The sequence below is a fragment of the Streptomyces sp. KL109B genome, assembly GCF_030766935.1.
Classification (GTDB): Bacteria; Actinomycetota; Actinomycetes; order Streptomycetales; family Streptomycetaceae; genus Streptomyces.
The window spans coordinates 171,155-332,991 of sequence record NZ_JASERL010000010.1 but is presented as its reverse complement, the minus strand read 5'-3'; the positions used below and the strand labels follow the sequence as shown (position 1 = coordinate 332,991).

At 70.8% G+C, this 161,837-nt stretch carries 144 protein-coding genes, 2 tRNA genes and 1 pseudogene (1 of these 147 cut by a window edge); 92 read left to right on the top strand and 55 right to left on the bottom strand.

Features of this window, described 5'->3' with window-relative positions:
- The first annotated feature begins 63 nt into the window (after window positions 1–63).
- The 8 genes from RBJ65_RS30610 to RBJ65_RS30575 all read left to right on the top strand — a co-directional run bounded on the left by RBJ65_RS30610 (window position 64) and on the right by RBJ65_RS30575 (window position 7,058).
- Window positions 64–714 carry an HAD family phosphatase gene (locus RBJ65_RS30610; protein ID WP_306323043.1) on the top strand — a complete coding sequence of 217 codons (651 nt, stop codon included), beginning with the start codon at window positions 64–66 and terminating at the stop codon, window positions 712–714.
- A gap of 70 nt (window positions 715–784) precedes the next feature.
- On the top strand, window positions 785–2,035 hold the full coding sequence (locus RBJ65_RS30605) for an MFS transporter (RefSeq protein ID WP_306322959.1): 1,251 nt from the start codon (window positions 785–787) through the stop codon (window positions 2,033–2,035).
- Window positions 1,986–3,161: an acetoin utilization protein AcuC gene (locus RBJ65_RS30600; protein WP_306322960.1), complete on the top strand. Its 1,176-nt coding sequence runs from the start codon at window positions 1,986–1,988 to the stop codon at window positions 3,159–3,161. Before RBJ65_RS30605 ends, RBJ65_RS30600 begins: the two co-directional genes overlap by 50 nt.
- 103 nt (window positions 3,162–3,264) lie before the next feature.
- The gene (locus RBJ65_RS30595; protein WP_306322961.1) at window positions 3,265–4,080 is read left to right on the top strand and encodes a phosphatase; all 816 of its coding nucleotides are present in this window, start codon (window positions 3,265–3,267) and stop codon (window positions 4,078–4,080) included.
- A 129-nt stretch (window positions 4,081–4,209) separates the two neighbouring features.
- On the top strand, window positions 4,210–4,419 hold the full coding sequence (locus tag RBJ65_RS30590) for a helix-turn-helix domain-containing protein (protein ID WP_266711274.1): 210 nt from the start codon (window positions 4,210–4,212) through the stop codon (window positions 4,417–4,419).
- 150 nt (window positions 4,420–4,569) lie between these two features.
- Window positions 4,570–4,668 (top strand): 30S ribosomal protein bS22, encoded by a 99-nt coding sequence (locus tag RBJ65_RS30585; protein WP_003948845.1) that lies wholly within the window; start codon window positions 4,570–4,572, stop codon window positions 4,666–4,668.
- Between the two features lie 258 nt (window positions 4,669–4,926).
- Window positions 4,927–6,006, top strand: a complete 1,080-nt coding sequence (locus tag RBJ65_RS30580) for an NAD-dependent epimerase/dehydratase family protein (RefSeq protein ID WP_306322962.1) — start codon at window positions 4,927–4,929, stop codon at window positions 6,004–6,006.
- 14 nt (window positions 6,007–6,020) lie between these two features.
- Window positions 6,021–7,058 carry a lysophospholipid acyltransferase family protein gene (locus RBJ65_RS30575; RefSeq protein WP_306322963.1) on the top strand — a complete coding sequence of 346 codons (1,038 nt, stop codon included), beginning with the start codon at window positions 6,021–6,023 and terminating at the stop codon, window positions 7,056–7,058.
- A gap of 28 nt (window positions 7,059–7,086) precedes the next feature.
- Here RBJ65_RS30575 and RBJ65_RS30570 read toward each other — a convergent pair whose 3' ends face one another.
- The 3 genes from RBJ65_RS30570 to RBJ65_RS30560 all read right to left on the bottom strand — a co-directional run bounded on the left by RBJ65_RS30570 (window position 7,087) and on the right by RBJ65_RS30560 (window position 10,615).
- On the bottom strand, window positions 7,087–8,307 hold the full coding sequence (locus RBJ65_RS30570) for a DUF5667 domain-containing protein (protein ID WP_306322964.1): 1,221 nt from the start codon (window positions 8,305–8,307) through the stop codon (window positions 7,087–7,089).
- A 262-nt stretch (window positions 8,308–8,569) separates the two neighbouring features.
- Complete coding sequence (locus RBJ65_RS30565; protein WP_306322965.1) at window positions 8,570–9,373, bottom strand: ECF subfamily RNA polymerase sigma factor, BldN family; 804 nt, start codon at window positions 9,371–9,373, stop codon at window positions 8,570–8,572.
- Window positions 9,374–9,676: 303 nt separating this feature from the next.
- Window positions 9,677–10,615, bottom strand: coding sequence for an HAD family phosphatase (locus tag RBJ65_RS30560; RefSeq protein ID WP_306322966.1), 939 nt, complete (start codon window positions 10,613–10,615; stop codon window positions 9,677–9,679).
- A 106-nt stretch (window positions 10,616–10,721) separates the two neighbouring features.
- On the opposite strand from RBJ65_RS30560, the gene RBJ65_RS30555 reads away from it, so the two are divergent.
- The 7 genes from RBJ65_RS30555 (at window position 10,722) to RBJ65_RS30525 (ending at window position 18,727) form a co-directional block, all read left to right on the top strand.
- A complete protein-coding gene (locus RBJ65_RS30555) occupies window positions 10,722–11,009 on the top strand; it encodes a glutaredoxin family protein (protein ID WP_372341427.1) in 288 nt (95 codons plus the stop codon).
- 342 nt (window positions 11,010–11,351) lie between these two features.
- Window positions 11,352–12,164 (top strand): redox-sensing transcriptional repressor Rex, encoded by an 813-nt coding sequence (locus tag RBJ65_RS30550; RefSeq protein WP_306322968.1) that lies wholly within the window; start codon window positions 11,352–11,354, stop codon window positions 12,162–12,164.
- The gene (locus RBJ65_RS30545; protein ID WP_306322969.1) at window positions 12,161–13,798 is read left to right on the top strand and encodes a glutamyl-tRNA reductase; all 1,638 of its coding nucleotides are present in this window, start codon (window positions 12,161–12,163) and stop codon (window positions 13,796–13,798) included. Before RBJ65_RS30550 ends, RBJ65_RS30545 begins: the two co-directional genes overlap by 4 nt.
- Window positions 13,795–14,757 carry a hydroxymethylbilane synthase gene (hemC, locus tag RBJ65_RS30540; RefSeq protein ID WP_306322970.1) on the top strand — a complete coding sequence of 321 codons (963 nt, stop codon included), beginning with the start codon at window positions 13,795–13,797 and terminating at the stop codon, window positions 14,755–14,757. The genes RBJ65_RS30545 and hemC overlap by 4 nt, the downstream gene beginning before the upstream one ends.
- Entirely contained in the window at window positions 14,754–16,433 is a 1,680-nt protein-coding gene (locus RBJ65_RS30535) for a bifunctional uroporphyrinogen-III C-methyltransferase/uroporphyrinogen-III synthase (RefSeq protein ID WP_306322971.1), read from the top strand. Before hemC ends, RBJ65_RS30535 begins: the two co-directional genes overlap by 4 nt.
- A gap of 102 nt (window positions 16,434–16,535) precedes the next feature.
- Window positions 16,536–17,528, top strand: a complete 993-nt coding sequence (gene hemB / locus RBJ65_RS30530) for a porphobilinogen synthase (protein ID WP_306322972.1) — start codon at window positions 16,536–16,538, stop codon at window positions 17,526–17,528.
- Between the two features lie 17 nt (window positions 17,529–17,545).
- Window positions 17,546–18,727, top strand: coding sequence for a winged helix DNA-binding domain-containing protein (locus tag RBJ65_RS30525; RefSeq protein WP_306322973.1), 1,182 nt, complete (start codon window positions 17,546–17,548; stop codon window positions 18,725–18,727).
- 216 nt (window positions 18,728–18,943) lie between these two features.
- On the opposite strand, the gene RBJ65_RS30520 is transcribed toward RBJ65_RS30525, so the two are convergent.
- Both RBJ65_RS30520 and RBJ65_RS30515 read right to left on the bottom strand, forming a co-directional pair.
- Entirely contained in the window at window positions 18,944–19,132 is a 189-nt protein-coding gene (locus RBJ65_RS30520; RefSeq protein WP_306322974.1) for a hypothetical protein, read from the bottom strand.
- A gap of 211 nt (window positions 19,133–19,343) precedes the next feature.
- The gene (locus RBJ65_RS30515) at window positions 19,344–22,325 is read right to left on the bottom strand and encodes an AfsR/SARP family transcriptional regulator (RefSeq protein WP_306322975.1); all 2,982 of its coding nucleotides are present in this window, start codon (window positions 22,323–22,325) and stop codon (window positions 19,344–19,346) included.
- Window positions 22,326–22,573: 248 nt separating this feature from the next.
- On the opposite strand from RBJ65_RS30515, the gene RBJ65_RS30510 reads away from it, so the two are divergent.
- Complete coding sequence (locus RBJ65_RS30510) at window positions 22,574–23,851, top strand: amidohydrolase family protein (protein ID WP_306322976.1); 1,278 nt, start codon at window positions 22,574–22,576, stop codon at window positions 23,849–23,851.
- Between the two features lie 72 nt (window positions 23,852–23,923).
- Here RBJ65_RS30510 and RBJ65_RS30505 read toward each other — a convergent pair whose 3' ends face one another.
- Genes RBJ65_RS30505 through RBJ65_RS30495 form a run of 3 tightly spaced genes read right to left on the bottom strand, consistent with a single transcriptional unit; the run spans window position 23,924 to window position 24,736 of the window.
- Complete coding sequence (locus RBJ65_RS30505) at window positions 23,924–24,316, bottom strand: type II toxin-antitoxin system death-on-curing family toxin (protein ID WP_306322977.1); 393 nt, start codon at window positions 24,314–24,316, stop codon at window positions 23,924–23,926.
- Window positions 24,313–24,507 carry a hypothetical protein gene (locus RBJ65_RS30500; RefSeq protein ID WP_306322978.1) on the bottom strand — a complete coding sequence of 65 codons (195 nt, stop codon included), beginning with the start codon at window positions 24,505–24,507 and terminating at the stop codon, window positions 24,313–24,315. The genes RBJ65_RS30505 and RBJ65_RS30500 overlap by 4 nt, the downstream gene beginning before the upstream one ends.
- Window positions 24,508–24,547: 40 nt before the next feature.
- The gene (locus RBJ65_RS30495; protein ID WP_306322979.1) at window positions 24,548–24,736 is read right to left on the bottom strand and encodes a ribbon-helix-helix protein, CopG family; all 189 of its coding nucleotides are present in this window, start codon (window positions 24,734–24,736) and stop codon (window positions 24,548–24,550) included.
- A gap of 198 nt (window positions 24,737–24,934) precedes the next feature.
- Here RBJ65_RS30495 and RBJ65_RS30490 point away from each other — a divergent pair, with 198 nt between their 5' ends.
- The 8 genes from RBJ65_RS30490 to RBJ65_RS30455 all read left to right on the top strand — a co-directional run bounded on the left by RBJ65_RS30490 (window position 24,935) and on the right by RBJ65_RS30455 (window position 36,199).
- The gene (locus RBJ65_RS30490; RefSeq protein WP_306322980.1) at window positions 24,935–25,867 is read left to right on the top strand and encodes an LLM class F420-dependent oxidoreductase; all 933 of its coding nucleotides are present in this window, start codon (window positions 24,935–24,937) and stop codon (window positions 25,865–25,867) included.
- A 34-nt stretch (window positions 25,868–25,901) separates the two neighbouring features.
- Window positions 25,902–26,690, top strand: a complete 789-nt coding sequence (locus RBJ65_RS30485; RefSeq protein ID WP_306322981.1) for an SDR family NAD(P)-dependent oxidoreductase — start codon at window positions 25,902–25,904, stop codon at window positions 26,688–26,690.
- A 108-nt stretch (window positions 26,691–26,798) separates the two neighbouring features.
- Window positions 26,799–27,917: an LLM class flavin-dependent oxidoreductase gene (locus tag RBJ65_RS30480; RefSeq protein ID WP_306322982.1), complete on the top strand. Its 1,119-nt coding sequence runs from the start codon at window positions 26,799–26,801 to the stop codon at window positions 27,915–27,917.
- 284 nt (window positions 27,918–28,201) lie between these two features.
- Window positions 28,202–29,941 carry an amidohydrolase family protein gene (locus tag RBJ65_RS30475; RefSeq protein WP_306322983.1) on the top strand — a complete coding sequence of 580 codons (1,740 nt, stop codon included), beginning with the start codon at window positions 28,202–28,204 and terminating at the stop codon, window positions 29,939–29,941.
- Window positions 29,942–30,160: 219 nt separating this feature from the next.
- Window positions 30,161–31,624: an aldehyde dehydrogenase family protein gene (locus RBJ65_RS30470; RefSeq protein WP_306322984.1), complete on the top strand. Its 1,464-nt coding sequence runs from the start codon at window positions 30,161–30,163 to the stop codon at window positions 31,622–31,624.
- 166 nt (window positions 31,625–31,790) lie between these two features.
- A complete protein-coding gene (locus tag RBJ65_RS30465; protein WP_306322985.1) occupies window positions 31,791–33,386 on the top strand; it encodes a serine/threonine-protein kinase in 1,596 nt (531 codons plus the stop codon).
- A gap of 237 nt (window positions 33,387–33,623) precedes the next feature.
- Complete coding sequence (locus tag RBJ65_RS30460) at window positions 33,624–35,180, top strand: APC family permease (RefSeq protein WP_306322986.1); 1,557 nt, start codon at window positions 33,624–33,626, stop codon at window positions 35,178–35,180.
- An 83-nt stretch (window positions 35,181–35,263) separates the two neighbouring features.
- Window positions 35,264–36,199, top strand: a complete 936-nt coding sequence (locus RBJ65_RS30455; RefSeq protein WP_306322987.1) for a hypothetical protein — start codon at window positions 35,264–35,266, stop codon at window positions 36,197–36,199.
- Between the two features lie 264 nt (window positions 36,200–36,463).
- Here RBJ65_RS30455 and RBJ65_RS30450 read toward each other — a convergent pair whose 3' ends face one another.
- Window positions 36,464–37,972 carry a CehA/McbA family metallohydrolase gene (locus RBJ65_RS30450; RefSeq protein WP_306322988.1) on the bottom strand — a complete coding sequence of 503 codons (1,509 nt, stop codon included), beginning with the start codon at window positions 37,970–37,972 and terminating at the stop codon, window positions 36,464–36,466.
- A gap of 128 nt (window positions 37,973–38,100) precedes the next feature.
- Here RBJ65_RS30450 and RBJ65_RS30445 point away from each other — a divergent pair, with 128 nt between their 5' ends.
- Window positions 38,101–40,716 (top strand): bifunctional FO biosynthesis protein CofGH, encoded by a 2,616-nt coding sequence (locus RBJ65_RS30445; protein WP_306322989.1) that lies wholly within the window; start codon window positions 38,101–38,103, stop codon window positions 40,714–40,716.
- Window positions 40,717–40,735: 19 nt separating this feature from the next.
- On the opposite strand, the gene RBJ65_RS30440 is transcribed toward RBJ65_RS30445, so the two are convergent.
- On the bottom strand, window positions 40,736–42,295 hold the full coding sequence (locus tag RBJ65_RS30440; protein WP_306322990.1) for an FG-GAP and VCBS repeat-containing protein: 1,560 nt from the start codon (window positions 42,293–42,295) through the stop codon (window positions 40,736–40,738).
- Window positions 42,296–42,430: 135 nt separating this feature from the next.
- Between RBJ65_RS30440 and RBJ65_RS30435 the strand changes: the two genes are divergently transcribed.
- Together RBJ65_RS30435 and RBJ65_RS30430 are read left to right on the top strand one after the other, a co-directional pair.
- Window positions 42,431–42,697 carry a hypothetical protein gene (locus RBJ65_RS30435; protein WP_306322991.1) on the top strand — a complete coding sequence of 89 codons (267 nt, stop codon included), beginning with the start codon at window positions 42,431–42,433 and terminating at the stop codon, window positions 42,695–42,697.
- 24 nt (window positions 42,698–42,721) lie between these two features.
- On the top strand, window positions 42,722–43,036 hold the full coding sequence (locus tag RBJ65_RS30430) for a helix-turn-helix transcriptional regulator (RefSeq protein WP_306322992.1): 315 nt from the start codon (window positions 42,722–42,724) through the stop codon (window positions 43,034–43,036).
- A gap of 3 nt (window positions 43,037–43,039) precedes the next feature.
- Here the strand turns inward: RBJ65_RS30430 and RBJ65_RS30425 are convergent, their stop codons facing one another.
- Window positions 43,040–43,240, bottom strand: coding sequence for a DUF397 domain-containing protein (locus RBJ65_RS30425; RefSeq protein ID WP_306322993.1), 201 nt, complete (start codon window positions 43,238–43,240; stop codon window positions 43,040–43,042).
- On the bottom strand, window positions 43,237–44,058 hold the full coding sequence (locus RBJ65_RS30420; RefSeq protein ID WP_306322994.1) for a helix-turn-helix transcriptional regulator: 822 nt from the start codon (window positions 44,056–44,058) through the stop codon (window positions 43,237–43,239). The genes RBJ65_RS30425 and RBJ65_RS30420 overlap by 4 nt, the downstream gene beginning before the upstream one ends.
- A gap of 118 nt (window positions 44,059–44,176) precedes the next feature.
- Here RBJ65_RS30420 and RBJ65_RS30415 point away from each other — a divergent pair, with 118 nt between their 5' ends.
- The 6 genes from RBJ65_RS30415 (at window position 44,177) to RBJ65_RS30390 (ending at window position 48,281) form a co-directional block, all read left to right on the top strand.
- Window positions 44,177–44,578, top strand: coding sequence for an ATP-binding protein (locus RBJ65_RS30415; RefSeq protein ID WP_306322995.1), 402 nt, complete (start codon window positions 44,177–44,179; stop codon window positions 44,576–44,578).
- A 344-nt stretch (window positions 44,579–44,922) separates the two neighbouring features.
- Window positions 44,923–45,735 carry a helix-turn-helix domain-containing protein gene (locus RBJ65_RS30410; protein ID WP_306322996.1) on the top strand — a complete coding sequence of 271 codons (813 nt, stop codon included), beginning with the start codon at window positions 44,923–44,925 and terminating at the stop codon, window positions 45,733–45,735.
- Window positions 45,736–45,785: 50 nt separating this feature from the next.
- A complete protein-coding gene (locus tag RBJ65_RS30405; protein WP_306322997.1) occupies window positions 45,786–46,061 on the top strand; it encodes a CopG family transcriptional regulator in 276 nt (91 codons plus the stop codon).
- Entirely contained in the window at window positions 46,058–46,495 is a 438-nt protein-coding gene (locus tag RBJ65_RS30400) for a PIN domain-containing protein (protein WP_306322998.1), read from the top strand. The genes RBJ65_RS30405 and RBJ65_RS30400 overlap by 4 nt, the downstream gene beginning before the upstream one ends.
- Window positions 46,496–46,663: 168 nt before the next feature.
- Window positions 46,664–47,785: an ADP-ribosylglycohydrolase family protein gene (locus RBJ65_RS30395; RefSeq protein ID WP_306322999.1), complete on the top strand. Its 1,122-nt coding sequence runs from the start codon at window positions 46,664–46,666 to the stop codon at window positions 47,783–47,785.
- A gap of 67 nt (window positions 47,786–47,852) precedes the next feature.
- Window positions 47,853–48,281, top strand: a complete 429-nt coding sequence (locus RBJ65_RS30390) for a signal peptidase I (RefSeq protein ID WP_306323000.1) — start codon at window positions 47,853–47,855, stop codon at window positions 48,279–48,281.
- Here the strand turns inward: RBJ65_RS30390 and RBJ65_RS30385 are convergent.
- From RBJ65_RS30385 to RBJ65_RS30375, 3 genes are all read right to left on the bottom strand, one after another.
- Window positions 48,236–49,110, bottom strand: a protein-coding gene (locus RBJ65_RS30385; RefSeq protein ID WP_306323001.1) for an IS5 family transposase whose coding sequence is annotated in 2 segments (ribosomal slippage) — window positions 48,236–48,763 and window positions 48,766–49,110 — 873 coding nt in all. Because the reading frame shifts where the segments join, the coding sequence is not laid out codon by codon here. The genes RBJ65_RS30390 and RBJ65_RS30385 overlap by 46 nt on opposite strands.
- A 297-nt stretch (window positions 49,111–49,407) precedes the next feature.
- On the bottom strand, window positions 49,408–50,982 hold the full coding sequence (locus tag RBJ65_RS30380) for a sodium:solute symporter family protein (RefSeq protein WP_306323002.1): 1,575 nt from the start codon (window positions 50,980–50,982) through the stop codon (window positions 49,408–49,410).
- Between the two features lie 172 nt (window positions 50,983–51,154).
- Complete coding sequence (locus tag RBJ65_RS30375; RefSeq protein ID WP_306323003.1) at window positions 51,155–51,964, bottom strand: SDR family oxidoreductase; 810 nt, start codon at window positions 51,962–51,964, stop codon at window positions 51,155–51,157.
- Window positions 51,965–52,066: 102 nt separating this feature from the next.
- On the opposite strand from RBJ65_RS30375, the gene RBJ65_RS30370 reads away from it, so the two are divergent.
- Window positions 52,067–52,933: a hypothetical protein gene (locus RBJ65_RS30370; RefSeq protein ID WP_306323004.1), complete on the top strand. Its 867-nt coding sequence runs from the start codon at window positions 52,067–52,069 to the stop codon at window positions 52,931–52,933.
- Window positions 52,934–53,124: 191 nt separating this feature from the next.
- Here RBJ65_RS30370 and RBJ65_RS30365 read toward each other — a convergent pair whose 3' ends face one another.
- The 3 genes from RBJ65_RS30365 to RBJ65_RS30355 all read right to left on the bottom strand — a co-directional run bounded on the left by RBJ65_RS30365 (window position 53,125) and on the right by RBJ65_RS30355 (window position 55,550).
- Window positions 53,125–53,316, bottom strand: a complete 192-nt coding sequence (locus tag RBJ65_RS30365) for a DUF397 domain-containing protein (protein ID WP_306323005.1) — start codon at window positions 53,314–53,316, stop codon at window positions 53,125–53,127.
- Between the two features lie 258 nt (window positions 53,317–53,574).
- A complete protein-coding gene (locus tag RBJ65_RS30360) occupies window positions 53,575–54,429 on the bottom strand; it encodes a helix-turn-helix transcriptional regulator (RefSeq protein ID WP_306323006.1) in 855 nt (284 codons plus the stop codon).
- 377 nt (window positions 54,430–54,806) lie between these two features.
- Window positions 54,807–55,550 carry a GPP34 family phosphoprotein gene (locus RBJ65_RS30355; RefSeq protein ID WP_306323007.1) on the bottom strand — a complete coding sequence of 248 codons (744 nt, stop codon included), beginning with the start codon at window positions 55,548–55,550 and terminating at the stop codon, window positions 54,807–54,809.
- 222 nt (window positions 55,551–55,772) lie between these two features.
- Between RBJ65_RS30355 and RBJ65_RS30350 the strand changes: the two genes are divergently transcribed.
- Window positions 55,773–58,469 (top strand): D-alanyl-D-alanine carboxypeptidase, encoded by a 2,697-nt coding sequence (locus RBJ65_RS30350; RefSeq protein ID WP_306323008.1) that lies wholly within the window; start codon window positions 55,773–55,775, stop codon window positions 58,467–58,469.
- Between the two features lie 144 nt (window positions 58,470–58,613).
- Complete coding sequence (locus RBJ65_RS30345; protein WP_306323009.1) at window positions 58,614–60,479, top strand: MFS transporter; 1,866 nt, start codon at window positions 58,614–58,616, stop codon at window positions 60,477–60,479.
- 201 nt (window positions 60,480–60,680) lie between these two features.
- Here RBJ65_RS30345 and RBJ65_RS30340 read toward each other — a convergent pair whose 3' ends face one another.
- The 3 genes from RBJ65_RS30340 to RBJ65_RS30330 are packed head-to-tail and all read right to left on the bottom strand — an operon-like array spanning window position 60,681 to window position 62,955.
- Window positions 60,681–61,289: a bifunctional 4-hydroxy-2-oxoglutarate aldolase/2-dehydro-3-deoxy-phosphogluconate aldolase gene (locus tag RBJ65_RS30340; protein ID WP_306323010.1), complete on the bottom strand. Its 609-nt coding sequence runs from the start codon at window positions 61,287–61,289 to the stop codon at window positions 60,681–60,683.
- On the bottom strand, window positions 61,277–62,023 hold the full coding sequence (locus RBJ65_RS30335) for an IclR family transcriptional regulator (protein WP_306323011.1): 747 nt from the start codon (window positions 62,021–62,023) through the stop codon (window positions 61,277–61,279). The genes RBJ65_RS30340 and RBJ65_RS30335 overlap by 13 nt, the downstream gene beginning before the upstream one ends.
- Window positions 62,024–62,028: 5 nt before the next feature.
- On the bottom strand, window positions 62,029–62,955 hold the full coding sequence (locus RBJ65_RS30330; protein WP_306323012.1) for a sugar kinase: 927 nt from the start codon (window positions 62,953–62,955) through the stop codon (window positions 62,029–62,031).
- 146 nt (window positions 62,956–63,101) lie between these two features.
- Between RBJ65_RS30330 and RBJ65_RS30325 the strand changes: the two genes are divergently transcribed.
- On the top strand, window positions 63,102–63,680 hold the full coding sequence (locus RBJ65_RS30325; protein WP_306323013.1) for a GNAT family N-acetyltransferase: 579 nt from the start codon (window positions 63,102–63,104) through the stop codon (window positions 63,678–63,680).
- 137 nt (window positions 63,681–63,817) lie between these two features.
- Window positions 63,818–64,900, top strand: coding sequence for a GNAT family N-acetyltransferase (locus tag RBJ65_RS30320; RefSeq protein ID WP_306323014.1), 1,083 nt, complete (start codon window positions 63,818–63,820; stop codon window positions 64,898–64,900).
- 12 nt (window positions 64,901–64,912) lie between these two features.
- On the opposite strand, the gene RBJ65_RS30315 is transcribed toward RBJ65_RS30320, so the two are convergent.
- Both RBJ65_RS30315 and RBJ65_RS30310 read right to left on the bottom strand, forming a co-directional pair.
- Entirely contained in the window at window positions 64,913–66,400 is a 1,488-nt protein-coding gene (locus RBJ65_RS30315; protein ID WP_306323015.1) for a S8 family serine peptidase, read from the bottom strand.
- Between the two features lie 251 nt (window positions 66,401–66,651).
- A tRNA-Arg gene (locus RBJ65_RS30310) sits at window positions 66,652–66,727 on the bottom strand.
- Between the two features lie 156 nt (window positions 66,728–66,883).
- Here RBJ65_RS30310 and RBJ65_RS30305 point away from each other — a divergent pair.
- Window positions 66,884–67,669, top strand: coding sequence for a hypothetical protein (locus RBJ65_RS30305; RefSeq protein ID WP_306323016.1), 786 nt, complete (start codon window positions 66,884–66,886; stop codon window positions 67,667–67,669).
- An 18-nt stretch (window positions 67,670–67,687) separates the two neighbouring features.
- Here the strand turns inward: RBJ65_RS30305 and RBJ65_RS30300 are convergent, their stop codons facing one another.
- Window positions 67,688–67,984, bottom strand: a complete 297-nt coding sequence (locus tag RBJ65_RS30300) for a DUF6401 family natural product biosynthesis protein (protein WP_306323017.1) — start codon at window positions 67,982–67,984, stop codon at window positions 67,688–67,690.
- A gap of 77 nt (window positions 67,985–68,061) precedes the next feature.
- Here RBJ65_RS30300 and RBJ65_RS30295 point away from each other — a divergent pair, with 77 nt between their 5' ends.
- From RBJ65_RS30295 to RBJ65_RS30280, 4 genes are all read left to right on the top strand, one after another.
- Window positions 68,062–69,978, top strand: coding sequence for a CdaR family transcriptional regulator (locus tag RBJ65_RS30295; RefSeq protein ID WP_306323018.1), 1,917 nt, complete (start codon window positions 68,062–68,064; stop codon window positions 69,976–69,978).
- Between the two features lie 271 nt (window positions 69,979–70,249).
- The gene (locus RBJ65_RS30290) at window positions 70,250–71,650 is read left to right on the top strand and encodes a diaminopimelate decarboxylase (RefSeq protein ID WP_306323019.1); all 1,401 of its coding nucleotides are present in this window, start codon (window positions 70,250–70,252) and stop codon (window positions 71,648–71,650) included.
- A gap of 204 nt (window positions 71,651–71,854) precedes the next feature.
- Window positions 71,855–73,330: an amino acid permease gene (locus tag RBJ65_RS30285; protein ID WP_306323020.1), complete on the top strand. Its 1,476-nt coding sequence runs from the start codon at window positions 71,855–71,857 to the stop codon at window positions 73,328–73,330.
- 149 nt (window positions 73,331–73,479) lie between these two features.
- Window positions 73,480–75,174 (top strand): class I adenylate-forming enzyme family protein, encoded by a 1,695-nt coding sequence (locus RBJ65_RS30280; protein WP_306323021.1) that lies wholly within the window; start codon window positions 73,480–73,482, stop codon window positions 75,172–75,174.
- A 589-nt stretch (window positions 75,175–75,763) separates the two neighbouring features.
- On the opposite strand, the gene RBJ65_RS30275 is transcribed toward RBJ65_RS30280, so the two are convergent.
- Entirely contained in the window at window positions 75,764–77,047 is a 1,284-nt protein-coding gene (locus tag RBJ65_RS30275; RefSeq protein WP_306323044.1) for a M6 family metalloprotease domain-containing protein, read from the bottom strand.
- Window positions 77,048–77,279: 232 nt separating this feature from the next.
- Here RBJ65_RS30275 and RBJ65_RS30270 point away from each other — a divergent pair, with 232 nt between their 5' ends.
- A complete protein-coding gene (locus RBJ65_RS30270; RefSeq protein ID WP_306323022.1) occupies window positions 77,280–77,945 on the top strand; it encodes a TetR/AcrR family transcriptional regulator in 666 nt (221 codons plus the stop codon).
- A 118-nt stretch (window positions 77,946–78,063) separates the two neighbouring features.
- Complete coding sequence (locus RBJ65_RS30265) at window positions 78,064–79,602, top strand: MFS transporter (RefSeq protein WP_372341428.1); 1,539 nt, start codon at window positions 78,064–78,066, stop codon at window positions 79,600–79,602.
- Between the two features lie 61 nt (window positions 79,603–79,663).
- Here the strand turns inward: RBJ65_RS30265 and RBJ65_RS30260 are convergent, their stop codons facing one another.
- Window positions 79,664–80,188, bottom strand: a complete 525-nt coding sequence (locus RBJ65_RS30260) for a MarR family winged helix-turn-helix transcriptional regulator (RefSeq protein ID WP_306323023.1) — start codon at window positions 80,186–80,188, stop codon at window positions 79,664–79,666.
- Window positions 80,189–80,331: 143 nt separating this feature from the next.
- Here RBJ65_RS30260 and RBJ65_RS30255 point away from each other — a divergent pair, with 143 nt between their 5' ends.
- Window positions 80,332–81,093 carry a dioxygenase gene (locus RBJ65_RS30255; RefSeq protein WP_306323046.1) on the top strand — a complete coding sequence of 254 codons (762 nt, stop codon included), beginning with the start codon at window positions 80,332–80,334 and terminating at the stop codon, window positions 81,091–81,093.
- A 37-nt stretch (window positions 81,094–81,130) separates the two neighbouring features.
- On the opposite strand, the gene RBJ65_RS30250 is transcribed toward RBJ65_RS30255, so the two are convergent.
- Window positions 81,131–81,694 (bottom strand): GNAT family N-acetyltransferase, encoded by a 564-nt coding sequence (locus tag RBJ65_RS30250; RefSeq protein ID WP_306332187.1) that lies wholly within the window; start codon window positions 81,692–81,694, stop codon window positions 81,131–81,133.
- 127 nt (window positions 81,695–81,821) lie between these two features.
- Between RBJ65_RS30250 and RBJ65_RS30245 the strand changes: the two genes are divergently transcribed.
- On the top strand, window positions 81,822–82,829 hold the full coding sequence (locus RBJ65_RS30245; RefSeq protein WP_306323025.1) for an RNA polymerase sigma factor RpoD/SigA: 1,008 nt from the start codon (window positions 81,822–81,824) through the stop codon (window positions 82,827–82,829).
- Between the two features lie 63 nt (window positions 82,830–82,892).
- Here the strand turns inward: RBJ65_RS30245 and RBJ65_RS30240 are convergent, their stop codons facing one another.
- Window positions 82,893–83,903, bottom strand: coding sequence for a helix-turn-helix transcriptional regulator (locus RBJ65_RS30240; RefSeq protein WP_372341431.1), 1,011 nt, complete (start codon window positions 83,901–83,903; stop codon window positions 82,893–82,895).
- A 71-nt stretch (window positions 83,904–83,974) separates the two neighbouring features.
- On the opposite strand from RBJ65_RS30240, the pseudogene RBJ65_RS30235 reads away from it, so the two are divergent.
- Both RBJ65_RS30235 and RBJ65_RS30230 read left to right on the top strand, forming a co-directional pair.
- Window positions 83,975–85,367: pseudogene (locus tag RBJ65_RS30235) on the top strand (MFS transporter).
- A 132-nt stretch (window positions 85,368–85,499) separates the two neighbouring features.
- The gene (locus RBJ65_RS30230; protein ID WP_306323000.1) at window positions 85,500–85,928 is read left to right on the top strand and encodes a signal peptidase I; all 429 of its coding nucleotides are present in this window, start codon (window positions 85,500–85,502) and stop codon (window positions 85,926–85,928) included.
- On the opposite strand, the gene RBJ65_RS30225 is transcribed toward RBJ65_RS30230, so the two are convergent.
- Window positions 85,883–86,757, bottom strand: a protein-coding gene (locus RBJ65_RS30225) for an IS5 family transposase (protein ID WP_306323001.1) whose coding sequence is annotated in 2 segments (ribosomal slippage) — window positions 85,883–86,410 and window positions 86,413–86,757 — 873 coding nt in all. Because the reading frame shifts where the segments join, the coding sequence is not laid out codon by codon here. The genes RBJ65_RS30230 and RBJ65_RS30225 overlap by 46 nt on opposite strands.
- Window positions 86,758–86,801: 44 nt before the next feature.
- Window positions 86,802–88,091, bottom strand: a complete 1,290-nt coding sequence (locus RBJ65_RS30220) for an ABC transporter substrate-binding protein (protein ID WP_306323027.1) — start codon at window positions 88,089–88,091, stop codon at window positions 86,802–86,804.
- Between the two features lie 102 nt (window positions 88,092–88,193).
- Between RBJ65_RS30220 and RBJ65_RS30215 the strand changes: the two genes are divergently transcribed.
- From RBJ65_RS30215 to RBJ65_RS30190, 6 genes are all read left to right on the top strand, one after another.
- A complete protein-coding gene (locus RBJ65_RS30215) occupies window positions 88,194–88,919 on the top strand; it encodes a TetR family transcriptional regulator (protein ID WP_306323028.1) in 726 nt (241 codons plus the stop codon).
- 70 nt (window positions 88,920–88,989) lie between these two features.
- Window positions 88,990–89,754, top strand: a complete 765-nt coding sequence (locus RBJ65_RS30210) for a glucose 1-dehydrogenase (protein ID WP_306323029.1) — start codon at window positions 88,990–88,992, stop codon at window positions 89,752–89,754.
- 229 nt (window positions 89,755–89,983) lie between these two features.
- Complete coding sequence (locus tag RBJ65_RS30205) at window positions 89,984–90,745, top strand: DeoR/GlpR family DNA-binding transcription regulator (RefSeq protein ID WP_306323030.1); 762 nt, start codon at window positions 89,984–89,986, stop codon at window positions 90,743–90,745.
- A 300-nt stretch (window positions 90,746–91,045) separates the two neighbouring features.
- Window positions 91,046–91,993, top strand: coding sequence for a 1-phosphofructokinase (gene pfkB / locus RBJ65_RS30200; RefSeq protein ID WP_306323047.1), 948 nt, complete (start codon window positions 91,046–91,048; stop codon window positions 91,991–91,993).
- A gap of 139 nt (window positions 91,994–92,132) precedes the next feature.
- Entirely contained in the window at window positions 92,133–94,211 is a 2,079-nt protein-coding gene (locus tag RBJ65_RS30195; RefSeq protein WP_306323031.1) for a fructose-specific PTS transporter subunit EIIC, read from the top strand.
- A gap of 92 nt (window positions 94,212–94,303) precedes the next feature.
- Window positions 94,304–94,564 carry a hypothetical protein gene (locus RBJ65_RS30190; RefSeq protein ID WP_306323032.1) on the top strand — a complete coding sequence of 87 codons (261 nt, stop codon included), beginning with the start codon at window positions 94,304–94,306 and terminating at the stop codon, window positions 94,562–94,564.
- Window positions 94,565–94,591: 27 nt separating this feature from the next.
- Here RBJ65_RS30190 and RBJ65_RS30185 read toward each other — a convergent pair whose 3' ends face one another.
- The 5 genes from RBJ65_RS30185 to RBJ65_RS30165 all read right to left on the bottom strand — a co-directional run bounded on the left by RBJ65_RS30185 (window position 94,592) and on the right by RBJ65_RS30165 (window position 100,190).
- Window positions 94,592–95,383 carry a DUF6227 family protein gene (locus RBJ65_RS30185; RefSeq protein ID WP_306323033.1) on the bottom strand — a complete coding sequence of 264 codons (792 nt, stop codon included), beginning with the start codon at window positions 95,381–95,383 and terminating at the stop codon, window positions 94,592–94,594.
- A gap of 174 nt (window positions 95,384–95,557) precedes the next feature.
- Window positions 95,558–96,733, bottom strand: coding sequence for an Ig-like domain-containing protein (locus RBJ65_RS30180; RefSeq protein ID WP_306323034.1), 1,176 nt, complete (start codon window positions 96,731–96,733; stop codon window positions 95,558–95,560).
- Window positions 96,734–96,877: 144 nt separating this feature from the next.
- Window positions 96,878–97,930, bottom strand: coding sequence for a P1 family peptidase (locus RBJ65_RS30175; protein ID WP_306323035.1), 1,053 nt, complete (start codon window positions 97,928–97,930; stop codon window positions 96,878–96,880).
- A gap of 77 nt (window positions 97,931–98,007) precedes the next feature.
- A complete protein-coding gene (locus RBJ65_RS30170; protein WP_306323036.1) occupies window positions 98,008–99,255 on the bottom strand; it encodes a low temperature requirement protein A in 1,248 nt (415 codons plus the stop codon).
- Window positions 99,256–99,272: 17 nt separating this feature from the next.
- A complete protein-coding gene (locus tag RBJ65_RS30165; RefSeq protein WP_306323037.1) occupies window positions 99,273–100,190 on the bottom strand; it encodes a sirohydrochlorin chelatase in 918 nt (305 codons plus the stop codon).
- A 170-nt stretch (window positions 100,191–100,360) separates the two neighbouring features.
- Between RBJ65_RS30165 and nirB the strand changes: the two genes are divergently transcribed.
- The 5 genes from nirB (at window position 100,361) to RBJ65_RS30140 (ending at window position 108,353) form a co-directional block, all read left to right on the top strand.
- On the top strand, window positions 100,361–103,168 hold the full coding sequence (gene nirB / locus RBJ65_RS30160; RefSeq protein WP_306323038.1) for a nitrite reductase large subunit NirB: 2,808 nt from the start codon (window positions 100,361–100,363) through the stop codon (window positions 103,166–103,168).
- A 135-nt stretch (window positions 103,169–103,303) separates the two neighbouring features.
- Window positions 103,304–104,737: a NarK family nitrate/nitrite MFS transporter gene (locus RBJ65_RS30155; RefSeq protein WP_306323039.1), complete on the top strand. Its 1,434-nt coding sequence runs from the start codon at window positions 103,304–103,306 to the stop codon at window positions 104,735–104,737.
- Between the two features lie 231 nt (window positions 104,738–104,968).
- Window positions 104,969–107,239 carry a formate C-acetyltransferase gene (gene pflB / locus RBJ65_RS30150; protein ID WP_306323040.1) on the top strand — a complete coding sequence of 757 codons (2,271 nt, stop codon included), beginning with the start codon at window positions 104,969–104,971 and terminating at the stop codon, window positions 107,237–107,239.
- A gap of 48 nt (window positions 107,240–107,287) precedes the next feature.
- Window positions 107,288–108,100 (top strand): pyruvate formate-lyase-activating protein, encoded by an 813-nt coding sequence (gene pflA / locus RBJ65_RS30145; RefSeq protein WP_306323041.1) that lies wholly within the window; start codon window positions 107,288–107,290, stop codon window positions 108,098–108,100.
- Window positions 108,101–108,122: 22 nt separating this feature from the next.
- Window positions 108,123–108,353 carry a hypothetical protein gene (locus tag RBJ65_RS30140; RefSeq protein WP_306323042.1) on the top strand — a complete coding sequence of 77 codons (231 nt, stop codon included), beginning with the start codon at window positions 108,123–108,125 and terminating at the stop codon, window positions 108,351–108,353.
- A 49-nt stretch (window positions 108,354–108,402) separates the two neighbouring features.
- Here the strand turns inward: RBJ65_RS30140 and mscL are convergent, their stop codons facing one another.
- The 6 genes from mscL to RBJ65_RS30110 form a co-directional block, all read right to left on the bottom strand.
- Entirely contained in the window at window positions 108,403–108,867 is a 465-nt protein-coding gene (mscL, locus tag RBJ65_RS30135; protein ID WP_372341429.1) for a large conductance mechanosensitive channel protein MscL, read from the bottom strand.
- Between the two features lie 117 nt (window positions 108,868–108,984).
- A complete protein-coding gene (locus RBJ65_RS30130; RefSeq protein ID WP_306332186.1) occupies window positions 108,985–109,539 on the bottom strand; it encodes an RcpC/CpaB family pilus assembly protein in 555 nt (184 codons plus the stop codon).
- Window positions 109,540–109,711: 172 nt separating this feature from the next.
- The gene (locus RBJ65_RS30125) at window positions 109,712–110,575 is read right to left on the bottom strand and encodes an S-methyl-5'-thioadenosine phosphorylase (RefSeq protein WP_306323543.1); all 864 of its coding nucleotides are present in this window, start codon (window positions 110,573–110,575) and stop codon (window positions 109,712–109,714) included.
- Window positions 110,576–110,659: 84 nt separating this feature from the next.
- Window positions 110,660–111,007 (bottom strand): FmdB family zinc ribbon protein, encoded by a 348-nt coding sequence (locus tag RBJ65_RS30120; protein WP_306323544.1) that lies wholly within the window; start codon window positions 111,005–111,007, stop codon window positions 110,660–110,662.
- 69 nt (window positions 111,008–111,076) lie between these two features.
- Window positions 111,077–112,363, bottom strand: coding sequence for an MFS transporter (locus tag RBJ65_RS30115; RefSeq protein ID WP_306323545.1), 1,287 nt, complete (start codon window positions 112,361–112,363; stop codon window positions 111,077–111,079).
- A gap of 235 nt (window positions 112,364–112,598) precedes the next feature.
- Complete coding sequence (locus RBJ65_RS30110; protein WP_306323546.1) at window positions 112,599–114,173, bottom strand: potassium/proton antiporter; 1,575 nt, start codon at window positions 114,171–114,173, stop codon at window positions 112,599–112,601.
- Between the two features lie 181 nt (window positions 114,174–114,354).
- On the opposite strand from RBJ65_RS30110, the gene RBJ65_RS30105 reads away from it, so the two are divergent.
- The gene (locus RBJ65_RS30105; RefSeq protein ID WP_306323547.1) at window positions 114,355–117,108 is read left to right on the top strand and encodes a penicillin acylase family protein; all 2,754 of its coding nucleotides are present in this window, start codon (window positions 114,355–114,357) and stop codon (window positions 117,106–117,108) included.
- Window positions 117,109–117,177: 69 nt separating this feature from the next.
- Here RBJ65_RS30105 and RBJ65_RS30100 read toward each other — a convergent pair whose 3' ends face one another.
- Window positions 117,178–117,813, bottom strand: coding sequence for a 5-formyltetrahydrofolate cyclo-ligase (locus tag RBJ65_RS30100; protein ID WP_306323548.1), 636 nt, complete (start codon window positions 117,811–117,813; stop codon window positions 117,178–117,180).
- Window positions 117,814–117,907: 94 nt separating this feature from the next.
- On the opposite strand from RBJ65_RS30100, the gene galU reads away from it, so the two are divergent.
- From galU to RBJ65_RS30065, 7 genes are all read left to right on the top strand, one after another.
- Window positions 117,908–118,810 carry a UTP--glucose-1-phosphate uridylyltransferase GalU gene (galU, locus tag RBJ65_RS30095; protein WP_306323549.1) on the top strand — a complete coding sequence of 301 codons (903 nt, stop codon included), beginning with the start codon at window positions 117,908–117,910 and terminating at the stop codon, window positions 118,808–118,810.
- A 77-nt stretch (window positions 118,811–118,887) separates the two neighbouring features.
- Entirely contained in the window at window positions 118,888–120,234 is a 1,347-nt protein-coding gene (glp, locus tag RBJ65_RS30090) for a gephyrin-like molybdotransferase Glp (protein WP_306323550.1), read from the top strand.
- Window positions 120,235–120,276: 42 nt separating this feature from the next.
- Window positions 120,277–120,777, top strand: a complete 501-nt coding sequence (gene moaC / locus RBJ65_RS30085) for a cyclic pyranopterin monophosphate synthase MoaC (protein WP_306323551.1) — start codon at window positions 120,277–120,279, stop codon at window positions 120,775–120,777.
- Window positions 120,774–121,337 (top strand): molybdenum cofactor biosynthesis protein B, encoded by a 564-nt coding sequence (locus RBJ65_RS30080; protein ID WP_306323552.1) that lies wholly within the window; start codon window positions 120,774–120,776, stop codon window positions 121,335–121,337. Before moaC ends, RBJ65_RS30080 begins: the two co-directional genes overlap by 4 nt.
- Window positions 121,334–122,002 carry a GNAT family N-acetyltransferase gene (locus RBJ65_RS30075; RefSeq protein ID WP_372342334.1) on the top strand — a complete coding sequence of 223 codons (669 nt, stop codon included), beginning with the start codon at window positions 121,334–121,336 and terminating at the stop codon, window positions 122,000–122,002. Before RBJ65_RS30080 ends, RBJ65_RS30075 begins: the two co-directional genes overlap by 4 nt.
- Window positions 122,003–122,173: 171 nt before the next feature.
- A complete protein-coding gene (gene glpR / locus RBJ65_RS30070; RefSeq protein WP_306323554.1) occupies window positions 122,174–123,403 on the top strand; it encodes a gephyrin-like molybdotransferase receptor GlpR in 1,230 nt (409 codons plus the stop codon).
- Between the two features lie 91 nt (window positions 123,404–123,494).
- Window positions 123,495–123,568 (top strand) — tRNA-Ala (locus RBJ65_RS30065).
- Window positions 123,569–123,641: 73 nt separating this feature from the next.
- Here the strand turns inward: RBJ65_RS30065 and RBJ65_RS30060 are convergent.
- A complete protein-coding gene (locus tag RBJ65_RS30060; RefSeq protein WP_306323555.1) occupies window positions 123,642–124,151 on the bottom strand; it encodes a GNAT family N-acetyltransferase in 510 nt (169 codons plus the stop codon).
- On the opposite strand from RBJ65_RS30060, the gene RBJ65_RS30055 reads away from it, so the two are divergent.
- Together RBJ65_RS30055 and RBJ65_RS30050 are read left to right on the top strand one after the other, a co-directional pair.
- Window positions 124,150–125,019, top strand: coding sequence for an exodeoxyribonuclease III (locus tag RBJ65_RS30055; RefSeq protein WP_306323556.1), 870 nt, complete (start codon window positions 124,150–124,152; stop codon window positions 125,017–125,019). The genes RBJ65_RS30060 and RBJ65_RS30055 overlap by 2 nt on opposite strands.
- Before the next feature lie 154 nt (window positions 125,020–125,173).
- Window positions 125,174–126,187: a DUF6528 family protein gene (locus RBJ65_RS30050; RefSeq protein WP_306323557.1), complete on the top strand. Its 1,014-nt coding sequence runs from the start codon at window positions 125,174–125,176 to the stop codon at window positions 126,185–126,187.
- Here the strand turns inward: RBJ65_RS30050 and RBJ65_RS30045 are convergent.
- Window positions 126,176–126,814: a MerR family transcriptional regulator gene (locus RBJ65_RS30045; protein ID WP_306323612.1), complete on the bottom strand. Its 639-nt coding sequence runs from the start codon at window positions 126,812–126,814 to the stop codon at window positions 126,176–126,178. The genes RBJ65_RS30050 and RBJ65_RS30045 overlap by 12 nt on opposite strands.
- 179 nt (window positions 126,815–126,993) lie before the next feature.
- Between RBJ65_RS30045 and RBJ65_RS30040 the strand changes: the two genes are divergently transcribed.
- The 4 genes from RBJ65_RS30040 (at window position 126,994) to RBJ65_RS30025 (ending at window position 130,658) form a co-directional block, all read left to right on the top strand.
- Entirely contained in the window at window positions 126,994–128,532 is a 1,539-nt protein-coding gene (locus RBJ65_RS30040; protein WP_306323558.1) for an NAD(P)/FAD-dependent oxidoreductase, read from the top strand.
- Complete coding sequence (locus RBJ65_RS30035) at window positions 128,529–129,512, top strand: alpha/beta fold hydrolase (RefSeq protein ID WP_306323559.1); 984 nt, start codon at window positions 128,529–128,531, stop codon at window positions 129,510–129,512. The genes RBJ65_RS30040 and RBJ65_RS30035 overlap by 4 nt, the downstream gene beginning before the upstream one ends.
- Window positions 129,509–130,384, top strand: a complete 876-nt coding sequence (locus RBJ65_RS30030; protein WP_306323560.1) for an SDR family oxidoreductase — start codon at window positions 129,509–129,511, stop codon at window positions 130,382–130,384. Before RBJ65_RS30035 ends, RBJ65_RS30030 begins: the two co-directional genes overlap by 4 nt.
- A 91-nt stretch (window positions 130,385–130,475) precedes the next feature.
- Window positions 130,476–130,658, top strand: coding sequence for a hypothetical protein (locus RBJ65_RS30025; protein ID WP_306323561.1), 183 nt, complete (start codon window positions 130,476–130,478; stop codon window positions 130,656–130,658).
- Between the two features lie 161 nt (window positions 130,659–130,819).
- Here the strand turns inward: RBJ65_RS30025 and RBJ65_RS30020 are convergent, their stop codons facing one another.
- Window positions 130,820–134,143 carry a S41 family peptidase gene (locus RBJ65_RS30020; RefSeq protein WP_306323562.1) on the bottom strand — a complete coding sequence of 1,108 codons (3,324 nt, stop codon included), beginning with the start codon at window positions 134,141–134,143 and terminating at the stop codon, window positions 130,820–130,822.
- Between the two features lie 138 nt (window positions 134,144–134,281).
- Here RBJ65_RS30020 and RBJ65_RS30015 point away from each other — a divergent pair, with 138 nt between their 5' ends.
- Window positions 134,282–134,869, top strand: coding sequence for a TetR/AcrR family transcriptional regulator (locus RBJ65_RS30015; RefSeq protein ID WP_306323563.1), 588 nt, complete (start codon window positions 134,282–134,284; stop codon window positions 134,867–134,869).
- A gap of 101 nt (window positions 134,870–134,970) precedes the next feature.
- Window positions 134,971–137,157, top strand: coding sequence for an MMPL family transporter (locus tag RBJ65_RS30010; RefSeq protein WP_306323564.1), 2,187 nt, complete (start codon window positions 134,971–134,973; stop codon window positions 137,155–137,157).
- Here the strand turns inward: RBJ65_RS30010 and RBJ65_RS30005 are convergent.
- The gene (locus tag RBJ65_RS30005; RefSeq protein ID WP_306323565.1) at window positions 137,147–137,503 is read right to left on the bottom strand and encodes an SsgA family sporulation/cell division regulator; all 357 of its coding nucleotides are present in this window, start codon (window positions 137,501–137,503) and stop codon (window positions 137,147–137,149) included. The two genes, RBJ65_RS30010 and RBJ65_RS30005, sit on opposite strands and share 11 nt — an antisense overlap.
- Window positions 137,504–137,611: 108 nt before the next feature.
- Between RBJ65_RS30005 and RBJ65_RS30000 the strand changes: the two genes are divergently transcribed.
- From RBJ65_RS30000 to RBJ65_RS29990, 3 genes are read left to right on the top strand one after another with little or no spacing between them, the layout of a single operon-like run.
- On the top strand, window positions 137,612–138,673 hold the full coding sequence (locus tag RBJ65_RS30000; RefSeq protein WP_306323566.1) for an energy-coupling factor ABC transporter permease: 1,062 nt from the start codon (window positions 137,612–137,614) through the stop codon (window positions 138,671–138,673).
- A gap of 1 nt (window position 138,674) precedes the next feature.
- On the top strand, window positions 138,675–139,436 hold the full coding sequence (gene cbiQ / locus RBJ65_RS29995) for a cobalt ECF transporter T component CbiQ (RefSeq protein ID WP_306323567.1): 762 nt from the start codon (window positions 138,675–138,677) through the stop codon (window positions 139,434–139,436).
- Entirely contained in the window at window positions 139,424–140,209 is a 786-nt protein-coding gene (locus tag RBJ65_RS29990; RefSeq protein ID WP_306323568.1) for an energy-coupling factor ABC transporter ATP-binding protein, read from the top strand. Before cbiQ ends, RBJ65_RS29990 begins: the two co-directional genes overlap by 13 nt.
- Before the next feature lie 72 nt (window positions 140,210–140,281).
- Here the strand turns inward: RBJ65_RS29990 and RBJ65_RS29985 are convergent, their stop codons facing one another.
- Both RBJ65_RS29985 and RBJ65_RS29980 read right to left on the bottom strand, forming a co-directional pair.
- Window positions 140,282–140,944: a Uma2 family endonuclease gene (locus tag RBJ65_RS29985; RefSeq protein WP_306323569.1), complete on the bottom strand. Its 663-nt coding sequence runs from the start codon at window positions 140,942–140,944 to the stop codon at window positions 140,282–140,284.
- 60 nt (window positions 140,945–141,004) lie between these two features.
- Window positions 141,005–141,271, bottom strand: a complete 267-nt coding sequence (locus RBJ65_RS29980; RefSeq protein ID WP_306323570.1) for a GntR family transcriptional regulator — start codon at window positions 141,269–141,271, stop codon at window positions 141,005–141,007.
- A 75-nt stretch (window positions 141,272–141,346) separates the two neighbouring features.
- Here RBJ65_RS29980 and RBJ65_RS29975 point away from each other — a divergent pair, with 75 nt between their 5' ends.
- From RBJ65_RS29975 to RBJ65_RS29960, 4 genes are read left to right on the top strand one after another with little or no spacing between them, the layout of a single operon-like run.
- The gene (locus RBJ65_RS29975) at window positions 141,347–141,574 is read left to right on the top strand and encodes a hypothetical protein (protein ID WP_306323571.1); all 228 of its coding nucleotides are present in this window, start codon (window positions 141,347–141,349) and stop codon (window positions 141,572–141,574) included.
- On the top strand, window positions 141,571–141,804 hold the full coding sequence (locus RBJ65_RS29970; protein WP_306323572.1) for a hypothetical protein: 234 nt from the start codon (window positions 141,571–141,573) through the stop codon (window positions 141,802–141,804). The genes RBJ65_RS29975 and RBJ65_RS29970 overlap by 4 nt, the downstream gene beginning before the upstream one ends.
- Window positions 141,794–142,966, top strand: coding sequence for a serine hydrolase domain-containing protein (locus tag RBJ65_RS29965; RefSeq protein WP_306323573.1), 1,173 nt, complete (start codon window positions 141,794–141,796; stop codon window positions 142,964–142,966). Before RBJ65_RS29970 ends, RBJ65_RS29965 begins: the two co-directional genes overlap by 11 nt.
- A gap of 9 nt (window positions 142,967–142,975) precedes the next feature.
- The gene (locus RBJ65_RS29960) at window positions 142,976–143,806 is read left to right on the top strand and encodes an SDR family NAD(P)-dependent oxidoreductase (protein ID WP_306323574.1); all 831 of its coding nucleotides are present in this window, start codon (window positions 142,976–142,978) and stop codon (window positions 143,804–143,806) included.
- Here the strand turns inward: RBJ65_RS29960 and RBJ65_RS29955 are convergent.
- The 5 genes from RBJ65_RS29955 to RBJ65_RS29935 all read right to left on the bottom strand — a co-directional run bounded on the left by RBJ65_RS29955 (window position 143,724) and on the right by RBJ65_RS29935 (window position 150,509).
- Entirely contained in the window at window positions 143,724–144,575 is an 852-nt protein-coding gene (locus tag RBJ65_RS29955) for a DMT family transporter (protein ID WP_306323575.1), read from the bottom strand. The two genes, RBJ65_RS29960 and RBJ65_RS29955, sit on opposite strands and share 83 nt — an antisense overlap.
- Entirely contained in the window at window positions 144,572–145,060 is a 489-nt protein-coding gene (locus RBJ65_RS29950; RefSeq protein WP_306323576.1) for a YbaK/EbsC family protein, read from the bottom strand. Before RBJ65_RS29950 ends, RBJ65_RS29955 begins: the two co-directional genes overlap by 4 nt.
- Before the next feature lie 66 nt (window positions 145,061–145,126).
- Window positions 145,127–146,821 (bottom strand): penicillin-binding transpeptidase domain-containing protein, encoded by a 1,695-nt coding sequence (locus tag RBJ65_RS29945; RefSeq protein ID WP_306323577.1) that lies wholly within the window; start codon window positions 146,819–146,821, stop codon window positions 145,127–145,129.
- Between the two features lie 163 nt (window positions 146,822–146,984).
- The gene (locus RBJ65_RS29940; RefSeq protein ID WP_306323578.1) at window positions 146,985–148,616 is read right to left on the bottom strand and encodes a penicillin-binding transpeptidase domain-containing protein; all 1,632 of its coding nucleotides are present in this window, start codon (window positions 148,614–148,616) and stop codon (window positions 146,985–146,987) included.
- A gap of 126 nt (window positions 148,617–148,742) precedes the next feature.
- Window positions 148,743–150,509, bottom strand: a complete 1,767-nt coding sequence (locus RBJ65_RS29935; protein WP_372341453.1) for a dolichyl-phosphate-mannose--protein mannosyltransferase — start codon at window positions 150,507–150,509, stop codon at window positions 148,743–148,745.
- Between the two features lie 63 nt (window positions 150,510–150,572).
- Here RBJ65_RS29935 and rsmI point away from each other — a divergent pair, with 63 nt between their 5' ends.
- The 9 genes from rsmI to RBJ65_RS29890 all read left to right on the top strand — a co-directional run bounded on the left by rsmI (window position 150,573) and on the right by RBJ65_RS29890 (window position 161,066).
- Complete coding sequence (gene rsmI / locus RBJ65_RS29930; RefSeq protein ID WP_306323579.1) at window positions 150,573–151,457, top strand: 16S rRNA (cytidine(1402)-2'-O)-methyltransferase; 885 nt, start codon at window positions 150,573–150,575, stop codon at window positions 151,455–151,457.
- Between the two features lie 198 nt (window positions 151,458–151,655).
- On the top strand, window positions 151,656–152,096 hold the full coding sequence (locus RBJ65_RS29925; RefSeq protein ID WP_306323580.1) for a hypothetical protein: 441 nt from the start codon (window positions 151,656–151,658) through the stop codon (window positions 152,094–152,096).
- Window positions 152,097–152,120: 24 nt separating this feature from the next.
- Window positions 152,121–152,999, top strand: coding sequence for a TatD family hydrolase (locus RBJ65_RS29920; protein WP_306323581.1), 879 nt, complete (start codon window positions 152,121–152,123; stop codon window positions 152,997–152,999).
- Between the two features lie 191 nt (window positions 153,000–153,190).
- Window positions 153,191–154,492, top strand: coding sequence for a resuscitation-promoting factor (locus RBJ65_RS29915; protein ID WP_306323614.1), 1,302 nt, complete (start codon window positions 153,191–153,193; stop codon window positions 154,490–154,492).
- Window positions 154,493–154,599: 107 nt separating this feature from the next.
- Window positions 154,600–155,472 (top strand): 16S rRNA (adenine(1518)-N(6)/adenine(1519)-N(6))-dimethyltransferase RsmA, encoded by an 873-nt coding sequence (gene rsmA, locus RBJ65_RS29910; RefSeq protein ID WP_306323582.1) that lies wholly within the window; start codon window positions 154,600–154,602, stop codon window positions 155,470–155,472.
- Window positions 155,469–156,356 (top strand): 4-(cytidine 5'-diphospho)-2-C-methyl-D-erythritol kinase, encoded by an 888-nt coding sequence (locus tag RBJ65_RS29905; RefSeq protein ID WP_306323583.1) that lies wholly within the window; start codon window positions 155,469–155,471, stop codon window positions 156,354–156,356. The genes rsmA and RBJ65_RS29905 overlap by 4 nt, the downstream gene beginning before the upstream one ends.
- A gap of 237 nt (window positions 156,357–156,593) precedes the next feature.
- Window positions 156,594–158,399: an ABC-F family ATP-binding cassette domain-containing protein gene (locus RBJ65_RS29900; RefSeq protein WP_306323584.1), complete on the top strand. Its 1,806-nt coding sequence runs from the start codon at window positions 156,594–156,596 to the stop codon at window positions 158,397–158,399.
- 84 nt (window positions 158,400–158,483) lie between these two features.
- On the top strand, window positions 158,484–160,136 hold the full coding sequence (locus tag RBJ65_RS29895) for a PQQ-binding-like beta-propeller repeat protein (RefSeq protein WP_306323585.1): 1,653 nt from the start codon (window positions 158,484–158,486) through the stop codon (window positions 160,134–160,136).
- A 234-nt stretch (window positions 160,137–160,370) separates the two neighbouring features.
- The gene (locus tag RBJ65_RS29890; protein ID WP_306323586.1) at window positions 160,371–161,066 is read left to right on the top strand and encodes a LuxR C-terminal-related transcriptional regulator; all 696 of its coding nucleotides are present in this window, start codon (window positions 160,371–160,373) and stop codon (window positions 161,064–161,066) included.
- 12 nt (window positions 161,067–161,078) lie between these two features.
- On the opposite strand, the gene RBJ65_RS29885 is transcribed toward RBJ65_RS29890, so the two are convergent.
- Together RBJ65_RS29885 and RBJ65_RS29880 are read right to left on the bottom strand one after the other, a co-directional pair.
- Window positions 161,079–161,741 (bottom strand): DUF397 domain-containing protein, encoded by a 663-nt coding sequence (locus RBJ65_RS29885; RefSeq protein ID WP_306323587.1) that lies wholly within the window; start codon window positions 161,739–161,741, stop codon window positions 161,079–161,081.
- Between the two features lie 9 nt (window positions 161,742–161,750).
- Window positions 161,751–161,837, bottom strand: the 3' end of a protein-coding gene (locus RBJ65_RS29880) for a helix-turn-helix transcriptional regulator (protein ID WP_306323588.1). It continues 765 nt past the right edge of the window; 87 of the gene's 852 nt are visible here — the last part of the coding sequence; its start codon lies beyond the right edge, outside the window; it ends in the stop codon at window positions 161,751–161,753.

Genomic DNA, 161,837 nt, shown 5'->3' with positions numbered 1-161,837 from the left:
AGAGAAAAGCCCGGACCGGGATACGGTCCGGGCTTTTCTGCGTTTAGGGTCGAAGGTATGGGTATGCGCTACGACCTCGTCATCTTCGACAACGACGGTGTGCTCGTCGACAGTGAGCCGATCTCCAATACGCTCCTGGCCGGCTATCTCACGGAGCTCGGACACCCGACCACGTACGAGGAATCCCTGCGGGACTACATGGGCGCCGCCATGCACCGCGTACACGATCTGGTTCTGGAGCGGACCGGGCAGCGGTTGCCCGAGGACTTCGACGACAGCTTTCATGCGCGGGTGTTCGCGGCGTTTCAGAGGGAGTTGGAGCCGGTCGACGGGGTCGGTGAAGTATTGGAGAGGCTGAGTGCGGACGGGGTTCCGTATTGCGTCGCGTCGTCCGGGAGTCACGAGCGGATTCGGGTCGGGCATCGGAAGACCGGGCTCGACAAGTGGTTCGGGGACGAGCGGATTTTCAGTTCGCAGGATGTGGGGCGGGGGAAGCCGGCGCCGGATCTGTTTCTGTACGCCGCGGAGCGGATGGGGGTGGCGCCGGAACGGTGTGTGGTCGTCGAGGACAGTCCGCTCGGGGTGCAGGCGGCCGTCGCCGCGGGGATGGATGTGTACGGGTTCACGGCGATGACGCCGGCCGAGCGGCTTGCCGGGGCTGGGGCCGATGAACTCTTCGACGACATGCGGGAGTTGCCGCGGCTGCTGGGCTGAGGTCACGGTCGGCCCATGGTTTTGTGATCCATCTACCAACGGGTAAGGACGCGGCCTACGCTGTGCCGCCATGACCGATGGCAAGGGCAATGGCAAGGGCAGTGGCGCGTTGCGGTGGGGGCGCGGGGCCCTGGGGTTCAGTTTCTTCGCGCAGGGGGCCGCGTTCGCGTTGCTCGTGACGCGGATACCCGCGATTCAGGACCAGTACGGGATATCCGACGCGCTGCTGCCCGTGTTCCTGGCGGCGGTTCCGGTGCTGGCCGGGGTCGGCAGCGTAGGCACCGAGCAGTTGGTGAAGAGGGTGCGGCCCAGTCGGGTGCTGCGGTGGTCGCAGCCCGTCGTGCTGCTGGCGTTGCTCGGGGTCGGGGCCGGGGACGACGTGGCCGAAGTCGCCGTCGCGCTCGCCGCGTTCGGGCTTTCGGTGGGGGCGCTCGACGCCTCGATGAACATGCTCGGGGTCAGCCTCCAGCGGGCGTACGGGCGGAGCATCATGCTCGGGTTCCACGCCGCGTACAGCCTCGGGGGGATCGTCGGGGCCTCGCTGGCGTGGGTCGGGGCGCACTGGGATCTGACGCTGTTCGTGCTGTATCTGCCGGTGGCGTGCGTGCTGTTGCCGCTGTGTCTCCTGGGGAGCCGGTGGTACGTGGACGGGCGGGCGAGTGGCCAGGTGGCGGCGGAGGAGGAGGTTGCCGGGGATGGTGGCCAGGTCGTCTTCAAGGTGTTGTTGCCGCTGTGCCTGGTGATGTCGTTCGCGTACATCGGGGATTCGACGGTCTCCAATTGGAGCGCCAAGTATTTGCAGGATGTGCTGGGGAGTTCGGAGCAGCTGTCGACCGTCCCGTACAACGTCTACATGGTGATGACGCTGGTGGGGCGGGCCGTCGGGGATGTGGGGGTGCGGAGGTTCGGGGCCGTGGCGGTGGTGCGGCTGGGGACTGTGGTGGCCGCTGGTGGGTTCGGTGTGGTGGCTGTGGCGCCGGGGGCGTGGGTGGGGATGCTCGGGTTTACGTTGCTGGGGCTCGGGTTGTGCGTGATCGTGCCGCAGACGTTCGCCGCGGCGGGGAGACTGTTTCCGGGGGCGTCGGATGCGGCGGTGGCGCGGCTCAATATCTTCAACTACGTCGGGTTTCTGGTGGGTTCGCCGCTTGTGGGGGCGTTGGGGGATGCCTGGAGTTATCGCGGGGCGATGCTGGTGCCGATGGCGTTGGTGCTGGTGACGCTCGTGTACGCCCCTTCCTTCGGGGAGCGGGGGGACCGATACGGTGGCGGGCATGAGCGGCCGCGCGCAATTGATGTGGGACCCGGCGGTAACGGGGTATGACTTCGGGCCCGGGCATCCGATGGATCCGGTCAGGCTGGAGCTGACGCGAAGCCTTGTGGATGCCTTCGGGCTCGACCGGGACGTGGACGTCGTCGCGGCGAGGGCGGCCGGGGAGTCGACGCTGCGGCTCGTGCACCGCGAGGACTACGTGGAGGCCGTGAAGGCCGCGTCGGTCGATCCGGCGGGGGCCGACCAGGCGTACGGGCTCGGGACCATGGACGACCCCGCCTTCGCCGGGATGCACGAGGTGTCCGCGCTGATCGCCGGGCAGTCGGTGGGGGCGGCGGAGAGCGTGTGGCGGGGGGACGCGCTGCACGCGGTGAACTTCGCGGGTGGGTTGCACCATGCGATGCCGGGGGCGGCGGCCGGGTTCTGTGTGTACAACGACGCGGCGCTGGCGATCGCGCGGTTGCTGGAGCTGGGCGTCGAGCGGGTCGTGTACGTGGATGTGGATGTGCACCACGGGGACGGGGTGCAGGCCGCGTTCTGGGAGGACCCGCGGGTTCTGACGATTTCGTTGCACGAGCATCCGCGGACGTTGTTTCCGCAGACCGGGTGGCCGGAGGAGACCGGGGCCGATGGGGCCGCGGAGGGCACGGCGGTGAATGTGGCGTTGCCGGCGGGGACCGGGGACGCGGGGTGGTTGCGGGCGTTGCACGCGGTGGTGCCGGAGTTGTTGGCGGAGTTCCGGCCGCAGGTGTTGGTGACGCAGCACGGGGCGGATACGCACTTCGAGGATCCGCTCGCGCATCTGGCGGTTTCGCTGGATGCGCAGCGGGCGGTGCAGGTGGCGTGTCATGAGTGGGCGCACGAGTACGCGGACGGGAAGTGGGTCGCGCTCGGTGGGGGTGGGTACGCGGTGGTGGATGTGGTGCCGCGGTCGTGGACGCATCTGGTGGGGATCGCGGCGGGGCGGGAGATCGCGCCGGAGACGGTGATTCCTGACGGGTGGCGGCAGGAAGTGTTCGCGCGGACGCGGGAGTTGGCTCCGCGGCGGATGACGGATGGGCGGTGGCCCGTGGCGTATCGGGAGTGGGAGGCCGGGTACGACCCGGCGGACCGGCTCGACCAGGCGGTTCTGGCTACGCGGAAGGCGGCGTATCCCCTGCGGGGGCTGTTGCCGTGAGGGGTGCGGTGATTGAGCAGTGGGGAGGGGGGCGTTACTCCGACTGTGGGGTGTTTCGGGGAAAGGGGGGTGGGGGGCGGGGCAATGCAGCAACATCGCAAGGGTGTTGAGCGTCGGCGCCCTGCGCGCGCACCTGTTGGCGGCTCGGCTTGCCGGGCCCGTGGCGACCTCCCGTGAGGAGAGTCTGCGGAGTTACCGCCTGTTTGAGGCGCGGGACCCGAGGGTGATGCTCGGGCTCGACCCCGAGTGGGTGTGGGGGCACCGGGACTTGCTGGCGCTGATGGCGGACAAGTGTGGGGTTTCCCGGGACCCGGAGCTCCGGACGGGGCACGATGTCATCGATCCGGAACGGACGTTGGCCGCGCTGGACGCGTTTGCGGAGCGCCTCGGAAGGGCTGCGGAATGCCGTTCCCCGGTGCTGTTCGGGACGGGACATCCGCACCGACTGCTCGGTTTCTACGCCGCGTTGGCCGATGCCCTGTCGGCGGTCGGCTGCCCCGTCCTCACCCCCGCGCAGGGCCGCAGTGTCGACATAACGACCCGGTTCGGCCTACGCACGTACAACCTCGACTACGACCGAGGAGTCGCGCTGGTGCGCGAACCGGGCGCGTACCCGGTGGGTGGTGAGACCGGCGCACACACCCACTCACCGCTCCCGGTTCGGCTGGCGCTCGGGGCTCTTTCGGAGGCCGGCGGGCCGCTTCCCGAGTTGGTCGTCGGGGACCACGGATGGGTCTGCGGTGCAGGTCAGTTGGGGTTCGACGCCATCGGTCTGGCCGATACGGACGATCCCGCCCTGTTCGTCGGTGAGGCCGAGGGGCAGGTGTCCGTCGTCGTTCCACTTGATGACGCTGTGCGGTCTGATTACTACCGACCGCTTACTCGCTATGTACTCAATCGAGCGTGTCTGTCACAGTAGGCGGCCGATCGCTGCTCCTCTTCCCCACTCGCATCACCCGCCTCTACATTGGGGAGTGAGCACGCAACGACGTTGAGTCACCGGAAGGGGAAGCCGGTGGCCGTCGAGTGCGGAAGGTTCAGGTGTGTCATGGCTGCTGACCAGAGGCCTCTATCCGAGGTGGCGTTCCTGACCGTGGCGGAGGTCGCCGCGGTGATGCGTGTATCGAAGATGACCGTGTACCGCTTGGTGCACAGCGGTCATCTGCCCGCGATCCGGGTGGGGAGGTCCTTCCGAGTCCCGGAGAACGCGGTCCACGAGTACCTCCGCGACTCTTATGTGGGGGTGGACGCCGGCTGATCCACAGGATCCTGCGGACCTCGATTTCTGCTCGGCGCTCGGGGCGGGGTAGGCTAGCCCCTCGTAGGTCGTGTGGGCCCCAATGCAGCCCCGCACCGAGTGATTGTCCCCGCGAAGCGGGGGTTGTCCGAGAAGTGAGCGAGGGTAGTCGTGGGCTCTGTAATCAAGAAGCGGCGTAAGCGGATGGCGAAGAAGAAGCACCGCAAGCTGCTGAAGCGCACGCGTGTGCAGCGTCGCAACAAGAAGTAAGCGACCGCTGCTGAAAAGCGCGCCTTGTGGCCCTCTCACCGTCCGGTGGGAGGGCCACATTGCGTTGCGAGCGAGGGAGCGTGGGCGCGTCCCTTGAGCAGGCAAATGTTCACTTCGGAACCTTCCGTTACCTGCTCGTGTGGCCGTCGTCACTTCCTGCATCGAGCAGTCATCACAGCGCAACATCGAACCGCTAACGTGGCCCGCAGTCAGTGATTGCGGAGCGCGGCGGGCTGGGACGGAAGGTAGGCGCTGATCTTGGGCAAGGTCGTGCTCGTGACCGGGGTGGCCCGGCAGCTCGGGGGCCGGTTCGTACGCAGGATTCAGCGTGACCCCGAGGTGGACCGGGTCATCGGGGTGGACGCGGTGCCGCCCGCGCACCATCTTGGCGGCGCGGATTTCCTCCAGGCCGACATTCGGCAACCGACGATCGCGCGGGTGCTCGCCGAGTACGCCGTGGACACCGTCGTGCACATGGACGTGACCGGGACCCCGCTGGCCAGCGGCGGCCGGGGCGCGGTCAAGGAGACCAACGTCATCGGCACGATGCAGCTGCTCGGCGCCTGCCAGAAGGCGCCGCAGGTGAAGCGCCTCGTGGTGAAGTCCAGTACGAACGTCTACGGCTCCGCGCCGCGCGACCCCGCCGTCTTCACCGAGACGACGCCGCCGAAGTCGCTGCCGAGCGGCGGCTTCGCCAAGGACACCGTCGAGGTCGAGGGGTATGTGCGCGGGTTCGCCCGGCGCCGCCCGGATGTCGCGGTGTGTGTGCTGCGCTTCGCCAACATCCTTGGTCCTACGGCCGATTCGCCGCTCGCCGAGTATTTCTCGCTGCCGGTCCTGCCGACCGTGTTCGGCTACGACCCGCGGCTGCAGTTCGTGCACGAGGACGACGTGATCGAGGTGCTGCGGATCGCCTCGCACGAGCCGGCCAGGGGAACGTTGAACAGCGGCACGTTCAATATCGCGGGGGATGGAGTGCTGCTGCTTTCGCAGTGCTCGAGGCGGCTCGGCCGGCCGACCGTCCCGTTCCTGCTTCCCGCCGTGACCTGGGTCGGCGGCGCGCTGCGCACGCTGGGCGCGACGGACTTCTCGCCCGAGCAGATCCGGCTGCTCACGCACGGGCGGGTGGTGTCGACGGCCCAGATGCGCGACACCCTGGGCTTCGCCCCCAGATACACGACCGCGGAGGCCTTCGCGGAGTTCGTACGCGGCCGGGGCCCGGGGCTGCTGCCGCCGCAGGCCCTCGCGGGGGCCGTGGACCGGATCGCCGCGCTGCCGTTCCTGAACAGCGGCCGTGCCCGCACACCCAGCCACCCCCCGACGCAGAGCGCCAACTGAGGAGCGCATCAACGATGGCGGACGCCAAGGTCATTCCGTTCGACGACGACAGGTCGCGAGGGGCGGCGGGGAAGGGCGCGGGACGCCGCGGGCGCGGCGCGCGACGCAAGGGCGAGCCCGGGGCCGTACGGGAGGTGCGGCCGCTGCAGGCGCCGCAGCCCGAACCCGAGGCAGAGCCCGAGCCGGAGGAGCGGTCCGAGGAGCCGCGGCGCGGCGGCTGGGACCGGAAGATCGCGGGTGGGCTCGCGTTTCTGCGGCGGCGGATCACCGGGGACTACGACGTCGACGAGTTCGGCTACGACGAGGAGCTCACCGACCAGGTCCTGATGTCGCTGCTGCGCCCGGTCGCGGAGAACTACTTCCGGGTCGAGGTGAAGGGCATCGAGAACATCCCGGCCGAGGGCGGGGCCCTGATCGTCTCCAACCACTCGGGGACGCTGCCGCTTGACGGCCTGATGATGCAGGTCGCCGTGCACGACAACCATCCGTCGGGCCGCCATCTGCGGCTCCTGGCCGCCGACTTGGTGTTCATGCTGCCGGTGGTCAACGAGCTGGCCCGGAAGGCCGGGCACACGCTGGCCTGCGCGGAGGACGCGCAGCGTCTCCTCGAGGGCGGGGAGCTGGTCGGCGTGATGCCGGAGGGTTTCAAGGGCGTCGGCAAGCCGTTCAGCGAGCGGTACAAGTTGCAGCGCTTCGGCCGCGGCGGCTTTGTGTCGACCGCGCTGCGCGCCGGGACGCCGATCGTGCCGTGCTCGATCGTCGGGGCGGAGGAGATCTACCCGATGGTCGGCAACGCCAAGACGCTGGCGCGCCTCCTGGGCTTCCCGTACTTCCCGATCACGCCTACGTTCCCGTGGCTGGGGCCGCTGGGCGCGGTGCCGCTGCCCACGAAGTGGACGATCCAGTTCGGCGAGCCGATCCCGACGGACGGCTACCCGCCGGAGGCGGCGGAGGACCCGATGCTGATGTTCAACCTGACGGACCAGGTCAGGGAACAGATCCAGCACACGCTCTACAAGTTGCTGGTGCAGCGGCGGTCGGTGTTCTTCTGAGCGCCGCCGCACCGGCTTCCGTGGCTGGCTACTCGGCGTCCTCGCCGTCGATGCCGAGGCCCGGCAACAGGCCCGGCAGTAGCGGCGGCACCGTCACGTCCGGCTTGGGGGAGCCCGTGCCGGTGTTGGAGTCGGGGGCGTCGTCCGAGGGACTCGGGGTCGTCGTGTCCTTCGGGGGGTCGAGGAGGCCGCCGGTGTTCTCGCCGAGCAGGCCCTCCTCGTCCTTGCCGCTGTCGGACGTGGACGGCTTCGGCTTCGTCGACGTGGCGCCGTCGTCGTGGCCCGGGGCGCCGGAGGGCGTGGAGCGGCCGGTGCTCGGGGTCCCCGGCGACGTACCGCCCTGGCTGCTGTCGGGGTTCGCCGCGTCGTCCTTGTCCGGGGTCTTCGGGAGCAGGGAGCGCAGCGGGCCCACTTCGTCGTCTATGGCGTCGAAGACCGAGCTCACCTGGTCCCGTACGTCACCGAGCTGGACCGGGAGGCGGTCGCTCAGAGCCGTCCAGCTCTGCCGGTGCGAGTCGGAGAACGCGGACAGGGCCTGGATCGGGCCGAGCGAGCCGTCGCGCTTGTACGCGTCGCTGAGCAGCTTGTGGCCCTCGGAGGCGTCGTACTGCACTCCGGAGAGCACGCGCCTGACCTCGCCCACGGACTCGTGGTCGAGCTGGCCCGTGCGGCCGCGCTCCATGAGGCGGCGCGCCTCGCTCAGCCGTGTCGACGCCTGGTCCAGGTAGGCCCGGCCCTTGTCGGAGTCGCTGTTGGCCATGCCCAGCTTGAAGTCCTCCATGCCGCGCTTGAGGCCGTAGAGGTGGTCACCGGGCAGCGCGTCGGACGAGGCGGCGGCCACGCCGCTGAACGCGCCCGCGGCCACTCCGACCGTGAGCCCGCCCGCCGCGATGCCCTTGGTGAGCCGGGAGCGGGGCCGCAGCTTGCGCAGCGGGCTCGCCCGGTGGGCGCCCTTGCCCTGACGCTGCTTCGGTACGGAGGCGCCCGCGCCGCCCTCCTGGACCATGGCTTCCATGGCGGCGACGAGCTGCGCCCGCTGCGTCACCTTCACCTCGGGGTCGAGCTCCGGCTTCGGCAGCTCGCCGAGGGCCGCGGCGAGGGCCGTGAGGCCGCTCTCCTCGGTCGCCGGCGCTGCCTGCGCCGCCGGTGCTTCTTCCGCTTGCTGGGCCGCCGGGTCCTGGTCGGACTGGTCCTCCAGAGCCTGGGCGAAGGCGTTCGCCCGCCGGTGTGCCGATACGTTCGCGATCACTGGCGGCACCTCCTCTCACTCATGACGGTCGACTCCCCAGGGGGTCCTGGGGTTGCACCCCCGAACCCAGATGCACTCCAACGAGTGAGTGCGTCCCGGTCGGGAGTGACCACAGGGAGCCTGCATCCCGCACAACGAGCGGCTCGGCACTTCGGTTACGCGTGAAAGATGATCCGAGCGCGATCCCATCTCACCTTCACCGTAGGTGAGTTGGGGACTGCGGGCAGTGACGGCGGTCGGGCCGAAGAAGGGGCGGGTGGGGTCAGCGGGCGTCGTCCGGCAGGAGGCGCGCGAGGGTGCGCACGGCCCGGTACTGGAGGGTCTTGATCGCGCCCTCGTTCTTGTTCATGGCGCGGGCGGTCTCGGCGACGGACAGGCCCTGGAGGAAGCGCAGTGTGACGCACTCCTGCTGCTGCGGGTTCAGTCGGCGCACGGCGTCGAGCAGGGCGGCGTTCGAGAGCGACTCCAGGACCGAGTCCTCGGGCGAGCGCTCCACCTCGTTCGCATCGAGCATTTCGCCCGTGGTCACTTCGAGGCGGAAGCGGCTCGACTTGAAGTGGTCGGCGACCAGATTGCGCGCGATCGTGACCAGCCAGGCGCCGAAGTCGCGGCCCTGCCAGGTGAACGTGCCGATGCGGCGCAGCGCGCGCAGGAAGGTCTCGCTGGTGAGGTCCTCCGCGGTCGCCTTCCCGCCGACGCGGTAATAGATGTAGCGGTACACGGTGTCGCTGTACTGGTCGTAGAGCCGGCCGAACGCGTCGGCCTCGCCGTCCTGGGCGCGCTCGACCAGATCCATCATGCGGGCGCTGTCGCTGTCGGCAGCGGGCCTGCGAGCAGTGGACGTACCCGACGCACCGGCGGAGCCGGAGCGCGCGCGTCTGCCGACTGTGGCGGCCGTCGAATCGGCCATGGCGAAACATGGCGAGGCAGGGGCGGGCGCGGCCGCTGCCGCGGCGGCGAGGGCGGGGACGGCGTGCGCGGTGGGGACGAAACCGCGCAGGCGGTCCACGACCGTAGCGTGCAGCGTAGCCAGGCCCGAGGCGTCAACCCCGACGTGTGGGTACACGGGACTCCCAGAGGCAGAGCTTTCATCACGTGCAGTACGGGACCGTTCACCCGTCGTGCTGACGCGTGGGTACCGGTTTGCGTCTGAGGAGAATAACGCTTCGTGCAGGGAGCACTACACCCAGTTGCTCAAATCGTCGATTACGTCACTTCTGTAGTCGTACGGCGATGGTTCAAGTACCAGAGAGTGACCGTTTGTTGATCGAATACGTTCACATTCCGTGTCTGGGTGTGACGTGTTGTGGCCGAGTGGTACCAACGGGACTGGCGGGAGCCGGGCGCGGGTAAGCCCGTCAGAATGTCGTCAGCGACGGCGCCGGTGCAGCGCGATCGCCGCGGCCGTGCCGCCCGCGACCGCTCCGACACCGGCCGCTGCCGGGAGCCCGACCTTCGCGGCCTTGCGGCCCGTGCGGTAGTCCCGCAGCCGCCAGTCCCGCTCGCGCGCGTACTTGCGAAGCTTCGTATCGGGGTTGATCGCGTACGGGTGCCCGACGAGGGAGAGCATCGGGATGTCGTTGTGCGAGTCGCTGTACGCGGCGCAGCGGCCGAGCTCCAGGCCCTCGGCGGAGGCCAACGCCCGTACGGCTTCCGCCTTCGCGGGGCCGTGCAGCGGTTCGCCGACGAGCCGGCCGGTGTAGACGCCGCCGATGGACTCGGCGACCGTGCCGAGGGCGCCGGTCAGGCCGAGGCGGCGGGCGATCACCGTGGCGATCTCCACGGGGGCCGCGGTGACCAGCCAGACCTTCTGGCCCGCGTCCAGGTGGGCCTGGGCGAGGGCGCGGGTGCCGGGCCAGATCCGCTCGGCCAGGTACTCGTCGTAGATCTCCTCGCCGATGGACATCAGCTCGGCGACGCGGTGGCCCTTCACGATGGACAGGGCGCTGTTCTGGGCGTCCTGCATGTGCTCGGGGTCCTCGACCCCCGCGAGCCTGAACCAGGCCTGCTGCCAGGCGAATCGGGTCAGTTCGCGGCGCTCGAAGAACTTCCGCTTGTAGAGGCCGCGGCCGAAGTGGAAGATCGCCGCGCCCTGCATGACGGTGTTGTCGAGGTCGAAGAAGGCGGCGGCCTTGTCGTCGCCCGCGACCGGGAACTCCGGTTCCTGTACGTCCTCGTCGGCCGGCGGAGCCTGCTCCTCCAGCTCCTGGGAGGACTTGCGGGCGGCCTCGGCCGAAGCCTCGCCTGCCAGCACGCTCCGCGCGGTGGCGGAGCGCCTACGGGGTGTGAGCCATCCGAGAGCGGCCATGTGGCGAGCATAGCCAGTTTGTTCGGGGCACCGGGGTCGCGCGGGTTTCGGGAGTCTGTCGGCGTGTGAAATCTCGGCGTCGGAATGGGGCGGCCGTGGGGCGAGAATGGCCGGTATGAGTCCCATTTTTCGTACGCGCGAGAAGAAGGATCCCAGTGAGCGGATCGTCACGTTGATCGGGAAGCCGGGCTGCCATCTGTGCGACGACGCGCAGGTCGTGATCGAGAAGGTCTGCGCCGAGGTGGGCGCGGACTGGGAGAAGAAGGACATCACCGAGGACAAGGAGTTGTACCGCAAGTACTGGGAGCAGATCCCGGTCGTTCTCGTCGACGGCGCGCAGCACGACTTCTGGCGGGTGCAGGAGGAGCGGCTGCGGCGTGCGCTCACGCGGTGACGGGCGGTGTGCGAAGCGTTCATAGCGGTCGCACAAGTCACTGACCGAGGAGTCCAACTGATCCCAAAAGTCGCTTAGGATCGGGGGCGGTTTTGGTCTCGGGGGCGTGGATCGACGCAACGTTGAGGAGAGTGTGCCGTTTTGGCCCCCACAGGTGAGCAACGACGCTACCTGCGCTCCGGTTCCAGGATTGCGCGTGGGGCGTGCGTGAGCCCGGTCACGTTGGCCGGGCAAATCGGACACCATCTTTGTGCACGCGTTCACAAAGACATAGCCTGCATTCGACGGGGCGGTCGAGTAGCAGGGTGCCGCCCACAGCCCCGCTCTACCCGCAGGAGCACCGTGGCAACTGGCCGAACTCACCGACCGGCGACCCGCAGCCGAGGGATTCCCGAGGCCACCGTCGCCAGGCTTCCGCTGTACCTCCGAGCCCTCACCGCACTGTCGGAGCGCTCGGTGCCCACGGTCTCCTCCGAGGAACTGGCGGCCGCCGCGGGGGTCAACTCCGCGAAGCTGCGCAAGGACTTCTCGTACCTCGGCTCCTACGGGACGCGTGGTGTGGGCTACGACGTCGAGTACCTCGTCTACCAGATCTCACGCGAGCTGGGCCTGACGCAGGACTGGCCGATCGTGATGGTCGGTATCGGTAACCTCGGTGCGGCGCTTGCCAATTACGGTGGTTTCGCCTCCCGCGGCTTCCGCGTCGCGGCGCTGATCGACGCCGATCCGGCGATGACCGGGAAGTCCGTCGCGGGCATGGCCGTGCAGCACGCCGACGACCTCGAGAAGATCATCGACGACAACGGCGTGTCCATCGGCGTCATCGCGACCCCGGCCGGCGCCGCGCAGCAGGTCTGCGACCGGCTCGTCGCCGCCGGTGTCACCTCCATCCTGAACTTCGCGCCGACCGTCCTTTCCGTCCCGGACGGTGTCGACGTGCGCAAGGTCGACCTCTCCATCGAGCTGCAGATCCTCGCGTTCCACGAGCAGCGCAAGGCCGGCGAGGCCCCCATCGACGGGGCCGACGGCGCCGAGGGCGCGGTCGGTGTCGAGGGCCCGGCCGCCAAGGTCACCAAGCCCGCCCCCGGCTCCGAGAAGAACAACGACGACCGCAAGGGACCCGACGGGGACGTGCCCGCCGTGATGCCGGCATGAGCCTCCTCGTCGTAGGTCTGAGCCACCGCAGCGCCCCCGTCAGCGTCCTGGAGCGCGCCGCGCTGAACGCGGACACCCAGGCCAAGCTCCTCCAGGACACCCTCGCCGCCGAACCGGCCGCCGAGGCCGCCGTCCTCGCCACCTGCAACCGCATCGAGCTGTACGCGGACGTGGACAAGTTCCACGCCGGTGTCGCCGAGCTGTCGACGCTGCTCGCCCAGCACAGCGGCGTGGGTCTCGAAGAGCTCACCCCTTATCTGTACGTGCACTACGAGGACCGGGCGGTGCACCACCTGTTCTCGGTGGCGTGCGGGCTCGACTCGATGGTGGTCGGCGAGGGCCAGATCCTCGGCCAGATCAAGGACACGCTCGCGCGGGCGCAGGAGCTGCACTCCGCGGGCAAGCTCCTCAACGACCTCTTCCAGCAGGCGCTTCGGGTCGGCAAGCGCGCCCACTCGGAGACCGGGATCGACCGCGCGGGCCAGTCGCTCGTCACGTTCGGGCTCGAACAGCTCGCCGCCGGGCAGCCGGTGGACGTCTGGGCGCGGGGCAAGCGGGCGCTGGTCATCGGCGCCGGTTCGATGTCCTCGCTGGCCGCGGCCACCCTCGCGCGCGCCGGAGTCGCCGAAGTCGTCGTCGCCAACCGGACGTTGGAGCGCGCGCACCGGCTCGTAGAGATCTTGGGAGAGGCGGGCACGGACGCCCGCGCCGTCCCGATGGACACCGTCGCCGACGAGCTGACACGTGCCGACGTCGCCATCTCCTGCACCGGCGCGACCGGACTCGTACTCACTGGTGAGGCGGTACGTTCCGCCGTCGCCGGACGCACGCCGACCGCGGGCGCCGAGGTGCCCGCCGCGCAGGCCCCCGCCTCCGGCAGGGCGGCCGCCGACAGCCGTCCCGTGGAGACGGCGCGCGGTGGCTTCTCCGTCGAGGGCGAGGCCGCGGTCGCCGGGTTCGACGCCGCCGCCCTCGAACAGCACGGCGCCTGGGTCGACAACGCCCCGCGCGAGCAGGTCCGCCCGGTCCAGGCCTCCGAGGCCGCGACCATCGCCGCGCTCGCCGTCGCCGGACGGGTCCCGGAGATGCGCCGCGAGCGCGCCCCCGAGCCCGTACGACAGGTGGCGCTCGCCCTGCTCGACCTGGCGATGCCGCGCGATGTCGACGCGGCCGCGCACCGCATCGACGGGGTCCGCCTCGTCGACATCGAGTCGCTCGCCGACGCCTCCGCCGACGCGCCGATGGCCGCCGACGTCGACCTGGTGCGGTCCATCGTGGCCGACGAGGTCGCCGCGTTCGGCGCCGCGCAGCGGGCCGCGCACATCACGCCGACCGTCGTCGCGCTGCGCACGATGGCCGCGGACGTGGTGGCCAGCGAGATCGCCCGGCTCGACGGCAGGCTGCCGGGGCTCGACGAGAAGCAGCGCGCGGAGATCACCCAGACCGTGCGGCGCGTGGTGGACAAGCTGCTGCACGCGCCGACCGTACGGGTCAAGCAGTTGGCCGCCGAGCCCGGCGGCGCCGGGTACGCGGACGCCCTGCGGACCCTGTTCGACCTGGACCAGGAGACGGTCGCCGCCGTTTCCCGGGCCACCCCCCACGAAGCAGAAGGCAAGAATCGAGGCCCGGCATGACCGCCGAGAAAGCCCTGAGGCTGGGCACCAGGCGCAGCAAGCTGGCCATGGCCCAGTCCGGGCATGTGGCCGAAGCCGTACGACAGTTGACCGGCCGCGAGGTCGAGCTCGTGGAGATCACCACGTACGGTGACACGTCCCGCGAGCACCTCGCGCAGATCGGCGGCACCGGAGTCTTCGTCACCGCGCTGCGCGACGCGCTCGCCAAGGGCGAGGTCGACTTCGCGGTGCACTCCCTGAAGGACCTGCCGACCGCGCTCCCCGACGACCTGGTGATCGCCGCCATGCCGGTGCGCGAGGACCCCCGGGACGTGCTGATCGCGCGCGACGGACTGAAGTTCACCGATCTGCCCGAGGGTGCCCGCGTCGGCACCGGTTCGCCGCGCCGCATGGCGCAGTTGAACGCGTACGCGCGCAGCCACGGCATCCGGATCGAGACCGTGCCGATCCGTGGGAACATCGACACCCGGATCGGTTTCGTCGAGAAGGGCGAGCTGGACGGCGTGGTCCTCGCGGCCGCCGGGCTCAGCCGCACCGGTCGCAGCGAGGAAGTCACCGAGTTCCTCTCGACCGACATGATTCTGCCCGCCCCCGGCCAGGGGGCACTGGCTGTCGAGTGTGCCGCTGGGAACAGCGAACTCGTCGCCGCGCTCGCCGAGATGGACGACCCGTTCACACGGGCCGCCGTGACCGCCGAGCGGTCCCTGCTCGCCGCCCTGGAGGCCGGCTGCAGCGCACCTGTGGGTGCACTGGCCGACCTGCTGGTCGACGGGCAGATTGTCAAGGAAATGCGCCTGCGCGGCGTCGTCGGCTCGACCGACGGCTCCGAGCTGGTGCAGCTGTCCACCACCGGTCCCGTGCCCTCGTCGGACGACGAGGCGCTGGCGCTCGGGCGGGAACTCGCCGCCGAGATGCTGGCCAAGGGCGCGGCCGGTCTGATGGGGGAGCGAGCACTTTGAGCCCCACCACCGCTGTATCGACCGCCTGTGCACCTGGGCACGTCACCTTCCTGGGTGCGGGTCCCGGCGACCCGGGACTGCTGACCCTCAGGGCCGTGGAGGCCCTGACCCGAGCGGATGTGCTGATCGCCGAGCCCGAAGTGCTCGACGTCGTGCGGACGCACGCCAAGGCCGGCGTGACCGTCCTCGACGCCACGGGTTCCTCCGAGCAGACCTCGACCCCTGACGGTGCGTCAACTGCCGTCGCGGTCCCGGCTCTGAGGGACTGGGCCAATCTTGTCATGCAGGCCGCGCGGGGCGGCAAGCGGGTCGTGCGTGCGGTCTCCGGGGACCCCGGCCTCGACACGTACGCGGCCGAGGAGATGCTCGCCTGCGCGTCCGAGGGCATCACCTTCGAGGTCGTGCCCGGCATCGCGGCGGCCGTGGGCGTGCCCGCGTACGCCGGTGTGCCGCTCCGCGACGAGCAGGGCGCCGACGTCCGCTTCGTCGACGCGGCCACCGCGTCCGAGCGGTGCTGGACCGAGGTCGGCGCGTCCGACGGCACGATCGTCGTGTCGACGACGCTCGACGCGGTGGGCGCCGCGGCCGGCGAACTGGTGGCGGCGGGCCGCAAGCCCGACACCCCGCTGTCGGTGACGATCGCCGGTACGACGACGCGCCAGAAGACGTGGACGGCGACGCTCGGCACGATCGCGCAGACCCTGAAGCAGGCGAAGGTGCTGCCGTCGCCGGAGGGCAACCGCCCGGTCATAGCCGTGGTCGGTGAGCGCAGCGCGGCCGCCCAGCGCGACCAGCTGTCCTGGTTCGAGTCGAAGCCGCTGTTCGGCTGGCGGGTGCTCGTCCCCAGGACGAAGGAGCAGGCGGCGTCGCTCTCCGACCAGTTGAGCTCGTACGGCGCGGTGCCGCACGAGGTTCCGACGATCGCCGTCGAGCCGCCGCGTACGCCGCAGCAGATGGAGCGCGCGGTGAAGGGGCTCGTGACCGGTCGTTACGAGTGGATCGCCTTTACGTCCGTGAACGCGGTCAAGGCCGTGCGCGAGAAGTTCGAGGAGTACGGGCTCGACGCCCGTGCCTTCGCCGGGATCAAGGTCGCGGCGGTGGGCGAGCAGACGGCTCAGGCGCTGATCGCGTTCGGCGTGAAGCCGGATCTCGTGCCGAGCGGTGAGCAGAGCGCCGCCGGGCTGCTTGAGGACTGGCCGCCGTACGACCCCGTGTTTGATCCCATCGACCGGGTGTTCCTGCCGCGCGCCGACATCGCGACGGAGACGCTGGTCGCCGGGCTCATCGAGCTGGGCTGGGAGGTCGACGACGTCACGGCGTACCGGACCGTGCGCGCCTCGCCGCCGCCGGCCGAGACGCGTGAGGCGATCAAGGGTGGCGGTTTCGACGCCGTGCTCTTCACGTCGTCGAGCACGGTGCGGAATCTGGTGGGTATCGCCGGCAAGCCGCACAACGTGACCGTGATCGCGTGCATCGGTCCGGCCACGGCGAAGACCGCCGAGGAGCACGGGCTGCGGGTCGACGTCATGGCGCCCGAGCCCTCGGTGCTGAAGCTGGCCGCCGCGCTCGCCGACTTCGGGGCGAAGCGCAGGGTCGCCGCCATCGAGGCGGGGGACCCGGTGACGCGGCCGAGCGAGCGGCGTCCGGGGTCGCGGCGCAGGCGCGCGGCTCCGTAAGGAAGAGTGGGGGCGGGCATGTTCGGGCTTTCGGGCCCGGGTGCCCGCCCTTCTGGTTTTACGGGTTTCACGGGTTCCACGTAGGTAGAGGTGACAGGTTCAGTGACTCGGTACGGCTCTTTCCCCGGTTCGCGGCCCCGGCGGCTGCGGACGACTCCCACCATGCGGCGCATGGTCGCCGAGACGCGGCTGCATCCGGCCGACCTGATCCTGCCCGCGTTCGTGCGCGAGGGCATCGACGCCCCGGTGGAGATCGGCGCCATGCCCGGCGTCTACCAGCACACCCGTGACTCCCTGAAGAAGGCCGCGGCGGAGGCCGTCGAGGCGGGCGTCTCCGGGATCATGCTGTTCGGTGTGCCGCTGGAGGAGAAGAAGGACGGGCGGGGCACCGTCGGTACGGACTCCGACGGCATCCTCCAGGTCGCGCTGCGGGACGTACGCGCGGAGGTCGGCGACGACCTGATCGTCATGTCCGACCTGTGCCTGGACGAGTTCACGGACCACGGCCACTGCGGCGTACTCGACGAGCAGGGCCGCGTGGACAACGACGCGACCCTTGAGCGGTACGCGGAGATGGCGCAGGTGCAGGCGGACGCGGGCGCGCACGTCGTCGGCCCGAGCGGCATGATGGACGGTCAGATCGGCGTCGTACGCGACGCGTTGGACCAGATCGGGCGGGAGGACGTGGCGGTCCTCGCGTACGCCGTGAAGTATTCGTCGGCGTTCTTCGGGCCGTTCCGTGAGGCCGTCGGGTCTTCGCTGCGGGGGGACCGCAAGACGTACCAGCAGGACCCGGCCAACGCCCGTGAGTCCCTGCGGGAGTTGGCGCTCGACCTCGAAGAGGGCGCCGACATGGTGATGGTGAAGCCGGCGGGGCCGTACCTCGACATCCTGGCGAAGGTGGCCGAGGTGTCCGACGTGCCGGTGTCGGCGTACCAGATCAGTGGCGAGTACGCGATGATCGAGGGTGCGGCGCAGCGCGGTTGGATCGACCGGGATCCGGCGATCATGGAGGCGTTGCTCGGGATCAAGCGGGCGGGCGCGAACCAGATTCTTACGTACTGGGCCACGGAGGTCGCGCGGAAGCTGCGCTGAGCCGGGAGAATTCCGGCATGACCTCGGACTCGATCTCGGTCTCCGCGCGGGGCCTCAACAGGGCGACTCTGGCGCGGCAGTTGCTGCTTGAGCGGGAGGGCGTCGGGGCCGAGGAGGCATTACGGCGGGTTGTCGCGCTTCAGGCGCAGCAGCCCGCTTCGCCGTATGTGGCGCTGTGGAACCGGGTGGCGGGGTTCGAGGCGGCGGACCTGGACGCGGTGTTCGGCGGATTCCGTGCCGTGAAGTCGACGCTGATGCGGATCACGCTGCACGCGGTGCACGTCGACGACTACCGGGACTTCCGGGCGGCGGTGGAGCCGACGGTGCGGGGCGCGCGGCTGGGGGACCCACGGTTTCGGGCGTCGGGCTTGGTGGCGGACGACGCGGACGGTCTGCTGCCGGATTTGCTGCGGGTGGCCGAACTGCCGCGTACGGCGCGGGAGTTGGGGGAGTGGTTCGCCGGGCGGGTCGGCCCGGAAGGGGAGAAGCTGGTGACCGCGGCCCGCATGCTGCGGCAGTACGCGCCGCTGTGGCACGCGCCGGTGGCGGGCTCGCCGTGGGCGTACGCGTCGGACAAGCGGCAGTTGTTCGTGGCGGCGGAGCGGGGGCGGCGGCCGGAGTTGCGGGATCCGGAGGCGGTGGCGGAGGGCCTACGGGGGCTGGTGCGGCGGTACTTGGCGGGGTTCGGTCCGGCGTCGGTCGCGGACGTCGCGCAGTTCGCCCTCGTGCAGAAGGGGCGGGTGCGGGAGGCGCTCGCGGGCTGCGGGGAACTGGTGCGGTTGAGCGGGCCGGGCGGTGAGGTGCTGTACGACGTGCCGGGCGGGGCGCTGCCCGATGCGGGTGTGGCGGCGCCGCCGAGGTTGTTGGGCATGTGGGACAGCGTGCTGCTGGCGTACGCGGACCGGGGGCGGGTGCTGCCCGCGGAGTACCGCAAGCACGTGACGCGGGTGAACGGGGACGTGTTGGCGACGGTGCTTGTGGACGGGTATGTGGCCGGGGTGTGGCGGCTGTTGGCGGACGGGTCCGTCGAGGTGGGGGCGTTTCGGCCGTTGCCGGAGCGGGTGTGGGAGGGAGTGGAGCGGGAGGCGTGGGGTGTGGCCCGGTTGCTGGCGGGGCGGGATCCCGGGGCGTACCGGCGCTATGACCACTGGTGGGTGAAGGGGTTGCCGGTGGTGGAGGCGAGGGTTTTGGGCGGGTAGGCGGGGTTGCGGTCGCGGGGCTCTGCCCCGGGCCCCGCTGCTCAAGCGCCGCAGGGGCTTGAAAGGCTCACCCGCCGCAGGGGCTTGAAAGGGTCACCCGCCGCAGGGGCTTGAAAGGCTCAATCGCCGCAGGGGCTTGGAAGGCTGGGGGAATGGTTCGGCCGCGGCGGTTCCCCCTCCGGTCCGCCGCGGCCGATGTCCCCCGTCAGGGGTGGTTCAGGTGGTTTCGCCTGAGGCGTGGTTGTCGAGGGGCTTGATTTCTTCGCCGGAGGCGTGGTTGTCGAGGGTGGTGATGCCGCCGCCCGACGCGTGGTTGTCCTGCGTCGTCACGGTGGTGTCCTCGACGTCGGACGCGTGGTTGTCCTGGGGGCGGATGTCCCCGTCGTTGTTCGTGGCGTCGCTCATGCCGATCAACTCCCCTGTTTTTGGTGGTGCGTACGGTTGGAGCGGCGCCCGGCCAGCGACTCCCCCGAGGGTCGCAGGACGGGCGCCTCGAGGCCGTCACCCTAATGGGGAGGCCTCGCGCACAATCCGTCTGCCCCCCGACGCGACGGATCGGTATGGGTAAGAGTGCCGAGCGGTGATAAACGAACGATGAACGTGGCGGCGCGGCAGGTCAGGCGGTCAGTGGGGTGAGGAGGCCGCGTACTTCGCCCGCCTCGTCGGAGCCGAGGCGTTCGTAGATCGAGAGGGCTTCCTCCCAGCAGGCCCGCGCGCGGTCCGGCTGGCCCATGCGGTGCAGCGCCCTGCCGAGGACGGTGAGGACGGTGCCGCGCCGCCACTCGCCGCCGATGCCCCGCAGGGCGATCGCCTGTTCTGCGTGGCTCGCCGCGAGGGTCGGACGGGCGGCCGCCAGGTGCACTTCGGCGATCCGGAAGTGGGTGACGCCCTCCCAGAGCGGCTGGCGGTTGTCGTGGAACAGGCCGAGCGCCCCGGTCAGTTGCTCCAGGGCCTCGCCGAACCGCTCGGCCTTGGTGAGCGCGATGCCCAGCGCGTAGCGGCCGTTCGCGAGGCGGAGCGTCAGACCCATGTGGTCGTAGATGTCGATGCCCTGCTGGGCGAGCTCGATGGCGCTGGAGACACGGCCCATCGCCAGGTGGATGCGGGAGAGGTTGCAGCGGGCGCTGGCCTCGCCCACGGCGTTGCCGTCCGCGCGGAAGTTGGCGATGGCCTGTTCCAGGTACTGCTCGCCGTCCGCGTGCCGGTTCTGGTAAATGGCGATGATGCCGCGGTCGTTGGGCGCCCAGCAGCTCGGCAGCGGGTCGCCCGCCTCGGTGGCGAGTTGGGTGGCGAGCCGGGCCTGTTCGTCGGCCTCCGTGAAGCGTCCCGCGACCAGGAGCACGTTCGTGAGCGCGGTACGTGCCCGGGCCTCGGCCCGTACGTCCTTCGTCTCCTGGGCGGCGTCCCGCACGGCCTGCGCGGCGACTTCGTAGGCGCGGGAGTTGGCCCCGGACTCCGCGAGGTCCTTCGCCGCCCAGAGCAGGTCGACGGAGCGCGTCAGACGCGCCTCGTCCACGGACTGCCGTACGCAGGCCATCAGGCAGTTCGCCTCGGCGTAGAGCCAGTCCTGGGCTTCGCGCGAGCGGTGGAAGGTGAGGCCCGGGTACCGGGTCGGCTCCAGGTGGTCCACCAGCCGGTCGCCGGGACGCTCGATCGCGTAGACCTCCGCCGCCGTCGCCAGGTAGAAGTCGAGGAGCCGCGACAGCGCCGCCTCCTGATCCTGGGCCGGCTCGTCCCGCTCCGCGCACGCACGCGCGTAGAGCCGGACCAGATCGTGGTACCGGTACCGGCCCGGAGCGGCTGATTCCAGTAGTGATGTGTCGACCAGGGATTCCAGCAGGTCCTCGGCGTCCTCGGCTCCCAGGTCCAGCAGGGCCGCTGCCGCCGCGAGCGAGATGTCCGGGCCGTCCGCGAGGCCAAGGAGCCGGAACGCCCGCGCCTGCGGCGCGTCCAGCGCCCCGTAGCCCAGCTCGAACGTGGCCTTCACCGCCAGGTCGCCGGCCTGCAGTTCGTCCAGCCTGCGCCGTCCGTCCGCCAGCTTCGCCGCGAGGACCGAGACCGTCCACGTACGGCGGGCGGCGAGCCGGGACGCCGCGATGCGGATGGCCAACGGCAGGAAGCCGCAGGCCGCGACCACGTCGAGGGCCGCCTTCCGCTCCGCCGTCACCCGTTCCTCGCCGACGATCCGCGTGAACAGCAGCAGCGCCTCGTCGGGGGACATCACGTCCAGGTCCACGAGGTGGGCCCCGACGAGGTCCACCATCCGCACCCGCCCCGTGATCAGCGCGGCGCAGCCCTCCGTGCCCGGCAGCAGCGGCCTGACCTGGGCGGCGTCCCGCGCGTTGTCGAGGAGGACGAGGACGCGGCGGCCGTCCAGGGTCGAGCGGAAGAGCGCCGCCCGCTCCTCAAGGGAGTCCGGGATCGCCGAGTCCGTCGTGCCCAGCGCCCTCAGGAACGCGCCGAGCACGGCCTCCGGCTCCGCGGCTCGCGCACCCGCGCCCTGCAGGTCCACGTACAACTGGCCGTCGGGGAACGAGGCCCGGGCCCGGTGCGCCACGTGCACGGCCAGCGTCGTCTTCCCCACGCCGCCGATGCCGGCCACCGCGGACACCGCCATCAGCGCGCCCGCGCCCGACTCCGACGAGGCGGCGGCGAGGGTTTCGCTCAGTTCCGTGACGAAGGTGGCGCGGCCCGTGAAGTCCGGGACGGTCGCCGGGAGTTGGGCGGGCCGGAGCGGCGTCGACACGGGCTCCGCCGACTGCGCCGAGGGCTCGGAGAGGGCCGGGTCGGCCTGGAGGATGCGCTGCTGGAGCTCCGAGAGGCCGGGGCGCGGGTCCACGCCGAGCTCGTCGGCGAGCAGGCGGCGGGTGTCCGCGTAGACGGCGAGGGCCTCCGCCTGGCGGCCCGAGCGGTAGAGGGCCAGCATGAGCAGCTCGCGCAGCCGCTCGCGGAGGGGGTGGTCCGCGGTCAGGGCCGTGAGGTCGGAGATGGCCTCCGCGTGGCAGCCCTGCTCCAGGTCCATGTCGAGGCGGGTTTCGAGGAGTTGCAGGCGCCACTCCTCCAGGCGGACGCGCTCCGTCTCGGCGTGCGGTCCGGGGACGTGGGCGAGCGGTTCGCCGTCCCAGAGGCCGAGCGCCTTGTTCACCAGGGTGCGGGCCTGGCACAGGTCGCCGGACTGCCGGGCCTGCTCGGCGTCCGCGACCAGCTCCTCGGCCGCGCCCAGGTCCAGCGCGTCGGGCCGCGCCATCCGCAGCGCGTAACCGCCCGCCTCGGTCTCCAGGACGCCGGGTCCGAGGATCTTGCGCAGCCGTGAGGCGTACGTGCGGATCGCGGCCAGCGCCTGGGACGGCGACTCCTCGCCCCATACGGCGTCGATGAGTTCGGCCGCCGTCGCCGTGCGCCCCTGGCGCAGCAGGAGGGCGGCGAGGAGGGCGCGCTGCTGCGGGGAGCCGGTGGAGAGGGGCTCTCCGCCGCGCCAGGCGCGGACCGGGCCGAGGACGCTGAAGCGCAGGTCGGAGGCGGGGGCCGGGGCGGTGTCCGGGACGTCTTCGGACGGAGCGGCGCGCCGCTGCTCCGGTACCCGCGGTCCACCGACCATCTTCGCTGCTCCCTGCCGCCGCATCGCACGCATCGCCACACGTCATTCTGTCGCGCTGTCCAACCGGCGCGCCGTGGTGTGCACGCAACTCAAAGACAACTCCCGACAGTTTGCCTTGTTCCTGGCGGAAACGTCAGCCGTGGACGACACCCATCACAGACACCTCACGCGTGGACCATCGGCGGCCAACGGCAACCACTGGGCCACCACTAGCTGACGGTTCGTCAGATCGGCGCTACCGTGAGCCCATGGAGAACACGGAGACCACGGCAACAGAAAGCACCCGCGACGCACAAAGCCTCCTGGAACCGGGAGAGTTCCCGCTCATCATCTCCGTCGACGACCACACCGTGGAGCCGCCGAACGTCTGGTCCGACCGGTTGCCGAAGAAGTACCGCGACACCGGACCGCGCATCGTCCGCGCCCCGCTGAAGGAAATGACCTTCCTGGGCGGGAAGTTCGCGCCGGTCATGGGCGCTCCCGGCGACGACGGGCCGATCGGCGACTGGTGGGTCTACGAGGACCTGCACCGGCCGCTGACCCGCCTGGACACGGCCGTCGGCTACGACCGGGACGAGATCAAGCTGGAAGTCATCACGTACGAGCAGATGCGGCCCGGGTCGTTCAGCGTGCCCGAGCGGCTCGCCGACATGGACGTCAACCACGTCCAGTCCGCGCTCTGCTTCCCCACCTTCCCGCGCTTCTGCGGGCAGACGTTCACCGAGGCCAAGGACCGTGAGCTCGGGCTGCTCGGCGTGCAGGCGTACAACGACTGGATGGTGGAGGAGTGGTGCGGGCCCGAGGCGCAGGGCCGGCTCATACCGCTCACTCTCGTGCCGCTGTGGGACGCGGAGTTGGCGGCGGCGGAGGTGCGGCGCAATGCCGCGCGCGGGGTGCGGGCGGTCGCCTTCTCGGAGATCCCGCCGCACCTGGGCCTGCCGTCGATCCACGGCGACGAGTGGGACCCGTTCCTCGCGGCGTGCGCGGAGACCGGGACGGTCATCGCGATGCACATCGGCTCCAGCAGCAAGATGCCTTCTACGTCGCCGGACGCGCCGCCAGCCGTCGGCTCGACGATCACGTTCGCCAACTGCTGCTTCTCGATGGTGGATTGGCTGATGAGCGGCAAGTTCGAGCGGTTCCCCAACCTGAAGATCATGTACGCGGAGGGGCAGATCGGCTGGATCCCGTACATCCTGGAGCGGGCTGACGTGGTCTGGGAGGAGAACCGCGGCTGGGGCGGCGTCGCCGACAAGGTCCGCAAGCCGCCGTCGGAGTACTTCGCCGACCACGTCTTCGGCTGCTTCTTCGACGACGCGTTCGGCCTGAAGAACCTCGACTCCATCGGGGTGGCCAACGTCCTGTACGAGACGGACTACCCGCACTCGGACTCGACGTGGCCGAAGTCGAAGGAGGTCGGCGAGGCGCAGATGGGGCACCTGGACGCGGAGGTCGTGGACCGGCTGGTGCGCGGCAACGCGATCGACCTGCTGGGGCTCGGCGCGGACGGGTGCTGGAGGCCCTGAGGGAGAGGCGGGGCCCGGAGTCGCGCGGCTCCCGCCCGCTGTCCTGTGGCGGCGGGCGGGGCCGGCAGTGGTTCAGTGGTTCAGCGGGAACCAGAGGGCGAGCCGTTTGGCGATCGTGGCGACGCCGATGTCGCCGACCGCGACGTCTTCGACGAACGGTCCGGCGACGGTGGCAGCCGGGACCGCGGCGTCGGGCGCGAGGCCGTTGAAGCGCAGGAAGACGCGGCAGCACAGCCACGCGGTGCGCTCGTTGCCGTCGACGAGGGCGTGATTGCGGGCGAGGGACTGGAGCAGCGCCGCCGCCTTCTCGTGCACCGAGGGGTAGACCTCGGTGCCGAAGACGTCGGTCCGGGGGCGCTCCACGGCGGACACGAGGAGACCGATGTCACGGACCGCGTGCTCGCTGCCCGTCACGCCCCGTACGACGAGCAGTACCTCGTCGAGCTGCAGATACCGGACGGTCACTTGAGGTGGTCCAGGATCTCCCGGTCGGACTCCATGAGCTCGGCGAGAACGTCTTCCGCCTTCAGCTCGGCGCGTGCGTTGGCCTCGGCGATCGCCTCTATGGCGAGTTCCTGCTTGCTGCGCTTCTCCCGCTCGGCGCGCTCGGTGAGGCGGGCGTCGATGTCGGCGGGGAGGCGGAGGGTCATAGCCATGCATGCATGATACCGGGGTGGTATCACGCATGCATGGGGCCTACTCCCCGGCCCCGGAGGGTCGGGCGGGAGGGGGAAGCGGTTCGGTCCAGGTTCTTCGGGTGAGGGCGGCCCTGTGGACGGCTTGGCGAATGATCTCGGACACCGAGGTGCCTTCACGGGTGGCGGCTTCTTCGATCACCCGAAGATCCTCCGCGTCGACGTGCACGGTGGTGCGCTTGAGCGTCATGCCACGCATGGTGTCGCGTGCGGCGCTCCGCTTCCAGTCGCGCGCCCCCGTCGCCGGTTCCTGTCTCGGCTCCGGGGTTACGCCGAGGTCGGGAACCCGGTCTGTGACCACCCTTGCCTGACGGGGCGTCAGCCGTGAGGATGTTCGTCGTCCGCAAGATGTGACGCACCGTCAGATCCGTGATCGGCAGGGGGCCTCATGGCATCGCTCGCGTACGGCATGCAGCTACCGGTCCAGTCCCAGAGCACCGTCTACGCCGAGCCGTGGGAAGCGGGTGCGGGTGCGGCGGATCTCGCCGAGATCGCTCGCACCGCCGACCGGAGCGGCTTCGACTACATCGCGAGCTGCGACCACGTCGCCATCCCGCACCGCCTCGCCGACGCCATGTCGACGACCTGGTACGACCCCGTGGCCACGCTCGCGTTCCTGGCCGGGGTCACCGAGCGGGTGCGGCTGCTGAGCCACGTCGCGATCGTCGGCCTTCGGCACCCGCTCGTCACCGCCAAGCAGTACGCGACCCTCGACCACCTCAGCGGCGGGCGGCTCGTGCTCGGGGTGGGGGCCGGGCACGTACAGGAGGAGTTCGCGGCGCTCGGGGTGGACTTCGCGCGGCGCGGGGCGGTGCTGGATGAAAGCGTCGACGCGTTGAAGGCGGCGCTGGGGCCGGAGGAATTCCCGGTCCACAAAGGGGAGTTGTTCTCGTTCGAAGGGCTCGGGCAGCGGCCCAGGCCCGCCCAGACGCGCGTGCCCATCTGGGTCGGCGGCTCCTCCGCCCCCGCCGTGCGCCGCGCCGCGCTCAAGGGCGACGGGTGGCTGCCGCAGGGCGACCCGCGCGACCGGCTTCCGGGGCAGATCGAGAAGTTGCGGCGGCTGCGCGCCGAGGCCGGGGTGGAGGCGCCGCTCACCGTGGGCGCCATCACCGAGCCGCTGTACGTGGGCGTGCCGGGCTGGGAGGTCGGGCGGCGCACCCTGACCGGGGCCGGGGAGGCCATCGCCGAGTCGCTGCGGGCGTACGCCGCGATGGGCGTGCAGCAGATCCAGATCCGGTTCCGCAGCCGGACGCGTACCGAACTCACCGATCAGATGGCGGCCTTCGCCGCCGAAGTCGCTCCGCACCTGAGTGATCAGTGATCTCAACTGAAGGCAATCAGAAGGGGTTTGACGCATGGGAAAGCTCGATGGACGTGTCGTCCTCATCACCGGTGCGGCGCGCGGGCAGGGCGAGCAGGAGGCGCGGCTGTTCGCCTCGGAGGGCGCCAAGATCGTCGTCGCCGACGTGCTCGACGACCAGGGCGAGGCCGTCGCCAAGGACCTCGGCAACGGCAACGCCGTCTACGTACACCTCGACGTGAGCAAGGAGGAGGACTGGGTCGCCGCCGTCCGCTCCGCGAAGGGCGCCTTCGGGAAGATCGATGGGCTCGTCAACAACGCGGGGATCCTGCGGTTCAATGAGCTCGTTTCGACGCCGCTCGAAGAGTTTCAGCAGGTCGTGCAGGTGAATCAGGTCGGGGCGTTCCTCGGGATCAAGACCGTCGCGCCCGAGATCGGGGCCGCCGGCGGTGGCTCGATCGTGAACACCTCCTCGTACACGGGGGTCACCGGCATGTCGTACGTCGGTGCCTACGCCGCCACCAAGCACGCCATCGTCGGGCTCACGCGCGTCGCCGCCATGGAGTTGGCCGGGCAGAAGATCCGGGTCAACGCGGTCTGTCCGGGGGCCATCGACACCGCCATGAGCAACCCGTCCCAGCTCGACCCGGAGGCGAACACCGAGGAGGCCGCGCAGGCCCTCGGCGAGCTGTACCAGAAGCTCGTGCCGCTCGGCCGGGTCGGAAAGCCGGAGGAGGTCGCGCGGCTCGCGCTCTTCCTCACCGCCGAGGAGGACTCGGCGTACATCACCGGGCAGCCGTTCGTCGTGGACGGCGGATGGCTCGCCGGCGTCAGTGTGCTCTGAGAACGTAGCTGACGATGCGTCAGGTATTGACGCCTCCGGCGCACGGTGGAACAGTCGACACATCCAATCTGACGCATCGTCAGAAACTGACGAGGACGGTGAACCTCCTTGGAATTCGGGCTCTTTGTACAGGGATACTTGGGCAAGAAGGCGCTGACCGACCCCACGGCCGAGCACCGAGCGCTCATGAACGAGACCGAGTACGTCATCCAGGCGGACAAGTCCGGCTTCAAGTACGCCTGGGCGTCCGAGCACCACTTCCTGGAGGAGTACTCGCACCTTTCCGCGAACGACGTGTTCCTCGGGTACCTGGCGCACGCGACCGACCGGATTCACCTGGGGTCCGGCATCTTCAATCCGCTGGCACCGGTCAACCACCCCGTGAAGGTCGCGGAGAAGGTGGCCATGCTCGACCACCTCAGCGAGGGGCGGTTCGAGTTCGGCAGCGGGCGGGGAGCGGGTAGCCACGAGATTCTTGGGTTCATGCCGGGTGTGACCGACATGAACTACACCAAGGAGATCTGGGAAGAGACCATCCGCGAGTTCCCGAAGATGTGGCTCCAGGACGAGTACGTCGGGTTCAAGGGCAAGCACTGGGAGCTGCCGCCCCGCAAGGTGCTGCCGAAGCCGTACGGGAAGTCGCACCCCGGCATGTGGTACGCGGCCGGGTCCCCGCCCTCGTACGCGATGGCGGCGAAGAAGGGGCTCGGTGTTCTCGGGTTCAGCGTGCAGAAGGTCTCCGACATGGAGTGGGTGCTTGAGCAGTACAAGACGGCTATTCAGGACCCGGATCCGATCGGGGACTTCGTCAACGACAACGTCATGGTGACGTCCACCGCCATCTGTGCGGAGACGCATGACAAGGCCGTGGAGATCGCCGTGAACGGCGGGCTCAACTATCTGCAGTCGCTGCTGTTCCGGTACCACGACACGTTCCCGCGGCCGGAGGGGATTCCGGAGTGGCCGGAGATCCTGCCGGAGTACTCGGCGGAGATCATCGAGCTGCTCATCGCGGAGGAGCTGATGATCTGTGGTGACCCGGACGAGGTGTTGCAGCAGTGCAAGCGGTGGGAGCAGGCAGGGGCGGACCAGTTGTCGTTCGGGCTGCCGATCGGGGTGTCGCATGAGGACACGCTCAACTCGATCAAGCTGATCGGGGAGCACGTGATTCCGAAGATCGATACGGATCCGGTGCATCGGACGACCCGGTTCCGGTCGGCTGCGTAGTCCTCGCGGACCGGCCCCGGCTTCCCCTCCCGGACGGAGGTCGGGGCCCTTCGGGCGGTGCGGGTGGCGGGGTTGCGGTCGCGGGGCGCTGCCCCGGGCCCCGCGCCTCAATCGCCGGCGGGGCTGGAAAAGATCGGGGCTCTGCCCCGGGCCCCGCTGCTCAATCGCCGCAGGGGCTTGATGGTGCGGACTCGGGCTTGATGGTGCGGACTCGGGCTTGATGGTGCGGACTCGGGCTTGATGGTGCGCGGCTGAGAACCAGATGTGAAGGGAGACGGACTCGTATGCTCGACCACCTCATCAAGGGCGCCACCGTCGTTGACGGGACCGGTGCGCCCTCCTATACAGCCGATGTCGGGATTCGGGACGGGCGGATCGCCGTGGTCGCGGAGGCCGGGCAGGTCGCCGAGGAGGCCCGGAGTACCGAGGACGCGACCGGGCTCGTGCTCGCGCCCGGGTTCGTCGATCCGCATACGCACTACGACGCCCAGCTGTTCTGGGACCCGTACGCCACGCCCTCGCTCAATCACGGCGTGACGACGGTCGCGGGCGGCAACTGCGGGTTCACGCTCGCGCCGTTGAATCCCGCGCGGCCGGGGGACGCCGACTACACGCGGCGGATGATGTCCAAGGTGGAGGGGATGTCCCTCGTGGCCCTGGAGGAGGGGGCTCCTTGGACGTGGAATTCGTTCGGGGACTACCTCGGGGCGCTCGACGGGCGGATCGCGGTCAACGCCGGGTTCATGGTGGGGCACTGTGCGCTGCGCCGGTATGTGATGGGGGCCGATGCCGTCGGTGGGCAGCCGACAGCCGAGCAACTCGCCCAGATGGTCGGGCTGTTGAAGGACGCCATGGAGGCGGGGGCGTGGGGGCTCTCCACCACGCAGTCGTCCTCGCACTCGGACGGGGACGGCAAGCCCGTCGCCTCGCGGCACGCGAAGCCAGCCGAACTCATCGCGCTCAGCAAGGCTGTTGGCGAGCACGAGGGGACGCAGATCGAGGCCATCGTCGCCGGGTGTCTCGACCAGTTCGCCGATGACGAGATCGACCTGTTCGTCGACATGACCGCTGCCGCCGGGCGGCCGCTCAACTGGAACGTGCTGACCATCGACGCCGCCGTGCCCGAGCGCGTACCGCGGCAGTTGGAGGCGAGTGAGCGGGCCCGGAAGTCCGGCGGGCGGATCGTCGCGCTGACGATGCCGATTCTGACGCCGATGAACATGTCTCTTGGGACGTTCTGCGCGCTCAATCTCATACCCGGGTGGGGTGAGATTCTGGGGCTTCCCGTCGAGGAGCGGATCGCCAAGTTGCGTGATCCCGACACCCGTACCGAGATGCTGCGGCGTGCCGACAGCAAGGAGGCCGGCGTCTTCCGGCGGCTCGCGAACTTCGGGCGGTACGTCATCGGGGACACGTACTCCGAGGCGAACGAGGGGCTCTCCGGGCGGGTCGTCAAGGACATCGCCGCAGAGCGGGGGCAGGAGCCGTTCGAGTGTCTCGTCGAGATCTGCGCCAACGACGGGCTGCGGACCGTTCTTTGGCCGATGCCGACCGATAACGACCCCGACTCGTGGGCGCTGCGCGCCGAGACCTGGGCGCACGAGGACGTCATGCTCGGCGGGTCCGACGCGGGCGCGCACCTGGACCGGATGTGCGGGGCGCCGTACACGACCCGGTTCATCGGGGACTGCCTGCGGGGGCGGAAGCTGATGGGGCTTGAGGCTGCCGTGAAGATGCTGACCGATGACCCCGCGCAGCTCTTCGGGCTGCGGGAGCGCGGGCGGATCCAGGAGGGGTGGCACGCCGACCTCGTCCTGTTCGACCCCGAGACCATCGACGCGGGCAAGGCCACCCTCGTGCACGACCTGCCGGGCGACAGCCCGCGGCTCGACTCCAAGGCCATCGGCATCAACGCCGTGTGGGTCAACGGAGTTGAAGCCATGCGCGGTGATGTCGTGAGCGGCGCCGTGCCCGGCAAGGTGCTGCGGTCCGGGGCCGATACGCGGACGGTGAGCACCAATTGAACCCTCCCCCGTGTGCCCGGGGGATTCCTGGCTCAGGAAGCCTCGCGGGCCGGCGGCCCGCGAGGTCTCACTCCCTCGACACCAGCCGGGACGGAACCTGCCCGGGGTCTTGAGCAATGCTCGTGCGTGCCGTCTTGGTTCTCGATCGGCACGCTGTGCGCGCTTGGTTCTCACAACGCACGACAGGAATCGTACCGAGGCAGCCTTGAAGGGGGCCAAGTGACCACTGGCAGCGGAAAGTTGTTCATCGGAGGCGAGTGGGTCGAGCCGGGCGGTGGGCACTACGACGTCGTCGACCCGGCGAGCGAGACCGTCGTCGGACACGCGCCGGAGGCCTCGCGGCAGCAGGTGTACGACGCCGCGCGCGCGGCCCGTGACGCCTTCGAGCCGTGGTCGCGTACGAAGCCTCAGGAGCGGGCCGCGATCCTCGACCGGGCCGCCGACCTCATGCAGCGGGACTTCGTCGCCAACGCCGAGCTCGCGCAGGCGGAGAGCGGGGCGACGACCGGGACCGCGCGCGGCATGCAGGTCGCGGTCGGCGTCTCGCGGTTCCGGCGGTACGCGAAGGGGGCCCTTGAGCCCGTCGAGGAGGCGCTGCCGCCGCAGATCAACGAGGCCGGGCCGATGGGGAAGGCGGGCGTGATGGGAGCCGTCGCCGTGCGGCAGCCCGTCGGCGTCGTCACCTGCATCACCTCGTACAACAATCCGTGGGCCAACCCGGCGGGCAAGGTGGCGCCCGCGCTCGCGATGGGCAACACGGTCGTCGTGAAACCCGCGCCGCAGGACCCGCTGTCCGTGTTCCGGATGGCGGCCGCCCTGGAGGAGGCGGGGGCGCCGGCCGGTGTCGTGAATGTCGTGAGCGGGGCGGAGGTGGGTGTGGGTGAGGCCGCCGTCGAGTCGGCGGATGTCGACATGGTCAGCTTCACCGGGTCCACCGCCGTCGGTCAGCGCATCGGCGAGGTGTGCGGCCGGTCCATGAAGCGGCAGTTGATGGAGCTGGGCGGCAAGGGCGCCGCCGTCGTCCTCGACGATGCCGACCTCGATTCGGCCGTCGCCGGGATCGGGACGACGTACGCCTTCTACAGCGGACAGATCTGCACCGCCCCGACGCGCGCCCTCGTGCACCGCTCCGTCTACGACGAGTTCGTCGCCAAGCTCACCGCGTACATCGGCTACATGAAGGTCGGCGACCCGAGGGAGAAGGGGACCGTCGTCGGGCCCGTCATCTCGGGCGCGCACCGGGAACGGGTCGAGTCGTACGTGGAGTTGGGGCGCAAGGAGGGGGCGACGGTCGTCGCGGGCGGCGAGCGGCCTACCTTCGAGAAGGGGTTCTACGTCGCGCCCACGCTGCTCGCCGACTGCACCAACGACATGCGGGTCGTCCGCGAGGAGATCTTCGGGCCTGTCGTCGCCGTGGTGCCGTTCGACGGCGACGAGGACGAGGCGGTCGCCCTCGCCAACGACTCCGACTACGGGCTCATCGACTACGTGTGGTCGGGGGACGTCGCGCGGGCGTTCCGCGTCGCGCGGCGGCTGCGGGCCGGCGGGGTCGGCGTGAACGGGATCGGGCGGAACATGGAGGCGCCGTTCGGTGGCTTCAAGAAGAGCGGGGTGGGCCGGGACGTCGGCTCGTACGCGCTGCACGCGTACAGCGAGTGGCAGTCGATCGTCTGGCCCGGGTAGGGCGGGCCCTGGTGCCATCCGCACCGTGCGCACCAGGCGTACCACGGAACCCTCGGACCGCATTACTGCGTGTCTACAACTGGGCATGTGAAGATACGCAGTTGTAGGTAGTTGTAGCTAGTTGTAGCTAGTTGTAGGCGGTCACTACGGCGGAACCGGGGGTTCCATGGAGGCGCTGGAGGCGCGGGATCCGCGCACGGTCGGCACGTACCGGGTGCTCGGGCGGATCGGTGAGGGCGGCATGGGGCGGGTCTATCTGGCCCGCAACGTCGGAGGCCGCTCCGTCGCGCTGAAGTTCATCCACGCCGACATGTCGGCGCAGCCGGGCTTCCGGGAGCGCTTCCGGCGCGAGGCGGACGTCGTGCGGCGGGTCGGGGCGCCGGGGACGGTGCCGGTCGTCGACACGGGCCTGGACGAGCGGCACCCCTGGTACGCCTCGGAGTACGTGTCGGGGCCCTCCCTCCAGGACGCGGTCGACCGGTTCGGGCCGCTGCCCGCCGAGTCGCTGTGGCGGCTCGCGGCGGACCTCGCGCAGACCCTGGAGCATGTGCACCGCGCGCGGCTCGTGCACCGGGACCTCAAGCCGTCGAACGTGCTGCTGTCCGCAGACGGGCCGCGCCTCATCGACTTCGGCATCGTGCACGCCGCGCTCGACGCGGGGCTGACCTCGGGGGGTCTCACCTCGACCGGGGTACGGATCGGCACCCCGGCCTACATGTCGCCTGAACAGGCCTTCGGCGAGCAGGTCACCGCCGCCACCGACGTCTTCAGCTTCGGCCTCACGCTCGCCTTCGCCGCCACGGGGGTGCAGCCGCACCGTGGCAGCCTCGACACGCAGCTGCCGGGCGTGGACGCCGAGATGCGGGACCTCATACGGGACTGCCTCGACCAGGACGCGGAGCGGCGGCCGGAAGCGGGGCAGCTCGTCGCGCGGGCGCGCACGCACGACAAGACGAGCGACACGTGGCTGCCCGCGCAGGTCGTCTCGGTGATCGCCCGTACGTCGGGGCAGCTGCTGAACCTGGAGGCGCGGGCGGACACGGTGCTTCAGGGGCAGGGGCAGGGGCAGGGGCAGGGGCAGGGGCCGGTACCGGGGCAGGGTTTCGGCCCGGAGCCGGCGGGCTTCGGGCCCGGATACACGGCGTACGACGGTGGTGGCGGGGTGGCGGGTGGCGCCGCAGGCCCCGGGTTCCACTACGCGGCGACGCAGGGACCGGCGGCAGGGCCCTCGTCCCCGCCGCCGCCCGCGACTCCGCCTTCGGCCCCGTACGGGACGCCGCAGTCGCACTCGCCGTCGACGCCGCCGTCGACGCCGCCGTCGACTCCGCCCTCGTACGGGCAGCCCCAGTACCCGGCGGCGTACGGAGCGACCCGACCGACGGCGGGGCCGTCGTCCCGGCCGTCCTCGGGGCCGCCCCCGCGCGGTACCGCCGTGCGGCACGACGGTGGTCCCGGGCTGCCGGGGCGGCCGATGCTCGGGCTGCTGTGGCTGGTGCCGACGGTGATCGCCGCGGTGCTGCAGCTGCCCGGCCTGTGGGGGGTGATCGACACCGCCGCCTCCGTCGTGCTGATCTGCCAGGCGGTCGTGTTGTCCCGGCGGGGCGGCAGCGACCGCGAGTACATGCTGTTCTGGGTCGGGCTCGGGGCCGCGTGCGTGATCGCCCTCTGCATCTCGCAGAACCTGCTGACGCCGTTCCTCACGCTGGGAACGCTCTCCTTGTTCTACGCGGTGCCCACGGCGGTAGGGCGTTTCCGTACGTGAGGCTGTTTCCGTACGTGACGCAATAGGCACGGGAAAATTTTGAATCGGGCGAAACCGGACCCGGCTTCGATTACCGAATATCGGACGCCGGGCGATTCACCTTGCGTTCTGTCAGTAGACTGAACCACCGGCCTGGGATGCACGGGGTGTCCGTCCCAATTGTCCATGGATTGACAGCCGTTGCGGTCGTGACAAAACCCGCCAGATGTGGAAACCGCAGGATTTAACGTCCTGTTCATGACTCAGTTGGACGCAGGGCCCTCGACGGAGCGGGCCGCAGACACCTCCCAGAAGGGCGGCGGTAAGGGACTCGGCGGGAATTCCGTCGGACTGCTCGGCAGCGCCGTCATCGGCGTCTCGACCGTCGCCCCCGTCTACTGCCTGACCTCCACGCTCGGCTCCACGGCCGGCGAGGTCGGCCTCCAGATGCCCGCCGTGTTCCTCGCGGGCTTTCTGCCGATGCTGCTGGTCGCCTTCGCGTACCGGGAGCTCAACAAGGTCATGCCGGACTGCGGCACGTCCTTCACGTGGACCGTGAAGGCGTTCGGGCCGCGCGTCGGGTGGATGTGCGGCTGGGGCCTGGTGATCGCGACGATCATCGTGCTGTCGAACCTCGCCGGGGTCGCGACCTCGTACTTCTGGCTGCTGGCCGGCGAGATCACCAACAGCACGTCGGTGGCGGGCCTGGACGACAACAAGGCCGTCCACATCGTCACGTGCCTCGTCCTCATCGCGGCCGCGACGGCGATCAGCTATCGCGGCATGACCGCGACGAAGGGCGTGCAGTACACACTGGTCGGACTCCAGTTGGTGGTGCTCGCCGTCTTCGTCGTGATGGCGGTGACGAAGGCGGGCTCCGCCGACTTCGCCGCGACCTCGGTGGACTTCTCGTGGTCGTGGCTGAACCCGTTCTCGGTGCAGTCCTTCGGCGCGTTCACGGCGGGCCTGTCCCTCTCGATCTTCATGTACTGGGGCTGGGACACCTGCCTGACGGCCAACGAGGAGACGATCGGCAGCGACAAGACCCCGGGCCGCGCAGCCCTCATCGCGATGGTGGTCCTGGTCGGCTCGTACCTGGCCACGGGCGTGGCGGCGCAGATGGTCGTCGGCTCGGGCGACAAGGGCCTCGGCCTCGCCAACCCGGAGACCTCCGACAACGTCTTCGCCGCGCTGGCCGGTCCCGTGATGGGCCCGACGCTCGGCATCCTGCTCTTCATCGCCGTCCTCGCCTCGGCGGCGGCCAGCCTCCAGACGACGTTCATCCCGGTCGCCCGCACGGTCCTCGCCATGTCGACGTACGAGGCGCTCCCGGCGTCGTACGCGCGCGTGCACCCGAAGTTCCGCACGCCGGGCCGTGCGACGATCACGGCGGGCGTCGCCACGGCCGTCTTCTACACGGTCATGACGCTGGTCTCCGAGCACGTCCTCGTCGACACGATCTACGCGCTCGGCCTCATGATCTGCTTCTACTACGCCCTGACGGCGTTCGCCTGCGCCTGGTACTTCCGCGCCGAACTGTTCTCCTCCGCCCGGGACTTCGCCTTCAAGGGTCTCTTCCCGGTCCTCGGCGGCGTCCTCCTGTCGGCCGTCTTCATCAAGACCCTCGTCGACATGTGGAACCCGGCGTACGGCAGTGGCTCCTCGGTCCTCGGCGTCGGCTCGGTCTTCGTGATCGGCGTCGGCCTGCTGCTCGTCGGCGTCGTGATCATGCTGGTGATGGGGCGGCGCAGCCCGGCGTTCTTCCGGGGCGAGGTGCTGAACCGGGAGACGGAGGTCTTGGTGGTGGCGGAGTAGGCGGCGAGGCGCTGCTCACCCGTAAGGGTGGGCCGGAAGCATATGCCGGAGGCTGACCTGGCGGTGCCGCTAGCTTCGCCGTCATGGTCAGTTCATCCCACGAAGCGATGCACCGGATCTTCCAGAAGGACCCCGGTGTGTTCGGGCGTACCTTCCGGAGGCTGGGGATCGAGTTCCCCGAGCCGGTGGGCACGGCGCTCCTGCCCACCGATCTGACGGAGCTGGAACCCTTGGAGCGGCGCGTCGACACGCTGCTGCGCATGGAGGCCGCCGACGGCGCCGACTATCTGGTGGCGTTCGAGTCGCAGAGCGCCCGCAAGGCGGACAAGCCCGCGAACTGGTGCTACTACGCGGCGCATCTGCACGCCAAGTACCGGTTGCCCGTCCAACTCGTCGTCACCTGCCAGGACGAGGCGACGGCCCGCTGGGCGTCGGGCCCCTTCAAGGTCGGGCTCGATGTCTGGCCGCTGATCACCATGCGTCCACTGGTTCTCGGACCGCACAACGTACCGGTGGTGACATCCGAGGCAGACGCCGTGCGTGACGTTCCCTTCGCCGTGTTCTCCGCCCTCACGCACGCCAAGGACCCGTGCATTGCTGACATACTGGAACGGCTGGCTGCCGGTCTGAAGGCCGTCGACGAGGAGACCGCGACGTTCTTCACGGAGTTCACCGAACTGGGGCTGGGCAAGTTCCCGGCCGCCGACATCTGGAGGCAACTGATGAGCATCCCCCTCTCCTACTTCCGGTCCGAGACGTCGATGAAGCTGCGAGCCGAAGGCCGGGAGGAAGGCCGGGAGGAAGGCCGCGAGGAGGGGCAGGCAAAGGCGCGCAGGGAGGACGTCCTGCGCATCCTCGACCGCCGTGGCATCGAGGTCCCGGACCCGGCGCGTGAGCGGATCGCGGCCACTACGGACCTGGCGGAACTGGACGTCTGGTTCGACCGCGCACTCGTCGTCGGCAACGCCGAGGACATGTTCGTCGCTGAGCGGCGACCGGAGCGCTCAGAAGGGCCCTAGCTCCACGGATCCAGCGCGAGCTTCCCTGTCGTCTCGCCGGCCTCCAGGGCGTGCAGGAGCTCCGGGCCCGCCGACAAGGGGTGGCCCTCGTCCTCGTACTACCGCAAGGACCGCGCACTGGCGCCACTGGGCCGCGCCGCTTCGCCGATCTTCATGAGTCGAGCAACTGTCTTGTGGTGACCGTGTATTCCTCGCCCGGGTGGCCGGGCTCATGCCGCGAGTATACGTCGCGTATACGCGGGCTGCCCGGGTGCGGGCCGCCGCTCATTCCCCCAGGAAGACCGGGTTCGTGAACGCCGCCAGTGCCCCCGGCAGGCCGGTCGTCGTCGGGGTGTGGCGGATCTCCGCGCGGACGTACGCCGCGTAGGACGCCGTCGTGTGCCAGGTCGCCGAGGTGGCTCCGGCGGGTGACGTGAAGAGGGTGCCCTGGTCCGTCACGAGGTGGAGGGTGCAGTCGGTGGGGGCCTTGGCCTTCAGGGTGATCGTGACCGGGGTGTCGGGGGAGACCGGGAGGCGGTCGCCGATGCCCGCCACCTCGCCCTTGCCGCCGGTCGCGGTGAGGGCGACCTCGACGGACGAGGACTCCGCCACGTACGAGTGGCCCGACCTGATGCCGGCCTGGATGGCTTCCCGGGTGAGGTCGTCCGCCAGGACCACCGTCTGCGGCAGGCCCACGCGGTCCGGGTCGCGGTGGGCGTCGCTGTTGCCCATCGCCGGGAGCCACCCCGTACGGCCCTTTGAACGGGCGTACGCGACGAGGGTGTTGTCCCACTCCGCCAGGGACACCTCGTCGTCAGGCGTGTACGGGCCGTTCCACACCTCGACCGCGTCCGCCTCGCCGAATCCGAACTTCCAGCCGCAGCCGATGCACGTCGCGTGCGGATGCGCCGGGACGACCAGGCCGCCCGCGCGGCGGACCTGCTGCGCGTACTTGGCCCAGCGGTTGTCGCGGGCCCGGTAGCGCCAGTCGACGAAGGTGCCGGGGTCCGTGCCGAGGGCGACCACGTGGCCGTTGCGGGTGGTGATCTCCTCGCCGATCAGGACGAGGAGGTCGTCGCCCGCCACGTCCGACCAATGGGCGTGCGCGGCGTGGGTGTTGTGGTCGGAGGTGTTGATGAAGTCGAGACCGGCGGCCCGGGCCAGTGCGCCGATCTCCGCGGGGGTGCGGCGGCCGTCCGAGTACCAGGAGTGCAGGTGGCAGTCGCCCCGGTACCAGGCGCGGCCCCGGCCGCGGGCCCGCTCCGGCGGGTACACCGGCTTCGGTGTCTCGCCGGGCGCCCCGTGCGTCAGCGTCACCGTCACCTCGTACGGCAGGCCCTCCGGCGCCACCGTGTACGGGCCGAGCGCGATGTTCCAGGTGCCGGGGCGGACCGGGCCGGGGATGTAGCCGGGGGTCGCGTCGTCGGCGCGGACGAAGAACTCGGTGCGGGCACCGCCCGACCAGCCGCGGAAGCCGGCGCCGCCGAGCGCCGTGCCGCGTTCGTCGAAGAGGCCGATGTCGAGGGCGTTGTTCTGGGTGCCGGAGGGGAGTCCCGTGGCCTTCGTGTACGTGTAGGAGACGCGGAACTCCCGTACCCCGGACGGGACCTCGACCGGCAGGTACACGTAGTCCGGCGCGCCGGGCGGCAGCGTGCCCTTGAGCGTCTTCGTCGACGTCGAGCCGTCGGCGGCGCTGGCGAAGCTCATGGTGCTGAGCGTAAGCGCGGAGGCGGCGCCCGTCACGAGCAGCGCTCGTCTGCCCATTCCGTTGTGGTGTTCGGCGTCAGTGCACATGCGGCGGCTCCCCAGAGGTGGCTGGTGGTACGCGTGCAACCCTTGTATTGAGCCGTGAACTCCGCCGCAAGGGAAGGGCACCGACAGGCGCCCTCGAAGTGTCCGGATGGCGCTCGTATGCTCGGTTCATGAGTGATCAGGACGCCGTAACGCAGCCGACGCCGCAGCCCCCGAAGGCCGACCGTCCCACCGCCAACGCGATGCGCCGCGCACTGAAACGGGCCAGAGACGGTGTGGCGTTGGACGTGTCGGAGGCCGCCGTGCTGCTCCAGGCGCGCGGCGACGACCTGGCCGATCTCACCGCGTCCGCCGCCCGCGTGCGCGACGCGGGCCTTGAGGCGGCGGGTCGGCCGGGTGTCATCACGTACAGCAAGAGCGTGTTCATTCCGCTGACCCGGCTGTGCCGGGACAAGTGCCACTACTGCACGTTCGTGACCGTCCCCGGCAAGCTGCGCCGCGAGGGCCACGGGATGTTCATGTCCCCGGACGAGGTGCTCGACGTCGCGCGCAAGGGCGCCGAACTCGGTTGCAAGGAAGCCCTCATCACGCTCGGCGACAAGCCGGAGGACCGGTGGCCCGAGGCCCGCGAGTGGCTGGACGCGCACGGCTACGACGACACCATCGCCTACGTACGCGCCATATCCATCCGGATCCTTGAGGAGACGGGACTCCTCCCGCACCTCAACCCGGGTGTCCTTTCCTGGACCGACTTCCAGCGGCTGAAGCCCGTCGCGCCGTCCATGGGCATGATGCTGGAGACCACCGCCGAGCGCCTCTGGTCCGAGCCCGGCATGCCGCACTACGGCTCCCCGGACAAGGAACCGGCCGTACGGCTACGGGTGTTGGAGGACGCGGGCCGCTCGTCCGTCCCCTTCACCAGCGGCCTGCTCATCGGGATCGGCGAGACGTACGAAGAGCGCGCGGAATCGCTCTTCGCGCTGCGCCGCACCGCCCGCTCGTACCACGCGATCCAGGAACTCATCATCCAGAACTTCCGCGCCAAGCCGGACACGGCGATGCGCGGCATGCCCGACGCCGAACTCGACGACCTCGTCGCGACCGTGGCCGTCGCCCGCCACATCATGGGCCCGGCCGGGAACATCCAGGCCCCGCCGAACCTCGTCGACGGCGAGTACGCGCGCCTCATCGCGGCCGGCATCGACGACTGGGGCGGCGTCTCCCCGGTGACCATCGACCACGTGAACCCCGAGAAGCCGTGGCCGAAGCTGGAGGAGCTGGCCGCGCAGTCCGCGGACGTCGGCTTCGAGCTGCGTGAACGGCTGTGCGTCTACCCGGAGTTCGTGACGCGCGGCGAGCCGTGGCTCGACCCGCGCCTGCTGCCGCACGTCCAGGCCCTCGCGGACGCCGACACCGGGCTCGCGATCGCCGACGCCCCGGTCGTGGGCCGCCCCTGGCAGGAGCCCGACGAGGAGTTCACCGCCTCCGGCCGCACCGACCTGCACCGCACCATCGACACCGAGGGCCGTACGAAGGACCGCCGCGACGACTTCGACGTCGTGTACGGCGACTGGGAGGCGCTGCGCGAGCAGGCCGCGCCCGGCATGGAACCGTCACGCATCGACGCCGACGTGCGCGGCGCGCTGTCGGTGGCCGCCGACGACCCGACGAAGCTCACGGACGACGAGGCCCTCGCCCTCCTGCACGCCGAAGGCCCCGCCCTCGACGCGCTGTGCGGCATAGCGGACGACATCCGAAAGTCGGTGGTCGGCGACGACGTCACGTACATCGTCACGCGGAACATCAACTTCACGAACGTCTGCTACACCGGCTGCCGCTTCTGCGCCTTCGCCCAGCGCCGCACGGACGCCGACGCGTACACCCTGTCGCTCGACCAGGTCGCCGACCGGGCCCAACAGGCGTGGGAAGTCGGGGCAGTTGAGGTCTGCATGCAGGGCGGCATCCACCCGGACCTGCCCGGCACGGCCTACTTCGACATCGCGAAGACGGTGAAGGAGCGAGTTCCGGGGATGCACGTCCACGCGTTCTCGCCGATGGAGGTCGTCAACGGAGCGTCCAGGACGGGTCTTTCGATCCGCGAGTGGCTGACGGCGGCGAAGGAGGCCGGCCTCGACTCGATCCCCGGCACGGCGGCGGAGATCCTCGACGACGAGGTCCGCTGGATCCTCACGAAGGGCAAGCTCCCGGCGGCCGACTGGATCGAGGTCATCAAGACGGCGCACGAGCTCGGCATCCGCTCCTCCTCCACGATGATGTACGGGCATGTGGACCAGCCCCGCCACTGGCTGGGGCATCTGAGGACGCTGGCGGGGATCCAGCAGGAGACGGGCGGCTTCACGGAGTTCGTGACGCTCCCGTTCATCCACACCAACGCGCCGGTCTACCTGGCGGGCATCGCGCGCCCAGGACCGACGATGCGCGACAACCGGGCGGTCACGGCCATGGCCCGCGTCCTCCTCCACCCGCACATCCCCAACATCCAGACGAGCTGGGTGAAGCTCGGCACGGAGGGCGCCGCCGAGATGCTGCGCTCCGGGGCCAACGACCTCGGCGGCACGCTCATGGAGGAGACCATCTCCCGTATGGCGGGCTCGTCCTACGGCTCGTACAAGTCGGTGAAGGACCTGATCACGGTCGCCGACACGGCGGGCCGCCCGGCGAAGCCACGGACGACGCTGTACGGGGAGGTGGCCGAGGAGCGGGTGCGTGCGGCGCAGGCGTCGGACGGTCATCTGCCGGAGCTGTTGCCGGTGTTGGAGGACTGAGCGGGCCTGGCTCGGCAGGTCACCGGAAGGCGGCGCCGAATCCGGTCCCCGGGTTCCGCGCCGCCCCCGCCCCCTTCACGGGCGCGAGCAGCGCCTCGGGCCCGAAGGAGAGGCCATCGGGGCGGGCCTCCGGTCCCCGCGCGGTCCCGTCGAGGATCCACACCGCGCCGGAGTCGGGCTCGGCGCCGTCCTCCCCGGGGGCGCCGACGGCGAGGTCCTGGTGCCCGTCCTTGTCGAAGTCGGCGAACCGCACGGCGCCGCCGAACAGGTCCCCGGCCTCGGCGTTCCCGGGCACGCCCGGGCTGTTCTGCGTGAACGTACGCGCGCCCGCCCCGCTCAGCCCCTGCGCCCCGCCCTTCAGCAGCGTCACGGCGCCCCCGCCCGCGGCCCCCGGGACGCCGACGGCGAGGTCCGCGCACCCGTCGTCGTCCACGTCGGCGGCGGCCAGCGCGACGTCGGTGTCCTCTCCCGTGACGCCGGCCGCGCCCGGCACGTCGAGAGTCCGCGCGCCGCTCGGGGCAGCGCTCGTGGACCCCCGCAGGACCTGGATCCGCGGCGGCCCGGTCTCCTCGGCGTCGGCGGCCTTCCCCGACTCCTGCACCGCGAGGTCGCCGACCCCGTCGCAGTCGAAGTCCCCTACGGCGCCAAGGGCGTTGTAGGCGTCCAGGTCCGCGACCTTCGCCGAAAGCCCGTCGGGCCCGCCCTTGAAGAAGTAGTCCTTGTACCGCTCCTCCTCGAAGCCCTGCGCGGTGACGACGTCGTCGTACCGGTCCCCGTTGAGGTCGCCGACGGTGACCGCGCCGGGCCCGGTGGCGTCGCCCCAGTCGCCCCCGCGCACCTCCGTGCTCCCGGCGGGTTTCCCGTCACGCCGGAACGGCCCGCGCAGCACGAACATGCCCTCGCGCCCGTCGTGGCCATGGGCGAGCAGGTCAATGTGGCCGTCCCCGTCGAAGTCGCCTGGGCGCGGGGCGACGGGAGGCAGCAGGATCGGCGAACCGAGGCCGACCCGCGACCCCCACAACACGACGGTCTTCGGGCCGGACCGGGTGTCCCCGTTCCCGTCCAGGGACAGCAGCAGATCGGTGTTCCCGTCGCCGTCCAGATCGGCGGCGGCGCTCTGGCTCCCGAACCCGGTGGCCGCCGCCCCCGTGCCGGTCCGCAGCAGCCGCCCCACCGCGTCGTCCGACGCGGCGCTGAACACCTGTTTCCTGCGCGGCAGTTGAACCCCCTCGGCCCCGCCGTACACCACGGAGACGGAGCCGGTCCCCTTGGCCGCCCCGACATCCGACCCGGCCGCCGGGACGGCGAGGTCGGCGTACCCGTCGCCGTTGAAGTCGGTGACGGGGGGCTTGGCGCGGCCCTTGTCGTCTACGGCGGCTCCGTCGGCGGGGGCGTGGGCTCCTTGGTCGGGGTCGGCGCCGCCGGTGGCCGAGCAGGCGGCCGCCACGGGGAGGAGCAGCAGCGCCGCGACGGCGCACCGATGCCGGGGCCGGGGCCGGGGCCGATACCGGGATCGGGTCCGGGGCAGGCGCATGGGCGGGGCCTCCTGGGCGCGGACGTACGTCGTCGTGGAAGACACGTGAGGGGACGTAACCGTTGTACTCGTGTGCGGGGGCGCTGGACACTGGCGGGGAGACTTGAGGGCTTGGGGTGAGCGCTGGGGATGCGAGGGGATCGGCCTGGCGCGGCAGCGGCCCGACCGCTGTGGAGGGCCGTGCGCCGAGGCGGCGTCAGCGATCTCAACGACCTCGCCCTGGTCGCGGCAGGCCTTGGCGAGTGGTCCCGATTGGACACCCACCTGTCCGAGACCCTGACCGCACCCACCGCCTGGGACGACCTCGCCGACCTCGCGCTCTACTTGCGCTCGATCGCCGCCGCCCCCGGCGCCGACCGCACCCGCCTCGCTCCCCGCATAGCCTGCGTCGAGCAGGCCCGCGACGAACTTCAGGCGCGGTTCGCTGCCGCGTATCCGATGAAGTAGGCCCATGCCAATGGAGGAACTTTCGTGCACCACGTCGAGTGGCAGACCCGCCGCCAGCGCAAGCTCCTGGCCGAGCCGGTGGAGGGGGACGCCGAGTGCGACCGCCTGTACGAGGAAGCGGAACTCGCGCACGATCTCGGCCAGTCGGTCTACGACCGGCGTACCGCCCTCGGGCTCTCGCGGGGCGAGCTCGCTGAACGCTGCGGGATGAGGCAGTCCCAGATCTCCCGGATCGAGGCCGGAGGCACCGTTCCCACTATCCCGCTCCTGAAGCGACTGGCGCGGGCCCTCGACGCCGAGCTGACCATTGAATTCACGCCCCACCACGATGTGACGTGACCTTCAGGTGCGGCGCGTCGCCGCGTAGTCGACGAAGGGGGCCCAGGCCCTTGTGGGGAGGGCGAGTTGGGCGCGGGTCGGCTGCTTTGAGTCGCGTATGTGGACGGTGCCGGGGGATGTGGCGATCTCGACGCAGTCGGAGTCGGGTTCGTTGCTGCTGAAGCTGCTCTTGAACCACTCCAGTGTGGAGTCCGTGCTGCTCATGTCTCTCCCAGCAGTTTCTCGACGAACGCGCGGGATTCTCCGGGACGGAGAGCCTCCGCCCGGATGTTCCCATACTGCATCTCCAGCGACTGCACCTCTTTCGGGGCGGAGAAGAACCGCTTGAGCTGCTGAACTTCCGTATAGCCCAGGGTCGTACCGCTGTTGAGCTTGAACAGGCGGAAGGAGCCGCCGAGGCCCGGGTGGTACTCGGTGCTCGTGGGCATCACCTGGATCGTGATGTTGTGCAACTCATCGATATTCATGAGGTGTTCGAGCTGACGTCGGTGCACCGCTCTCCCGCCGACCGGTCGGCGCAGCGCCACCTCTTCCATGACAAAGCTCATGACGGGGGAGGGGGAGTCGGCATTGATGATTCTCTGCCGCGCCATGCGGGCCGCCACGTCCCGCTCGATGATCTCCTCCGTGAGTACCGGCCGCCGCATCCGATAGATCGCCCGCATGTGCTCCTCGGTCTGAAGGAGCGCGTGAATGTTGTGCGTGTAGTAAGCCCCCATCTCGACGGAATCGGCCTCCACCTTGGCCAAGTTCCGGGTGTTCTTGGGGTACTGAGCCTCCTCCACATCCTTCTTCATCACCACCAGATGCCCACCCGCGCCCAACACCTCATCGGCCCGCTGAAGGAACTCCGGCTTCGGTACCCGCCGCCCCCGCTCCAGCGCTGAGATGGTTTCCTCGCTGTACCCGAGCGTCGCGCCCAACTCCGCCTGGGTGCGTCGGGCGGCCTCCCGCCACAGTTTGATCTGTCGCCCGACCAGCCTCAGCGTCGCAGTGGACTCGTCATCCTCGGTCGTCGTCACAGGTCGGCCACCTCTCGCGCGTACACCCCGGACAGGCCGACGCAACAACCCGGACCATCACGCTCTGTACGGGCGGCGCCCCTGTCCAAGTGGAACACGCGCGACCACGCTGAGTGACATGAACGAGAAATTCACGGTGCTGCTCTCCTCCACGCCCCGCGGCGCCCGCCTCGCCCGCCTCCTCACCGAACGCCAACTCGCCGAGTGGAAGCGGGAATCCGCCGAGGCCGAACACGTCGTCGCCGAGCTCGCGGCCAATGCCGTACGGCACGGAAGAGTCCGTGGCCGCGACTTCCGGCTGACGCTGACCCTCGACCCGGCCCACACGCTCCGTATCGAAGTCGCCGACGCGCGGCCCGACCGCATCCCGCGAGTCCGCGTCGCGGACGGTGAGGGAGGCCGGGGGCTGCTGATCGTCGCGGCGTATGCCGACCGGTGGGGTGTGACCAGCGGCGACGCAACCGTGCCGCACAAGACGGTGTGGGCTGAACTCGGCGCTCCGGAACCCGAGTTGGCGTGATCCGGTGATCCGGGACGCTAACCCCCAAAGGATTGGTGGGTAAAAACCAACCCCCCCACCTCACCTCCGGACGTAAGCCACCGGAGCGCAATCACTCGCGAGAGTGACGTGCACCAACTCGACTGGCGCGCAAGCCAGTTCGTGGTGCACGCTCTGCCGCATATGCACAGCGGCCCCGCTATGCAAAGCGGCCCCCGCCGGGACTGGCATCCCGGACGAGGGCCTGACAACCAAGGAAGTAAGGCTTCCCGATGTCTAGGCAACAGATTAGCGCGCCGAGGCGCGCCCATTCCGGCCGTTCGGCCACACCATCACCCGGTCTTCACCGCTCTTGGGAGCGCCACATGTCCGAGTTCACCGTCGTCGGGCATCATCTGGCCCAGCACGCCGACCTCTCCCTCACCGCGATCGGCCTGGCCACGCACATCCAGTCGCTGCCCGAAGGGGCGAAGGTCGGCATCAAAGACCTCGCCGCGAAATTCCCCGAAGGGGAGGTCCGAGTCGCCGCTGCGCTACGGGAGTTGGAGGAGCACGGCTACCTGGAGCGGATCAAGGAACGGCTCCCGTCCGGGCGGATCGTCACGCGCACGATCTCGTACAACAAGCCTCCGCACCTGCGTGGCCAGGCGCCCCCGGAGCCCGTGCCCGAGCCCCGCCCCGTCGAGGCACCCCGACCCGCGCCGCAACCACGCGCCCCGCGCCCCCAACGCCGCCCCCTCCGGGCCCCGCAGCCCGACCCCCAGGACCCCGACCCCGGCGCGGCCCCGGCCACCCGGGCCCCCGCCGTCGACCTCCTCATCGGCCTGCGTACGTACGACCCCCGCCTGTTCCTCAGCGAACGCGACGTACGCCGCCTCGCGCCTGCCGCGCAGGCCTGGCTGGACCGGGGCATGAGCCCCGGCGACGTACAGCGGGCCCTGTCCGCGGGCCTGCCCGCCGAACACATCCGCTTCCCCGCGGGGCTCGTCGCGCACCGACTGGCTGCCCAGCTCCCACACGCACTCCCACCGAAGCCACCGGCCGAACCATGGTCGGGCCCACGCGTCCCACCCCTCCGGGACCCGCTCCAGAACTGCGACGGCTGCGACCGGGCGTTCCGGGCGGCGGGACCGGGGAAGTGCCGCGCGTGTTCGGCGGCGGAGGTGTGCGCCGCATGACCCGTAAGACTCCCTCGCTCGCGTGGTACAGGATGTGTACCATCGATGTCATGGCACTGAAGCGGACGAACGTCTACGCGGACGACGCGGACCTGGCGCTGATCAAAGAGGCCGCCGCGCGGCTCGGAGTGTCCGAGGCCGAAATGATCCGGGAGGGTATCCATCGCATGGCGATGGCCCGCCGAGTATGGGACGAGCCCTTCATCACGGATGAGGAGACCATCGACCTCGGCGGACCCGTGACGCACGACGACGTGCGCGCGGCGAGGTCCGGCGGTGGCGGCTCGGGTGCGGGCGTGCGGCAGGGCAGGGGACGCGCTGCGTGATCGTGATCGCTGACACCTCAGGGATTCTCACGCTCTGCAACAGTTCGGACCCGGATCACCTGGCGGCGCGGAAGGCGGTTGACCAGTGCGGGCTGCTGGTCGCGAGTCCGATGGCGCTCACCGAGGTCCATCAAGTCGCCACCATCAGGGCGGGCAGGCGAGCTGCCGACGCGGTCATGCGGGTGTTGATGGGGCACCTGCGGGAGGCGCGACTCGTCCTGGCCGAGGTCACTCCGGCACTGCTCGACATGACCCTGACCGTGCGGGCCCGCTATGACTCGCTCGATCTCGACCTCGTGGATGCCATGAACGTCGCTCTCGCGGCGGACTACGACACCGACGCGGTGCTCACCAGGGACCTCCGCGACTTTCGGGCCGTGCGGCCGCTCGGTCGCAGGTCCGGCCGTTTCCGAATCTTGCCGGACGATCTCTAGTCGGAGCCGCGCGACGCCGCGCGGGAGCCGGGCCGCCCGCACTCCGCAGGGCCCCGTGCCCACAATCCCGCCACATCACGCACATTCCCGGTCGACGCCGGTCGATTACAGTGCTCCAAGCCGAAGAGAGGCGAGGGACGACGGTCGTCGTGACAGGAGGAGTGCCCCATGGGCGCAGCGCCCAACGCCGCGGCCGTATGGGGTCGCGCCGAACAGCAGGACTTCCGTAGCCGGGTGCGCGGGACGCTGCTGGGAGCCGCGCTCGGTGACACCCTCGGGGCCCCGCTCGACGGGCTCTCCCTCGACGGGATCCACGCCGAGCACGGTGACGAAGGGCTGAAGCAGCTCGTTCCCGTGTATGGGCGGACGGGGGCCATTACCGCCGCCACGCAGCTCTCCCTGTTCACCGTCGACGGGCTGATCCGCGCGCAGGTGCGGCGCGACACCGGCGCCTGGCATCCGCCGACCGACGTGCACCGCGCCTATCTGCGGTGGGCCGCCACCCAGCGCGACTGGGGGCCCGACGAGCGGCGCAAGGAGGACGGCTGGCTCGCGCGCGAGGAGTGGCTGTACTCGCGGCGCGGCGCCGCGCAGGCGTGCATGCTGGGGCTCGGCAATGACGTGATGGGGACGTTGGACCGGCCGAAGAATCTGGATGCGAACGGCGGCGAGGCTGCCGCGCGCTCCGCGCCGTTCGGGCTGCTGGTCGGCTGGGAGCCGCAGCTCGTGTTCCAGCTGTCCGTCGAGTGCGCGGTCCATACGCACGGCGCCGCCGAGGCGTATCTCGCGGCGGGTGCGTACGCGGTGCTGGTGCACGCCCTCGCCCGTGGCGACTCGCTCGACGCCGCTGTGCAGCGGGCGCTGGCGTTGCTCGCGGCGCGGCCCGGGCATCCGCCCGTGGCGGACGCGCTCAAGCACGCGCTGGGCGCCGTACGGCAGGGGATGCCGACCGCGGCGCGGGTCGGGGAGCTGGTGGGGGATGGCGATGCCACTGGTGTGCTGGCCGCGGCTGTGTACTGCGCGCTTGTGAGTGATGACATTCGGCACGGGCTCGGGCTCGCCGTGCATCACGATGGGCCTTCCGCGCTTGTCGGTGCGGTGTGCGGGGGGCTGCTCGGGGCGTTGCACGGGGAGACGGCGTTGCCGCCGGCGTGGGTGGCGGAGTTGGAGGGGCGGCCCACGATTCTGGAGCTTGCGGACGACTTTGCGATGGAGATGACGCAGGGCGCTGCGCTGCATGGGCCTGCCGGCGCTTCGGCGGGGTGGTTGGCCCGGTATCCGCGGGCCTAGGGCCTGTTGCGAAAGTGGCGGTAGTTGCTGCTGTGAGTGCTGCGGCTGGCTGCTACCTTCCGGAGCCATGACCGACAGCGTGTATGTGGGCAATGCCGGCAGGGACGCGGCACTGGATCGGGGGTGGCTGCTGGGGCATTTCAAGGACGCCTCCGATCCTCGGCATAGCGAAGACGTGGAGATCAAGTGGGGTGTCCACCCACAGGGCGACGAGCGGGCTCAGTGGGTGACCGGCGAAGAGCGCACCGCCCTGCTGGTCCTGATCAGCGGGCGCTTCCGGGTGGAACTGCCCGGGCGCAGTGTTCTCCTGGCCGAGCAGGGGGACTACGTCGTATGGGGCCAGGGCGTCGATCACTCCTGGTTCGCGGAGGAAGAGTCCGTGGTTCTGACGGTCCGCTGGCCCTCTGCCCCCGGCTACAAGGTGACCGATGAGGACGATTCTGCTGCTGGTCACAGCCATTCGTTCAGGACCGCGACCAGCACGGTGGCCTCGTAGCGGACGGCCAACTTGTCATAGCGGGTAGCCACCGCACGGTGGCGCTTGAGGCGATTGATCCCGCACTCGACCGCGTGACGTTCACGGTAGTCCGTCTTGTAGAACTTCGGCGGCCGACCGCCGTGAGAGCCGAGATTCTTGCGGTTGCGGACCCGGTCCGCTGGGACGGGGATCGTTGCCTTGATCCCACGTCGGCGCAGGTAGGCGCGGTTCTTGCGGGAGTCGTACGCCTTGTCGGCCCTCACCCGGTCCGGGCGTTTGCGCGGCCGCCCCAGGCCGAGCCGGGGTACCCGGATTGCCTCCAGGACCGGCTCGAACTGCGGGGAATCCCCGCGTTGTCCGGCCGTGATCACCACCGACAGCGGCTTCTGTCCCTGCTCGACGGCGAGGTGGATTTTGGTGGTCAGCCCGCCCCGGGAGCGTCCGAGACCGTGGTCGGCCGGCTCGACGGCGATGCCGCCGGGCGGCTCCTTCTGCAGGTCCCCCTTTTCGCTGCCCCGGCGGCGTGCTGGTGGGCCCGGCAGACGGTGGAGTCGACGTTCACGTCCCAGGTGATCAGGCCCTTCGCGTCGGCCTCGGCCTGCAGCTGGGTGACGATCCTGGCCCAGGTGCCATCTCGCTGCCAGCGCCGAAACAGGTCATAGGCCCGGTCCCAGGGACCGTAGCGTTCCGGCACATCGCGCCAGGGAGCGCCGGTCCGGGTCCGCCACCGTATGCCGTCTATCAGCTGTCGCCGCGTCCACACCGGCGGACGGCCCGGCTTGATGCCCTTCGGCAGCAACGGCTCCAGCCGGGCCCACTGGCCGTTCGTCAGATCCCCACGCCCCACAAAGCGTGATCATCTACGACCAAGATCCACTTTCGCAACAGACCCTAGGCCACACCACGGGGCTCCGCCCCGGACCCCGCGCCTCAAGCGCCGGCGGGGCTGTATATGCCGAACCGGCGTTACGGACTCGGGGCTCCGCCCCGGACCCCGCTGCTCAATCGCCGCAGGGGCTTGATTTGTGGTCACTCGCCGCCGAGAGCTGAAGGCGCGAGTGTCGCCGAGGGCTGAAAGGCCCGAATGTGATGGGCCGCGCCCCCCGGGGAGGGGGAGGCGCGGCCCACTGTTCGGTCGGCGGTGTCAGTCCTTGACTCGCGAGCCGACCACGTCGTCGCCCGGCTCCGACGGCGTCGGCACCGCTGCCGCAGCGGAGCTGTCGTCGTCGGAGTTGATGCGGGCGATGATCGCGTCGCGCTCCGGGGTGTCCTCGGGCTTGATGTAGCCGATGGCGATGTAGAGGATCAGGGAGACGGCGAGGGGGATCGAGACCTGGTACTGGAGTGGTACGCCGCCTTCGATGTTCCAGCTGATCGGGTAGTTGACCAGCCAGAACGCGAGCAGGCCCATGCCCCAGCTGGTGAGCGCCGCCGTCGGCCCCGACCTGCGGAACTGGCGCAGCAGGCCCAGCATCATCGGGATCGCGATCGGGCCCATCAGACCGGCCACCCACTTGATGACGACGGTGATGATGTCCTTGAACGTGGGGGAGTTGACCTGCGTGGCGACCGCCATGGACAGGGCCAGGAAGATGACGGTGGTCAGGCGGGCGGCGATCAGGCCGGTCCGCGGGCCCCACTCCTTCGCCCGCCGCGACAGCGCCGGCGCCACGTCCCGCGTGAAGACCGCCGCGATGGCGTTCGCGTCGGAGGAGCACATGGCCATCGTGTGCGAGAAGAAGCCGACGATGACCAGGCCCAACAGGCCGTGGGGGAGGAGTTGTTCGGTCATCAGGCCGTACGAGTCCGAGCCGTCGGGCTTCTGGGCGTCCACCAGGAGCGGCGACATCCACATCGGGAAGAAGAGGACCACCGGCCAGATCAGCCACAGCGCGGCCGACAGATACGCGGAGCGCTTCGCCTCGTGGCCGCTGCTCGTGGCCATGTAGCGCTGGGCCTGGTTGAGCATGCCGCCGTTGTACTCGAAGAGCTTGATGAAGAGGAACGCGAGGAGGAAGACCGTGCCGTAGGGGCCGACCAGCGGCTTGCCGTGGCCCTCGAGCTCGGGGCGGCTCCACGCCTCGAAGAAGCCGATGTGCTTGTCGCTCAGCTCAAGGACGACCGCGACGAACATCGAGACGCCGGCCAGCAACTGGATGATGAACTGGCCGAGTTCGGTGAGCGCGTCCGCCCACAGACCGCCGATCGTGCAGTAGACCGCGGTGATCGCGCCGGTGATCAGGATTCCCTGGTTCAGGGACACACCTGTGAACACGGACAGGAGCGTGGCGATGGCCGCCCACTTCGCCCCGACGTCGACGATCTTCAGCAGCATCCCGGACCACGCGAGCGCCTGCTGGGTGCCGAGGTTGTAGCGGTTCTTGAGGTATTCGAGCGGCGAGGCCACGTGGAGCCGTGAGCGCAGCCGGTTGATGCGGGGCGCGAACAGGCGGGCGCCGATGGCGATGCCGAGCGCGATGGGAAAGGACCAGGTGACGAAGGACGTCACGCCGTAGGTGTACGCGATTCCGGCGTAACCGGTGAACATCACCGCGCTGTAACCGGACATGTGGTGCGAGATGCCCGACAGCCACCACGGCATCTTGCCGCCCGCGGTGAAGAAGTCGGAAACGTTGTCGACACGCTTGTGGGACCAGACGCCGATCGCGACCATCACGCCGAAGTAGCCGATGAGCACGACCCAGTCGAGACTGTTCATGTGCCCCCTCCAGGGGTTCCGCTGCACAACGGTTGCCCCCGGTAAGGGTGTTGGGGACGTGGGGGATTGAACCTCCGTGCTTGGGGCCGGTCAAGGGTTTTGCAGTCACGGATATGAACGGCGGCCAGAATTCAGAACGTTGCGTGCCTCTGGAGGGGGTGAGGCGGGGCGGTTACCGCATGAGTTCACCCGCGTTCACCAGAAGCTGCTGGCCCGTGATCGCGCGCGCCCGCTCCGACGCCAGGAACACCGCCGCGTCCGCCACGTCCCCGTCCGTCGCCAGCTCCGGCAGCGCCATCCGCTCCGTGAGCCGCCCGAGCACCTCGTCCTCCGGTACGCCCTCGGTCTGCGCGGTGATCTGGACGTACGCCTGCACGGGCGGACCCCACATCCAGCCCGGCAGCACGGTGTTCACCCGGATCCGGTGCGGGCCGAGCTCCCGCGCCAGCGAGTACATCGCGCTCGTCAGGGCGCCCTTCGACGCCGCGTACGCCGCCTGCCGGACCTGCGAGGGCGCCGCGATCGCGGACTGCGTCCCGATGAAGACGACCGAGCCGCCGCGCTCCTTGAGGGCGGGCAGACAGGCTCGCGTCATCCGCAGCGTACCGAGCAGATTCACGTCGACGACCTTGCTCCAGGTCTCGAAGTCGGCGTCCTCAAGGCCGCCGAAGTAGCTGTCCCAGGCGGCGACATGGACGATCGCGTCGATGCCGCCGAACCGCTCGCGCGCCAGGTCCGCGAGCGCCTCGCACTGCGCCTCGTCGCCGATGTCCGTCGAGCGGTACGCGGTCCGCTCGCCCGCCGGGTCCAACTCCTTCGCGCACGCCGCGAGATTGGCCTCGGTGCGCGCCCCGAGGACCGCGTTCCCGCCGTCGCGCAGCACGGCCTCCACCACCTGACGGCCGAGCCCGGCGCCCACCCCGGAGATGAGCACCGTCCTGCCCGCGAGCAGTTCCGCGTTCACCCGTTCCGCATTCACCATCGGTTCGCCTCCCGGCTCTGGCGTTCTGTCTGACGGGGCGTCAGAGTATGGGCGTCGAACGGCAGATGGAAGGCTCCTGGCTGAGGGTGAAAGGTGAGCGGCATGGCGGACACGCACACGGACGCGGGCGAGGACACGCGCAGCGAGACATACGCGGAACTGGCGGCCGTCGGGCCGTACGGGGTGCACCCCGGGCACGCCCTGATCACCATGGTCGAACCGCACCCGGGCCATGAACACGCGTACAACCGCTGGTACGAGGACGATCACTACTACGCCGGCGCGATGGCCATGCCGTGGATGTACGCGGGCCGCCGCTGGGTCGCCACCCGCGACCTCCAACTCCTGCGCTACCCCGAGAAGTCGGCGGTCGCCGAGCCCGTCACGGCGGGCTGCTACATCTCCACGTACTGGATCACCGAGGGCCGCTACGCCGACCACATGAAGTGGACCGTCGGCATCAACAAGCGCCTCAACCGCGACGACCGCGTCCACCAGGACCGTACGCACGTCTTCACGTCGTTCCAGGACCACGAGGCGACGGTGTACCGGGACGGCGACGAGGGACCGCGCGACTTCCACGCGCTCGACCACCCGTACCAGGGGCTCGTCGTGGAGGTGATCGACGCCGAGGGGCCCGAGCAGCGCGCCCGGCTCCTGGACTGGCTGCGCACGGAGCACCTGCCGGGCCGCCTTGCCGCTCCGGGCTCGCCAGCCGCCATGGTCACGGTCTTCCGGCCGACACCGCTGCCGGGCGACAAGATGACGTACGTGAAGCAGGTCGAGGGCGTCGACACCCGCCTCACCCTCCTCTGGTTCCTCCAGGCCGACCCGCGCGAGTGCTGGCAGGAGCACTTCACCGGCCTCGGCGATGCGGTGGCCGCTTCGGGGCTCGGCCGGGTGGAACTGGTGGCGCCGTTCGTCCCGACGGTGCCGGGCACGGACCTGTACGTCGATCAACTGCGCTGAGCCGCTTGGCTTCCGCTCGCGGACGTGGACAGCGCCGAGCCCCCTCGGCCAGGACGGCGGACCAGTCGAGAGGGCTCATTCAGTGGTGCGATCGTGCTGTTCTGTTGTTGTTGTCTCACTGAACCTGCTGTGTTGCTACCTGCGACTTGCTACTTGCCACTTGCCACTTGCCACTCGTTGAGAGTTGCTCGCTACTTGCCCATCTCGGTGACGAACGCGCTCCACGAAGCGGGTGCGAACGCCAGGTTCGGACCCTGCGGGTCCTTGGAGTCGCGGACGGCGACGGCGTGGACGGCGGGAGACTTGATCTCCACGCACGCGCCGTTCCCCGCCGAGTACGAGGACTTGATCCAGGTGGGCTGAGCGCCCTTGGTGATTGCCATGATCTGCTCCGGTCTGGCCAGTTTTCCCTTGCTGGGCCGCGGACTTGCCGTGGCTTTGCGCCAACACCTTGTCTGTTGTTGGCGTGATCGACGCTACTCGCCGACTCGGGGGAGCGGTGGCGCCATTCACTCAACTGGATGGCATATTCCAGAGGGGTCTTCCATGACCCCGTGGGAAAGGTGTACCGTGCGGCGCTTTCCCACGGGAAGGGTCCGGAGCGAAGGCCTGAACTCAGCTATGAGTGAGGTGAGTTGGGGTTAGACGTGCTTCTTCGCGGCATCCAGGATGAACTGGCGGGACTGCTCCACGTTCAGTGCCTGGGCGCGCAGATGCTCGTACATGACGCTGTACTTCTGTACGTCCTGCGTCTTCTCCAGATACAGGTCACTGGTGACCCCCTCGATGTAGACGACGCTGGAGTCCGCCGCGTCGGGGAACTCGAGAATCGCGTACTGACCGGTGATCCCCGGATGCGCGCCCATCTCGAACGGCAGCACCTGCACCGTGACATGGGGCAGCCCGGAGAGCTCCGCGAGGTGCTCCAACTGCTCGCGCATCACGACGGCCCCGCCGACGGAGCGGCGCAGCGCCGCCTCGTCCAGGACCACCCACAGGCGCAGCGAGTTCGCCTCGTCGTCGATCCGCTCCTGGCGGCGCAGGCGCACCTGCACCCGCTTCTCGACGTCCGTGAGCGAGGCCTCGGGCATCGCGCCCTGGATCAGCGCCTCCGCGTAACCGCGGGTCTGCAACAGACCGGGGATGCACTGCGACTCGTACACGCGCAGCGACGCGGCGTCGGTCTCCAGACCGATGTAGACGCTGTACGGAATATCCCCGAAGGAGTGCCACCAGCCCTGCTGGCGCGAATCCTTCGCCATTTGCATCAGCGAGTCGATGACCCGGTGGTCCTCGACCTCGTACACCCCGCACAGATCGCGTACGTCGCGCTGGCTGATGCTGCGCCGCCCGTTCTCCAGGCGGCTGATCTTCGACTGCGACACCAGCAGCCGCTCGGCGACTTCTTCGGCGGTCATGCCCTTGAGTTCGCGGAGCCGGCGCAGCTCCTGGCCCAACCGGCGTCGCCTGACGGTGGGATTGACGTTGGACGCCACGGACGTGCACCTCCGGCTACGTGCATTTCATTGTTCTACGTTCTGCGTTTTGCGTTCTGCGTTCCGCGCACTGAGTACGGTCCGCATACGTTGCGTATCTGCTGTTCAGCAGATTGCCACCCCGAGGCGGCCCAGCGCTGGGAAACGGCGGATGTCCACGGGACGCACATGCGGGGCGCACGTGCCTCCTACGCAGCGCAAACGCGACCGCGCGGGGTGATGGCGCCGGGAGCGTCGTCCGGACGCCCGGCGCATCACCCCGCGCGGTACAGCGGCTCCCGAACCGGATCCTGGGGACTGCGGTGCGGCGCTGTGGTGCTACGGGTGGTGCGGGTCCTGCTCGTGCTGCGGATCCTGCTCGTACTGCGGTGGTTCGCCTAGTGGGCCACGGCGCGAGCCATGGGACCGCGGCGTGGCTGTGGCTGCATCGGAACGCCGCGTGCGGGCTCCGGTGCGGGCCGGCCCGGCGAGGGGGCCGGTGAGCGGCGTGGCTGTGCGGCCACGCCGTTCTGGACGTCCATCACGGCGTGCGCCACGAGGCCGCCCATTGGGTCGTGCCTGATCAGGTCCCGCAGCCGGGAGCGCGAGGACCTGCCCTCGTTGCCCGGATACAGGTGCTTGCCGAGTCCGACCGCGTGGGCCAGCGCGGCGAGCGCCGCGGTCCGTGGGTCCGGCGGGACGCCGGTACGGATCGCTGAGTCCAGCCGGGCCCTGATTTCCCGGCTGATCGCCGTGTCCGTCGCCTGATAGCGAGTCGTCGGCAGCACCCCGCACATCTGGCCGGCGACGGCATGCACCATGCCGCACCGCTCCAGGTGCGAGAGGTAGGTCTGGCGCAGCCCTAGACGTGGCCCGCCAATCCAGTGGACGGCCCGTACGGGAGCGCCACGCCTTCGCAGCAACTCCAACGCGCAGTCCAGTGTCGGATCTCCGGTCGGCCGTGGTGCCACCACGGCGATACGATCCCCGTCTGGGGCTATCCGTCCGGCCAGCGCCAGCTCTACTAGCTGTGCTCCGGCCAGACCTAGGTCGAGCGACTGCGGCTGCGCTGTGGTACCCGTGGCCGGGTCCAGAGCGAGCAGCAGAAGCTCCTCCGGAATTGTTCTGCGGCTCCTGCCCATCCATGCCTCCCCGCGTGGATGAATGACAGGGTGACCCCTCTCACATTGGTCTGTCGAGAGTGCGTGGGGGGTTTGGACGGGAACCTGTAGCTATGTCGTTCTCGTCTACCACGTGGGTTAAGCCCCCACACAGGACACTGGTACATGGTTCGGACAGTGCCGGACGGAGGCAGCCTGTCCAGTGCTAGCGGTTTGAGTGGTTGATCGGTCGAGGAGGCATCGGTGGCGGGGACCCCCGACAAGTCGGGTTCGGGTGAGCACAAGGCGTCGGGAGGCCCGACTCCGGACGAGCGGGATCCGCGTCTCGCGGTGTCGCGGGATTCGACGTCGACGTCTGCGCCGTCCGGCGTGGACCAGGAGACGGCGGTGTTCTCGGCCCGTGAGGTGCGTGCGAGCGCCTCCGGCGAGAGCGAGGGCGATACCCCGGCCTCTGAGGAGGCCGGGGACGAGCGCCTGCGGGCGGCCGTGGCGGCGTGGGTGGCCGGCGACGGCCCTGAGGCGTCTGCAGATGCAAATTCGGGCGACGCCGATTCCGGGCGTGACGACGCTGCCCCGGACGACGACGAGGCCGAGCCTGCGGCGGAGGCGGACGCGGACGCGGACGCTGAGTCCGCCGAGAAGTCCGACGCCGACGTCGAGTCGGAGTCGAAGCCTGACGGCGCTGCGGAGCCGGACGCCGACGCCGAGCCGGACGTGAAGTCCGGAGGTGACACCGAGCCGGACGTGAAGTCCGACGGCGAGTCCGGCTCTGGTGCCGGCGCGAAGCGTGACGCTGACGCGGAGCCGGGCGCCAAGTCCAGCTCCGACGCGAAGTCGGAGTCCGACGCCGACAAGAAGGCGGACGCCGAATCGGGCGCGAAGCCCGTGCCCGGCGCTGACGTTGAGCCGGACGCCAAGTCCAGCCTCGACGCTGAGCCGGAGTCCGACGCCGACGCGAAGTCCGGCGGTGACGCCGAGCCGGACGCCGAGTCCAGCTCCGACGCGAAGTCGGAGGCGAAGTCCGACGGTGACGCGGAGTCGGATGCCGAACCCGACGCCAAGTCGGGCGCGACGCCCGAGCCCGGCGCCGATGCGAAGCCGGACGCCAAGTCCAGCTCCGGCGCCAAGTCGGAGTCCGACGGCGACGCGAAGTCGAAGCCCGACGCCAAGTCCGACGCAGACGCCGAGTCGGACGTCGAGTCCAGCCACGGCGCCAAGTCGGGGGCGAAGCCCGACGGCGGTGCCAAGTCGGACGGCGGGTCCGACGCCGACGCGAAGGCGGACGCGAAGCCCGACGCCGACGCGAAGGCGGACGCGAAGGCCGACGCCGAGTCCGGATCCGGTGGCGTGCCGGAGGCCGAGGCCGCGGGGGCCAAGGGGCCCGTCGACCAGCCCACCGCCGTGTTCAAGGCCGTCGAGGCGCCGGCCGTGGATCAGCCGACGACCACGTTGAAGGCGGCCGGGACGGCGAAGAGCAGCAAGTTCGTGCCGCTCAAGCCGTTGGACGAGGAAACCGCCGGAGGCACGGGCAAGAGTGCCGGGAAGGAGTTGCCCCCCGAGGCCAAGACCGGGGCCAAGACCGAGGCCACGGCCGGGGCGGAGCCCACCGTTGAGCCCGCCGAGCGCACCACTCAGCAGCCGCTGCCGCCGAAGCCTCCGCTGGACCTGCTCGCCGAGCTGACCAACACCCCGCCGCCCCCGGAGACCCGCGTCCGCACCGCCGTGCGCCGGGTCAAGGTGTGGACCCCGCTCGTCATCCTGCTGATCATCGTCTTCGCGATCGTGCAGGCCGTCCGCCCGCTGCCGACGCCCACCCTCTCCCTCACCACCGACGCCACGTACACCTTCGACGGCGACAAGGCGTCCCTCCCGTGGCCGGACGAGGGCCAGGGCTGGATGGACGTACAGGGCATCGGGACCATGGACCACTTCGGCGAGCAGCAGTCCGTGCCGATCGGTTCGGTCGCCAAGTCCATGACCGCGTACATCGTGCTCAAGGACCACCCGCTGAAGAAGGGCGAGGACGGGCCGAAGATCACCGTCGACGCCACCGCCGAGAAGGAGGGCGGCTACGACGCCGACGGGCAGAACGAGTCGACGCTGAACACCGTCAAGGAGGGCGACAAGCTCTCCGAGAAGGACGCGCTGGCCGCCGTCATGATCCCGTCGGCGAACAACATCGCGCGGCTGCTCGCCCGTTGGGACGCCGGTTCCGAGGAGGCGTTCGTCAAGAAGATGAACGACACCGCCAAGGAACTCGGCATGAAGAACACCAAGTACACCGACCCGTCAGGCCTGAAGGAGAGCACCGTCTCCACGGCCGAGGACCAGGTGAAGCTCGGCAACGAGCTGGTGCAGATTCCGGCGCTGACCGACATCACCAAGCTGCCCACCTGGACCGACCCGTCCGGCAAGAAGTGGACCAACTACAACCGCCTCGTGCCGTACGACGGTGCCGTCGGCATCAAGACCGGTACGACGACCAAGGCCGGCGGCAACCTGCTGTTCGCCGCCACCAAGGACGCGGGCGGTTCGACCGTCACCGTCGTCGGCGCGGTCCTCGGCCAGCACAAGGCACCGATCATCGACACGGTCAACGCGGTCAGCAAGACCGCGATGCTCGCCGCGCAGGACGAGGTCACCTCGTCGACGATCCTGAAGAAGGGTGATGTCGTCGGGTACGTGGACGATCAGCTGGGCGGGCACACGCCGGTCACGGTGACGGAGGACGTCAAGGCCGTCGGCTGGGCCGGCAAGACCGTGCACCTGCAACTCGCCGACCAGAACGGCAAGTCCGTGCCGCACACCGGCAAGACCGGCGACAAGGTCGGCGTCCTGGAGGTCGGCGACGGCGAGGGCGGCGCCGTGGAGGTGCCGGTGGCCCTGCAGAAGGACCTCGCCGAGCCCGGGTTCGGCGCGAAGCTGACCCGCGTCGGCTGACGACCTGACGACCTGACGACCTGACGCCCCCACGGCCCCGGCGCCCGCGCGCCGGGGCCGTGCTAGCGTCGCGAGACCGGGGCAGGACGGGGGACGTCCCTCCGGCCATTCACAACGGCACACGGGCATACGGGAGTGTCAGCAGTGGCCACAGCGAGGCCGACGCGCGCCGACGACGCGAAGCCCGGACCGGGGACGGGCGGCACCCGAGGCGGCACCCGCCACACCCGAATACGGCTTCCGGAGCAGCTCACAGGGCAGACCGGCACCACCGGAACCCCCGGCGACGCAAGCCGCCTCCAGCGTTTCGCCCGGCACCCCGTCACCCTCGCCACGGTCGCGGCCGCGCTCCTCCACCTCATCTGGTTCTTCACGTTCGCGAACAGCGGCGGGGATCTGGCGGCGCAGGACGCCTGGGCCGAGTTCGTCGGTAGGCACCCCGACTCGGCGTACAACCTCGCCTGGTACGGGGGCATGCACCCGGTCTCGTACAGCGTGGTGTCGCCGTATCTGATGTCGGTGCTCGGCGTGCGCACGACGATGATGATCGCGGGCACGCTGTCGGCGACGCTGCTGACCATGATCCTGATCCGTACGCGGGTGGTGGCACGGCCGCTGTGGCCCGCCCTCGCCGGGGTCTTCGCCCTCCTCTGCAACGCCGCGTCGGGGCGCGTCACGTTCGGCCTCGGCATGATGTTCGGGCTCGCGGCGACGGCCACCGTGTTCTGCTGGCCGTACCGCTGGCGCTACCGGCGCTGGGCGAAGGCGCTGGTAGCCGCGCCGCTCGCCGGGATCGCGACGGCGTGCTCGCCGGTGGCGGGGCTGTTCGTCGGGCTCGTCGCCGTCGCCCTCTTCCTTCAGAAGCGGCGCCCGGGAGCGTACGCGCTCGGGCTCGCGCCGACCGTCGTCGTGGCGCTGTCGGCGTGGCTGTTCCCGTTCTCCGGTACGCAGCCGATGTCGTTCTGGTCGGCGCTGCTGCCGATGGTGTACGGGGTGCTCGTGTACGTCCTCGTGCCCAGGCAGTGGGTGACGGTACGGATCACGGCCGCCGTCTACACCCTCGCGGTGCTGTTGGTGTGGCTGATCAGCTCGCAGATCGGCTCCAACATCACTCGCCTTCCCATGCTGTTCGCGGGGGTCGCGCTGCTGGCGGCGCTGCCGTTCACGGTGCCGCGTTCGCGCAAGTGGTACGTCATCGTGATCGCGTTCGTCGGCTTCAACGTGTGGATCGGCTTCAAGTCGGTCGACGACGTCGTACGGACGACGCCCGCGGCCTCCTGGGCGCGTGAACTCGCGCCGCTCGTGAACGAGTTGCAGGAGGTCAGGGCCGAACACGGTCGCGTCGAGGTGATCCCCGCGCGTTCGCACCGCGAGGCGTCGGCGCTCGCCCCGTACGTGAATCTGGCGCGCGGCTGGAACCGGCAGGCCGACATGGAGCGCAACCCGCTCTTCTACGACGGCACGCTCAACTCCGCGAACTACCGGGAGTGGTTGCGGCGTTGGGCCGTGCACTATGTGGTGCTGCCCAAGGGGGAACCGGACGGCAAGGGCGCGGAGCGCGAACGTCAGCTGGTCCGGCAGGGCCTCCCGTACCTCAAGCAGGTGTGGGGCGACGCCAACTGGCAGCTCTTCGCCGTCACGGATCCGACGCCGCTGGCGGAGCCGCACGCGGTCGTCGACGCGGCGGAGCAGGGCGAGCTCACCATCGAGGTCACGCGTCCCGGCCGCATCCTGATCCGCATCCCGTACTCGCCGTGGCTGTCGGTCGTCGACGCGAAGGGCAAGAGTCTGGGTGCCCCGAAGGAGACGGAGGCGTCCAAGCGGGCCCGCGAGTCGGACGACAGCCTCCCGAAGCGGTACGCCAACGTCCACGGATGCCTGACGGAGGCGCCGGAGGACACGTCCGGCGACACCTGGACGGTCCTCCTGGCCCCAGCCCCCGGCACCTACCACCTCGCCTCCCCCTACCAACTCCCCCGCGGCACATCCTGCCCCGACTCCCTCCTCTAACCTCCCCCGCTCCTCAATCGCCGGAGGGGCTGAAAAGCCCGGGGCTCCGCCCCGCACCCCGCTGCTCAATCGCCGCAGGGGCTCTAAGTAATCGGCGCTGGAGCACCCATACAGCCCCGCCGGCGTTCGCGCGGTGCGGCGTGAACTATCAAGCCTCTGCGGCGATTGAGCAGCGGGGTCCGGGGCGGAGCCCCGAGGCGTTTATACGGTGGGGTGCAACAGGGCGCTCAGGGAAGGGAGTTGGGACGGGTCCTCCAGGGCGGAGCCAACCGCCACGACCTTCGCCCCACCCGCAAGATAAGCGGCAGCGTTCCCCGCATCCATCCCCCCCGTGGCAACGAACGGCACCTCCGGAAACGGCCCCCGCATCGCCCGAAACCACTCCACCCCGAGCACACTCGCCGGAAACGCCTTCAGCCAGCTCAACCCCACCGCCCTCGCGGCCTGCACATCCGTGGCGGTGGCGACACCCGGCAGATGCGGCAGCCCCGCCGCGACACTGGCCCGCGCCACCTCCACGTCGAGCCCGGGCGCCACCGTGAACGCCGCCCCCGCCTCCACCGCCCACCCGAGCCGCTCACCGGAGGTGACCGTGCCGGCGCCCACCGGCTTCCCACGCTCCGCGCCCGCGGCGACGACCGCGGCGAGCACCCCCGCCGCCTCCTCCGTCTGCACCGGGACCTCGACGCACTCGATGCCCAAGTCCCATGCTCGTACGGCGAGTTCGACGGACTTGTCGATCGGCATGCCGCGCAGGATCGCCATCACCGGCACCCCGGCGAACAACTCGTCAAACGTTACGGGCGCCATCCCAGCTCCTTGGAGATCGTGTCGGCGGTGGTCATGAGGTCGGGCAGGACGTCGGATTCGAGGGCGGCCAGGCCGGCCTTGGCCTTGAGTGCCGTCACGGACACCGCGGCGACGACCTCGCCACCGCCGTCCCGCACCGGCACGGCCACACAGTTCACGTAGTCCTCGTACTCCCCGTCGTCGACGGCCCAGCCGCGCGCCAGCGTCTCGGCGAGGGCGGTGCGGTAGGCGGCGCGGGAGGTGATCGTCGTTGCGGTGTGCGGCGCGAAGTCGCAGCCGGAGATGAGAACGTCGGCCCGCTCGCGCGACACGTACGCCAGGATCGCCTTCGCGACCCCCGCCGTGTGCAGCGTGACAGGCCGCCCGATCTGCGCGTACAGCCGCACCCCGTCCACCGGGTCGACCTTGTCGACGTACACGATCTGCTCGTCCTCGAGCGCGGCGAGGTGCACGGTGTGCCCGCAGCGCTCGCCGAGCAGCCGCAGATGCTCACCGGCGACGTCCTTCAACCCGAACTGTTCCAGGGCGAGCCCCGCGAGCCCGGCGAGCCGGTGCCCGACCGCGTACCGGCCGTCGGGCAGGCGGCGCGCGAGGCCGCCCTCCCGCAGGGACTCCAGGATCCGCAGCGCGGTCGAACGGTGCACGCCCAGGTGCTCGCCGACCTCGGTCTGCGTGCGCGGGCGGCGGGCGATGAACTCAAGGATGTCGATGGCACGGCGCACGGTCTGCGACATCGGGCTCAGGCCTCCTGCGCGGTGGCGGGAACGTAGTCCTCGATGCTGCGCAGCGTCCGCCCCGCGAGCCGGTGGCCGAGCGCGAGCCGCTCGCGCGCCGCCGCCCCGCCGAGCAGCCCGCTCAGATATCCGGCGGCGAACGCGTCGCCCGCACCGACGGCCTCCACGACCTCCACGCTCGGCGCGGCCACGAACTCCGCCTCCCCGCCCGCGAATTCGGTCGCCCCCACGTCCCCGTCCTTCACCACGAGCGTGCCGCGCGGCGCGAGCCGGTCCCGTACGTCCTCGGCGGTGGCGGTGCCCCACAGCGTCTCGGCCTCGTCCCGGCCGACGAGCACGACATCGGCCTGACGGGCGAGAGCGAGCAGCGCGTCAGCCGCCGCCCCGGCCGAACTCCACAGCGCGGGGCGGTGGTTGACGTCGAAGGACACCGTCGTGCCGGTCTCCGCCGCCCGCGCCACAAGTGTGTCCACGAGCGCCGCACAGCCGTCCGACAGCGCAGGCGTGATCCCGGTCAGGTGCAGCAGCCGTACGCCGGTCAGGTCGACGCGGTCCGCGTCGGCCGCCGTCATCCGGGACGCGGCCGAGCCCGCCCGGTAGTAGTGCACGCGGGTGCCTTCGGGGCCCGGGTCCTTGAAGTACACGCCGGTCGGGGCCCCGGTGTCGCGCGGTACGCCGCCCACGTGCACGCCGCGCGAGGCGACCGCCGCGAGGATCCGCCGCCCGAACGGGTCGTCGCCGACCCGGCTCAGCCACGCGGCCTCGTGCCCGAGGTCGGCGAGGTACTGGGCCACGGTCGACTCGGCGCCCGCGACCGCGAGCCGCAGCTCCCGGCTGTGTTCGAGGCCCGCGCTGTCGGCCGGGGTGATCTGCGCCATCGTCTCGCCGACGCAGAGCGCGTCCGCGCGGTGGGGCGGCTGCGTGCTGCTCATCCGGTCCTTCGGCCCTTTCGCTCGGGTTCTGTCGTCGACCGTAGCAGGTGGTGCGCAACAGGCGTGCGCATGTTGCAACAGCCTCTTGTCTTGGGGGGAGCGGAATCCGGGTGCGGGGGCGGAGCGATCACGCGATGATGCGGATCATGCCGTTCGAGATCGACCCCGTGATTCCCGCCGGAGCCCTGTCGTCCGCCCCGCAGCCGACCCTGCGCACGCCGGACGGTGAACTGGCCCTGCGCGCCCCCGAGTCGACCGATGTGCCCGCCGTCCGTGCCGCCTTCCGGGACCCCGACATCCGGTACTGGCACGCGCGCAGCATGGAGTCCGACGACGAGGCGCGCGCCTGGATCGCGGACGCGCGCGAGGGCTGGCTCAAGGAGTCGAGCGGCCAGTGGCTCGTGACCCGCGCCGCCGACGGGGAGCCGCTCGGCCGGATCGCCCTCAAGGACATCAACCCCCTGGACGGCTGCGCCGAGATCGCCTACTGGGTGCTGCCGACGGCCCGGGGGACCGGCGTCGCGCCCAGGGCCGTGACCGCGCTCACGGAGTGGGCCACCGGCCTGGGCTTCCACCGCCTCGACCTCCTGCACTCCACCCGCAACGAGCCCTCCTGCCGGGTGGCGCTCAAGTCCGGCTACCCACTGGAGGGCACCAGGCGAAGCTTCGCGCTGCACACGGACGGCTGGCACGACATGCATGTGCACACGAGGATCAACTCGTAGGGCATGAAGCACTCTTGACAGCGTGCGCCCTGTTTCGCGACCTTTGAGCCCCATGGGGGAAGAGGGGGGCCCATGAGCTGCACGCTCGTGTACCGACGCAGCCCGCGCGCCCGTGGCGAAGGGCGGGCGAACCGACGGTGAACATCACCACGTACAGAGCCGACGAACTCGGCGCGTCCCTGCGCGCGGCCTGGCACGACACGATGGAGCACTCGCCGGACTACCAAAACCCGTTCCTGGCACCGGAGTTCGCAGCCGCGGTCGCCCGCTTCAAGGGCCGCACGCACGTGGCGGTGCTGCGCGAGGGCGGCGAACCCGTCGGCTTCTTCCCGTACGAGAAGGGGCCCGCGGGCGTCGGCCGGGCCGTCGGCATGGGCCTGTCCGACTGCCAGGCCCTGGTGCACCGCCCCGGAGTCACCTGGGACACCCGCCAACTCCTGCGCGCCTGCGGCCTGTCGGTCTTCGAGTTCGACCACCTCGTCGAGGAACAGAAGCCCTTCGCCCGCTACGTCACCGGCTCCTTCGCCTCCCCGGTCCTCGACCTCAAGGACGGCGGCCACGAGTCGTACGCGGAGTGGCTGCGGGCCACGTACCCCGGCCAGGCCAAGACGACCCTGAAGAAGGAACGCCGGCTGAGCCGGAACGTGGGGGAGATGCGCTTCGTCTACGACGAACGCGACCCGGCGGTCCTTCGCATGCTGATGCGCTGGAAGTCGGCCCAGTACCGCCGCACCGGCCGCATGGACCGCTTCGCCCGCCCCTGGATCGTGAACCTGACGGACCATCTCTTCCAGGTCCGCGAGGACCACTTCACGGGTGTCCTGTCGGTCGTGTACGCCGGGGAGCGCCCGGTCGCGGCCCACTTCGGGCCGACCTCCCGTACGGTCTTCGCGGCCTGGTTCACCGCGTACGACCCGGAGTTCGCCTACTACTCGCCGGGCCTGCTCATGCACCTGCGCATGGTCGAGGCGGCGGGGCGGCAGGGCATCCGGCTGATGGACTGGGGCCGCGGCGAGAAGGAGTACAAGGACTGGCTCAAGACCCGCGAACTGCGGGTCCATGAGGGCTTCGCCAGCCGCCCCCACCCCGCCGCTGCCGCCCACCGCCTCTGGCGCCGCCCGGTCCGCGGCCTGCGCAACACGGTGCTCGCGCACCCGGAGCTGCGCGAGCGGGCGGACCGGCTGCTGCGGACGGTGGGTTCGATGCGGCAACGGCCGTAGGCGACCGTCGGATTATCCCTGCCCGTAGGGCGGCTGCGTGGGCGGCGACGGGTACGAGCCCGGCGCCGGCGGCTGCTGCTGGTACGGCCCGGGGTAGGGCTGCTGGGCCCCCGGCTGGGGCTGCTGGGCTCCTGGGTAGGGCTGCTGGACACCCGGCTGGGGCTGCTGCTGACCCGGGAACGGCTGCTGGCCGCCGGGGTACGGCTGCTGACCCGGGTAGGGCTGGTGACCGCCGGGGTACGGCTGCTGGCCCGGCTGCGGCTGCGGCTGCGGCTGCGGTGCCTGGCCGCCGCCCCAGCCGCCGGGGGCTCCGGGGCCGCCGGGCGCGCCCGGAGTGCCGCCACCGCTCTGGTTCTTCTTGCGGGACTTCAGGACGAAGACCAGCACGACGGCACCGATGACGACGACGGCGCCGCCGATACCGGCGTAGAGCACGAGGTTCGAGTTGTCGTCGTCGGCGACGGGCGTCAGCTTCGGCATCTCGGCCGGGTCCCACGGGCCGGACGCGCGGCCCTTAGGGATCTCCTTCGTGAGGGCCTTGTACGGGGCGAGGTCGCCGTAGCCGTGTTCCGCGTCCGGGAGGTTCGCCTTGTCGACGCCCTTCGCGATGTACGTGGACTTGACGACGCGGTTGAGCAACTGGCCCGGGGTGTAGTCCGGGTACTTCTCCTTGAGCAGCGCGAAGGCTCCGGCGGCGTAGGCGCCCGCGAGGGTGTTGCCCCGGCCGGTCGGGTAGGTGCCGTCGGCCTGGGTGATCTTGATGGACTTGGCGGGGGCCGTGAACATCAGGGAGTCGGAGCTGTTCGAGCCGTGGTCCTTCTCGTGCCAGACGGTGCCGTCCTGCGTGGAGCCGCCGACCAGGACGACCCCGGCGAGGCTGCCGAAGCCCGCCGGATCCCGCTCGTTGTCGTCGGCCGCGTTCTGGACGATGACGACGTTGTGCTCCAGGGCGTACTTGAGGGCCTTCTTCACCTTGCCGTCGGCTTCCGCGTACTGGGACATGCTGATGACGTCGGCGCCCTTGTCGACGGCGTAGCGGATCGCCTCGTCCGGGTCGCAGGCCCAGGTGTGGTGGTGGCCGGCCGCGATGCCGTCGTCCACGTAGATGTCCACGGGCAGGATCTTCGCGTCCGGTGCCATGCCCAGGACGCCCGCGCTGTTGCCGGGGCCGTGGCCGTGACCGGCGATCAGCGCGGCGAGGGTGGTGCCGAGCTGGTCCTCGGTCTCCTTGTTCGCGGGCCTGTCGTCACTGCAGCGCTTCCCGGGGAGCACATTGCCCTTGAGGTCCGCCTGGTTCCCGTTCACACCGTTGTCGAGGACCGCGACGGTGACGCCCTTGCCGGTGGCCTGCTTGTGGACCTTCTCGATGTCGTAGGCCACGTTCGGCCACTGCTTTTCCCGGTTCTCGTCCGCCGACGCGGTCGGCGCGGATCCGAGCACCAGGGCTCCCACCACGGCCGCGCCGCCGACCGTGCGGATCAACTTCTGTGCGGAGCGCACGTTCTGACATCCTCTGCGTTGGTTTCGGCTGTCGTCCGTGGGGTCCGCGACTGCTGGCCGTCTGCTGTTCTGCCGTCCTGCGTCGGGCGGAATGTCCACGCGCCGCTCGGCCCCCCAAGTGGTCCCGCCCTCCACGGGATGATCCCGGGAACGGTGCACGATGCACAAGACGCGCATCATCCCCCTCACAGAACGTGCGCAGCCTCACGCGCCAAAGGCCCCGGACCATGACCGGTCCGGGGCCTCTGCACTGGTGCCCCCGGCAGGATTCGAACCTGCGACACCCGCTTTAGGAGAGCGGTGCTCTATCCCCTGAGCTACGAAGGCGCGTGAACAGCGTAGCGGATCGGGTTCGGGGCGTGGGGGGTCACGCCAATGGGGGATGTGGGGCGGCCGGGGGTGGTGGGGGGTGCTATGCCGGAAGGGCGTAGGAAAACGCGGGGGGACAGGTTCCCGACCCCCACTGAGTGGAGGTAGCCACTCATGATCCAGAACACTCTTGCCGTCGATTTCACGCAGGGGCTCAACGACGCGTGGTCGAAGGTCGCCCAGTTCGTGCCGAAACTGCTCGGCTTCCTCGTCGTCATGGTCATCGGCTGGTTCGTGGCCAAGATGATCACCCGGCTGCTCGACCGGGGGCTGCGGAAGGTCGGCTCGGAGAAGCTCGCCGAGCGGGCCGGTTCGGCGAAGATGCTCGAAGGGTCGAAGTACGACACGACCGCGATCATCTGCAAGGTCGTCTACGTCGCCCTGATGCTGATCGTGCTCCAGCTCGGCTTCGGCGTCTTCGGCGACAACCCCGTGTCCGACATGATCAACGGCATCGTCGCCTGGCTGCCGCGCGGCATCGTCGCGGTCGTCCTGATCGTGGTGGCGATGGCCGTGGCCAATCTGGTGCGGGACATCGTCAGCAACGCGCTGTCCTCGGTCTCGTACGGGAGGACCGTCGGCACCATCGTGTGGGCCTGCATTGTTGTGCTGGGCGCGATTGCCGCGCTCGGGCAGGCGGGGATCGCCACGTCCGTCACGCAGCCGGTGCTGATCGCCGGGCTTGCGGCTGGTGCCGGAATTCTCGTCGTCGGGGTCGGTGGTGGACTCATCGGGCCGATGCGGCAGCGCTGGGAGCGGTGGCTGACGAAGGCCGAGGAGGAGACCGAGCGGGCGCGGGGGAGCGTCACCGCCTATCAGTACGGGCGGGAGGACGCGCTCAGTAATCAGCCCGTGCGGGACAGGGAGCGGGAGGGCACCGGCACCACCGACGGCGAGTGAGGCGGTGGTGGGCCGCGGCTACGTCAGGTTGTGGCGTCTTGTCAGCCAGGTGATGGCGGTGAGGCGGCACACTGCGTAGTCGTGGCCCACCGGCTCGCGCCAGTCGGTCTCAGCGAGCGCGTCGAGGAAGCCGAGCGCGTAGTCGGCGAGGGCGTCGGCGTCGGGTGCGGGTGGGTGCAGGCCCGGTGAGCCGGCGGCCAGGCGGTCGCGGAGTTCCGCCACGTGTTGGTCGACCGCGGCCAGGAAGGCGGGTTCGAAGGCGAATTCCGCGAAGCGCGGGCCGTATGCCTCGTCGACCCGGGCAAGGGGGGACATTCTTCCAACGTATGGGCGGAATGGGGGGATTGGGGGGTGTGGGGTGGGTGCCGTTCGTCACAGGCGAGACTGGGGGTATGGAGATTCCGGTGTCCGGTGGGCCGCAGGCCGAGAGTTCCGTGTCGGGTGGCGGTGCCACGTTGGCGCGGGTCGTACGGGTTGTGGGGCGGGACGTCGTAGAGGTGGTGCGGGCGCCGTGCGGGATGGACGTGGCCGTGGCCGGGGTCGGGGTGTTCGACGCCGGGGAGAGCCTGCGGGAGCGGGGGCGGGTGCTGATCGCGGTGGGGGTCGATACGTCGGATCCGGCGGCGGCGGAGGTGTTGCGGGCCGCCGATCGGGCGGGGGCCGCGGCGCTGGTGGTGCGGCGGGGGGCCGAGGGGGTGTCGCCGCTGCTGAGCGAGGTGGCCGAGGGGGTGTCGACCGCGTTGCTCGCGCGGGCGCCGTGGGTGGACTGGGGGGAGCTGATCGGGCTGTTGCGGGCGGCGCTCGCGGCCGGTGGGGCTGGTGGGCCGGGTGGCGCCGGGGGTGTGGGGGAGGCCGGGGTCGATGTGGGGCTCGGGGATCTGCCGGGGCTCGCCGTGGCGCTGGCCGCGCTCGTCGGGGGTGCGATCACCATCGAGGATCCCGAGTCCAACGTGCTGGCGTACTCGCCGACCGCTGATACGGCCGATCCGTTGCGGCGGTTGACCATTCTCGGGCGGCGGGTGCCGAGGTGGCGGGTGGCCGAGCTGGCGGAGAGCGGGTTCCTGGACGCGCTGTGGGCGGGGGACGTGGTGCACCGGCCCGCCGACGGGCGGTTCCCCGAGCGGCTCGCGGTCGCCGTGCGGGCGGGGGACGAGGTGCTGGGGTCGCTGTGGGCGGCGGCGGACGGGGAGCCGTTGCCGGAGGGGGCGCGGGAGGCGTTGCGGCAGGCCGCCGCGATCGCGGTGCCGCATTTGTTGCATCACCGGTTGCGGTCGAGGTCGGCGGCGGGGCGGCGGGCGCATGCGGTGCGGGCGTTGTTCGAGGAGCGGGAGCCGGATGTGGGGGCCGCGGCGGCGGCGCTGGGGGTGGATGCGGGGCGGCCGTGTGCGGTGTTGGCGGTGGTGGTCGCGGGGGCCGTGGGCGAGGTGCGGGAGAGGGCGTTGCGGGCGGGGGTGTTGCGGGTGGCGGCGCAGGCGACCCCAGCGTTTCCCTACCGGGTGGAGGCGGGTGGGGTGGGCGGGTCGTCCTCGGGTTCGGCCACCCGGGGTGAGGTTGCGGGGCTCCGCCCCGGGCCCCGCGCCTCAAGCGCCGGCGGGGCTGGGGGGAGTGGTGGTGGGGGTGGGGTGCAGGACCCAGCTACCCGGGGCCACGTCTCGGGGCTCCGCCCCGGGCCCCGCTCCTCAAACGCCGGAGGGGCTGGAATGGGTGCTGGAGGAGCTGGAATGGGTGTCGGAGAGGTTGGGGGGAACGCCGTAGGTGTTGGGCGGCCCTGGGAGCGGGTTGATGTGTTGGTGGGGGAGGCTCGGGTGGAGGGGGTTGAGCGGTTGGCTCGGGATTTGGCGGCTGTGGTGCGGGGGGCCGGGGGGAAGCCGTTGATCGCCGTGGGGCCCGTGGTCGGGGGGTTGGGGGAGGTGGCGGAGTCCAGGGCCCGGGCCGGTGAGGTGTTGCGGGTGTTGTGCGAGCGCGGCGGGCCAGAGGTGGCGGGGGCCGGTGATGTGCGGTTCGCGTTGGACGCGCTGCGGGTGGTGGACGCCGTCGCCGCGGACGTGCCGTCGGCCGGGGACGCGGTCGCGGCGCTGCTCGCGCACGACGAGCGGCACGGGACGGATCTGCCGCGCACCGTGGCCGCGCATCTGGCGTTCTTCGGGGACGCGGGGGCCACCGCCCGGTATCTGGGGATTCACGCGAATACGTTGCGGTACCGGCTGCGCAGGGCCCGGGAGTTGGGCGGGCTCGACCTGGATGATCCGGATGTGCGGCTCGTGGTCGAGCTGGGGTTGCGGCGGGTCGGGCTGATTCCGTTGCCGTGAGGGGGCGGGGGCGGGGGCGCTCGGTGGTGCGGGGGCACCATGCCTGCCCGCATGCCGTCGTGGGGGCGCACCACGCGGGGCGTTCCGTTCGGTGCGCGTTGTGCGGGGGCACAACCGACCCGCCCCGTACTTCGTGCCGGCGCACGCAGACACGCCACCCCGCCGACCTGCACAGTGACGAGTGCGACGAGTGCCGGACCACCACCGCACCGTAAGACCGCAAGCAAGCGCGTAAGTAAGTAAGCAAGCAAGAAGGCAGGACAGCCCCCCGATGTCGCAGCCCGTCGACGCCACCCCCGCCCACGCACCCGCCGCCCACGCACCCACCCCCGCCGCCCGCCGCGACGCCGCCCTCCGTGCCGCCGTCGCGCAGGGGCTCGTCGGGCCCGACGCCCCCGTGCTCGGGCTGCTCGACGTGGCCGGGGTGCGGGAGGCGGCGCGGGCGTTGAAGGCGGCGTTCGCGGGGGTTCCGGCGCGGCACACGTTCGCCGTGAAGGCCGCCTCGCTCGTCCCCGTGCTCGCGCTTCTCAACGAGGAGGGCATCGGCGCCGAGGTCGCGAGCCCCGGTGAGCTGGAGCTGGCGCGGGCGGCCGGGGTGCCGGCCGAGCGGATCGTGTTCGACTCGCCCGCGAAGACGGTCGGCGAGCTGCGCGACGCGCTGGCGAACGGGATCGCCGTGAACGCCGACAACCCGCAGGAGCTGGAGCGGATCGACGCGCTCGTGGCCGGCGGCACCGCCTCGCCCGTCGGGCTGCGGGTCAACCCGCAGGTCGGCAGCGGGTCGATCGGCGCCATGAGCACCGCGACCGCCAGCTCCAAGTTCGGCGTCGCGCTGCGCGACGAGGGCGCCGAGGAGTGGGTGCTCGGCGCGTACAAGGCGCGGCCGTGGATGACCCGGCTGCACACCCACACCGGTTCGCAGGGCGTCGCCCTGGAGCTGATGGCGCAGGGCGTACGGGCCGCGTACGAGCTGGCTGAGAAGATCAACGCGCACGTCGGGCGGCAGCAGATCGACACCCTCGACATCGGCGGCGGACTGCCCGTGAACTTCGGGTCCGATGACGTCACCCCCACCTTCGCCGAGTACGCGGAGCTGCTGCGCCGCACCGTGCCCGGCCTCTTCGACGGGCGGTACACGCTGGTCACCGAGTTCGGCCGATCACTCCTCGCCAAGCAGGGGTTCATCGCCGCGCACGTCGAGTACACCAAGACCTCCGGCGGCCGCCGCATCGCCGTGACGCACGCGGGCGCGCAGGTGGCGACCCGTACCGTCTTCGTGCCGGAGTCGTGGCCGCTGCGGGTCGGGGCGTACGACGCCGAGGGCCGGCCCAGAGCGACCCGGGCAATGGTCCAGGACGTCGCCGGGCCCTGCTGCTTCGCGGGCGATCTCGTGGCACGCGGCCGTGAGCTGCCCGAACTCGAACCCGGCGATCTCGTCGCGCTGTACGACACCGGCGCGTACTACTTCTCGACGCACTTCCACTACAACAGCCTTCCGCGTCCCGCTGTGTACGGGTATGTCCAAACCCCGAATGGGGCGGATGCGGACAAGGTGGGCGCGGTGGAGTTCGCTCCCGTCCGGTCGGCGCAGACGCTCGACGAGGTGCTCGCCGAGTCCGGTGCCCAGTACGCCGGTTCACTCCTCGGGCTCCCGCACGGGCTCGTGGATTAGTTGCCCCCGCGAACGGTTTAAGGTGGCGTGTCGTCGCGCGTTACGGCCGCGGCACACTCCACCGAGATCCGTTCCGATCTCGAGGTTCGCCGAATCCGGCGGATCAGTCCTGTCCAACAGGTACGTCGCACACGCCTGCCCGCGTTCGCGAACGCGGGCGCTCGCGTGTGTGCGGCATGCCGTTTTGCACGTACGCGGAGAACCATGGAGCACACAGCACAAGCCGAACGCGGTGTGACCACGGGCGGCGAGGCCGAGGCCGAGAAGGCCGAGGGCGGAGCCATCCGTGAGGGGGGTTACGCGGCCGGCCTGCGCAATCGTCAGGTCCAGATGATCGCCATCGGCGGCGCCATCGGCACCGGCCTCTTCCTCGGCGCGGGGGAGCGGCTGCACGCCGCGGGCCCGTCCCTGGTGGTCATCTTCGCGATCACCGGCCTGTTCGCCTTCTTCATCACGCGCGCCATGGGCGAGCTGGTGATGCACCGCCCGACGTCGGGCTCGTTCGTCTCGTACTCGCGCGAGTTCCTCGGCGAGAAGGCGGCGTACACCGCGGGCTGGGTCTACTTCCTGCACTGGGTGTGCAGCGGCATCGCGGAGATCACCGCGGTGGCGATGTATCTGCACTACTGGGCCGCCTTCCGCGACATACCCCAGTGGACGCTCGCGCTGGTGGCGCTGCTCGTGGTGCTCGGCGCGAACCTCATCTCGGTGCGCTGGTTCGGCGAGTTCGAGTTCTGGTTCTCGATCATCAAGGTCGCCGCGATCCTCGGCTTCCTCGCCATCGGCTGCTGGCTGCTCGCGAGCCGCCACCCCGTCGACGGCCACGCCACGGGGCCGCAGCTGATCACCGACAACGGCGGCTGGCTGCCGAACGGCCTGCTCCCCGCGATCGTCCTCATCCAGGGCGTCGTCTTCGCGTACGCCGCGATCGAGATGGTCGGCATCGCCTCCGGCGAGACGGAGAACCCGCGCAAGGTCATCCCGCGCGCCATCAACTCGGTGTCGTGGCGCATCGTGCTCTTCTACGTCGGGTCCGTGCTGCTGCTCGTCCTGCTCCTGCCCTGGAGCGCGTACAAGGCGGGCGAGTCGCCGTTCGTGACGCTGCTCGGCAAGCTCGGGGTGCCCGGCATCAGCGGCATCATGAACTTCGTGATCCTCACGGCGGCCCTGTCCAGCTGCAACTCCGGGCTCTACTCGACCGGCCGCGTGCTGCGCTCGATGGGGCTCGCGGGCTCGGCGCCCAGGTTCACGACGAAGATGAGCAGGAAGGGCGTGCCCTACGGCGGCGTGCTGCTGACCGCCACCTGCTACATCGCGGGCATCATCCTCAACTACATCGTGCCCGAGCGGGCGTTCGCGATCGTCATCAACTTCTCCGCGATCACCATGATCGGCACCTGGGTCATGATCATGATCTGCCAGATGGTGCTGCGCCGTAAGGCGCTGCGCGGCGAGCTGGAGCGCCCCTCGTTCCGGCTGCCGGGCGCGCCCTTCACGAACTGGCTGACGATCGTCTTCCTGGTCGCGGTCGTGGTCCTGATGATCGTCGGCGGTGGCGACTCGGCGATCTCGGTGTACTGCTCGCCGCTGATCGTGGTCGGGCTCGTGATCGGCTGGTTCGCGACGCGCAAGCGGGTGGCCGAGCACGCGAAGGCCGCCGCGTCCGAGTCGCCTTCGTAGGGGCCGGTACGGCGGTAGCCGATACGTCGGGTGGGCGGTGCGCGTGGAGGTTCACGCGCACCGCCCACCGCGTTGTGCGGCGGTCCAGTGATCGATGGTTACTGCACGCGCCTTGACGTGGTTCGGGCCGACGGACGTACCGTCCGACCATGGACGCAGATGCCGTGGATGTCGATGCCGTGGAAGCGCTGCTGACCGGACCGGGCGCCCCCTTCGCCGTCGTACGAGGCGAGGACGGGCGTCTTTCGTATGCCGACGGGCCCCGCACCCTGCGCGAGTTCGCCGAGACGACCTGGGCGTACGGCGACGCCCCCTTCGTGATCTCCGAGCGCGGGCGCCTCACCTACGGGGAGTTCTTCGCGGCCGCGTGCGCGCTGGCCCGCCGCTTCACCGACGTGTACGGGCTGCGGCCCGGAGACCGCGCCGTCGTCGCGATGCGCAACCACCCCGAGTGGCAGATCGCCTTCTGGGCCGCGCAGTTGGCGGGCCTGGTGGCGGTGCCGCTCAACGCCTGGTGGACGGCGGACGAGTTCGTGTATGCCCTCGACGACTGCGATCCCGGCGTGCTGGTCGTCGACGGGGAGCGCTACGAGCGGGTGCGGCCGTGGCTCGACGCGGCGCCATCGCGGCCGTGGACCCTCGTCTGCCACGAGGAGGGCCGGGAGGCGGCCGGACCACGCGTCGAGCGGTACGCGGAGCTCCCCGCCCCCGACCCCCAACTGGGCCCGCCCGACGTGGAGGTGTCCCCGGAGGCCGACGCCACGATCCTCTACACGTCCGGTACGACGGGCCGCCCCAAGGGCGCCGTCGCCACCCACCACGCCCACATGGGCGCGATCGCGGGCCCGCGCTACGGTGCCGCCCGCGCGGCCCTCCTGCGGGGCGCCGTACCGGGCCAGGGCCCCGCCCCCATCGGCCTCCTCACCTTCCCCTTCTTCCACGTAGCGGCGTTCACCGGGTTCTACGCGGCGATGGCGGCGGGCGGCACGATCGTGGTGCTGCGCAAGTGGGACGCGGACGCGGCGCTCGCCATGATCCGCGAGCACGGCGTCACCAGCTTCGGCGGCGTCCCCGCGACGGCCCTCCAACTCCTGGAACGGGCACGGGAATTGGACGACGAACTCCCCACTCTTACGGGATTCAGCACGGGCGGCGCCGCGGCCCCGCCGCGCATCGTGGCCCGGCTCACCGACCGCTACGGCGAGCGCATCGACCCCCGAAACGGCTACGGCCTCACCGAGACGCTCGGCGGTGTGCTCTCCAACGCCGGGGCGGAGTACCGGAGTTGGCCGGGGAGTGTGGGGCGTCCGGCGCCGGCGGTGGAGGTGCGGGTGGCGGATCCGTTGGGGGAGCCGTTGCCGGACGGTGAGGTCGGTGAACTGTGCCTGCGGGGTCAGCCGTTGATCCGCGGCTACTGGAACGACGCGGCCGCCACCGAGGCGGCGTTCACGGCGGACGGGTGGTTTCGGACGGGTGACCTCGCGGTGCGCTCCGCGGAGGGGCGGGTGAGTGTCGTCGACCGGATCAAGGACCTGGTGATCCGGGGTGGCGAGAACGTCCACTGTGTCGAGGTGGAGGCGGTCCTGCACGACCACCCGGACGTCCTGGAGGCGGCGGTGGTGGGCGTCCCGCACGAGGTTCTCGGCGAGGAGGTCGCGGCGTTTCTGCGGGTGCGTGCGGGATCGGCGGTGACGCCGGACGAGGTCCGGGCCTTCGCGGCGAAGTCCCTCGCGGGGTTCAAGGTTCCGGCCCATGTGGTCCTCCAGGAGGCGGAGTTGCCGCGCAACGCCACGGGCAAGATCCTCAAACGCACCCTCCGCGACTCGCTGCGCTCCGCCACCTGACCGTCCCCTACGCCACGGGGCTCCGCCCCGGACCCCGCGCCTCAAACGCCGGCGGGGCTGGAAAAGATCGGGGCTCCGCCCCTGGCCCCCGCGCCTCAATCGCCGGCGGGGCTGGAAGGGTCGGGGTTCCGCCCCGGGCCCCGCGCCTCAATCGTCGGCGGGGCTGGAAAAGATCGGGGCTCCGCCCCTGGCCCCCGCGCCTCAATCGTCGGCGGGGCTGGAAGGGTCGGGGGTCCGCCCCGGGCCCCGCGTCTCAAGCGTCGGCGGGGCTGGAAGGGTCGGGGGTCCGCCCCGGGCCCCGCGTCTCAAGCGTCGGCGGGGCTGGAAGGGTCGGGGTTCCGTCTCGGACCCCGCGCCTCAAACGCCGGCGGGGCTGGAAAAGATCGGGGCTCCGCTCCTGGCCCCCGCGTCTCAAGCGTCGGCGGGGCTTGAGTTGTCGGGCCGTGCTGGATGGTTGGGCTCAGCTGCTCGGTTGGGTGGGTAGATTCAGCCCCTCCGGCGTTTGAGGAGCGGGGTGCGGGGCGGAGCCCCGGGTTTTTCGAGCCTCTCCGGCGGTTGAGGAGCGGGGGCCGGAGAGGAGCCCCGTGGCCTAGCGGCGGGTGACGTAGAGCTGGTAGGTGCCGTCGGAGGTGATGCCGCCGATCGTGACCCGGACGCCCGCCGAATCGTCCCGGAACACCTCACCCGGTTGGAACGCCGCATCGGAGAGCTCCGCGTGGACGTTCGGCCGCCGCGTGCAGCCGCCGCTCTCCGGCGTGGCGTCCTCGACGGACACAGGGCCCTGCCCCGTGTCCACATCCGCGTCCACCTTGTAGACCAGCACCCCGGCCCGGCACACCGCCTCGTCGTTCCCCTCCTGCGTACGCACCTCGACCGCGTACCCCGTCCGCCCGCTCACCGGCACGAACACCAGCTTCGAACCCCCGTCGTCCCGCGCCAGCGGCGACAGCCGGTACTCCGTCGTGCCGGGCCGCGCGGCGCAGCCGACCTGGTCGTCGTCGAGCCAGCCGAGCTTCCACTTGTGCCAGCCGAGCAGATCGTTCCCGGCCCCCCAGTCCTCGCTCATGATGTCCCAGTGCCCGACGGCCCCGCCGCCGTCCTGCGTGTAGAGGTCGGGAAGCCCGAAGACGTGCCCGTTCTCGTGCGGCAGCACCCGGTACCCGGTCTGCGCGTACGAACCCGAACCGTCGTCCTGCCGCGAGTACACGAAGGACGTGTTGGAGAGCGGGACACCGTCGGCGACCGGCGCCTCGTGGTTGCCGGCGAAGGTCACGGAGAGGACGGTGTCGAGCGCGGACGGCCCCGCGTTCGGCGTGACGAGGATGTTCACCAGGTCGTACCGGCGGAAGTCCACCTCGGAGTCCGCGGCCGCCACGATGTCCTGGGCGAGCCCGCGGTAGGCGGGGTCGTAGGGGGCGCCGCGCTCTATCCCGTACGCGGCGAACGGCTTGGGCATCCGCAGCCAGTGGTCGACCGGCGCCTCGGGAACGTAGTCGAGCTTCCCGTACGACCCGGTGCGGAACCAGTCCTGGGTCTGCGGGAAGAACTCGCGGAACCGGTCCATCGCGGAGCCCTCGCCCGGCGCGTCCGGGAAGTCGACCATGAGGTTCAGGGCTCGTACGGTGCCGGTGGAACGCGCGTAGCCGGGGGCGGTGGGCAGGCCCTCCGACATCTGAACGCCGAGCGAGCCGCGGATCATGCAGGGGGCGAGGGAGGTCGTCTTGCGGGAGACGGCGACGGGCCCGGCCGCGGTCGTCGAGTCGTCGAGGAGCCTGCCGGTGCTCGCGGTCATCGTCACGGTGAGCGCCACCGCCGTGCTCACGGCCAGCAACGCCCCGCGTCGACCCCTGCGTATCCGCCGCATCCGCCGCATCCGCATCCGCACCGCCTCACGCTCGGGTCCGTTTCGATCACCCTGTGTCGAGGCGTGTCGGGCCGCGCGCTGGGTGCGCCGATCGTGGGTTTCCGGGCCCGGGGTGGTGTGAGGCAGGTCACATGAGGCCGGGGAAATAACCGGGGAGCTACTCCCCGTTTAGACCTGTGTTCGCGAAACGGGGACTCGCTCCCCGCTTCGGACCCCACATCAACCCGTGAAGGAGATCGCCGTGGCCACCGCCCCCGCTACCGACCAGCCGCAGCGCCGCGTCCCGCGCCCGCGGGCCGACGCCGTGCGCAACCGGGAGCGGATCGTCGCCGCCGCGCGCGAACTGCTCGTGGAGCACGGCCCGGTGCTGCCGCTCGACGAGGTCGCCCGCCGCGCCTGCGTCGGCAACGCCACGCTCTACCGGAACTTCAAGGACCGCGATGAACTGATGCACCACGTGGTCCTCACGGTCACCGACCAGCTCACGGGGCACGCGGAGCGGGGGATCGCCGCCGAGGAAGCCGGCGATACGACCGCGTTCGACGCGCTGCGCACCTTCGTGCACGCCGCCGCCGACGAGCGGGTCGGCGCCCTGTGCGCGATGCTCAACGCGACCTTCGACAAGGACCACCCGGATCTGGTCGCCTCCCGCGACCGGCTCACCGACTCCGTCGAACGGCTCCTGGAGCGGGCCCGCGAGGCCGGCCAACTGCGGGCCGACATCGAAGCCGGGGATCTGATGGTCGCCGTGTCCCAGCTCACCCGGCCGCTGCCCGGCAGCGGCTGTATGGACTTCGACCGGTTCGTCCACCGCCATCTGCAACTGTTCCTCGACGGCTTGATGACACCCGCCCGTTCACAACTCCCGGGCGCCGCCGCGACCTTGGAGGACCTCCGCCAGGACTGACACGTCCGGCGTCCCCCTCCACCCCTCCGTAGAACCCCTCACTCTTCGTAGAACCCCTCACCTCAGAGCTTCGCCACCACCCGATTTCTTACGCTTATTCACGACTTGGAGTCCCGCTGTGGGTACCCCCTTGCCTGATACGGCCGTCCAGGCCGCCGATTCGCGGCGCTGGAAGGCACTCGTCTTCATCGCGCTCGCCCAGCTGATGGTGGTCCTCGACGCCACCATCGTGAACATCGCCCTGCCCGCCGCACAGCAGGACCTCGGCATCTCCGACGGCAACAAGCAGTGGGTCATCACGGCCTACGCGCTCGCCTTCGGCGGCCTGTTGCTGTTCGGTGGGCGCATCGCGGACCTGTGGGGCCGCAAGCGCACCTTCGTCACCGGCCTGATCGGCTTCGCCGTCGCATCGGCGCTCGGCGGCGCGGCCACCAACGAGGCCATGATGTTCGGCGCCCGCGCCCTTCAGGGCCTGTTCGGCGCGCTGCTCGCGCCCGCCGCCCTGTCCCTCCTCGCCGTCATGTTCACCGACGCCAAGGAGCGCGCGAAGGCGTTCGGCATCTACGGTGCGATCGCCGGTGGCGGTGGCGCCGTCGGCCTGATCCTCGGCGGCTTCCTCACCGAGTACCTGAACTGGCGCTGGACGTTCTTCGTGAACATCCCGTTCGCGATCATCGCCGCCGCCGGCGCGTACTTCGTCATCCGTGAGCCGGCCGGCTCGCGCAACCGCTCGCCGCTCGACATCCCCGGCGTGCTGCTGTCCACGCTCGGCCTGGTCTCGCTCGTCTACGGCTTCACGCGCGCCGAGACCAACGGCTGGTCCGACGCGACCACCCTCGGCATGTTCGTCGCCGCGGCCGTGCTGCTGCTCGCCTTCGTCGCCGTCGAGGCCCGGGTCAAGCACCCGCTGCTGCCGCTGCGCGTGATCGCCGACCGCAACCGCGGCGGTGTCTACGCCTCGCTCGGCCTCGCCGTGATCGGCATGTTCGGCCTGTTCCTCTTCCTGACCTACTACCTGCAGATCGTGAAGGGCTTCTCGCCGGTGAAGACCGGCTTCGCGTTCCTGCCGATGATCGTCGGCATGATCACGGGTTCTACGCAGATCGGCGCCCGCCTGATGACGCGGGTCCGCCCGCGCCTGCTGATGGGCCCCGGCTTCCTGCTGGCGGCGCTCGGCATGCTGATGCTGACGCAGCTCTCGGTGGACTCCTCGTACGCCGGTCTGATCCTGCCCGCCGAACTGCTCCTCGGCCTCGGCATGGGTACGGCGTTCATGCCCGCCATGTCGCTCGCCACGATCGGCGTCGAGCCCCGGGACGCGGGGGTCGCCTCCGCGATGGTCAACACCTCGCAGCAGGTCGGCGGCGCCATCGGCACGGCCCTGCTCAACACGATCGCGGCCTCGGCCACCACCGCGTACCTCGCGGACCACGCGGCCGGCGCCACGAACGCCGCGAGCCGGCAGCTGCTCCAGGCGCAGGCCATGGTGGACGGCTACACGCACGCCATCTGGTGGGCCGTCGGCATCCTGCTCGTCGCGTCCCTGATCGCCTTCACGCTCGTCAACACCGGTGTCCCGGGCGCGGGTTCGCCCGCGGCCTCCGGTGACACGGAGGGCGCGGAGGACGAGGTGCGGGTGCCGGTGGTCGCGCACTGACCCCGGTACGACCGGACGGCGGGCGGATCACCTGAGCCAGGAGATCACCTGAGCCAGGAGATCACCTGAGCCAGGGGAGGTCCGCCCCGGCCTCCTTCGGCTGCAGTCCCTCGGCGATGATCACCATGATCTCGCCGAGGGACTTCTGCTGCTCCGGGGTGAGGCGGTCGAAGAGCGCCTGCCGGACGGTGCCGACGTGCCCGGGAGCGGTCTTCTCCAGGACCCCCAGGCCCTCGTCCGTGAGGATCGCGAACTGCCCGCGCTTGTCGGAGGGGCAGTCCTCGCGCCGCACCCATCCGCTCTTCTCCAGGCGCGCGATCGCGTGCGAGAGCCGGGACCGCGTGATCTTGGTTTCCCGGGCCAGCTCCGTCATCCGCAGCCGCCGCCGGGGCGCCTCGCTCAGCCTGACCAGGAGCCCGAAGTACATGTGCGGCATCTTCGCGTCGCGCTGGAGTTGCCGGTCGAGGTGGTCCTCAAGGAGCGTGGTGGCATGGAGGTACGCGCGCCAGGTGCGCTGCTCGTCCTCGCTGAGCCAGACGGCCTCCGCGTCGCTCCCGTCGCCGCTGTCCGTGTGTCGCTGCTCCATGCTCACCATCGTAGACCTCCTCCTTGAAGATTAAACAAAGAAGGCTTATTTTTTAAGAGCAGCCAAAAGCTTGAACATTCAAGGAGGTCGTCGTGACCGAGATCGTGCCCGAGACCGAGGCCGAGGCCGTGACCTCGAACCGGATGCCCGCGCTCTACCTCTCCCACGGCGCCCCGCCGCTCGCCGACGACGCCCTGTGGCCGGGCCAGCTCGCCGCCTGGTCGGCCGGCCTGCCGCGCCCGAAGGCGATCCTGATGATCTCCGCGCACTGGGAGAACGCCCCGCTCGCCCTCGGCGCCACCGAGACCATGCCGCTCGTCTACGACTTCTGGGGCTTCCCCGAGCACTACTACGAGGTGACGTACGCGGCCCCGGGCGCGCCCGAACTCGCGGACTCCGTACGGAAGCTGCTGCGCGGGCCGGGCATCCCGGTGCAGGACGTGCCGGACCGGGGGCTCGACCACGGCGCGTACGTGCCGCTCGTCGAGATGTACCCGGACGCCGACATCCCCGTCCTCCAGGTCTCCATGCCGACGCTCGATCCCGCGCGGCTCATGGACATCGGGCGTCGCCTCGCGCCGCTGCGGGACGAGGGTGTGCTGATCGTCGGCTCCGGTTTCTTCACCCACAACCTCGCCGCGCTGCGCCATGGCGGCATCCCGGCGTGGTCGTCGGAGTTCGACGACTGGGGGCACCGGGCGCTGGAGACGGGTGACGTGGACGCGCTGCTCGACTTCACGCGGAAGTCGCCGGCGGGCGCCCTCGCACACCCGAGGACCGAGCACTTCGCCCCGCTGTTCGTGTCGATGGGCGCGGCGGACGCCTTCGGGGACCTCGGCGGTCAGCGGAGCGTGATCGACGGATTCTGGATGGGGCTCGCGAAGCGGTCGGTGCAGTTCGGCTGATCCGCTGGGCGTTCGGGGCGCTCAGGGCGCTCAGGGCTCAGAGCCGCTTCTCGTACCAGGCCACGTCCCAGTACCTGCCGAACTTCCGGCCCACCTCCCGATACGTCCCCACGTAGTCGAAGCCGAAGCGGGTGTGCAGGCGCGTCGACGCCTCGTTCGGCTGGGCGATGCCCGCGTACGCGCGGTGGACGTCCTGGTCGGCGAGGGTCTCGAAGAGGGACTTGTACAGGAGCGTGCCGACGCCCCGGCCGCCCGCGTCGGGCGCGAGGTAGACCGTGACCTCCACCGAGGTGTCGTACGCGGGCTTCGGCCGGAAGGGGCTCGCCGTGGCGTAGCCGAAGATCCGGCCCGAGGCCGTCTCGGTCGCAACCACGAGCGGGTGCCGTTCGTCTTCTAGGTGGGAGAGCAGCCAAGGACGTCGCTCTTCTGGGGTGAAGGTGGCCGTGTCGAAGGTGATCGGCGTCTCACGCACGTAGTGGTTGTAGAGGTCCGTGAGGGCCCTGAGGTCCTCCTCGACCCCCGGCCTGACCTGCACCTCTGTGGGCTCGGACACGCTCTTGTCTCCCGTCTTCGCGCGGTGTGGCGCGACAGGGTACTGCATGATCAGAAAAAAGATGGGCGGCTTGGGAATTCTGTCCGGATTCCAGTCGTTGATTCCATCGGATGCAGGGCACCCGTAAGGCCCCTTCGGGGGCGTACAGCCGACCTACCACCACAAGGGAGCACGCATGGCAACCCGTGCCGTAGCCCGTCGTAAGTCCGCCGCCTCCGGCGAGACTGATGCGGCACGCAGTGTTCGCGCCGTAGGCGGGGAGATCGCCGACCGCGACCTGGTCGGCATGTACCTCGACGAGATCGCGCGTACACCGCTGCTCGACGCCGCCAAGGAAGTCGAGCTGTCCCAGACCATCGAGGCGGGCGTCTACGCCCAGCAGATCCTCGACGGCACGGTCTCCGACAGCAAGGCCGCCGACAAGGCGTCCCGCGAGGAGCTGGAGGCCCTGGTCGCCGCGTCGGAGAACGCGAAGGACGTCTTCATCAAGTCGAACCTGCGGCTCGTCGTAGCGGTCGCCCGCCGCTACCCGAGGTCCGGCCTGCCCCTGCTCGACCTGATCCAGGAGGGGAACGCGGGCCTGGTGCGCGCCGTCGAGAAGTTCGACTACCGCAAGGGCTTCAAGTTCTCCACGTACGCGACGTGGTGGATCCGTCAGGCCATCACGCGCTCCATAGCCGACCAGTCCCGCACCATCCGCCTCCCCGTCCACCTCGTCGAGGAACTGGGCCGGATCCGCCGCGTGCAGCGCGAGTTCAACCGCGAGCACGGGCGGGAGCCGGAGCCGACGGAGATCGCGGAGGAGCTCGGCGCGAAGCCGGAGCGGGTCGTCGACGTCCTGGACTGGGCCCGCGACCCGGTCTCGCTGAACATGTCGGTGGACGACGAGGGCGAGACGCAGTTCGGCGACCTCCTTGAGGACACGTCGGCCGTGTCGCCGGAGCAGTCCGTGCTGACGCTGCTGCGCAGCGAGGAGCTGGACGACCTCATCGGCCGGCTCGACCAGCGCACCGCGTCCATCATCAAGATGCGGTACGGGATCGAGGACGGGCGAGAGCGGACGCTGACGGAGGTCGGCAAGGAGCATGGGCTCACGCGTGAGCGGATTCGGCAGATCGAGAAGCACGCGCTTCTGGAGCTGAAGAAGTTGGCGCGGGACACGGGGTTCGACGCGGCGGCGTGACCGGGTTCTTTGTTGCGCCGCGGCGGTGTTGCGGTCTCGGGGCTCTGCCCCGGGCCCCGCTGCTCAATCGCCGCAGGGGCTTGAATGGCCGGACCGGCTTGGTGAGGACTGGATGAGGCGGGAGCCCAAGTCGTGGGCTGTGGTCTGGAGTTGTTCGGGGGAGTGGACCGTGAAGGCGTGACCCGTCATCGCGAGGCGCACCGCCATCCACTGCACCGGGTCCGTCGACGTCGCCCGTAGGCGGCAGCGGTCGGGCCCCAGGGGCTCCGGTACGCCGAACGTCGGCGACAGCTGGGCCGCGATGGCCTCGGCGGGGGCCGCGAACTCTACGTCCAGGTCGTAGGCGGCGCCGGCGCCCCACGAGGACACCGAGCGGCGCACATACTCCGCCGCATCCCCCTCCGGCACCTCCCGCGGAGCGAACCGCGCAGCCGTGGCGAAGGGCTCCGAGATGCGGTCGACGCGGAAGGTGCGCCAGTCTTCGCGATCGATGTCGTAGGCGACGAGGTACCAGCGGCGGCCCGTCGACACCAGCCGATGCGGCTCCACCAAGCGGCGCGATTCCGTGGTGTCGCGTGCCTGGTACGTGAAGCGCAACCGTTCGCTGCCCGCCGCCGTAGAGGCGATCACCGTGAGCGTCTCCGGCGCGATCGTGGCGCCGTCGCCCGAGGTCAGGGGGGTGGTGGCGGTCTGGAGCGTGGCCACCCGGTGCCGCAGCCGGGACGGCAGCACCTGTTCGAGTTTGGCGAGGGCCCGTACCGAGGCCTCCTCGATGCCCTCCACCGCGTGGCCCGCGCCGGCCCGCAGGCCCACCGCGATCGCCACCGCCTCCTCGTCGTCGAGCACGAGCGGCGGCAGCGCCTTGCCCGCGACGAGCCGGTACCCGCCGTCGGCGCCGAGCGTGGCCTGCACCGGATACCCGAGGTCGCGCAGGCGGTCGATGTCGCGGCGCACCGTGCGGCGCGAGACGCCGAGCCGGTCGGCGAGTTCGCCGCCCGGCCACTCGCGCGGGGTCTGGAGGAGGGACAGGAGTTGAAGGAGCCGGGCCGGGGTGTCCGTCGGGGACGGCATCATGTTCTCCATGGTTTCAGGGTCGCGCCCATCTAGGACATGTTCTGGCCTAGATACCTTCTAGGTTTTTCCGCATGACCTCACCACACGCGGAATCCCACGGGGAGCCCGGCACCGACCGGCGGCGCTGGTTCGCCCTCGCCATCGTGATGACGGCGGCCTTCATGGACCTCGTCGACGTCACGATCGTCAATGTCGCCCTGCCCACCATCCAGCACGACGAGGGCGCCTCGACCGGGCAGATCCAGTGGATCACCGCCGGTTACGCGCTCGCCTTCGCCGCCCTGCTGATCACGGGCGGCCGGCTCGGCGACATCTTCGGCCGAATGGGGTCTCCCCTGCTCGAACGTAGTTGAGAGCTTGGGGAAGGCTCTTCCTGCTCGGGGTCGGCGGCTTCACTCTCGCGTCCGCGCTGTGCGGGTTCGCGGTGAACCCGGAGATGCTGGTCGCCTCCCGCATCCTGCAGGGCGGCATGGCGGCGATGATGGTGCCGCAGGTCCTGTCGATCGTGCACGCGACGTTCCCGGCACACGAACGCGGCAAGGTCTTCGGCCTGTTCGGCGCGATCGTCGGCATGGGTGCCGTGACCGGACCGCTGCTCGGCGCGCTGCTGACCGAGTGGAACATCGCGGGTCTCGAATGGCGCCCGATCTTCCTCATCAACCTGCCCGTCGGCATCGCCGCTCTGGTGCTGGGCTCGCGCGTCATCGCCGAGTCCAAGGCGCCGAGGGCGCTCAAGCTCGACCTCGTGGGCGTCGTCCTCGTGACGCTCGCCATGCTGGCGCTCGTCTATCCACTCTTTACATGCAACTCGGGCTCGGCTGGAGCGCGTTGCGGGCGGGGCTCACCGGCGTACCGTTCTCGATCGCCGTGTCGGTCGCGGCCGGGATCTCCGTGCAGAAGCTGGTGCCGCGGTTCGGGCGGAAGGTGCTGCAGGCGGGCGCGCTGACCATGGCGGCGGGTGTGCTGATCTATGTCGTCGAGGCTGGGCGGTACGGGTTGGGTATCGCCTCGTGGCAGATGGTGTTGCCGCTGGTCGTGATGGGGGTCGGGATGGGGCTCATCGTCGCGCCGTTGACCGACGCGGTGCTCTCCGAGGTGCCGCGCGAGCACGCCGGGTCGGCTTCGGGGCTCATCAACACGGTGATGCAGATGGGCAACGCGCTGGGGCTCAGCCTGGTGTCCGTCGTCTTCTTCAACGTGGTGGAGGAACGGTTCGCGGCGGGCGCCGGGAACGCGGCGTTCGTGGACGGGTTCCGCGGGGCGCTGGTGTGGGTGGCGGCGATTCTCGTCGGGATTTTTGTGGTGATGTTCGCGTTGCCGAAGGTGGGGGCCTCGGGCGGTGCGGGTGGGGTTGTTTCGGGGGACGTGGAGGGGGAGTTGGCGTCGGAGGCGGTGTCGGCGTCGGCGTCGGCGTCTCAGTCTGAGCCGGAGTTGGCGTCGGAGGTGGAGCGGGAGTTGGTGTGACGGTTGCGGGGCTCTGCCCCGGACCCCGCTCCTCAATCGCCGGAGGGGCTCCAAATAGGGCCTAGGGCCTGTTGCGAAAGTGGCGGTAGTTGCTGCTGTGAGTGCTGCGGCTGGCTGCTACCTTCCGGAGCCATGACCGACAGCGTGTATGTGGGCAATGCCGGCAGGGACGCGGCACTGGATCGGGGGTGGCTGCTGGGGCATTTCAAGGACGCCTCCGATCCTCGGCATAGCGAAGACGTGGAGATCAAGTGGGGTGTCCACCCACAGGGCGACGAGCGGGCTCAGTGGGTGACCGGCGAAGAGCGCACCGCCCTGCTGGTCCTGATCAGCGGGCGCTTCCGGGTGGAACTGCCCGGGCGCAGTGTTCTCCTGGCCGAGCAGGGGGACTACGTCGTATGGGGCCAGGGCGTCGATCACTCCTGGTTCGCGGAGGAAGAGTCCGTGGTTCTGACGGTCCGCTGGCCCTCTGCCCCCGGCTACAAGGTGACCGATGAGGACGATTCTGCTGCTGGTCACAGCCATTCGTTCAGGACCGCGACCAGCACGGTGGCCTCGTAGCGGACGGCCAACTTGTCATAGCGGGTAGCCACCGCACGGTGGCGCTTGAGGCGATTGATCCCGCACTCGACCGCGTGACGTTCACGGTAGTCCGTCTTGTAGAACTTCGGCGGCCGACCGCCGTGAGAGCCGAGATTCTTGCGGTTGCGGACCCGGTCCGCTGGGACGGGGATCGTTGCCTTGATCCCACGTCGGCGCAGGTAGGCGCGGTTCTTGCGGGAGTCGTACGCCTTGTCGGCCCTCACCCGGTCCGGGCGTTTGCGCGGCCGCCCCAGGCCGAGCCGGGGTACCCGGATTGCCTCCAGGACCGGCTCGAACTGCGGGGAATCCCCGCGTTGTCCGGCCGTGATCACCACCGACAGCGGCTTCTGTCCCTGCTCGACGGCGAGGTGGATTTTGGTGGTCAGCCCGCCCCGGGAGCGTCCGAGACCGTGGTCGGCCGGCTCGACGGCGATGCCGCCGGGCGGCTCCTTCTGCAGGTCCCCCTTTTCGCTGCCCCGGCGGCGTGCTGGTGGGCCCGGCAGACGGTGGAGTCGACGTTCACGTCCCAGGTGATCAGGCCCTTCGCGTCGGCCTCGGCCTGCAGCTGGGTGACGATCCTGGCCCAGGTGCCATCTCGCTGCCAGCGCCGAAACAGGTCATAGGCCCGGTCCCAGGGACCGTAGCGTTCCGGCACATCGCGCCAGGGAGCGCCGGTCCGGGTCCGCCACCGTATGCCGTCTATCAGCTGTCGCCGCGTCCACACCGGCGGACGGCCCGGCTTGATGCCCTTCGGCAGCAACGGCTCCAGCCGGGCCCACTGGCCGTTCGTCAGATCCCCACGCCCCACAAAGCGTGATCATCTACGACCAAGATCCACTTTCGCAACAGACCCTAGACGGGGCTCACGTTGTCCAGGGACTCCAGGACGCGTGTCGGGTTGGCGCCGGGGGCGACCGCGGCGCCGATCCGGTCGCGGACGGCGGAGCGGACCTTGGGCCAGGAGCGCAGGCCCACCGGGTGGAACTCGGCGTCCGGCATCTGGTCGACGAACTTCCAGAGCTGGCGCTGGGAGCGGTCGGCCCGGAGGCGGTCGGAGGCCGTGACCGTCACCGGGAGGGTGGCCTGCGCGCCGCCGTACGTCTTCGCGGAGCCGGTGCTGAACAGGAACGTCAGGAACTTCCCGGCCTCCTTCACATGGCCGCCGCTGCGGAACGCCATCATCCAGTCGTTGATCCCGACCGGAGGCGCCGCGTCGTCGCCGTCCTTGAGCGGGAACGCGGCGTGCGCGTACGGCAGTCGGGCCTTGTCGGCGGCGCCGAGCAGGACCGGGTGGGCGATCAGCATGCCGGCCTTGCCCGAGAGGAACTGGGCGTACGCGGCGGTCCTCGTGAGCTTCGCCGGGTCGGCGCCCGCGAGGCCGGGGGCGACCAGTTCGTCGCGCAGCCAGGCCAGGGTCGTCCGGTTCTCGGGGGAGGCGAAGTCGTACCCGCCGAGCTCCGCGTATCCGCCGCCGCCCGAGAGCAGCCAGGCGAGGAGCTCGTCCTCCGCGGCCTCGGGGCCGAACTGCAGGGCGTACGGAGTGGGGACCCCGATCCCCTTCAACGCCTGCGCGGCGGCGCGGAGTTCGGCCCAGGAGCGGGGCGGGCCCGCGAGACCGGCCCGCTGGAAGAGGCCGGTGTTGTAGAAGAGGCGCGGGGTGCTGGCGAGGATCGGGATGCCGTACTGGACGGAGTCGACCCGGCCCGCGTCGGCGAACGAGGAGATGAAGTTCGCCTGCGTCGGAACGTCGAAGAGCCGCTCGGCCGGGTACAGCAGGTGGTCCTCGGCGTACGGAGCGAAGAGGTGGCCCTGCGCGATGTGGGGCGCGCGGCCCTCCTTGACCCGGCGGGCGATGGTCGCGTCGATCTTCAGGAAGGGGACGCGCTCCACCTTGACGCGGATGTCGGGGTGCTTCTTCTCGAAGTCCCTTACGACGTCGTCCCATTGGTCGCCGATGGAGGCGCCGACGCTCTTGTCGTAGCTCGATACGAGGAGGTCGAGCGTGACCTTGTCGCCGTCCGCGCCGTCGGCGCCATCGCCCGAACCGCAGCCGGTGAGGGCGGTCAGGGCACCTGCCCCCGCCCCGGCCAGGCCCGTCGTCTTCAGAAACTGCCGCCGCCGCACTGCTCTCGCCCCGCTCACGTGGTTGGTCGGTCCACTTGGCCCACTGGGCCTATTTGGCCCACTTGGCGTGATCATTTCTTGGCAGTGGCAGATTGTGCCATAGAGGCATATCATGTCTGCATGGCAGGTGAGGCGGCTATGGCGGATACGAAGGCGACGGAGCCGGGGTTCGCGCGGGCGTCGGCGTCGGCGTCGGCGCCCGCGGTGACGATGGCGATGACGATGACGCTGACGGAGCGGCGCAAGGCCGCCACGCGTCTGGACATCGCCCGCGCCGCGGCCGAACTGTTCACGCGGGACGGCCTGCGGGCCACGCGCGCGGAGGACATCGCGCGGGCGGCCGGGGTCGCGCCGCGCACCTTCTACCGCTACTTCGCGACCAAGGAGGAGTCGGTCGCGCCCCTCCTCGACGCCGGGGCCCACCAGTGGGCGGAGGCGGTCCGCGAGGCGCCCGCGCAGCTGCCCGTCCCGGCCGCGCTCCGGCACGCCGTCGAGCGCGCGCTCACCGGCGACGACCCCGCGAACGCCGCGTCCCTCCACTGGGTCCGCGCCCTCCTCCGCCTCACCGAGGACAGCCCGGCGCTGCGCGCGGTGTGGAGCGACACGTGCCGCGTCTCGGAGTCGACCCTGCTCGCGATCTTGGCGGAGCGCGTCGGCGAGCGGGGCGAACCTCGTTTGCCGCTACGTCTATTGGCGGGCACGGCGACGACGGCGGTCCGCGTCGCGGTCGAGACGTGGGCCCTCACGGAGGCCGCCGTCACGGGCCCGAAAGGCCCGGCGGCCCTGGCCCTGGAGTGCCTGGAACGGACGTCGAGCGCCGGCACATCAAGCCCCGCCGGCGTTTGAGGCGCGGGGTCCGGGGCGGAGCCCCGAGTCGTGAACCACGGGGGCCCGCAACCAGAAAAGGGAGCCGAAAATGAACAACCTCACCGGCAAGACCGTCCTGATCACCGGAGGTGCCCGTGGAATCGGCGGTGAAATAGCCCGCCTCGCCATCACCACCGGCGCCAACGTCGTCATCGGCGACGTACTCGACGACGAGGGCAAGGCCCTCGCCACCGAACTCGGCGACCGGGCCCGCTACATCCACCTCGACGTGACGTCGGAGACCGAGTGGCAGGCCGCCCTGGCCTACGCCACCACCGAGTTCGGCGGCGTCGACGGCCTCGTCAACAACGCCGGGATCTCCACCGGCATGCCCTTCGAGACGGAGAGCGTGGAACGCTTCCGCCAGGTCCTCGACGTCAACCTGGTCGGCGTCTTCGCGGGCATGAAGACGGTCGTCCCCGCGATGAAGGAGGCCGGCGGCGGCTCCATCGTCAACATCTCCTCCGCGGCAGGGCTGATGGGCCTCGCGCTCACCTCCTCGTACGGCGCCTCGAAGTGGGGCGTCCGCGGCCTCACCAAGATCGCGGCGGTCGAGCAGGGCACGGCGCGGATCCGCGTGAACTCCGTGCACCCGGGCATGACGTACACCCCGATGACCGCGCAGGTCGGCATCCAGCAGGGCGAGGGGAACTACCCGAACACCCCGATGGGCCGCGTCGGCGAGGCGGACGAGATCGCGAAGGCGGTCGTGTTCCTGCTGTCGGACGACTCCTCGTACATGACGGGCGCGGAGCTGGCCGTGGACGGCGGCTGGACGACGGGCCCGACGCCGAAGTACGTGATGGGCCAGTAGTCGTACGGCAGTCATACAGCAGTCGTGCGGCAGTCGTGCGGCAGTCGTACGGCGTTCCGTAGCGGGCCCGGTCCTCCTTCCCGGAGGGCCGGGCCCTTTGCCGTGCTGACCCCAGGACCAATGCCCGTTCATGCCCACTCTGTGCCCGAACCTGTTTACTTTTCCGAGGGGCGGTCGTAGCCTCAAGGCGAAGCAACACATTCGGGCACGGCGAACGAGGTAAACGGACATGTACGCACCGGAGCGTCAGCAGGAGATCCTCCGCCTCGCCCGCGACGGCGGCCGGGTCGACGTGCTGTCCCTCGCCGAGGAGTTCCGGGTCACCGCCGAGACCATCCGGCGCGACCTGAAGGCCCTCGACCGGGCCGGGCTCGTGCGGCGCGTGCACGGCGGCGCCATCCCGGCCGGACGCCTCGACTTCGAGCCCGACCTCGCCGAGCGCGAGTCCACCGCGGCCGACGAGAAGGACCGCATCGCGCACGCCGCGCTCGCCGAACTCCCGGCCGAGGGCAGCGTGATCCTCGACGCGGGGTCGACCGTCTCTCGGCTCGCCGCCGCCCTCCCGGTCGAGTCCGAACTGACCGTCGTCACGCACTCGTTGCCCACGGCGGCCCGCCTCGCCGATCACCCCGGCGTCCAGCTGCACCTCGTCGGCGGCCGCATCCGGCACCGCACCCGCGCGGCGGTCGACGCCTGGTCGCTGCGGGCGTACGGGGAGATCCGCGCGGACGTCCTCTTCCTCGCGGCCAACGGCTTCTCCGCCGAGGCCGGACTCACCACGCCCGACCTCGCCGAGGCCGCCGTGAAGCGGGCCACCGTCGCCGCGGCCCGCCGCGTCGTGCTGCTCGCCGACTCCGGGAAGTGGGGCCAGGAGCACTTCGCCCGGTTCGGCGGCCTCGCCGATGTGGACCTGCTGATCACGGATACGGGTCTCGATCCCGAGGATGCGGCGGCGATCGAGGCGCGCGGCACGGAGGTGCTCCGCGTATGACGTGCACGGCGCGCGCCCACCTTCCCCCTACGCCCCGGGGCTCCGCCCCGGACCCCGCGCCTCAAACGCCGGCGGGGCTGAAAACCCCAAACCCCCGGACCCCGCGCCTCAAACGCCGGCGGGGCTGGAAAGCCCCGAGCCCCCGCCGCGAGCGAGCAGACACTTCAATCCCCCGCGGCGCTTGAGCGGGTATTTCAAGCCCCTGCGGCGCTTGAGCAGCGGGGTCCGGGGCGGAGCCCCGTGGCCGCGACCCCGTCCCCCGGCCCCAGCATCCCCACGCACAAAGGCAACGGCCCCCGCATGATCCTCACCGTCACCCCCAACCCCTCCCTCGACCGCACCTACGAGGTCCCCGGCCTCGACCGCGGCGAAGTCGTCCGCGCCGAGCGCGAGTTCATGGACCCCGGCGGCAAGGGCGTCAACGTGTCACGGGCCGTGGCCGCCGCCGGAGCCCCGACCCTGGCGGTGCTTCCGCTGGGCGGCGCCCCGGGCGCCCTCGTCGCCGAACTCCTCGACGGCCAGGGCATCGAGGTCGCCCCGGTGCCGGTCGCGGGCCACACCCGCTCGAACATCGCGCTCGCCGAGCCCGACGGCACCCTCACCAAGATCAACGCCCCGGGCCCCGAACTGACCGCGCCAGAAGCCGAGTCGCTCCTCGCCACGGTCGGCGAACGCTCGGCGGGCGCCGACTGGATCGCCTGCTGCGGCAGCCTCCCGCGCGGCCTCGAACCCTCCTGGTACGCCGAGTTGGTGACCCGCGCGCACGCCGCAGGCGCCCGCATCGCGCTCGACACCTCGGGTCCCGCCCTCCTCGCCGCCCTCCGGATGCGCCCCGACGTCGTGAAGCCCAACGCCGAGGAGCTCGCCGAGGCCGTCGGCCGCCCCCTCGCCACGGTCGGCGACGCGGTCAAGGCGGCTGAGGAACTACGGGAGTTGGGCGCGGCGGCCGTGCTCGCCTCGCTCGGCGCGGACGGCCAGATCCTGGTCGACGCCGCGGGCGCGTACTTCGCGAGCGCCCCCGTCGACGCGGTCCGCAGCAACGTCGGGGCGGGCGACTCCTCCCTCGCCGGATTCCTGATCGCGGGCGGCGCTGGCCCGAAGGCCCTGGCCTCCGCGGTCGCCCACGGCGCCGCGGCGGTTCAGCTGCCGGGCAGCGCCATGCCGACGCCGCGGGACCTCCGCCCGGACGCGGTGGAGCTGACGGCCGAGGTTCCGATGGACCGGGCCTTGAAGGAGCCCGTGACGTGATCGCCCCGACTGCCCCAACTGCCCCGACCGCCTCAACTGCCCCGATCGCCCCAACCGCTCCCACCACCCACAACGCCACCCCCACCGCTCCCCTCACCGCCCCATCAACCCCACCCATGCGTAGGCAAAGGAGCCCGCGATGACGGAGATGATCAGCGCGGACCTGGTCGACCTCGACCTGTCCGCCCCGACCAAGGACGAGGCCGCCCGCTCCCTCGCGGAGCGCATGGTGGCCCTCGGCAGGGTCACCGACCTCGACGGCTTCCTCGCGGACGTCGCGGCCCGCGAGGCCCAGATGCCGACCGGCCTGGACGGCGGCATCGGCATCCCGCACTGCCGCAGCGCGCACGTCACCGAGCCGACGCTCGCCTTCGGCCGCAGCGCCACGGGCATCGACTTCGGCGCCCCGGACGGCCCCGCCGACCTGATCTTCCTGATCGCGGCCCCGGCGGGCGCGGACGACGCTCACCTCACGATCCTCTCCTCGCTGGCCCGCCAACTGATGGACGAGGACTTCAAGTCGGCCCTGCGCGCGGCGACCGACGCCGGGGCAGCGGCGGCGCTGATACGTGGGGACGAGCCGGCCACGGCACCCGTAGAAGCGGAAGCGGAAGCGGAAGCCACGGAGCCGGAACCCGTAGAGCCCGAGCAGCCCACGGCGGCGAACGCCACCCCCGAGGACGCGGCCACGTTCAAGATCGTCGCCGTCACCTCCTGCCCCACCGGCATCGCCCACACCTACATGGCCGCCGAGTCCCTGGAGAACACCGGCCGCGACACCGACGGCGTCGAACTCGTCGTCGAGACGCAGGGCTCCTCCGGCTTCACCCGCCTCGACCCGGCCGTGATCGCCGCCGCCGACGGCGTGATCTTCGCGCACGACGTCCCCGTACGGGAGAAGGAGCGCTTCGCCGGAAAGCCCACGGTCGACGTCGGCGTGAAGGCCGGCATCAACCGCCCCGCCGAACTCATCGCCGAGGTCCGGGAGAAGGCCGCCCGCGGCGAGTCCACGGCCCACGCCGACCCGTCATCCACACCTGTGGACAACTCTGGGGAATCCACGGACGGTTACGGCACAAAGCTCCGCAAGTGGCTGATGTCGGGCGTCAGTTACATGGTGCCGTTCGTGGCGGCCGGTGGTCTGCTCATCGCGCTCGGTTTCGCGATCGGCGGCTACGACGTCGCCGACGTCAAGGTCCAGACGCTGCTCAACAGCTTCGACTGGGGCTCGACGACCAGCTGGGCCGCGCTGCTCTTCTACACCGGCCAGGCCGCCTTTGCGTTCCTGGTCCCGGTCCTCGCCGGGTACATCGCGTACGGGATGGCGGACCGGCCGGGGCTCGTGCCCGGCTTCGTCGCCGGTTCGATCGCGGTGACCAGCAACGCGGGGTTCCTCGGCGGCCTGGTCGGCGGCCTCATCGCGGGCGCCGTGGTCATGGCGATCCAGAAGGTGAACGTGCCGGCGGTGCTGCGCGGCATCATGCCGGTGGTCGTGATCCCGCTGCTCTCCTCGATCGTCGTCGGCTTCCTGATGTTCGTGGTGATCGGCAAGCCGATCGCCTCGCTGCAGAGCGCGCTGACGGACTGGCTGAACTCGCTGTCCGGCGCGAACGCGATCGTCCTCGGCGTCATCCTCGGCCTGATGATGTGCTTCGACCTGGGCGGCCCGCTCAACAAGGTCGCGTACGCCTTCGCGGTCGGCGGTCTCGCCAACCCCACGGACGGTTCGCTCAAGGTCATGGCCGCCGTGATGGCCGCAGGCATGGTGCCGCCGCTGGCGATGGCGCTCGCCACCAGCGTGCGCGGCAAGCTCTTCACCAAGACGGAGCGGGAGAACGGCAAGGCGGCCTGGGTGCTCGGCGCGTCCTTCATCACCGAGGGCGCCATCCCGTTCGCCGCGGCCGACCCGCTGCGCGTGATCCCCGCCTCGATGGTCGGCGGCGCGGTCACCGGCGCCCTCTCGATGACCTTCGAGTGCACGCTGCGGGCCCCGCACGGCGGCATCTTCGTGGTCCCGCTGATCGGCAACGCCTGGCTGTACCTGGTGGCGATCGCGGCCGGTACGTGTGTCACCGCGGCGCTGACCGTGCTGCTGAAGTCGGTGGGCAAGCGGCGGTCGGACGCCGGTGCCGATACCGGTGCCGGTCAGCCGTCGGAGGCCGCGCAGGCCGCCCCGGCACGGTCGGCGACGGCTGCCCCGGAGCCCGCGAAGGTATGAGGGTTACGGCCGATTAGCGCAGCGTGAGGGGGCTTGCGAGATACGTCACGGTCCGGGACCAAAGTCCCGGACTGTGGTGTTCACTGGGACGCATGCCTGAGCACGTGTCGATCCTTCAGCAGCTGGGCCTGGCCCTGGTCGCTCTCGCGGCGGTGGCCTGGGTGATCGGTCTGGCCCGCTTGGTGCGCACCGTCGCCTTCGATCCGCCGGGGCGGCGCGGCGGCCCGTTGCCACCGCTGCCGATGGGCGTGCTGCCGACGCAGTCCCGGGCGCCGGCCGTCGAGTCGGTGCCGCTGACGGCCGACGAGCAGGACGCTTTCGCCGGTCTCGTACGGGAGTTCAGCCGCCGCTAGCCGCTGCCGGTAGCCCTACCGGCTGCCTCAGCGGCGCGCCCGCGGGCACGAGGCCGACGACGACCCCGCCCGGTCCTCGATCGCCGCCCGCGCCGCCTCCTGTGTCGCGTACACCTCGCACATGTGCCGCCCGTCCGGCGTCACCGTGTGCTCGACCTCCCAGAGGCTGAGCTCGCAGCCGTCCCGCAGCAGGAACGCGTGCTCGTACAGCGCGAAGCCGTGGCTGACGCGGCGGCCGAAGGCCTGCGTGATCTGGTGCGCGCACGCCTCGTCGAGCAGCCGCGCCGTGCCGGGGCCCGGCCGCGTCGTGTGGTCCGGGTTCTCCGCGCGGCGCAGCAGTCGGCGCGCGTGGTCGACCGAGCCCGCCGGGTCGCCGGCCCCGAAGGCGCGGCGCATCTGCGGGATCGGGGGGAGCTGGACGGGCGTCATGGGCACGTGCAGATCGAACTCCGGCTCGGCGTCCCTGGGCAGCGGGAGCCGCCCCGTCGCCAGGTGCAGCTCGTCCTCCGACACGTACACCTCGTGCTGCGGCGTGCCGTCCCGCCCCGTGTTGTGCACCAGCTCCCAGAGGGTGAGGGAGCCGCCGTCGACCAGCAGCCAGTTGTGCCGGTACGTCTCGCGGTGCCGGCCTCCGCTGTGGTGGGCGGAGTGCAGGGAGCCCGCGTACGCGAGCGCGCCGTCGAGCCTTTCAAGGGTCTCGTCGGGCAGCTCGAAGGAGTTGAGCGCGCGCCCGAGCAGCTGTTCGAGCCGCGCCTCGGGCGACGGGTCCGCCTCGGGGCCGAACCCGACGTCGGGCCCGGAGTCTCGCGGAACGCTCAAGGCACCTCCCGGTATCGCTTCGTGTCACCTCGTGGGTGCATACCGTAGCCCTTGGGTCGGACATCGTGCCCGTGAAATGACAAACGGGGGACGGCATTTGAGCAAGGTGCTTGGAAAACGAGCGGGCCGCGCGGGAGGTTCCCGCGCGGCCCGCGCCGTAAGTGAGCAGGGGGGTCAGACGGCGCTGCCCGCCGTCCACTGGCTCCACGCCATGTTCCAGCCGTTGAGGCCGTTGTCGGGCGCGATCGTCTCGTCGTGCGAGTTCTTCATGACCACGACGTCGCCGACCAGCGAGTTGTCGAAGAACCACTTGCCGGTCGTGTCGCCGCCCGCGCCCTTCACGTCCCGCATGCCGACGCAGCCGTGGCTGGTGGCCTGCGAGCCGAAGGTGCTCGGGGCGCTCCAGTAGTTGCCGTGGATGAACGTCCCGGACTGCGACAGGCGCATCGCGTGCGGCACGTCCGCGATGTCGTACTCACCGCCGAAGCCGACCGTGTCGCCGTTCATGCGCGTCTGCACGAACTTCTCCGAGATCACCATCTGCCCGTTGTACGTCGGGTGTTGGTCGCTTCCGGTCGACACGTCCACCGTCCGGAGCGTCTTGCCGTCGCGGACGACCGTCATCTGCTGCGTGTTCGCGTCGACCGTGGAGACCTGGGAGCGGCCGACGTTGAAGCTCACCGTCTTGTCCTGCACGCCGTGCACGCCGTTCGCGCCCTCGACGCCGTCGAGGTCGATCTTCATGGTGACCTTGGAGCCGGCCTTCCAGTACTCCTGGGGCCTGAAGTCGAGGCGCTGCGCGCCGAACCAGTGCCCGACGACCTTCTGGCCGCTGTCCGACGTCACCGTGATGTGCGACTGCACGTCCTTCTTGTTGGTGATCGCCTTGTCGAAGTTGAAGGAGACCGGCATCCCGACCCCGACCGTCTTCCCGTCGTCCGGCGTGTACGTGCCGATGAAGCTGTTGGCGCTCGACACCGTCGTGAAGATGGAGTTGGCGGCGGCCTTGTGCCCGTCCTCATCCTTGGCGGACGCGGAGATCCGGTACTTGGTGCCGCGCTCCAGCTGCTCCTTCGGCTTCCACGCCGCGCCGTCCCCGGTGATCGTGCCGGGCACGGCCTTGCCGCTCGCCGACTCGGTCATCTTCACCTTGGTCAGCTTGCCGTCGCTGACCTTCACGCCCGTCGCGTTGATCGACGCGCCCGTCGAGCCGTCCTTGGCCGAGATGGCGATCTTGGGGGCGTCGCCGCCCTTGTCGTTGTCGGCGGTGGCGTCGCCGCCGCAGGCCGTGAGGGTCAGTGCGCCGATGGCGAGGGCCGCGCCCACGACGGCTGTCTTCTGCCTGCTCACGGTCTGCTCCCCTTTTCGTGCTTTCTGCTGTTCCGCAGCTTTCTACCGATGTGAGGGAAGAGCGCGATACGGGCGGAGGGGTTCCGTCCGTTTGTTGTGAACGCAGCCACAGGGACAGTTCTGTTACGGGGTGGTGGATCTCCGTTACGTTGCGGTGGAGCGGCCGCCGTAGAGATCGCCGTACGAGAGGTGGGTGCCGCCGCCCGCCGTCACGGTCTCGGCCGCGCGCAGCGCCCGTACGATCGCCCGCGTCACGAGGTCCGCCCCGGCCGCGAGGACCTCGTTGAGGGCGAGGGGGTTCGCGGTGTCGAGCGGGCGCTCCCCGGTGGCGACCGCGAACACCGTGTCCCCGTCGTTGAGCAGGTGCACCGGACGCACGGCGCGCGCGATGCCGTCGTGCGCGGTCCCGGCGACCTTCTGCGCCTGGGCGCGGTTGAGGTCGGCGTCGGTGGCGACGACGGCCAGGGTGGTGTTGAGGGGCTGGGGGCCGTTCGCCGTGGCCGCCTCCGCGATCCGCTTGCCCGCCGCCTCGTGCGCCTGCGGCGTCGGATACGTCACCGGCCCGGTGCCCGCGAAGAACTCGCCGTACAGCGCCCCGGTGGCCGGGTCCACGGCGGAGCCCGCGGCGTTCGCGACGACCAGGGCGGAGACCGTGATCCCGGAGTCGAGGACCGTGGACGCGGTGCCGATGCCGCCGCGCAGCTTCCCGACGAGCGCGCCGGTGCCCGCGCCGATGTTGCCCTCCTGGACGGGGGAGCCGGGCTCCGTCGCGGCGGCGGCCTCGACGGCGGCGCGGCCCGTCGCCGCGTCCGGGCGGGCCCGCCAGTCGCCGCCCCGGCCGAGGTCGAACGCGCACGCCGCGGGCACCACCGGCACGACCTCCCCGGGGTTCGTGCCCGCCGGGACCCCGCGCCCCTGGTCCTCCAGCCACGCCACCACGCCCGACGCCGCGTCGAGCCCGAACGCGCTGCCGCCCGTCAGCACGATCGCCTCGATCCGCTGCACCAGGTTGCGCGGGTCGAGCGCGTCGGTCTCCCGGGTGCCGGGGCCGCCTCCCCGTACGTCCACGGCGGTGACCGCGCCGCCTTCGGGGGCGAGCACGACCGTCGTACCGGTCAGGAATCCGTCCCCGACCAGGGTGGCGTGTCCGACGCGCAGGCCGGGGACATCGGTGAGGGCATCATTGCGAGTCGTCATGTCCCATGCCTACCACGGGAGTTGATGCCCGGGTGGGGTGTGACAAAGGGGGGGAGGGGTGGGGTGGGGAGGGGGCGTCAGGCGGCCCGCGTCCCGCCCGCCCGCGCCGACAGCGTCACCCCGACCGCCACCGTGAGCGCCGCGACGACCCCCGCCGCGAGCACCGCCAAGTGCCCCGCGAACGTGCACACCAGCACCAGCAACGCGGCGACGGGCAGGGTCAGTTGCTGCGCCGTCCCCACCTTGAAGTACCGCGCGTGCAGCGCCCACACCAGCAGCAGGAACACCGCCGCCGGCACCGTCACGGCGGCCGAGGCCGCGGCCGTGGAGATGTGCGCCTCGCCCACCGCCTGCTCGACCGCGACCTCGATGCCCGCGCCGATCGACGCCGCCGACGCGAGGATGAAGAAGTGCCCGTAACCCCACACGAACGCCTGCCGGTTGGAGCGCAGCCTGTCGTGGATCGGCACCGCGAAGTAGATCCACCAGGCCGCGAAGACGACGAGCAGGCCGCCCGTCGCGATCGGCAGCAGCTCGCCGAGCGCGTCGTTCTCCTCGACGCCCGACTTCACCGCGACCGTCGCCGCGGCGATCGTCTCGCCGAGCACGATGATCGTGAACAGGCCGTACCGCTCCGCGATGTGGTGCGGATGCCAGGACGTCTGCCGGTCCCGCTCCGCGTACACGGGGACGCACATCTCCAGGACCGCCATCGCGAAGAACACCCAGACCTGCGCCGCGTGCGGCGTGAACAGCAGCGCCAGCCAGCCGACTTGGCAGGCCAGCACCCCGCCCGCGTACCGCAGCGCGACCCGGCGCTCCGCGCCCGTGGTGGAGGCGGCGGCCCGCAGCCAGTGCGTGGCCATGGCGACCCGCATGATCAGGTAGCCGAGCCAGACCACCATGTAGTTGTCGTGCGCGAACGCCTGCGAGACGCCCGCCGCGAGCACCAGCACGCCCGCGATCTGTACGAGCGTCACGACGCGGTAGACCGCGTCGTCGTTGTCGTACGCCGAGGCGAACCACGTGAAGTTCATCCACGCCCACCAGATCGCGAAGAACACGCGCGCGTAGTCGACCACCCCAGCACCCGCGTGCCCCTCCGCCACCGCGTGCACCAGCTCCGCCCCGCCCTGCGCCACGGCGACGACGAAACACAGGTCGAAGAACAACTCCAGCGGCGACGCGGCCCGATGCTCCTCGTCGCGCCCCCTCTCGACCATGCGGCGGATCGGGGACCGGTGGCTCGGTGATCGCCGGCTCGGCGAGGCGTGCTGCGGGTCGCCGGGCGGGTTCGGCCCGGCGGGCTCGGGTGTGGACGTCATGCGTCCAGCACAGCAGATCAGGCGGCGACGGCGGCGATCCGGCACGCAGCCCGGTAGCGGCGTACGACGAGCGAGGCGAGCGCCGGATGGTCGGCGAGCGGCGCGGTGACGAGGTCGGCCCCCGCCGCGTCGAGCGCCTGCGTGAACCGGCCCGGCGCCAGCAGATGCGTCACGATCCCGATCCGCCGGTGCCCGGCCGCCCGCAGCCGCGCGAGCGCCTCCGGAACGGTCGGCTCGGCGGCGGAGCAGTACGCGACGACCATCGGTGTACCGGGCCGCCGCATCGCGAGCCGCCGCGCCGCTACCAGCGCCCCACCGTTCCCACCCGGCCGCGAGGACCCGGCGGCGGCGAACACGATCGCGTCAACCGGCCCCCCTCCCTTGAGCCCAACCCCGCGCCCCACGGCGTGCTCCGCCTTCGGCCCCACCTCACGCTCTGCTTGGCGCTCTGCCTCGCGCCAGGCTTGCCGTTCTGCCTCGCGCCCTGCTTGGCGCTCCGCCTCGTGCCAGGTTTGCAGCCCTGCCTCACGCTCCGCTTGCCACCCCGCCTCACGCCCCACCGCATGCTCCGCCCCAGGCACCGCCCCCGGCCCCGCCTCACGCTCCGCCGCGCACAGCCGCTCGTACAGCGCCGTGTCGACCTCGCTCGCCCCGCTCAGGCTCGGCGTGAGCCGGCAGCCCCCTCCGCCGTGCGCGGCGACGACCGCGGGGATGTCGACGGTGCGGTGGTAGCCGTCGCCGAGCAGCAGCGGAACCACGACGGAGCCACTCGCCAACGCGCCCTTGAGGGAGGGAAGTTGATGATCCAGGTGTCCGACGGTGGGCCGCGTCCCGAGCCGCGCCTCGACCGCGTCGCACAGCCGCCCGACGGTGGCGCCCGCGGCCGGCAGCGCGCTGCCGTGCACGGCGAGAACGAGAGGGTCCGTGGCCAACATGCGGCCACGCTATGTCCGCGCCGCCGCCCCCGGCCCTGGCAAAGGGCCTGATCAAGGGGGTCGTTGGTCCCGCGCCAAGGGGCCCAATTCGGTGCGGCGCCCCGTCGGTCCGGTCCTAACGTCGGGATTACAGCAGACCGGCACCATCTCGCACCCCCGGAGCGCCCACCATGCCCCTGAATCTGGTCCTCATCGGTCACGGCATGGTCGGCCACCACCTCCTCGAACTCCTCGCGGACCGCGGCACCCTCGACGCCTGGCACGTCACCGTCCTCGCCGAGGAGGACCGCCCGGCCTACGACCGCGTCCACCTCTCCTCCGCCTTCACCGGCACGGACCCCTCCGAACTCGCCCTCGCCGAGCCCGAGTTCATGGCGAAGCACGGCATCGACCTGCGCCTGGGCGACCCGGCCGAACACATCGACACCGCCACCCGGACCGTCACCACCACCTCCGGCGCCACCGTCGACTACGACGCCCTCGTCCTGGCCACCGGCTCGTACCCCTTCGTCCCGCCGATCGACGGCGCCGACGCCCCCGGCTGCTTCACCTACCGCACCCTGTACGACGTCGAGACCCTCACCGAGTACGCGGCCCGCGAGGGCACCCGTACCGGCGTCGTCATCGGCGGCGGGCTGCTCGGCCTGGAGGCGGCCGGGGCCCTGCGCACGCTGGGCCTCGCCACCCACGTCGTCGAGTTCGCCCCGCGCCTGATGCCGCTCCAGGTCGACGACGGCGGCGCCGCCGCGCTGCGCGCCACCATCGAGTCGATGGGCGTGGACGTGCACACCGGCGTCGGCGCCCGCGCGGTGGAGACCGACCCCGACGGCTCGGCGTGCGCCCTGGCGCTGACCGACGGCCGCACCCTCGACGCCGACGTCGTCGTCTTCTCGGCGGGTGTACGCCCCCGCGACCGGCTGGCCCGCGAGGCCGGGCTCGCCGTCGGCGACCGCGGTGGCGTCGTGGTGGACGGGCACTGCCGGACCACGGACCCGTACATCTACGCGATCGGCGAGTGCGCGCAGACCGCCGACGGACGGGTCTACGGCCTCGTCGCCCCCGGCTACCAGATGGCCGAGGCCGCGGCCGACGCCCTCGCGGGGGAGGGCGCCACCCTCTTCACCGGCGCCGACACCTCCACCAAGCTGAAGCTGATGGGCGCCGACGTGGCCTCCTTCGGCGACCCGTTCGCCTGCGAGAGCGGGCGGGGCGCGCAGGGCGTGGACGGTGAACAGGGCGAGGCCATGGCGGTCGTCTTCTCCGACTCCCGCGAGGGCGTCTACAAGAAGCTCGTCCTCGGCCCCGACGGCCGTCTCCTCGGCGGCATCCTGGTCGGCGACGCCACCGCCTACGGCACCCTCAAGCCGCACGCGGGCCGCACCCTCCCCGGCTCCCCGGAGGCCTATATCGTCCCGGCCGGCGACGCGGAAGGCCCGGCCCTCGGTGCCGACGCCCTCCCCGACGACGCCGTGGTGTGCAGCTGCCACAACGTCACCAAGGGCGCCGTCCGCGCGGCCGTCACCGCCGAGGGCCTCACCGACATCGGCGGCATCAAGCGGTGCACGAAGGCCGGCACCGGCTGCGGCGGTTGCGTCGGCACGCTCCAGTCCGTCCTCGACGCCGAACTCGCCGCGTCCGGCGTCGAGATCGCCCGCGGCCTGTGCGAACACTTCGACCTGACCCGCGCCGAGCTCTACGACCTCGTCCGCGCCGAACGCATCGCCTCCTTCAGCGAGTTGCTGGCCAAGCACGGCACGGGTGGCGCGGGGATCGCCGACGGCTGCGCCGTCTGCAAGCCCGTCGTCGCCAACATCCTCGGCACCCTCGCCCCCGAACTCGGCCTCACCCACATCCTCCAGGGCGAACAGGCCGCCCTCCAGGACTCCAACGACCTCTTCCTCGGGAACCTCCAGAAGGACGGCACCTACTCCGTCGTCCCGCGCGTCCCCGGCGGCGAGATCACCGCCGAGCAGCTCATCGCGATCGGCGAGGTCGCCCGCGACCACGGCCTCTACTCGAAGATCACCGGCGGTCAGCGCATCGACCTCTTCGGCGCGCGCAAGGAGCAACTGCCCGCGATCTGGCGGAGGTTGGTCGCCGTCGGCCTGGAGTCCGGGCAGGCGTACGGGAAGTCGCTGCGCACCGTGAAGTCCTGCGTCGGCTCGAAGTTCTGCCGCTTCGGGCAGGGCGACTCCGTGCAGCTCGCCATCGACCTGGAGCTGCGCTATCGCGGGCTTCGCACCCCGCACAAGATCAAGGGTGGCGTCTCCGGCTGTCTGCGCGAGTGCGCCGAGGCCCGCGGCAAGGACATCGGCGTCATCGCCACCGCCGGCGGCTGGAACCTCTACGTCTGCGGCAACGGCGGCACCAACCCCCGCCACGCCGACCTCCTCGCCACCGACCTGACGCGGGACGAACTCCTGCGCCTGACCGACCGGTTCCTCATGTACTACGCGCGCACCGCCGAACGCCTGGAGCGCACCGCCCCCTGGTTCGAGCGGATCGGCGGCCTCGACCACCTGCGCGCGGTGCTGATCGACGACTCCCTCGGCATCTGCGCCGAGTTGGAGGCCCAGCTGGACCGGCACGTCGCCGCCTACCGCGACGAGTGGCAGGCCGTGCTCGACGACCCGGCCGCCCTCGCCCGCTTCGAGGCGACGTCCGAGGCCGATCCCCGCTTCCTGGAGCCCGGCCGCGGCCGCCCCGCCGTGCTGCCCGACGGCACCGAGGCCGCCCTCTTCAAGGACGCCTCCGGCACCGTCTACGCCGTCGACGCCCGCGACCCCTTCTCCGGCGCCGACGTCATCGCGAACGGCATCATGGGCACCCGCGGCGGCGCCCCCGTCGTCGCCTCCCCGATGCACAAGCAGGAGTTCGACCTGCGCACCGGCGCGTGCCTCGACGACCCGTCCGTGCGCCTCGCGGTCCACGAGGCCCCCGAGGTTCCCGAGGTTCCCGAGGTTCCCGAAATGGGCTGAGCGCAGGGACCTTGGTCGCCCCGCACGCGGTGCCATTGGGGTGCTCGCGGGGCGACCAACGGCTCTTACCCCGTCTTTATCCCGGCGTGAATCTGGAGAGGCAAGGAAACCCCTCCTCACCACCAGGAACACGTCATGAGTCCTGCAGTCCGGGACGCCGCCGCGGTCGACGACGTCACCCGTTCCTACGATCCCCAGCAGTACCGGCCAGGCCGGACTATCACCGACTGGGAACCCGAGAACGAACTGTTCTGGAAGTCCGTGGGCAAGCGGGTCGCCACCCGCAACCTGTGGATAGCGGTCCCCGCCCTCCTCGTCGCCTTCGTGGTGTGGCAGGTGTGGAGCGTCACCGCGACCAACCTGGCCGACGTCGGCTTCAGCTTCAGCACCTCGCAGCTGTTCTGGCTGACCGCCGTCCCGGGTCTGACCGGCGGTACGGCCCGGATCTTCTACACCTTCCTCGGCCCGCGGATGGGCCAGCGGCGCTTCACCGCGCTCTCCACGGTCGTCCTCGTCATCCCGCTGGTCTGGCTCGGCCTCGCGGTGCAGGACACCTCGACCTCGTACGCCACACTGGTCGCCATCGCGGCGCTGTGCGGCTTCGGCGGTGCCAACTTCTCCTCGTCGCTCGCCAACATCGGCTTCTTCTACCCGAAGCGGGAGAAGGGCAACGCCACCGGCATCAACGGCGGCCTCGGCAACCTCGGCGTCTCCGTCGTCCAGCTGCTGACCCCGATCGTCATCACCTCCTCGGCGATCGCCCTGGGCTCCGCCCAGCACAAGGCGGACGGCTCCCCGGTGTGGCTGCAGAACGCCGCGTTCCTGTGGGTCCCGGTCCTGCTGGTCCTGGCCGTCGTCGCCTGGTTCGGCCAGAACGACCTCAAGGTCGCGGCCACCCCGTTCAAGCAGCAGAAGGTCATCTTCAAGCGCAAGCACAACTGGCTGATGACCTGGCTCTACGTCGGCACCTTCGGCTCCTTCATCGGCTTCGCCTCCGCCCTGCCGATGCTGATCAAGACGACCTGGACCCCGATCGACGCCGCCTACACGGCCGCCACCTACGCCTGGATCGGCCCGGCCGTCGGCGCGCTCGCCCGCTGGGGCGGCGGCTGGCTCGGCGACAAGCTGGGCGGCGCGCGCGTCACGATCCTCTCCTTCGTCGGCATGGCCGCCTCGATCATCGGCGTCATCAACTTCATGCCGTCGAACGGCCAGGGCGGCTCCTTCGCGGGCTTCCTCCTCTGCTTCTACGCGGCCTTCCTCTTCAGCGGCATCGGCAACGGCTCCACGTTCCGCCAGATCCCGGTGATCTTCCGCAACCAGCACCTGAAGGGCCTGACCGAGGGCACGCCCGAGTACACGAAGGCGCTCAAGCAGGCCGAGATGGAGTCCGGCGCCGTCACCGGCTTCACCGCCGCGATCGCCGCGTACGGCTTCTTCTTCATCCCCGCGATGTTCGCCAACTTCGCGGTGACCAGCGCCCTGTGGTGCTTCGTGGGCTTCTACGCCACATGCGTCGTCGTCTGCTGGTGGTACTACGCCCGCAAGAACGCCGAATCCCCCAGCTGACCTGTAACACGGGATTTCGACGAAATTCTTGTGAATGCGTTCACAAGCGAACTTGGGTCGAAAGTCCCGAAGGAAAACCCAGGTCAGAGCGTTAATCCCGGCTCGCGCCGGTCCGGAATGAGGCCCAATGGCCCCGAACTCGGGACTATTGCGGCCCGCCGGACCGGCCGGGCGGGAGTCCAATGAATACGTAGCAACGAACCGGTCGAAGAGATGGGGAAGGTGCCGCAGATGACTGCCACTCCCGCGGAAATGACGACACACGGCGAGGCCTGGGACGGCTTCAGGGGCGGGCTGTGGCGGGACGCCATCGACGTCCGCGACTTCGTTCAGCAGAACTACGCCCCCTACGAGGGCGACGGCTCCTTCCTCGCGGGACCGACCGAGCGCACAACCGCCGTATGGGACAAGCTCCTTGGAATGTTCCCGGACGAGATCGAGCGCGGCGTCCACGACGTCGACGTGAAGACCCCGTCCCGGATCGACGCCTTCAGGCCCGGCTACATCGACGGCACCCCCGCCGACCACACCGACCTCATCGTGGGCCTGCAGACCGACGCCCCGCTCAAGCGCGCCATCATGCCCAACGGCGGCTGGCGCATGGTCGAGGGCGCCCTCAACGCGTACGGCTACGAGGCCGACCCCGAGGTCCGCGAGATCTACACCCACCTCCGCAAGACCCACAACGAGGGCGTCTTCGACGCGTACACCCCCGAGATCCGCGCCTGCCGCTCCTCCGGCATCATCACCGGCCTCCCGGACGCCTACGGCCGCGGCCGCATCATCGGCGACTACCGCCGCGTCGCCCTCTACGGAGTCGACCGCCTCATCGCCGCCAAGCAGGCCGACAAGGACAAGCTCGGCGCCGAGTGGCCCACCGAGCACGTCATTCGGGACCGCGAGGAGATCTCCGAGCAGATCAAGGCGCTGGGCGAGCTCAAGGCGATGGCCATGTCGTACGGCTACGACATCTCCGGCCCGGCCACGACCGGCCGCGAGGCCGTCCAGTGGCTGTACTTCGGCTACCTCGCCGCCGTGAAGGAGCAGAACGGCGCGGCCATGTCGATCGGCCGCATCGACAACTTCCTCGACATCTACCTGCAGCGCGACATCGAGGCCGGCCGGATCACCGAGTCCGAGGCCCAGGAGTTCATCGACGACTTCGTCATCAAGCTCCGCATCGTCCGCTTCCTGCGCACCCCCGAGTACAACGACCTCTACTCCGGCGACCCCACCTGGGTCACCTGGTCGATGGCCGGCATCGGCGAGGACGGCCGCCCGCTCGTCTCGCGCACCACCTTCCGCGCCCTGCAGACCCTCTACAACCTCGGCCCGGCCCCCGAGCCGAACCTGACGGTCTTCTGGTCGCGCGAACTCCCCAAGGGCTTCAAGGACTTCGCCTCCCAGGTCGCCATCGACACCTCGGCCATCCAGTTCGAGTCCGACGAGCTGATGCGCCCCAAGTACGGCGACGACACCGCCATCGCCTGCTGCGTCTCCGCGATGGCCGTCGGCAAGCAGATGCAGTTCTTCGGCGCCCGCGTGAACGTCGCCAAGGCGCTGCTCTACGCGATCAACGGCGGCCGCGACGAGAAGTCCGGCAAGCGCGTCGTCGAGGGCTTCGAGCCCATCGAGGGCGAGTACCTCGACTACGAGACCGTGGCCCGGCAGTACGACGCGATGCTCGACTGGCTGGCCAAGACGTACGTCCACGCGCTCAACGTCATCCACTACATGCACGACAAGTACGCCTACGAGCGCATCGAGATGGCCCTGCACGACCAGGAGATCCTGCGCACCATGGCGTGCGGCATCGCGGGTCTCTCGGTCGCCGCGGACTCCCTCTCGGCGATCAAGCACGCCAAGGTCAAGGTGATCCGCGACGAGACCGGCCTCGCCGTCGACTACGAGATCGAGGGCGACTACCCGGCCTACGGCAACAACGACGACCGCGCCGACGCCATCGCCCAGCGCATCGTCCACGGCTTCATGGAGAAGGTCCGCAAGCACCCCACCTACCGGAACGCCGTGCACACCCAGTCGGTGCTCACGATCACCTCGAACGTCGTCTACGGCAAGAAGACCGGCAACACCCCGGACGGCCGCCGCGCCGGCACCCCGTTCGCCCCCGGCGCCAACCCGATGAACGGGCGCGACGAGCACGGCTACATCGCCTCCGCCCTGTCGGTCGCGAAGCTGCCCTACGACGACGCCGAGGACGGCATCTCGCTGACCAACACGATCACCCCGGACGCCCTGGGCCGCACTCCCACCGAGCGGATCGGCAACCTGTCCGGCGTGCTCGACGGCTTCATGGCCAGCGACGGCTTCCACATGAACGTCAACGTCCTCAACAAGGCGACCCTGGAGGACGCCATGGAGCACCCGGAGAACTACCCGCAGCTCACCATCCGGGTCTCCGGCTACGCGGTGAACTTCGTCCGCCTGACGCGCGAGCAGCAGCTGGACGTCATCAACCGCACGTTCCACGGCTCCCTCTGAGCCCGGCCTCCCGACCGACACACCCTGAAGGACACGGAGAGGAACGTCATGACCGTGCTGCTCACCCAGAACCCCAGGATCATGGGCGCGAACGACGCCGCTACCCCGGCCGCCGCCGCGACCCACCGGCCCATCGAGGGCTCGGTGCACTCCTGGGACCTGTCGACCGGCGTCGACGGGCCGGGCACCCGCTTCGTGACGTTCCTCTCCGGATGCCCGCTGACCTGCCTGTACTGCCACAACCCCGACACCTGGAAGATGCGCAACGGCAAGCGCACCTCGGCCGACGACATCGTCGCGGAGGCCGCCAAGTACACCCGGTTCATCGAGGCGGCCGGCGGCGGCGCCACCATCAGCGGCGGCGAACCGCTGCTCCAGCCGGTCTTCGCCGGGGAGCTGCTGCACCGCTTCAAGCACGAACTGGGCCTGCACACCGCCCTCGACACCTCGGGCTTCCTCGGTGTGCGCGCCACCGACGCGCTGCTGCGCGACGTGGACCTGGTGCTGCTCGACATCAAGTCCTGGGACCGCGCCACCTACAAGCACGTCACCGGGCGCCCGCTGCAGCCCACCCTCGACTTCGCGCACCGGCTCGCCGACCTCGGCAAGAACGTGTGGGTGCGCTTCGTGCTCGTGCCCGGCCTGACCGACGACCCCGCCAACATCGAGGGCGTCGCCGCCTTCGCGGGCTCCCTCGGCAACGTCTCCCGCGTCGACGTGCTGCCCTTCCACAAGCTCGGCGAGGCGAAGTGGCAGGCGCTCGGCAAGACCTTCACGCTGCACGACACCCCCTCGCCCACCCCCGAGCAGGTCGCCGCCGCCAAGTCGATCTTCGAATCCCACGGCCTCACGGCGGTCTGAGCCGCCGACGTACCCTGGAGCCATGAGCAGCCCCGCCCCCGACCCCGACGAGCGCGATCCGAAGAACCGCGACGTGCAGAAGCGTGATCCGAAGAAGCGTGACCCCAAGGCCGCGCTGATCTTCGACGATCCGCTGACGGCGCAGTCCTCCGACGACACGGACCGTGGCTGGGGCGAGCGGCCGACGGCCGGGGACAACAGCGCCGCCGACCTGGCCCGCTTCCTCGACGAGAAGCCGCCCCACCACCTCTGAAGCGCCGCCGAGAGCCCCGCCAGGACCGTCAGGACCGCCAGGACCGGCCCTAGGGCTCGGTGTGCCCCGAGCCGCGCTGCGCCACGAGCGAGTCGCGGATCTCCTTGAGCACCTCCAGCTCGGTGACCTCCAGGACCTCCTGGGTGCCCTCCTTCTCGGCCTTCTTCGCGGCCTGCCGGGCGAGGTACTTGGCCATCGGCAGCACCATCAGGAAGTACACGACGGCGGCCGTGATCAGGAAGCTGATGGCGGCGCTGATGATCGAGCCCCACATGATCTCGATGCTGTCCTCGCTGCCGGGCGTGCACGAACCCTTCAGGCAGTACGAGTACTTGTTCAGGTCCTGCGTGCCGAACGCGCCGACGATCGGGTTGATGACCCCTTCCACCACAGCGTTCACGATGTTGGTGAAGGCGGCGCCGATGACCACGGCGACCGCGAGGTCGATCACATTGCCGCGCATGAGGAAGGCCTTGAAGCCTTCCCACACGCTCGGTTCGTTGTTCTCGCTCACCAGAAGGCCTCTCTTCACATGTCCAGGTTGTGGAGCAAACGCTTCCGCAACCTACGACAGTTCGGGTCAGACCTGTCCAATTCGGTAGCTCGAACGGGGGACTTGGGGAGACGTACGTCACCACACCGTCACCGCCAGCCGGGAAGCGGCACCGGCCCCCGCGAGCCGTGCCGCGGTCGCACGCCCCACCGTCAGCACCACCAACGCCCCGCCCGCCGCCGAGGTTTCGCCGACGCCGCTGTCTTGACCGAGAGTTGGCCCCGGCTTCGGCACGGACGTCACCCGCGCCCCGGACGCCAGCACCCGCACGCCCGGCCCGCCGTCCGCCCGCGCCGCCACCACGTCGACCCGGTCGCCCGGCCGCAGCAGCCGCACCGCCCCCGCGTCCGCGATCCGCACCGGCGCCGACACCGCGGGCGCGGAAGCGGTGACCCGCTCGCCCGGCGCCGCCCGGCCCCGCGGCGGCTCGGGCCCGCGCCCCGCGCCGGACGAGGGCACCGCGGCAGCCAGCGCCGCCGCGGTCAGGGCGAGACCCACCGCCGCGGAAGGACCGCGCCGGCGCCTGCCCGAGCGCCCCGACCGCCACCGCGCGCCGCGTACGCGCACGGGAGGGAAGGACGGCACCTCGGACGTCGGGGGAATGCTGAGCTCGTACGAGTCGGATGCGGACACAGTCGCCACCGCCTGCGGATCGGTCGGGCCGGACGGACACCGCGCCCGTCTCGCCGACCACGATCCGCCTCGGCGGCGCATCCCGCTGAGCCCCGTGTGCTACCGAGCGGTTGTGGACAACTCCCTCACCGGAACGGGGAATTCGGCCACGGCCGGGCCTACCGCCCCGCGATCACGGCAGCCGGAACCCCGGATCCATCCCGCCCAGCGCCCCCACGCACAGGCAGTCCCGCTCCGTGTTCGCCGGCAGCCCCGCCACCGCGTCGAACAGCACAGTCCGCAGCCGGTCCACATTGGCCGCGAACACGTGCAGCACCTCGTCGTGCGAGACGCCCTCGCCGCTCTCCGCGCCCGCGTCCAGGTCCGTGACGAGGGTCAACGACGTGTAGCAGAGCTCCAGTTCACGGGCGAGCATCGCCTCCGGGTGCCCGGTCATCCCGACCACCGACCAGCCCATGGCCGCGTGCCACGCCGACTCGGCGCGGGTGGAGAACCGCGGCCCCTCGACCACCACGAGCGTCCCGCCGTCCACCGGCTCCCAGTCCTTGCCGCGCGCCGCCTTCACCGAGACCCGGCGCCCGGCCGGGCAGTACGGGTCGGCGGGGGAGACGTGCACGACGTTCGGCACCGAACCGTCCGGGAGCGGCTCCCCGTCGAAGTAGGTCTGCGCCCGGGACTTCGTACGGTCCACGAACTGGTCGGGAACGAGCAGCGTGCCCGGACCGTACTCGGGCCGCAGTCCGCCCACCGCGCACGGGCCGAGCACCTGGCGCACGCCCACCGAGCGCAACGCCCAAAGGTTGGCGCGGTAGTTGATGCGGTGCGGCGGCAGATGGTGGCCGCGGCCGTGCCGGGGCAGGAAGGCGACCCGGCGCCCCGCCACCTCACCGAGGAAGAGCGAGTCGCTCGGCGGGCCGTAGGGGGTGTCGACGCGGACCTCGGTCACGTCGTCCAGGAACGAGTAGAAGCCGGAGCCGCCGATGACACCGATCTCGGCGTCGGCGCTTGCGTTCACGTTCGTCGGGTTGGTCGCCATAGGGCAGCACAGTAATCACGCCGGGAACGCGAAAGACCCTGTCGTCCGAAGACGACAGGGTCTCGTAAGACTTCGCGGCGCCGCTTACGCGGCGGAGGACGTCGAAGAAGAAGAGGTCGACGAGCTCGAAGAGGACGACGTCGAGGACGTCGAGGACTTCGACTCGGAGGACGACTTGGAGTCCGACGACTTCGTCTCGGAGCCGGACGACTCGGACGACTTCGAGGCCGACGCCGGGCTGCTGCTCGACGAGGAGCCGCGGCTGTCATTGCGGTAGAAGCCGGAGCCCTTGAACACGATGCCGACGGCCGAGAACACCTTCTTCAGGCGGCCCTGGCAAGCAGGGCACTCGGTCAGGGACTCGTCGGTGAACTTCTGCACCGCCTCGAGGCCCTCGCCGCACTCGGTGCACTGGTACTGGTAAGTCGGCACTGTGTCTTCCTCCTGGCACTCTCACTCATTGAGTGCTAACGACGGTCCATAGTGACCTATTCCGCGGGATCAGTCCACTGTCACGGGCTCGCGGTGACCCACACCACGTGCCACGGTCCGCCCCACGGACGGCGGCACGAGCCGCGAGCGCAGCAGGAACATGACCACCAGGGCGAGCACCGTGCCGCCCATCGGGACGAGGAATCCGGCGCCGTCCCAGAGCCGGTCCTCCAGCTGCCCGGCCACCGACACGGCGGCCGCCTGACCGAGTGCGACCGCCCCGGTCAGCCAGGTGAAGGCCTCGGTCCTCGAACCCGCGGGGACGATCTTCTCGACGAGCGTGTAGCCCGTGATCAGGGACGGCGCGATGCACACGCCGACCAGCAGGCCGAGCCCGGCGAGCAGCACCACGGACTGCGCCGCCCACAGCCCCGAGGCCATGACGGCGAGGGCCGTGTAGCCGACGAGGAGGCGCCGCTGCGGGGCGACCTTCCACGCGATGGCGCCGCAGACGAGGCCCGAGAGCATGTTGCCCGCGGCGAAGATCCCGTACAGGACTCCGTTGAGACCGGGCTCGCCGATCGACTCGGTGTACGCGGCGAGGGAGACCTGCATGCCGCCGAAGACGGAGCCGATGCCGAGGAACGTCACGATCAGGACGCGCACACCGGGGACCCGCAGCGCGGAGGTGTGCCGCACGCGCGCGTGCTCCTCAAGGCCCGCCACGGGCGGCTGGGTGCCCTTCTGGGCGGCGAACAGCAGCCCGCCGACGAGCGTGAGCGCGGCCTCGGTGAGCAGGCCCGCGGCCGGGTCGATGCCGGTGCACAGGGCCGTCGCGAACAGCGGGCCCAGGACGAAGGTGAACTCGTCGGTGACGGACTCGAAGGCGGCGGCAGTCTGCATCAGGGGCGAGCCGTGCAGCTTCACGCCCCAGCGCGCCCGCACCATGGGGCCGACCTGTGGCGTCGAGGCGCCCGTGGGCACGGCCGCCGCGAACAGCGCCCACGTGGGCGCCCCGGACAGCGCGAGCGCGGTGAGCGTGAGGCCCGAGACGGAGTGCACGAGCACGCCGGGCAGCAGCACGGCGCGCTGCCCGAACCGGTCGGCCAGCTTGCCGCTGTAGGGCGCGAAGAGCGCCATGGAGACACCGGTCGTCGCGGAGACCGCGCCCGCGGTGCCGTAGGAGCCGGTGGTGTGCTGCACGAGCAGCACGATGGAGATCGTCAGCATCGCGAACGGCTGCCGCGCCGCGAAGCCGGGAAGCAGGAACGTCCAGGCCCCGCGGGTGCGCAGGAGCTGCCCGTAGCCCGGGCGCTTGCCGCCGGGGGTGTGGGTGACCGTGTCCTTCTGTGGCACGGTCCTCGCCTTTCTGCCGCCTGGTAGCGCGCGCCTCCTGGTCGAGGGGTGCGCGCCGAGAGCCGTCCTCATGCGCCGGGAACCGAGTGATACCTACGGTCCGCGCCAGGAGAGGCCCTGGGCCAAGCAGTTCAGGCGCTGCGAAGCACAGTGCTGCGAGGGGACCGCGGCCGCTTTGCGGTCGCGCCGGCTCTACGTCAGGCAGAGTCGGTCGTACATGGTCTGTGCATCCATGCTAACGGGCATCCGGGGTCCGAGGGACCCTGCGGACATTCCGGGACCCCTGCCGGGCGTCCTGCCGCTCCGGTCCCAGCCAGCCGGCCAGCTTGCCGCCCACGGAAACGGCCCGCAGCCGCGCCTCCGCGGCGTCCCGCACCGGGTCGGTGGCGACCACCAGGAGCTCGTCGCCGTGGCGCAGCACGGTGGTCGGGGCGGGCACGAAGGAGGCCCCGTCGCGGACGACGAGGGTCACGGCGGCGCCCTTGGGCAGCCGCAGTTCGCCGACCTCCACGCCGTGCATCCGCGAGCCCTTGGGGACGGAGATGGACAGCAGGTGTCCGCGCAGCCGCTCCAGGGGCGCCGATTCGATGCCGAGGTCGGCGGCGTCGTCGGAGGCGCTCAGGCGCAGCTTCCCGGCGAGCCACGGCAGCGTAGGACCTTGGATGAGGGTGTAGACGACGACCAGGACGAAGACGATGTTGAAGATCCGCTGGCTGTCGGCGACGCCCGTGACCATCGGGATCGTCGCCAGGATGATCGGTACGGCGCCGCGCAGGCCCGCCCACGACATGAGGGCCTTCTCCGGCCACGGTATGCGGAACGGCAGCAGGCTGACGACGACCGACAGGGGCCGCGCGACCATCGTGAGGACCAGGCCGATGAGGAGCGCGGGCACGATGTCGTCGGCCAGCGCGTGCGGGGTGACCAGCAGGCCGAGCAGGACGAACATGCCGATCTGCGCGATCCAGCCGAGCCCTTCGGCGAAGCCGCGGGTGGCCGGCCAGTGCGGCAGCTTGGCGTTGCCCATCACCATGGCGGCCAGATAGACGGCGAGGAAGCCACTGCCGTGGGCCATGGCGCCCGCGGCGTACGCGACGGTGGCGATGGCGAGGACGGCGATCGGGTAGAGGCCGGAGGCGGGCAGCGCCACGTGCCGCAGCCCGTAGGAGCCGAGCCAGCCGACCGCGAGTCCGATGGCGGCGCCGATCGCGAGCTCCAGGGCGATCTCGCCGACGAGGACGTACCAGTGCTCCATGGGGCCCGTGGCGGAGAACGCGACGACGAGGATGACGACAGGGGCGTCGTTGAAGCCCGACTCCGCCTCCAGGACGCCGGTCACGCGGGCCGGAAGCGGCACTCTACGTAGGACGGAGAAAACGGCCGCCGCGTCCGTGGAGGAGACCACCGCGCCGATGATGAGCGCCTGTTGCCACTCCAGGCCCACCAAGTAGTGCGCGCCCGCGGCCGTCACGCCCACGCTCACCGCCACACCCACGAGCGACAGGGCGGCGGCAGCGGGGAGGGCGGGCCTGATCTGTTTCCACTTCGTGCCCAGACCGCCCTCGGCGAGGATCACGACGAGCGCCGCGTAGCCGATGACCTGCGTCATCTCGGCGTTGCTGAAGGAGACGTTGCCGATCCCGTCCTGACCCATGAGGACGCCGATGCCGAGGTAGAGCAGGAGGCTCGGCAGTCCGCTCCGTGACGAGATACGCACGGCGGCGACCGCCACGAGCAGCACGAGTGCGCTGACGAGCAGGAGCTGGTTGAGGTGGTGGACAGTCAGGGGCCGTTCCTTCCATAGGGGCACTGCGACAGGGGGAGTTACTTCGTTACCTTACCTAATCGTTAACGCTTTCTTGATGCCGGTTACGTCACGCCGCTCTCCGTAGAGGGCCGCTTCCCGACTCCGCGTCCGGAGCCGCACCCCACTGCTCGTAAGGTTGCTCTCGCCCTCCCCGCCCGGTTAGCGAAGGACAGCAAGGACCGCGATGCCCGACACTACGAACGCCTCTGCCGGTGGCCCGCCCGGCAAGAAGAAGGGGCGCCGAGCCCGACTGATCGTGATCGTCCTCGTGTTGGCCGTTCTCGCGGGCATCGGTTTCGGTGCCTACTGGAGCGTCGACAGCGTCCGCGCCTCCATGCCGCAGACGACCGGGTCCATCCAACTCGACGGGCTCGACGGACCGGTGCAGGTGAAGCGGGACGGCTACGGGATCCCGCAGATCTACGCGTCCACGGACCACGACCTGTTCATGGCGCAGGGCTATGTACAGGCGCAGGACCGGTTCTACGAGATGGACGTGCGGCGCCATACGACCTCCGGTCGGCTCTCCGAGATGTTCGGCAAGGGCCAGGTCAAGACCGATGAGTTCCTGCGCACCATGGGCTGGCACCGGGTGGCGCAGAAGGAGTACGACTCCAAGCTGTCGCCCGCGACCAAGAAGTACCTCCAGGCGTACTCCAAGGGAGTCAACTCCTACTTGGGCGGCAAGAGCGGCAAGGACATCTCCGCCGAGTACGTCGCGCTCGGCTTCGAGAACGACTACAAGCCGCAGAAGTGGTCCCCGGTCGACTCGGTGGCCTGGCTCAAGGCGATGGCCTGGGACCTGCGCGGCAACATGCAGGAGGAGATCGACCGCTCGCTGATGACGAGCCGGCTCGGCCCGAAGCAGATCGCCGACCTGTACCCCGACTACCCGTACACGCGGCACAAGCCGATCGTGCAGGAGGGCGGCTACAACAGCGCCACGAAGTCCTACGACGCGTCCGCACAGGGCGGCACGGGCACGCGGACGGCCGGGGCGGCGGGCACCGGCCTCGCGGGCGGCACAGCGGCTCCCAGCGGCCTCCAGAGCCAGCTCGGCGGCCTCTCCGACGTCCTGGACAAGATTCCCGCCTCCGCGGGCCTCGGCCCCAACGGCAACGGCATCGGCTCCAACTCCTGGGTGGTCTCGGGCGACCACACCATCACCGGGAAGCCGCTGCTCGCCAACGACCCGCACCTGGCGCCGCAACTGCCGTCCGTCTGGTACCAGATGGGCCTGCACTGCACGAGCGTCTCCAGCAAGTGCCAGTACGACACGTCCGGTTACACCTTCGCGGGCATGCCCGGCGTGGTCATCGGCCACAACCAGAACATCTCCTGGGGCCTGACCAACTCGGGCGTCGACGTCACCGATCTCTACCTGGAGAAGTTCAGCGGCGACGGCTACCTCGTCGACGACAGGACGGTGCCCTTCAAGACCCGCAAGGAGACCATCAAGGTCGCGGGCGGCGACTCCAAGACGATCACGATCCGCGAGACGGACAACGGCCCGCTGCTGTCCGACAGAAACTCCGAACTCGTCAAGGTCGGCAAGAAGGCCGGCGTGGACGCGGCGGCCCCCGACCGCGGCGACGGCTACGGCGTCGCGCTGCGCTGGACCGCGCTGCAGCCGGGCAACACCATGGACGCCGTCTTCAACCTCGACAAGGCGTCGAACTGGTCCGAGTTCCGCAAGGCCTCCGCCGACTTCGAGGTGCCCTCGCAGAACCTCACGTACGCCGACACCGAGGGCAACATCGGCTACCAGCTGCCGGGCCGGATCCCCACCCGCGGCGAGGGCGACGGCTCGCTCCCGGCTCCCGGCTGGGACTCCAAGTACCGCTGGACCGGCTACATCAAGCAGGACGAGCTGCCCTACGAGTTCAACCCCAAGCGCGGCTACATCGTGACCGCCAACCAGGCCGTGGTCGACGACGACTACCCGTACACGCTGACCAAGGACTGGGGCTACGGCACCCGAAGCCAGCGCATCACCGACCTGATCGAGTCGAAGATCAAGGACGGCGGGAAGATCTCCACCGACGACATGCGCACCATGCAGATGGACAACAGCAGCGAGATCGCCAAGCTGCTCGTGCCCTACCTGCAGAAGATCGACATCAAGGACCCGGACGTCCGCGAGGCGCAGCAGCTCCTGGAGAACTGGGACTACACCCAGAACCCGGACTCGGCCGCCGCGGCCTACTTCAACTCCGTGTGGCGCAACATCCTGAAGCTCGCCTTCGGCAACAAGCTGCCCAAGGAGCTGCGCGTGGAGGGCCAGTGCCTCAGCGTCGAACCGGTCGACAAGACCGGCCCCGCCGACGAGGACCGCGAGGTGCGCGAGTGCGGCGAGCGGGCGCCCGACCAGGCGCAGCCGGACGGCGGCGACCGCTGGTTCGAGGTCGTCCGCAAGATCATCAAGGACGAGAAGAACGACTGGTGGAAGACGCCGGGCAGCCGCACGAACGACCCCACCAAGAACCGTGACCAGCTGTTCCGGCGCGCCATGGAGGACGCCCGCTGGGACCTCACGGCCAAGCTCGGCAAGGACATCGACACCTGGAGCTGGGGCCGCCTGCACAAGCTGCAGCTGAAGAACCAGACCCTCGGCACCGAGGGGCCCGGCTGGCTGCAGTACGTGCTCAACCGCGGCCCCTGGAAGCTGGGCGGCGGCGAGGCGGCCGTGAACGCGACCGGCTGGAACGCGGCGGGCGGCTACGGAGTCGACTGGGTGCCGTCCATGCGGATGGTGGTCAACATGGAGGACCTCGACAAGTCCAAGTGGATCAACCTCACGGGCGCCTCGGGGCACACCTTCAGCGACCACTACACGGACCAGACCGACAAGTGGGTCAAGGGTGACCTGCTGCCGTGGAACTTCTCCAAGAAGGCCGTCGGCGACAGCACCGAGGACACGCTGGTCCTCAAGCCGTAGCCGGGCAGTAGTTACGTAGAAGGGGCCTCCACGCGCGCGTGGAGGCCCCTTCTACGTAACCCGGCGCCCTCAGGCGAAGCGCCGCACGCCCGTGGGCGTGACGACGGCGTCCACGGCCTTGTCGTGCGTCTCCTCCGGGACATGCGCGACGACCTCGCTGTCGTGCAGCAGCACCACCAGGGCGGGCCGCGCACCGGCCGCCTCCAGGCGCGCGAGCACCCTGTCGTACGAGCCCCCGCCGCGCCCCAGCCGCATCCCGCGCGCGTCCACGGCGAGCCCCGGCAGCAGTACGGCGTCCGCCTCCAGGACGGCGTCCGGGCCGAGCCGCTCGCCGCCCGGCTCCAACAGGGCGATCTTCCCCGGATGTTGCACGCTCGCGAGCGACCCGGCCCCGTCGTACACACCCCAGTCCAGGTCGTTGTCGGGCAGCAGGACCGGCAGCAGCACGCGCGTGCCACGCGCGCGTAGGGCGTCGAGAAGCGCGCCCGTCCCCGGCTCGCCTCCTACGGAGACGTACGCGGCCACGGTGCGGGCCTTCGCCAACTCGTCGAGTTCGAGCGCCTGTCGGGCGACGGCCCGCTCCGTCTCCCGTACGTCATCGGGCGTCAACGCGTTCCTCACCTGGAGGAACTCCCGCCGCAATGAACGCTTGTCAGGGTGGGCGCCGCGCGGGCCATCCGTGGGCTCACTCGTGTGCGGACTCATAGCCGGTTCACAAACCTCTCCTATTCGACGCATATATGTGCCTACAAAGCGGACCCACAGATTCCGCCCATAGCGGCCGGATATGGTGACCCGCATGACTGACGCGCACACCAGGATCACCAAGGCTGTCATCCCCGCAGCGGGCCTCGGCACCCGGTTCCTGCCCGCCACGAAGGCGACACCCAAGGAGATGCTCCCGGTCGTCGACAAGCCGGCGATCCAGTACGTGGTCGAAGAGGCCGCGTCGGCGGGTCTCGGCGACGTACTGATGATCACAGGTCGCAACAAGCGCCCCCTGGAGGACCACTTCGACCGCAACCACGAGCTGGAGGCGGCCCTGGAGAAGAAGGGCGACGCGCGCCGCCTGGCCAAGGTCCAGGAGTCCAACGACCTCGCCACCATCCACTACGTGCGCCAGGGCGACCCCAAGGGCCTCGGCCACGCCGTCCTGTGCGCCGCCCCGCACGTCGGCGACGAGCCGTTCGCGGTCCTCCTCGGCGACGACCTGATCGACCCCCGCGACCCGCTGCTGCGGAAGATGGTCGAGGTCCAGGAGGAGCACGGCGGCAGCGTCATCGCGCTCATGGAGGTGGAGCCCTCGCAGATCCACCTCTACGGATGCGCGGCGGTCCAGGCCACCGAGGACGGCGACGTCGTGAAGGTCACCGACCTCGTGGAGAAGCCGGACCCGGCCGACGCCCCCTCCAACTACGCGATCATCGGCCGCTACGTCCTCGACCCGGCCGTCTTCGACATACTGCGCAAGACCGAGCCGGGCCGCGGCGGCGAGATCCAGCTCACCGACGCCCTCCAGCAGCTCGCTCACGACGAGAAGGTCGGCGGCCCCGTGCACGGCGTCGTCTTCAAGGGCCGCCGCTACGACACCGGCGACCGCGGCGACTACCTCAAGGCGATTGTCCGACTCGCGTGCGAACGTGAGGACCTGGGCCCGGAGTTCCGCGCCTGGCTGCGCGGCTACGTCGCCGAGGAGGTCTGACGCCTCGCTCCGCGGCCGGCCCGTGGTAATAACGCCGGGGTACCAGCAACACCGGCACGAGGAGCAGGGGAGCAGCAGTGAACAGTTTCGGTTCCACGACGGACCAGGCGCAGATCTGGTCGGTGGACGAGCACCTGGAGGACATCCTCGGCACCGTCCAGGCGCTCGACCCCATCGACCTCCAACTCCTCGACGCACAGGGCTGTGTGCTCGTCGAGGAGGTCACGGCCGCGCTGTCACTGCCGCCCTTCGACAACAGCTCGATGGACGGCTACGCGGTGCGCGTCGCGGACGTCGCGGGCGCGAGCGAGGAGTTCCCCGCCGTGCTCACGGTCATCGGCGACGTCGCGGCCGGCCAGGCCGAACAGCCCACCGTGGGCCCCGGCGAGGCCGCCCGCATCATGACCGGCGCCCCGCTGCCGCCCGGCGCCGAGACCGTGGTCCCCGTGGAGTGGACCGACGGCGGCCTCGGCGCGGGCCCCGCCACCACCATGACCGCCCACAGCGCCGCCCCCGAAGGCGCCACCGGCGAGGTCCGCGTGCACCGCCCCGCCGAGGCACGCGCGCACGTACGCGCGCAAGGCAGCGACGTACAGGCAGGCGACCGCGCGCTCACCGCCGGCACCGTCCTCGGCCCGCCGCAGATCGCGCTGCTCGCAGCCATCGGCCGCGGCACCGTACGCGTACACCCGCGCCCGCGCGTGGTCGTCGTCTCCACCGGAAGCGAACTCGTCCAGCCCGGCGAGCAGTTGGCGCAGGGCCAGATCTACGACTCCAACAGCTTCGCCCTCACCGCCGCCGCCCGCGACGCCGGAGCCATCGCCTACCGGGTCGGCGCGGTCTCCGACGACGCCGAGACGCTCCGCTCCACCATCGAGGACCAGCTGATCCGCGCCGACCTCGTCGTCACCACCGGCGGCGTCAGCGTCGGCGCGTACGACGTGGTGAAGGAGGCCCTGACCGGCATCGGCGACCCGGACGAGGAGGAGGGCATCGGGGCGGGCAGCGGCGTCGAGTTCCGCAAGCTCGCCATGCAGCCCGGCAAGCCGCAGGGCTTCGGCTCCATCGGCCCCGACCACACCCCGCTGCTCGCACTGCCCGGCAACCCGGTCTCCTCGTACGTCTCCTTCGAGCTGTTCGTACGCCCCGCCATCCGAGCCCTGATGGGCCTGCCCGCGGACTCCGTGCACCGCCCCGCGGTCCGCGCGAAACTGACCGCCGACAAGGCGCTGACCTCGCCGTCCGGCAAGCGCCAGTTCCTGCGCGGCAGCTACGACGCCGAGGCCGGCGAGGTCACCCCCGTCGGCGGCGCAGGTTCGCACCTCATCGCGGCGCTCGCCCACGCGGACTCCCTGATCGTGGTGCCCGAGGACGAGACGTCGGTGGAGCCGGGGACCGAGGTGGACGTGGTCCTGCTGGGCTGACCCGGCCGATTGTCGGAGGCGCGCGATAGCGTGTCGCGCATCATGAGCACTTCACAGGACCAGCAGGACGAGCCCGGCCACCTCACCCACATCGACGAGGCGGGCGCCGCCCGCATGGTCGACGTGTCGCAGAAGGACGTCACCGCGCGCACCGCCCGCGCCAGCGGCCGCGTCCTCGTCTCGCCGCGCGTGGTGGAGCTGTTGCGCGGCGAGGGCGTGCCGAAGGGGGACGCGCTCGCGACGGCGCGGATCGCGGGAATCATGGGCGCCAAGCGCACCCCCGACCTGATCCCGCTCTGCCACCCGCTGGCCGTCTCCGGCGTGAAGCTCGACCTGTCCGTGGCGGACGACGCCGTGGAGATCCTCGCGACCGTGAAGACGACGGACCGTACGGGCGTCGAGATGGAGGCCCTCACGGCGGTCTCGGTCGCCGCCCTCACCGTCGTCGACATGGTCAAGGCGGTCGACAAGGGGGCCGTCATCTCCGACGTGCGGGTCGAGGAGAAGACGGGCGGCAAGTCCGGGACCTGGAGCCGCTCATGAGCACCACGAACACCACGGGCAGCTACCGCGCCCTCGTCGTCACGGCCTCCAACCGGGCCGCCGCCGGGGTCTACGAGGACAAGGGCGGCCCGCTCATCGCCGAGGGCCTCAGAGAGCTGGGCTTCGACGTCGAGGGCCCCCAGGTCGTGCCGGACGGCGATCCGGTCGAGGCCGCGCTGCGCGCCGCGGTCGAGACGGCGTACGACGTCGTGGTCACCACCGGCGGCACCGGTATCTCGCCCACCGACCGCACCCCCGAGGCCACCGCCCGCGTCCTCGACCGCGAGGTACCGGGCATCGCGGAGGCGATCCGTGCGTACGGCCGGGAAAAGGTGCCCACCGCGGCGCTCTCGCGTGGCCTCGCCGGGGTCGCCGGGCGCACACTGATCGTGAACCTGCCCGGTTCCAGCGGGGGAGTGAAGGACGGTCTCGCCGTCCTCGCACCGCTGCTGACCCACGCCGTCGACCAGATCCGCGGCGGCGACCATCCGCGAAGCGATTCCGGACCCGACAGAAGCGATCCCAGACCTGACGCCCAGGCACCCGGGGGTGCGCACTGAACAGCCCGTCGTGGCCCGTCGTGCTGGCGGAGGGCGAAGTCGTCCTTCGCCCCATAAAGCTGCGCGACCAGCGTGCCTGGCGTGAAGTGAACCGGCGCAACCGCGACTGGCTGCGCCCCTGGGAGGCGACCATCCCGCCGCCCACCCCGAGCGGCCCGGTCACGCACCGCCCGACATACCGTCAAATGGTGCGCCACCTGCGCTCGGAGGCCAACGCCGGGCGGATGCTGCCCTTCGTCGTCGAGTACCAGGGCCGCCTCGTCGGGCAGTTGACCGTCGCCGGGATCACCTGGGGCTCGATGTGCTCGGGCCACGTCGGGTACTGGGTGGACCAGTCGGTGGCGGGCCGCGGCGTGATGCCGACGGCCGTCGCGCTCGCGGTCGACCACTGCTTCAAGGCCGTGGGGCTGCACCGCATCGAGGTCTGCATCCGGCCGGAGAACGGGCCGAGCCGAAGGGTCGTGGAGAAACTCGGATTCCGCGAGGAGGGGCTTCGGCCACGATATCTTCACATCGACGGAGCCTGGCGCGACCATCTCGTCTTCGCACTCACCGCCGAAGAGGTTCCGGAAGGCCTCGTCAAGCGCCGCCGTCGCGCCCGCCGCGGCAACACCGCAGGTCCGGGCGCATCCAGCACGATCGATCCGGGCGCCCCCTCGAAATGAAATAAATGTTCGAAAATGATCGATGGGGCACTCTCGGGGCCCAATGAATTCCCTCAAAGGTCGGCCCGCTGATCACATCCCTCGCAAAAAAGCTCGGATTATCAGCCAGATCGTGCGACACACCGACTCAATTGGCGGATGGCCCCGCGCAAACCCCTCTACGGTGTGTGCGTGAGCAGCAGCGGCCTCATCTACGCAGTCATCGTCGGGGCCTGGGCCGCCTACTTGGTGCCGATGTGGCTCCGTAGGCAGGACGAGTTGAACGAAGCCCGTCCGACGGAACGCTTCAGCACCGCCATCCGGCTTCTCTCCGGCCGGGCGGGCATGGAGCGCCGGTACGCCAAGGACCTGCAGGCGCGCTCGCCCGAGTCGGACGAGCGGCGCGGCGACCCGGCCGACCCGGACGCGCCCACCGAAGGGGTGGACGTCCGGGACCTCGGCATGTCCCCGTCCGGGGAGCGGCACCTCCCCCAGACCGGGCGAGAACGCCGCGAACGCCCCGATTCCGCCCAGGAGTTCACGCGGCCGGACCGTGAGCGGACGGAACCCGCCCGCGAGTCCGAGCCGGCGGCCGAACCCCCGGCCCCCGCCAAGTCCCGCTCCGCCCGCGCCGCTTCCGCGGCTGCCGCCGCCGAGGCGCAGGCCGCCCGCGCCCGCCGCACCAAGGTGCTCGCGCGCCGCCGCCGCACGACCGTGCTGCTCTTCGTCGCCTTCACCGTCGGCGCCGTCGTCGCCGCGGTCGGCGGCGTCGCCTTCCTGTGGGCGCCCGCGGCCCCGGCCGTGCTCCTCAGCGCGTACATCGTCTATCTGCGCACCCAGGAACGCCGCCGCTTCGCCTATGTCATGGACCGCCGCCGTGCCGAGGTCGCCGCGCAGCGACTGCGGGAGCGCCAGCCGCGCAGGCGGCAGCCCGCCGCGGCGCGCACCGCGGCCGAGGACCCGGAGGAGGGCCCAGCGCAGGACGAGACGGCCACCGACCCCGGCCTCGAGGCCCTCGCCGCCGACCGCCGCGCCCTCGTCGAGCAGACCGACCATCAGGAGTGGGTCGACCAGCAGCGCGAACGCCAGCGCCACCCCGGCCCCGGCGACAGCTGGGACCCCGTCCCGGTGCCGCTGCCCACGTACGTCACCGCCCCCGTCGCCCCGCGCGCCACCGGCGGCATCGACTACAACGCCCCCGAGACGTGGAGCTCCGCCCGCTCCTCCGCCGCGGAACAGGCCGCGCAGCGCGAGCCGGTCGCCGAGCCCGACCCGGAGCCGGTCGAGCCGGTGGCCGACGACGGACGCAGCGACGCCCGCCGCGCCGCCTCCGCCCGCCGCTCCCGCGAGCGCGGACGCACCCCGCTCTTCGACCAGTTCGACGAGGACACGGACGGCCGGCCGCGCGCCGCCAACGAGTGAGCCGGACCACATCGAAGCCCTCCCGGCTGACCAGCCAGGGAACGGATTTCCAAGCACCCGGATCGGGGTGCTAGAGTTTCACTCGTTGCAAGGGCCTGTGGCGCAGTCCGGTAGCGCACCTCGTTCGCATCGAGGGGGCCAGGGGTTCAAATCCCCTCAGGTCCACTGCAATGAAAGCCCCGACGGGAAACCGTCGGGGCTTTCGCGTATCTACGGAGCCCCCCGAAGGGGGGCCTGCCTACAGCGGCTTCGCGAAGCAGCGGCTCAGTTCGTCGAACCGGTAGTGGCCGAACTTGGCGCACGGCTCGTACCCGCTCGACATGTAGAGGGCTATCGCCTCCGGCTGCTTGGTGCCGGTCTCCAGGACCATGCGGGTGCGGCCCGCCGCGCGGGCGTCCTCCTCCAGCGCCGCGAGGATGCGCCGCGCGAGACCCAGGCCGCGTGCCTCCGGGGTGACGTACATGCGCTTCAACTCGGCGTCCCCGTCCGCGTACCCCTCGTTGTTCTCCTCCTGTGAGCGCCAGCCGCCGGTCGCCAGCGGTGTGCCCGAGGCGTCGTACGCGAGCAGGTAGAGGCCGTGCGGCGGGGCGAACATCGTCGGGTCCAGCGGCGTGATGTCGCCCTCGTCCCCGTACCGCTCCGCGTATTCGAGCTGGACGCGGTCGTTCAGGGCGATCGCGTCGGGGTGGGCGAAGGGGGTGGGGTGCAGGGTCGGGGCGGGCGCGACTCCAAGGGGGTGAATAGACATGTGTTCCATCGTATCTCTATGCGGATGCTTACCGTCGGGTTGTCCAGTCTGCCGGTATCGTGCCGGGGTGCTGACTGTGACATCTGTGAACGTGAACGGGCTTCGCGCCGCCGCCAAGAAGGGCTTCGTGGAGTGGCTCGCCGAGACCTCCGCCGACGCCGTCTGCCTGCAGGAGGTGCGCGCCGAGCCGCACCAGTTGCCGGACAGTGTGCGCGAGCCCGAGGGCTGGCACGTCGTGCACGCCCCGGCCGCCGCCAAGGGGCGGGCCGGCGTCTCCCTCTATACGCGGCGTGAGCCGGAGCGCGTGCGGATCGGCTTCGGGGCGGCGGAGTTCGAGGACAGTGGGAGGTACGTGGAGGTGGACCTGCCGGGGGTCACCGTCGCCAGCCTGTACCTGCCCTCCGGTGAGGTCGGGACCGAGCGTCAGGACGAGAAGATCCGGTTCATGGGGGAGTTCCTGCCCTATCTGAAGGGGCTGCGCGAGCGGGCCGCCGCCGACGGGCGTGAGGTCGTCGTCTGCGGCGACTGGAACATCGCGCACCAGGAGGCCGACCTCAAGAACTGGAAGGGCAACAAGAAGAACTCCGGCTTCCTGCCGGAGGAGCGCGAGTGGCTGTCCTCCGTCTTCGACGCGGCCGACGGCGGCTACGTCGACGTGGTGCGGGCGCTGCACCCGGACGTCGAGGGGCCGTACTCGTGGTGGTCGTACCGGGGGCGGGCCTTCGACAACGACTCGGGTTGGAGGATCGACTACCACGTGACGACGCCGGGGCTCGCCCGGCGTGCGGTGAAGGGGTACGTCGAGCGGGCCGCCTCGCACGACGAGCGGTGGTCGGACCACGCGCCCGTGACCGTCGTCTACGAGTAGGCGGATAGGCGGATAGGCGGGTAGGCGAGTGGGCGGGTAGGGGAGTGGGTGGCGGGGGCGTCGCGGGGGTTTCGTTCTCCGTGTGCGGCGTGGGAGCTTTTGGGCGTGTGCATGGCGAGGTCATGGCCAACTGCCGTAAGCCCGGGGGGTTTTCGTGCCGCAGTACTCGCGAAGAGGGATCCTGTTCGGGGCCGCCGGGATCGGGGCCGGTGTCGCGCTCGGGGGCGCGGGGAGGGCCGCGGCCGCGGCTCCTGGGCGGCTGCCGCCCGTCCTCGTCACCGAGCAGGCGAGCAAGCGGATACTCGTGATGGATTCGCGGGTGGACGTGTGGGATCCCGAGGTGGAGCCGGGTGTGGTGCGGTGGGGGTTCTCGCCCGTGGGGGATGCCAGGTATCGGGATGTGGTGCCCGATGTGAGCTGGGTGTATCCGAGTGAGGCGAAGGTGCGGCGGTACCGGGGGCGGACCTTTGTGCTGACCACCGCGTCGTTCGGGTTCGTGGGGGTCGTGGAGTGGCCGAGCGGGCGGCGGTACTGGGCCGGGGCGCTCGGGCCGGGGGACGATCTGGTCAATCCGCACACCGCCGAGATCATGCCGGACGGGAATGTCGCCGTCGCGTGCAGCACGGGGGCTCTGGTGCGGTTGTACGTAGCTTCGCTCGGGCCGCACTCCACGCGGTACGTCGACGCCGGGCTGAAGGGGGCGCACGGGCTGCACTGGGACGGCGAGCGGGGTGTGTTGTGGGCCATGGGGGACGACGAGTTGGTCGTTTATGAGGTGGCCGGGTCGCGGGTGCGGCCCGCGCTCGTGCCGCGGTTCTCCGTGCCGCTGCCCGTCGCGACGCCCGGGAAGTCGGCCGGTGGGCACGATCTGTTTCCGGTGGCGGGGGTGCCGGGGCGGATGTGGGTGACGACCAGCGCGTCCGTGTTCCAGTACGACATCGCGAGCCGGAGCTTCGTGCGGGACTTCGCGGGGGCCGGGGAGATCGTCCGTAAGTCCGTGAAGTGTGTCGGGGACGATCCGCGGACGGGGCGGGTGGTGACGACCGTGCCCGAGAAGGGGCTCGGGGAGACCTGGTGGACGACGACCGTGAGCCTGCACCGGCCGGTCGGGGCGTACAAGTATGTCAACGGTGGGATCTATAAAGCCCGTTGGTGGCTACCGAGGTGAGGTGGTGGTGGCGTCGGGGGCGTCCAGCCTGCGGTCCATCGCAAGGGACAGTTCCGCCTCCACCACGCCCTTCGCCAGCGGGCGCAGGCGGTCGATGTCCTTGTCGGGGGCGTAGGCCGCGACGAGGTCGGTGAAGAGGCCCGCCAGGGCTTCGGCGTGGTCGCGGACCCTCTTGGCCGCGGCCAGCACCTCGGCGAGCGGGATGCCCTCGCGGACCAGGGCCGCCGAGATGTCGAGCAGGCGGCGGCTGATGTGCACGATGTCCTCGCCGTCGACGCCCAAGTAGCCCAGGTCGAAGGCGGCTTGGAAGTTCTCGGGCGTGACGTCGTCGCCGAAGTAGTCGGCGAGTTCCGTGGCGGAGAGGCGGACCGGGATCTCCTCCGTGGGCTGCATGCCCAGGAGTTCGGCGACGTCGCGGCCGCGGTCGAAGGCCTCCGACAGTTCGCTGATGCCGTTGAGGGTGTGGCCGCGCTCCAGGAGCGCCGCGATCGTGCGCAGCCGTTCCAGGTGCGAGTCGTCGTACCAGGCGATGCGGCCCTCGCGGCGCGGCGGCTTGATGAGTCCGCGCTCGCGGTAGAAGCGCACGGTGCGGACCGTGATGCCGGCGGCCTTCGCCAGTTCCGCCATGCGGTACTCGCGCTTGCCCTCGTCGTCCCCTGTCGCTGGTTCTCCCACGGTGGAAACCCTAAGCCGTACTGCCGGTAACTTTCCTGTGTCCAACCCCTACCCATGAGTACGTAGAAGCTCTACTCTCCGAATTACGCCAGTGTTCACTGGCAGAGTCGTGCGGCAAGGGAGGCGCCGGGATGGCCGAGCAGGAGCACGAACACGTACGAGTGGCGGTGATCGGGTCCGGGTTCGGCGGGCTCGGCGCGGCGGTCAGGCTGCGGCGCGAGGGGATCACCGACTTCGTGGTCCTGGAGCGGGCCGACGCGGTCGGCGGGACCTGGCGCGACAACAGCTATCCGGGATGCGCCTGCGACGTGCCGTCCCACCTCTACTCGTTCTCCTTCGCCCCCAACCCCGACTGGCCGCGCACGTTCTCCGGGCAGGAGCACATCTGGGAGTACCTGGAGCACGTCGCCGACACCTTCCGCCTGCGGCCGCACATCCGCCTCAACTCCGAGGTCAAGGAGATGCGTTGGGACAGCGAGAAGCTGTGGTGGGTGATCGAGAGCGCGAGCGGGATGCTCACCGCCGACGTCGTCGTCTCCGCCACAGGCCCGCTCTCCGACCCCAAGACGCCGGCCATCGACGGGCTCGACACCTTCCCCGGCAAGGTCTTCCACTCCGCGCGCTGGGACCACGAGTACGAGCTGCGGGGCAAGCGCGTCGCCATGATCGGGACGGGTGCCTCGGCCATCCAGATCGTGCCCGCCATCCAGAAGGAGGTCGGGCGCCTCACCCTCTTCCAGCGCACCCCGCCGTGGGTGATGCCGCGCGCCGACCGGGCCATCACCAAGGCGGAGCGCTGGCTGCACCGGCAGCTGCCCTTCACCACGCAGGCGCGCCGCGGATTCCTGTGGGGCATCAGGGAGTTGCAGGTCCAGGCGTTCACCAAGCGGCCGGGTGAGCTGGGCGCCGTCGAGCAGCTCGCCAAGCGGAACATGTACCGGGCGGTCAAGGACCCGGGGCTGCGCGCCAAGCTCACGCCGGACTACCGCATCGGCTGCAAGCGGATCTTGCTCTCCAACACGTACTATCCGGCGCTCGCCCAGCCGAACGTCGACGTCGTCGCGTCCGGCCTGAAGGAGATCCGCGGGAACACCCTCGTGGGCGCCGACGGCAGCGAGGCCGAGGTCGACGCGATCGTCTTCGGCACCGGGTTCCACGTCACGGACATGCCGATCGCCGACCGGGTCGTCGGCGCCGAAGGCGACACGCTCATGCAGTCGTGGAAGGGCGGCATGAAGGCGCTGCGCGGCGCCACCGCCGCCGGGTTCCCGAACTTCATGACGATCATCGGGCCGAACACCGGCCTCGGGAACTCCTCGATGATCCTGATGATCGAGGCCCAGCTGAACTACATGGCCGACTACCTGCGGCAGCTGGACGTGCTCGGTGGCCGCGCCGCCCTGAACCCCCGCGAGAGCGCCGTCAACGGCTGGAACAACCGCGTACAGGACCGCATGAAGCGCACCGTGTGGAACACCGGCGGCTGCGACAGCTGGTACCTCGACGAGAACGGCGTCAACACGACGGTGTGGCCCGGCACCACGACCGAGTTCCGGCACGCCACCAAGCGCGTCGACGTCGGCGAGTACGAGGTGGTGCGCGCGCCCGCGCCGACGCCGCCCGGGACACGTACCAACAACAAGAAGAAGGCCAAGGTGACCGCCTCGTGAGCCGCCTGATGCGTCATGTCGTGACCGGGCCGTACGCGCCGCCCGTCGCCGCCCGCGAACTGTCCGTGACCTCCGCCGACGGGGCATCCCTGTACGTCGAGGTGCACGGCCCCGAGAACGCCCCGGCCGTCGTGCTCTCGCACGGCTGGACCTGCTCGACGGCGTTCTGGGCCACGCAGGTGCGGGCCCTCGCCACCGACCACCGGGTGATCGTGTACGACCAGCGGGGGCACGGCCGCAGCCCGGCCGTCACCCAACTCCCGTACACCACCGAGATGTTGGCCGACGACTTGGCGGCCGTGCTCGACGCGACGCTCGCGCCGGGGGAGCAGGCGGTGCTCGCCGGGCACTCCATGGGCGGCATGACGATGATGGCCGCCGCCGACCGCCCGAAGTTCCGGGAGCACGCGGCCGCCGTTCTGCTGTGCAGCACCGGGAGTTCGCGGCTCGTCGCCGAGGCGACCGTGGTTCCGCTGCTGCGGGAGAGCGGGCTGCGCACCCGGATCACCCGCGCGATCCTCGGGTCGAAGGCGCCGCTCGGCCCGGTCACGCCGGTCGGGAAGAAGGTCCTCAAGTACGCGACGATGGGCCCGGCCTCGGCCCCCGACAAGGTCGAGGCGTGCGCGCGGATCGTGCACGCGTGCCCGCGCGGCGTCCGGTACGGCTGGTCGCACGTGCTCGAACACCTTCAACTGGACGGCGGCGTCGAGCGGTTGACGATGCCGGTGGCCGTCGTCGCCGGGACCGCCGACCGGCTCACGCCCGTCGCGCACGCCCGGCGGATCGCCGCCGCGCTGCCCGACTGCGTGGGCCTGACCGAGCTGCCGGGGCTCGGCCACATGACGCCCGTCGAGGCCCCCGAGGCCGTCACGGCGAAGATCCGGGAACTCTCGCAGAAGTACGTGGACACGCAGTCGCAGTCGCAGCCGCAGTCACAGAAGCCGCAGTCGCAGAAGCAGAAGGGGGCGGATGCCGCATGAGCAAGGTCAGTCTCGAAGGTCAGGTCGCGGTCGTCACGGGAGCCGCGCGCGGTGTGGGCGAGCTGCTCGCGCGCAAGCTGTCGGCGCGCGGAGCGAAGATCGCGCTGATCGGCCTGGAGCCGGACGAGTTGAAGCAGGTCGCCGGGCGGCTGCACTCCGACGCCGACTGGTGGCACGCGGACGTCACGGACCACGTGGCGATGGCGCGGGTCGCGGAGGAGGTCAAGGAGCGGTTCGGGAAGGTCGACATCGTCGTCGCCAACGCGGGTGTCGCGACCGGTGGGCCGTTCGTCGACTCCGACCCGGTCGCGTGGCGGCGGGTCATCGAGGTCAACCTCGTCGGCTCCGCCGTGACGGCGCGCGCCTTCCTGCCCGTACTGACCGAGTCGCGCGGCTACCTGCTGCAGATCGCCTCGCTCGCCGCGCTCACGCCCGCGCCGATGATGACCGCGTACTGCGCGTCGAAGTCGGGCGTGGAGGCGTACGCGCACGCGCTGCGCGCCGAGGTCGGCTACAAGGGTGTGCGGGTCGGTGTCGGCTATCTGTCGTGGACGGACACCGACATGGTGCGCGGCGCCGACCAGGACGACGTGATGCGCGAGCTGCGCCAGCAGCTGCCGTGGCCGACGAACAAGACGTATCCGCTGGGTCCGGCCGTCGACCGGATCGTGGCGGGCATCGAGCGGCGGTCCGCGCATGTGTACGGGCAGTGGTGGCTGCGGGGCATGCAGGGGATCCGCGGCTATCTGCCCTCGGGGATCGGGGTCGTGGGCGCGCAGCGGATGCGGCGCTTCGAGGGGCGGCTCGGTGGGGTGCCGAAGGGGCTCGTGGGGGCCGGTGGGGCCGCCGATGAGACGGCGCGGGGGCGTTGAGCACGGTCCGTTATTGATCGAAATGCGCTGAATGGGGGGTCGTGTCAGGCTGGTCGAGGCCCATCCCCCATCCTTCACGGAGTGCAATCAAATGGGTATCGCTGACCAGTTCAAGGACAAGGCCGAGGCGCTGCAGGACAAGGCCAAGGAAGCCATGGGCGGCTCCGAGGGCAAGACCGACGAGGCCAAGGACCGGGCGAAGGACGCCGCGGATCAGGGCAAGGAGAAGGCGCAGGATGCGGCGGATGAAGCGCGGGAGCGCTTTGACCGGTGACCTCGCCTGAGCGTGTCGTTGGGCCCACCCGTGGTTTCGGGTGGGCCCAACGCCTTTGCCTTGTTCGCGGCCCCCGTCCTCCTACGCCTCGGGGCTCCGCCCCGGACCCCGCGCCTCAATCGCCGGCGAGGCTGGAAGAGCCCGGGGCGGAGTCCCGGGGGTTAGCGAGGGGGGAGGGTGGGGCGGCGGCGGTCGGGGACGGTGGAGTAGTCGGGGGGTGTGGTGGCGCCTTGTTCGGACAACAGGTTCAGCGCCAGCGTCACCGCATCGTCGAGTTGTGCGTAGCGGCCCTCCGCCCAGTCCAACGGAGTGCGCAGCGCCTCGAAGTCCGGTTCCACGCCGTGGTTTTCGACGGACCAGCCGTACTGGGGGAACCACGCCGCGTTCATCGGCACCGTGATCACCGTGCCGTCGCCGAGGGTGTGGCGGCCGGTCATGCCGACGACGCCACCCCACGTGCGCTGCCCGACGACCGGGCCCAGGGCGAGGAGTTTGAAGGCCGCCGCGATCATGTCACCGTCGGACGAGGTCGCCTCGTCGGCCAACGCCACCACCGGGCCGCGCGGGGCGTTCGAGGCGTAGGAGACCGCTTGCGCGTTGCGTGTCAGGTCCCAGCCGATGATTTTGCGGGTGAGTTTCTCGACGACGAGTTCGCTGATGTGCCCGCCTGCGTTGCCGCGTACGTCGACGATGAGCGCGGGGCGGGACACCTCCATGCGCAGGTCCCGGTTGAACTGGGCCCACCCGGAGCCGCCCATGTCGGGGATGTGCAGATAGCCGCACTTGCCGGCGCTCAACTCCCGTACCACCGCCCGCCGTTTGGCCACCCAGTCCTGGTAGCGCAGGGGCCGTTCGTCGACGAGGGGGACGACCGCGACCCGGCGGGGGCGGCCGCCGCCCTCCGCGGAGGTGAAGGTGAGCTCGACCGTCGTGCCGCCCGCCCCCGCGAGCAGCGGGTACGGGCCCGCCACCGGGTCGACCGGGCGGCCGTCGATGTGCGTGAGGACCGCGCCCTCGCGGATGCCGGTGCCGGCCAGCGGGGAGCGGGCCTTGGAGTCGGAGGAGTCGCCGGGGAGGATCCGGGTGACCGTCCAACCCTCGTCCCTGCGGATGAAGTTGGCGCCGAGGAGCCCCTGCGCGCGCTGGTAGTGCGGCGGCCCTTCGTTGCGGCGGGCCGCGGCCACATACGCGTGGGAGGTGCCGAGTTCGCCCAGCACCTCCCGTAGGAGATCGGCGAACTCGTCGGGGGACGCCACCCGTTCGACGAGCGGGCGGTACTGGTCGAGCACCGCGTCCCAGTCGATGCCGCACATCCGCGGCTCCCAGAAGTACGCGCGGATGATGCGGCCCGCCTCGTCGTACGCCTGCCGCCACTCGGCCGCCGGATCGGCCTCGTGCAGGATGCGGCGCAGGTCGATCCAGACGGTGGAGTCGGCGTCGCCCGCCTCCGTGGACGGCACCGCCTCCAGCTCGCCCTCGTCGACGACGACGAGCCGCGTCCCGTCGCCGCTGACCGCGAACCAGTCCATGTGCGGGACGAGGACCGACTTCTTGCCCTTCGCCAAGTCGAAGTGTTCCAGGGTGGGTTGGGCGGACGGGTCGGCCGGGTTGGCGAAGGTCTCGCCGAGCGCGCCGGAGATGGGCCAGCGGAGCCACACCAGGCCGCCCCCCGAAACCGGGTGCAGCGCCGAGTACTTGGACGCCGAGACCGGGAACGGGACGACGCGGTTGGACAGGCCCTCGATCTCCACGGTCGGCGTCCCGTCCCCCTCCGGTTCGTCGACGGGGTCCAGGCCGCCCGCCGCCGTCCGCCCGTCCGGCGAGAGCGCGAACGGGGACGGCGTCGCGGACGACAGCGGCACGAGATAGGGGCGGCAGCCCAGCGGGAAGGAGAGGTCGCCGGTGTGCACGTCGTAGACCGGGTCGAAGCCGCGCCAGGAGAGAAAGGCGAGGTAGCGGCCGTCCCGCGTGAACACCGGGTTCTCGTCCTCGAAGCGGCCGTTGGTGACGTCGACGATCGTCGTGGCCCCGCTCTTGGCGGCGCTCTTGTCCGCGCCGAGCGCGGTGGAGCCGCCGCCCCGGTTGATCCGGGCCATCTTGATCTGCCGCAGCGAGCGGCCGATCCCCGGGTGCGACCACGTCAGCCATGCCCCGTCGGGGGAGAAGGCCAGATCGCGGACCGGGCCGTTCGTCGAGCGGATCAGCTCGGTGACCTCGGGCGCCTCCAACGGCTCCTCGCCACCCTCCTCCGATACGTCGATCAGGAGCAGCCGCCCGTCGTTCGAGGCGATCGCGAGCCGTTCGCCGCCCGGGTCGGAGACCAGTTCCTGTACGCGGCCGAGCTCCCCGGAGGCGAACCGGCGCGGCCTCCGGTCGCCGCTGGCGCGCGGCAGGTAGGCGATCTCGATCGCGTCCTCGCCGTCGGCGTCCGTCACGTACGCGACCTGCCCGCCGGAGCCCAGCATCTCCGGCAGCCGTACCCGCACGCCCGGGGTGTCCGCGATGGTGCGGGCGGGCCCGTCGCGGTGCGTGAGCCAGTACAGGCTGCCGCGTACGACGACGGCGCTGGCCCGGCCCGTCTCGTCGACGGAGAGCGAGTCGAGGTGCTGGGCGGCGGGCACCTGGTAGCGGCGCCGCCCCGTGTGCGGACCGCCGAGCCGCACCCGCAGCTTGCGCGGCACCGAGTCCGGTTCGAGGTCGTCGAGGATCCACAGGTCGCCCGCGCACTGGTAGACGACGCGGCCGCCGTCGGTGGACGCGTGCCGGGCGTAGAAGGCGTCGTGGTCGGTGTGGCGGGTGAGGTCGGTGCCGTCGGGGCGGCAGGAGTAGACGTTGCCGACGCCCTCGTGGTCGGAGAGGAACGCGATCCGGCCGTTCACGAACATCGGGTCGTCGAGATGCCCGTCGAGGTCGGCGAGGATGCGCTGCCCGTGCACCCACAACCGGCCCTGCGCGCCGCCCCGGTAGCGCTTCCACGCGGCCGGCTCGTGCGGCGGCGTACCCGTCAGGAGCAGGGTCTGCCGCTCCCCGTCGATGTCGGCGACCTGGATGTCGGAGACCGGGCCCCACGGCAGCTTGCCGCCGGGGGAGCCGTCGGTGGGGACGCTGTAGGCGAAGGTGAAGTACGAGAACGGTTCGCCGTGCGAGGCGACCGCGAGCACGTGCCCGTCCGGCGACCAGCCGCGCACCTGCGTGTCCACGCTGCCCCAGTACGTGAGGCGGCGCGCGGAGCCGCCGTCGACCGGCGCCAGGTGGATCTCCGGGTCGAGGCTGCGCCACGTCGTGTACGCGAGGTGCCGGCCGTCGGGGGAGAAGCGCGGGTGGCTGACCTTCGTACGGTCGACGGTGACCCGCCAGGCCCGCGTCGAGCCGTCGAGCGGTGCCACCCACAGGTCGTCCTCGGCGGCGAAGCACAGCCGCTCGCCGCTGATGTGCGGGAAGCGCAGGTACGCCGGGCCGTCTGCATCGTCAATCGCCTCAGTCACCTCCTCATGCTTTTCCGCGCGGCGGGCTCCGGCAACCGGGACCCGGATGTGGCGCACCGCACGTACGAAACCGTTTCGTTTCGCTAGTGGCCGGGGTACTTTTATGGCGTACGAATCACGAGAGGTCAGGTGGGTGTCATGGTGGCGGAGGCAGCGTCGCGCCGCAGCCGGATCACGCCCGAGCGCGAGGCCGAGCTGTACGGCGCCGTGCTCGAACTTCTCTGTGAGGTCGGCTACGACGCCGTGACGATGGACGCCGTGGCCACCCGCACGCGTTCCAGCAAGGCCACGCTCTACCGCCAGTGGGGCGGGAAGGCCGAGCTGGTGGTGAAGGCACTGCGGAGCCAGAAGCCGCAGTTCGACGAGATCGACACCGGCTCGCTGCGCGGTGATCTGCATGCGATGGCGCTCCGCGAGGACGACTGTCACATGGAGCAGAACAGCGCGCTGATGCGCGGCCTGATGGTGGCCGTGCACGCCAACCCCGATCTCCTCGCGGCCTTCAAGGAGTGGATCGTCGAGCCCGAGATGACGGGGGTCGACCGGATGCTGCGCAGAGCCGTGGACAGAGGCGAGGTCCGGGCAGACAACCCGGCGCTGAACTATCTGATCCACATGCTGATCGGCGCGTTCGTCACCCGCACGCTCATCGACGAGCAGCCGCCCACGCAGGAATACCTCGTCTCGTACATCGACGCTGTGGTCCTCCCCGCCCTCAGCGCCTGACCCTTCCCCATAGTTCCACCTGACGTACAACCGCTCATGTCGTCGGGCCGATCTCCCCTGCCCTGTTGCACCCGACTCGACCTGACCGGGAGTACGCCTCCGTGGCCACATTCCTCTACAAGCTCGGCAAACTCGCCTTTCGCCGACGGCACTTCGTCGCCCTGATCTGGGTGGCGCTGCTCACCCTCGCGGGTGTCGGCGCCGCGTCCGCGCCGACCGCCGCCTCCAGTTCCTTCTCGATCCCGGGGACCGAGGCGCAGAAGGCCTTCGACCTGCTCGACCAGCGCTTCCCCGGGTCCGCCGCCGACGGGGCCACCGCCCGCGTCGTCTTCGAGGCGCCGAAGGGGGAGAAGCTCACCGACCCGGCCAACAGGGCCGACATCCAGGACACCGTCGCCGAGCTCAAGTCGAGCTCGAAGCAGGTGGCGTCCGTCGCCGACCCGTTCCTCGCCAAGACGCTCAGCAAGGACGGCACGATCGCCTACGCATCGGCGACGTACAAGGTCTCCTCCATGGAGCTGACCGATGCCGACCGGGACGCGCTGCAGGAGGTCATCGACGAGGCGAAGCAGACCGGTCTGACCGTCGAGGTCGGCGGGGACGCGCTCCAGGCCATGCCGGAGACCGGCGCCACCGAGGTCATCGGCATCGCGATCGCGGCCGTGGTCCTGGTGATCACTTTCGGTTCGCTGATCGCGGCGGGGCTTCCGCTGCTGACCGCGCTGATCGGCGTAGGCATCGGCGTCTCCACGATCACGGCGCTGGCCAACGTGCTCGACCTGGGCTCCACCACCTCCACGCTCGCGATGATGATCGGCCTCGCCGTCGGCATCGACTACGCGCTCTTCATCGTGTCCCGGTACCGGGCCGAACTGGCGGAGGGCCGGGAGCGCGAGGAGGCGGCCGGGCGGGCCGTCGGGACGGCGGGTTCCGCGGTCGTCTTCGCGGGCCTCACCGTCGTCATCGCGCTCGTCGGCCTCGCCGTCGTGAACATTCCGATGCTGACCAAGATGGGTGTGGCCGCGGCCGGCACCGTCGCCATCGCGGTGCTCATCGCGCTCACCCTGATCCCGGCGCTGCTCGGCTATGTGGGCAAGCGCGTCCACGGCCGCAAGGCCCGTAAGGACCTGGGTGAGAAGGCGGAGCCCAAGGTCAACATGGGCACCCGCTGGGCCCGCTTCGTGCTGCGCCGCCCCGTCGCCGTCCTGATCGTGGGCATCCTCGGCCTCGGCGCCGCGGCCGTCCCGGTCGCCTCGCTCGAACTCGGCCTGCCGGACGACGGTTCGCAGCCGACCAGCACCACCCAGCGCAAGGCGTACGACCTGCTCTCCGAGGGCTTCGGGCCCGGCTTCAACGGGCCGCTCATGACGGTCGTCGACGCCAAGGGTTCGGACGACCCGAAGGCCGCCGTCTCCGAGGTGGTCCGGGAGATCAAGGGCACGGACGGCGTCGCGGCCGTCACCCCGCCGACCTTCAACAAGTCCGGGGACACCGCGGTCATCAGCGTCGTCTCCAAGTACCAGCCGTCGTCCGTCGACACCGAGAACGTCGTGCACGACATCCGCGACGCGGGCGCCGACATCAAGGCGGACACCGGCGCCGAGCTGAGCGTCACCGGCTCCACCGCCATGAACATCGACGTCTCGCAGAAGCTCAACGACGCGCTGATTCCCTACCTGGCGCTCGTCGTCGGCCTCGCGTTCCTGCTCCTGATGGTGGTCTTCCGCTCGATCCTGGTCCCGCTGAAGGCGGCGCTCGGCTTCCTGCTGTCCGTGCTCGCGGCGCTCGGCGCCGTCGTCGCGGTCTTCCAGTGGGGCTGGCTCGGCTCGCTGTTCGGCGTCGAGCAGACCGGCCCGGTCATGTCGATGATGCCGATCTTCATGGTGGGCGTGGTCTTCGGCCTCGCGATGGACTACGAGGTGTTCCTCGTGACGCGCATGCGGGAGGCGTACGTCCATGGGGAGCGGCCCGCGCAGGCCGTCGTCACCGGGTTCAAGCACGGGGCGCGGGTGGTCACGGCCGCGGCGATCATCATGATCGCGGTGTTCGCGGGCTTCATCGGCAGCTCGGAGCAGATGGTGAAGATGATCGGCTTCGGCCTCGCCATCGCCGTCTTCTTCGACGCGTTCGTCGTCCGCATGACGCTGGTTCCGGCGGTGCTCGCGCTGCTCGGCAAGAAGGCCTGGTGGCTGCCGAAGTGGCTGGCGAAGGCGCTTCCGAACGTGGACGTCGAGGGCGAGGGCCTGCGGACGGCTGCCGCCGAGGACCGGGAGCTCGTCAGCGCTTGACGTTTTGCGGCGCAGTCGGGGCGGCGGCCGTGTACGTCCGACGCAGAAAGCGGATCAGTGCTTTCACGTCGAACTGCACGACCGTCGCTTCGTCCGGTTTTTCGGGCGAGTGGAACTCGATGACCGCTTGCGCACGCCCGCAGGGCCAGATCCGGACGTTGTCGCCGGAGGCGGGGGATCGTAGACCGCGTTCGAGCAGTTCACGTGGGAACGACCACTCCCCGGAGCCGGGCAGAGTGACCTGGACGGTTGCGTCGGCGCAGCGCAGTACGGTCGGGATGCTTCGTCCCGCATCGGGGGAATCCGTGACGACGCGGGCTCGCGCGTACTGCTCGACAAGGGTCATGACACTAAATGTCGCATATGTCGTGGTGTACAGGACGGGCGAAGCCGGGCCCAGTTGGTGCCGGGAGGCTCTTGCAAGCCGTTCGCAACAAGCCTCTATCATCGAACGATGCATGTCCCTGACGGATTCATCAACGCCCCCGTGTCGGCCGCCACGGGCGTCGTCGCCGCGGGCGCCGTCGCCGTCAGCCTGCGCGGCGCCCGCCGCGAACTCGGCTCGGAGCGGGCCGCGCCGCTCGCCGGACTCGTCGCGGCCTTCATCTTCGCCGTGCAGATGCTCAACTTCCCCGTCGCGGCGGGGACCAGCGGACACCTACTGGGCGGGGCGCTGGCCGCGATACTCGTGGGCCCCTACACAGGGGTCCTCTGCGTATCCGTGGTCCTGCTCATGCAGGGCGTGCTGTTCGCCGACGGCGGCCTGACCGCGCTCGGCGTGAACATCACCGACATGGCGATCACGACCACCGTCGTCGCCTACCTCGTCTTCCGCGGCCTCGTGAAGGTGCTGCCGCGCACCCGCCGCTCCATCACCGTGGCGTCCTTCGTCGCGGCGTTGCTTTCGGTCCCGGCGGCGGCCGTCGTCTTTACGTTGATCTACGCCATCGGCGGCACGACCGACGTCTCCATCGGCAAGGTCGCCACCGCGATGGTCGGCGTGCACGTCCTCATCGGCATCGGCGAGGCCGTGATCACCGCGCTCACCGTCGGCGCCGTCGTCGCCGTCCGCCCCGACCTCGTGTACGGGGCCCGCGGCCTGCACCAGCCGCTGAAGCTGAAGGTGAACGGGGAGCTGGTGGACGCGCCCGCGCCGGTCGGGGCTCCGGTGGCCGCGGCCCGCTCGCACCGCAAGGTCTGGCTCATCGGCCTCGCCGCCTCCCTCGTCCTCGCCGGCTTCGTCTCCTTCTACGCCTCGGCCAGCCCCGACGGCCTGGAGAAGGTCGCCCACGACAAGGGCATCGACCGCACCGAGAAGCAGCACGCCTCCTCCGACTCCCCGCTCGCCGACTACGGCGTGAAGGACATCACCGACGCCCGCCTCTCCGGCGGCCTCGCCGGGATCATCGGCGTCGGCGTCACCGTCGTCGCCGGAACCGGGATCTTCTGGGCGCTGCGCAGGCGCCGTACGAGCGACGCGGCCTCGACCGAGGTCCGTACGAAGGAGACCGTCTGACATGGGCGCCGGTCACGCCCACCGCCTCTACCGCGCCGGGTCCACCCCCGTGCACGCGCTGCCCCCGCACACCAAGCTCGCGGCCGTCTTCTGCTTCGTGATCGTGGTCGTCTCGACCCCGCGCGAGGCGGTCTGGGCGTTCGGCCTGTACGCGGTGCTGCTCGCGGCGGTCGCGTACGCGGCGCGGGTGCCGGCCGGATTCCTGCTGAAGCGGCTCCTGATCGAGGTCCCGTTCGTGGCCTTCGCGGTGCTCATGCCGTTCGTGGCGGAGGGTGAGCGCGTCCAGGTGCTCGGGATGTCGCTCAGCGAGAGCGGGCTGTGGGGCGCGTGGAACGTGCTCGCCAAGGGCACACTCGGTGTCGCCGCGGCGGTCCTTCTCGCCTCGACGACCGAACTGCGCGAACTGATCCTGGGGTTGCAGCGGCTGAAGCTGCCCCCACTCCTCGTACAGATCGCCTCGTTCATGATCCGCTACGGCGATGTGATCACCGACGAGATGCGCCGCATGAAGATCGCCCGCGAGTCGCGCGGCTTCGAGGCGAAGGGCGTACGGCACTGGGGCGTGCTCGCCAAGTCGGCGGGCGCGCTGTTCATCCGCTCCTACGAGCGTGGGGAGCGGGTGCATCTGGCGATGGTCAGCCGGGGATACGCCGGATCGATGCCGGTGATCGACGATCTCCGGGCGACGCGGGCGCAGTGGTCGTCGGCGCTTGCCCTGCCGTGTGCGGCGCTGGCCGTGTGTCTGTTGGGATGGACGCTGTGACTACTTCTGTGCCCGATTCCGTGCCCGCTTCTCTTGATGTGTCGGGCCTCGCCTTCGCCTACCCCGACGGGCACCAGGCCCTCTTCGGCGTCGACCTCGCGATCGGCAAGGGCGAGCGGGTCGCGCTGCTCGGGCCGAACGGCGCGGGCAAGACGACCCTCGTGCTGCACCTCAACGGCATCCTGACCGGCGGTGCGGGCACGGTGACCGTGGCCGGACTCCCCGTGGACAAGCGGAACATGGCGGAGATCCGCCGCAAGGTCGGCATCGTCTTCCAGGACCCGGACGACCAGCTGTTCATGCCGACGGTGCGGGAGGACGTGGCGTTCGGTCCGGCGGCGGCCGGGAGCAAGGGCGCGGAGCTGGAGGCGCGAGTCCGCAAGGCGCTGGCGGCGGTCGGCATGGAGGAGTTCACCGACCGGCCCCCGCACCACCTCTCCTTCGGTCAGCGACGCCGGGTCGCGGTGGCGACGGTCCTCGCGATGGAACCCGAGATCCTGGTCCTGGACGAACCGTCCTCCAACCTCGACCCCGCCTCGCGCCGCGAACTCGCCGACATCCTGCGGTCGTTGGACGTCACGGTCCTGATGGTCACGCACGACCTGCCGTACGCCATGGAGCTGTGTCCGCGCGCGGTGATCCTCAGCGGTGGCGAGATCGTCGCGGACGGCGCGACGGGTGACCTCCTCATGAACGAGGAGCTGATGGCGGAGCACCGCCTGGAGCTGCCGTTCGGCTTCGACCCGAGGTCGGTGGCCGGGAAGGCGGCGTAGCCAAGGTGCCTGGTCGGAAACATGTCGCACTGGTACGTGTAAGTGCGACATGTTTCGGGGCTGGGGGTCGGATCAGAGGGCCAGGTCATCCCAAGTGATGCTCAGGTTGAACGGCTCGGGGAACTCGATGCCGAGGCCGGCCGGTTCCCATTCGCCGACGGGTACGTAGAGCGCGGGGCGCAACGGTTTGACGGGGAGTCCGGCCTGGTCCAGGGCGGCGAGGCCGTACGCCCGCACCGCCGTGACGTCCCACGTGTCGCCGGAGTCGAGCTCGACCTCCCAGTACCAGGGGATGCCGCCCTCGGCGTACCGGTTCATCTTCCACTGCCTGCGCTTGGGGGTGTCCGAACCGGAGAGCACCTCGCCCACCAGGACGGTGTCACCGACGAAGGTCTCGGATCCGCGGGGCAGGCAGCGGCGGACAAGGAAGTCGGGCGTGAGGAAGGAGGACTTGTCGGGCGTGAAGAAGACGTTGGTCTCCGTCCCCACCTGCCAGCAGCGCTCCTCCCTGCCGCCGGATTCGTCGCGCATGGCGCGGCCGGCGTTGACCTTGAGCGCGTTGCGCATGAGTACGGAGAGTTCCTGGTGTTCCATCGCGGGGCGCCTGTTCCACACGACCCTGCCCTGCCAGAGCTCGATGTCCTTGGCGATGTCGCCCGGAAGGTCGTCCAACTCCTCCCAGGTCATCGCCTCGGGCAGGTTGAATCCGGATGCCTCGTGAGTGCTCGCCGGCATGCCGCCTCCACGGTTCGTGTCCCGCTGTCTTCAAGGTAACGGCACAGGCGGGGGCGAACGTCACGCCCGCGTAGGCGGATTCTTGGCCACGAAGGAGCCCTTGCCGCGGACGGTGACGATGAGTTCGCGCTCGCGGAGTTCCCGCATGGCACGGGAGACCGTCATACGGGCGACCCCGTAGGTCTCGGTGAGCGCCAGCTCGCCCGGCAGCCGTGCGCCGGGTGCCAGGTCGCCCGCGGCGATGCGCCGCTGTATGTGGTCGGCGATGACGATGTACACGAGCTCGGGCCCGTGCGGATCGATGGCCGGAACGTCCAGATCTCCCATACCGGCCACCGTACGACCCTCCTGACCTGCGAACGCACCTAGAGTCCTCGCCAGTTGTCTAGAGATGCCTACATCGTGGCCGCACGGCCCCGGCAGGGGCACCGCCCCACCGAGAAGGGCAGCCGCATGGCGAACCTCATCCCACCGGCGCTCGACTGCGTGAACCTGCTGCTCGCCCACCGGCTGGTCCGCCCCTACGTCATTGCCGCCGAACAGGCCGCCCGTAGGCGGGAGTTGCTGCTCGCCGACTTCGGGGCCGACGGTCCTGGTCCGTACGTAATTCACGGCGTGGAGGTCGCATGAGCACGCCCAAGACGGTGTACGTCATCGGGGATCCGGCCCGGTTGGAGATGGCGGAGGTGCTGCTCGGGCACGCCCGGGAGTTGGTGGACGAGGCGGGCCCCGCCGAGCTGCGGCACCTCGTGGCCGAGCTGACGTGCGCGCTCGCGGACACGCTGCGCGTAGCCGTACGCGGCCGGGAGCTGCGGGAAGTTTCCGGGCCGCACGAGTGTTCCCGCCCTCGTGAGCAGTGAGGTAAAGGGCCTGGTGGCCGACGGCTTCGAGGCCGTCAGGGACGCGTTCGTACGGAACTTCGAGGCGCTGGGGGAGCGCGGCGCGGCGGTCGTCGTGTACCGGGACGGCCGCAAGGTCGTCGACCTGTACGGCGGTACGCGCGACGTCGACGGGGACGCGCCCTGGGAGCCGGACACCGCCCAGATCCTCCGCTCCGGCACCAAGGGCATCGCTGTCGCGGCCCTTCTCCTCCTCCGCCAGCGCGGCGAACTCGACCTCGACGCGCCGGTCGGCTCGTACTGGCCCGAGTTCAAGGCGCACGGCAAGGAGGACGCTCGCGTACGGGACGTGCTCGCGCACCGGGTGGGTGTGCCCGCGCTCGACCGCCCGCTGACCGTCACCGAGGCGGCGGACCAGGACCTCGCGGCGGCGGCCGTCGCGGCGCAGGAACCGTTCTGGGTCCCGGGAACGGACCACGGCTACCACGCGCAGACGTACAGCTGGCTCACGGCGGAACTGGTGCGGCGGGTCACGGGCCGGTCGATCGGCGAGTACGTCGCCGAACAGATCGCGGGCCCGGTGGAGGCGGACCTATGGATCGGCCTCCCTCCCACGCAGGCCCACCGGGCGGGACGCGTTGGCCCCGTCGAACCCCCGGCCACCGCGGGCGGCCTCCGCTCCCGCCCCAAGCGGGCCATCGCCGAGGCGTACGACAACCCGGACTCGCTCACCCGCCGCGCCTTCGGCACGATCGCCCCGGCGGCGGACGAGAACGACCCGGCGTACCGCGCCGCCCAGCTCCCGGGCTCCAACGGCGTGGGTACGGCGGAGGGGCTGGCGCGCTTCTACGCGTCGCTGATCGGTGATGTGGAGGGCGGGGTACGGCTGTTCAGCCCGGATACGGCTCAACTCGCCCGCACGGAAGCCTCCTCGGGCCCCGACCGTGTCCTGATCTCCCCCTCCCGCTTCGGCCTCGGCTACATGCTGCACGGCGTGGCCTCCCCTCTCCTCTCCCCGAACTCCTTCGGCCACCCCGGCCGCGGCGGCGCCCTCGGCTTCGCCGACCCGGAGTCGGGGATCGCGTTCGGATACGTAACGAACGGCATGCAAAAGGGAGTTACCGCCGACCCGCGGGCGCAGGCGTTGGTGAAGTCTGTGCGGGAGGCACTGAACGCGGGCTAGCGTCCGCCCATGAAGCGATTCGAGGGGTACGGGGTTCTGATCACCGCCGCCGGTCGCGGCATCGGCGCCGCCACGGCGCGGCGGCTGGCCGAGGAGGGCGCGGGCGTCGTCGTCAGCGACGTCGACGAGGGGGCGGCGGGGAAGGTGGCCGCGGAGATCCGTGAACGGGGCGGTACGGCAAGGGAGTTCGGCTGCGACGTGGCGGACCGGGGTGACATCGAGGCGGCCGTCGCGTATGCGGTGGAGACCTTCGGGCGGCTCGACGTCCTCGTCAACAACGCCTGCGCCTGCCACTCCGACGCGGCGCTCTTCGAGGACGAGGACGACGAGGTGTGGGCCCGCGACCTCGACATCACGCTCACGGCGGCGTACCGGTGTGCGCGGGCCGCGCTGCCGCACCTGGTCGCCTCCGGCCGCGGGGCCATCGTCAACATCGGCTCCGTGAACGGGATTCAGGCGTGGAGCAATCACGCGTACAGCGCGGCGAAGGCGGGGCTCGGGTCGTTGACGCGGACGTTGGCCGGCCACGCGGGGCCGCGCGGGGTGCGGGTCAACCTTGTGGCGCCGGGCACCGTGCGTACCACGGCGTGGGCGGGGCGGGACGAACAGCTCGACGCGATGCGGAAGTTGTACCCGTTGGGTCGGGTCGGGGAGCCGGGGGACATCGCGGCGGCGTCACCGCGGTCAGCCCCGGCTTCACGGCCTTCCGCGGTTAACGCCCCGGGGCTCCGCCCCCGGTGCGCAACCACGGGTGACGTCAACCGGCGTGCAGCATCAACCCGATACCCGCCACCATCACACCCGCCGCCACAATCCTCGGCGCCCCGAACCTCTCCTTGAAGAAGACCGCCCCGATCGCCGCCCCGACGATGATCGACGACTCCCGGAGCGCGGAGATGGGCGCAAGGTCCGCCCGCGTCTGCGCCCACAACACCAACCCGTACGCCAGCACCGAAAGCCCCGCCCCCAACAACCCCCGCAGCGCGAACGGCCGCAACCGCTCCACCAGCTCCCCGCGCCAGCGGTACGCCGCGAACACCGGCACCGCCACCCCCTCCAGCACCATCAACCACGCGATGTACCCCAGTGACGACCCCGAGGCCCGCACACCCAGCCCGTCCACCACGGTGTACGAGGCGATCGAGACACCCGTCGCCAGCGCAGCGCCAAGTGCCCGCCAGTCCGGCCGCCGCCCCGACCCCCGCAAGCCCCACACCGCGAGCCCGGTCAGCCCCGCGCAGGACACCGCGACCCCCGCCGCCTGCCACCCACCCGGCACCTCGCCCGCGAAGGCCGCCGCGAGCACCGTCACCACCAGCGGCGCCGTGCCGCGCGCGATCGGGTAGGCCTGGCCGAAGTCGCCGAGCTTGAACGACGTCATCAGCAGCACGTAATAACCGACATGGATCAGCGCCGACGCGACCAGATATGGCCACGCCCCGGCCGCCGGCAGTGGCGCGAACACCGCCAGCACCAACCCGATCAGCGTCCCGCCGCCCGATATGAGCGTGAAACCGACCAGCTTGTCCGTGATGTGGTGGGCCAGCGCGTTCCAGGACGCATGTGTGACCGCGGCGAGCAGCACCGCCGCCGCGACCACCGGAGTCATGCGCGCACGTCCACGAGCGCGGCGCCCGCGTGCGAGACCAACTCCTTGGGCTCCATGGGGAACACGGCGTACGGATTTCCGGCGGCCGCCCACACCGTGTCGTGGTTCAAGAGTGACCGGTCGGCCAGCACCCGCGTCTTGTTCACGTGCCCGAAGGGCGGTACGCCGCCGATCGCGTACCCGGTGAACTCCCGCACCACGTCCGCCTTCGCGCGCGTCACCTTCTCCGCGCCCAGCTCCTCGCGTACGAGATCCAGATCGACGCGGGAGGACCCGTCCATCAGGACGAGCACCGGCACCCCGTCCGCCGCGAAGATCAACGACTTGCAGATCTGGCTGAGTTCGCAGCCGATCGCCGCAGCCGCCTCCTGCGCGGTGCGGGTCGCTTCGGGGAAGCGCCGCACCCGCGGCAGGAGTTCGGTCAGGCCCATGGCGGTGGCCGCTTCGGCGAAACGGGGGTGTGCCGCACTTTCCGTAGACGTCATGCCCCGCACGCTAGCCCTACGTGTACGGGCCACGCGACCCCGTATCGCCTCGCGGTCGGCCAGGAACTAGCCGCCGGCCAGCAGCATCTTGCGTACGACGGGACCGGCCGAGTCGCCGCCGTGCCCGCCCTGCTGCACCACGGCCGCCGCCGCGAGATCGCCGCGCCAGGCCGTGAACCAGCCGTTGGGGTCCTTCTGCCCGTCGACCTCCGCCGAACCGGTCTTGGCGCCCATGTCGGAGCCGAGCCCGGACATCGGCTTGACCGCCGTGCCGGCGATCGCCGTGTAGTGCATCAGCTCCCGCAGCTTCGAGGCCGTCGAGGAGGAGATCGGCTTCGCGGCCTTGGCGAGCGTACGGTCGTCGACGTCAGGCGAGACGAGGTACGGCTGGTGGAAGGCGCCCGCCTTCACGGTCGCGGCCACCGACGCCATGTTCAGCGGGTTCATGCGGACGCCGCCCTGGCCGATCAGCGAGGCCGCCATCTGCGCGTCCGACTGCACCGGCACCGCGCCGTCGAAGCTCGGCACCCCGATCGACCAGTTGTCGCGGCCGAGGCCGAAGACCGACTGCGCCTGCTTGGTCAGCGAGTCGTCGTCGAGCTTCGGGGCCTGGCTGATGAAGGCCGTGTTGCAGGACGCGGCGAAGCTCGCCTTGAACGTGCCGTCCTTGATCTGGAACTTGTCGTCGTTCTGGAACTTCCAGTGCCCGTACGTGAAGTACTTCGGGCACGGGTGCTTCTTGTCGACGTCGGTGATGTTCTTGTCCAGGAGCATCGAGGCCGTGATGACCTTCATCGTCGAGCCGGGCGCGAGCGAGCCCTGGAACGCCGTGTTGAAGCTCGGGTTGGAGTTCGCGACGGCCAGGATCTCGCCGGTCGACGGTTTCACGAGGACGACCGAGGCCTTCTTGCGGTCGGCGACCTGCTCCTCGGCGGTGGCCTGGAGCTTCGGGTCGAGCGTCGTCTTCACGGTGCCCGGGGTGCCCTTGGAGAGGGTGAGCAGCGTCTTGTCGGGCAGCGCGTTCTTCTCCGACTTGCCGTCCTCGTCGGCCGACTGCTTGCGTACGACGCGCAGTTCGACGCCCGCGGTGCCGCCGGCCGTCTTGCCGTACTTGTCGCGCAGGCCGTCGACGACGGTGCCGAGCGAGGGGTACTTCTTCGTGTCCAGCTCGCCGCCAGACCGGTCCACGGCCTTGACCGGCGGATCGCCCGCCTCGCCGGTCTCCAGGTGGTCGCCCTCCTTCAAGTCCGGGTGCAGCACGGAGGGCTGCCAGTCGACGAAGACCTTGCCGTCGCTCTTGCGCCGCTCGGCGGTGAGCGCCGAGTCGTACGCGAAGGGCTTGGTCAGCTCCTTGTACGAGACGGTGGACGTGACGTGGAAGGGGACCTCGGCGCCCTTGCGGGTGCCGGGGGCCAGCTTCAGGTCGGTGAGGTGGGCGTCCTTGGTGAGGTCGGCGAGCGCCTTCTTCGCGGCGGTGGGGTCGTTCGTGTACGTGGCCGCCTTCGCGGCGTTCCCGTGCTGCCAGGCGGTGAGGAAGCCGTCGGCCGCCGCCCGTACCTCCTTGGCGGTCGGCGGGCCCGAAGGGATCTCCGGCTTGCCGTCGTCGGCCGACGCCGAGGTGCTGCCCGCCGGTTCGCCGCTCCCGATCAGCGCGTACGCGCCGACGCCTGCCCCGATGACGGCGACGGCGGCGACGCCACCGATCACCAGGGCGTTCGTGTTGCGCCGGGTCTCACCGCGACGCCTGCCTCTGCTGCCCACCTGAGTCCTCCGGAGATCTACGGGTGGCCCAGGGTACGGGGTGGTCCTGAGCGCACTTCCCGTAGGACTGAACGACGTGGGAGGTAGGAGCGATGCGTCGGTTCACCGCTGTTGAGGGATTGTTACGCCCGGGGCTGTACGCGCCCGTGTCCGTGTCCGCGTCCTACGACCCGGCCCGCAGCACCGCCGCGACGATCGGGCCCGCCGCGTCGCCGCCGTGCCCGCCGCGCGGCACCGTCGCCGCCGCCGTGACGTCGTCGCGGTAGCCCGCGAACCAGGAGTTGGCGTTGCCCTGGCCGTCGACGTCGGCGGAGCCGGTCTTCGCGCCCTTGTCGCCGGGGACGCCCGCCATGGCCTGGGCGGCGGTGCCGCTGGTCGCGGTCAGCCGCATCATCTGCTTGAGCTGGCCGGAGGTGCCGGGCCGCAGTCCCTGCGCCGTGGCGAGCTGCCGGTCGTCGAGATCGCGGGGGACGAGGACCGGCTGGTGGAAGGCGCCGGTGATGGCGGTCGCCGTGACGGACGCCATGTTCAGCGGGTTCATCTTGACCTGCCCGTGGCCGATCAGGGCCGCCGCGTCGTCGGAGTTGCCGGGCATCTCCACGGAGCCGTCGCGGGAGACGATCCCGGTCTTCCAGTCCTTGCCGAGCCCGAACCGGTCCTTGGCCTCGGCGGCGAACTCGGCCGCGCCCAGGTCGTCGGAGAGCTTGATGAAGGCGGTGTTGCAGGACCGCGCGAAGCTGTTGGCGAGCGTGGCGTTCTCGTCGGCCCGCAGGCCCTTGAGGTTGTGGAAGGTCTGGCTGAGCGCGACGGCGGAGTCCGGGCAGGGCGCCGGGCCGTTCGCCGAGGTGACGCCGTTGTCGATCAGCGCCGCCGCGCTGACGATCTTCATGACCGAGCCGGGGGCGTTGCCGCCCTGGAACGCCGCGTTGAACTCGCCCTTCTCTTGATTGGCGACCGCGAGGACTTCCCCCGTCGACGCCTTGACCGCGACCACCGACGACTCCGGGTACTTCCGCACGGCCTGCTCGGCGGCGGCCTGCGCGGTGGCGCTCAGTGTCGTACGCAGCTTGCCGGTCTTGCCCTTGGCGAGGGTGAGGAGCGTCTTCGCGGTGGTCGTGTCCCCGTTGGCGGTGGTCCGCTCCACGTACGTCTCGATGCCGGGCGAACCCCCGGCAAAGTCCCCGTACTTGGCGCGCAGCTGGTCCAGGACCGGGCCGAGGGACGGGTACGTGGCGTCGCTGAGCACGGCGCCGTCGCGGTCGACGGCCTCGATCGGCGGGGCGGCGGCCTTGCCGGTGACGAGGGTGTCGCCCTTCTTCAGCGCGGGGTGCACCACGGCCGGCGACCAGTCGACCAGCGCCCGTCCCGTGGTCTTCCCGCGGACGACCTTCAGCGAGGAGTCGTACGCCATCGTCCTCGTCTTCCCGCCGTACGACACGGTGGCCTTGACGTGGAAGGCGACCTTCGTGCCGTCCGCCTTCGTCGCCTTGAGCTCGGTGCGCGTGACGTGCGCCCGCTCGTGCCAGTCCTCCAGGACGCTCATCGCGTTCTCGGCGTAGTCCGTGAGCCGCGCCGCCTCCGCCGGATCGTTCTTCGCCCACGCCGCGAGGAACCGCTCCGCCGTGTCCTTCACCTCGTCGCCCGACGGCGGCCCCGACTTGTGCTCCGACCCGTGCGACGACACGGTGTTCCCGCCCGCGACCGCCGTGACGAGGTTGTACGCCCCGTACCCGGCGCCGCCCACCATGACGGTGAACACCCCGCCGACGACGGCGACCTTGACCCCCTTGCGCATGACGCGCCCCCCTCCCCAGGTTTACGTGAGGGACTGTAAGCACGCCGAGTGCCCAGGGGGCCGCGAGTTCCGCAGATGATGTCCGAAGGTGTCCGGATTGAGATCAGAAGGCTGACCGAATTCGACTCAGACCCAAGTGTCCAGCCACATCCGCGAACGCCAGGAGTCGATCGGAATGGCATCCCCCGTATAGATCGGCCAGAAATAGATGAAGTTCCAGGCGATCAGCAGCACAAGGGCGCCCGCGCCCGTCGCGCCGATCACCCTTCTCCGTTCCGACGAGCCCGGTTTGCCGATGATCGCGCCGAGCATCATCGCCATGGCGAGGCAGAGGAACGGGGCGAAGACGACCGCGTAGAAGTAGAAGATCGTCCGCTCCTGGTAGTTGAACCAGGGGAGGTAGCCCGCCGCGATGCCGGCGAGGATCGCGCCCGCCCGCCAGTCGCGGCGGAAGAACCAGCGCCACAGCACGAAGAGCAGCGCGAAGCAGGCCGCCCACCACAGCAGTGGCGTGCCGAGGGCGAGGACCTCGCGGGCGCACTTCTCGGTGGCGTCGGCGGGGCAGCCCTGGGCGCCCGGCTTCGGTGACTCGTAGAAGTACGAGACCGGGCGGCCGTCGACCATCCAGCTCCACGGGTTGGACTGGTAGGTGTGCGGCGACGTGAGCGTGGTGTTGAAGTTCCACACCTCGTGCTCGTAGTGCCACATGGAGCGCACCCAGTCCGGCAGCCAGGTCCAGCTGCCGCCCTTGCCGTCGGTGGCCGCCCAGTTGCGGAAGTAGCCGCCGGAGCCGTCGGCGGGGGAGAGGATCCAGCCGAGCCAGGACAGCACGTACGTGGCGATGGCGACGGGGACCGTCGAGACGAAGGCGGGGACGATGTCCCGCCGCAGGACCGCGCGGTACGGGCGTTCGGCGCCCGCCACCCGCCGCGAACCCACGTCCCACAGCACCGACATGAGCGCGAACGCTGCGAGGAAGATGAAGCCGTTCCACTTCGTGGCCGCCCCGAGCCCGAGGCAGAGCCCGGCGAGCAGCCGCCACGGCCGCCAGCCCAGGCGCAGCGTCTCGGCGATCCCGGCATCGGGGTGCGGCACTCCGTGCTCGTCCACCGGCAGCGCGGCCGCCAACTGCCCGCGCGTGCGCTCCCGGTCGAGCACCAGGCAGCAGAACGCCGCCACCACCCAGAACACCAGGATCGAGTCGAGCAGCGCGGTGCGGCTCATCACGTACGAGAGCCCGTCGACGGCGAGCAGCGCGCCCGCCAGGCAGCCGAGGAACGTGGAGCGGAAGATCCGCCGCCCGATCCGGCAGACCATCAGCACGCACAGCGTGCCGAGCACCGCCGTCATGAACCGCCAGCCGAACGGGTCGAACCCGAACAGCCACTCACCGATACCGATGACGTACTTCCCCACCGGCGGATGCACGACATACGAGGCGTCGTGCGGGATCGGTACGTGTCCGCCCGTGGCCAGGATCTTGTCGTTGGCGTCCTTGGGCCAGTTCACCTCGAAGCCGCGGTGGATGAGCGCCCACGCGTCCTTCGCGTAGTACGTCTCGTCGAATATCACCGCCTTCGGGCTGCCCAGGTTCCAGAACCTGGCGAGGCCCGCGACGAGCGTGACGAGCAGCGGCCCCACCCAGCCGACGATCCGCTCCGCCTGCGCGGCGCTGAACCGGCCGAGCCCGAACGACGCCCACAACCGCCCCCCGAGCGGCGGGAACGGCGGCACGAGGCGCGCCCGCACGTCACCGTCTCTCGCCGGCGCCCGGTATCCGAACCTGCGCAGCCCGCGCAGCCACGACGACTGCTGCGGCTCCGCGATGGCGGTGGCCTGCTCGGTCGGTGCGCTGGTCGGAGTCGCCCCGGACGACGACGCGGTACTGGTCACGCGCGCCATCGTAGGGAACCCGACTGTGCGAGTCCTGCCGCCCGCTCCTGCGAGACTGGAAACGTGACAGGAACCGCAGAATCCCCCGAGTCCACCGGAACCCTCGTGCTGGCAGGCACCCCGATCGGGGCGGTGTCGGACGCGCCGCCGCGCCTCGCCCAGGAGTTGGCCGCCGCCGACGTGGTCGCCGCCGAGGACACCCGGCGCATGAAGCGGCTCACGCAGGCGCTCGGGGTGCGGGTCGGCGGGCGTGTCGTGTCGTACTTCGAGGGCAACGAGGCGGCGCGTACGCCGGAGCTGGTCGAGGCGCTCGCCGGTGGGGCGCGGGTGCTGCTGGTGACGGACGCGGGGATGCCGTCGGTGTCCGATCCCGGGTACCGACTCGTCGCGGCGGCCGTGGAGAAGGACATCCGGGTCACGGCCGTGCCGGGCCCGTCGGCGGTCCTGACCGCGCTCGCGCTCTCCGGGCTGCCGGTCGACCGCTTCTGTTTCGAGGGTTTCCTGCCGCGCAAGGCGGGCGAGCGCCTGTCCCGCCTCAAGGAGGTCGCCGACGAGCGCCGCACCCTCGTCTACTTCGAGGCCCCGCACCGCCTCGACGACACCCTCGCCGCGATGGTCGAGGCCTTCGGCGAGGAGCGCCGCGCCGCCGTCTGCCGCGAGCTCACCAAGACGTACGAGGAAGTGAAGCGCGGCCCTCTGAAGGAACTCGCCGAATGGGCCGCCGACGGCGTACGCGGTGAGATCACCGTCGTCGTCGAGGGCGCCCCGGAGCAGCCTGCCGACGACCTCACCCCCGATGAGCTGGTACGCAGGGTCCAGGTGCGGGAGGAGGCGGGCGAGCGCCGCAAGGAGGCGATCGCCGCCGTGGCCGCCGCCGCGGGGCTGCCCAAGCGCGAGGTCTTCGATGCCGTCGTGGCGGCAAAGAATGCGGCTCGGACCGCCCCATAAGGACGTAAAGGACTAACCTGAAAAGCAAAGCGAAGACCGCGCGCCCGGGCCGTTTCGGCAGGGAAAGGCCAAATCGGATCCAATAGTCGACAGGGCTTTTGCGCTCGGCCCAGCGGAGGCGTCCACTGGTTGAAGGGGACGCACCCGTCCCCACGTTGCCGCAGAGCAGCGTTTGTCCAGCGGGCAAGAGGAGCTGGCATGAGCGAGTTCGCAGTCTCCAAGACAGCCATCGGTGCGCAGGCGCCCCCGGTCCCGAATCGCAGCGCGGCGATATCCATCGCCCACGAGTCGTATTCCTTCGCCTGCATGCGGTGCGGGCACGGCTGGGAGCAGTCCTACGAGATCGAGCACCACGTCGACGGGGACGGTGCGGAGTTCGTGATGTACGTGGTCAAGGGCGAGCGCGTGCCGTCGCCGCTGACCCGCCCCACCTGCGTGAACTGCGGGGGCCATGTCGTCCGCATCATGCGCGCGGGCCGGGTCTCCTCCGCCCGCGACGCGCTGCAGCACCACCGCACCCCGCAGGCCGGCCCGGTCGAGGTCCCGGAACCCGAGGCGGCCGAGCGCGAGGGGCACCACCACTGGCACCTGTCGGACCTCCTGCACCCCTTCAGCCACCACCACAAGCGGGACGCGTGAGCGCGGCTTCGTAGGATCGGGGGCATGAGCCCCAGCACCAAGGACGTCACCCCGCCGCCGCTGCCCGCCCCCCTGGAGATCGAGGTCGCCGACTCCCACACCCACCTGGACATGCAGGAGGGCACGGTGGAGGAGGGCCTCGCCAAGGCGGCGTCGGTGGGCGTGACCACGGTCGTGCAGGTGGGCTGCGACCTCGCGGGCTCCCGGTGGGCGGCCTCCGTGGCCGAGGAGCACGCGCGCGTGCACGCGACCGTCGCCCTGCACCCCAACGAGGCGCCGCGCATCGTGCACGGCGACCCCGACGGCTGGTCCCGGCAGGGCGCCCGGGAACCCCTCGGTGACGCGGGCCTCGACGAGGCGCTCGCCGAGATCGACCGGCTCGCCGCCCTCCCGCACGTGAAGGGCGTCGGCGAGACGGGCCTCGACTACTTCCGTACGGGACCCGAAGGCAAGGCCGCACAGGAGAAGTCGTTCCGCGCCCACATCGAGATCGCCAAGCGGCACGGCAAGGCGCTCGTCATCCACGACCGCGAGGCGCACGCCGATGTGCTACGCGTCCTGAAGGAAGCGGGCGCCCCCGAACGCACCGTCTTCCACTGCTACTCCGGCGACGCGGAGATGGCCCAAATCTGCGCGGAGAACGGCTACTTCATGTCGTTCGCGGGCAACGTGACGTTCAAGAACGCGCAGCCGCTGCGGGACGCGCTGGCCGTGGCGCCGCCGGAGCTCGTGCTCGTCGAGACGGACGCGCCCTTCCTGACCCCGGCGCCGTACCGCGGTCGGCCTAATGCCCCGTATCTCATTCCGGTCACGCTGCGGGCCATGGCCGAGGTCAAGGGCGTCACCGAGGAAGCGCTCGCGACGTCGGTCTCCGCCAACACCGCGCGCGCCTTCGATTACTGAGCGATAACGGTCGAGGCCGTTCGTGTCCGCTCAGCTTCGGGCAAAGTCGCAACGCTGAGTAGTCGTGGCACTTTGGAGGGTGACGGTCGCTCCGCTAGGTTCTGCTGGCCCGATCCGCCCCTTCCCTGGGGACCGGACACCTGGAGTGCCTGAGTGCCTGGAGCGTCGTCGTGAGCAATGCGCCGCAGGAGATGTACGAGCCGTACGGGACGACGTACGAGCCGTACGAGCCGTACGAGCAGGCTGCCTACGGCCCCGAGCCGTGGCTGCCGCGTCCGACGCCCACCGCCGACCCGCTTCCGGCCCCGGCGGCCCCGACGGCCCCAGCGGCTCCGGCCGCCCCGGGCAGTGGCCGGGCCGCCGCACGGCGGGCCGCCCGCCGCAAGAAGACGACCCAGCGGCCCGAGTCACTGCGCAGGCTGCTGCCGCAGGCGCTGGTCGTCGCGTTCCTCGCGGGCGGCACCTCCGCCTTCGTCGCCGACGACAAGGCGGTCCACCTCAGCGTCGACGGCAAGGAGCGCACCCTGCACACCTTCGCCGACGACGTCACCGAACTCCTCGCCGACGAGGGCGTGGACGTCGGCGAGCACGATGTCGTGGCGCCGGGGGAGGAGGCCGGCCTGGCGAGCGGCGACGAGGTCGCGGTCCGCTACGGACGGCCCGTCCGCCTCACCCTCGACGGGCAGCGCCGCGAGCTGTGGACGACGGCGCAGACCGTGCACGGCGCGCTCAAGCAGCTCGGGGTGCGGGCGGAGGGCGCCTACGTCTCCGCCTCGCGCTCGAAGCGGATCGCCCGGCACGGCCTCGCCCTCGACGTCCGCACCGAACGCAGCGTCACGATCATGGCGGACGGCAACCGCCGCACCATCCGCACGAACGCGGCGACCGTGCGCGAAGCCGTCGAGGACGCGGGCGTCACGCTGCGCGGCCAGGACACGACGTCGGCGCCGCAGCACAGCTTCCCGCGGGACGGGCAGGTGATCACGGTGATGCGGGTGACGGGCACGAAGGAGGTCCGCGAGGAGCCGATCCCGTACGCGACCGAGCGCACCCGGGACGACTCCCTCTTCCAGGGCACGGAGGTCGTGACGCGGGCCGGCGAGCCCGGCATGAAGCGGGTCACGTACTCGGTGCGGACGGTCAACGGGGTCAAGATGAAGCCGCGGCGCGTGCGGCAGGAAGTGGTGCGGGAGCCGCGCACGCAGGTGGTGAAGGTGGGCACGAAGCAGCTGCCGACGTCGGTGGCAGGGGCGGACTCCCTGAACTGGTCCGGGCTCGCGGCCTGCGAATCGGGCGGCCGCCCGGAGGCCACGGACGCGACCGGCACCTACGGCGGTCTCTACCAGTTCGACACTCACACGTGGCAGAGCCTCGGCGGCTCGGGCCGCCCCCAGGACGCGCCCGCGGAGGAGCAGACGTTCCGGGCGAAGAAGCTCTACGTGAGCAGGGGTGCGAGTCCGTGGCCGCACTGCGGGGCGCGCCTGGGCGGGTGAGCACATCAGGCCCCGCCGGCGATTGAGGCGCGGGGCCCGAGGCGGAGCCCCGCGACCGCAACCACGTCACAGGCAGCCCCCCGGCAGGGCCCGGCTACCCTTGAACGGTGAGCACCAGTGACCCCCAGGGCCCCCTCCTCGGCGCCGCGGACATCCGCGAACTCGCCGCGGCGCTGAACGTCCGGCCGACCAAGCAACGCGGCCAGAACTTCGTGATCGACGCCAACACCGTCCGCCGCATCGTCCGCACCGCGGAGGTGACCGAGGACGACACCGTCGTCGAGGTAGGCCCCGGGCTCGGCTCACTCACCCTCGCGCTGCTCGAAGTCGCCCGCCACGTCACGGCGGTGGAGATCGACGACGTACTGGCGGCGGCGCTCCCCGCGACGGTCGCGGCCCGCGTCCCCGCCAAGAAGGACGCCTTCGACCTCGTCAACATCGACGCGATGCAGGTGACGGAGGTGCCGGGCCCCGCGCCCACCGCGCTCGTCGCGAACCTCCCGTACAACGTCGCGGTCCCCGTCCTGCTGCACATGCTCGACACGTTCCCGACCATCGAGCGCACCCTCGTCATGGTGCAGGCCGAGGTCGCCGACCGGCTCGCCGCGGGTCCCGGATCCCGCGTGTACGGCGTCCCGTCGGTCAAGGCCAACTGGTACGCGGAGGTCAAGCTCGCGGGCCGGATCGGCCGCAACGTGTTCTGGCCGGCCCCGAACGTCGACTCCGGCCTCGTCTCCCTGGTCCGCCGCACCGAGCCGATCCCCACGACCGCGTCCAAGGAAGAGGTCTTCGCGGTCGTCGATGCCGCGTTCGCCCAGCGCCGCAAGACGCTGCGCGCCGCGCTCGCCGGGTGGGCGGGCTCCGCGCAGGCCGCGGAGGCGGCGCTCGTCGCGGCGGGCGTGTCCCCGCAGGCGCGCGGCGAGGCGCTGACCGTCCACGAGTTCGCCCGGATCGCCGAGCACAAGGAGGCCGCCGCGTGAGCGTGACGGTACGCGTCCCCGCCAAGGTCAACGTCCAGCTCGCGGTGGGCGGCGCCCGCCCCGACGGCTTCCACGACCTGGCGAACGTCTTCCTCGCGGTGGGCCTCTACGACGAGGTGACGGTGTCGGCGGCAGACTCCTTCGCGCTTACGTGCACCGGCCCCGGTGCCGACCAAGTGCCCCTGGACCGTACGAACTTGGCGGCGCGCGCGGCCATCGAACTGGGTCGTAGGTACGACGTCACGCCCGACGTACGTATCCACATCGCGAAGGACATCCCCGTGGCCGGGGGCATGGCGGGCGGCTCGGCGGACGCCGCCGGCGCCCTCGTCGCCTGCGACGCCCTCTGGGGCACGAACGCCCCCCGGTCCGAACTCCTCGACATCTGCGCCGAGTTGGGCAGCGACGTTCCCTTCAGCCTGGTCGGCGGCGCCGCGCTCGGTACGGGGCGCGGCGAGAAGCTCGAACCTCTCGACGTGGGCGGCGAGTTCTGGTGGGTCTTCGCGCTAGCGGACGGCGGCCTCTCCACGCCTGCCGTCTACCGGGAGTTCGACCGCCTCAGCCCCGAGGCGCCGGACCCCGTCGCGGACCCGGCCCTCCTGGAGGCGCTGCGCACGGGTGACGTGGCGGCCCTCGCGGCCACGGTCACGAACGACCTCCAGCCGGCGGCCCTCTCCCTCTTCCCGTCCCTGGCGCGGACCCTTGAGACCGGTACGTCGGCGGGGGCGCTGGCCGCGCTTGTCTCCGGCTCCGGCCCGACGACGGCGTTCCTCGCGGAGGACGAGGCGTCTGCGCGGAAGGTTGCGGCGGCGCTGACCGAGTCGGCGTCATGCCGCACCGCCCGCGTGGCCCCGTCCCCGGCCCCCGGCGCCACCGCCCTCTGACCGTTCCCGCCGCACCGGCCCCAAAGACCGGGGCTCCGCCCCGCACCCCGCTGCTCAAACGCCGCAGGGGCTTGATCGGCCCGCCAAAATCCAGCCCCGCCGGCGTTTGAGGCGCGGGGTCCGGGGCGGAGCCCCGTGGCGTGGGAGGACGAGGGCCGCGCCCAAAGGCACACCCGCACCCCTACTACGCTGGAAGACCGGCCCACCCCCGTGGCCCACCCCCCGGAGCGGAGCGAAATGGCAGTCAATCTGGTCAACGTCGAAAACGTCTCGAAGGTCTACGGCACCCGTGCCCTCCTCGACGGCGTCTCCCTCGGCGTACAAGAAGGCGACCGGATCGGCGTCGTCGGCCGCAACGGCGACGGCAAGACCACCCTCATCCGCATGCTCGCCAAGCTCGAAGAGGCCGACACCGGCCGCGTCACCCACAGCGGCGGCCTGCACCTCGGCGTCCTCACCCAGCACGACTCCCTCGACCCCGAGGCCACCGTCCGCCACGAGGTCATCGGCGACATGGCCGACCACGAGTGGGCGGGCAGCGCCAAGATCCGCGACGTACTGACGGGCCTCTTCGGCGGCCTCGACCTTCCCGGCTTCCCGCAGGGACTCGACACCGTCATCGGCCCGCTCTCCGGCGGCGAGCGGCGCCGTATCGCCCTCGCCAAGCTTCTCATCGCCGAGCAGGACCTGATCGTCCTCGACGAGCCGACCAACCACCTCGACGTCGAGGGCATCTCCTGGCTCGCCGCCCACCTCCGCGCCCGCCGCTCCGCGCTCGTCTGCGTCACCCACGACCGCTGGTTCCTGGACCAGGTCTGCACCCGCATGTGGGACGTGCAGAAGGGCGACGTCTACGAATACGAAGGCGGTTACTCGGACTACGTCTTCGCCCGCGCCGAGCGCGAACGCATCGCCGCCACCGAAGAGGCCAAGCGCCAGAACCTCGTCCGCAAGGAACTCGCCTGGCTGCGCCGCGGCGCCCCCGCCCGCACGTCGAAGCCCCGCTTCCGCGTCGAGGCGGCCAACGAACTGATCGCCGACGTCCCCGAGCCCCGCGACAAGAGCGAACTGATGAAGTTCGCCAACGCCCGCCTCGGCAAGACGGTCTTCGACCTTGAGGACGTGACGGTCACGGCCGGGCCGAAGACCCTCCTCAAGCACCTCACCTGGCAGCTCGGCCCCGGCGACCGCGTCGGCCTGGTCGGCGTGAACGGCGCGGGCAAGACGTCGCTGCTGCGCGCCCTGGAGCAGGCCGCCCGCAGCGAGGGCGACGTACAGCCCGCCGCGGGGAAGATCGCCGTCGGCAAGACGGTCCGGCTCGCGTACCTCTCGCAGGACGTCACCGAACTCCCGGCCACCCTCCGGGTGTTGGAGGCCGTCCAGCAGGTCCGCGACCGCGTCGACCTCGGCAAGGGCCGCGAGATGACCGCGGGCCAGCTGTGCGAGCAGTTCGGCTTCGCGAAGGACAAGCAGTGGACGCCGGTCGGCGACCTGTCCGGTGGCGAGCGCCGCCGCCTCCAGCTGCTGCGCCTCCTCATGGACGAGCCGAACGTCCTCTTCCTCGACGAGCCGACGAACGACCTCGACATCGAGACCCTGACCCAGCTGGAGGACCTGCTCGACGGCTGGCCGGGCTCCATGGTCGTGATCTCCCACGACCGGTTCTTCCTGGAGCGCACCACCGACAAGACCTTCGCCCTGCTCGGCGACGCCACGCTGCGGATGCTGCCGCGCGGTATCGACGAGTACCTGGAGCGCAGGCAGCGGATGGTCGAGGCCGCGGCCCCCGCGCCCGCCCCGGCCGCCGCCGCCGAGAAGTCCGGCCCTTCGGCCGCCGACACCCGCGCCGCCAAGAAGGAACTCCAGAAGGTCGAGCGGCAGATGGACAAGATCTCCGAGAAGGAGGGCAAGCTCCACACGCAGATCGCCGACAACGCCACCGACTTCGAGAAGGTCGCGAAGCTGGACGCGGAGCTGCGCGAACTGGTCGCCCAGCGCGAGGAGTTGGAGATGCGCTGGCTGGAGCTGGCCGAGGACGCCTGACGGCGCGGGCGGCGCCGGTGTGTCGGGTGATAGAAAGGGCCGCTGATACGTCAGCAAGGTCAGCAGGAACTGGGGGGAGCGCTGATGACTCAGCCGCCCAACTGGCCGCCGCGCGGCGGATTCGACCGGCACATCCCGCTCCCGCCCGAGCAGCCGCCGACCCCTGTGCAGGGACCGCCCCAGCAGCAACCCGCTGACGACGGCGACGGCCGGCCCGGCGCCTTCGGCGGCACCGGCACTGGCACCGGCACCAGTTCCGGCAGCGGCACCAGTTCCGGCACCGGCACCGGCGCGAAGCTCTCCCCGCGCTCGCCCCTCGTCCTCATCGCCGCGGGCGTCGTCGCCCTGGCCCTCGTCGTCGGCGGCGTCACCTACCTCTCGACGTCCGGCGGCGACGACCCCGGCGCGGGCGCGGCAGGCCCCGCCGACGGCGACAAGAGCGACGGCATCGACGGCCCGGCGGCGGAGCGCCCGCCCGCCGACCCCGCGGCCCGCCCCTCGCTGCGGCTGCCCGCGCCGAAGGTGGCGAAGCGGCAGGTGGACAGCGTCCGCGGGTCCTGGCTGATCGACGGGACGTACGCCAAGGCGGGCGTGAACCAGATCGCCGGTTACGACGCCGCGACCGGCAGGAAGACCTGGACGCTCCCGCTGTCGGGGCAGACCTGCGCGGGCACGGCGGGCGTCACCGACGACGGGCTCGCGGCCGTGGTCAGCGAGGCCGGCAAGCGCGCCAAGAACCACCGGCCCCGGCCGTGCACCCAGATCACGGTCTTCGACGTCAACACGGGGGACAAGCTCTGGACGAAGACCGTCCGCCAGGGCACCAAGGACCGGCGCTTCGAGGAGCTCTCCCTCTCCGGCAACACCCTCGCCGCGGGCGGCGGCTTCGACGGCGGCGCCGCCTTCGACATCAAGTCCGGCCGCATCCTCTGGCAGCCCGACACCGGGGCCTGCGAGGACGTCGGATACCGGGGCGGCGCGCGCCTCGTGGCCGTCCGCAAGTGCGGCGCGTACGGCAAGGAGACGTACGACGTGCAGCTCCTGGACCCGACGACGGGCGGGCCCAAGTGGTCCTACAAGCTCCCCGCCGGTTCCGCCGACGTGAAGGTGCTCTCCACCAGGCCCGTCGTCTTCGGCGTCGGGACAGGGCACGACGCGGCGCGCACGATCAACGACATCCTCACCGTGGACGACAACGGAAAACTGACGTCCAAGATCGCCATCGACCACAAGAAGTACGACTTCACCTGCGAGGTCGGCAAGACGGAGGGCTGCGCGAAGCTCACGGTCGGCAACGGCCGCGTCTACCTCGCGACCCGCCAGCACGCCGTCTCCGGACGCTCCAAGTCCGCCGCCCGCACCTCCGGTACGACCAACGAGATCGTGTCGTACTCCCTGGAGACGGGAAAGCCGACCGGCGACCGCGTCGAGGGCGGCGACCACGACATCTTCCCGCTGCGCATGGACGGCGGACACCTCCTGGCGTTCAAGACGGGCGCGTACGACAAGGGCAGCGAGGTGGCCACGATCGACCCGCGCACCATGAAGCAGCGCACGCTCCTGGAGACCCCGGCGACGGCGACCGTACGGAACGCGATCAGCGGCATGGCGCCGGGCGAGGCGGGCGCCGAACTCCACTACGCCAAGGGCAACTTGTTCATCGGCCGGTCCGTGATCGGCGCCCCGTACGCGGACGACGGCGCGCGGTACACGGCGCTCGGCTTCACCACCGATTGAACACGCTCCGCTACGCTCCCCGGCGCTCGCTCCGTGCTCCCGTACGCCCAAACGTCCCTCAATGCACTGGATTTCAGCATTCAGGGCCGCTTCTGGCCGGTAGGGGGCGCGCAACCTCGAACAAGCGTGTAGCTTCCGGGAGATGAAGAAGGACGGGGAGTCGGGGGGCTCGCCTGTCCTTGGGGGGCCCGGGGGTTCGCGGGGACGCCCGGGGTGGATTGGGGGGTTGGCCCGATGGGAGTGCGGCTGATGGTGGTCGACGACCACCGACTGCTCGCCGAGGCGTTGGCCTCGGCCCTCAAGCTGCGCGGGCACCGGGTGCTCGCGGCGGCCGCACCGGCGGCCGGGGCGGCGGAACTCGTCATCTCGCGCGCGCCGGAGGTCTGCCTCCTGGGCACCGCGACTCCGGCGGAACCGGGCACCTTCGACCCGGTCGTCCGCATCAAACGCGAACGCCCGCAAGTGGCGGTGGTGGTCCTCGGCCCGGTGCCCTCGCCGCGCGGCATCGCGTCCGCCTTCGCGGCGGGCGCCTCCGGCTACGTACGGCACGACGAACGCATAGAGGGTGTGGAACGCGCCCTGATGAAGGCGCGGGCGGGCGAGGCGGCGGTCGCCCCGGCGTTGTTGCAGGGCGCCTTCGGCGAACTCCTGAACCCTGCCGCCCAACCCGACGACGAGGGCCAACGCCTCCTCCAGATGCTGACGCCCCGCGAGGTCGAGGTCCTGGTCAGAGTCGCCGACGGCGAGGACACCCGCCTCATCGCGGCGGGCATGGGCATCGCCCCGTCCACGGCGCGTACGCACGTCCAGCGCGTCCTGATGAAGCTCGGCGTCGGCTCCCGCCTGGAGGCGGCGGCGCTGGCCGCGCGCACGGGTCTTTTGGACCGGGCGGGTCCGGTGGCCACGCCGTCACCCCCGGAGGGCTCCTGACGAAGCCCGCCCCTACGACAGCCGCCGCCCCATCTTCGCCGAGCGACGGTTGTGCCCCTTGGTGGCCCACCACTCGTCCATCAGGGACCGGACCAGGTGCACGAGCTGCCGCAGCCGCTCCGGTTCGGGGTCGCTCGACGTGAGCACGTCGGCGAAGGACTTGTCGTCCCAGTGGAGGGTGAACTCCCAGCGTTCTGGGGCGAGTTCGGGTCGCGCGACGGTGAGCCGGTAGGTCAACAGGGCGGTCCTGTCCGCCCGACACTCCACGTCCAGCCCCTCCACCTCGAACCGCACCGCCCCGTCACCCTTGCCGGTGCTGTACGACCGCCCCAACTCCCGCTCGGCGGGCGTCCCACCCACGAATTGGTCGAACTCGCCCGCCCGCACACCGCGCACGAAGGCGTTCCACTTGGCGCGGGTGGTGGTGACGGTGGCGTCCAGGTGCACGAGTTCCCCGTCCGGGGAGAAGGTGACGTCTACGAGCTCGGGGGCGCGGCCGTCCTTGACCGCGTCCAGCAGGTGGGTCAACCGGTCGGTGTCGAGGGTGAGTTCGTCGGCCGGGGTGTCGCTTTCGCGGAGGCGGGTGCGGTTGCCGGGCGCGGGGGCGAGTTCTATGCAGTTGTTGCCTTCACCACCGCCGGAGAAGGACGACTTCTGCCACTCGGGCGTGGTCATGGTCCGGCCTCACAGTTCCTTGGTCAACTGGTGAACGAAGTCCCGCGACTTGGTTGCGTCGAGAGACGCGTCCTCCACTTTACGGAAGAGTGTTCG

What these genes read in the sequence shown, in the direction of transcription:
- galU (WP_306323549.1), top strand. Translation starts at nt 117,908, where the DNA reads ATGACTGACGCGCACACCAGGATCACCAAGGCTGTCATCCCCGCAGCG.
- RBJ65_RS30280 (WP_306323021.1), top strand. Translation starts at nt 73,480, where the DNA reads ATGGACGCAGATGCCGTGGATGTCGATGCCGTGGAAGCGCTGCTGACC.
- RBJ65_RS30375 (WP_306323003.1), bottom strand. Translation starts at nt 51,964, where the DNA reads ATGGTGAATGCGGAACGGGTGAACGCGGAACTGCTCGCGGGCAGGACG.
- RBJ65_RS29925 (WP_306323580.1), top strand. Translation starts at nt 151,656, where the DNA reads ATGAGCGAGTTCGCAGTCTCCAAGACAGCCATCGGTGCGCAGGCGCCC.
- RBJ65_RS30390 (WP_306323000.1), top strand. Translation starts at nt 47,853, where the DNA reads ATGACCGACAGCGTGTATGTGGGCAATGCCGGCAGGGACGCGGCACTG.
- RBJ65_RS30465 (WP_306322985.1), top strand. Translation starts at nt 31,791, where the DNA reads ATGGAGGCGCTGGAGGCGCGGGATCCGCGCACGGTCGGCACGTACCGG.
- RBJ65_RS30190 (WP_306323032.1), top strand. Translation starts at nt 94,304, where the DNA reads ATGCCTGAGCACGTGTCGATCCTTCAGCAGCTGGGCCTGGCCCTGGTC.
- RBJ65_RS30520 (WP_306322974.1), bottom strand. Translation starts at nt 19,132, where the DNA reads ATGAGCGACGCCACGAACAACGACGGGGACATCCGCCCCCAGGACAAC.
- RBJ65_RS30475 (WP_306322983.1), top strand. Translation starts at nt 28,202, where the DNA reads ATGCTCGACCACCTCATCAAGGGCGCCACCGTCGTTGACGGGACCGGT.
- RBJ65_RS29885 (WP_306323587.1), bottom strand. Translation starts at nt 161,741, where the DNA reads ATGACCACGCCCGAGTGGCAGAAGTCGTCCTTCTCCGGCGGTGGTGAA.
- pfkB (WP_306323047.1), top strand. Translation starts at nt 91,046, where the DNA reads ATGATCCTCACCGTCACCCCCAACCCCTCCCTCGACCGCACCTACGAG.
- RBJ65_RS30250 (WP_306332187.1), bottom strand. Translation starts at nt 81,694, where the DNA reads ATGCAGTACCCTGTCGCGCCACACCGCGCGAAGACGGGAGACAAGAGC.
- RBJ65_RS30410 (WP_306322996.1), top strand. Translation starts at nt 44,923, where the DNA reads ATGTCCGAGTTCACCGTCGTCGGGCATCATCTGGCCCAGCACGCCGAC.
- RBJ65_RS30000 (WP_306323566.1), top strand. Translation starts at nt 137,612, where the DNA reads ATGCATGTCCCTGACGGATTCATCAACGCCCCCGTGTCGGCCGCCACG.
- RBJ65_RS29890 (WP_306323586.1), top strand. Translation starts at nt 160,371, where the DNA reads ATGGGAGTGCGGCTGATGGTGGTCGACGACCACCGACTGCTCGCCGAG.
- RBJ65_RS30510 (WP_306322976.1), top strand. Translation starts at nt 22,574, where the DNA reads ATGGAGAACACGGAGACCACGGCAACAGAAAGCACCCGCGACGCACAA.
- RBJ65_RS30340 (WP_306323010.1), bottom strand. Translation starts at nt 61,289, where the DNA reads ATGGCGCCCGTAACGTTTGACGAGTTGTTCGCCGGGGTGCCGGTGATG.
- RBJ65_RS30335 (WP_306323011.1), bottom strand. Translation starts at nt 62,023, where the DNA reads ATGTCGCAGACCGTGCGCCGTGCCATCGACATCCTTGAGTTCATCGCC.
- RBJ65_RS30490 (WP_306322980.1), top strand. Translation starts at nt 24,935, where the DNA reads ATGGCATCGCTCGCGTACGGCATGCAGCTACCGGTCCAGTCCCAGAGC.
- RBJ65_RS30450 (WP_306322988.1), bottom strand. Translation starts at nt 37,972, where the DNA reads ATGTGCACTGACGCCGAACACCACAACGGAATGGGCAGACGAGCGCTG.
- RBJ65_RS30405 (WP_306322997.1), top strand. Translation starts at nt 45,786, where the DNA reads ATGGCACTGAAGCGGACGAACGTCTACGCGGACGACGCGGACCTGGCG.
- RBJ65_RS29980 (WP_306323570.1), bottom strand. Translation starts at nt 141,271, where the DNA reads ATGGGAGATCTGGACGTTCCGGCCATCGATCCGCACGGGCCCGAGCTC.
- RBJ65_RS29940 (WP_306323578.1), bottom strand. Translation starts at nt 148,616, where the DNA reads ATGCGCAAGGGGGTCAAGGTCGCCGTCGTCGGCGGGGTGTTCACCGTC.
- RBJ65_RS29990 (WP_306323568.1), top strand. Translation starts at nt 139,424, where the DNA reads ATGGACGCTGTGACTACTTCTGTGCCCGATTCCGTGCCCGCTTCTCTT.
- RBJ65_RS30215 (WP_306323028.1), top strand. Translation starts at nt 88,194, where the DNA reads ATGGCAGGTGAGGCGGCTATGGCGGATACGAAGGCGACGGAGCCGGGG.
- RBJ65_RS29920 (WP_306323581.1), top strand. Translation starts at nt 152,121, where the DNA reads ATGAGCCCCAGCACCAAGGACGTCACCCCGCCGCCGCTGCCCGCCCCC.
- RBJ65_RS29985 (WP_306323569.1), bottom strand. Translation starts at nt 140,944, where the DNA reads ATGCCGGCGAGCACTCACGAGGCATCCGGATTCAACCTGCCCGAGGCG.
- RBJ65_RS30170 (WP_306323036.1), bottom strand. Translation starts at nt 99,255, where the DNA reads ATGACGTCCACACCCGAGCCCGCCGGGCCGAACCCGCCCGGCGACCCG.
- RBJ65_RS30195 (WP_306323031.1), top strand. Translation starts at nt 92,133, where the DNA reads ATGACGGAGATGATCAGCGCGGACCTGGTCGACCTCGACCTGTCCGCC.
- cbiQ (WP_306323567.1), top strand. Translation starts at nt 138,675, where the DNA reads ATGGGCGCCGGTCACGCCCACCGCCTCTACCGCGCCGGGTCCACCCCC.
- RBJ65_RS30525 (WP_306322973.1), top strand. Translation starts at nt 17,546, where the DNA reads ATGACCTCGGACTCGATCTCGGTCTCCGCGCGGGGCCTCAACAGGGCG.
- RBJ65_RS30295 (WP_306323018.1), top strand. Translation starts at nt 68,062, where the DNA reads ATGGAGATTCCGGTGTCCGGTGGGCCGCAGGCCGAGAGTTCCGTGTCG.
- RBJ65_RS30240 (WP_372341431.1), bottom strand. Translation starts at nt 83,903, where the DNA reads ATGATGCCGTCCCCGACGGACACCCCGGCCCGGCTCCTTCAACTCCTG.
- RBJ65_RS30560 (WP_306322966.1), bottom strand. Translation starts at nt 10,615, where the DNA reads ATGGCCGCTCTCGGATGGCTCACACCCCGTAGGCGCTCCGCCACCGCG.
- RBJ65_RS30155 (WP_306323039.1), top strand. Translation starts at nt 103,304, where the DNA reads ATGAGTCCTGCAGTCCGGGACGCCGCCGCGGTCGACGACGTCACCCGT.
- RBJ65_RS30300 (WP_306323017.1), bottom strand. Translation starts at nt 67,984, where the DNA reads ATGTCCCCCCTTGCCCGGGTCGACGAGGCATACGGCCCGCGCTTCGCG.
- RBJ65_RS30365 (WP_306323005.1), bottom strand. Translation starts at nt 53,316, where the DNA reads ATGGCAATCACCAAGGGCGCTCAGCCCACCTGGATCAAGTCCTCGTAC.
- pflA (WP_306323041.1), top strand. Translation starts at nt 107,288, where the DNA reads ATGACCGTGCTGCTCACCCAGAACCCCAGGATCATGGGCGCGAACGAC.
- RBJ65_RS30030 (WP_306323560.1), top strand. Translation starts at nt 129,509, where the DNA reads ATGAGCAAGGTCAGTCTCGAAGGTCAGGTCGCGGTCGTCACGGGAGCC.
- RBJ65_RS30210 (WP_306323029.1), top strand. Translation starts at nt 88,990, where the DNA reads ATGAACAACCTCACCGGCAAGACCGTCCTGATCACCGGAGGTGCCCGT.
- RBJ65_RS30025 (WP_306323561.1), top strand. Translation starts at nt 130,476, where the DNA reads ATGGGTATCGCTGACCAGTTCAAGGACAAGGCCGAGGCGCTGCAGGAC.
- RBJ65_RS30555 (WP_372341427.1), top strand. Translation starts at nt 10,722, where the DNA reads ATGGCCGGTATGAGTCCCATTTTTCGTACGCGCGAGAAGAAGGATCCC.
- RBJ65_RS30500 (WP_306322978.1), bottom strand. Translation starts at nt 24,507, where the DNA reads ATGGCTATGACCCTCCGCCTCCCCGCCGACATCGACGCCCGCCTCACC.
- RBJ65_RS30380 (WP_306323002.1), bottom strand. Translation starts at nt 50,982, where the DNA reads ATGAACAGTCTCGACTGGGTCGTGCTCATCGGCTACTTCGGCGTGATG.
- RBJ65_RS30140 (WP_306323042.1), top strand. Translation starts at nt 108,123, where the DNA reads ATGAGCAGCCCCGCCCCCGACCCCGACGAGCGCGATCCGAAGAACCGC.
- RBJ65_RS30005 (WP_306323565.1), bottom strand. Translation starts at nt 137,503, where the DNA reads ATGACCCTTGTCGAGCAGTACGCGCGAGCCCGCGTCGTCACGGATTCC.
- RBJ65_RS30600 (WP_306322960.1), top strand. Translation starts at nt 1,986, where the DNA reads ATGAGCGGCCGCGCGCAATTGATGTGGGACCCGGCGGTAACGGGGTAT.
- RBJ65_RS29970 (WP_306323572.1), top strand. Translation starts at nt 141,571, where the DNA reads ATGAGCACGCCCAAGACGGTGTACGTCATCGGGGATCCGGCCCGGTTG.
- RBJ65_RS30545 (WP_306322969.1), top strand. Translation starts at nt 12,161, where the DNA reads ATGAGCCTCCTCGTCGTAGGTCTGAGCCACCGCAGCGCCCCCGTCAGC.
- RBJ65_RS30330 (WP_306323012.1), bottom strand. Translation starts at nt 62,955, where the DNA reads ATGAGCAGCACGCAGCCGCCCCACCGCGCGGACGCGCTCTGCGTCGGC.
- RBJ65_RS30205 (WP_306323030.1), top strand. Translation starts at nt 89,984, where the DNA reads ATGTACGCACCGGAGCGTCAGCAGGAGATCCTCCGCCTCGCCCGCGAC.
- RBJ65_RS30105 (WP_306323547.1), top strand. Translation starts at nt 114,355, where the DNA reads ATGCCCGACACTACGAACGCCTCTGCCGGTGGCCCGCCCGGCAAGAAG.
- RBJ65_RS29960 (WP_306323574.1), top strand. Translation starts at nt 142,976, where the DNA reads ATGAAGCGATTCGAGGGGTACGGGGTTCTGATCACCGCCGCCGGTCGC.
- RBJ65_RS30175 (WP_306323035.1), bottom strand. Translation starts at nt 97,930, where the DNA reads ATGACGACTCGCAATGATGCCCTCACCGATGTCCCCGGCCTGCGCGTC.
- hemC (WP_306322970.1), top strand. Translation starts at nt 13,795, where the DNA reads ATGACCGCCGAGAAAGCCCTGAGGCTGGGCACCAGGCGCAGCAAGCTG.
- RBJ65_RS30080 (WP_306323552.1), top strand. Translation starts at nt 120,774, where the DNA reads ATGAGCACCACGAACACCACGGGCAGCTACCGCGCCCTCGTCGTCACG.
- RBJ65_RS30460 (WP_306322986.1), top strand. Translation starts at nt 33,624, where the DNA reads ATGACTCAGTTGGACGCAGGGCCCTCGACGGAGCGGGCCGCAGACACC.
- RBJ65_RS30255 (WP_306323046.1), top strand. Translation starts at nt 80,332, where the DNA reads ATGCCCGCGCTCTACCTCTCCCACGGCGCCCCGCCGCTCGCCGACGAC.
- RBJ65_RS30015 (WP_306323563.1), top strand. Translation starts at nt 134,282, where the DNA reads ATGGTGGCGGAGGCAGCGTCGCGCCGCAGCCGGATCACGCCCGAGCGC.
- RBJ65_RS29895 (WP_306323585.1), top strand. Translation starts at nt 158,484, where the DNA reads ATGACTCAGCCGCCCAACTGGCCGCCGCGCGGCGGATTCGACCGGCAC.
- RBJ65_RS29915 (WP_306323614.1), top strand. Translation starts at nt 153,191, where the DNA reads ATGTACGAGCCGTACGGGACGACGTACGAGCCGTACGAGCCGTACGAG.
- RBJ65_RS29900 (WP_306323584.1), top strand. Translation starts at nt 156,594, where the DNA reads ATGGCAGTCAATCTGGTCAACGTCGAAAACGTCTCGAAGGTCTACGGC.
- RBJ65_RS29955 (WP_306323575.1), bottom strand. Translation starts at nt 144,575, where the DNA reads ATGACTCCGGTGGTCGCGGCGGCGGTGCTGCTCGCCGCGGTCACACAT.
- RBJ65_RS30060 (WP_306323555.1), bottom strand. Translation starts at nt 124,151, where the DNA reads ATGTCTATTCACCCCCTTGGAGTCGCGCCCGCCCCGACCCTGCACCCC.
- RBJ65_RS30515 (WP_306322975.1), bottom strand. Translation starts at nt 22,325, where the DNA reads ATGGTCGGTGGACCGCGGGTACCGGAGCAGCGGCGCGCCGCTCCGTCC.
- RBJ65_RS30485 (WP_306322981.1), top strand. Translation starts at nt 25,902, where the DNA reads ATGGGAAAGCTCGATGGACGTGTCGTCCTCATCACCGGTGCGGCGCGC.
- RBJ65_RS30445 (WP_306322989.1), top strand. Translation starts at nt 38,101, where the DNA reads ATGAGTGATCAGGACGCCGTAACGCAGCCGACGCCGCAGCCCCCGAAG.
- RBJ65_RS29950 (WP_306323576.1), bottom strand. Translation starts at nt 145,060, where the DNA reads ATGACGTCTACGGAAAGTGCGGCACACCCCCGTTTCGCCGAAGCGGCC.
- RBJ65_RS30415 (WP_306322995.1), top strand. Translation starts at nt 44,177, where the DNA reads ATGAACGAGAAATTCACGGTGCTGCTCTCCTCCACGCCCCGCGGCGCC.
- RBJ65_RS30455 (WP_306322987.1), top strand. Translation starts at nt 35,264, where the DNA reads ATGGTCAGTTCATCCCACGAAGCGATGCACCGGATCTTCCAGAAGGAC.
- RBJ65_RS30575 (WP_306322963.1), top strand. Translation starts at nt 6,021, where the DNA reads ATGGCGGACGCCAAGGTCATTCCGTTCGACGACGACAGGTCGCGAGGG.
- nirB (WP_306323038.1), top strand. Translation starts at nt 100,361, where the DNA reads ATGCCCCTGAATCTGGTCCTCATCGGTCACGGCATGGTCGGCCACCAC.
- RBJ65_RS30395 (WP_306322999.1), top strand. Translation starts at nt 46,664, where the DNA reads ATGGGCGCAGCGCCCAACGCCGCGGCCGTATGGGGTCGCGCCGAACAG.
- RBJ65_RS30230 (WP_306323000.1), top strand. Translation starts at nt 85,500, where the DNA reads ATGACCGACAGCGTGTATGTGGGCAATGCCGGCAGGGACGCGGCACTG.
- RBJ65_RS30370 (WP_306323004.1), top strand. Translation starts at nt 52,067, where the DNA reads ATGGCGGACACGCACACGGACGCGGGCGAGGACACGCGCAGCGAGACA.
- RBJ65_RS30590 (WP_266711274.1), top strand. Translation starts at nt 4,210, where the DNA reads ATGGCTGCTGACCAGAGGCCTCTATCCGAGGTGGCGTTCCTGACCGTG.
- RBJ65_RS30045 (WP_306323612.1), bottom strand. Translation starts at nt 126,814, where the DNA reads ATGGCGGAACTGGCGAAGGCCGCCGGCATCACGGTCCGCACCGTGCGC.
- RBJ65_RS30100 (WP_306323548.1), bottom strand. Translation starts at nt 117,813, where the DNA reads ATGAGTCCGCACACGAGTGAGCCCACGGATGGCCCGCGCGGCGCCCAC.
- RBJ65_RS30055 (WP_306323556.1), top strand. Translation starts at nt 124,150, where the DNA reads ATGTGTTCCATCGTATCTCTATGCGGATGCTTACCGTCGGGTTGTCCA.
- RBJ65_RS30495 (WP_306322979.1), bottom strand. Translation starts at nt 24,736, where the DNA reads ATGACGCTCAAGCGCACCACCGTGCACGTCGACGCGGAGGATCTTCGG.
- pflB (WP_306323040.1), top strand. Translation starts at nt 104,969, where the DNA reads ATGACTGCCACTCCCGCGGAAATGACGACACACGGCGAGGCCTGGGAC.
- RBJ65_RS30355 (WP_306323007.1), bottom strand. Translation starts at nt 55,550, where the DNA reads ATGGGCAGGAGCCGCAGAACAATTCCGGAGGAGCTTCTGCTGCTCGCT.
- RBJ65_RS30610 (WP_306323043.1), top strand. Translation starts at nt 64, where the DNA reads ATGCGCTACGACCTCGTCATCTTCGACAACGACGGTGTGCTCGTCGAC.
- RBJ65_RS30275 (WP_306323044.1), bottom strand. Translation starts at nt 77,047, where the DNA reads ATGCGGCGGATGCGGCGGATACGCAGGGGTCGACGCGGGGCGTTGCTG.
- moaC (WP_306323551.1), top strand. Translation starts at nt 120,277, where the DNA reads ATGAGCACTTCACAGGACCAGCAGGACGAGCCCGGCCACCTCACCCAC.
- RBJ65_RS30125 (WP_306323543.1), bottom strand. Translation starts at nt 110,575, where the DNA reads ATGGCGACCAACCCGACGAACGTGAACGCAAGCGCCGACGCCGAGATC.
- RBJ65_RS30605 (WP_306322959.1), top strand. Translation starts at nt 785, where the DNA reads ATGACCGATGGCAAGGGCAATGGCAAGGGCAGTGGCGCGTTGCGGTGG.
- RBJ65_RS30290 (WP_306323019.1), top strand. Translation starts at nt 70,250, where the DNA reads ATGTCGCAGCCCGTCGACGCCACCCCCGCCCACGCACCCGCCGCCCAC.
- RBJ65_RS30245 (WP_306323025.1), top strand. Translation starts at nt 81,822, where the DNA reads ATGGCAACCCGTGCCGTAGCCCGTCGTAAGTCCGCCGCCTCCGGCGAG.
- RBJ65_RS30165 (WP_306323037.1), bottom strand. Translation starts at nt 100,190, where the DNA reads ATGTTGGCCACGGACCCTCTCGTTCTCGCCGTGCACGGCAGCGCGCTG.
- RBJ65_RS30040 (WP_306323558.1), top strand. Translation starts at nt 126,994, where the DNA reads ATGGCCGAGCAGGAGCACGAACACGTACGAGTGGCGGTGATCGGGTCC.
- RBJ65_RS30260 (WP_306323023.1), bottom strand. Translation starts at nt 80,188, where the DNA reads ATGGAGCAGCGACACACGGACAGCGGCGACGGGAGCGACGCGGAGGCC.
- RBJ65_RS30305 (WP_306323016.1), top strand. Translation starts at nt 66,884, where the DNA reads ATGATCCAGAACACTCTTGCCGTCGATTTCACGCAGGGGCTCAACGAC.
- RBJ65_RS30425 (WP_306322993.1), bottom strand. Translation starts at nt 43,240, where the DNA reads ATGAGCAGCACGGACTCCACACTGGAGTGGTTCAAGAGCAGCTTCAGC.
- RBJ65_RS30325 (WP_306323013.1), top strand. Translation starts at nt 63,102, where the DNA reads ATGCCGTTCGAGATCGACCCCGTGATTCCCGCCGGAGCCCTGTCGTCC.
- RBJ65_RS30285 (WP_306323020.1), top strand. Translation starts at nt 71,855, where the DNA reads ATGGAGCACACAGCACAAGCCGAACGCGGTGTGACCACGGGCGGCGAG.